This window comes from Flavobacterium zepuense, from assembly GCF_007097145.1.
Classification (GTDB): domain Bacteria; phylum Bacteroidota; class Bacteroidia; order Flavobacteriales; family Flavobacteriaceae; genus Flavobacterium; species Flavobacterium zepuense.
The window spans coordinates 1-230,686 of sequence record NZ_VJVZ01000006.1; the positions used below are offsets into that span (position 1 = coordinate 1).

At 41.2% G+C, this 230,686-nt stretch carries 202 protein-coding genes, 1 tRNA gene and 1 other RNA gene (1 of these 204 cut by a window edge); 110 read left to right on the forward strand and 94 right to left on the reverse strand.

The window, feature by feature from the left end:
• The 17 genes from FMM05_RS10290 to FMM05_RS10370 form a co-directional block, all read left to right on the forward strand.
• The coding region (locus tag FMM05_RS10290; RefSeq protein WP_185965557.1) for a helicase-related protein at nt 1-2,743 on the forward strand (2,743 nt) is incomplete at its 5' end.
• A 17-nt stretch (nt 2,744-2,760) separates the two neighbouring features.
• On the forward strand, nt 2,761-3,087 hold the full coding sequence (locus FMM05_RS10295) for a DUF4133 domain-containing protein (protein WP_143373296.1): 327 nt from the start codon (nt 2,761-2,763) through the stop codon (nt 3,085-3,087).
• A 22-nt stretch (nt 3,088-3,109) separates the two neighbouring features.
• A complete protein-coding gene (locus tag FMM05_RS10300; RefSeq protein ID WP_143373297.1) occupies nt 3,110-5,578 on the forward strand; it encodes a TraG family conjugative transposon ATPase in 2,469 nt (822 codons plus the stop codon).
• Between the two features lie 12 nt (nt 5,579-5,590).
• Complete coding sequence (locus tag FMM05_RS10305; protein WP_143373298.1) at nt 5,591-5,977, forward strand: hypothetical protein; 387 nt, start codon at nt 5,591-5,593, stop codon at nt 5,975-5,977.
• Nucleotides 5,978-5,984: 7 nt separating this feature from the next.
• Nucleotides 5,985-6,665 (forward strand): conjugal transfer protein TraI, encoded by a 681-nt coding sequence (locus FMM05_RS10310; protein ID WP_143373299.1) that lies wholly within the window; start codon nt 5,985-5,987, stop codon nt 6,663-6,665.
• 11 nt (nt 6,666-6,676) lie between these two features.
• Complete coding sequence (locus tag FMM05_RS10315) at nt 6,677-7,114, forward strand: hypothetical protein (protein ID WP_143373300.1); 438 nt, start codon at nt 6,677-6,679, stop codon at nt 7,112-7,114.
• Nucleotides 7,111-7,764, forward strand: a complete 654-nt coding sequence (locus tag FMM05_RS10320) for a hypothetical protein (protein ID WP_235894393.1) — start codon at nt 7,111-7,113, stop codon at nt 7,762-7,764. The genes FMM05_RS10315 and FMM05_RS10320 overlap by 4 nt, the downstream gene beginning before the upstream one ends.
• Entirely contained in the window at nt 7,761-8,399 is a 639-nt protein-coding gene (locus FMM05_RS10325; protein ID WP_143373301.1) for a TerB family tellurite resistance protein, read from the forward strand. Before FMM05_RS10320 ends, FMM05_RS10325 begins: the two co-directional genes overlap by 4 nt.
• Nucleotides 8,400-8,539: 140 nt before the next feature.
• On the forward strand, nt 8,540-9,592 hold the full coding sequence (traJ, locus tag FMM05_RS10330; protein WP_235894400.1) for a conjugative transposon protein TraJ: 1,053 nt from the start codon (nt 8,540-8,542) through the stop codon (nt 9,590-9,592).
• A gap of 27 nt (nt 9,593-9,619) precedes the next feature.
• Complete coding sequence (traK, locus tag FMM05_RS10335; protein WP_235894394.1) at nt 9,620-10,228, forward strand: conjugative transposon protein TraK; 609 nt, start codon at nt 9,620-9,622, stop codon at nt 10,226-10,228.
• Between the two features lie 10 nt (nt 10,229-10,238).
• Nucleotides 10,239-10,745 (forward strand): hypothetical protein, encoded by a 507-nt coding sequence (locus FMM05_RS10340; protein ID WP_143373304.1) that lies wholly within the window; start codon nt 10,239-10,241, stop codon nt 10,743-10,745.
• Nucleotides 10,727-12,001 carry a conjugative transposon protein TraM gene (traM, locus tag FMM05_RS10345; protein WP_143373305.1) on the forward strand — a complete coding sequence of 425 codons (1,275 nt, stop codon included), beginning with the start codon at nt 10,727-10,729 and terminating at the stop codon, nt 11,999-12,001. The genes FMM05_RS10340 and traM overlap by 19 nt, the downstream gene beginning before the upstream one ends.
• Before the next feature lie 21 nt (nt 12,002-12,022).
• Nucleotides 12,023-12,856 (forward strand): conjugative transposon protein TraN, encoded by an 834-nt coding sequence (gene traN / locus FMM05_RS10350; protein ID WP_143373306.1) that lies wholly within the window; start codon nt 12,023-12,025, stop codon nt 12,854-12,856.
• A gap of 10 nt (nt 12,857-12,866) precedes the next feature.
• The gene (locus tag FMM05_RS10355; RefSeq protein ID WP_143373307.1) at nt 12,867-14,012 is read left to right on the forward strand and encodes a hypothetical protein; all 1,146 of its coding nucleotides are present in this window, start codon (nt 12,867-12,869) and stop codon (nt 14,010-14,012) included.
• 52 nt (nt 14,013-14,064) lie between these two features.
• Nucleotides 14,065-15,117, forward strand: a complete 1,053-nt coding sequence (locus FMM05_RS10360) for a hypothetical protein (protein WP_143373308.1) — start codon at nt 14,065-14,067, stop codon at nt 15,115-15,117.
• 15 nt (nt 15,118-15,132) lie between these two features.
• A complete protein-coding gene (locus FMM05_RS10365) occupies nt 15,133-15,429 on the forward strand; it encodes a hypothetical protein (protein ID WP_143373309.1) in 297 nt (98 codons plus the stop codon).
• 25 nt (nt 15,430-15,454) lie between these two features.
• Complete coding sequence (locus FMM05_RS10370; RefSeq protein ID WP_143373310.1) at nt 15,455-15,721, forward strand: helix-turn-helix domain-containing protein; 267 nt, start codon at nt 15,455-15,457, stop codon at nt 15,719-15,721.
• 328 nt (nt 15,722-16,049) lie between these two features.
• Here the strand turns inward: FMM05_RS10370 and FMM05_RS10380 are convergent, their stop codons facing one another.
• The 14 genes from FMM05_RS10380 to FMM05_RS10445 form a co-directional block, all read right to left on the reverse strand.
• Nucleotides 16,050-17,333, reverse strand: coding sequence for a site-specific integrase (locus FMM05_RS10380; protein WP_317129566.1), 1,284 nt, complete (start codon nt 17,331-17,333; stop codon nt 16,050-16,052).
• Between the two features lie 316 nt (nt 17,334-17,649).
• Nucleotides 17,650-17,734: transfer RNA gene (locus FMM05_RS10385), tRNA-Ser, on the reverse strand.
• A 147-nt stretch (nt 17,735-17,881) separates the two neighbouring features.
• Nucleotides 17,882-19,024, reverse strand: a complete 1,143-nt coding sequence (gene ribB, locus FMM05_RS10390) for a 3,4-dihydroxy-2-butanone-4-phosphate synthase (RefSeq protein WP_143373313.1) — start codon at nt 19,022-19,024, stop codon at nt 17,882-17,884.
• A complete protein-coding gene (locus FMM05_RS10395; protein WP_143373314.1) occupies nt 19,021-20,502 on the reverse strand; it encodes an LptF/LptG family permease in 1,482 nt (493 codons plus the stop codon). The genes ribB and FMM05_RS10395 overlap by 4 nt, the downstream gene beginning before the upstream one ends.
• Nucleotides 20,503-20,512: 10 nt before the next feature.
• Entirely contained in the window at nt 20,513-21,163 is a 651-nt protein-coding gene (locus FMM05_RS10400; protein WP_185965567.1) for a LolA family protein, read from the reverse strand.
• A gap of 1 nt (nt 21,164) precedes the next feature.
• Nucleotides 21,165-23,708, reverse strand: a complete 2,544-nt coding sequence (locus FMM05_RS10405) for a DNA translocase FtsK (protein WP_143373316.1) — start codon at nt 23,706-23,708, stop codon at nt 21,165-21,167.
• A 34-nt stretch (nt 23,709-23,742) separates the two neighbouring features.
• A complete protein-coding gene (locus FMM05_RS10410) occupies nt 23,743-24,117 on the reverse strand; it encodes a diacylglycerol kinase (RefSeq protein WP_143373317.1) in 375 nt (124 codons plus the stop codon).
• Between the two features lie 15 nt (nt 24,118-24,132).
• Nucleotides 24,133-24,630, reverse strand: a complete 498-nt coding sequence (tpx, locus tag FMM05_RS10415; protein WP_143373318.1) for a thiol peroxidase — start codon at nt 24,628-24,630, stop codon at nt 24,133-24,135.
• A gap of 69 nt (nt 24,631-24,699) precedes the next feature.
• On the reverse strand, nt 24,700-25,449 hold the full coding sequence (locus FMM05_RS10420) for a heavy-metal-associated domain-containing protein (RefSeq protein WP_143373319.1): 750 nt from the start codon (nt 25,447-25,449) through the stop codon (nt 24,700-24,702).
• A gap of 156 nt (nt 25,450-25,605) precedes the next feature.
• The gene (locus FMM05_RS10425; RefSeq protein WP_143373320.1) at nt 25,606-26,169 is read right to left on the reverse strand and encodes a helix-turn-helix domain-containing protein; all 564 of its coding nucleotides are present in this window, start codon (nt 26,167-26,169) and stop codon (nt 25,606-25,608) included.
• Nucleotides 26,170-27,003: an alpha/beta hydrolase gene (locus FMM05_RS10430; protein ID WP_143373321.1), complete on the reverse strand. Its 834-nt coding sequence runs from the start codon at nt 27,001-27,003 to the stop codon at nt 26,170-26,172.
• Nucleotides 27,004-27,087: 84 nt separating this feature from the next.
• A complete protein-coding gene (locus tag FMM05_RS10435; protein WP_143373322.1) occupies nt 27,088-27,348 on the reverse strand; it encodes a DUF6952 family protein in 261 nt (86 codons plus the stop codon).
• On the reverse strand, nt 27,329-27,643 hold the full coding sequence (locus tag FMM05_RS10440) for a thioredoxin family protein (protein WP_143373323.1): 315 nt from the start codon (nt 27,641-27,643) through the stop codon (nt 27,329-27,331). The genes FMM05_RS10435 and FMM05_RS10440 overlap by 20 nt, the downstream gene beginning before the upstream one ends.
• 26 nt (nt 27,644-27,669) lie before the next feature.
• Nucleotides 27,670-28,308: a peroxiredoxin gene (locus FMM05_RS10445; RefSeq protein ID WP_143373324.1), complete on the reverse strand. Its 639-nt coding sequence runs from the start codon at nt 28,306-28,308 to the stop codon at nt 27,670-27,672.
• Nucleotides 28,309-28,523: 215 nt separating this feature from the next.
• On the opposite strand from FMM05_RS10445, the gene FMM05_RS10450 reads away from it, so the two are divergent.
• A complete protein-coding gene (locus FMM05_RS10450; RefSeq protein ID WP_143373325.1) occupies nt 28,524-30,455 on the forward strand; it encodes an amino acid permease in 1,932 nt (643 codons plus the stop codon).
• Between the two features lie 268 nt (nt 30,456-30,723).
• Entirely contained in the window at nt 30,724-31,254 is a 531-nt protein-coding gene (locus tag FMM05_RS10455) for an HD domain-containing protein (RefSeq protein ID WP_143373326.1), read from the forward strand.
• Here FMM05_RS10455 and FMM05_RS10460 read toward each other — a convergent pair.
• The 7 genes from FMM05_RS10460 to uvrA form a co-directional block, all read right to left on the reverse strand.
• Nucleotides 31,244-31,714 carry a DUF1572 domain-containing protein gene (locus FMM05_RS10460; protein ID WP_143373327.1) on the reverse strand — a complete coding sequence of 157 codons (471 nt, stop codon included), beginning with the start codon at nt 31,712-31,714 and terminating at the stop codon, nt 31,244-31,246. The genes FMM05_RS10455 and FMM05_RS10460 overlap by 11 nt on opposite strands.
• An 18-nt stretch (nt 31,715-31,732) precedes the next feature.
• Complete coding sequence (locus FMM05_RS10465; RefSeq protein WP_143373328.1) at nt 31,733-32,095, reverse strand: VOC family protein; 363 nt, start codon at nt 32,093-32,095, stop codon at nt 31,733-31,735.
• A gap of 50 nt (nt 32,096-32,145) precedes the next feature.
• Entirely contained in the window at nt 32,146-34,017 is a 1,872-nt protein-coding gene (locus tag FMM05_RS10470; protein ID WP_143373329.1) for a CocE/NonD family hydrolase, read from the reverse strand.
• A gap of 86 nt (nt 34,018-34,103) precedes the next feature.
• Nucleotides 34,104-34,769, reverse strand: a complete 666-nt coding sequence (locus FMM05_RS10475) for a J domain-containing protein (protein ID WP_143373330.1) — start codon at nt 34,767-34,769, stop codon at nt 34,104-34,106.
• 69 nt (nt 34,770-34,838) lie between these two features.
• Nucleotides 34,839-35,111, reverse strand: a complete 273-nt coding sequence (locus FMM05_RS10480) for a hypothetical protein (RefSeq protein WP_143373331.1) — start codon at nt 35,109-35,111, stop codon at nt 34,839-34,841.
• 75 nt (nt 35,112-35,186) lie between these two features.
• Nucleotides 35,187-35,627: a hypothetical protein gene (locus FMM05_RS10485; RefSeq protein ID WP_143373332.1), complete on the reverse strand. Its 441-nt coding sequence runs from the start codon at nt 35,625-35,627 to the stop codon at nt 35,187-35,189.
• A gap of 204 nt (nt 35,628-35,831) precedes the next feature.
• Nucleotides 35,832-38,621: an excinuclease ABC subunit UvrA gene (uvrA, locus tag FMM05_RS10490; protein ID WP_143373333.1), complete on the reverse strand. Its 2,790-nt coding sequence runs from the start codon at nt 38,619-38,621 to the stop codon at nt 35,832-35,834.
• Nucleotides 38,622-38,727: 106 nt separating this feature from the next.
• Between uvrA and FMM05_RS10495 the strand changes: the two genes are divergently transcribed.
• The 5 genes from FMM05_RS10495 (at nt 38,728) to FMM05_RS20975 (ending at nt 41,761) form a co-directional block, all read left to right on the forward strand.
• A complete protein-coding gene (locus FMM05_RS10495) occupies nt 38,728-39,762 on the forward strand; it encodes an RNA-binding domain-containing protein (protein ID WP_143373334.1) in 1,035 nt (344 codons plus the stop codon).
• A 97-nt stretch (nt 39,763-39,859) separates the two neighbouring features.
• Nucleotides 39,860-40,099: a DUF7660 family protein gene (locus FMM05_RS10500; RefSeq protein WP_143373335.1), complete on the forward strand. Its 240-nt coding sequence runs from the start codon at nt 39,860-39,862 to the stop codon at nt 40,097-40,099.
• A 5-nt stretch (nt 40,100-40,104) separates the two neighbouring features.
• The gene (locus tag FMM05_RS10505; protein ID WP_143373336.1) at nt 40,105-40,578 is read left to right on the forward strand and encodes a DUF1905 domain-containing protein; all 474 of its coding nucleotides are present in this window, start codon (nt 40,105-40,107) and stop codon (nt 40,576-40,578) included.
• A gap of 396 nt (nt 40,579-40,974) precedes the next feature.
• Nucleotides 40,975-41,559 (forward strand): RNA polymerase sigma factor, encoded by a 585-nt coding sequence (locus FMM05_RS10510; protein WP_143373337.1) that lies wholly within the window; start codon nt 40,975-40,977, stop codon nt 41,557-41,559.
• Nucleotides 41,560-41,617: 58 nt separating this feature from the next.
• Nucleotides 41,618-41,761, forward strand: a complete 144-nt coding sequence (locus tag FMM05_RS20975; RefSeq protein ID WP_165571289.1) for a hypothetical protein — start codon at nt 41,618-41,620, stop codon at nt 41,759-41,761.
• 16 nt (nt 41,762-41,777) lie between these two features.
• Here the strand turns inward: FMM05_RS20975 and FMM05_RS10515 are convergent, their stop codons facing one another.
• A complete protein-coding gene (locus FMM05_RS10515) occupies nt 41,778-42,443 on the reverse strand; it encodes an endonuclease III domain-containing protein (protein ID WP_143373338.1) in 666 nt (221 codons plus the stop codon).
• 33 nt (nt 42,444-42,476) lie between these two features.
• Here FMM05_RS10515 and bcp point away from each other — a divergent pair, with 33 nt between their 5' ends.
• Both bcp and FMM05_RS10525 read left to right on the forward strand, forming a co-directional pair.
• Entirely contained in the window at nt 42,477-42,932 is a 456-nt protein-coding gene (gene bcp / locus FMM05_RS10520; RefSeq protein WP_143373339.1) for a thioredoxin-dependent thiol peroxidase, read from the forward strand.
• A 61-nt stretch (nt 42,933-42,993) separates the two neighbouring features.
• Nucleotides 42,994-43,746: a LuxR C-terminal-related transcriptional regulator gene (locus tag FMM05_RS10525; RefSeq protein ID WP_143373340.1), complete on the forward strand. Its 753-nt coding sequence runs from the start codon at nt 42,994-42,996 to the stop codon at nt 43,744-43,746.
• A 1-nt stretch (nt 43,747) separates the two neighbouring features.
• On the opposite strand, the gene FMM05_RS10530 is transcribed toward FMM05_RS10525, so the two are convergent.
• Together FMM05_RS10530 and FMM05_RS10535 are read right to left on the reverse strand one after the other, a co-directional pair.
• Complete coding sequence (locus FMM05_RS10530) at nt 43,748-44,236, reverse strand: hypothetical protein (protein ID WP_143373341.1); 489 nt, start codon at nt 44,234-44,236, stop codon at nt 43,748-43,750.
• A 188-nt stretch (nt 44,237-44,424) separates the two neighbouring features.
• Nucleotides 44,425-45,894, reverse strand: a complete 1,470-nt coding sequence (locus FMM05_RS10535) for a TonB-dependent receptor (RefSeq protein ID WP_143373342.1) — start codon at nt 45,892-45,894, stop codon at nt 44,425-44,427.
• Nucleotides 45,895-45,980: 86 nt separating this feature from the next.
• On the opposite strand from FMM05_RS10535, the gene FMM05_RS10540 reads away from it, so the two are divergent.
• The 5 genes from FMM05_RS10540 to FMM05_RS10560 all read left to right on the forward strand — a co-directional run bounded on the left by FMM05_RS10540 (nt 45,981) and on the right by FMM05_RS10560 (nt 48,868).
• Nucleotides 45,981-46,745, forward strand: a complete 765-nt coding sequence (locus FMM05_RS10540; protein ID WP_143373343.1) for an MBL fold metallo-hydrolase — start codon at nt 45,981-45,983, stop codon at nt 46,743-46,745.
• 8 nt (nt 46,746-46,753) lie between these two features.
• Nucleotides 46,754-47,254 (forward strand): hypothetical protein, encoded by a 501-nt coding sequence (locus FMM05_RS10545; protein WP_143373344.1) that lies wholly within the window; start codon nt 46,754-46,756, stop codon nt 47,252-47,254.
• 38 nt (nt 47,255-47,292) lie between these two features.
• A complete protein-coding gene (locus FMM05_RS10550) occupies nt 47,293-47,781 on the forward strand; it encodes a hypothetical protein (RefSeq protein ID WP_143373345.1) in 489 nt (162 codons plus the stop codon).
• Nucleotides 47,782-47,958: 177 nt separating this feature from the next.
• A complete protein-coding gene (locus FMM05_RS10555; protein ID WP_143373346.1) occupies nt 47,959-48,333 on the forward strand; it encodes a SpoIIAA family protein in 375 nt (124 codons plus the stop codon).
• 28 nt (nt 48,334-48,361) lie between these two features.
• Nucleotides 48,362-48,868 (forward strand): pyridoxamine 5'-phosphate oxidase family protein, encoded by a 507-nt coding sequence (locus FMM05_RS10560; RefSeq protein ID WP_143373347.1) that lies wholly within the window; start codon nt 48,362-48,364, stop codon nt 48,866-48,868.
• Between the two features lie 128 nt (nt 48,869-48,996).
• Here FMM05_RS10560 and FMM05_RS10565 read toward each other — a convergent pair whose 3' ends face one another.
• Nucleotides 48,997-49,983, reverse strand: a complete 987-nt coding sequence (locus FMM05_RS10565) for a YihY/virulence factor BrkB family protein (RefSeq protein WP_143373348.1) — start codon at nt 49,981-49,983, stop codon at nt 48,997-48,999.
• 255 nt (nt 49,984-50,238) lie between these two features.
• On the opposite strand from FMM05_RS10565, the gene FMM05_RS10570 reads away from it, so the two are divergent.
• Nucleotides 50,239-51,534 (forward strand): NAD(P)/FAD-dependent oxidoreductase, encoded by a 1,296-nt coding sequence (locus FMM05_RS10570; RefSeq protein ID WP_143373349.1) that lies wholly within the window; start codon nt 50,239-50,241, stop codon nt 51,532-51,534.
• 65 nt (nt 51,535-51,599) lie between these two features.
• Here the strand turns inward: FMM05_RS10570 and tamL are convergent, their stop codons facing one another.
• Both tamL and FMM05_RS10580 read right to left on the reverse strand, forming a co-directional pair.
• Complete coding sequence (gene tamL, locus FMM05_RS10575; protein ID WP_221932267.1) at nt 51,600-53,936, reverse strand: translocation and assembly module lipoprotein TamL; 2,337 nt, start codon at nt 53,934-53,936, stop codon at nt 51,600-51,602.
• Nucleotides 53,920-59,055, reverse strand: a complete 5,136-nt coding sequence (locus FMM05_RS10580) for a translocation/assembly module TamB domain-containing protein (RefSeq protein ID WP_143373350.1) — start codon at nt 59,053-59,055, stop codon at nt 53,920-53,922. The genes tamL and FMM05_RS10580 overlap by 17 nt, the downstream gene beginning before the upstream one ends.
• A 173-nt stretch (nt 59,056-59,228) precedes the next feature.
• On the opposite strand from FMM05_RS10580, the gene ppk1 (FMM05_RS10585) reads away from it, so the two are divergent.
• Nucleotides 59,229-61,244 (forward strand): polyphosphate kinase 1, encoded by a 2,016-nt coding sequence (gene ppk1 / locus FMM05_RS10585; RefSeq protein ID WP_143373351.1) that lies wholly within the window; start codon nt 59,229-59,231, stop codon nt 61,242-61,244.
• On the opposite strand, the gene FMM05_RS10590 is transcribed toward ppk1 (FMM05_RS10585), so the two are convergent.
• Together FMM05_RS10590 and FMM05_RS10595 are read right to left on the reverse strand one after the other, a co-directional pair.
• Nucleotides 61,241-61,981 (reverse strand): transporter, encoded by a 741-nt coding sequence (locus FMM05_RS10590; RefSeq protein WP_143373352.1) that lies wholly within the window; start codon nt 61,979-61,981, stop codon nt 61,241-61,243. The genes ppk1 (FMM05_RS10585) and FMM05_RS10590 overlap by 4 nt on opposite strands.
• 9 nt (nt 61,982-61,990) lie before the next feature.
• The gene (locus FMM05_RS10595) at nt 61,991-62,740 is read right to left on the reverse strand and encodes a transporter (RefSeq protein WP_143373353.1); all 750 of its coding nucleotides are present in this window, start codon (nt 62,738-62,740) and stop codon (nt 61,991-61,993) included.
• A gap of 163 nt (nt 62,741-62,903) precedes the next feature.
• On the opposite strand from FMM05_RS10595, the gene FMM05_RS10600 reads away from it, so the two are divergent.
• The 6 genes from FMM05_RS10600 (at nt 62,904) to FMM05_RS10625 (ending at nt 69,765) form a co-directional block, all read left to right on the forward strand.
• Entirely contained in the window at nt 62,904-64,880 is a 1,977-nt protein-coding gene (locus tag FMM05_RS10600) for an LTA synthase family protein (RefSeq protein ID WP_143373354.1), read from the forward strand.
• Nucleotides 64,880-65,758 carry a diacylglycerol/lipid kinase family protein gene (locus tag FMM05_RS10605; RefSeq protein WP_143373355.1) on the forward strand — a complete coding sequence of 293 codons (879 nt, stop codon included), beginning with the start codon at nt 64,880-64,882 and terminating at the stop codon, nt 65,756-65,758. Before FMM05_RS10600 ends, FMM05_RS10605 begins: the two co-directional genes overlap by 1 nt.
• 66 nt (nt 65,759-65,824) lie before the next feature.
• Entirely contained in the window at nt 65,825-66,592 is a 768-nt protein-coding gene (locus tag FMM05_RS10610; protein ID WP_235894395.1) for a phosphatase PAP2 family protein, read from the forward strand.
• Between the two features lie 7 nt (nt 66,593-66,599).
• Nucleotides 66,600-67,634 carry a sulfite exporter TauE/SafE family protein gene (locus FMM05_RS10615; protein WP_143373356.1) on the forward strand — a complete coding sequence of 345 codons (1,035 nt, stop codon included), beginning with the start codon at nt 66,600-66,602 and terminating at the stop codon, nt 67,632-67,634.
• A gap of 60 nt (nt 67,635-67,694) precedes the next feature.
• Nucleotides 67,695-68,372 (forward strand): response regulator transcription factor, encoded by a 678-nt coding sequence (locus FMM05_RS10620; RefSeq protein ID WP_143373357.1) that lies wholly within the window; start codon nt 67,695-67,697, stop codon nt 68,370-68,372.
• 1 nt (nt 68,373) lies between these two features.
• Nucleotides 68,374-69,765 carry a sensor histidine kinase gene (locus FMM05_RS10625; protein WP_143373358.1) on the forward strand — a complete coding sequence of 464 codons (1,392 nt, stop codon included), beginning with the start codon at nt 68,374-68,376 and terminating at the stop codon, nt 69,763-69,765.
• Nucleotides 69,766-69,767: 2 nt separating this feature from the next.
• On the opposite strand, the gene FMM05_RS10630 is transcribed toward FMM05_RS10625, so the two are convergent.
• The 4 genes from FMM05_RS10630 to FMM05_RS10645 form a co-directional block, all read right to left on the reverse strand.
• On the reverse strand, nt 69,768-70,334 hold the full coding sequence (locus FMM05_RS10630; protein WP_143373359.1) for a pseudouridine synthase: 567 nt from the start codon (nt 70,332-70,334) through the stop codon (nt 69,768-69,770).
• A 71-nt stretch (nt 70,335-70,405) separates the two neighbouring features.
• The gene (locus FMM05_RS10635) at nt 70,406-70,942 is read right to left on the reverse strand and encodes a hypothetical protein (RefSeq protein WP_143373360.1); all 537 of its coding nucleotides are present in this window, start codon (nt 70,940-70,942) and stop codon (nt 70,406-70,408) included.
• Between the two features lie 143 nt (nt 70,943-71,085).
• Nucleotides 71,086-71,475: a hypothetical protein gene (locus tag FMM05_RS10640; RefSeq protein ID WP_143373361.1), complete on the reverse strand. Its 390-nt coding sequence runs from the start codon at nt 71,473-71,475 to the stop codon at nt 71,086-71,088.
• A 30-nt stretch (nt 71,476-71,505) separates the two neighbouring features.
• Nucleotides 71,506-72,783, reverse strand: coding sequence for an acetyl-CoA C-acetyltransferase (locus FMM05_RS10645; RefSeq protein WP_143373362.1), 1,278 nt, complete (start codon nt 72,781-72,783; stop codon nt 71,506-71,508).
• A 177-nt stretch (nt 72,784-72,960) separates the two neighbouring features.
• Between FMM05_RS10645 and FMM05_RS10650 the strand changes: the two genes are divergently transcribed.
• The gene (locus FMM05_RS10650; RefSeq protein WP_143373363.1) at nt 72,961-73,296 is read left to right on the forward strand and encodes a hypothetical protein; all 336 of its coding nucleotides are present in this window, start codon (nt 72,961-72,963) and stop codon (nt 73,294-73,296) included.
• 393 nt (nt 73,297-73,689) lie between these two features.
• Nucleotides 73,690-74,466, forward strand: a complete 777-nt coding sequence (locus FMM05_RS10655) for a phosphatase PAP2 family protein (RefSeq protein WP_235894396.1) — start codon at nt 73,690-73,692, stop codon at nt 74,464-74,466.
• A 72-nt stretch (nt 74,467-74,538) separates the two neighbouring features.
• Here FMM05_RS10655 and FMM05_RS10660 read toward each other — a convergent pair whose 3' ends face one another.
• The 7 genes from FMM05_RS10660 to FMM05_RS10690 form a co-directional block, all read right to left on the reverse strand.
• Nucleotides 74,539-78,297 (reverse strand): gliding motility-associated C-terminal domain-containing protein, encoded by a 3,759-nt coding sequence (locus FMM05_RS10660; RefSeq protein ID WP_143373364.1) that lies wholly within the window; start codon nt 78,295-78,297, stop codon nt 74,539-74,541.
• Nucleotides 78,298-78,505: 208 nt separating this feature from the next.
• Nucleotides 78,506-84,700, reverse strand: coding sequence for an Ig-like domain-containing protein (locus FMM05_RS10665; RefSeq protein WP_143373365.1), 6,195 nt, complete (start codon nt 84,698-84,700; stop codon nt 78,506-78,508).
• Nucleotides 84,701-85,045: 345 nt separating this feature from the next.
• Entirely contained in the window at nt 85,046-86,164 is a 1,119-nt protein-coding gene (dnaN, locus tag FMM05_RS10670; protein ID WP_143373366.1) for a DNA polymerase III subunit beta, read from the reverse strand.
• An 89-nt stretch (nt 86,165-86,253) separates the two neighbouring features.
• Nucleotides 86,254-87,954 (reverse strand): gliding motility-associated ABC transporter substrate-binding protein GldG, encoded by a 1,701-nt coding sequence (gldG, locus tag FMM05_RS10675; protein WP_143373367.1) that lies wholly within the window; start codon nt 87,952-87,954, stop codon nt 86,254-86,256.
• A complete protein-coding gene (gene gldF / locus FMM05_RS10680) occupies nt 87,954-88,673 on the reverse strand; it encodes a gliding motility-associated ABC transporter permease subunit GldF (protein ID WP_143373368.1) in 720 nt (239 codons plus the stop codon). The genes gldG and gldF overlap by 1 nt, the downstream gene beginning before the upstream one ends.
• A 95-nt stretch (nt 88,674-88,768) precedes the next feature.
• Entirely contained in the window at nt 88,769-89,065 is a 297-nt protein-coding gene (locus FMM05_RS10685; RefSeq protein WP_143373369.1) for a putative quinol monooxygenase, read from the reverse strand.
• A gap of 88 nt (nt 89,066-89,153) precedes the next feature.
• A complete protein-coding gene (locus FMM05_RS10690; protein ID WP_143373370.1) occupies nt 89,154-89,981 on the reverse strand; it encodes an SAM hydrolase/SAM-dependent halogenase family protein in 828 nt (275 codons plus the stop codon).
• Nucleotides 89,982-90,084: 103 nt separating this feature from the next.
• Here FMM05_RS10690 and FMM05_RS10695 point away from each other — a divergent pair, with 103 nt between their 5' ends.
• The 3 genes from FMM05_RS10695 (at nt 90,085) to FMM05_RS10705 (ending at nt 92,830) form a co-directional block, all read left to right on the forward strand.
• Nucleotides 90,085-91,032 carry a PhoH family protein gene (locus FMM05_RS10695; protein WP_143373371.1) on the forward strand — a complete coding sequence of 316 codons (948 nt, stop codon included), beginning with the start codon at nt 90,085-90,087 and terminating at the stop codon, nt 91,030-91,032.
• Between the two features lie 241 nt (nt 91,033-91,273).
• Nucleotides 91,274-92,230 (forward strand): phosphoribosylaminoimidazolesuccinocarboxamide synthase, encoded by a 957-nt coding sequence (locus tag FMM05_RS10700; RefSeq protein WP_143373372.1) that lies wholly within the window; start codon nt 91,274-91,276, stop codon nt 92,228-92,230.
• A gap of 219 nt (nt 92,231-92,449) precedes the next feature.
• Nucleotides 92,450-92,830: an ankyrin repeat domain-containing protein gene (locus FMM05_RS10705; RefSeq protein ID WP_143373373.1), complete on the forward strand. Its 381-nt coding sequence runs from the start codon at nt 92,450-92,452 to the stop codon at nt 92,828-92,830.
• A 43-nt stretch (nt 92,831-92,873) separates the two neighbouring features.
• Here FMM05_RS10705 and FMM05_RS20980 read toward each other — a convergent pair whose 3' ends face one another.
• Nucleotides 92,874-93,041 (reverse strand): hypothetical protein, encoded by a 168-nt coding sequence (locus tag FMM05_RS20980; protein ID WP_185965560.1) that lies wholly within the window; start codon nt 93,039-93,041, stop codon nt 92,874-92,876.
• A 190-nt stretch (nt 93,042-93,231) separates the two neighbouring features.
• On the opposite strand from FMM05_RS20980, the gene pyrR reads away from it, so the two are divergent.
• The 9 genes from pyrR (at nt 93,232) to FMM05_RS10750 (ending at nt 101,332) form a co-directional block, all read left to right on the forward strand.
• Nucleotides 93,232-93,759, forward strand: a complete 528-nt coding sequence (gene pyrR, locus FMM05_RS10710; protein WP_143373374.1) for a bifunctional pyr operon transcriptional regulator/uracil phosphoribosyltransferase PyrR — start codon at nt 93,232-93,234, stop codon at nt 93,757-93,759.
• A gap of 24 nt (nt 93,760-93,783) precedes the next feature.
• On the forward strand, nt 93,784-94,713 hold the full coding sequence (locus FMM05_RS10715; RefSeq protein WP_143373375.1) for an aspartate carbamoyltransferase catalytic subunit: 930 nt from the start codon (nt 93,784-93,786) through the stop codon (nt 94,711-94,713).
• A 128-nt stretch (nt 94,714-94,841) separates the two neighbouring features.
• The gene (locus FMM05_RS10720) at nt 94,842-95,174 is read left to right on the forward strand and encodes a ribonuclease Z (RefSeq protein WP_143373376.1); all 333 of its coding nucleotides are present in this window, start codon (nt 94,842-94,844) and stop codon (nt 95,172-95,174) included.
• A gap of 82 nt (nt 95,175-95,256) precedes the next feature.
• Nucleotides 95,257-96,162 carry a ribonuclease Z gene (locus FMM05_RS10725; RefSeq protein ID WP_143373377.1) on the forward strand — a complete coding sequence of 302 codons (906 nt, stop codon included), beginning with the start codon at nt 95,257-95,259 and terminating at the stop codon, nt 96,160-96,162.
• Between the two features lie 86 nt (nt 96,163-96,248).
• Nucleotides 96,249-96,893 (forward strand): pyridoxamine 5'-phosphate oxidase, encoded by a 645-nt coding sequence (gene pdxH / locus FMM05_RS10730; RefSeq protein ID WP_143373378.1) that lies wholly within the window; start codon nt 96,249-96,251, stop codon nt 96,891-96,893.
• Nucleotides 96,894-96,998: 105 nt separating this feature from the next.
• Nucleotides 96,999-97,520 carry a SixA phosphatase family protein gene (locus tag FMM05_RS10735; RefSeq protein ID WP_143373379.1) on the forward strand — a complete coding sequence of 174 codons (522 nt, stop codon included), beginning with the start codon at nt 96,999-97,001 and terminating at the stop codon, nt 97,518-97,520.
• Nucleotides 97,486-99,597 carry a polyphosphate kinase 1 gene (gene ppk1, locus FMM05_RS10740; protein ID WP_143373380.1) on the forward strand — a complete coding sequence of 704 codons (2,112 nt, stop codon included), beginning with the start codon at nt 97,486-97,488 and terminating at the stop codon, nt 99,595-99,597. Before FMM05_RS10735 ends, ppk1 (FMM05_RS10740) begins: the two co-directional genes overlap by 35 nt.
• 82 nt (nt 99,598-99,679) lie before the next feature.
• On the forward strand, nt 99,680-100,570 hold the full coding sequence (locus tag FMM05_RS10745; RefSeq protein ID WP_143373381.1) for a Ppx/GppA phosphatase family protein: 891 nt from the start codon (nt 99,680-99,682) through the stop codon (nt 100,568-100,570).
• Nucleotides 100,571-100,807: 237 nt separating this feature from the next.
• The gene (locus FMM05_RS10750) at nt 100,808-101,332 is read left to right on the forward strand and encodes an O-acetyl-ADP-ribose deacetylase (RefSeq protein WP_143373382.1); all 525 of its coding nucleotides are present in this window, start codon (nt 100,808-100,810) and stop codon (nt 101,330-101,332) included.
• Here the strand turns inward: FMM05_RS10750 and FMM05_RS10755 are convergent.
• The 8 genes from FMM05_RS10755 to FMM05_RS10790 form a co-directional block, all read right to left on the reverse strand.
• Entirely contained in the window at nt 101,325-102,221 is an 897-nt protein-coding gene (locus tag FMM05_RS10755) for a bestrophin family protein (protein ID WP_143373383.1), read from the reverse strand. The two genes, FMM05_RS10750 and FMM05_RS10755, sit on opposite strands and share 8 nt — an antisense overlap.
• 139 nt (nt 102,222-102,360) lie before the next feature.
• Nucleotides 102,361-103,104, reverse strand: a complete 744-nt coding sequence (locus tag FMM05_RS10760) for a hypothetical protein (RefSeq protein ID WP_143373384.1) — start codon at nt 103,102-103,104, stop codon at nt 102,361-102,363.
• A gap of 167 nt (nt 103,105-103,271) precedes the next feature.
• On the reverse strand, nt 103,272-103,655 hold the full coding sequence (locus FMM05_RS10765) for a hypothetical protein (RefSeq protein ID WP_143373385.1): 384 nt from the start codon (nt 103,653-103,655) through the stop codon (nt 103,272-103,274).
• 630 nt (nt 103,656-104,285) lie between these two features.
• A complete protein-coding gene (locus tag FMM05_RS21170) occupies nt 104,286-104,939 on the reverse strand; it encodes a DNA polymerase III subunit gamma/tau (RefSeq protein ID WP_235894397.1) in 654 nt (217 codons plus the stop codon).
• A gap of 26 nt (nt 104,940-104,965) precedes the next feature.
• Nucleotides 104,966-106,051 carry a DNA polymerase III subunit gamma/tau gene (dnaX, locus tag FMM05_RS10775; protein ID WP_143373386.1) on the reverse strand — a complete coding sequence of 362 codons (1,086 nt, stop codon included), beginning with the start codon at nt 106,049-106,051 and terminating at the stop codon, nt 104,966-104,968.
• Nucleotides 106,052-106,232: 181 nt separating this feature from the next.
• On the reverse strand, nt 106,233-107,483 hold the full coding sequence (locus tag FMM05_RS10780; RefSeq protein ID WP_143373387.1) for a Na+/H+ antiporter: 1,251 nt from the start codon (nt 107,481-107,483) through the stop codon (nt 106,233-106,235).
• A gap of 135 nt (nt 107,484-107,618) precedes the next feature.
• Nucleotides 107,619-108,695 (reverse strand): DNA topoisomerase IB, encoded by a 1,077-nt coding sequence (locus tag FMM05_RS10785; protein WP_143373388.1) that lies wholly within the window; start codon nt 108,693-108,695, stop codon nt 107,619-107,621.
• 3 nt (nt 108,696-108,698) lie between these two features.
• Nucleotides 108,699-109,004: a hypothetical protein gene (locus FMM05_RS10790; protein WP_143373389.1), complete on the reverse strand. Its 306-nt coding sequence runs from the start codon at nt 109,002-109,004 to the stop codon at nt 108,699-108,701.
• A 226-nt stretch (nt 109,005-109,230) separates the two neighbouring features.
• Between FMM05_RS10790 and rnpB the strand changes: the two genes are divergently transcribed.
• An RNA gene (gene rnpB / locus FMM05_RS10795) (RNase P RNA component class A) lies at nt 109,231-109,546 on the forward strand.
• A 256-nt stretch (nt 109,547-109,802) separates the two neighbouring features.
• Here the strand turns inward: rnpB and FMM05_RS20985 are convergent.
• The 3 genes from FMM05_RS20985 to FMM05_RS10805 form a co-directional block, all read right to left on the reverse strand.
• Complete coding sequence (locus FMM05_RS20985) at nt 109,803-109,943, reverse strand: hypothetical protein (protein ID WP_185965561.1); 141 nt, start codon at nt 109,941-109,943, stop codon at nt 109,803-109,805.
• A 123-nt stretch (nt 109,944-110,066) separates the two neighbouring features.
• Nucleotides 110,067-110,645, reverse strand: a complete 579-nt coding sequence (gene rsmD / locus FMM05_RS10800) for a 16S rRNA (guanine(966)-N(2))-methyltransferase RsmD (protein WP_143373390.1) — start codon at nt 110,643-110,645, stop codon at nt 110,067-110,069.
• Nucleotides 110,642-111,448: a DUF3822 family protein gene (locus FMM05_RS10805; protein ID WP_143373391.1), complete on the reverse strand. Its 807-nt coding sequence runs from the start codon at nt 111,446-111,448 to the stop codon at nt 110,642-110,644. Before FMM05_RS10805 ends, rsmD begins: the two co-directional genes overlap by 4 nt.
• A 248-nt stretch (nt 111,449-111,696) precedes the next feature.
• On the opposite strand from FMM05_RS10805, the gene FMM05_RS10810 reads away from it, so the two are divergent.
• Entirely contained in the window at nt 111,697-113,118 is a 1,422-nt protein-coding gene (locus FMM05_RS10810) for an ATP-dependent DNA helicase (protein WP_143373392.1), read from the forward strand.
• A gap of 82 nt (nt 113,119-113,200) precedes the next feature.
• A complete protein-coding gene (kdsB, locus tag FMM05_RS10815) occupies nt 113,201-113,932 on the forward strand; it encodes a 3-deoxy-manno-octulosonate cytidylyltransferase (protein ID WP_143373393.1) in 732 nt (243 codons plus the stop codon).
• Nucleotides 113,933-113,951: 19 nt separating this feature from the next.
• Here the strand turns inward: kdsB and FMM05_RS10820 are convergent, their stop codons facing one another.
• A complete protein-coding gene (locus tag FMM05_RS10820) occupies nt 113,952-116,249 on the reverse strand; it encodes a GH92 family glycosyl hydrolase (protein WP_143373394.1) in 2,298 nt (765 codons plus the stop codon).
• A 152-nt stretch (nt 116,250-116,401) separates the two neighbouring features.
• Between FMM05_RS10820 and FMM05_RS10825 the strand changes: the two genes are divergently transcribed.
• The 4 genes from FMM05_RS10825 to FMM05_RS10840 all read left to right on the forward strand — a co-directional run bounded on the left by FMM05_RS10825 (nt 116,402) and on the right by FMM05_RS10840 (nt 128,804).
• Nucleotides 116,402-116,938, forward strand: coding sequence for a pyridoxamine 5'-phosphate oxidase family protein (locus tag FMM05_RS10825; RefSeq protein ID WP_143373395.1), 537 nt, complete (start codon nt 116,402-116,404; stop codon nt 116,936-116,938).
• Nucleotides 116,939-117,097: 159 nt separating this feature from the next.
• On the forward strand, nt 117,098-117,499 hold the full coding sequence (locus FMM05_RS10830) for a GlcG/HbpS family heme-binding protein (RefSeq protein WP_143373396.1): 402 nt from the start codon (nt 117,098-117,100) through the stop codon (nt 117,497-117,499).
• Nucleotides 117,500-118,189: 690 nt separating this feature from the next.
• The gene (locus FMM05_RS10835) at nt 118,190-120,172 is read left to right on the forward strand and encodes a cytochrome-c peroxidase (RefSeq protein ID WP_143373397.1); all 1,983 of its coding nucleotides are present in this window, start codon (nt 118,190-118,192) and stop codon (nt 120,170-120,172) included.
• 502 nt (nt 120,173-120,674) lie between these two features.
• A complete protein-coding gene (locus tag FMM05_RS10840; RefSeq protein ID WP_185965562.1) occupies nt 120,675-128,804 on the forward strand; it encodes a LamG-like jellyroll fold domain-containing protein in 8,130 nt (2,709 codons plus the stop codon).
• A gap of 284 nt (nt 128,805-129,088) precedes the next feature.
• On the opposite strand, the gene acnA is transcribed toward FMM05_RS10840, so the two are convergent.
• Nucleotides 129,089-131,866 (reverse strand): aconitate hydratase AcnA, encoded by a 2,778-nt coding sequence (gene acnA, locus FMM05_RS10845; protein ID WP_143373399.1) that lies wholly within the window; start codon nt 131,864-131,866, stop codon nt 129,089-129,091.
• A 352-nt stretch (nt 131,867-132,218) separates the two neighbouring features.
• Here acnA and FMM05_RS10850 point away from each other — a divergent pair, with 352 nt between their 5' ends.
• Entirely contained in the window at nt 132,219-134,306 is a 2,088-nt protein-coding gene (locus FMM05_RS10850; protein ID WP_143373400.1) for a M1 family metallopeptidase, read from the forward strand.
• Here FMM05_RS10850 and FMM05_RS10855 read toward each other — a convergent pair whose 3' ends face one another.
• From FMM05_RS10855 to panB, 5 genes are all read right to left on the reverse strand, one after another.
• Nucleotides 134,307-135,047: a lipocalin family protein gene (locus FMM05_RS10855; protein ID WP_143373401.1), complete on the reverse strand. Its 741-nt coding sequence runs from the start codon at nt 135,045-135,047 to the stop codon at nt 134,307-134,309. It abuts the gene before it with no gap.
• A gap of 330 nt (nt 135,048-135,377) precedes the next feature.
• The gene (locus tag FMM05_RS10860) at nt 135,378-136,508 is read right to left on the reverse strand and encodes a TlpA family protein disulfide reductase (RefSeq protein WP_143373402.1); all 1,131 of its coding nucleotides are present in this window, start codon (nt 136,506-136,508) and stop codon (nt 135,378-135,380) included.
• A 98-nt stretch (nt 136,509-136,606) separates the two neighbouring features.
• Complete coding sequence (locus FMM05_RS10865) at nt 136,607-137,953, reverse strand: hypothetical protein (protein ID WP_143373403.1); 1,347 nt, start codon at nt 137,951-137,953, stop codon at nt 136,607-136,609.
• An 84-nt stretch (nt 137,954-138,037) separates the two neighbouring features.
• On the reverse strand, nt 138,038-138,727 hold the full coding sequence (locus tag FMM05_RS10870; RefSeq protein WP_185965569.1) for an RluA family pseudouridine synthase: 690 nt from the start codon (nt 138,725-138,727) through the stop codon (nt 138,038-138,040).
• A gap of 132 nt (nt 138,728-138,859) precedes the next feature.
• Nucleotides 138,860-139,678 (reverse strand): 3-methyl-2-oxobutanoate hydroxymethyltransferase, encoded by an 819-nt coding sequence (gene panB, locus FMM05_RS10875; RefSeq protein WP_143373405.1) that lies wholly within the window; start codon nt 139,676-139,678, stop codon nt 138,860-138,862.
• A 130-nt stretch (nt 139,679-139,808) separates the two neighbouring features.
• Here panB and FMM05_RS10880 point away from each other — a divergent pair, with 130 nt between their 5' ends.
• Nucleotides 139,809-140,243 (forward strand): nuclear transport factor 2 family protein, encoded by a 435-nt coding sequence (locus FMM05_RS10880; protein ID WP_143373406.1) that lies wholly within the window; start codon nt 139,809-139,811, stop codon nt 140,241-140,243.
• Nucleotides 140,244-140,386: 143 nt separating this feature from the next.
• Here the strand turns inward: FMM05_RS10880 and FMM05_RS10885 are convergent, their stop codons facing one another.
• Both FMM05_RS10885 and FMM05_RS10890 read right to left on the reverse strand, forming a co-directional pair.
• Nucleotides 140,387-141,811 (reverse strand): L-serine ammonia-lyase, encoded by a 1,425-nt coding sequence (locus tag FMM05_RS10885; RefSeq protein WP_143373407.1) that lies wholly within the window; start codon nt 141,809-141,811, stop codon nt 140,387-140,389.
• Between the two features lie 133 nt (nt 141,812-141,944).
• Complete coding sequence (locus tag FMM05_RS10890) at nt 141,945-143,111, reverse strand: hypothetical protein (RefSeq protein ID WP_143373408.1); 1,167 nt, start codon at nt 143,109-143,111, stop codon at nt 141,945-141,947.
• Nucleotides 143,112-143,348: 237 nt separating this feature from the next.
• Between FMM05_RS10890 and acs the strand changes: the two genes are divergently transcribed.
• The 5 genes from acs to FMM05_RS10915 all read left to right on the forward strand — a co-directional run bounded on the left by acs (nt 143,349) and on the right by FMM05_RS10915 (nt 149,991).
• Entirely contained in the window at nt 143,349-145,256 is a 1,908-nt protein-coding gene (acs, locus tag FMM05_RS10895) for an acetate--CoA ligase (RefSeq protein WP_143373409.1), read from the forward strand.
• A gap of 117 nt (nt 145,257-145,373) precedes the next feature.
• Nucleotides 145,374-146,057 (forward strand): hypothetical protein, encoded by a 684-nt coding sequence (locus FMM05_RS10900; RefSeq protein WP_143373410.1) that lies wholly within the window; start codon nt 145,374-145,376, stop codon nt 146,055-146,057.
• Between the two features lie 43 nt (nt 146,058-146,100).
• Entirely contained in the window at nt 146,101-146,730 is a 630-nt protein-coding gene (locus FMM05_RS10905; RefSeq protein ID WP_143373411.1) for a hypothetical protein, read from the forward strand.
• Between the two features lie 85 nt (nt 146,731-146,815).
• Nucleotides 146,816-149,530 (forward strand): PAS domain-containing sensor histidine kinase, encoded by a 2,715-nt coding sequence (locus tag FMM05_RS10910; RefSeq protein ID WP_143373412.1) that lies wholly within the window; start codon nt 146,816-146,818, stop codon nt 149,528-149,530.
• A gap of 8 nt (nt 149,531-149,538) precedes the next feature.
• Entirely contained in the window at nt 149,539-149,991 is a 453-nt protein-coding gene (locus FMM05_RS10915; RefSeq protein WP_143373413.1) for a DinB family protein, read from the forward strand.
• Here the strand turns inward: FMM05_RS10915 and FMM05_RS10920 are convergent.
• The gene (locus FMM05_RS10920) at nt 149,988-150,590 is read right to left on the reverse strand and encodes a 3'-5' exonuclease (protein ID WP_143373414.1); all 603 of its coding nucleotides are present in this window, start codon (nt 150,588-150,590) and stop codon (nt 149,988-149,990) included. The genes FMM05_RS10915 and FMM05_RS10920 overlap by 4 nt on opposite strands.
• A gap of 1 nt (nt 150,591) precedes the next feature.
• Nucleotides 150,592-152,511, reverse strand: coding sequence for a DUF294 nucleotidyltransferase-like domain-containing protein (locus FMM05_RS10925; RefSeq protein WP_143373415.1), 1,920 nt, complete (start codon nt 152,509-152,511; stop codon nt 150,592-150,594).
• A 144-nt stretch (nt 152,512-152,655) separates the two neighbouring features.
• Here FMM05_RS10925 and FMM05_RS10930 point away from each other — a divergent pair, with 144 nt between their 5' ends.
• The gene (locus tag FMM05_RS10930) at nt 152,656-153,168 is read left to right on the forward strand and encodes a DUF2911 domain-containing protein (protein ID WP_143373416.1); all 513 of its coding nucleotides are present in this window, start codon (nt 152,656-152,658) and stop codon (nt 153,166-153,168) included.
• A 123-nt stretch (nt 153,169-153,291) separates the two neighbouring features.
• Here FMM05_RS10930 and FMM05_RS10935 read toward each other — a convergent pair whose 3' ends face one another.
• From FMM05_RS10935 to FMM05_RS10945, 3 genes are all read right to left on the reverse strand, one after another.
• Nucleotides 153,292-154,671 (reverse strand): FAD-dependent oxidoreductase, encoded by a 1,380-nt coding sequence (locus FMM05_RS10935; RefSeq protein WP_143373417.1) that lies wholly within the window; start codon nt 154,669-154,671, stop codon nt 153,292-153,294.
• A complete protein-coding gene (locus FMM05_RS10940; protein ID WP_143373418.1) occupies nt 154,640-155,914 on the reverse strand; it encodes a cation:proton antiporter in 1,275 nt (424 codons plus the stop codon). The genes FMM05_RS10935 and FMM05_RS10940 overlap by 32 nt, the downstream gene beginning before the upstream one ends.
• Before the next feature lie 68 nt (nt 155,915-155,982).
• Complete coding sequence (locus FMM05_RS10945; protein ID WP_143373419.1) at nt 155,983-156,360, reverse strand: PH domain-containing protein; 378 nt, start codon at nt 156,358-156,360, stop codon at nt 155,983-155,985.
• Between the two features lie 195 nt (nt 156,361-156,555).
• Here FMM05_RS10945 and ypfJ point away from each other — a divergent pair, with 195 nt between their 5' ends.
• Entirely contained in the window at nt 156,556-157,413 is an 858-nt protein-coding gene (ypfJ, locus tag FMM05_RS10950; RefSeq protein WP_143373420.1) for a KPN_02809 family neutral zinc metallopeptidase, read from the forward strand.
• 466 nt (nt 157,414-157,879) lie between these two features.
• On the opposite strand, the gene FMM05_RS10955 is transcribed toward ypfJ, so the two are convergent.
• Nucleotides 157,880-158,110, reverse strand: a complete 231-nt coding sequence (locus tag FMM05_RS10955; RefSeq protein WP_143373421.1) for a hypothetical protein — start codon at nt 158,108-158,110, stop codon at nt 157,880-157,882.
• Nucleotides 158,111-158,338: 228 nt separating this feature from the next.
• On the opposite strand from FMM05_RS10955, the gene FMM05_RS10960 reads away from it, so the two are divergent.
• Together FMM05_RS10960 and FMM05_RS10965 are read left to right on the forward strand one after the other, a co-directional pair.
• On the forward strand, nt 158,339-159,007 hold the full coding sequence (locus FMM05_RS10960; protein WP_143373422.1) for a hypothetical protein: 669 nt from the start codon (nt 158,339-158,341) through the stop codon (nt 159,005-159,007).
• Nucleotides 159,008-159,012: 5 nt separating this feature from the next.
• A complete protein-coding gene (locus FMM05_RS10965) occupies nt 159,013-159,294 on the forward strand; it encodes a hypothetical protein (protein ID WP_143373423.1) in 282 nt (93 codons plus the stop codon).
• A gap of 289 nt (nt 159,295-159,583) precedes the next feature.
• On the opposite strand, the gene FMM05_RS10970 is transcribed toward FMM05_RS10965, so the two are convergent.
• The 8 genes from FMM05_RS10970 to FMM05_RS11005 are packed head-to-tail and all read right to left on the reverse strand — an operon-like array spanning nt 159,584 to nt 165,331.
• The gene (locus tag FMM05_RS10970; protein ID WP_143373424.1) at nt 159,584-161,119 is read right to left on the reverse strand and encodes a YifB family Mg chelatase-like AAA ATPase; all 1,536 of its coding nucleotides are present in this window, start codon (nt 161,117-161,119) and stop codon (nt 159,584-159,586) included.
• A gap of 51 nt (nt 161,120-161,170) precedes the next feature.
• Nucleotides 161,171-161,653 carry a hypothetical protein gene (locus tag FMM05_RS10975; protein WP_143373425.1) on the reverse strand — a complete coding sequence of 161 codons (483 nt, stop codon included), beginning with the start codon at nt 161,651-161,653 and terminating at the stop codon, nt 161,171-161,173.
• 13 nt (nt 161,654-161,666) lie between these two features.
• Nucleotides 161,667-162,452, reverse strand: coding sequence for a TerC family protein (locus FMM05_RS10980; RefSeq protein ID WP_143373426.1), 786 nt, complete (start codon nt 162,450-162,452; stop codon nt 161,667-161,669).
• 10 nt (nt 162,453-162,462) lie between these two features.
• Nucleotides 162,463-162,837, reverse strand: coding sequence for a DNA topoisomerase IV (locus tag FMM05_RS10985; protein WP_185965563.1), 375 nt, complete (start codon nt 162,835-162,837; stop codon nt 162,463-162,465).
• Nucleotides 162,837-163,055 (reverse strand): DUF6095 family protein, encoded by a 219-nt coding sequence (locus FMM05_RS10990; RefSeq protein WP_143373428.1) that lies wholly within the window; start codon nt 163,053-163,055, stop codon nt 162,837-162,839. The genes FMM05_RS10985 and FMM05_RS10990 overlap by 1 nt, the downstream gene beginning before the upstream one ends.
• Entirely contained in the window at nt 163,042-163,857 is an 816-nt protein-coding gene (gene murQ, locus FMM05_RS10995) for an N-acetylmuramic acid 6-phosphate etherase (protein ID WP_143373429.1), read from the reverse strand. The genes FMM05_RS10990 and murQ overlap by 14 nt, the downstream gene beginning before the upstream one ends.
• A gap of 21 nt (nt 163,858-163,878) precedes the next feature.
• Complete coding sequence (locus FMM05_RS11000) at nt 163,879-164,598, reverse strand: ZIP family metal transporter (protein ID WP_143373430.1); 720 nt, start codon at nt 164,596-164,598, stop codon at nt 163,879-163,881.
• 1 nt (nt 164,599) lies between these two features.
• Nucleotides 164,600-165,331 carry an SAM-dependent methyltransferase gene (locus FMM05_RS11005; RefSeq protein WP_143373431.1) on the reverse strand — a complete coding sequence of 244 codons (732 nt, stop codon included), beginning with the start codon at nt 165,329-165,331 and terminating at the stop codon, nt 164,600-164,602.
• Between the two features lie 197 nt (nt 165,332-165,528).
• On the opposite strand from FMM05_RS11005, the gene FMM05_RS11010 reads away from it, so the two are divergent.
• From FMM05_RS11010 to FMM05_RS11020, 3 genes are all read left to right on the forward strand, one after another.
• Nucleotides 165,529-166,014, forward strand: a complete 486-nt coding sequence (locus FMM05_RS11010; RefSeq protein WP_143373432.1) for a hypothetical protein — start codon at nt 165,529-165,531, stop codon at nt 166,012-166,014.
• Between the two features lie 134 nt (nt 166,015-166,148).
• Nucleotides 166,149-167,339: a THUMP domain-containing class I SAM-dependent RNA methyltransferase gene (locus FMM05_RS11015; protein ID WP_143373433.1), complete on the forward strand. Its 1,191-nt coding sequence runs from the start codon at nt 166,149-166,151 to the stop codon at nt 167,337-167,339.
• Nucleotides 167,340-167,350: 11 nt separating this feature from the next.
• Nucleotides 167,351-167,584: a hypothetical protein gene (locus tag FMM05_RS11020; RefSeq protein WP_143373434.1), complete on the forward strand. Its 234-nt coding sequence runs from the start codon at nt 167,351-167,353 to the stop codon at nt 167,582-167,584.
• Between the two features lie 15 nt (nt 167,585-167,599).
• On the opposite strand, the gene FMM05_RS11025 is transcribed toward FMM05_RS11020, so the two are convergent.
• The 5 genes from FMM05_RS11025 to FMM05_RS11045 all read right to left on the reverse strand — a co-directional run bounded on the left by FMM05_RS11025 (nt 167,600) and on the right by FMM05_RS11045 (nt 173,537).
• A complete protein-coding gene (locus tag FMM05_RS11025; RefSeq protein ID WP_143373435.1) occupies nt 167,600-167,968 on the reverse strand; it encodes a hypothetical protein in 369 nt (122 codons plus the stop codon).
• Between the two features lie 35 nt (nt 167,969-168,003).
• Nucleotides 168,004-169,470, reverse strand: a complete 1,467-nt coding sequence (locus FMM05_RS11030) for a tetratricopeptide repeat protein (RefSeq protein WP_143373436.1) — start codon at nt 169,468-169,470, stop codon at nt 168,004-168,006.
• Between the two features lie 45 nt (nt 169,471-169,515).
• A complete protein-coding gene (locus FMM05_RS11035; RefSeq protein ID WP_143373437.1) occupies nt 169,516-169,866 on the reverse strand; it encodes a PadR family transcriptional regulator in 351 nt (116 codons plus the stop codon).
• A gap of 145 nt (nt 169,867-170,011) precedes the next feature.
• Complete coding sequence (locus tag FMM05_RS11040; RefSeq protein ID WP_143373438.1) at nt 170,012-172,186, reverse strand: S9 family peptidase; 2,175 nt, start codon at nt 172,184-172,186, stop codon at nt 170,012-170,014.
• Nucleotides 172,187-172,313: 127 nt separating this feature from the next.
• On the reverse strand, nt 172,314-173,537 hold the full coding sequence (locus tag FMM05_RS11045) for an aminotransferase class I/II-fold pyridoxal phosphate-dependent enzyme (RefSeq protein WP_143373439.1): 1,224 nt from the start codon (nt 173,535-173,537) through the stop codon (nt 172,314-172,316).
• Nucleotides 173,538-173,699: 162 nt separating this feature from the next.
• Between FMM05_RS11045 and FMM05_RS11050 the strand changes: the two genes are divergently transcribed.
• The 7 genes from FMM05_RS11050 (at nt 173,700) to FMM05_RS11075 (ending at nt 182,573) form a co-directional block, all read left to right on the forward strand.
• Nucleotides 173,700-174,158: an Lrp/AsnC family transcriptional regulator gene (locus FMM05_RS11050; protein ID WP_143373440.1), complete on the forward strand. Its 459-nt coding sequence runs from the start codon at nt 173,700-173,702 to the stop codon at nt 174,156-174,158.
• Nucleotides 174,159-174,215: 57 nt separating this feature from the next.
• A complete protein-coding gene (locus FMM05_RS11055) occupies nt 174,216-175,856 on the forward strand; it encodes a carboxylesterase/lipase family protein (RefSeq protein WP_143373441.1) in 1,641 nt (546 codons plus the stop codon).
• 163 nt (nt 175,857-176,019) lie between these two features.
• Nucleotides 176,020-177,426, forward strand: coding sequence for a dihydrolipoyl dehydrogenase (gene lpdA, locus FMM05_RS11060; protein ID WP_143373442.1), 1,407 nt, complete (start codon nt 176,020-176,022; stop codon nt 177,424-177,426).
• A 152-nt stretch (nt 177,427-177,578) separates the two neighbouring features.
• On the forward strand, nt 177,579-177,749 hold the full coding sequence (locus FMM05_RS20990) for a hypothetical protein (protein WP_185965564.1): 171 nt from the start codon (nt 177,579-177,581) through the stop codon (nt 177,747-177,749).
• Between the two features lie 56 nt (nt 177,750-177,805).
• A complete protein-coding gene (locus FMM05_RS11065; protein WP_143373443.1) occupies nt 177,806-179,113 on the forward strand; it encodes an anthranilate synthase component I family protein in 1,308 nt (435 codons plus the stop codon).
• A 75-nt stretch (nt 179,114-179,188) separates the two neighbouring features.
• Nucleotides 179,189-180,514 carry a tRNA lysidine(34) synthetase TilS gene (gene tilS, locus FMM05_RS11070; RefSeq protein WP_143373444.1) on the forward strand — a complete coding sequence of 442 codons (1,326 nt, stop codon included), beginning with the start codon at nt 179,189-179,191 and terminating at the stop codon, nt 180,512-180,514.
• Nucleotides 180,501-182,573, forward strand: a complete 2,073-nt coding sequence (locus FMM05_RS11075) for a cytochrome c biogenesis protein CcdA (protein ID WP_143373445.1) — start codon at nt 180,501-180,503, stop codon at nt 182,571-182,573. Before tilS ends, FMM05_RS11075 begins: the two co-directional genes overlap by 14 nt.
• Nucleotides 182,574-182,963: 390 nt before the next feature.
• Here the strand turns inward: FMM05_RS11075 and FMM05_RS11080 are convergent, their stop codons facing one another.
• A complete protein-coding gene (locus tag FMM05_RS11080) occupies nt 182,964-183,374 on the reverse strand; it encodes a hypothetical protein (protein WP_143373446.1) in 411 nt (136 codons plus the stop codon).
• Nucleotides 183,375-183,600: 226 nt separating this feature from the next.
• Nucleotides 183,601-185,382: a T9SS type A sorting domain-containing protein gene (locus FMM05_RS11085; RefSeq protein WP_143373447.1), complete on the reverse strand. Its 1,782-nt coding sequence runs from the start codon at nt 185,380-185,382 to the stop codon at nt 183,601-183,603.
• Between the two features lie 139 nt (nt 185,383-185,521).
• On the opposite strand from FMM05_RS11085, the gene nudK reads away from it, so the two are divergent.
• From nudK to FMM05_RS11110, 5 genes are all read left to right on the forward strand, one after another.
• Nucleotides 185,522-186,109 (forward strand): GDP-mannose pyrophosphatase NudK, encoded by a 588-nt coding sequence (gene nudK, locus FMM05_RS11090; RefSeq protein ID WP_143373448.1) that lies wholly within the window; start codon nt 185,522-185,524, stop codon nt 186,107-186,109.
• 181 nt (nt 186,110-186,290) lie between these two features.
• Complete coding sequence (locus FMM05_RS11095; protein ID WP_143373449.1) at nt 186,291-188,597, forward strand: acyl-CoA dehydrogenase family protein; 2,307 nt, start codon at nt 186,291-186,293, stop codon at nt 188,595-188,597.
• Between the two features lie 59 nt (nt 188,598-188,656).
• Nucleotides 188,657-189,676, forward strand: coding sequence for an LLM class flavin-dependent oxidoreductase (locus tag FMM05_RS11100; RefSeq protein WP_143373450.1), 1,020 nt, complete (start codon nt 188,657-188,659; stop codon nt 189,674-189,676).
• Between the two features lie 581 nt (nt 189,677-190,257).
• Nucleotides 190,258-190,713 (forward strand): hypothetical protein, encoded by a 456-nt coding sequence (locus FMM05_RS11105; RefSeq protein WP_143373451.1) that lies wholly within the window; start codon nt 190,258-190,260, stop codon nt 190,711-190,713.
• 55 nt (nt 190,714-190,768) lie between these two features.
• Entirely contained in the window at nt 190,769-192,628 is a 1,860-nt protein-coding gene (locus FMM05_RS11110) for a WG repeat-containing protein (protein WP_143373452.1), read from the forward strand.
• Between the two features lie 160 nt (nt 192,629-192,788).
• Here the strand turns inward: FMM05_RS11110 and FMM05_RS11115 are convergent, their stop codons facing one another.
• Nucleotides 192,789-193,082: a hypothetical protein gene (locus tag FMM05_RS11115; RefSeq protein WP_143373453.1), complete on the reverse strand. Its 294-nt coding sequence runs from the start codon at nt 193,080-193,082 to the stop codon at nt 192,789-192,791.
• 176 nt (nt 193,083-193,258) lie between these two features.
• Nucleotides 193,259-193,705, reverse strand: coding sequence for a response regulator (locus FMM05_RS11120; RefSeq protein WP_143373454.1), 447 nt, complete (start codon nt 193,703-193,705; stop codon nt 193,259-193,261).
• A gap of 207 nt (nt 193,706-193,912) precedes the next feature.
• Between FMM05_RS11120 and FMM05_RS11125 the strand changes: the two genes are divergently transcribed.
• Entirely contained in the window at nt 193,913-196,393 is a 2,481-nt protein-coding gene (locus tag FMM05_RS11125) for a beta-glucosidase (RefSeq protein WP_143373455.1), read from the forward strand.
• A 166-nt stretch (nt 196,394-196,559) separates the two neighbouring features.
• On the opposite strand, the gene FMM05_RS11130 is transcribed toward FMM05_RS11125, so the two are convergent.
• Both FMM05_RS11130 and FMM05_RS11135 read right to left on the reverse strand, forming a co-directional pair.
• Nucleotides 196,560-197,165 carry an FMN-dependent NADH-azoreductase gene (locus tag FMM05_RS11130; RefSeq protein WP_185965565.1) on the reverse strand — a complete coding sequence of 202 codons (606 nt, stop codon included), beginning with the start codon at nt 197,163-197,165 and terminating at the stop codon, nt 196,560-196,562.
• A gap of 172 nt (nt 197,166-197,337) precedes the next feature.
• The gene (locus tag FMM05_RS11135; RefSeq protein WP_143373457.1) at nt 197,338-201,150 is read right to left on the reverse strand and encodes a glycosyl hydrolase; all 3,813 of its coding nucleotides are present in this window, start codon (nt 201,148-201,150) and stop codon (nt 197,338-197,340) included.
• A 555-nt stretch (nt 201,151-201,705) separates the two neighbouring features.
• Between FMM05_RS11135 and FMM05_RS11140 the strand changes: the two genes are divergently transcribed.
• Nucleotides 201,706-203,004, forward strand: a complete 1,299-nt coding sequence (locus FMM05_RS11140; protein WP_143373458.1) for a GAF domain-containing sensor histidine kinase — start codon at nt 201,706-201,708, stop codon at nt 203,002-203,004.
• Between the two features lie 45 nt (nt 203,005-203,049).
• Here FMM05_RS11140 and FMM05_RS11145 read toward each other — a convergent pair whose 3' ends face one another.
• The 3 genes from FMM05_RS11145 to FMM05_RS11155 form a co-directional block, all read right to left on the reverse strand.
• Nucleotides 203,050-203,991, reverse strand: coding sequence for a cation diffusion facilitator family transporter (locus FMM05_RS11145; protein WP_143373459.1), 942 nt, complete (start codon nt 203,989-203,991; stop codon nt 203,050-203,052).
• A gap of 70 nt (nt 203,992-204,061) precedes the next feature.
• Entirely contained in the window at nt 204,062-204,487 is a 426-nt protein-coding gene (locus FMM05_RS11150) for a hypothetical protein (protein WP_143373460.1), read from the reverse strand.
• Between the two features lie 31 nt (nt 204,488-204,518).
• On the reverse strand, nt 204,519-204,725 hold the full coding sequence (locus tag FMM05_RS11155) for a hypothetical protein (RefSeq protein ID WP_143373461.1): 207 nt from the start codon (nt 204,723-204,725) through the stop codon (nt 204,519-204,521).
• 248 nt (nt 204,726-204,973) lie between these two features.
• Between FMM05_RS11155 and FMM05_RS11160 the strand changes: the two genes are divergently transcribed.
• The 6 genes from FMM05_RS11160 to FMM05_RS11185 all read left to right on the forward strand — a co-directional run bounded on the left by FMM05_RS11160 (nt 204,974) and on the right by FMM05_RS11185 (nt 209,596).
• The gene (locus tag FMM05_RS11160; RefSeq protein WP_143373462.1) at nt 204,974-205,480 is read left to right on the forward strand and encodes a PPC domain-containing DNA-binding protein; all 507 of its coding nucleotides are present in this window, start codon (nt 204,974-204,976) and stop codon (nt 205,478-205,480) included.
• A 61-nt stretch (nt 205,481-205,541) separates the two neighbouring features.
• Nucleotides 205,542-206,123, forward strand: coding sequence for a PhnA domain-containing protein (locus FMM05_RS11165; protein WP_143373463.1), 582 nt, complete (start codon nt 205,542-205,544; stop codon nt 206,121-206,123).
• Nucleotides 206,124-206,324: 201 nt separating this feature from the next.
• Complete coding sequence (locus FMM05_RS11170; RefSeq protein WP_143373464.1) at nt 206,325-207,275, forward strand: isopenicillin N synthase family dioxygenase; 951 nt, start codon at nt 206,325-206,327, stop codon at nt 207,273-207,275.
• A 145-nt stretch (nt 207,276-207,420) separates the two neighbouring features.
• Nucleotides 207,421-207,771 (forward strand): translation initiation factor, encoded by a 351-nt coding sequence (locus tag FMM05_RS11175; protein WP_143373465.1) that lies wholly within the window; start codon nt 207,421-207,423, stop codon nt 207,769-207,771.
• 30 nt (nt 207,772-207,801) lie between these two features.
• On the forward strand, nt 207,802-208,647 hold the full coding sequence (locus tag FMM05_RS11180) for a substrate-binding domain-containing protein (RefSeq protein ID WP_143373466.1): 846 nt from the start codon (nt 207,802-207,804) through the stop codon (nt 208,645-208,647).
• 16 nt (nt 208,648-208,663) lie between these two features.
• Nucleotides 208,664-209,596: a transglutaminase gene (locus FMM05_RS11185; RefSeq protein ID WP_143373467.1), complete on the forward strand. Its 933-nt coding sequence runs from the start codon at nt 208,664-208,666 to the stop codon at nt 209,594-209,596.
• Between the two features lie 89 nt (nt 209,597-209,685).
• Here FMM05_RS11185 and FMM05_RS11190 read toward each other — a convergent pair whose 3' ends face one another.
• Nucleotides 209,686-210,351 (reverse strand): uracil-DNA glycosylase, encoded by a 666-nt coding sequence (locus FMM05_RS11190; RefSeq protein ID WP_143373468.1) that lies wholly within the window; start codon nt 210,349-210,351, stop codon nt 209,686-209,688.
• A gap of 133 nt (nt 210,352-210,484) precedes the next feature.
• Here FMM05_RS11190 and FMM05_RS11195 point away from each other — a divergent pair, with 133 nt between their 5' ends.
• The 3 genes from FMM05_RS11195 to FMM05_RS11205 all read left to right on the forward strand — a co-directional run bounded on the left by FMM05_RS11195 (nt 210,485) and on the right by FMM05_RS11205 (nt 215,303).
• Nucleotides 210,485-212,653, forward strand: coding sequence for an endonuclease MutS2 (locus FMM05_RS11195; protein WP_143373469.1), 2,169 nt, complete (start codon nt 210,485-210,487; stop codon nt 212,651-212,653).
• A 40-nt stretch (nt 212,654-212,693) separates the two neighbouring features.
• Nucleotides 212,694-213,107: a thiol-disulfide oxidoreductase DCC family protein gene (locus FMM05_RS11200; protein WP_143373470.1), complete on the forward strand. Its 414-nt coding sequence runs from the start codon at nt 212,694-212,696 to the stop codon at nt 213,105-213,107.
• 213 nt (nt 213,108-213,320) lie between these two features.
• The gene (locus FMM05_RS11205) at nt 213,321-215,303 is read left to right on the forward strand and encodes a S8 family serine peptidase (protein WP_143373471.1); all 1,983 of its coding nucleotides are present in this window, start codon (nt 213,321-213,323) and stop codon (nt 215,301-215,303) included.
• A 78-nt stretch (nt 215,304-215,381) separates the two neighbouring features.
• On the opposite strand, the gene FMM05_RS11210 is transcribed toward FMM05_RS11205, so the two are convergent.
• Both FMM05_RS11210 and FMM05_RS11215 read right to left on the reverse strand, forming a co-directional pair.
• On the reverse strand, nt 215,382-216,002 hold the full coding sequence (locus FMM05_RS11210) for an L-threonylcarbamoyladenylate synthase (RefSeq protein ID WP_143373472.1): 621 nt from the start codon (nt 216,000-216,002) through the stop codon (nt 215,382-215,384).
• Nucleotides 216,003-216,112: 110 nt separating this feature from the next.
• Nucleotides 216,113-216,625, reverse strand: coding sequence for a DUF6155 family protein (locus FMM05_RS11215; RefSeq protein WP_143373473.1), 513 nt, complete (start codon nt 216,623-216,625; stop codon nt 216,113-216,115).
• 128 nt (nt 216,626-216,753) lie between these two features.
• On the opposite strand from FMM05_RS11215, the gene FMM05_RS11220 reads away from it, so the two are divergent.
• The 3 genes from FMM05_RS11220 (at nt 216,754) to FMM05_RS11230 (ending at nt 218,792) form a co-directional block, all read left to right on the forward strand.
• Nucleotides 216,754-217,122, forward strand: coding sequence for a hypothetical protein (locus FMM05_RS11220; protein ID WP_143373474.1), 369 nt, complete (start codon nt 216,754-216,756; stop codon nt 217,120-217,122).
• 132 nt (nt 217,123-217,254) lie between these two features.
• Nucleotides 217,255-217,542, forward strand: coding sequence for a DUF3817 domain-containing protein (locus FMM05_RS11225; RefSeq protein WP_143373475.1), 288 nt, complete (start codon nt 217,255-217,257; stop codon nt 217,540-217,542).
• Nucleotides 217,542-218,792, forward strand: coding sequence for a mechanosensitive ion channel family protein (locus FMM05_RS11230; RefSeq protein ID WP_143373476.1), 1,251 nt, complete (start codon nt 217,542-217,544; stop codon nt 218,790-218,792). The genes FMM05_RS11225 and FMM05_RS11230 overlap by 1 nt, the downstream gene beginning before the upstream one ends.
• Here FMM05_RS11230 and holA read toward each other — a convergent pair.
• Entirely contained in the window at nt 218,789-219,793 is a 1,005-nt protein-coding gene (gene holA / locus FMM05_RS11235; RefSeq protein WP_143373477.1) for a DNA polymerase III subunit delta, read from the reverse strand. The genes FMM05_RS11230 and holA overlap by 4 nt on opposite strands.
• A 52-nt stretch (nt 219,794-219,845) precedes the next feature.
• Between holA and FMM05_RS11240 the strand changes: the two genes are divergently transcribed.
• The 10 genes from FMM05_RS11240 to FMM05_RS11285 all read left to right on the forward strand — a co-directional run bounded on the left by FMM05_RS11240 (nt 219,846) and on the right by FMM05_RS11285 (nt 230,167).
• On the forward strand, nt 219,846-220,298 hold the full coding sequence (locus FMM05_RS11240) for a type I restriction enzyme HsdR N-terminal domain-containing protein (protein ID WP_143373478.1): 453 nt from the start codon (nt 219,846-219,848) through the stop codon (nt 220,296-220,298).
• A complete protein-coding gene (locus tag FMM05_RS11245; protein ID WP_143373479.1) occupies nt 220,295-221,281 on the forward strand; it encodes a glycosyltransferase family 2 protein in 987 nt (328 codons plus the stop codon). Before FMM05_RS11240 ends, FMM05_RS11245 begins: the two co-directional genes overlap by 4 nt.
• An 83-nt stretch (nt 221,282-221,364) precedes the next feature.
• On the forward strand, nt 221,365-222,198 hold the full coding sequence (locus FMM05_RS11250) for an OmpA family protein (RefSeq protein WP_143373480.1): 834 nt from the start codon (nt 221,365-221,367) through the stop codon (nt 222,196-222,198).
• Between the two features lie 97 nt (nt 222,199-222,295).
• Nucleotides 222,296-223,051, forward strand: a complete 756-nt coding sequence (locus tag FMM05_RS11255; protein WP_143373481.1) for a Rossmann-like and DUF2520 domain-containing protein — start codon at nt 222,296-222,298, stop codon at nt 223,049-223,051.
• Nucleotides 223,044-223,571: a KdsC family phosphatase gene (locus FMM05_RS11260; protein ID WP_143373482.1), complete on the forward strand. Its 528-nt coding sequence runs from the start codon at nt 223,044-223,046 to the stop codon at nt 223,569-223,571. The genes FMM05_RS11255 and FMM05_RS11260 overlap by 8 nt, the downstream gene beginning before the upstream one ends.
• 58 nt (nt 223,572-223,629) lie before the next feature.
• Nucleotides 223,630-224,532: a geranylgeranylglycerol-phosphate geranylgeranyltransferase gene (locus FMM05_RS11265; RefSeq protein ID WP_143373483.1), complete on the forward strand. Its 903-nt coding sequence runs from the start codon at nt 223,630-223,632 to the stop codon at nt 224,530-224,532.
• Nucleotides 224,519-225,103 carry a Maf-like protein gene (locus tag FMM05_RS11270; protein WP_143373484.1) on the forward strand — a complete coding sequence of 195 codons (585 nt, stop codon included), beginning with the start codon at nt 224,519-224,521 and terminating at the stop codon, nt 225,101-225,103. Before FMM05_RS11265 ends, FMM05_RS11270 begins: the two co-directional genes overlap by 14 nt.
• A 10-nt stretch (nt 225,104-225,113) precedes the next feature.
• Nucleotides 225,114-225,641 (forward strand): mechanosensitive ion channel domain-containing protein, encoded by a 528-nt coding sequence (locus FMM05_RS11275; protein WP_143373485.1) that lies wholly within the window; start codon nt 225,114-225,116, stop codon nt 225,639-225,641.
• 4 nt (nt 225,642-225,645) lie between these two features.
• Complete coding sequence (locus FMM05_RS11280) at nt 225,646-228,132, forward strand: PIG-L family deacetylase (RefSeq protein ID WP_143373486.1); 2,487 nt, start codon at nt 225,646-225,648, stop codon at nt 228,130-228,132.
• Nucleotides 228,133-228,466: 334 nt separating this feature from the next.
• Nucleotides 228,467-230,167 carry a sodium:solute symporter gene (locus FMM05_RS11285; protein ID WP_143373487.1) on the forward strand — a complete coding sequence of 567 codons (1,701 nt, stop codon included), beginning with the start codon at nt 228,467-228,469 and terminating at the stop codon, nt 230,165-230,167.
• Nucleotides 230,168-230,683: 516 nt separating this feature from the next.
• Here FMM05_RS11285 and FMM05_RS11290 read toward each other — a convergent pair.
• Nucleotides 230,684-230,686: the final stretch of a hypothetical protein gene (locus FMM05_RS11290; protein ID WP_143373488.1), read on the reverse strand. The gene runs 489 nt beyond the window's last position; only the last 3 of its 492 coding nucleotides appear in the window; the start codon falls outside the window, past its right edge — the gene reads right to left on this strand; the stop codon is at nt 230,684-230,686.

Genomic DNA, 230,686 nt, shown 5'->3' on the forward strand with positions numbered 1-230,686 from the left:
CCACCTGAACTTTCCGGGGCTCGACAAAAAAGCCCTCGGTATTGATGACCTGTACAGCTCCCAAAAGAATGCAGCCTGGCGAATCATCCAGAACCGTGGGGCGCTGGTTGACCACGAGGTAGGCCTTGGGAAAACGCTCACCATGATCGTTGCTGCCCAAGAGATGAAAAGGCTGAAAACCATCCATAAGCCGATGATCATTGCCTTAAAGGCGAACGTAGACCAAATTGCCGAAACCTACCGCAAGGCATATCCGGCGGCAAAAATACTGGCTCCGGGCCAAAATGATTTTACGCCTTCAGAGCGCGTGAGGCTATTGCACGAAATAAAGAACAACAACTGGGATTGCATCATCCTGACCCATGACCAGTTCGGCAAGATTCCGCAGTCACCGGAGGTACAAAAGTCGATACTACAAAGCGAGTTGGAAAACATTGACCTTGACCTGGATACCTTAAAGGATCTGGGTGGCGACATCTCCAAAAAAATGCTAAAAGGGCTTGAAATACGTAAGAACAACCTGGAAGGCAAATTAAAAGGGCTGTTAAAAGATATTGAGGAAAAGAAAGACAAGGGCATCAACTTTAAAGACATGGGCATTGACCACCTGTTCGTGGATGAGAGCCATAAGTTTAAGAACCTGACCTTTACCACAAGGCATAACCGCGTGGCGGGATTGGGCAATATGGAAGGCAGCCAAAAGGCGCTGAACATGCTCTTTGCCGTTCGGACCTTACAGGAGAAATTCGATGCCGACCTGTGTGTTACCTTTTTATCGGGCACACCCATCTCCAACAGCCTGACAGAAATGTACCTGATCTTTAAGTACCAAAGGCCAAGGGAGCTGGCACGCCAAAAGATCGAAAACTTTGATGCCTGGGCAGCGGTGTTCGCTAAAAAAACGACAGATTTTGAGTTCAGCGTAACTAATGAAATTGTAGCCAAAGAGCGTTTCCGTCACTTTATCAAGGTACCGGAACTGGCGATGTTCTATAATGAGATCACCGATTATAAGACCGCCAAGCACATAAACCTTGACAAGCCTGAATTGCAGGAGACACTGGTAAATATCAAACCCAGCGAGCAGCAGCGGGAGTTTATCAAAAACCTAATGGCCTTTGCTAAAACGGGTAATGCAGAATTTATTGGACGTGCGAAGCTGACTCCAAAAGAAGACTTGGGGCGTATGCTGATCGCTACCAATTATGCTAAGAAGATGGCGGCAGACCTTAGGCTTATTGATGAGCGCAGGTATGGCGACCATCCGGATAATAAGGTCAATGCAGCGGCCAGGAACATTGCCCGGATTTTTGAAGAAAGCACAAAGCATAAGGGAACGCAGATCGTCTTCTCGGATATCGGTACACCAAAGCCTGTGGGTTTTAATATGTATGATGCCCTGAAGGAAAAACTGATACGGGACTTTAATATTCCGGCTAATCAGATCACCTACATCCATGATTGGACCGACAGGCGCAAGCCCGAATTGTTCCGCAAGATGAACCGGGGTGAGATCCGTATTCTTTTGGGCAGTACTGAAAAAGCGGGAACCGGCCTTAATGTGCAGGAGCGCGTGGTTGCCATGCATCACCTGGATATCCCGTGGCGGCCTTCTGACCTTGGCCAGCGCAACGGGCGCGGCGGCAGGCAGGGCAACAAAGTAGCGAAGGAATATTACGACAATAAAGTACAGAACTTCATTTATGCCACCGAGCAGTCACTCGACAATTACAAGTTCAACCTGCTCAAAAACAAGGAAACTTTCATTGCGCAGATGAAGAACTGTGAACTGAATGTGCGAACCATTGACGAGGGGTCTATCGATGAGAAGAGCGGCATGAACTTCTCCGAATACATTGCCATCCTTTCAGGGGACACTTCGCTGCTTGAAAAAAGCAAGCTGGAAAAGAAGGTCGCTGTTATGGAGAGCCTGAAAACGGTACACTTCCGCGAGGTAAGCCGTAACCGCTACGGGTTGGAGAACATGCAGAACGAGCGGCATAGCACCGCTACCACATTGGATAAGCTGAGGGGCGATGCCGAAATTTACAAAAGCAGGCTTCAGTTTACCGATGATAGCGCTAAGGCAAACCCTATTCAGCTGACCGGGCTTAAGTCGGTGGACGCCGAGGTAATCGGCAATCATATCACAAGCCTCTACAGGGATTGGCTGCCGCCTGCCGGGGGGCAGGAACAAAAGATTGGTAGTTTGTACGGGTTTGACCTGTACATTAAAAGGAAGCAGGAAACCTATGAAGTAAATGGCAGCTACGAGTACCGCTATTCCAACAGCTTTTTTGCCCAAAGGGAGGCAGAGGGCATCCGGTATACCTTCAATGAAGGCCTGCCCAATATCGATAACCCAAAACTGGCGGCGCGGCATTTTCTTAATGCTATTGACCGTGTGGAAAGCCTCAAGGACAAATATCAAGCGAAACTAAACGAGCTCGATACCGAAATACCCAAGGTGGAAAAGCTGCTGCAAAAGCCTTTTGCACAGGAAAAAGAACTGGAGCAGATGAAAAGTGAACTGGCAGGGCTGGAACGGCAGATCAGTATAAAGATACAGGAAAACCAGCTCAAGCAGGCGCAGGAACACATGGGCGAAGCGGTAATTGAAAATGACGCGACCATAGTTCAAATGCCAAATGCTACTACGCAGGCAGCAGCCCGTGGTCCAACGGCGGAGGAGGTTTCAGAAAAACAGGAACCAGAACGAATCAAAAGCAGGATGCAATTATAAAACTAAAATTATAAATCATGGCAAATAGTGTCTATCAGGTAAATAAAGGGATAAACGCCTCCATAGAATTTAAGGGGCTTAAGGCGCAATACATATGGTACTTAGGCGGTGGCGTGGTAGCCCTTATGATCGTTTTTGCTGCGATGTATCTAATTGGGCTACCATCCTTTGTCTGCATCGGGATCATTCTTTTAGCCGGAACCGGGCTGGTTATGAAGGTATATGGCATGAGCAACAAATACGGCGAACATGGATTAATGAAAGCGCTTGCCCGAAAACAGGTACCGAAAGTACTTCGCTCGCGCAGCAGGAGCATTTTTATAACGGGTAAGGAACAGAAATAATAATAAGGTAAATAATAGTGTGATGGAAAAAGTGCTGGATGAATTATTACCGATCATGGATGTGGAACACGACTGCATCCTGAGCAAAATGGGCGATGTGACTGTCGTCTTTAAGGCAGAGCTGCCCGAGATCTTTACGCTTTCGGACCAGGAATACGAAGCCTTCCACCAGGCATGGGTTAAGGCCATTAAAGTGCTTCCAAAGTATAGCGTGCTGCACAAGCAGGATTGGTTCCTGGACAGTAGTTACCGCCCCGATTTCACAAAGGACGATATCAGCTTTTTGAGCCGCAGCAGCGAGCGTTTTTTTAACGAGCGCCCTTACTTGGCGCACAGCTGTTATATCATGCTGACCAAAAAACCGGAGAACAGGAAAACCGCAACCTCACTGTTTTCAAGCCTGCTCAAAAGGAGCATCGTGCCGGAAGAAACCCTGAAGCCGCAACCCTTGCAGGACTTTTTAGGTAGCACCGGACAGTTCAAGCGTATTATGGAGGACAGCGGCTTTGTGAGACTTACACGCTTAACAGAAAATGAGCTAAGGAGCCACAGCCGTAAGCTTGGGCTGATCGAACAGTATTGCTACCTCTCGCAGAAAAACGACAGTTTTCTGATCAATGACATCAGCTTTGATGAAGGGTTGCAGGTTGGCGATAAGCATTGCCAGCTTTACACACTGGCCGACGCGCAGGATTTGCCGTCCTTATGTGGGAGCCGTATCAACTATGATAAATATTCTACTGATAAGACCAAGTTTAGCGTGGGCTTTGCCAGTACACTTGGGCAGCTCCTATCTTGTAACCACATTTATAACCAGTACATTTTTATAGAGGATGCGCAAAAGACCATTCAAAAACTGGAGAGCAAACGCCTGCGTTTACAATCGCTCTCGGCCTACAGCCGCGAGAATATGATCGCCCGCGATGCGACCAATGATTTTCTGAATGAGGCCATCGGGCAGCAACGCCTGCCGGTCAAGGCGCATTTTAATGTGCTGGTCTGGACCGATAATAAGGAAGAACTGAAAGACCTGAAGAACAAGGTGTCTTCGGCGCTGGCCCAAATGGATGCGGTTGCCAAACAGGAAACCGTCGGAGCGCCGCAGATCTTCTGGGCGGGCATCCCCGGTAATGCTGCCGACTTCCCGATGAATGACACCTTTGATACCTTCGCTGAGCAGGCGACCTGCTTTTTAAATTTAGAAACGGGTTATCGCACCTCGCTCAGCCCTGTGGGCATTCGTATGGGCGACCGCCTGACCGGCAAGCCCGTCCATGTGGATATCAGTGATGAGCCGATGACTATGGGCATTTGCACCAACCGGAACAAGTTCATCTTAGGGCCTTCGGGCAGCGGTAAGTCCTTTTTTACCAACCATATGGTACGCAGCTATTACGAGCAAGGGACGCATGTGGTACTGGTGGATGTAGGGCATAGCTATAAGGGTCTGTGCGATATGGTGGGCGGCTATTATTTTACCTACAGCGAAAAGAACCCCATCCGGTTCAACCCCTTTTTTATTGGTGCGGGTGACAGCCTGGATACTGAAAAGAAGGAAAGCATTAAAACCCTGCTCTTGGCTTTATGGAAAAAGGATGATGAGAATTTTAAACGTAGTGAATACGTCGCGCTGTCCAATGCTATCAGCGGCTATTATGACCATCTGGGTAAGAATGCCAGTGTATTTGCAGGTTTTGACAGTTTTTATGAATTCCTGCGGGATAAGTACACGAAAGTCCTGAGCGGTGACCGGGTAAAGGAAAAGGATTTTGATATTGATAATTTCCTGTATGTGCTTAGGCCGTATTACAAGGGTGGTGAATTTGATTACCTGCTCAATGCCACCGAGAACCTGAACCTCTTACAGGAACGCTTTATTGTTTTTGAGCTGGACGAGATAAAGGAGCACCCGATCCTTTTCCCGGTAGTGACCATCATTATTATGGAGGTCTTCATTAACAAGATGCGTAAGCTTAAAGGCATCCGCAAAATGATACTAATAGAAGAGGCCTGGAAAGCGCTGATGAAGGAGGGCTTCGCGGAATACATAAAATATTTGTTTAAGACCGTAAGGAAATTCTTCGGGGAGGCAATTGTCGTGACCCAGGAAGTGGAGGACATTATTTCCTCACCGGTAGTTAAGCAGGCCATTATCAATAACAGCGACTGTAAGATACTGCTGGACCAATCGAAGTACCAAAACAAATTCGACCAGATACAGGAATTATTAGGACTGACTGACAAAGAAAAAGCCTTGGTGCTTTCGGTTAACAAGGCAAATGACCCTACCAAAAAATACAAGGAGGTCTTTATCAGCCTTGGCGGGATGCTCTCGCGGGTTTACCGCACAGAAGTCAGCCTTGAGGAATATATCGCCTACACCACCGAGCAAACCGAAAAAGTAAAGCTGATGGAATATACGGCTCAATTTGGCGGTGACATCCAAAAGGGCATCATGGCAATGGCTGAAGCAATAAGAAGTAAAACTTAAAAATTACAGATTATGAAAAAGCAAAGTTTATGGAGCAAGATCGGGAGTATTCTGCTGATAGCCAAAGCGTATTCGCGCCAGCACGCCGATAGCCTCGCGGCGCTGGAAAAGGTGTATATCAAACGCCGCCCTAGAGAGGATTGCCGGGAAGAGACGGTATCCACTTTAAGTATCAGCCGCTTTGGCAGCGTATTCAAAGTGCATCAAAAGTCATATCTGTATGATGACCTGGTGAAGGAAGAAACTTGGATGGCAACTTACGGCTGGCAATCCAGCGGGCACCTCATTGAAATCGGTGGCGACCGTTACCTCATTTTCGATCCCCTGCATAAGGTAGCCTACCTTGAAGACAGTAGCGACCTGAAAAGCACAACACTCAATTTCTATAACCAAATTTAGTACAGCCATGAAACGAAATTTTAAAATAATACTGCTGGCTTTGTGCATTTGGGTAGCAATTCCAGCGCAAAAGGCGCAGGCGCAGATACCGGGGCTCGACCTGATCACCGGGGCGGTAAAAAGGGTTGTAAAGGCAATGGACCTTAAAATACAGCGAATGCAGAACAAGACCATCTGGCTGCAAAATGCGCAAAAGACCTTAGAGAACGCGCTCTCAAAGCTGAAGCTGGATGAGATCGCCGACTGGACCGAGAAGCAAAAAGAGCAATATGCCAAATACTACGAGGAGCTGGCTAAGGTGAAAGCCATTATCAGTTACTACCAGCGCATCCGTGATATTACCCAAAAGCAAATACGGCTGGTCAATGAATACAACAGGGCATGGAACATCCTGAGGCAGGACAGCCATTTTACAAGTGAGGAAATTGATTACATGGCAAAGGTTTATAGTGGCATACTGGAAGAAAGCATGAAAAATATTGACCAGATAACGCTTGTAGTGGAATCGTTCGCCACAACGATGAGCGATGCCAAGCGCTTAGAGATAATTAACGATGCCGCCGACCGTGTGGATGAGAACTACAGCGACCTTAACCGGTTCAACAGCCAGAACGCAGTGCTCAGCCTGCAACGCTCGAAAGATGCCAATGAAGCCCAGGTAATAAAGAAGATATACGGTTTACCCTAAAGCAAATAGTTATGTCAGCATTTACAGCTCATGATCTTTCTACACTATTTGAAGATAAAGGATACACCGGGCTCACGCAGTTCTATTCTCCCTCATTTGAGTTCACCGATACCCTTAAGGCCGGTTTAGAGCGGGTTCAAAAGGAATTTGCAGGTCAGGCCAGTCCCAATATGTTCAGTTTGTCTTCCTATCCGGTATGGGAGCAGCAAGGCAATCCTTATGTATCGAGTTATGTTGCGTGCAGCTATAAAGACGAACAATTCCGCATCAGGCTTTTAGACCTAAGTTATAACAGGGGCACCTATAATGGTGAAATATCACGACAACTGCTGAAGGAACCTGCGGCCGAAGATATACCCGATAAGCAGCATTTGAGCGATACGCTCAAAAATTTAACCGGAGGCGGTAACGAACTAAGGAATCGAAACAATAAAAAGCATAAGTTATGAAAGCATTTTTGTTTACATGTATTGCCGTGATGACACTAGGTGTTGCCCACGGCCAAACCTGGAGCGAATGGTTCAGCCAGAACAGTACCCAAAAAAAATACCTGCTGCAACAGATCGCCGCCCTGAAGGTATATTCCGAATATGCCCAAAAGGGCTACAGAATCGCCAAAGAAGGCCTCTCTACTATAGGTAATTTAACCGGAGGGGAATTTAACCTCCACGGCGTGTTTTTTAATTCACTAAAGATGGTCAACCCCGAAGTAAGGAATTATGCGAAAGTCGCCGATATCATCGCCCTTCAGGTAAAGATCGTGCAGGAGTATAACAGGACACGCAGCTCGCTATCAGCAAGCGATACCTTTCATGGCGATGAACTCGACTATATTAACCGCGCCTTTGGCAGGATGCTGGTCAACAGCGAAGCTGTCCTTGATGAACTTATCGCGGTCACAACCGACAATCAATTAGAGATGAAGGACGATGAGCGCATGGCACGTATTGATGCCCTTTACCTGGCAATGCAGGATAACTACCGCTTCTGCAAGGGTTTTGGCAATGAGGCAAAAGCGATGGCAGTAGCACGAATGCGGGAAAAAAACGATGCCTTAACCGGCCGCGCAATGCAAGGCATTAATTCAAACGAGCCATGAAAAGTATAGCTATTATCGTATTGCTTGTGCTATTTGGAATAGCGCCAATACAAAGGGCTTCTGCCCAGTCACAGGAAGTGCAGCAACTGCTGCTCAATATCGAAAAGCTCACGCAGTTCAAGGCCATTCTTTCCGATATGAAAAAAGGTTACCAGATACTAAGCGGCGGTTACAATACCATCAAAGACATTTCACAGGGGAACTTCAGCCTGCATAAAACCTTCCTTGATGGGCTCATGCAGGTAAGCCCAACGGTAAGGAACTACCGCAAGGTAGCAGAGATCATCGACTACCAGGTTACCCTCGTCAGGGAATACCGCTCGGCCTATGACCGTTTCAGGCAGGGAGATACTTTTAACAGTGAGGAAATTGGTTATATCGCGGGTGTCTACGATAACCTTTTTAAGGAAAGCCTTCGCAACCTGGATGAACTACTGCTGGTTGTCACTGCCGGGCAGGCAAGGATGAGCGACGATGAGCGCCTTGCAGCCATCGACCGAATCCATTTTGAGATGCAGGACAAGTTATTGTTCCTGCGCAGCTTCAATAATAACACTTCGGTGCTGGCACTCGGGCGGGCTAAAGAGCACAACGATGCGCAGACAGTTAAGAAACTACATGGCATAAACGAATAAACACCAGCATTATGATACACTTTAAGAAAGCTGCCTTACCGGCAGCAATAGCCTTGCTATTGCCTTTTTTAGGGCATGCGCAGACAATGGCGGAGGAGATCGGTGGCATGCACGGAGTACTGGAACAGCTCTATGATGAGATGATACCCCTTTGCAGCCAACTCATATCTACCGGGCAGGGGCTTGCGGGTTTTGCCGCCATGTGGTACATCGCCTCACGGGTATGGAGGCACCTGGCCAGCGCCGAACCCATCGATTTCTATCCGCTCTTCCGTCCCTTTGTGCTTGGGTTCTGTGTTTTGATGTTCCCTTCCGTACTTGGGCTTATAAACGGTGTAATGAAACCGACCGTTACCGCGACGGCGGCGATGGTAGAGGGTTCCAATGAGGCTATCGCCCGTTTGCTGGCTGAGAAAGAGCAGGCCATTCAAGAGACCGATACATGGAAAATGTATGTAGGTACTGATGGTGATGGCGACCGCGACCGCTGGTATAAATACACCCATGATGATGCCGACCCGCAGGGGGAAGGTATAGTGGAGGGTATTGGTAACGATGTGCGTTTTGCCATGGCAAAAATGTCGTACAGCTTCCGCAATTCCGTTAAGGAGTGGATGAGTGAGGTTTTACAGGTGCTCTTTCAGGCAGCCGCACTTTGTATCGATACCCTGCGCACTTTCCAGCTTATCGTCATGGCAATACTCGGCCCGCTTGTCTTTGGGCTGGCGGTCTTCGACGGCTTTCAGCATACGCTCACGGCATGGCTTGCACGCTACATCAATATCTTCCTATGGCTCCCTGTGGCCAACGTCTTCGGTGCCATAATTGGCAGGATACAGGAAAAAATGCTGGAGCTTGACCTCTCGCAGATCGATCAGCAAGGCGATACGTTTTTTAGCCGGACCGATGTGGCGTACCTCATTTTTATGATCATTGGCATTATCGGATACTTTACGGTACCGTCCGTTGCCAATTACATCGTCCACGCAGGTGGTGGAGGTGCATTACAGCAAAAAACCACAATGATATTCCATTCTTCTTCACAATCTACCGTTCAAACTGCCAGCACTACTTCACAAATGGCTGCCGGGGCAGTGATGGATGGTGCAAAAGCGATCTACAACAAAGTATCGGGTAACAGTTCGGATGCTTCCGCCAGCCACATGGGCAGCAAATTAAAAGGCAATTCTTAAAAGAAAGGAGGAATTATGTTCACGAAAATGAAAAATATTGACACAACGGTAAGGCACCTTAAAACCTTTAGCATTGTAGTGGTGGTCAGTTGCTGCGTGATCTGCTGCTTTGCCCTTTGGAAAAGTTTCAGCCTGGTAGCCGAGATGCAATCCAAGGTGTACATACTGGCAAACGGCAAAGCGCTTGAAGCGTATGCCTCTGGCAGGAAAGACAATATACCGGTTGAAGCAAAAGACCATGTTAAGGCGTTCCATCAGCTCTTTTTTACCCTCGACCCTGATGATAAGGCAATTGCATCAAGCATTGTAAAAGCACTATACCTGGCTGATGCCAGCGCCAAGCGGGCGTATGACGACCTGAAGGAAAATGGCTATTACGCCGGGCTGATCTCAGGGAATGTAAACCAGACCATAACGGTGGACAGTGTTTCGGTCGATATCAACGAATATCCCTACAGGTTCAGGTGCTATGCTACCCAAAGTATTACGCGGCCAACAAGCACCACCCAGCGCAGCCTTATCACAGAAGGTGCGCTGCGTAATGTATCGCGCAGCGATAATAACCCGCACGGCTTTCTGATCGAACGCTGGAATACCATTGAGAACCGTGACCTGAAAACGACCTCAAGGCATTAATACTACGCTCATGAGACTATTCAAAAACAAAAAAAATAATACTGCTGACGCTGCAAAAGGCATCATTGCAGAAAACCTTACTTCCTTCTACAACAAGCTGCAATCGGGCTGGGCTGGGTGGATGTCACAGCACACGAGCACATTATCAAAGAGGGATTGGATGTTATCACTTGCCTGCTTTATACTTCTAACTGGCGGCTACAGCACGTACCTCATGGTAAGCGGCTTTACTGGTACAAGCGCAGTCATTTCTAATAATGTAAGCAACATCCGTAAGCCAGCCTATACAGGCCAGGCGGAGGAATCACAAAAAACAGGCGCTCCGCTATCGGATTCAGAGTATGCCCGTATCCTGCGGTTCCGAAAGTATATCGATAGTCTGGCAGCTGATCCGTCAGGCAAAAAGGTGTACGACAGCATCATTCAAAAACGACCCGGCCTTATGGACAGCCTCAACCGGGTTGAAAACTACTACCAACAATTTAAAAATAAACGATCATGGAAAACAAAGAAATAACACCAAAAATGCAGCGCCAGCGCAAATTCATGCTGGCCCTGCCTGTACTTGTGCTGCCATTCCTAACCCTGATATTCTGGGCCCTTGGTGGCGGAAAGATGGAAGCTGCCGATGCTAAGGCCACCGTAAAGGCAGGCTTTAACCTGAACCTGCCTGATGCCAACCTTAAGGAAGATAAGGCGATGGACAAGATGAGCTATTACGATATGGCAATGCAGGATTCCACAAAACTCAAAGCACAGGAGAAAAGCGACCCGAACTTCAAAAAGATGGAGGGTACGGCGGCAGTAGGAAACCCATACGGTGCTGGTGGGCTCAACACATCGCTATCCAGTAATGGTTCGCCTAACGATCCCAATACGGAGAACATCTACCGCAAACTGGAATTGCTGGGCAAGGAACTGAATAAACCTGTAGCTCCAACTGCGGCAAGATCTGATTACTCACCTGCGCCAAGGCCAGGCACTTCGGTCGGCACTGCTGATGTAGACCGCCTTGAAAAAATGATGCAGTCCATGAGCCAACCCGATACAGAAGATCCTGAAATAAAGCAACTCAACGCCATGCTGGAGAAGGTTTTGGACGTACAACACCCCGAGCGTGTGAAGGAACGGCTGAAGGAAAACGCACAATCTCAAAAGACACAGGCCCTTTCCGTATCGGCAGGTAAGGGCAACGAGGAAGCTTCATTATTAGATAACACCGTAGCGGTACAGGCATCCACGAACGGTTTTTACTCTCTTGATGACAGCACTGCGGCCGAAGCCGCGCAGAATGCGATTCCCGCCGTTGTGCACGAAACCCAAACCCTTGTTAGCGGCTCAATAGTGAAGCTGCGCCTGCAAAGTGATATCCATGTAAGTGGTGTGCTAATACCTAAAGACAGCTTCATATTTGGTATCGCTTCCCTAAGCGGTGAAAGGCTGAGTATCGAGATCACCAACCTTCGTTACGGCAACTCTTTATTCCCGGTTGACCTGGCTGTATTTGATATGGACGGTTTGGACGGCATCCATATCCCAGGCGCAATAACCCGCGATGTGGCCGCGCAGTCTGCCGACCGCAGCGTACAGGGTATTGGACTGACCTCGCTTGACCCGACCTGGCAGGCGCAGGCTGCCAGCGCAGGGGTGGAAACCGCCAAGACACTATTCAGCAAAAAAGTGAAGCTTATCAAAGTGACCGTGAAAGCGGGCTACCAGGTGCTGCTTCGTGACGGAAAGCAGAAACAGGCAACAATTGAACTAACTAAGTAATCATTCAAAAAATTAAATCATATGAAAACGAAAATCAGCATGGTAATGATAGGCCTATCCTTATTTATTGGCATCAGTAGCGCCAGTGCGCAGCAGGCGCAGCCACAAACTATTACCCCACACCAGTTAGGGATCACCTATTCCAAAACAACGAACATCATTTTTCCGCAACCCATCATCAGCGTTGACCGTGGCAGCAGGGATGTGCTGGCACAAAAAGCTAAAGGAGTGGAAAATATATTGCAGGTCAAAGCAGCCAGGGACAGCTTCCCTGAAACCAACCTTACAGTGGTAACCGCCGATGGAAAACTTAATTCGTTTATAGTGAACTATAACAGGCAACCGGCGCAGCTTAATCTTTTCTTACCAAATAGCTCTACAGGTAATACGATCTCCCTTTCCCCTGAACATTACAATGTGGCAGAAGTACAGAAATATGCGAAAGCGGCTCGCTATTCAAAAGACAAAGGGAAAGTTATACGTGATAACAAGGCGGGTATAGAATTTAAGGTGGATGGATTTTTTATCGGTGGTGACATCATCTATTGCAGGGTGACTATTGAAAACCGTACCAACATTGGCTACGATATTGATCAGCTTCGTTTTTTTATCCGCGACCAGCAGAAAGCCAAACGTACCGCGACGCAGGAAATTGAAGTGACACCGGTGCATATTGAAAACAATGCTGCTACAATAAAAGCACAATCGCAGCAAACCATTGTCTTTGCCCTGCCCAAATTCACCATCCCGGATAAAAAGTATCTGGCTGTACAGCTCGTCGAAAAGAATGGCGGGAGACAACTGGAGGTGCACGTCAAAAATCGCCAACTTATTAAGGCAAGGCTATTATTATAAATACACCGCCATGAAAATAGCAGTTGAAGATTACAACACGGTCCTGGAGGGACTGGCTGAGCTTCATACCGAAGGTTACGCTTACATAGCATTCGATCCGGCTTTCCCGCTGACAGATGTAAGGGAACTCAATGCATTTGATAACAGCTACGACGCGGTAGAGTATTGCCACGAGATGCGCACTGATGTGGACTTTTTTGAATATGAATCCATTTGGCCGCTATACAGGGCTATGGAAAAGGGATTAGAGGATAGCAATCTGCTTGATGTAAAGGATGGCATGATCGACCTCTCGGTACTCTTAAAAGCCTACTATCACATCGAATCAGAAACTAATAAACATAAAAATAACATGGATATGAACCAGAAAAATTTGGATTATCTGACCGATCAGATAAAGTACACAGGATTTGGCGAGGGATTCGCTGATGTGTTAAAGGAAAAGGTCGCTACTGGCGATAAGGAATTCAAGATCGACCACAGTGCAAAATTCGGTAATGATACCGTAGATGCTACACTTAATTTCAGCAAGTCGAAGCAAAGCGACATGTATTTTTTTAATTCTTACAATGCAAGCCTGCAAAAGGAAGGCAGTGCAGAAAAGCTGGAACAAACCTTCTATATCAACAGGGGCAGTAACATCACTTTTAAGGAGGCTTACAACCTTATGGAAGGAAGGGCGGTGCACAAAGAACTGCAAAATAAAGCGGAAGAAAAGTATAATTCCTGGGTGCAGCTCGACTTCAAACATAGTGACGAGAATGGTAATTTCCGTATCAAGAAATTCAGTGAAAATTATGGATATGATATGGAAGCTGCGCTTTCCAAACATCCCATCAAAGAGCTCCAACGCGACGATTTCAAGGACAGCCTTATGGACAGCCTAAAGAAAGGAAACGTACAGCTGGTGACATTCCAGGTGGATGGCAAAGAGCAAAAACATTATGTGGAAGCCAACCCGCAGTTCAAAACGGTCAATGTCTACGACAGTGACATGCAGCGATTAGGCAGCCGCGAGGCAAGAGCTCAAAACCAATCGCAGGGCGAAAGCCAGGACAATAAAAAGGCCAATAAAGCGGAGGTTAAGGATGCGGAAGTCGTTGGCGATGGCGCTACCTCCGAGAAGGCAAAGAAAACAAGGGGTCAGAAAGTGTGATCATTCACCTGCGCCAAGCGCGCTATAAACGTAAAACTTAATATGTCGTGTTATGGATAACCAACCTTTAAACAGGGTGGAAATGGAAATGAGCCGATGGCGCTTGAGGGAAGAGCGGTTTGGTAAGCTGTTTTCATTTGACCTTTCATCGAATAAAGCGCTGCTTAGAGAGAAGCTGCACGACTATCAGCGGATAGCGGTAACGTACAAAGGGACGCAAGATCCCGATGAACGTTTTGCCTTACAGGTTTTAAAACACGAACGCCGCCTGATGGAAAAGCAATTGTATCCCAATTTTCTGCTCCGCCTTTTGCGCAGGGTGATTGTCGAACCTTTACGGGAACAGGTATTTATTAATCAACAAATAAGGCAGGTGCAGGAGAACGGCCGGTCGTTGCACGAGCAGGTGCAACGTGCCGGTTTTACCGGCATTACCGATTCGTTGGATGAGCAGTTACGCAAAGGGCAACAGCAGTTCTCGATCCCGGTTTCTTATTATGTAAATGAAAAGGAAAGGCTGGAACACCAACTTTCCTTTTCTAAAGACCAGTCGGGCCAATATCGCTTTGAAGGTTTTAAAACGTCGCTGTTTAACGAATCGAAACCCGATGAAAGCAGGCAGCACTACTTTACCCTTAGTTCTGTCCGTTCTCCCGATACCACGGAAGCATATAATCTTTTGTCCGGCCGAGCAATAAATAAAGACGGCAAGTGGATGCAGCTCGACCTGAATGATAAGGATGCGCAGGGAAACTACCGTATCAAAGAATTCCATTCTAACTATGGTTATGATTTTGAAAGCGAGTTAAAACAACTGCCGTTAAAGGAGCTGGGCGACCAGATACAGGAAGAGAAGTTAAAGGATATTTTAAAGCGCGGCGGTCGCCAGTCTGTAAGTTTCATTAAAGATGGCAAAGAACAGCGGTATTATATCGAAGCGAACCCGCAGTTTAAATCGGTCAATATTTACGACGAGCATTCGCGCAAAGTATCTATTGCTACAGCTATGGGCGGTAAAACGATAGAAGCGGTAAAGCTGGCAAATAAGGTAAACCAAGGGCAGGAAGAAAGCCAGACCCGAAAAACAGGGTTGAGGGTTATTTAATGAATAGGTACTCTAATGGACAGGTCAAAGCCTTTATCGGACTTTTTTACCGCTATCGAAAAAGATGGCCGTATCGGCACGACGCATATCAGTGTTTATACTGCGTTGCTTAAATACCGCCTCGATAAAGGCTTCGCCAATCCTATTCAGGTATTCGGGCGCGATATTATGAGCATCGCCAAGATTTCATGGCCGAATACTTTTTACAGGTGTATAAATGACCTGAGTGATTATGGATACATACGTTATGTCCCTTCTTTTAACCGGAAAGAAGGCAGCAGGGTATACTTTCCTGACATGAATAGTGATTAGTAAAGTCAATCTAAAGATGTGAAGAATGGAAAATGTGATAACGAAGGATGATTTAAGGCAATTCGGTATGGTATTAATGAATGATATCCGCCAACAGCTACAAAGTAAGTATGAGCAGCAAGACGAGTCATTGCACCCCGAGTGGCTAAAAAGTAAAGTGGTCCGCAAACTGCTTGATATGTCCGCCGGTACATTGCAAACGCTGCGAATAAGCGGAAAAATCCGCTCTAAAAAAATATTGGGCTCGTACTACTATAACAAAGAAGACCTTTTAAACTTATTTAACGAATAAGGTATGACTACGGCACAACTATTAAAATACCTTACGGCCTTAGAGAAAGATGAAAGGTTATCGGTGTGGCATTTTGCCCTATTAACTGCTATCCTATACTTGGGCTACCGGCAGGGCCAAAATAGGATTATAAAGGTAAGCAGAAGTAAGATTATGGCGCTTTCTCACGTAAATACCTTGCCGACCTATCATAAATATTTTAAGGAACTACAGGATATGGGATATATTGTTTACAGGCCCTCTTATCATCCAGGGTATCGCAGTGAAGTAGAATTAGTAAAGCCTTAAAGATTGGATTCTTTAAGGCTTTAAATTTTTTAAAATTCAATTATGAGGCTTGCTGAAGTGTCAGCTTCCTTTTCATTTCATCAAGTTCCTGCTGCATCCTGACTATCGCTTCCATAGATATTTCAGGTTTCGAATTATCTTTGGTTTTTAGTTTCAATTTCAGGTCATGCATTTCCTTCGCAATGCTTTTTTGCTCCGTAATAGCATATTCCTCTGTTTGTTTTACAGACTGGTGCCCAAGCAACTCTTTAACGATATGTATCGGCACATTGTTAGCAAGGGTGACGGTACTACCGAAGGTTCGCCTTGCTTTATGTGTATTAAGCTCAGATGTAATGCCACATAAATCCGCTATTTCTTTAAGGTAGGCATTCATCCTTTGATTTGATTTTACAGGCAGGACGCTGCCACGTTTAAGGCAAAGCGGATGGTTTTTATACCGTGCTATGATCTCTGAAGCTTGTGGCAATAATGGTACGTTGGTTTCTGAACCAGTTTTTTGGCGTTCTATCATTATCCACGGCTCTCCATCAATACCATTTTTTATATCGACAGGCCTAAGGTTAAATGCATCAATGTAAGCCAGTCCTGTATAGCATTGGAATATAAATACGTCCCTAACTACTCCTAATCTTGAAGTTGAAAAATCATGGTGCTCCAATTTGTAAAGCTCTTCGCTGGTCAAGGGCTTCTTATTGGTTTTTGTTTTTTTACCCTTAAAACTCTTAAACGGATCGCCCGATATTATTTCCCTGTCTATAGCTCTCAGCACAATCTTTTTAAAGTTTGCTATGTACTTAAGGGTTGTGTTATTACTACAGTTCCTTACCGTCTTAAGGTAGAATTCATAATCCTTGACGAACTCATAATTTAAGTCACGGAACTCCATTTCATCCACATGATATTTGAATTGCATGAACTCCTGCACATGCTTTCTTGCAGTTACATAACGTTCGCGCGTGCCATCTGCGTACTCGCCCCTTTTAACCAATGCCGCCAATTCATCATTATGTATCTGAAATTCTTCAAGTACTTTTGCCTTTGACACAGTTTTGCCAAGCAGATAGTCCATAAGCTTCTGCGCCGTAACTGAGCGCTCATTGTAAAGCAAATCAGATTTGTACTGGTTTAATTTCATTTCGATGGCGTCCAGGAATAGGTTGAGCATGCGCGCATCCTCCTTATTTCCCGTAGCGCGTTCGGTTTTTTGATCCCATCGTGTCACATCCCATTTTCGTTTGGTGGAGGTTTCTTTGGGAAGGCCGTCTACTGTAACTCTCAGGTAAATGAACCTAATGTTGTTCTTCTTGTTTGGAGTCTTCAAAAAGAAGGTTAGTCCAATGCTGCTTGATAACATAATTCAACTTTTTAAATTGTTATTAAATGTCGAACTATAGCGCTTTGAAATCAAGTCGTTAAGCTGCTTTACATGTTGGTAAACAGCTACTTATGCGATATTTTGTGGCATTTTTTTTAAAAATAAAAAATGCCACAAATCTGCCACAAAAAGTTTGGGCATTTTTGAAAATTTTGGTGGTACAGGCTTAAATGAAAAAAACCTGCAAATCCAAAATTTGCAGGTTTTATCAAGCTTTTAAAGATACTTTCCCTATATTTAATATGGAAAGTTCACCTATGTGCGGAGAAAGAGGGATTCGAACCCCCGGACCTGTTACAGTCAACAGTTTTCAAGACTGCCGCAATCGACCACTCTGCCATTTCTCCAGTAAGCTGCAAATCATTCCTTCATTGCGGTTGCAAATATAGTAACCTTTTCCGGTTTTGCAAATAGATTTGAAGCAAAAATTGTAAAAATTTCAGTGTCTTTTTTTAACCTTTTCATTAACTGAAACTTAATGAAAATAAAATCTTTTAAAAATTTACATATTCATCAATATTTAGTCCGTATCCGGTCATCCCAACGCGTTTTGCCTGTTCAGAATTTGTAAGCAGGCGTATGTTGCAAATGTCAATATCATGTAAAATTTGCGCTCCTATACCAAAATCTTTAACATCCATCTTTACCTGTGGCGCTTTAGATGTACCGTTAGCCTGTAATTCTTTTAGCTCTGTAATACGCGTTAAAAGTTCAGAGGGCTGCACTTCCTGATTTATAAACAGTATAGCACCCTTACCTTCGTCATTAATGCGTTTAAACATACTTTCAAGCTTAGTATCCGGATTGCTTGTTAGCGTGCCTAAAATGTCGTTATTTATCTGTGTGGTGTTTATACGGGTAAGCACCGGCTCGCCAATATTCCAACTGCCTTTAGTTAAGGCAACGTGAATTTGCTTATTAGTGGTTTGCTCATAAGCCCTTAACCTGAAATCGCCAAAGCGTGTTTGTATCTCAAAGTCCTCTTTTTTCTTAATAAGACTGTCGTGCTGCATTCTGTAAGCAACAAGCGCCTCAATAGAAATAAGTTTAAGGTCCAATTTCTTAGCAGCTTTAGCCAATTCCGGCAAACGTGCCATAGAGCCGTCTTCGTTTAGTATTTCCACTAATATACCCGCCGGTTTAAAACCTGCAAGCCTTGCAAGGTCGATAGCAGCCTCTGTATGGCCGGTACGGCGCAGTACACCGCCTTGTTTAGCCCTTAGCGGGAAAATATGCCCAGGACGCCCAAAATCGCTACCTGTAGTAGTATCTTCTACAAGAGCTTTGATGGTTTTTGCCCTATCGTGAACCGATATACCAGTGGTACAGCCGTGACCTAACAAATCTATAGTTACTGTAAATTGCGTTTCGTGCAGTACGGTATTTTTTGTAACCATAGGAGGCAGGTCTAACTCATCGGCGCGTGCCTCTGTAATAGGGGCACAAATAAGGCCGCGGCCGTGGGTAGCCATAAAATTTATCATCTCCGGCGTTACCTTCTCGGCAGCTGCAATAAAATCGCCTTCATTTTCACGGTCTTCGTCATCAACAACAATAATTACTTTACCGTTGCGTATATCTTCAATAGCTTCTTCTATAGTATTAAGCTGTATTTTTTCTTCAGCAGAAATTATCATGCTTCTTTAGTTTTTGATTTAAACAATTTATTAAATGCCTTTTGAAACGGCATCAGGATGTTATCCATATTTATAAGGCCAATATCATTCGTGGCCCTGTAGGTTAACAATATGGCAAGCGGACTAAGCACAAAGGTAGACATCCATGAGCCCAGGAAAGGAGGGATGCCGTTTTCTTGCGCCAGTTTCCTGCCAAAAGTGTTTATAAAGTGGAATATTATAAATATGAGTACTGCGAAAACTATAGGTAGTCCCAATCCTCCTTTACGGATGATAGCTCCAAGTGGCGCACCTATAAAAAACATGAGGATACAGGCAAACGCAATTACAAATTTTTCGTAAAGTGCAAGCCAGTGGCTGTTTATGTTCTTTACTTTTTCAAAAAGGTCTTTTTCGCCCGATGACACCACATAATCAGTACTAACCACATTGTTATTGGCAACTTCCAGCACACGTACCCTGTCAACTTTCTGAACCACACCTAAAAGATCTTTCGGCAGGCTGTCAATGGCAGCTTTCTTAACTTCTTTAGCTTTTAACGTATCTGTAATGGCTCGTATGGGTTTTGGTATAGGTGCGAGGGTATTGTAAGGGCGCTGTACAATATTATCTGCAATGGTTTTAGCCTCTTTATTATATGTAGATTGCAGCGAATCAAGCGTATAGTTAAGTTCGGTAACGTTTAGCATGTTATTGGTATGTGCTATCTGCTCCTCATCTTCGTCGTTAGAGTTAAGCATAGTAAGGTCTATATTCATTACCTGCTTTGTAAAGCTGCTCTTCGCAAACGGCTGCTTTTGGCGTTCCGCAGGATTGTTTGACGATATATCTTCATAATAATAGCCATCAAACAGTTCAAGCTGAAGTAAATTCGACTTTTCGCTGCTCTTAAGCAACCCGGTTTTAGAACGGATGATAGTAACATCTACAGCTCCGGGCTTACGTTTGTGTATGGTAACACCAGTAAGCTTCTCGCCATTTTCGCCACTTTTTTTATCTACTTTAATATTAAAGGTACCAATTGAATTAAATTGGCCCTCTACAATTGCCATAGCAGGCTTGCGCTGGATGATATTTTTACGAAGGTTAAGGAATTTATATTCGGCCTTTGGTATAACGTTGTTGGCAAAAAAATAAGCTACAATGCTTAACCCAAATATAAATATAATAAGGCTGCGCATTGCCCTGTTTAAGGAGATGCCCGACGATTTCATCGCGGCAAATTCATAGTTTTCGGCAAAATTACCAAAGGTCATTATAGATGCCAGCAAGATAGATAGTGGCAATACCAGCGGTACTATTTTGGGCGAATAAAAAAGCAGAAATTTAAGCACCAGCCATGCATCAAGATCTTTACCGGCAAGCTCGGCAATAAATAGCCAGATGCCCTGCAATATAAAGATAAAGAACAGGATAATAAATACCGACGCAAAGGTCTGGATGAATGAGGTAAGGATGTAACGGTCTAAGATTTTCACCGGGAAAGGGTTAGTCTAATTTATTAACGTAATAATTAGGATATTTACTTTCGGTAAAGGTAAAATGATTTTTTGACAAAGGCTGGTTTGTTTTAAAAGAATTAATAGTAAATGTGGTTCTTGTACCATCTTTATCTATTTGCAGCAGGTTATAAATGTGTTTTGTTTGAGAATCTATACCTATAAGTATTTCTTTAGTATTGTCTTTAGAGTCGGTAGGGGTAAGCTTTATCAGCTGTATTTTTCTGCCTTTTACATTTTGAACGATATCCCACGCATACTTATAACCCGAATTAAAAAAAGTAAGCATTTTAGATGGGGTAAGGCCATCATCCTTTTTATCATCAAAATTAGATATTGTAACCTCTTCATCCTCTGGTACTATGTTGTATACTTTTTTACCGTCAAAAATACGGGTAACACCCATAAAATTAAGTACATACTTATTGCCTTGCAGCACCACATTGCCTTTACATTCCTGGTTAAGGTTTTTTTTGGCGTTGCCTAACGAGTATTTAAAATCGATAGAAATATTATTATAGCTTTTGATCTTACCACTTACCTCGTCCAGAAGTTTTTTTGCTTTTGCGGCATCCTGTGCGTGTAATGATAAGCTAAAAGTTAAAATAAAAAGCGATACTACCCTGATAAGCTTGTGCATGCTAAAAGTTGTTTTCTTCATTTTTTAAAAATTGCTCAAGAGATGCTAAGTCCTGTACGTTAACGCTACGGGCTTTACTACCTTCAAACGGGCCTACAATACCTGCGGCTTCTAGCTGGTCTATAAGCCTGCCCGCACGGTTGTAACCCAGTTTTAGCTTTCGCTGAAGCAATGAGGCCGAACCCTGTTGGGCGGTTACAATAACCTCTGCAGCTTCCCTGAACATCGAATCTCTTTCGCTAATGTCTATATCAAGATTAGTGCCACTTTCCTCTCCAAAGAACTCCGGAAGCAAATAAGCCTCAGGATAAGCTTTTTGGCCTCCAATAAATTCGGTAATTCTTTCAACTTCGGGAGTATCTACAAAAGCACACTGCACGCGGGTAAGGTCGTTACCCTGTGTGTATAGTAAATCTCCGCGGCCAATAAGCTGATCAGCACCCTGGCTGTCAAGGATAGTCCTTGAGTCAATTTTAGAAGTTACCCTAAAGGCTATCCTTGCCGGGAAGTTGGCCTTAATAATACCGGTAATAACGTTAACCGATGGCCTTTGCGTTGCAATAATCAAGTGGATACCAATAGCACGGGCAAGCTGCGCCAAACGTGCAATAGGGGTTTCTACCTCTTTACCGGCCGTCATAATAAGGTCGGCAAACTCATCTACCACCAATACAATGTACGGTAAAAAACGGTGGCCGTTTTCCGGGTTCAGTTTCCTTTGACGGAATTTATCGTTATACTCCTTAATATTCCTAACCATTGCATCCTTAAGAAGGTTGTAACGGTTATCCATCTCGATACATAATGAATTTAAGGTATTGATAACCTTGGTGTTATCTGTAATAATTGCATCGCCGTCATCGGGTAGCTTTGCCAGGTAGTGGCGCTCTATTTTATTAAATAAGGTAAGCTCTACCTTTTTAGGGTCTACCAGCACGAATTTAACCTCGGCAGGGTGTTTTTTATAAAGTAACGATGTTAGTACGGCATTTAACCCTACCGATTTACCCTGACCCGTAGCACCGGCCATAAGCAAGTGGGGCATTTTGGCGAGGTCTACCACAAAGGTTTCGTTAGATATGGTTTTACCAAGAGCTATAGGAAGTTCCATTTCGGCAGCCTGGAATTTTGGCGAGCCAATAACGCTCTTCATAGATACCATGGTTGGGGTCTTGTTAGGTACCTCTATACCAATAGTCCCCTTACCGGGAATAGGTGCAATAATACGGATACCTAATGCTGAAAGCGATAACGCAATATCATCTTCAAGGCTTTTTATTTTTGAGATACGGATACCCGCATCAGGTACAATTTCGTATAGCGTAACACTTGGGCCTACGGTTGCCTTAATCTGTGCAATAGATATTTTATAGTTAAGAAGCGTTTCTACAATACGGTTCTTGTTTTCTTCTAATTCTTCCTGGTTAATGGTTATGCCACCTGCTGAATAATCTTTAAGCAGATCGATAGGGGGGAACTGGTAGTTAGAAAGCTCCAGGGTAGGGTCGAACAAACCGAAATCTTTTACCAGCCTTGAAGCGAGGTTTTCTTCTACAATATCTTCATCGGCTATTTTTTCGATAACAAAATTATCGTCAGCCGTTTCTATAATTTCATGAAGCTGCGGTGCAACCTCAATAACAGGTTTTTGTTTAGAAACCGGATCTAAATTTATTTGAGAAGAATTTGTTATGGTAGGCTTCATAGCCTCGCGGTTAATTTCAAACTGCGATGTTGTAACCGGGGCAACCGGAGTTGGGGTAGGTACGGTTTTTAATTCGATATGGTCTAAAGCTTCATCGTATTCCTCCTCATCTACAGGCATATCCTCGTAGTTAGGTCGATTGTATTCCGGATCTTCATCCTCATCCTCTGCAACAGCAACGGGTACGGGAGCTTTTAAAGATTCTCTAACCAATTCAGGCTCTTCCAGTTCTTCATCTTCATCCTCTCTTGGTTTTCTCTCAAATAAAGACTTAATAGCATCCGGAGATATTTTAATCCTTAGGATTAAGAAGGTAAATAAAGCGAAAATTAGTACCAGTAACGTCCCGGTTTTGCCAAGGTAATCCTGCATAAACAGGTTCATTTCGTAGCCTATTACCCCGCCAAGTTCCGGCAGGTAGGCATTAAAGAATCCGCATAATACCGATACTATTATTACAAGGAATAAATCCCAGAACAAGGTTTTTTTAAGTTTGCCAACAGGCAGGTCTAACACTAAATGCGCGCCCACTAAAAAGAAGAAGCGTATTAGTATAAACGATGCCACACCAAAGCCTTGGTATAAAAACACATAAGCCAGCCATGCGCCAAATTTACCCAGCCAGTTTTGCACCGGCTCATTCCTTTCAGAAAACGCATCAAGCGCACTCTGGTCGGCCTGCCAGTATAAAAAATAGGAGATAAAAGAAAGCAGCAATGCCACAGAGAACAGAAAGAACAGCACACCCACCAATACTTTGTTTTGGCGCGATAATTTCCATTTTCTTTTTTCCATTACCGGTTTTTGTGTTTCCTTGGTTTCTTTTTTTGCTTTTGCCATGCTGGTTTACTCTACTTGGTAAAAATATCAAAAATTAAAAAAATGCTGCTATCCTTGGGTAATAAATTATTGTGCCAACAACAATTGCCGCCAGTGCCGCAAAAAATACAGCGCCTGAGGCAATGTCTTTTATAAATCCTATTTTACGATTAAAATCAGGGTGAATAAAATCACAGATTTTTTCTATGGCAGTGTTAGCACCTTCTATAGCCATTACCAGGCCTATGCACATGGTTTGAAGCATCCATTCGGTAGCGGTAATGTTAAAATAAAATCCGGCTATGGTTACAGCAACGCCTAAAGAAAACTGCACCATGATGCTGTGCTCACTGCTAACGAGTTTCCACGCGCCAATAACCGAATACGTAACACTTTTAATCCTGCCTTTTACAAACCTGTTGTCTTTCATTGCCAGTTACGCTAATTACAGAGCCGCAAGGGCGTTATCATAATTAGGCTCATCTTTAATATCGGCAACCTGTTCTGTATACGTAATATTGCCTTCTTCGTTTATAACTACTACAGCCCTTGAGTTAAGGCCTGCAAGAGGTCCGTCTATAATATTAAGGCCATAGCTGTTACCAAAGCTACCGTCTTTAAAGTCAGATAATGTAATCACATTGCTTAAGCCTTCGGCGCCACAAAAACGGTTTTGGGCAAAAGGAAGGTCGCGCGAAATGCAAAGTACCTTAGTGTTCTCTAAAGAACTTGCTTTCTCGTTAAATTTACGTACCGATGCAGCACAAGTACCTGTATCTACACTTGGGAATATGTTAAGTATAAGTTTACTGCCTTTAAAATCTGATAATGAAACCGTAGAAAGGTCGCCTTTTACAAGTGTAAAATCGGGTGCTGTTGTGCCTGTTTGAGGTAGTTCTCCGGTGGTGTGTACAGGGTTGCCCCCTAATAAAATATTTGCCATTATTTTGTGATTTGTTATAAATAGCAAAAGTAACAAAATATATGGTAAACCATAGGGGGCAGTGGCTTTTTATAAGTACATAAACAGCATAGCAATGCTCATGGCAATCATAAGGCCGTCTTCTATAATTGTTACGGTGCTCATAGGCAGGTTAAACACCGCGCCAAGGCATGCACACTGAATTTTCTTTTTGTTTAAAACGCTCTGTAATACCCCAAGCAGGCTAACAAACATAAGCACAGCGGTAAAAGCATTTGTAAAAATGGGTTCAAAATCTAATGCGAAACTTAATCCTAATCCCAATTCTAAAAAGGCATATATGTAACCCCAAACCGGGATTTTTTTAGCAACCACATCGTACATGGCGTAGCTGTTGGCAAACCCCTTTAGGTCGAGCATTTTAAAGAAGGAAAACGTAAGGAAGAACCCCGCCATAAAAATGCGCATAAACGTCATGCCGTTAAACATGCCGTTATATAAAGCTGCTATTGAAGATATAACGGTTATGTACCCAAATATCAACAATATGGGCTTATAGGTCTCAGCCCAGTTTTTGGCAACTTCAGGGGTGTTGCCAAATACATCTACAGGTGCAGTATGGTGGACCGAATGCTCTTCGGTTAACCGGTATTTTGGATAATCTTTTAATGCCTGCTGCAAGGCAGGGGTAGGCACGTGGCTATCCATAGTAACATCGGCCTGGCCTTTGTCAAGGTTTATAGCAACGTTGGTTACTTGTGGTAGTTGTTTTAGCAGGTAGCTTACTTTAGCTACACAGCCCTCGCAGGTCATTCCGGTAATATTATAGGTGTGGGTCATAGAATTTGTTTCAAGTTTTAGCAGCCTCCCCCGGCCCCTCCAAAGGAGGGGAGCTGCCAATTGTTGCTATTCCCGCTTTGGGGGTTAGGGGGCTGCACAAAGTTCGCCAATAAAAGCCTTTTACCCCTATGCTATTTTTAGAAATACCTATAACTTTTACAGTTGGTCTATACTGCGGCGTTTGTTTTCTTTAACCGATTTGTAAAACGTAGGGGTTAATCCTGTTACTTTTTTAAACTGGCTCGATAAGTATGCCGCACTACTGTAACCCAGCATATCGGCTATTTGCGCCAGCGAAAGTTCATTGTAAACCAAGAGCTCTTTCACTTTTTCTATGCGCTGGGCAATGTAATATTTCTCGATAGTAGTGCCTTCCACTTCAGAAAATAAATTACTTAGGTACGTATAATCGTAATTGACCTTATCAGCCAGCCACGACGATAAGTTGGTAAGCAGCACATCGTTACTATGGTGTACCAAATAAATAATCTCGTTTTTAACCTGCTCTATAATGCGGCTCTTTCGGTCTTCAATCAGTTCAAAGCCTAACTTTTTAAGCGAGGAATCAATGGTTTTAAGTTCTTGGACAGAAGGCTCAGCTGCAATTTCGGCTTCGCCTAATGTAATTTCGCCAACGGTATGGCCCAGTTGGGTAAGTTCATTACGCACTGCGGTAATGCAGCGGTTACAAACCATGTTTTTTATATAGAGGTGCATAATTTAATCGTGTTTTTTAACCCAGGCCGCCATTTCATCAAATACTATTTTGGCGGTATCGGGTTGATTTAAGCCTACATCGTGGCCGTTACCAGGCATGGTAAGCAGTTTAGAGGGGACTTTTTGTTTTTGAAGCTGCTCCAGCATTAATGTCGAATTTTTGTACTGCACCGACTTATCTTTGGTTCCGTGAACCAACAGCGTAGGTATCTGTGTTATTTGTGCAATAGGGCTGATAGCAGTAAATTTATCGCTCGGTTTAGTGCCTAAAGTATAGGTGTCGTTAGCCAGTTGCTCAATATTTTTAAGCACTTTTAGGCTATTTATAAAAGCAAGTATGTCAGGATCATTTAAAATAGAGGGGGCACACAAGGCCTCAATAGATTTTATTTTTTTGTTTGATGTATAACTATATAATAGAGCTAAATGCGCACCGGCACTAACGCCCGACGCGTGGTAGCCGCTGCTTTTAAAATGATACTCTTTAGATATTTTCTCCATGTAGGCAACTGCTTTATCTATATCAGCTAATAAATCTTTAGCGTGAACAGAATCGCTTACGTAACGATAATCTATATTGGCAACCACAAAACCGCGTTCTCTAAGGCCAACAGCAACATTTTCGGTAAAATACTGGTCGCCTAAATTCCACGCACCACCGTGTATAACAATAACAACCGGTGTTTTATTGGTATACGATGCCGGTAAGAACAGGTCGAGAATATTTTGTTTATGCGTTCCGTACTGTAATTTTCTGATGTCTTTAGCCTGCTGGCTACAGGCATTGCCGGTAATTAGTAAAAGAAGAAGTGTAATGAAAGAAAATAAATGTTTCATAAAAAAATGGATGTTTTGGATAGCCCAAAGATAAAAAAAACGCCCCCTAAAAAGGAGGCGTAATTTAAACTATTAAGAAAAAACTTAATTTTTATCTATGGCACCAAGAACGCGCATCATAAAACTGTTAAGCGCCGTTTTCTTGTCCATACCGTCTTTTATCATCTTGTTAACCTCAAGCGCGCCATACATGTTAGAGATAAGTTCGCCCACCACATCAAGTTCTTCATCTTTTAAAGACGGAACTTCGGTTAGCGCTTCAAGTACCTCAAGGGCCTCAATAACATAGTCCTGGTCATTATCCTCAATAAATTGAGTTAAATGCTTAATTACTGGTAACTTCATTTACAAGGTCGGTTAAGATTTCTACTTTATTTGTTTGTACCTGGTTAACCAGGACTCCGTTTCTAAATGTTGCAAAAGTGGGAAGGTTATTAACGTTTGCCAGCTTTCTCGATTCAGGGAAATTTTCTGCATCGGCAAGAACAAAGGTTACGTTTTCATTCTCCGAAGCCATTTTTTTAAATTTAGGCTTCATGATCCTGCAATTGCCGCACCATCCTGCCGAATACTGTACTACCACAACCGGCTCACCGGATACGATCTCTGCCAAATTATCTTTTTCAAGTTCCTGTAACATGATAAGGTGTGTGTTTAGTTATTTAATTAGTTTGTAGCAAGGTATGATGCCACTCCGTTACGATCGGCTGTCATTGCTTCTTTACCTTCTTCCCAGTTTGCAGGGCAAACTTCACCTTTAACCTGTACGTGCGTGTAAGCATCAACAAGCCTTAAGTACTCGTTTACATTACGGCCAAGAGGCATATCGTTAACACTTTCGTGGAAAATTTTTCCGTCTTCGTCTACTAAATATGTAGCCCTGTACGTAACGTTAGAACCTTCAAGGATAACAGAGTCTGTATCTTCATTGTATGTTGAAGACTGGATATCTAAAATACCAAGAATGTTAGCAAGGTTCCTGTTAGTATCGGCAAGGATAGGGTAAGTAACACCTTCTATACCGCCATTGTCTTTAGGCGTGTTAAGCCATGCAAAGTGTACTTCGTTAGTATCGCAAGATGCACCAATTACAGTAGTGTTCCTTTTTTCGAACTCACCAAGCGCAGCCTGAAAAGCATGAAGTTCTGTAGGGCAAACAAAAGTGAAATCTTTAGGGTACCAGAACAACAATACTTTCTTTTTATTATTAACCGCTTCTTCGTAAACGTTTATCTTTAGGTTATCGCCCATTTCAGATATGGCGTCTACTTCGATGTTTGGGAATTTTTTACCTACTAATGACATAGTTATAAATTTATATGGTTTGTGAATTTTATTATTAATGCAAAAATACTAACAAACTCAATCTTATAAATATGATAACTATCATAAATCTCTATTAAAGTATAGGGAAATTCTATATATCTTAAATTAAGAATTATTTATGAATTATACAAATCTGCCGCACTTTTTTAATTTACTTTTTTATATTTGTTAGCTATACGACTAACGAAACTATAATGGCATTAAAAGATCTTTTCAGGAAGAAAAACGTTCAGGATATTTTAAACCAGGTTGAAAATAATGCCGACGGGCATGAGTCTCTTGGCAGGCACTTAGGTGTTAGGGATTTAGCCGCCTTTGGTATAGCCGCCATTATTGGTGCGGGTATTTTTAGCACTATAGGTAAAGCAAGTGCCGATGGTGGCCCGGCCGTAATTTTCCTGTTCCTGTTTACTGCCCTTGCCTGTGGTTTTGCAGCCTTTGCGTATGCCGAATTTGCCAGTATGGTACCGGTTTCGGGGAGTGCATATACCTATAGCTATGTTGCTTTTGGAGAACTAATTGCCTGGATAATAGGGTGGGCGCTTATTATGGAATACGCCATTGGTAATATTACAGTAGCCATTTCCTGGAGCGATTATTTTACCGGCCTTTTAGATAGCGGTGGCATACACCTGCCGCAATGGGTGCAAATGGATTACCTTACGGCCTCTAACGGCTTTACCGAAGCTACAGCTCTTATGCAGGGTGGCAAAACGTTTGAAAATTTAGACGGTGGCCTACAAGCTGCTTATACCGCATGGACAACATCACCTACGCTTGGAGCGTTCCATTTTGTAGCCGATTTGCCTGCTTTGCTTATCATTATAATCATAACTGCGCTTGTTTACAGGGGTATGAAGGAGTCGCGCAACGCCAGTAACCTTATGGTGGTGGTTAAGTTGTGCATTATATTATTGGTTATAGCGGTAGGGGTATTTTATGTAGATACGGCCAATTGGGACCCGTTTGCGCCTAACGGTGCTGCCGGGGTGCTTAAAGGGGTATCAGCGGTTTTCTTTGCTTATATTGGCTTTGATGCCATATCTACCACTGCAGAAGAATGTAAGAACCCGCAACGCGACCTGCCAAGGGGTATGATGTGGGCTATTATTATATGTACTGTTTTGTATGTTGTTATTGCATTGGTACTAACCGGAATGGTAAACTACAGCGAACTTAATGTGGGCGACCCGTTAGCCTTTGTTTTTGCTAAACTTAATCTTAAATGGATGAGCGGTATTATAGCCGTAAGTGCCGTAATTGCTATGGCAAGTGTATTATTGGTTTTCCAGATGGGGCAGCCCCGCATATGGATGAGCATGAGCCGCGATGGCCTGCTGCCTAAACGTTTCTCTAAAGTGCACCCTAAATTTAAAACACCGTCTTACGCTACTATTGTAACCGGTTTTGTGGTGGCTATACCGGCATTGTTTCTTAATCTTACTATGGTAACCGACTTGTGTAGTATTGGTACCCTGTTTGCCTTTGTGCTGGTGTGTGCTGGTGTTTTGGTATTGCAAAACAAACCGAATATTCCGCGTGGTAAATTCAAAACCCCCTATGTAAATGCTAAGTTTATTATGCCGCTTGGGCTTATAGTGGGGGTGGTTATTTTGTTTGCTTATAATAAAGATACAACAATGGCTTTCCTCACTAATAAAAAGGAAATAAATAGCCCATCTACCATTGTTACGTCTTTAAATGAACAGCAAACTATCGCAGTACATAATCATCTTATTAAAGATGATTCGGGCGAATATCTTGATAATGAAACAGTAAATAACGATATTGAACAAATATTAAGTCAGTTTGATGAAACTGATTATCCGAAAGTTGTGAACCGTTTGCCAATAGCTGATGATCTTAAATATGAATCGGGTTTCCAGTTGTTTAAGCATAAAATACCAATGTGGATATTCTTAATATCGTTAGTGTTGCTATCTGTATGGGCATTCAGGAAAAACTTATCGCTTATCCCGTTATTAGGCCTTATATGCTGCCTTTACATGATGGCGCAGCTTAGTGTATGGAACTGGATTTACTTTTTTGTGTGGCTACTTGTTGGGTTGCTTATTTATTTTGGCTTTAGCCAAAAAAACAGCAAGCTGAACCTTAGTAAGTTATAGTTGTTAGGTTGACATAAAAAAGAAAGCCCCGCTATCCTAAAGAGGGTAACGGGACTTAACAAACCAACCAACCAATTATTAACAAACCTCAAAATAAATCCTGAGATTCACAATATTTATACAATAACAAGATTTGTGCCAAACTTTATAAGTAATGTAATTATTTTTATTACATTTTAAATTTATCCTTGCGCAAACGTAATATTACTATATTATTTATCTTTGGGAGTGTACTGACAAGCAATTATACAATCTTAATAATCATGTCATGGCCTATCCTAATCCTCTTATTGAGTCATTGTTTAATGAATTTCAACCAATAATGGGTGCGGACTACCATAGATATAAAAACCACGTATACCGGGTATTTTTAAATTGTTTGCTGCTGGATTCCAGTGATTTAAATGCTGACAAATATGCCATTGCTGCCGTTTTTCATGACATAGGTATATGGACCAACGATACTATAGATTATTTAGACCCATCAATTGCGCAGGCAAAATTATATTTGCTTGTAAATGGGAGGGAGGCTTTATCCGGAGAAATTACACAGATGATCTACTGGCACCATAAAACCGGCGCATACAAAGGAAAGTACGAACAAACGGTGGAAACCTTTCGGCGTGCGGACTGGATTGATGTTACGTTTGGGCTACTGAGTTTTGGCGTTGAAAGAAAGGCCCTGGCTGCTAACCGAAAATTATTGCCCAATCTTGGTTTTCATGCTTTTTTGGCAAAAGCTGTTTTTAAAAATTTATTAAAACATCCGCTTAATCCATTGCCGATGTTTAAGCGTTAGCTACCAATATCTTTTTAAGTATTACAATCTGGCCCAAATGGTAATGCGTATGCTCTATAATACCGTTAAGGTTGCGGTAATAAATGCCATAGTTTCCGTTATCAAAATCTTCCCAAAGTTTGTCTTCCGGTAAGTTTTCAATTAACAGGGAAAATTTTTCGGCTTCATGCCAGATGTTTTTCAGCAATTGTTGCCAGTCGTCTTCCGATTCAATTGGTGGGTGGTTAAAGCTCAATTTATCGCTGGCATTTAGTGGTTCTCCCTGTAATACCTTAGATACTGCACTCACATAGTACGTCATATGGCAGGTAAGTGTAGCAATAGTATTAAGGGTATACACCTGTGTGAGTGCCTGCTGCCAGGTAACATCGGCAAGTGTATCTTTTAAATTTACGGTGGTCCAGTTTCCGCCAAAGAAAACTTCCCTAAAATGTTTTGCTACCTGTTTAGATGCATTCATAACCCACAACTTAAAATATTAAAAGAACTCGCCAAAATGCCATAAAATACCCGATGGATCGTGCAAAAAACATTCCTTACCCCAATCCATTGTTCGTATGGGTATAACCCTTGCACCCGCATATTTATCGGGGAGGTTAAGGGCTACTAATTCATTGTAAAACCGGTTAACATCGTCAACCTCCATAAATAGCATGGTGTTGTTAACCCAGTCTTCATTATAATACTTTTGAAGGTAAAATGCCTGGTTGCCCGATTTAAAAACCGACATATCGGCTTCCAGCTCTACCTCTTCAAACCCAAGGTCGCGGTAAAAACTGCGCGATACCTCATAATCTTTTGCTCCTATAAACGGGCGTAATGATTTAGCTTTATGATCCATATTTTGTTCATTATTATATTTACCAATAACTGTCTACTAATAACCGACAACTACCTTTTACCAATCTCTATAACCGAAGAACCGTATATTTTAATGGTAGATTTTATAAAGTCTTCTTCGTTAGCCTTATAAATGTTATCTACATATTTTTGAGGGTTACGGTCTATGTAAGGAAACCACGTGCTGTGTATCTGTACCATAATGCGGTGGCCCTTTTTAAAGGTGTGTAAAATGTCCTGTAGTGGCACGTTAACACGTGTTATTTGGTTTGGCACTAAGGGCTCGGGTTTCTCGTAACTGTTCCTGAAACGCCCCCTAAATACTTCCGACCGTACCAGTTGCTGGTAGCCTGCCATAACAATATTCTTAGGATTGCCATCATAATTAGGTTCGTCATTAGGGTAAACGTCGATAAGTTTCACAACAAAATCGGCATCGGTGCCGGTCATGGCAACATCAAGCTTTGCGAGGATCTCGCCCGATAACGTTGTATCTTCGGTAAGCACATCGGTATCAAAAGTAAGTACATCGGGCCTGCGGGAGGCATTGCGCTGGTCATCGCTCATAAAGTTGCGTGGGGTAAAGGTAAGCCCTTCGGTTTGCGAAGTATAGGGAACCGGTTTTGCGGGGTCGCTAACATACTCAAAAACAGCTTTATCGTTTAGCGGTGTATTAACCGACAGTTTTTCGTTGTCGCCTAAGTAAAGCTTTACCAACGGGTTTTTTGGAGGCCAAATGTCAAAAGTTTTCCATTCTTTTTTACCGGTATCATACATGTAAGCTTCCGGAAGCTTAGGGTTTTCACCATCCTTTAAAAAATGCGAAAAGAACTTACGCTCTATATTGCGCTGGTAAAATGTAGAAATGCTATCGCCAAAATAAATATGGTTATGGGTTGATTTACCTTCTTCGCGTGCCCATGCACCATGCGCCCAAGGGCCCATAACTATAGTATTATAGGCTTTTGGCGTAGTTTTTTCTATGGCTTTGTAAATGTTTAGCGGGCCGTAAAGGTCTTCGGCATCAAACCAGCCACCAACGGTCATAACCGCCGGGGTAACGTTTTCAAGGTGCGGAATTATATTGCGCGTTTGCCAAAACTCATCGTAATTAGGATGATCGATTATCTGTTTCCAGAAAAAATTGTCATGGTGGTATTTTGCCGTGATGTTTTTAAGCGGCCCCAATTGCATATAAAAATTATAGGCATCTTTAGGGCGTAAATTATACATGCGCATCAGCGGCTCATCAAACCAGTTTTCTTTGGTAAGCGAATCTTTTTGATAGCCAAATACAGGAAAAGCAGGGGTATAGCTCTCTAAGTAAGCACCCTGATGGTGAAAATCATCAAAAAAGAAATCTGAAACCGGTGCCTGTGGCGATACGGCTTTAAGTGCAGGGTGGGCATCGGGCAGGGAGGCAGCGCTGTAAAACCCGGGGTACGAAATTCCATAAATACCAGCTTTGCCGTTGTTGCCTTTTACGTTTTTTAGCAGCCACTCAATAGTGTCATAGGTATCAGAACTTTCGTCGATATCTTTTATATTTTTTGGGTTGTTGCCGGGAATGTTAGGTGTCATGTTGTTAAACACGCCATCTGACATATACCGACCACGCACATCCTGAAACACGATTATATAACCGTCCTGTACCAAGTACTTAGATGGATGCCCATAGGTTTTATAATCAGCATATTCTGATGCGTTGTAGCAGGTACGGTTTATTAAAAAGGCATGTTTAGCCGACTTATCTTTGGGTAGATACACCACTGTAAACAGCTTAGCACCGTCGCGCATGGGTATACGGTATTCAACTTTATCATAATTTTTCCGCATGTAAAGCGAATCGGCGGCCTGACCATCCTGTGCCAGGACGTGGGCTGATATAAACAGGAATAAGAGTATTTGGAGTAGTGCTTTCATCTTTGGTTTGTTTTGATTGGTGACACTGTAAAGCGCTGCTGCTAAGGTATTAAAAACTTTGCGCTTTTGTAAGATTATGCACTGATTTATATGGCGAGCACTGCTATAATAATTACAATAACTACAATAAAAACGAGCAATGAGGGGCTTATAGATTGCTCTTCAACACTTTCTACGGATTGCGTTTTAGGTTTAACAGTAGATGGATTTTTAAGGATGGAGATCTTGTTTATAAACTGAGGGTCGCCATCTGCGAGCTTTAAAAGCCTGGCATGCATGTGGGTTTTTAGGCTATCGTTAAGGAAAATGCATGACGTTACAATTTCGTCTAATATCATGCTATTGGTGTTTACATGCTGTGCCCGGATGAGAAAGTTTATATTCTCATCGGTAAGGATATCATCAATAACTTTAAAAAGAGCCTCCTGGTTAATGCGTCCGCCTGCGTTAAACACTTTGGTTTTAATGCTTTTAAAAAGTATAAGATACGTGGCAGGTGTAGCTTTATCTGAATTAGGATCCTGCCCGTAGTAGTTTTTCTGGTAACCTTTAGTATAATCGTAGGCATTGCGCTTAGCTATATCGCCGAGGATAATATACGACTCTGATATTTCTTTAAACCGCTCCTCGCTGGCTTTGTCGCCGTTGTTTTTATCAGGGTGGTGCTTTACCGCCAACAGCCTGTAGGCTGTTTTAATTTCAGCCTGTGAAGCTTTTGGTGCTACCCCGAGTATTTTATAGTAGTCCTTCATTCATAAATTAAGAAGAGGCAATTTAAGAATTTATCTTTTGAAATACACTAAACCTTTTATTTCAGTTAACTAAACGTTATTACTTAATTTTAAATCAGTTAAAAAATCAAGGCATTCAATGCTAATTAATTTTTCGTCTGTATCATTGAACAATTCCTCCATAAAGTACTCTAATTTTTCACCAACTTCCTCAGTACTATTTTTGTCATATTCCATAACGCAAGCATTAAAAAGCAGCGCAGTTCTTTCATTTTTATCTGTCCAATTGGTCGAATAAGTCACACGATCAGGTTGCCCGATGTAACTGTCAATTAGTTTTTCGAATTTATATCCGTAGTCCATATTTATAGTGTTAATTAAATTTACATATATAAAATTATTTAGATTGCACTTTCAAATTACAATAGGAAGACCATATTATTTATTTATTAAATGATTCATTATTCGATCATTGATTCTTGATAATTCATCCAGTATATATTTTTGGTTACTATTTATCGCAGTAATTTTTTCCACCTGGACATTGTTAATATTATTAATTTGTTGGATTTTATCTGTTTCAATGTTGGTAAATTTAATTAATAGGTCATTTTGGTCATTAAGCTTTTGTTGCCAATAGTTGAATACGATTATAGTAAAGTTCAATCCGATTAAAGTTGATGTTAATTTATTTATTTCAATATTTTCATCTAAATTAATCCATAAAAGAGTTGTAACAGGTATGAAATAATTAATTACGATTTGCCAATATTTTTTTGGATTCGAATCTTTTCCAACAAATAATTTTAATATTATTGGTATTAATGATAAGATTATTTTATCAAAATACTCGTTATCTATTATCTCTGAAAACTCCATTAATGTTTTGTTTTAAGCAAATTGATAATTAAGAAAGCGGAGTAAGAAATCAATCTTACTCCGCTTATAAATGTATATAATTTTTTGAGTGTTTCAACAGCTTGTTAAATGTGATTTTTCGACTCCGTTGCACTGCGCTCAAAATGACACACAACGGTGAGTGTAGCTCCCAGCAACTCACAACCGTCCACCAACAACCAATCTCTAAAGCTTTACCTTTAAATATTCTCCGGTAACCGATTTAGGGTTTTTAGCTACCTCTTCCGGGGTGCCAAAAGCGATTAAATGCCCGCCGTGTTCGCCGCCTTCGGGGCCAATGTCTATAATATAGTCGGCGCACTTAATCATGTCGAGGTTGTGCTCTATAACAATTATGGAGTGGCCTTTCTCTATCAGGGCTTCAAAAGATGCCAATAGTTTTTTAATATCATGAAAGTGCAATCCTGTAGTAGGCTCATCAAACACAAACAATGCTTTATCTTTAGTTGCACCTTTTACAAGAAATGATGCGAGCTTAATACGCTGCGCCTCACCACCCGAAAGGGTAGAAGAACTCTGACCCAGTTGCACATACCCTAAACCAACGTCCTGAAGCGGTTGCAGCTTGGTCATTACCTTCGTTTGCTTATGTTCTGTAAAAAAGGCAACGGCGTTATCTACCGTCATAGTAAGTACATCATCTATATTTTTACCTTCAAAAGTTACCTCAAGTATCTCTTTTTTAAAGCGCTTGCCGTTACAGGTTTCGCACTCCAGGTGCACATCGGCCATAAACTGCATTTCTATGGTAACCTCGCCTTCGCCTTTGCAGGTTTCGCAACGGCCGCCATCTACGTTAAACGAGAAATGCTTGCTTTGATACCCGCGTATGCCCGACAGTTTTTGCTTGGCAAAAAGGTCGCGTATATCATCATAGGCTTTAATGTACGTAACCGGGTTAGAACGCGAGCTGCGCCCAATAGGGTTTTGGTCTACGTACTCAATATGTTTAATGTGGCTGTAGCTACCACGAAGCTCTGTAAACTGGCCGGGTTTCTCGCCCACGCCTTCCAGTTGTTTTTGCAAGGCCGGGAAAAGTATCTTTTTAACCAACGTACTCTTGCCACTGCCTGATACGCCGGTAATTACCGTAAGGCAATCTAACGGAAAAGTGACATCTATATTTTTAAGGTTGTTTTCGCGTGCGCCGATAACATCAATGTGATGTTTGAATTTTCGGCGTTTTTTAGGAACGCTGATCTCTAAATCGCCGTTAAGGTAACGCGCCGTAAGCGAGTCCGACTTTAAAATCTCATCATACGTGCCCTGTGCCACCAGCTGTCCGCCAAGGGTACCCGCTTCGGGGCCAATATCAATAATCATGTCAGCCTGCTTCATAATGTCTTCATCGTGCTCTACCACAATAACAGTGTTGCCCAGGTCGCGAAGACCTTCCAGCACGTGGATAAGCCTCTCGGTATCCTTAGGGTGCAGGCCAATACTTGGCTCATCTAAAATATACATAGAGCCCACAAGGCTGCTGCCCATAGAGGTTGCCAAGTTAATACGCTGGCTCTCACCGCCCGAAAGCGTGTTAGAGCGCCTGTTAAGGGTAAGGTAGTCTAAGCCAACCTCCTGTAAAAAGCGTATGCGGTTGTTAATTTCAACCAGTAGTCTTTTAGCAACAATAGTATCGTATTCATTAAGTTCCAGCTTGGTGAAGAACTCAGCGAGGTTTTTAATAGGCAGGTCAACCAGATCAGATATCGTGCGGCCGCCAATCATAACGTAATTAGCTTCCGGCCTAAGGCGTTTGCCTTTACAATCAGGGCATTTGGTCTTACCACGGTAACGCGAAAGCATTACGCGGTTTTGTATCTTATAGTTTTTTTCTTCCAGTTCGGCAAAAAAGTCGTTAAGGCCGGTAAAGTATTTGTTGCCTTTCCAGATTAACGCCCTGTCCGATTCCGACAGTTGGAAATAAGGTTTGTGTACCGGGAAGTCGAATTTATGGCTGTTGTTCACTAATTGGTCGCGGTACCAGCCCATGCTCTCGCCACGCCATGCATAAATGGCATTCTCATAAACCGAAAGTGAAGTAATAGGCACTACAAGCTCTTCATCAATGCCAATTATGCTGCCGTAACCCTCGCAGGCAGGGCATGCCCCATAAGGGTTATTAAAACTGAATAAATGCACATTCGGCTCCAGGAAGGTAAGGCCATCCAACTCAAAATTATTACTGAAGGGCAGGCGGTTACCGCTGCTAACTTCCTGTAAATAAGCTTCTCCCTTGCCTTCATAAAAGGCAGTTTGCACAGCATCGGCAAGGCGGTTGTAAAACTCCTCTTCGTTTTTAACCACAATACGGTCTACCACAAGCAGTACCTCCTTGTTGGCAAAATCCACTTCGGCAATGTCATCCAGCCTAAGTGTTTCGTTATCAACCAGTATACGGGCGAAACCCTGTTGCAGCAGTACACCAAGTTTTTCTTCTATAGTACGGCCTTTCTCGGTATGTACGGGGGCAAGCAGCAGCCAGCGGCTATCGGCCTCCAGTTGCTTTACCTCGTTAATAACATCAGTTACAGTATGTTTGCGCACTTCACGTCCCGATACCGGCGAGTAGGTGCGGCCCACACGTGCAAAAAGCAGCTTAAGGTAATCGTAAATCTCTGTACTGGTGCCTACTGTAGAGCGCGCATTGGTAGTGTTAACCTTTTGCTCAATGGCAATAGCAGGGGCTATGCCCTTAATGTATTCTACCTTAGGCTTATCTAAACGGCCCAGGAACTGGCGCGCATAGCTGCTAAGGCTTTCTACATAGCGGCGCTGGCCTTCGGCATACAGGGTATCGAATGCAAGACTCGACTTACCCGAACCCGATAAACCGGTAATAACCACCAGTTTGTTGCGGGGTATGGCAACATCAAGATTTTTTAGGTTGTGCAGTTGTGCACCTTTTATAAGTATGTTTTTCTTTGGTTCGAGGGTAGAAAAATCGGTCTTTATCATGGCAAAAATTGAATAGGCAAAGATACAGTTTTAGCATGACAATTTTGTTAAGGCTTTGCGAAGAGAATTGTTATATTTGATTATAAAACAAAATATACAGTAAACGATGACAATAGAAAAATTTGAAAAAATTTTGTTGCAATCCGAATCTTCAAACTTGGATTTTAAAAGAGGCCAATATGATTTTTCTAATGATAAAGATGAAATTAAAACTTCCAAATTTGTTAAAGATATTATTAGTTTTTCTAATACTATAAGAACTGATACTGGATATATAATATTAGGCATCGCTATTGAAGAAGATGGTTCTAAAGAATTGTTGGGAATAAATATGCATATCGATGATGCAATATTTCAGGAAAAAATAAAAAATAAAGTTCTACCAGTTCCAAAGTTCTCTTACTCGACTCTTACCTATCAAAATAAGATATTTGGAATAATTGAAATTCCAGTAACCAAATATGAATATCCTATATCCCCCATTACAAAGCTAAAGGGATTAGAACCTGGTAAATTCTATTTCAGACGTGGTTCGTCTAATTCAGAAGCTAATGGATATGAAGGTATACAAATTGCAAATTGGTTGTCAAGTTTATCGGATATAGATTCTAAAAAGTTTTTATTTTCAGAAATACATGAATTAGTAATAAAAATTACTGAAAGCAAGTTGTTATTGTCCGTAATTTTATCTGATGCATTATTGCTTTCAAGAAAATATTATTTGAGAGATTTACAGGAGTTTTGTTCAGCAGAACTTACAGGTTTAAACGTGCGTTTTGAAGAAAGTAATAAATCAGTATATTCTTATCGAACAAATAGTGTTTTATTTACCTATCAAAAATTTGACTTCCCGCCATATTGGGATCCAAATAAAATGATGAAGTTACTTGAAAAGGAAAAAGGTGTATTTAGATTTCAGCTTTTTTTTCACCAGTCCATAATTGAAATTGAGGAAACACTTAATAAATTTTCTAAAAAACCAATGCTTTGTACAATCAATGTACCTGGTGACACAATTATTTCAGATGAAAAATATAAAGCACTTGAAATAACAATTTACGCCGACAAAGATAATTTTGACAATTTATATATGAATATTAAACAAAAACTAATTGATAAGCTATTAGAAATTAATATTTAGAAGTCAAAATACCTGACAACCAATAAAAACCACAACTATTTTTTGCACGTATAATTTTTATAAAAGCTATATTTGAGTCAGTTAAATTATAATTATTATGGATAATGATAGTAACGAATTATATGATGCGCTGCAAAATGTAAAGTCGCGGTCGGATTTTGAGGTATTCCTGGATAAACTGGTACACGATTACTCCGGGAACAAAGAGTTGTGGGATAACGATACCTTAAAATCGTTTTTAGAGGCTCTGCACGGATTTAATTATGACAGCGAGAACGACAGGCCATCATGGAAGGCTTTTGCCGAAATGCTGTACGCAGCGCGCATTTATGAATAGGATATATGGAGCAGCCCTTAACCGATAAGCAATATTTGCTGGAGCGTTTTCCCGGCAAAGGCGGGTGGACGTATGTTGCCCTGCCTGAAATTAAAAAAGATAAAGATGCCCCGTTTGGCCTTGTAAAAGTTCGTGGCGCCATAGATGGCTATGAAATTAAAAACTACACGCTTATGCCTTATGGGCAGGGTAATCTTTTAATGGCGGTTAAAGCCGAGATAAGAAAAGCAATAGGTAAGGAAGAGGGCGACTATGTTCATGTGGTATTATATAAAGATGATTCGGTTTTTGAGATCCCTGATGAATTTAAAAAGCGCCTTGATGAAGAGCCGGGAGCTTATAAAAAATTTACCGCTTACAAGCAATGGGAACAGCGTATGTGCATTAATTGGATTTATAGTGCTAAGCGAGCTGAAACGGTAAATGAGCGCATTATAAAAACACTTTACCGAATTAAAAACCGTCAAAAAATAGTTTAAATTCTACAATTTTTAAGTTGCGTACAGTTTACACTACTTTAAAAATATATAGTTAATTTATGTTTATTTTTTGTTCAATCTTTATTTTTATAACGATGTAGTTGGGTCAAACATCCTAAAAATTATAATTTATTAGTAGTAAAATAATTTAAATCATGCATCGTTGCCCTGATTTTACCTACGAAAATGAGCTATTTACTGGCAAATTGTATAATTATTGCCCTAAATATGTTAAAATTTAAATTAACATTTGTTTTTTATAATTTTATTATGTTATATTTGGCATATAATTAATCAAAATTTAAGAAAGCCTATACAAAAAACTACTTTTTAGAACCCGCTTACCAACGGGGTTTTATCGAAACCAAATTCAAAAAACGCTAAAAAGTTATTGCTATGGCTAATGTTGTAATCCCTGACGCAGAGTTAGTGCACAATTACATAAACGGAGATGAAAACGCTCTGTCTATACTAATCAAGAGGCACCAATCTAAAATTTACGGTTTTATTTATTCTAAAGTTACCGATAGGGATATCTCTGATGATATCTTTCAGGATACTTTTATCAAAGTAATAAAAACGTTGAAATCTAACTCGTATAACGAAGAAGGTAAATTTCTTCCGTGGGTAATGCGTATATCGCACAATCTTATTGTAGACCACTTTAGGAGGAACAAAAAGATGCCCATGCACCGCGAGACTGAGGAGTTTTCTATCTTTTCTATCATGACCGATAATAGCCCTAACATTGAGAACAGGATTATTACAGAGCAGGTAGAGAATGATTTGCAACGACTTATCGAAGAACTTCCGGATGACCAGAAAGAGGTACTGCAAATGCGTATTTACCAGGATCTTAGTTTTAAAGAAATAGCTGATTTAACGGGTGTTAGCATTAATACTGCCCTTGGTCGTATGCGTTACGCCCTTATGAATTTGAGAAAAGTAATAGAGAAGAATAAAATTATTTTAACCAATTAGGCAATATTGGGGTTTGCTTAGCGTTCTATGTAATGTAACAACAAAACATTAAAGCTAAATGGCAAAACTTTACTCTAAAAAACCCATAGCAACGCCTACAATGCTACCTAAACAAGAAACAATTGATTTTTTGCTTAACTATTCTAAAGCACTTAAAATAGTTAAAACACAAAACGGTACTTACGAGAACATTGCTAACTAATGTAGTATAGCCTCCCTTATTTTTTAAGGGAGGTTTTTTTATTATATTCGTCCAGCACTGATTTTCTTCCTATCGAAGCCGTAATAATATCCTTTTCTAAATTCCAACCCCGTGCCGGCGAGTACTGCCTGCCATACCAAATAATTTGCAGGTGCAGTTCGTTCCACAAGTCTATTGGAAACAGCTTTTTGGCATCATTCTCTGTTTGCACCACATTTTTACCGTCACTTAAACCCCAGCGGTACATAAGCCTGTGTATGTGCGTATCTACCGGAAAGGTCGGTATGCTAAACGCCTGTGCCAATACCACACTTGCCGTTTTGTGGCCTACGCCGGGTAGGGCTTCCAGGTCTTCAAAATTATCAGGGACTTCTCCATTGTGTTTATCCAGTAAAATTTGTGATAAGCCATGTATGGCCTTTGCCTTTGCGGGCGACAAACCTACCGGACGTATAATGTCCTGAATTTCGTCTATGCGCAGCTTAACCATCATTTTGGGGTTATCGGCACGTTCAAATAATAGAGGAGTAATTTGGTTTACACGAACATCGGTACTTTGGGCACTCATTAACACCGCAATAAGCAGGGTGTAAGGGTCTTTATGATCTAACGGAACGGGTATGGTAGGGTAAATTTCCTGTAGGGTTTTTATAACAAACTTTGCCATTTGCGCTTTGGTCATTTTGTTTACTTTTATGGTAACAAATATACAGCTATGACAACACTTACCAAAGGCGGTAAAGCACCTCAGTTTACAGGAACCGACGAAACCGGCAAAACACATACATTATCAGATTATAAAGGTAAAAAGCTGGTGGTGTTCTTTTACCCAAAAGCCGACACTCCCGGTTGTACTGCCGAAGCCTGCGACCTGCGCGACAACTATCACTTTTTACAGGCGCAGGGTTACGAACTGCTTGGTGTTAGCGCCGATAACCAAAAGAAACAGGCAAAGTTTAAGGAAAAATACAGCCTGCCTTTCCCTTTAATTGCAGATGAAGATAAAGCTGTGATAAATGCATTTGGCGTTTGGGGACCTAAAAAGTTTATGGGCCGTTTGTTTGACGGTATTCACCGTACTACTTTTCTAATTGATGAAAATGGTGTCATTGAGGAGGTTATTACCGATGTAAAAACTAAGGCACATGCTGCCCAAATATTAAATAAGTAGTAAATTGTAAGAATTTGCTTTTTAAATTTTATAATTTCGCGCATCAAACCAAGCTCTGGGTATGGATGTTTATAAAGAATTACGTAAGATTTGGGATACTATAAGCAAGGATTACGAAGGTAAAAACGCCTCCTTTGATATTAAGGTACACAAAAAACTGCTTGATATATTTCAGGTGGGCGACTACTTTTACTATATGGTAAATGTACGTAAGTCGGTTTTAGAGATGGTAAGCCCGGAAATGGAAAAAGTTTTGGGCTATCCTTTAGAGAATATGACCCTTGATTTTCTGGTAAGCCTTATGCACCCCGAAGACCTGCCATTCTTCCTGAATTTTGAAGTGGCTGTTGGTAAGTTTTTAGGAAGCCGTAAAGGCGAAGAGCTTTTTAAGTATAAAATCCAATATGATTTTAGGGCAAGAAGGTCAGATGGCAACTACATTAAAATTTTACACCAATATATTGTTATCCAAAAGAATGATACTGATGTGCTTACTTTTGCCGTGGATACTGATATTACCAATTTAAAAAAGGAAAATAAGCCAACGCTTTCGTTTATTGGTATGGATGGCGAACCCAGCTACCATAACGTAAATGTGGATAACGTATTTAAACCTACCAACCATATTTTTACCAGGCGTGAGCGTGAAATTATAAAAGCACTGGCCAGTGGCATGAGTAGTTTAGAAATTGCCCAGTCATTAAACATTAGCCGCCATACGGTTGACTCCCACCGTAAGAACATGCTAAAGAAAACCGAAGCTAAATCAACCAATGAGGTAATTCAGATTGCCTTTAAAAACGGGTGGGTGTAAATTAGCACCCGCATTCGCCGTAAAAGGTTTTCTCAATAGTTTTACCGTCATTGTCAGTAAGCTTCAGCGTACCGGTTTTGCGGGATGATTCAGCACCATTTTTACCCTTATCTTCAACTTTTAGAATTAACTCATAATCAGGATTATCGTAGGTAGAAATGCTGTGCAGGCTATCAATTTCCTGGTGGTTTATCTCGGCAAATTTGGTCATTACACCGTTTATTTTTACATAAGAAGTAGAAGAGTTATTATTTAGGTAGATAAATTTACCCGCCTTAAAATCAATAGAATCGTTAGAAAAACTACAGGCACAACCCTCAATATCGGCAGGTATTTCGGTAAAGCTGCTTATAAACAGCATAGCGGGTTGTTTAGGCTCTGGATTGGCACTTGCAAATGCTATTGTTTTTGGTTCTTGCTGCTGGCAGGAAATAAGCAATAATACAGCTGCAATATAAGAGTAGGGGTGTAGAGTAAAGTTACTAATCATATCAACTAAATTTTTGTAATATTTTTGTAAGACAAAATAATTACGAATATATAATTTTTGTTGATACAACCAAAAAACTAATACCATAAAATGCAGGTGTTTAATATATTACTGTAACCTTACATTTTTGGCAAATAAAAAAGGCAGCGATGTGCTGCCTTAGTATGTGTTTTTATTTAATCAGAATATTATTCCTGCTCTGCAACCACTTTTTTAGGGTCGTAACCAAAAAGCTGGTTGTGCTTAATAACTTCGGCAATACCGGCAGGCAGCATCTGTTCCCAGCCTGTTTTACCTTTGTTTATCATTTTAAGCACCTCGCGGGAGAAGATATCCAGGTTGGCAGTGTCTACTTCAGATATATCTATAACCTTACCGTTAAATTTAAAGAACTTGTAAAGCTCTTTCATACGTGGGTGCACCTTAAGGTTTTCGGAGTCGATAACCTCGCCGTTCTCATCTTTCATAGGGTATAAGTACACTTTAAGGTCGCGGTAAAATAATTTACCAAACGCCTCCAATATACCACCACTAAGGTGACGGTAATATTTTTCATCAAAAATATCAATAAGGTTGCTCACACCCATAGCAAGCCCCATACGTGCTTTAGTATAGCTGCTAAAGTATTCTACCACCTTATAGTATTCCTGAAAGTTAGATATCATAACGGTTTGGCCAAGAGAGCATAGCAATTCGGCACGGTCCATAAAATCGCGTTCATCAATATCGCCTTCGGCACGAAGGTTAGAGAGGGTAATTTCAAAAACTACAAGGGTTTTTTCGCGGTCTACCTTATTCTCTTCAAGGAACATTTTATATGATTTCTCATACATATCCATATTTACCTTTGTAACCGGCCTAAAACTTCCCCTAAGGGCAAGTATGTTCTTTTTATACAATACTGCCGCAGGTAAAACGTTATGCCCCTGCGGATCGAACATTACGGCATCCGTCATACCGTTTTTAACCAGTTGCAGGCTCATCAGCCTGTTATCTACATCGGCAAATCGCGGGCCTGCAAAGTTAATGGTATCAATTTCAAGCTGGTCTTTATCAAGGTGGTCATAAAGATAGCGCAGCAGCTTTTTAGGGTCGTTATACTTGTAAAAAGCACCGTATATAAGGTTTACACCAAGTATACCCAGGGTTTCCTGTTGCAGTTTGGCATCATTTTCTTTAAAGCGTATGTGCAGGGTAATCTCATTATAATCTTCATCCGGCTCTACCTGGTATTTAATACCCACCCAGCCGTGGCCTTTAAATTGCTTGGCAAAATCTATAGTTGCTACTGTATTGGCGTAGCTAAAAAATACCTTGCTTGGGTGCTTTTCGCGCTTAAGCCTATTCTCCATAATGCGAACCTCATGGCTAAGCATTTTTTTAAGGCGGCTTTCGGTAACGTAGCGGCCGTCTTCCTCGGTACCGTATATCGCATCGCTAAAATCTTTATCGTAAGCCGACATCGCCTTGGCTATCGTGCCTGATGACCCGCCAGAGCGAAAGAAATGGCGCACTGTTTCCTGTCCTGCACCAATCTCGGCAAAGGTACCGTAGATATTCTCATTAAGGTTTATGCGCAGCGCCTTGTCTTTTACGGAAGGCACGTGGGCAATCATTCTGTCGCCTTTAAGAGTAATGTCGTCGTCATTTAATTTCATAGCAGTGCAAGATATGTTGCAAAGTTAGGAAAACACTGCATTTTATAAAACAAATAATACTATTTTTGTGTAAAAAATATATTATTTTGAAGGTTTGGTTTTTAGGTACGGGAACTTCGCAGGGCATACCGGTAATAGGCAGCACGCATCCGGTAAGTTTAAGTAGCGATCATAAAGATAAGCGCCTGCGTGTATCGGTTTGGATACACTGGGAAAACTACTCGTATGTAATAGATTGCGGGCCAGATTTCCGCCAGCAGATGCTTACCTCAAAATGCCCAAAACTTGATGGTATTTTGTACACCCATGAGCATGCCGACCACACGGCCGGCCTGGACGATATACGCCCGTTTTTCTTTAAACAGGGTGATATACCTATTTATGCCCATAATAGGGTAATAGAAAGCCTTAAAAAGCGTTTTGATTATATATTTCAGGAAGTGGATAAATATCCTGGGGTGCCCACGGTAAAAATAAATAAGGTGGTTAACGGGCAGCCGTTTACCATAGGCAATAAAACTGTAATGCCTATAGAGGTAATGCATGGTAATTTGCCAATATTAGGATACCGCATAGGTGACTTTGCCTACCTTACCGATGTTAAAACGGTTGAGCCTGCAGAACAGGAAAAGCTGAAGGGGCTTAAGGTTTTAGTGGTTAGCGCATTAAGGCATGAGCCGCACAATTCGCACTTTAACCTTGAGGAAGCTTTACACTTTATAAAAACCATTAACCCTGAGAGGGCTTACCTAACACACATTAGCCATATGATGGGTTTTCATGAAGAAGTGCAGGAAATATTGCCAAAAAATGTATTTTTGGCCTACGATAATTTAGAGATCACCATATAAACCATACAATGAAAAAGAACCTTTATTTGTACCTTTTTATTTTTGCATTACTTATTAATGTTTTTACCTATATGTATTTTACCCAGACTTTAAAGCATGAGGGAGAGCGTATAGTAAAAGTTCAGGAAAAGGTAAAAAAGACAAGGGACAGTTTAACTGCCGATACCGATAAACGCAGGGTTAGCGACTATTTTACCATTGAGAATGATGCCAACGCCAGGGATTATTTTAAAGGCCAGGATATAGATGCTATTGCCATTAAAGTAAGAGATGGTATTTATGCACAAAACGCCAATACCAAAGGCAACCCGTTAGTGCAGTACCCTGCAATGGATAACAGGCCTTTTACCGTTAGCAAAATTAAAATACTAAACCACAGGTGGATAATTGTAGATTTTAGCAATGGCCTGCGCTGGGGCGAAGCGCTTTTAAAATATTTTGTTGAAGACGACGGTAAAATTACCTACGAAACAGTAGATACTACACTGTTTAATTTTGTTCCGTATTAATATTTTGGTAATTTAGTATCATAATTACTCCCCAACTTATGAAAAGACAGGTTTTACTTATCGCTGCGGCCTGCTGCCTTTTTTCGTGCGACTATATTATGAAAAGTCAGGAACAGAAGGACAGCGAAGCTAAAACCGCTAAAAAGGTTGTAATAGGCAACGATAAAGATGAAATGGGCTGTGTAAAATCGGCCGGTTACAGGTGGTCGTACATTACTAAAGAGTGCATAAGGCCTATAGAGGAGGGCTACCGCTTAAATTCTATCGCACAGTTAGAAGGCGAAAGCAGCCTGCAAAGTGTTTTTGTACTTTTTGAGGAGGATGGCGACCGTGCCGAATTGTTTTTCCCTAACCAGGGAAAATCTCTACTGCTTAAAAAAGATTCTAAAAACGGGCCGTATAAAGATGCACACTGGCAATTACAGTCTAACAAAGGCTACAAGCTTATAAAAGACGGACAGTTGCTTTATGCGGGTGCCGCCGTACAGGAAGGCCAGATTACAGGAGACGATAAAGAAGAAAGTTAATCTTTTTTAAATATAAAATAATGTAAGAGCTGCCTGTAATGGGCGGCTCTTGTTGCTTTTAACTATCATGTTTTGTAAGTTTTATCATTTCTTTGGGTTTAGATTATGATGCCCCTAACACATGTTTAAAGGTATTAGGGGTAAATTTGAGTTATAACTAATTAAAAATCAATAGTCATGATAACTCAAATAACTGATGTGCCTAACAATATGGTGGCTTTTAAAGCCGATGGCGAAGTTACCAAAGAAGATTTTGAGCTTGTAAAAACCCAGGTGGCCGATCTTGTTGAAGATACAGGTAAACTAAACTACCTGCTGTTTTTAGATAACTCCCCTAAAGATTTTACACTGGGCGCGTGGCTGCAGGATGCGCTGCTTGGTATCAGCAATATTACTAAGTGGAACCGTGCGGCAATCATATCCGACTCAGATACCGTAATAAAATTTACCGATGCTTTTAGCAAAGTAATGCCCGGAGAGTTTAAAGGCTACCCTAAAGCCGAATACGAGAGGGCAGTAGACTGGGTTTCAGAAAAAACCGATGCGGCATAAATTACAAACAACCTAAATAATAAATACGATGGGAAATTATAAAGACTTATTCAGCGATGAGGCCAAAGCCAAGATAAAGGAAATGGCCGAAGACATAAAAATGTGCATGTTTTGTACCGAGCTTGGCGTAAGGCCAATACCTACAAGGCCAATGGGTGTGCTTAATGTAGATGACGAGGGTAACCTTTGGTTCCTGAGCTCTAAAAAAAGTAACAAGAATTTTGAAATACAACATGATAATGAAGTGCAACTGATCTTTGCTAAAAATTCGGATGCGCATTTTCTGTCGGTTTTTGGTACGGCCACCATATACAGAGACAGGGCGCATGTAGAGGAGATATGGACACCCACCGCCAAGACCTGGTTTGAAGAAGGTAAGGAAGACCCCGATGCTACTGTTATTAAGGTAACACCAAGTGATGCTTATTACTGGGACACTAAAGATGGTAAGATGATATCACTACTAAAAATTGCCGTTGGTGCCATTATTGGCAAAACAGATGATGGTGGGGTAGAAGGCAGGCTGAATGTTTAATAAACAAGTCCATTACTAAAATTTTTATATAATGAAAAACTCCCGGAAGGGAGTTTTTTTTATGCAATAATGTTTTATGTGCATTTTTATGCGAATCTCAAAGTCCGAAAGTGAAATATCAATGTTAATTATTCCGGTTTGGGATGATGCTCCGTGCTTTTTTCACGGTGCTTTTTAGGCATGGTAATAGCGGCGGTATCAAATTCGGTTTCGCGCTGTTCTACAAACACGGCATACTCTGCCGGTCGAATATGCCTGCCTTTAAATATGGCGTAGGCGCGGGTAAACTCGGCACCAAAGTAAAGAATGGCAGCGGTATAGTATATCCACAATAATATCACAATGATAGACCCTGCTGCACCATAAGGCGAACCCGCTCCCGTAGTAGTTATGTAAATGCCTATTAAATAACGGCCTAACAAGAATAGGCAGGCCGTAAAGAATGCACCCGCACGTACATCCCTCCATTTTATCTTGGCATCGGGCAGTACCTTAAATATTACGCCAAACAGTATGGTTATTACCAGGAAACTTACCGCAACGTTGGCAATATTTAATACCACAAGGGTAAAATCAGGGAACCATGATTTTAAAATGTCATTTAGTGCAACCAGCGCACCGTTTATGATAAGCGATACCACCAGTAAAAAGCCTAACCCTATAATTATCGACCCTGATAAAAGCCTGTCTTTTAAAAGCTTAAGCCAGCCTTTTTTAGGTTTGGCCTTAACCTTCCAGATCATGTTTATAGAATCCTGAATTTCGCCAAAAACAGTAGTGGCACCTACAATAAGTGTTACAGCACCTATAAATAACGAAAGGGTAGTCTTACCCGATAGCTCCATATTACTAATAACCTGCTGTATCTGCGCCGCGGCATCATCGCCAATAAGATCGTTCAATTCGCTAAAAATACGGCCTTCGCTCGCCTCTCGTCCGTAAAATGCACCTGCTAACGATATTACAAGCAGTAACATAGGAGCTAATGAAAACAAAGTATAATACGATAGCGATGCGCTAAGCTTAAGGCCCTTATCGGCCATAAAGCCGGTAAAGGTTTGCTTAAGCACAGTAAAGCTGTTTTTAATTGAAGTTTTAGAGAATATGTTCTTCATTTGGGTAGCAATTTTAGTAAGGCATAAAAATAAATATTCAATCAGGCTAATACTACAATATTAACATATCTATAAACTAACTGCATAATTTTAGGGTACTTTTTTTATGGGTTTACAAAATGAAAAATTTAAAACCCAATTATTTCACAAAATTACCACGGCTGTTGCCAATAACGTTGCCTATTAACACTAAAAAACTTAACTTTATACAGGTTTAAATACTGTTTTAAAATTACCTCTAACCCAAACAAATTCATGAAAGTAGTAATAATTGGCGGTGGTTTTGCCGGCATAAATCTGGCAAACGAATTAGCAGACAACAAAGATTTTGAAGTTGTACTGGTTGATAAAAATAACTACAATTTTTTTCCGCCGCTAATTTATCAGGTTGCCACGGCCTACCTTGAGCCATCAAGCATCAGCTATCCGTTCAGGAAATATTTTGCTAAAAAGGAGAATATCAATTTCCGTATGGGAGAACTTGTATCGGTTAAACCGGAACAAAAAATTGCTGTGCTGCACAATGGCGAGATAGACTATGATGTGCTTGTGTTTGCTACCGGTGCCGAGACCAACTACTTTGGTATGGAAAATGTGCGTAAGAACGCCATACCCATGAAAACTCTTAACGATGCTTTAGAGATGCGTAACAAGTTGTTACAGCGTATGGAAAAAGCAACACTGCACAAAAACAGCCGTGAGCGCCGCAAGTACCTAAATATAGTGGTTGCAGGTGGCGGGCCTACAGGGGTAGAGGTATCGGGCATGTTTGCAGAAATGCGAAAAGGCGTGCTTAGAAAAGAATATCCTGAACTTGCTACCAGCGTGAGCAATGTTTACCTTGTTGATGGCGGTGATGCATTACTGGCACCTATGAGCAAAGAATCTCAAAAAGACACCTATGATGCCCTTAGCAAATTGGGCGTAATTATTAAGCTTAATGCCCGCGTTACCGATTATATTGATGATGTGGTGTACCTGGAAGGTGGCGAGACCATACAATCTAAAAACCTCATTTGGGCCGCAGGGGTTTCGGCTAAGGCTTTTGATGGTATTCCGTTAGAGAGTTACGGCCGTGCCAAACGACTTATTGTAGATGAGCATAACAAAATTGCCAATACCAATGATATTTATGCCATTGGCGATACCTGTTACCAAACCAGCGATACTGATTGGCCGCAGGGCCACCCTCAGGTAGCACAGGTTGCTATCCAACAGGGTAAGCACCTTGCTAAGAATTTTAAAAGGATGGTGAAAAACCAGCCGCTCACACCATTTAAATACCATGATAAAGGCTCAATGGCTATTATAGGCAAGAACAAGGCTGTGGTAGATTTGCCGAAACCTAAACTGCACTTTAAAGGCTTCCTTGCCTGGTTAATGTGGCTGTTTATACACTTACTGTCACTAATTACCTTTAGGAACAGGCTTATAACGTTCTGGAACTGGATGGTATCCTACTTCTCTATGGACCAGCCGTTACGAATGATCATTAGGCCGGAGAAGAAAACAAGGCAGGTGCCGGAAACAAAGCCCAATCACAACGTTTAAATAGTGGAAGAGCCTCAATCAAATTAAGATTGAGGCTCTTTTACTTTATTCTTTTAGGTTCATCTTTAAAAAGGATAACCTATAGCAAGGTTAAACACAAGGTTTTCTTTACGCCAGGCACCGCTGCCAAAGTCGATGTCATCAAATACCCAGCGTTCGTTTTTAGGCAGCCACGGCTTACGCAACGGGAATGCGAGATCCAGCCTTAACACCAAAAATGATAAATCAAATCGTAAACCGGCACCGGTACCTACTGCAAATTCACTTAAAAAGTCGCTGGTAAATTGCGCACCGGGCTTGTTAGGATCTTTATTCCATAGCCAGATGTTACCGGCATCTACAAAAATGGCTCCGTGCACAATGCTAAAAAGCTTGGCGCGGTATTCGGTATTCATTTCGAGCTTTATATCGCCTGATTCATCCGGTAGGAAGGAGTCGTCAGCTACACCTTCAGAATTATCATAAGAACCCGGCCCTACAGACCTCGCCCTGAAAGCACGTATACTATTAGTACCACCTATAAAGAACTGGCGTATAAACGGCAAGGCCGATGAGTTGCCATAAGGCACACCAACCCCTGCAATTATGCGGCTTGCCAGTTGCGAATTTTCGCTTAAGCGGAGGTAATGCCTAAAATCATGTTCCATTTTTACAAACTGGCTAAACGGAACGCCAAGCACATTTACGGTATCGCCTTTTTTAATGTTGGCACCTGTTGCAAGCCCGGTTATGGTACCGGCAAGATCCAGTGAGCCTTTATAGTAAAACGTATGTTTTTTACGTTTTTGCATGGTATTGGTATACGTATAGGAATAGGTAGGCCCAAAGATGAGCTGCTTATCTATTGCTTTTTGTAATGCAGGATTTGCTTCAATGTCGTTAGCCGGGTCGCCATCAATTCGCCTTTGATACTCTTCAGTTACGTTAGCGGGGCTAACGAAGTTAATATCGCTCACAAACAGCTGGTGTTCTGTGCGTGCATTGTCCTTCCATAAATAACCAAACTGCGCCCTGAACGAATTTAACGCATACAGCTTAATCCTTTTTTGATATTCGTAACTTAATAAGGCTTTGGTGCGGGGTATATAAGCGCTGCTGTCCTGTATTTTAATTGGGGTAATAAAGCGCGGCCAAATAAGGCTTGCCTCGCCACCCACACGATAAACATTATACCCTTTGTTTTGCCCTGCAACCTGTACCTCAAACCCGCCAAATGCCGTTAGTGTTAGCAACTCAGCTGCGCGGAAGGTATTACGGTTGCTCCAGTTTACATTAATCTCCGACCCATTATAATTAGCCGAATTGGTTTTGGCTAATGTTTCTACCCTGATGGATTTGCGCGGCAGGGGGGTAAAGTAATAATAAACGTCCAGTGCATTACCGAGGGAATCAGCCGGGCGGAACTCATTCTTTACAAACTTAAACGTACCAAGGTTTACCAGCCTGTTTAACGACAGGTTATGGTCGCGGCGGCTATAGATATCGCCCTTACGGAAAAACATGGTACGGTCGTAAATAATGGGCCTGAACGTATTTTGCGGATCTATTATCTTAAAGTCTTTGTATTGCTGAACCGAATCGGTTACATATTTAACCGAGTCTTTTGCGTAGGCGAGTGAATAGTTGGGGTAGATGTAAATATCATCTATAGTATATACTTTCTTAGCCTTGTCAGGGGTATCATCTTTTATTTTTACCTTAAGGTCTACCTGGTAATTGCCCACAGTACTATCAACCTGAACTAATATGTTATCGGCATTAAAGTAAAAATAGCCCTTGTTCTTTAGGCGGGTATCTATCCTGTCGCGTTCCTGCTTAATAATATCAAGGTCGTAAGGCTGGCCTTTTTGCAATATACTTCTGCGTTTGGTGCGAGCAATGGTACTATCTAACGCCGTACCTGTAGAATCAGGGAATTTTACATTGCGGATGGTATATTGTTTACCGGTTGTTACGGTATAAAGGGCTTTTGCCCTGCGGTTACTTGATGTAGAATCGGCAGAGGTTCGTGCTTTGAAATAACCCCTGTTCTCACTGAAGTTTTGTAACACATCGGCATTGTAATCCATATCTACCTGGCTAAACAATACCGGCGGTTCACCTACTTTTGTGCGCAGCCAGTGTTTAAAGCCTTTATCCTTTTTAGGCTCACCCGCAATATTATAAATATAAAGCTTTATGCGCAGCCCTAAAAAGGCACTGTTAGGCTTAGGACGCAAGAGTTCTGTAAGTTCTTTTTCCATTGCCTTGCGATCTTTGCGTTTCATAACAGAGTCTTTTACAGTTACATCGCCACCTACATAAAGCATATCGCCGGGTGGCAAATACTTAGTGTTGCTGCACCCATAGGCAACAAGCAGTATAAATAAAATATAATATATAGGCCTAATCTTTATCATCATCTGTGCTGTTTGGCGGTAAATCCTGTTCTGTATCTCCGGTTTGTTTTTCTTTATTAGCTTCCAGCCTTTCCTGGCGGCGTTGTGCTTTAGCCCTGTCTTTGCGTTCCTGTTCACGCTGCCTCATAGCTTTTTCCTCGGCGCTGCGGTGAAACAGCTCGCGGAATTTGTTATAATCCATAGTAATTACAAAAGCAACGCCGGTTTCTATAACCTGGCCTTGTAGCGCCACCTGGTATTCGTTTTTACGATACGCCCTTACAAGGTAGCGGCCGTCCTGCGTAAGCTGGTATTCTACCGATACGTCTCCGGCAATATTGGTAGTTTCTTCATTAGCCTGCTGCCCTTCTAACCCAAAGCTGCTGCCCACGGTTACATTAAGCCTGTCGTTTAACAAGCGTTTGGATATACCCACATTAAGGTCGGTACGGTTTTCCTGCTCGCCTGTGGTATAATCGTCGGTAGATTCTAAATCAAAATTCAGCTCAACACCGCTAATAAGGTCGGCTGCAAGGTTATTAAGCTGTTGCGAAAGTATCTTGCTCACACTTTGCCTCGCCAGCGATTCTCCGCTGGTACCGCCTGCCTCGCTGGAGAAAGGGTTTTCGCCGATGAAACGGTTAAGCAATAGTAGTGCAAACACCTGTTTGTTTAACTCAGATGGCTGCTGGCGCAACTGGTCTAACTTGGCGTTGGTATTATTAATAATATTGGTAGATACGTTGTAATTACCATCAGGCAGTACAATATCAAAGGTAAGCTCTGGTTTAAGCAGTTCGCCATTTATTTTAAGCAGCGTATTAAACGGTATCTTTTGCTTGTAGGTGTTACGTTCAGATTGCGATATACCCGCCAACTGGTTATCTAAAAGGTCTATAGGCGAGGTCTCTGTTTTATAAACTGCCGTGATGTTTACATCGGCCTGTGTAGGCTCGCCTGTCCATAAAATGTAGCTGCCTTCCTGGATATCAAATTTTCTTTTAAGGAAGTTAAATGTCATTTGGTACGAGCCTTCGCTAAACTCATACCTGCCTGTAAGGGTGGTTTTACCCGATGGGTCTATACCGCCGGTTAGTTGTGCCTCGCCCTTAAGCTGAAGGAAATCGCCATTACCTTTATCTATAACAAGGTTAAGCTCGGCCTCTTTTACGATCTCAATGTTTACCGAAACATCTACGCCGGTTAAGGCTGCACTGTTTACCGTTTCTTCTATTTTAATGCGTTGCTGCATCTCTACATTATCCTCATCTATAAACTCAACAATACCCTCCCTGTCAGCAATGCCGGGATCCTGTTGCGGCAATACCACTGTAAACTTGGTATCATCGTTAATCTTAAGGTCGCCATTTACAACAGGGCTTTCCATGGTACCTTTAATATTCAGGTCGGCATCAATAAACAGGTCGCCGTAATAAAAGTCATTGTCCGTAGCTTTAGAGTTTACCGCCCTGAAATTCTGGGCAGTAACATTCATATTAAACCCAAACGATTTATAATCAGTAGTGGCAATAGAACCATCAACAGTTAGCAGGTTGTTTTTCTCGTCCTGAATTTTAAAGTTGTTCATCTCAATACCACTATCGGTAAAGGCAATATTGTCGTTCATGCCCTTAAACAGTGAGTTTAGCTGTGTAACCCTTGCCTCTACATTGTTGAATTTAAGGTTACCAGTAACGTTAGGATCTGTAGTGGTGCCGGTTACTTTAAATTTTCCGTTAAGGAATCCTTTACCGTCTATAACCGCGCCAAAAGTAAACGCCTGTACGCTGGCAATGTTTATCTTTTCGATGTTAAGGTCCATATCAAAACTGCTGCCTTCGGTATTGTAATTACCATCAAGGTTAACCTGGTTGCCGTTGCCGGTAATGGCTACCTCGGCAGTGTAGGTGTTGGCTATCTCGTTGTTTACTTTAATTTTAATATCGCCCACGGTGTCTTTACTTACAGCGAAGTTGGTAATGGTAAGATCGGACACAAAAACCGGGCTTGTAGTAAGGTCTTTTACGTTAGCCATACCGTTTATGGTACCTTTAAATTTAACCTCTTCTTTTTGAACTGCATTGGTTAGCGTTTCTATCTGAAAGTTGTTTAACTCTACATTTAGGGGCGCGTTTGGTGTTTCCGACTCTGATTGTAGTTTTATAGAGCCGCCATCGTTGCTCATCTCAAAATTACCGGCATACAGGCCGTCTTTGCCAAAGCGCAGCAGGTTGTCCTGGGCAATGGTCCAGGCATCGTAATTAAGCATAAGCCCGTCAGGGTCTAAAACCACTTCTGTATTGCCATTAACCGATTTTAACTGGCCGGCAAGCATGTACTGCTGCTTTTGCTTTTTATCGTCAATTTCCAGTTTATAGGTTATAACATTGTCTTTAACGTCTCCGGTGAGGCTGGTTTGTGCCAGTTGAAACTGCTCATTCTCTACACCCTCTATCCTTACGTTGTAAACAAGTGCTGTATCGCGCGCCTCGGCATTAATAACAATACCAGATATGGTATTGGCACCGTACACAACACGCGGTATTGCGGCATTAACCACAAGGGAGTCGCCTTCGCTGTTGTAGCTGCCGTTTATAGTTATAGGCTCCAGCCTTGTTATTTGAGGCACCAGTTTGGCAATGATAGGGTCGTTATCTATCCTGATATCAAAATCAACCTGTTGCGGACTCGTAACGGTTTTTTTAGGCTCTGTAGCAGCGGTTGCTGTAGCAGTGTTATAATATTTAGAAATAGTATTAGAGAGAGCAGTACCCAGCTGTGTAAGCTTGTATTTGCCCCTTATGTTTGCATGTGCAAACTGCGATTTTAGTTTTATAGAGCTCGAATCGGCTGTGGTAACGGCAACAACATTAACCGAATCGGCTGCGAATTCTTCCTTATCGTTAGCAAACATAAAGTGATGCAGGCTAATGCTTCCGTTAAGGTTATCCGGGTTGGCATCGGTAATATCGGCATCTACATTGCCGCGCAGCTTTAACGGCCCGGCATGCAGGTTAAGCTTGTCAAGGTCGGCAATATCTACGTTTATTCTCACTTTGCCGTTAGGATACTTGCCGTTAAAGCCACCTTTAGCTGCAAGGTCAAAATCAAGGTTAGGGTCGTCCATATTGGCAGTAACATCAAAGTTACCGTTATTAATGCTGCCGTCTATATCCAGGTCGCGGTAGGTGTAGCTGTTGTACTCCGCCTTAACCAGTTTGCCCTTAAGGGATGCATTGGCAGTTTGCGGATCGAGCCCGGTGCCTTTAACCCTTGCTTTAATGGTTATACTGCCAATAGAGTCGTTTTTAATAAGGCTGCCCACATCAAAGTTTGCAACGTCTACCAGGGCATCATATTTTTCATGACCTTTTCGGGTCTGGTCAAATTTTGCGTTTATTTTGGCATTGCCATAGCTGCTTGATAGCACAAGGTTAGTGCTAAAATTATTTACCCTGCCTTTAAATGTGGCTTTCGCCGAAAAAATCGCCGGCAGTTTTATATTTTTCGGAAGCGTGCCCGGCGGCAAAAAGCTGTTGATATCCTTAGCTGTAGAACGCAGCTCGCGCACATTCATATCAAAGTAGGCGGTTTTAACATCGGGCAGGCCCTTAATGCGGCCGCTTGCAGCAAGCACAGTGGTGCCAATGCCGCGCACCTCAAGGTTATTTATCTGGATATCGCTAACCCGGCCCTTAACATCGCCGTTTATAAACAGGCTGCCGTTGGGGTTGCCTTTAAACGGATTGGTATCGGCAAGTGTGGGCACAAACAGCAATACGTCTTTAAAGCCTATCTGGCTGTTATCAAGGCTGGCATCTACCGTAAGGCTGCCAATATCTTTGGTAACGGCATCTAACGAAGGGTAGGCTACCACAATTTTATCCTTAATAAGGGTTTGCGGGGTTTCTAAATATAGATCGTTCAGTTGTGCGCCTTTAGGACCGTAGAAAAAGTGAGTGCGCAGTTCCTGAACATCTACACCGCTTTTATCTTTAACTGAGAATTTACTGATATTACCCGAAATAGCATCAGGGCCATACGAAAAATCTTTCGCCTTAAGATTAAAGTTAGAGATATCAAGGTGTTTAAAATCAATGCCTTTAGCAACCGGTGCTGCGTTTTGATCATCGAATTTAAAGGCTATATCGCTTATATTGGCGTTATTGAGTTTAAACTTCCATTGTGCCTGTGCTACAGCTTTGGTTTCTTCGGGTAGTGCTTTTTGAACCTGTTTTTCAAACCTGCCAAAAGCCAGCTGGCCTTTAAGTCCGTTAAGCTCTATGCTTTCAAGGTCTATCAATTGTGTTTTAAGGTTAACCTCATTAACCTGTAGCAATAATTTTTTAAGGGTAAGGCCGGTATCAAGGCGGCTGCCTTCGTTATCATACCCAACATCTATATTAGCTAACGATATTTCGCCAAGCTTTAATTTCAGGTCGGGCTGCTTAGAGGCTTCTTCGGCAGTTTCCTGGGTAGTCTCTGCAATTTTTGCTATCATACCCTGCTTAAGCTGCACTTTAAGCCCGTCGAGTTTTATTTTCGGAATATCAAATTCCATTTTATCAAGGTCGAACTTTTTAAAACGCGTATCAAAATGGGAAATATTAGCGCTTAAATAGTTCTTAGAAATGTCGTCATCGTATTTTACGCGTATCCTGTCGAGGTTAATTTTATCAACCGAAATTTTCATCGGTGCCGATGTAGTGTCCTTAGGTTTGCCCGAATCGAACGCCTTAATTATGTAATCAAAGTTAAATACACCCTTGTCGTTTCTGCTTATCGTGGCGGTAATGCCTTCCAAACTCACCGAATTGATCTCTACTTCGCTACTCATAAGCTTGAAAAGGCTTATATCTACAGCCAGTTTTTCGCCTGCTAAAAGGGTATCGCCCTGCTGGCTTTCAAAATAAACATCTTCTAATATTACCTTTTTAGGCAGGCCTATCTCAATTTTGCCAATGCTTACATTAGTGCCTATTTTTTTTTCAAGGTAGCTGACAGCCTTATCTTTAACAATATTCTGTACATACGGTATCTGCAACAACAGTACTATAAGCAGGAACAATGCAATTACAGATCCTACTGTCCATAGGAAGATTTTAAGGCTTTTGCGGAGGTATTTTTTTAGTTTTGCGTTCATTCATGCTAAAAATAGACATAAATTAAACAGTACCCTTTTAAAGTTTTGCTAAAAAAAGTTACAAAATAGTGTGCGGATCCTATGATACATTGTACTTTCGGTTCTAAAATGATAATAAAATCCTAACAGTGTGTATGGTATTAATTGGTAATTTTATGGCTTAATGATGTACTATGCACCAACCTACAACCACTACCATAACAACTACCACTTTATATACTGACAGGGACATTAGCTGGGTTTCATTTAATGAGAGGGTGCTTTTAGAAGCATCGGGTAAAAGCGTACCGCTTTTAGAGAAGATTAAATTTCTTGCCATATACTCGTCCAACCTTGATGAGTTTTATCGTGTACGTATACCGGCATTAACAGTTTTAAAGAAACTGTCGGTTAAAAAGGACGGTACCAAGAAAGTTTACCGCGAAAAATTAGCCCAGTTGGGAGATATAATATTCAGCCAACAACAGCAGTTTGGCACCGTCCTTACCCAAGAAATTTTACCGGAACTTGAAATGCAAAATGTAGAGGTACTGTACAACAAGCCTATACCACAAGCGCTTTTGCCACAGGTTGGTCATTACTTTTACAGTAACATACTGGCTTATATTAAGGTGCTGGAGCTTACGGGCGAAACTTCATTTTTTACTGAGAATAACAAGCTATACCTATTTGTTGATGTCAACAATGATGAAGAGCAGCACCAGTATATAGTAAACATCCCGTCGGATGAAATGCCCCGCTTTTACTCGCTTAACCATGATGGTAAACAGTATGTAATTTTTATAGATGACATTATAAAACTGCACCTTTCGGCAATATTTAAAGGGCAGGAAATTAAAGGTGCCTATAGCGTAAAGATTACCCGCGATGCCGCCCTTGAATTTGATGATGAGTATGATGAAGACCTGGCGCAGGAAATGGAGAAAAAGATAGCCAAGCGCGATTTTGGCCTGGCTACACGCCTGTTGTATGATGGCAATTTATCCGAAGAATATTTAAAAAGGCTTACCAGGGCACTAAAACTACGGGGAGCAATTATTATGAAGGGTGGACGCTACCATAATTTAAAAGACCTGGCATCGTTGCCTGTGCATAACGCGTCTTTAGAAAATACTAAGTGGCCTGCGCTGCCGTGTACCATTACCCAGCCATTTTTACTGGATAAAGTTGCGCATGAGGATATCCTTATCCACACGCCATACCAATCGTACGATACGGTACTTCGCTTTTTTAATGAGGCTGCGGTTAACCCTGATGCTGAAGAAATTTTTGTAACGCTCTACAGGGTTGCTGAGGATTCCCGTATTGGAAATGCCCTTATAAGTGCTGCCGCCAACGGTAAAAAAGTTACTGTTATTATAGAGCTTAAAGCCCGTTTTGATGAAACTAACAATATTAAATGGACTAAAAAACTGCGTGAAGCAGGCGTAACCATACTGCATAGCGTACCATCGCTTAAGGTGCATGCTAAAATTGCGCTTGTAAAATTCAGGGAGGGGTATGAGGTAAAGAAGCTGGGTTTGCTGGCTACCGGAAATTTAAATGAAGGCACAGCACGTTTTTATACCGATTATATTTTGCTTACTGCCCACCAGGGCATGCTGGCCGAACTGGAGCAGGTGTTTGCATTTTTATCTAAGAAGAAAAAGTCGGAACCCGAGGATCATTACGATTTTAAACATCTTTTAGTAGCACAGTTTAACCTGCTGGATAAGTTTACAGCGCTAATTGACCGCGAAATTTCTAATGCCAAGAGTGGGCTGCCTGCTGTAATAACCATAAAGCTAAACAATCTTGAAGAAACCGGTATGATAGATTCGCTGTACCGTGCTGCCGCTGCCGGCGTAAAGGTAAAGTTAATTGTACGTGGTATTTGCAGGCTGGTGCCCGATGCAAGCCCTAACATAACTGTTACGCGTATTGTAGATCGCTACCTGGAGCATGGCAGAGTGTTTATTTTTGATAACAATGGAAATGAAGAGGTGTATTTAGGATCGGCGGACTGGATGAGCCGTAATATTTACAGGCGTATTGAGGTGTGTTTCCCTATTTATGATGAAGCCATTAAAAATGAACTGCGGCAGATCATTACCATTCAGCTGGCTGATGTTTACGATCCTGTAACCGGTGGGGGAGAAGATACACGATCGCAGCAAAAAATATATAACTATTTAAGCAGCAAAGCTTAGATCCTGAAAGCCAGCCCTAACAAGCCAAAATAACGGTGGGTATCATCCTGCTGCGTAAGCTCATATCCCGCCGAGATCTCAGCCTGCAGGTCGTTGGTTATTAAATACATTAACCCGCCATCCACCCAATGTTCCGGTTTTGCAATGCCGGATATATAGCCGTAACTTTCTATAAAGCATTCCAGTTTTTGGGAGAGTTTGTATTTGGGCGAAACAGTGTAAAAAAATTGTGCTTCAGGGTTGTTGCCATCCCAAATAGCACCAAAGTTGGTACCAATACCAATTTTATCTGATATTTTATTTTTAAGCAACAGCCTTATATTTGGCGCAACGTAATTGGCTTTCCAGCTATTGGAAGCCAATTTTGGGAACGATGCCTGTATAGAGAGCGCTGCATCGGGCAGGAGTTTTTTGCCATCCCATAACTTAATTTTTAACCCGAATTTTAAGGGTTGCAGGCCTGATGTGGTGCTATCGGGCGTTTTGTCATAAACAAAATCGGTTACCATAATAATTTCCACATTTTGATTAATGCCAAACTTCCAGTTGGTTGAGGGTAATATAAGGCTCTGTTTATTTTCGCCGTTATCCTGGACGGTAAAACGGTTCTCCATCTGAAAATGCCCCGGCGGTGCTACCGATGGGTTTTCGTATTGGTCGGGTGCGGTTTCTATCTCATCCTGAGCATAGCCGGATAGCACGTAAAATAACACCGATAGTAATAGAAGTTTTTTCATGCAGTATGGTTAAATCCTGAATGAAAATCCAAGGGATTCGTAATAACTATGAAAATGGTTATGGCTTGTAAGTTCGTAACCGCCGGAAATATCTATCTGTATATTTTTGGTAATAAGATATTTAAATCCGCCATCAACCCAGTGGGTGGCATGCTGCTGTTGTGGCAGGTAGCCATAAGCTTCAGCGTATGCCGAAAACTCATCATTAAGTTTAAAGTTGGGGGATAATGTATACTCAAAAATGGGATTGGGAGAGGTGCCGTCCCAGTCGGCGCTCAGGTTATACCCCAGGTCTATAGCATCGGTAATCATATTTTGAAAAAGAAAACGAATTTCCGGTGCCACATAGTCAACCGCAAGGTCTTTGCTGGCAACTTTGGGCAATTTCATAGTTACAATTACAGATGTTTCCGGTATAATACCCTGCTCTTTCCATAAATTTACTTTCAGGCCAATATCAATCGGTTCAAGACCCTGTGCCAGGCTATCGCCATATTTATTGAATTCAAACTCGGTTATCAATCGTAGCTCAAGCCTGTCGTTAACACCATATTTCCAAAGAGTTTCAGGCAAAATCAATTCGCGGCCATTGCGTTCTGCCTGCCGGTGTGTAAACCCGCTTTCCGACTGAAATCTACCTTTTGGTACTGTTGCTACAGTCTCCGTCTGATCCGGCCTGTCGGTCTCAATGGGTTCATCCTGTGCAAAGGCAGCAGAGGGGCTAAACATCAGTAAAATTAGCGCAAAACGGATTTTCATAAGGTTGGTTTGTGTTAATAAAAGTACTTTCTAAAAATCGAATTTTACCCAAAGTTTTGTGAAATCTAATATGTATACTCTTTCTTAAGATTGCCTTAAACAGAAGCGTTGTATTCAATTTGACCCATAAACCTGCGTTAATTTTGTATTAAATTTAATGAATATGAAACTTGGCAAATCGGTTGCACTTAGCGTTACATTTTCTAAAAGGCTGAGCCTGATCTTTAATTTTTGTAGAGGGTTTATCCTGTTGTCATTGCTGTTAAGGCTTGCTTTTTTTGTATGGCAGTATAACGAAGTATCCTGGAATCCGCTTAGCCTTATCGGAACACTTATAACGGGATTTGTTTTCGACATAGGCGTATGCAGCTTTATAGTTATGCCCGCATTACTGTATATTTTAGTTATGCCTAATAAATTTATAGGTTCACTGGTCGATAAAATCCTAACCTACTTTTTCTTTACACTTACTGTATTTATATTGGTGCTTACTTTTTTTGCCGAAGTTACATTTTGGGAAGAATTTCGTACCCGCTTTAACTTTATTGCGGTAGATTACCTTATTTACACACATGAGGTGGTTAGTAATATACAGGAATCGTACCCCTTACCGCTACTTATTGGTGGGGTACTTGCCATTACAGGAGTAATAGTTTATGTATTTATTAGACAACAAATTTTTAGCCAAACTTTTACATCAACAATATCATTTAAACAAAGAGCAGCCGTTGTTGGGGTAGGTGTTGCTGTGGCGGTACTGTTTTCTGTCTTTATTAACAATACTGATGCTGAATGGTCTGCCAATCGTTACAACAATGAGATATCTAAAGCAGGTATCTATTCTTTTTTTGCTGAGTTCAGGAACAATCGTATGGATTATGCTGATTTTTATACCACCATTAAAAATCCACAGGCCTTTGCACTTGCACGACAAAATGTAAAGGAAACCAATAGCAAATTTGAGAAATCTGATTACTCAATTATAAGAGATATTACATCGGCCGGATCTGAAACTAAACCCAATGTAGTTTTTATATTGATGGAAAGCATGAGTGCATCGTTTATGAAAGAATTTGGCAACGAGAAAGCCATTACTCCTTATATGGATAACTTAGCACAGAATAGTATATTATTTTCTAATCTGTATGCTACGGGTACACGTACTGTGCGTGGTATGGAAGCCGTAACGCTTTGCATACCGCCAACACCGGGCCAAAGTATTGTTAAGCGCCCTAATAACCATGGGTTGTTTACAGTAGCATCGGTATTTAAGGATAAGAACTACCAAAGCAACTTTTTTTATGGCGGTGATGGCTACTTTGATAATATGAACAGTTACTTTGGCGGTAATGGCTTTACCATTTACGACAGGGGCCACGGCAGTGTACTTAGCGATGATATTAAAACCACCCGCCACCATATAGATGATAAGGATGTTACGTTTGAAAATGCCTGGGGTATTTGTGATGAAGACATTTACAAGCAAATGCTTGCCGCAGCTGATAGTCATTATACCAAAGGGCAACCGTTTTTTAATTTTGTAATGACTACCAGTAACCACAGGCCGTATACTTATCCTGGTGGCAAAATAGATATACCAAGTGGTACCGGCCGCGATGGAGCCGTAAAATATGCTGACTATGCCCTTGGTAAAATGCTTGCCGAAGCCCAGACGAAGCCTTGGTTTAAAAACACAGTATTTGTTATCGTGGCCGATCATTGTGCCAGCAGCGCGGGTAAAGATGAGATAGATGTTGCCAATTACCATATACCGGCCTTTATTTATAACCTGCCGGGAGCATCTAACCAAAAAATAACAAAGCAATGTTCCCAGATAGACCTTTTTCCAACATTGTTTTCGTTGCTAAACTGGGATTATCGTTCCAATTTTTTTGGTAAAGATGTGTTGCAGCCTGCCTATGCTCAAAGAGCGCTTATGGGTACCTACCGTAAGCTTACGCTTATGAAAAAGGATAAAGTTATGATACTGTCTGACCAAAAGAAACAAAACTTTTATGATTATCATATACTGGATAACAGCCTTACTGCACATAAAATGGAAGAGCCATTTTTAAACGAAGCCATATCATGGTACGAAACAGCAGATTACCTGTTTGCGCATAAATTACTTAAAGAATAATGTATTTGCATTTTATTGTGAACCCTATTTCGGGTAAAGCAGATCACACAATTACCAAAGATTTTTTACAGGAGTATTTTCCTGAAGGCGAACATACCATTGTTGTAGAATATTCTGAATATAAAAAACATAGTACGGTACTAACACAAGGTGCGCTGCAAAATAACCCCGACTGTATTGTGGCCTGTGGGGGAGACGGCACAATTAACGAGGTTGCATCGTGCCTTGTAGGTACTAAAGTTACTTTAGGAATAGTTCCTGTAGGATCCGGTAACGGATTGGCGGCAAACCTGGGCATTCCACTTAATATAGATGCCGCCTTAAAGCTGTTGCAAGCCGGTAAGCAGCAACAAATAGATGTGGGTCATGTAAGCGGGCATTACTTTTTTAGCAATATGGGTTTGGGTATAGATGCGCTTATTATTAAAAATTACGAAGAAGCTAAAAGGCGCACACTAAGTGCTTATGTAAAAGCTTCAATAAAATCTGCATTGTCTTATAAGTTGCCACATGCAATAATTTCAGTTCAGGATAAAGTGCTTACTGTAAACCCGTTTATATTGTTCATATCTAACTCTAATCAAATGGGCTACGGCATGAGCCTTACGCCAAATGCCAGTCTTTTAGACGGTAAACTGGATGTACTCATTGTACCAAAGATAAATTTTTTAAAGAAACTTTATTTCGGGCTACTGGTATTTATAAAGGAAACCGAAAGATTTAAGCAATCAACAACTTACCTGGCAGAGAATGTAATAATAGAATTGCCCTACAATATTTTTACCGATGTACAAATTGATGGCGAATACCATTTTTTAAAAACCAATGTGGTTACTGTATCAGTACTACCTAAATCTCTAACTGTTATTATAGGATAAAATTACTTTAACCATTTCTTATATCTGCGAGAGCGGAAAAGAAATACCGTCTAAAATTTTATTATTATGATCAGGCAGATTATGGTTTTTGGGCTGCTGTATTTAGGTATAGCAGGTTACGCACAGCAAGTACTTACCGATAGTATTATCATAGATACTGTAAATACAGGTAATATAAAATTTAATTACAAGCAGCTTATTATTCCGGCAGTTTTAATTAGCTATGGGGCAATAGGCATTAACAACGATCAGTTGCTTAGTTTTAATATGCAGATGCATAACGAGGTTAAAGAAGATGTGGGCGAGAAATTTACAGCCGATGACTTCTCTCAATACGCGCCGGCAGCATCGGTATATGCGCTAAACCTGCTTGGGGTAAAAGGTAAGAATAATTTTAAAGACCGTACTGTTATAATGGCAACATCTTACCTGATAATGACAGGAACAGTGTTGGGCTTAAAATCATTAGTACACGAAGTGCGCCCCGATGGGAGCTCTAACAACTCTTTTCCCAGTGGACATACCGCCACCGCGTTTGCGGGCGCCGAATTTTTATGGCAGGAATATAAAGATGTATCAGTTTGGTATGGCATTGCAGGCTATGCAGTAGCTATCAGTACCGGTTTATTAAGGGTATATAACGACAGGCACTGGCTTACTGATATTGTTGCAGGGGCAGGCATAGGCATATTAAGTACAAAAGTTGCTTACTGGCTAAGCCCTTACATAAATAGTAAAATTTTTAATTCTAACGAAAAAAATACCAGCTATTCTATGGCACCATTTTACAACGGCAAACAAATAGGGATAGGGTTTATTATGCACTTTAAATAATTAAAAAATGATAATAACATTAATAGCATTGTTTTTAGGTGCTGTGGTTGCCTTTTGGATAAGTGCCATATGCGGAGGGGGTGCCAGCCTAATAATTATTCCGGTGCTTAATATATTACTACCTGTACCTGTAGTTCCATTTGCGCTAACAATAGGTACTTTTACAAGTTCTGTTTCCAGGATAGGGGTTTTCAGGAAACATATTTATCTACCCGTGTTCTTTTGGTTTGTACCTTTTTCGCTGCCTGCGGTTTGGTTGGGGGCATATATGCTTAAATACATCAACTCGGTTTATTTACAGCTGGCAATAGCAATGTTTTTAATATACAATATTTCCGGACTTTTTAGTAAAAATGGTAAAGCATCCCATACTAAACGGCGGTCAAAATATAAGACGGCACTTATAGGTTTTTGTGCGGGCTTTATTTCAGGCTTAACCGGGGCTGTGGGATTGTTATTTAATAAGTTTTACCTTAAAATGGGATTGACCAAAGAACAAATAATAGCCACCCGTGCCGCAAACGAGGTATTTCTGCATCTTATAAAAATGGCATTGTATATCGCTATGGGTATTTATTCGGGTAAGGCATTCATGCTGGGGCTGGTTGTGGCGTTAGCATCAGTAATATCGGCATCTACAATAAAATATATCTTACCTTTACTAAGCGAAAAAATGTTTGCTAAAATAGCTTATAGTACTATGGTATTGTCGGGGGCATTTTTACTTGTGTCAGCCTCATTAAGCATTATAACGGCCAATCAGCTTAACCTTACGGCAAATTATTCGGAAGAAAAATATGAAACAACCATAAGTTGGACAAATGGCCATTACGTACTGGAATATAAACCCAACGGGAGACTTGAGTTCGAAAGATCGGTAACGTACAACGATTTGCCGCAGCATATTAAAAAGCATTATGATAGCCTGGCTTTAGTATATGAAGATATAAAACTCGAAAAAGTGTACACACCCCATAAACCTGCCGGGTATGAATTATATGCTTTTAAAGATAACAGAATGTTTAAATTTAAAACTAATTAAAAGACAACAAGGTTTTATATAAAACAGACGCATATTATTTAATATTATTTACTTTTGAGTATGGCAAAAGAAATTTTGATTGTAGAAGACCAGGTGGGTATTTCCGATTTTTTACGTCAGGGGCTTACCGAAGAAGGCTATTCTGTTACAATAGAAAATAGCGGCGATACAGGGCTTATACAGGCGCTTAACAACCCGTTCGACCTAATATTGCTGGACTGGATGCTGCCTAAACTTACGGGGCTGGAAATTTGCAAAACCATTAGAAAATCAAATAAAATAACACCTATAATATTTTTAACTGCAAAAGACACCGTACAGGAAACCATTGCCGGCCTGCAAAGCGGCGCTAATGATTATATTAAAAAGCCTTTTAGCTTTGAAGAATTATTAGAGCGTATAAAAGTACAGTTTAGAAACACGGTTGAAGAAAAGCCCCAATATAACCTTGGCCCCGTTACTATTAAAACCGATACCCACCAGGTTTTTAATGGGGCTGAAGAGGTTTTACTTACCCACAAGGAGTTTGCCCTGCTCGAATTTTTGTTAAAGAATAAAGGCAGCGTTTGTACGCGTACCGACATAATTCAGCAGGTATGGAACATACATTTTGATTATGATACCGGTGTTATTGATGTTTTTATAAACGGCATACGTAAAAAGCTGGGTTTCACAAAAGACGAGAACTATATTAAAACCATTCGCGGCGTAGGTTACATTGCCACAGATACAGAATAATATGCCTAAACCCTCTATAAAAAACCGTATTGCACTATATAATCTTGCCGGCGCTGCCACCTTAGTGTTGGTAACATTTGTAGTTATTTACCGTATTGTATCGGCATCGGTTAATTATGATATAAATGCCGATTTACAGATAGAGATTGATCGTCATACTAATTTTGTAGCTCAACAGCCTGTTTTTAAAGGTCTTATCGAAGATAATGAGTGGGGCGAAAGTGAGCACAAGGAAATTGTAATTAATCCCGTTTTTGTACAAATATTTGACAACCAAGGAAGATCTATAGATAAATCACCAAACCTTAAGCGTGAAAATCTTAAGTTCCTTAACAGTACGCCCAATAAATATATAGATACACAGGTTGCCGGGATAGATATACGCCAGCAAATGGCACCTCTTATAAACAATGGGCAACGCAAAGGCTTTGTTATCATAGCAATGTCGGTAAAGTTACCACACAGGGTGCTGGATAATTTGCTAACTGTATTGCTTTTGGCGTACCCAATAGTACTGCTGATATTGTTTTATATAACCCGTGTTATTGCGGGCCGAAGCCTGGCGCCTGCCTTAACTATTATTGCTACTACCAAAAAAATTACCGAGGGTAATTTTGATAAACGTATTATACTTCCTGCAAAAAAGGACGAGCTTTTTATCCTGTCTACCGCGATAAACGATTTGTTGGAGCGTATAGAAAATGCCATTACAAGAGAAAAACAATTTACATCGGATGCGTCGCACGAACTCCGTACACCGCTGGCCGTTATTAAGGGTACACTTGAAGTTTTAATACGCAAGCCCCGCCAAACCGAAGAATATGAAGAAAAGATACGTGCTTGTATTACAGAAGTTAACCGCCTTACAGATATTGTAGAGCAGTTGCTTTTACTGGCACGTTTTGAAAGCAATAAAGCCGTTGTTAATTTGAAAACAGTAGCAGTAGATGAGATTATTTTACAGGCTATGGAGCGTTATTCGCCCGATATACAGGCTAAAAAGTTAAATCTCACCTTCAGTTTCAAGGAGCATTTTTATGTAGTTACAGATGCCGGGATGGCATCTATCATTGTAGAAAATTTACTGTCTAATGCAATAAAATACAGCTTTAATGAAGGTCATATAAATATAGGGCTCGCAGAAGCTAACGGAAAAATTACAGCTACCATAGCCGATAATGGGCAAGGCATTGCTGCTGCCGACCTTGCAAGGGTATACGAACAATTTTATAGGTCTGAAGCTGTAGAAAATACCACAATAAAGGGTACAGGGTTAGGATTATCAATTGTAAAAAGGCTGTGTGACCTGCTTTCAATACAAATAGCTATTTCGAGCGAAAAGGGCAGGGGTACCACGGTAAAACTCGTTTTTAATACAGCACAGGCAGTTTAGTTTTAAACGTCAAAACTTTCAACTTCCATGACCTCGCCCGGCTGTAAATTGCCTAAGTGGGTATTGCCAACGCGCACGCGAACCAATCTCAGGGTAGGGAATCCCACCGCTGATGTCATTTTGCGCACCTGCCTGAATTTACCTTCTGTAACTGTGATAGAAAGCCAGGAGGTAGGGCCGTGGCGTTCGTCTCGTATTTTCTTACCCCTCTCGGGAAAGTTAGGCGTTTCAATAAGTATTCGTGCCTCGCAGGGTTTTGTAACATAGCGGGTACCTTTAAAACCAATCTCTACACCACTTTTTAGCTTCTCTATTTCCTCTTGATTTACCAAACCATCAACCTGTGCAAAATATTCTTTCTCAACTTTTTTGCTGCGCACAATTTCGCTCATCATACCATCGGTGGTAAGCAGCAGCAAACCTTCAGAATCTTCATCCAGCCGGCCAATAGCCATAGTTCCCTCAGGGAAATCGTGCAGTTCGCCCAATAGTTTTTTATTTCGTTTAAGGTTGTAGGTAAACTGGCTAAGAAAGTTGTAAGGCTTGAAGATAATAAAGTGGCGGTGCATATAGAGCAAATATTAAAGCCGCTAAAATAGGTTATTAAAGCGGCTTTGCAAAGCGGTATATAATGCATTGTTTAATTTGTAATAACCTGAGAAATGTAGTTAAGCTCTGCCCACTCAACATTATTGTGTGTCCTAAAAAGGTTAGCCCATTCGTTCTCCTTACCTGCCGGTACATGAAAAGTAATAATAAACCCTTTACCTGTTTGTTGCAATTGCAAAGTTTGTGTGGCCTGTAAAAAACCTGCTTGGTTTGCAGGGTCTTTTATGTTTATAAGCCTCGGGAAAATTGTAATAACATTGGTTTGATAATGCAGGTAGCCATTTACCGGCCAGTTAGCATCAACATACGGCTTATCTGTAAAATAGCCTTTTACATAATCCAGGTTTTCGGGTGCTAATAATGATGTATACACTTCATTATCAACAGAACTTACGGTATGATCATAGGAATTTATGAGTTCAAAAACCTGTTGGGTAGTAACATTGCCGTTTGTTTTTACTATAACTGTAGTAGGTTCAAATTCACGTTGATCAGTAATGTCATCATCCTGGCATGAAAATAAGATTAGGGATAAGAATAAAGCAAAGCAAAACTTAAAATTTTTCATAGCGTTTAAAATTTAAGGTGATTTTTAATCAAATTTATGAAAAATGTATTGAACTGTATAACAGAATTTTAAGATTTTAATTTCGTTCAGCTTACTATTCATCCCTATCATAAATCCCATAATATATATTCCCAGTTAAACTACTATTCTGTAAACCTCCAGTATTTAGAATCGCCTTCACGAGCCGATTTTAGTACTAATGTATCTCCAGTAAAGCTCACATCAAAGTTCATGCTGTCATCAGTATACTCTATGGTTAATACATTGCCTATAAGCTTATATGGAAAGGTTTCATCATTTTCAACATAATAAACACTATCATTTTTTATACTAAAAACGGCATTTTGATATCCTTCAGTAGTCCATGCTCCAATTAGCTGTTCATGCAGGTTACTTTCGGCTTTTTTGTCAACTTTATAAAATTTTGCACTTGTAGTATCCTTCACATCTGTGGTTGTTTCTTTATCAATTGTTTCTTTGTTATTGCAGGCCGTTAGTGCAATTAATAACAAGGCGTATACTTTTATTTTCATAGGGTTAAAAATCTAATTATCTAAATTTATTTATTTCTCCAGGATCATTGTCATTCCCTGTCCACCCGCAGCACAAACAGATATCAGTCCGCGGCCCGACCCTTTCTCATTCAGCAATTTGGCAAGCGTGGCAATAACACGGCCTCCGGTAGCGGCAAAAGGGTGTCCTGTAGCAAGGCTGCTGCCATTAATGTTGAGTTTGCTACGATCTAAAATGCCAAGTGCCGGTACACCAAATGCAGCCGAAAGATCTTTACTTTCCCAAATTTTAAGTAATGCCAAAACCTGTGCAGCAAATGCCTCGTGAATTTCGTAATAGTCAAAATCCTGTAATGTTAAGCCAGCCTTTTGCAGCATTTTAGGTGCAGCATATACAGGGGCGAGCAGCAGGTTTTGTTTGGCTTCAACATATTCAATAGCCGCCATCTCGGCATGTGTAATGTAAGCAAGGACAGGCAGGTTGTTGGCAGCGGCCCATTCTTCGCTGGCAAGCAGCAGGCATGAGGCACCATCGGTTAATGGTGATGAATTACCTGCAGTTAGCGTACCGTTTACCTTATCAAAAGCGGGCTTTAGCTTAGCCAGCTTTTCTAACGACGTATCGCGGCGCATGTTGTTATCTTCGGTAAGGCCAAGGTAAGGGGTAACCATATCTTTATAAAAGCCCCTATCTGTTGCGGCAGCCATATTTTTATGGCTTAAAAGTGAAAAAGCATCCTGGTCTTCGCGGCTAATGTTATAAAATTTAGCTGTATACTCGGTATGCCCGCCCATGCTTAACCCGGTGCCGGGTTCAAGGTTCATAGGAGCTTCGGGCGTAAAATCTTTCAGTTTAATTTTAGAGAATTGCTTAATCCTGTCCCACGCACTTTTACTGCGCCTGGCGCTAAGCAAAATCTTTCTAACATGCTCGTTTAATACCAGCGGAACATTGCTTGTACTGTCTACACCGCCTGCAATACCGCATTCTATTTGTCCTAAGGCAATCTTATTAGCAATGTACATAGATGCTTCCAAACCTGTATTGCACGCCTGCTGAATATCGCACGCCGGAGTTTTAGGATCTAACGATGTGTGCAGTACACACTCACGCATCAGGTTAATTTCCCAACTGTGTTTTATAACGGCACCACCGGCCACTTCGCCTAATTGCCTGCCTGCAAGGTTGTATTTATTAATGAGTCCGTTAAGGGCGGCTACCATCATATCCTGGTTGCTTGCCTGTGCATAATTAGTAAATTGGCGAGCAAAAGGTATGCGGTTGTAGCCTATAATGGCAACGCGGCGTGGAGTAGGTAAAGCGCTCATAAAAATAGGTTTTTGGTTACTACTAAGATACACATTTTAAAAACCAAATTCCAAAATTCAAATAATAACCCACAGCTCATAACTCATAATCTGCAAGCGTAAACAAAATATAATCATGGCTTAACTCTTATTTTATTATAAGTGCAGAGATTGCAACTTTAAAACACAAACAAAAAGATGATGGGATTATTCAGCAAAAAAGAAAAAAAACTCCTGCTGGGACTTGGTGAAAAAAACATACGCCTTTACAAAGAGGCGGTTAAGGATATTGAAGAGTTGTATGCCGACATGAAACAGGCTTATGAAGAAATTGATGATGTTGCCGAAGATTTTTTAAAATTTACAACCACTGTAGCTTCAAAATTGGATGGCCAGGAGCGTGTAAAAATGGAAAGTTTTGTGAAAAAGCTGGCTAAAGCCGAGAAATGTGCCCGCGATGCCATGCGCGATGTAAATGATGTGCTGCGCTCTCAAAAGAAAAGGCTTAAAGAAGCCCAGCGCGAGATGATATAAGTTATAGGCAATAGTTAATGGGCAATAAGCAATTAGCAACTTGTATCCATATTAATGTGTTTTGCCAAATTACACATTGCCAATTGCTTATCCAGGAAATCGCCAATGGATACATTTATATAGGCACGTTCGTGCCGGGTTACTATTCCGTCCTGGAATATTGTGTATTGTTCTCTCAATACCTGTACAACAGCTCCTGCAATTGCAGGGGCTGTTTTGTTTTTAATAGCTTAAATGTTAAATTTATTAACATTTTATTTTCATCCGCATACTAAAACCTTTATATAAACCGTTGTAATATTTATTGTTAAATATGAGAGGATATAAACAGGATGGTTTATATCTGGCACACTTTGTGTTAAAGTAGTGCTAATGATGATGTAAAGGATATTAATGAGGAACACGATTATTGCAATGCTGTCTGCGCTTTGCGTAGTTTCGGCCGCCGCCCAGGAAAAAATTATTATTGGTAACGATACCCTTGTAAACCAATCACGAGCTACCCCAAAAAGCGCCGTTTATAGACAGCTTGTAGTACCCACGGTGCTTGTAGGCTATGGCGTTATTGGCCTTGCCAGTGGAGAGATTAAAAGTATAAACAGGCAAATTCGTACTGAGGTTAACGAGCATGCAAGCGGAGGTACATCTATAGATGATTATACCCGTTATGCACCTGTGCTCTCTGTATATGCTTTAAATGCAATGGGTATTAAGGGTAAGAACAACTTTAGGGACCGAACCATTATTATGTTAACATCTAATATGATAATGTGCGGTACTGTCATGGGGCTAAAATCGTTGGCTAAGGTTGAGCGTCCTGATGGTAGCACTAACAATTCATTTCCATCCGGGCATACTGCTACCGCTTTTGCCGGAGCCGAATTTTTATACCAGGAGTATAAAGATGTTTCGGTTTGGTATGGTGTTTCGGGCTATGTAGTGGCCACCGCTACCGGGCTAATGCGTATTTATAACGACAGGCACTGGTTTACCGATGTGGCTGTAGGGGCAGGTATAGGTATACTGAGTACCAAGGTGGCCTACTGGATCTATCCTTTTATCCAAAGGCAGTTATTTGGCGAAAGCAATAAAGAACGTAAAGTATCTGCCATGGCGCTGCCATTTTACAACGGTCAGCAGGTAGGGTTAAACCTTGCAATAAAGTTTTAAATTACAATATACACATAATGCACAAGCCCCCGCATTGCGGGGGCTTGTTAGTTTAAGTGATTCAAAGAGTGCTTAGTCCTGTCGGTTAATGTATACCCATCCGGTTTTACTACCGCCGTTGGTGTCAATCACATAGTAGTAGGTTCCGGTAGGGAGCTCTTCATCGTTATCAGTTTGTCCGTACCATTCGTTTTTATAAGCATTCCTGCTGTATACTTCTTTACCATGCCTGTTAAAGATACTTAATTTTGAGGCATTTAAGCCGCTAATATCAAAATTATCGTTCATACCATCGCTGTTAGGCGAAATACCTTTCGGAATATCACAAAAAGCATTTTCTACAGTGAAGGCAATTGTTCCATCACAGCCACCCGGTGTGGTAACCGTAGCTGTAAATTGTAGTGGATAATCTTCCCGGTCAATGTTATTGTCAGCCACATATTGCGATACGTTAAATGTGCGGTCATCTCCCACTTCATTTCCGTTTGCATCAGTCCAGTTAATGGTTACATCTTCAATATCAAAATCATTGTTTGCCAACATTACCTCAAGCATATAGCCGGAATCCCCAACCATTGATTTACAACCTTCGGTACTTGTAAGCAATACCTCGCCGGTTGCCTGTATAATAGTAGCCATTACAGGGGTAGATGTACAGCCGCCTTCATTTCTAACAATTACGTTATATGTTCCGGGCTGTAGGCCTGAAAAACTATTGGCTGTTTGGTAATTTATACCGTCTATACTAAAAGAATACCCTGTATTACCTGCCGATCCTCCCACCACAATCGTTCCACCAGCCATTGTACAAGTAGGTTGTATTGTGCTTACTACTGGTGCCGCAGGAATACCAGGAGCAGGAACAAGTACTATGGAAGGAGTTACCGATGTACAGCCATTGCTACTTACTGTTACTGTGTAGCTATTAGGTGTAAGGCTTGTAAATACCGGACTGGTTTGGTAGGTAAGCCCTCCATCAATACTATAGCTATATGAGCTGCCAAGCGGGGCAGTAATTTCTATCGTCCCGAAATTGTTAAAGCAATTGGGTTGTGCTACCACAGTTGCAGCTACGGCAGGAACGGGAGAGTTACTTATTGTTATTGGTGCCGTAACCGATGTACAGCCACCCTGGCCCATAACAGTTACCTGATAGGTGCCGCCGGCAAGGTTTGTAAATGTGGTACCTGCCTGGTAGTTAATACCATCTATACTATACGTATACTCAGCACCAAGTGGAGCTGTTACAACAATACTTCCGCCTGTAGTACAGTCGGGTTGCGTAAAATTAAAAGTGGCTACAGCCGGTGTTACAGGGGCTGCTATAACTATTGGGGCCGACTCTGAGGTACATCCCTCTGTGCTTAACACAGTTACTGTATAACTTCCTACAGCTACGTTATTAAAGATAGTACCACTTTGATACGTAGTTCCGCCATCTATACTATAGGTTAGCCCTGTGCCTGTAGGCGATGCAATAATTATACTTCCTGTAACGATACCATTACACACAGGCTGGGTTGCATTAGCAATGGCTACAGCAGGTGCATCGGGTATTGGATTTAAGGTAATAATGCCCGTTTGTGCTGTACAGCCATCGGCATTCATTACTATAATAGTATAGGTACCGGGGTCAAGATTGGCAAATAATAAACCGGCTTGAAATGTTGTACCATCAATACTATATGTTAATCCAACTTCAGGTGTTGCAGTTAACGTAATGCTACCTTTTGCTACACAGGTAGGATGTGCAACTGTATAGGCTGGAACAGCAGGCGCCACCGGAATGGCGTTAATAGTAACCGGCAAAGTTTCAGAAAAACATCCCGCTATGTTTTGCACAGTTACTGTGTAATTACCTTCGGAAAGATTTGTAAAAGTTGGGTTAGCTTGGAAGGTTGTTCCGTCTATACTGTAAGTAAAACCGTTACCTATTGGCGATGTAACTACAATTTTAGCTATAGAGCTTGTACAGGTAGGCTGGGTAACATCTATAGATGCGATAGCAGGTGCTACAGGTATAGCGTTTATGGTTACAGGTGCCGATTGAGAAGTGCATCCGCCCGCATTCTGAACCGTTAGTGTATATTGTCCGGCAGCAAGATTAGCGAATGTGGTTTCGGTCTGAAAATCCGTTCCGTTTATACTATAAGTAATTCCTGTACCTGTAGGCGAAGAAACGTTTATTGTTCCTGATGTTACAGTACAAGTAGGTTGTGTAACCGTTGTTACAGCTACAGCAGGTGCTAAAGGAGCGGCATTGATTGTTACAGGTAGTGATTGTGATGTACAACCTGCTACACCCTGAATAATAACAGTATAGTTACCCTGGGATAAGTTAGCAAAGGTAGTCCCGCTCTGGAAGGTAGTTCCATCTATGCTATATGTTAATCCTGTACCTATTGGTGCAGTTATAATGATGCTTCCTGTTGGCGTATCGCAATCAGGTTGGGTAACAGTAGTAGTTGCTATAACCGGTTGTACCGGTGCAGCGTTTATGGTTACAGGTAAAGTCTGAGAAGTACATCCTCCCGTTCCCTGGACCGTAACAGTATATTGACCCGGAGCAAGGTTGGCAAATGTTGTTCCGTTCTGAAAGTTAGTACCATCAATACTATACGTTAAACCTGTTCCTGTTGGGGCGTTAACGGTAATGGTTCCTGTAGGTGTATCGCAATCAGGTTGGGTAACCATTGTTGTAGCTGCCGCAGGGGGCGTTGGCACTTCATTAATAGTTACCGTTGCTGATACGGACAGGCATCCTAAAGCTGTTGATACCGTTACGGTATACGTACCTGGTGCCAGGTTGCTAAAGGTGGTACTACTTTGAAAGTTAACACCGTCTATGCTGTAGGTTAATCCTAAATTTATAGGTGAGTTTATAATGATACTGCCTGTGGTAACGCCGTTACAATCGGGTTGGTTTACAGTGATGTTCGCTACGGCAGGTAATGGTGGAACAGCATTTATAGTAAACGGCATTGCTGTAGTACAACCTGCCGATGTTTTTACCGTAAGCAAATAGCTGCCAGGCGTTAAATTACTAAACAGCGCAAGCGACTGAAAATCGGTGCCGTTGATGCTGTAGGTTAAGTTATCGCCCACGAGCGGCATTATGATAAGGCTACCCGTTGGTGTTAAGCACGTAGGCTGTGTTGGCAACATTACCACTACCGGTAATGATGATACTGTTAGCTGTGTAGCATTGCTTATTAATAGACAGGTACCCGAAGTTGCCTGGCAATAAAACTGTGCTCCGTTATATGCCGCAGGTGTATCGGTTAAAGTTAGAGTGGTAGTGTTTGTACCCGAAAAAATTGCATCATCGGATATTGATACCCATGTGCCAAGTGCAGTAAGCATTTTCCATTGATAGGTAAACCCTGTACCACCGTTAATTGTAGCTGTGTATTGAGCATCGGCGCCTTCGCAAATTGCCTGGCTTAACGGCTGGGCCGAAAAGCTACTGCCGGGAAGGGTAGGGCAAGCCGATTCGAATACTGTAAATGGTGTAAGGGTAGTGGCCGTACAGTTGCTCATAACTACACTTATAATTCCTGATGTTGCATCTTGTGGTACAACGGCTTTTATCTGCGTGTCAGATATCACAGTAAAACCCGATGAGGTTATTCCGTTAAATAAAATGGCGCTTACTCCACTGCCATTTTGAAACCCGATACCGCTTATTGTTACCACGGTGCTTGCCGGGCCTGATGCCGGTGCAAATGTAGCAATGCCTGTAGTAGCACATGGCTGTGCATAACTAAGGCAGTTAATTAGTAATACGAACAAAAGTGCGGTAATTTTTTTAGTAGTAATTTTTCTTTCCATATAGCTCGGTGATATTTACCACAAAAGTATGCGTACCTAATAAAAAGGTATAGCGGCGTTAAGGGTGTTTTATTAAAAGATTAACCCGCCGTTATGACTTTGAGTAGTAAATTCACAATTAAAAGCCAAAGAAATAGTAATTTATCAGTATTAAAAAAAAGCCGGCCCCGCATTGCGGGGCCGGCCTGTAATAAAACAAGATTACTTTTTAGTTATCCTGCCTGTTTATGTATATCCATCCGGTTATGCTTTCGCCGGTGCGTTCTATAACATAATAATAAGTACCTGTAGGTAGTTCGTCGCCACCATTAGTTTGGCCATACCACTCAGATGCGTAGTTAGATTTAACGTAAACCTCTTTACCGTAACGGTTAAAGATGCTTAGTTTATTAACGCCAAGCGAAGTCAGGTCGAAACTATCGTTTTTACCGTCGTTGTTAGGCGATATACCTTTCTGTATGGTACATGCAATACTTTTTACTTCAAATGGTACAGCGCTATTACAACCTCCGTTGTTAACTGTTAACACAAATGTAACAGGAAATGTTTCGGTAGCTGTAGTAGCATTGATGTATTGCGTTGCATTAAATTCAGGGCTGTCTGTGCCTACAGGAGTACCTTCTAAGGTAGTCCATTGGTACGTTACAGCACTATCATCAAACGTTTCATCATCAAATAGAACAGATAGGATGTAGCTATTATCAACACAGTTACCTTCTATAGTGTAGGCAAATTCGCTACCTATTGTAAATACATCTGTAAATGTTCCGCCTGTATTACATGTAGAAGCATCTTCTGCAACAGTGTACGTAACGGTATAAATACCTGCGGCACTTTGTGCAATGTTAACCTCGCCGGTTGTAGGGTTAATTACAAGGCCGTTAGTGGCTGTAAACGTACCTCCATTGGTAAAGTTTGCTGCGAAAGAAGGTACAGGATTTGCACTTCCAAAACAATATAATTCGTTATAAGCAAACTCTGTAACCGGAACAGTTGCCGCAGAAATAGCAATTGTTGCCGTATTACCAGCTGCTGCAATACAGTTAACAATATCTGCATTAAACGTGTAGGTAACAGTATAATTGCCCGGTGCGCTGGTTGCCATGTTAATTTCGCCCGTTGCAGCATTAATATCAAGGCCTGCATTATCACTTGTAAATGTGCCGCCTGTTGTAAAACCAGTACCTAAAGCCGGCAGCTGATTTGCAGATAAAGCACATGCATTAGTATAACTAAATGCTGTTACCGGGGTTGCAACCGGGGTAATGGTAATAGGGCTGCTGGATGCATTGCCTACATTACACGTTGCAGTATCTGCATTAATAGTATAAGTAACCGTGTAAGTGTTTGGTGTACTTAAAGCAAGATCTATTGTGCCTGTAGACGGATCTATAACCAGTCCAGAAGGTGTAGCAGTATACGTACCGCCAGATGTGTAACCTGTTGCAGGTACCGGAGTAGGGTTAACGTCTGCGGCACAAATTGTAGACGGAAGCGTAAACGCAGTAACCGGTGTAATGGTAGGGTTAACAGTAACTGTAACCGCTGTCCTGTCACTCTCGCAACCTAAAGCCGTTTGCTGGCTCACATAGTAAACCGTTGTCCCTGTAGCCGTAGTTACCGGAGTAGGAGCACCTGCAAGCGCAGTACCGCCATTAGCAACAGTATACCAGTTTAATGTATTGCCTGTATCTGCGGTCGCAGTAAGTGGTGTTGCAACTGCATCCTGACAGTAATCAACATCTACAGCAACCGGTGCAGTTGGTAAAGCGTTAACCGTAACAACAATTGGCTGTCTTGGGCTTTCGCAGTTAACCTGTGTCTGGCTTACATAGAAGGTATATATGCCCGCAACAGATGTATCCGGTGTTGGCGTGTAGCCAAGCGGAGCACCACCTGTAGCAGCGGTATACCAGTTAATAGTATTACCCGGAAGTATAGTTGCTGTAAGCGGTGCTGCTGCATCGCCTTCACAATACGTAATATCCTGTACAACCGGAGTTGCTATGCCACCACCGTTGTAATGTATGGTTATATCGGCGCTACAAAACTCGGTAGTCCAGGTATAGTTATAATCCCCTGTAACTGTAAATCCTGAAATTGTTGTTGTATTGTTTGTAGGATCGGCAAATGTAGTAACCGAAGGGTTAGCAGAATCTGCAGACCATTCGCCACCACCAGAAGCCTCAACTTCTGCAATGTTATCATCACAGTCAACATCTTCCTGAAACGCAATAACTCCATTGTTAGCTACAAAGCTAATCGCATCTAAGAAGTTACCCACTGTTGGGTTACCGTTACCGCTTGTTACTGCTTGGAAAATAAACCTTGTTACAGGCTGATCTGCAGGAACAGTATAAGTACCGGTATTAAACGTCCATGCACTGTTTGTAGATGACACAGGGTCGCCCACGTTTACAAACGGACCTGCAGGAGGGCCTGCTTTTAGCTGAACAACATCGGTAGCAGGCTGGCTTGTAATTGTACGTGCACGGTGTGCAAAGCTGTAAGTAAATACAGTTCCTTCGGCAGGTGTATTATAATCCTGGTAAACACCAGATACCTGGTTGGCGTTAAGTTCTATAAATTGCGCACCTTCGTAAGCCGGGATATTTTCAAAGTTAGGATCCGGCCATACCTCGATCATGTGGTCTGTTGCCGTTGTTCTCCAACCCGGAATAGTGTAATCGCTGATAAGCGGAGGGTAAGGCCCGGAAATGTCCGGTAATTCAAATCCGGCATTAACTGTAACTATCTGGCACTGGTTAGGGTTAGGGCCACCGTTTAACTGTGGTGTGTTAACACATAAGTTGAACCCTGTAGTTAAGCTTGGTGAAGCCTGTGCAATTGTAACCCTTACCGTGTAAACGTTACCCGGAATTAAACCTGTAGCATTTACCACGTTGTTTAAGCTGCAATAAATTGGGTCGCCAAGTTCAGTACAAACCGTACCATCATAAATAGAAAGTACTATTGGCTGTGCAGTACCTGTAAAGTTAGATAAAGCAATGCTGTGGTATTGCTCTGTAGCAGTAAACTGGTACCAAACATCGGCGCCATTTACTGTGTTTGCACATAGTGTTCCTGATGTAGATGACGTAGCACCTGTAAATAGAACCTGTGTTGTAACAGCACAAGCATCGGTAGGGTTTACGGTTAAGGTTGTAGCACCTGTACATTCGTTATTACCAATAGCCGTAGTAAATGATACAGGGCCCGACCATAAACTCTTATCTTCTTCAGAACATACCGCCCTTACATAGTACTGGTATGTTGTAGATGAGTTTACATCTACCTCAAACGGGTGAACATCTGCATCCACTCCTACGGTTGCAGCGGTAGGAGCCGGTTGGCCTGTAGGCACAACATATACTTCCCAGGCAGTTTCAGTCCCGGTAGGTACCCAGTTTAATGTAGCAACTTCATCTGTAGCTGTAGCCGTTAAAGTTATTGGCTGCGGACATGTAACTAAAGAGATGTTGATGTTATCTACCGCTCCCGGTGGTTGCGTACCAAAGCTGGTATCACTACGCCATTGGAAAACAATTCTTCTTGTGGTATTTTGGTATGCAGATACATCTATAATACCATTAAAAGTAGTCCACAAAGCATTGTTTGTAAGATTACCTGTACCTGGTATTAAAATATTGCCGTTAGTAGCTGTAATTAATGTACCTGGTGTAGGTACATATGATGTAGGAACACTCCATACACTTATATAATCCCAACCGCTTTCGCCAACGTTCTTCCAGTCAAAACCTACGTTTACGCTTACTGCCCCGGCAGGAATAGTAATGTCCCTGTAAGCGTGTACCGTACTTAACGCCGTAACGTTGTATGAGTTAGTAGCGCCACCATCATTACTTACATAAAGTGAGTGTGTTGGGCTGTTGCTGGTAGCAGTACCTACAAACCACTGGTTGGTTTGTGTGCCATTAGCAATAGTCCATCCGGCACCGTTATTCTCCCAGTTTTCAGTAAAGTTTAGAGGGGCTGGTACCTGTGTTGTTTGCAGTACAGCAGGGCCAACCCACATACTTGTACCATCGCCACAGTTACTCCTTACCCAGAAGTAGTACGTTGTAGAAGGGCTAAGGGTAGTATCTGTAAAAGTAACGCCTGCCTGGTTGCCTGTAGGTACTGTAGTAACCGCAGGTACTGTGTTTGATGTAGAAATATAATAATCAAACGTTGGTGTGGTAGATGTAGGGGATACCCATGTAAAGGTTCCCGAATTTTGTGTTGGGTTACTGGCAGCAACATTTGTTGGTTGCGGGCATGGTACTACAGATAGGTTAATGTTATCTATAGCAGCCGGTGGCTGCGTACCGGTAAAGGTATTGTTCCTCCACTCAAAAACAACCCTCATGATGCTGTTAGAAAACGCCGAACCAAAAATAGTGCTGATTTGCGTTGACCAGTTAGCATTGTTAAAGTAGGTATTGCCAATTTGTATACGGTCGGCGGCGGCAGTAATGCCCGTTCCTGCTGTAGGTACAAATGTAGATGGTACTACCCAAACCCTTACGTTATCATTAGTCTCGCCTGCGTTTTTCCAGTCAAACGAAAGTAAAAGCTGATCTATAGCAGCTACCTGTATATCTCTGTAAGCATGTACGGTTGATGCTGTTGTAATGGTATAGGCATTACTAACACCGTTATCATTAGATATATATAATGAGTGTGTAGGGCTGTTGCTTGTTGCTGTGCCTACAAACCATTTGTTGGTTTGTGTACCGTTACTTAAAGACCAGCCGTGGGTACCTTCAAAATCCTGGGTATAAGGAACTGTATTGGTAAGTACCGCAGGTACCTGTGTTGTCATAAAAGTGTACGGCCCTGCCCAAACACTAAATGTACCATCGCCACAATCTGCCCTTACGTAATATTCGTAAGCTGTAGCCGATGTTAGTGTTGTAAGTGGTAAAGCATTTACAGTTGCTGTAGTACCAGCACCGGTAGGTAAACCGGTTCCCGGAGCCTGCAACACATACTGCCATGAGGTTGCATTGCCTGGGTTGGTCCAGTTTAGTGTAGCCGTTGTAGGCCCCACACCTGTGGTAGGCTGCCCAACCGGAGGTAAACAGTTAACCTGCTGAATGGTTAATGTATAGCCTGTGGTTTGTGGCGATGGCCATGTAGAAATTACTATGTAATAAGTTGTTCCTGCCGTAACCGAAAGGTTAGGGATGGTACGTATAGATGTATCACTACTACCTACACCACCTATACAGCTAACGCCAATATCGGCGCAATCATCATAAACAAATACGCCCGACCATGTAGCGGTAGGCGACATTGTTATGGTTATGATACCTGTTGTAGTTGGTGTGTAAGCATATACAACATCATTACCACCAAGGTAAGATGATGTTGTACCACAACCTGTAGCACCCGGAGAGCCTTCTATGGCTGGGTTATCACTAAAGTTATTTGTGTCGTTTGTAGTTGTGTAAGGCAGTGCACCTACAACTATAGGAGCAGCACAACTTTCGCCAAGGGCTACCGTACAAAAGTTAAACGGCCCCACCCATGCACTTGTATTGTATGTAGCACAGGCTGCACGCACGTAGTATTTGTAACAGGTATCTGCTGTAAGAGGAGCGCCCGTTGCAGTTTGTGTTGCAACGTATGATGCAGCACCTGTATATGGCACACCAACACCTGTAGGGGTTGATGCCTGTGGTAATACCTCAATTTCCCAATTGGTAACGTTGCCTGGGTTGCCCCAGGTAAGCGTAGCCGATGTAAGGCCAATGTTACTTGCCCCTAAACTTGCTGCCGTAGGGCCAACACAGTCCTGAACAACCATGACATTGTCTATAGCCCAGCGCTCGCCGGCATCGCCCATCATTACAAAAGCAACATACACTTCTTCGCCAATGTAACTATCAGGAAGAGTAATAGTTTTCTCGGTCCAGGCTTGTTGCGTAGGGTTTAGTGTTGTTTCGGTATAATTTTGGAGTTCTACAAAATTTGCCGTATTAATTTGGTCTGTAAGGGTACCGGTAGTGGTAGAGATCATTACCTTAAATGTGGTACCCTGATCGGCATTAAAGAATAATCTTGACTGAAAGCGTAGGCGTGGTGCCGTTGGCACGGTAAAAGCCGTTGAAACTAACCAGTCTGAAGTGGTTGTGCCGTCAAGCACGTTTTCATTGTTAAGAAAGGCAGAGTGCGTTCCTGCAAAAGCAGGCTGGGCGGTGCCGCCATTGCCCTGAATCCAGGTTACCGTGGGCCCGGCATCATTGATGATTGCCCAACCTGCGGGGCCGCCAGCGCCACCACCGCTAAAACCGGTAAATGATGTCCATGTGCCTTCAAATCCCTCTGGGGGTGCTAACTGCGCATGCCCGCAGTAAGAAATAAAGGCCATGAAAATTAAAAATGTAAATTTTTTCATGGGTTGAAAGTAGTATAAGTTAAAGCGCTAAATTTATCAAAATACTATGTTAATTGAAAGTAAAATCCTAATTAATTGTGGTTTTAATAGTAAAACAACAAATTGAATAGATTTAGTTACATTTATATTTTTTTATATCCTTTTCCGCAACTTCAATTGACGATTTTACATAAAAAAGCCCCTAAACATAATTTGTGTAGGGGCAAAAGTATAATGGTAGAATTAATAGCGAATGTTGAACTCCAAAAGTGAAATATTAGAACCCTGCGGTTGCTAAATTCAAACAATTTTAAAGTTTAAATTTTTTTGCTTTTAATTTGAAATTTGCTTTTTGTATTTTAGAATTTACGAATTCAGCATTACGGGCATTACAAGCATGGTTACGGTTTCGCCTTCGTCTAAACCATCAACAGGCGTAAGGATGCCCGCACGGTTAGGTAAAGACATTTCCAGCATGATCTCATCGCTTTGCAAGTTGGTAAGCATCTCGGTTAAGAACCTTGAGTTAAAGCCAATTTGCATGTCATCTCCTTGATAATCACAAGTTAAACGTTCTTCGGCTTTGTTAGAATAGTCAATATCCTCTGCCGAAATATTAAGTTCGGTACCTGCAATCTTAAGACGTATCTGGTGCGTTGTCTTGTTAGAGAAGATGGCCACACGGCGTACAGAGCTAAAAAACTGTGTACGGTCTATCAAAAGCTTGTTAGGGTTTTCTTTAGGTATAACAGCTTCATAATTAGGGTATTTACCATCTATTAAGCGGCAGGTAAGCACATAGTTATCAAAAGAAAACGTTGCATTAGAGTCATTATATTCTATCTTAACCTCTGCATCAGATGATCCAAGTATGCCTTTTAGGATGTTAAGCGGTTTTTTAGGCATAATGAAGTCAGCTACCTGAGAGGCAACAACATCGGTCCTGGCATACTTAACCAGTTTATGGGCATCAGTAGCTACAAACGTTAAGCCCTGCGGCGAAAACTGGAAGAACACACCCGACATTACCGGCCTAAGATCATCATTACCAGCGGCAAAGATGGTTTTGCTTACGGCTGTTGCCAAAACTTCGGCGGGTACTAAAGTAACCGATGGGTCTTCAAGCGTTACAGCTTTGGGAAACTCATTTCCATCAGCATACGCCAATGCGTATTTACCTGAATTTGAGCTGATTTCTATAGTATTGTTGTCTTCTACCGTAAAAGTAAGCGGCTGCTCCGGGAACGTTTTAAGGGTTTCCAAAAGTAATTTTGCAGGTACTGCCACGCTGCCTTTGCTTTCAGAATCGATCTCAAGGGTAGCGCTCATGGTAGTCTCCAGGTCTGACGCAGAGACTTTTAGGTTGGTATTGTCTAACTCAAATAAAAAGTTATCTAAAATAGGCAGGGTGTTGTTGCTGTTAATAACACCGTTTAACACCTGCAGCTGCTTTAGCAAATATGAACTTGATACTATAAATTTCATTTGTGTGTTTTTGTTTTATACGTAAAATTAAATTTACGAAGAGCAAATATATCGTAACTAAATTAGATTGGGAAACTTTTTTATTAACACTATTTAGAATAGGCCCTTTTGCGAAGGTAAGTAAATAGCAACCCGAACAGCCCCAGCACAACTATTGGCAGCCCGACAGTTACTAACATAGCCATTGTGTAATTGCTGTGAACTTTTTCTGCATCCAGCAGTGGGAGGTCTACATCCTTACTGCGAATGTTAATAAGTCCGTTATCATCCAGCAGGTAGTTAACGCAGTTCATTAAAAAACCTTTGTTATCGTACAGGTTTCCCGTCCATTTATCATAGCCAAGCTCTAAAGGCTGCATATTCTTATCCAATTGGTTCTTTGCAATGTCACCGTCGGATATTACGATCATTTTACCGGGCTTACCGGTTATTTTATAAGCAGGGTCTTTAAAAGGAAGCACTCTGTTTTCATACATTGAGCGGAAGTTACCCTCCAGTAAAACTGCCATGGGTATGTAACCGTGGCCTTCATAATCCTTTTGGTTGGCTTCCTCAGTAACTATATCAAGTTTAATCTCTACAGGGCTACCTACTTTTTTAGAATAGCGGGATGATTGCAGCAATACCGTTTTTTTAATGCCGTTTTTAAGGGTATCTATACCGTTGGCAAAATCAAACTTAATGCCGCTCATATTCTTGACAATAGGGTGCGATGCGCCTTTATATTCGGTAGGGTCGGGGTATACAAATGGGGCGTATTTCCACATAAAGTCCTGGTATTGTGACTCGCTGCCCTGTGCGCCCGATGCCAGTTTAATTGGCGTAGCCATTTCATCTTTAATCAGGTCGGGCATTATGCGAACGCCATATTTAAAGAACATATCGTTAAGCCCAAGATCACGAGGGAAAGCCAGCGCCGTGCCGTTTTGGTTAAGGCTGTCCATTTCTATCTGTACGGCATCTACCATCCACAGGGTTTTCCCACCGTTTACAGTGTATTGGTCCAGCACTTCTTTTTCTTCTTCGGTAAACTTCTCACGTGGTTTAGAGATGATTGCCAGGTCATATTTTTTCAGGAATTTAAGTGCGTTTTGCGGATTCTTACTAACCGAATCCATGGTAAACGGACCTATGTAGTAGCTTTCGCGAAGCTGCTTTATTAAGTCGGCCATCAGGCGGTCCGGCATTTCATCATTACCCTTTAAAACAACAATTTTCTTTTCCTTCTTCTGTGTTATCTTGTTAAGCGCATCAGCCAATGCATACTCTAAATGCTGTACTGAACTTACCACTTTTTCGGCAGTTGTAGCGCCCATCATGTTTTTAAGCAGCTGTACCTTAGTGCTTTTATCATTATAAGTAGCTACTGCCCAAGGGAAAACCACTTCCTGAGACGATTTACCTTTATCCTCAACCGTTACACTTATTGGTGTCATGCCCCTTTCGTAAAAATCGCGCATTGTGGCATCGCGCTGGGTTTCATCCTCAAGCGGATTTACAAACTGAAATATAATATTGCTGTTGTAAGCGTGAAATTCTTCCAGCATCTGGCGGGTTTCGTCCTGCAGGCGCTTAAATTCTCCGGGAAACTGTCCCTCTAAAAATACATCAATATATAAAGGTTCTTTAACTTCCTGTATAATGTTTAGGGATGTTTGTGAGAGGGTATAACGCTTATCGTGTGTTAAATCGATACGCTTAAAAAAGTAATAGCCTGCAAAATTTAAAGCAAGTAAAACCAACAGGGTAATAACCAGTTGTTTGCGGCCTTGTTGTTTTCTTGTTTCCATTACCATTTAAGCGATTTAAGTTTATAAACGGTTAACGAAAGGAAAAGCACGCTTATGCTCACAAAATATATAATATCGCGGGTATCTAAAACGCCGCGGCTCATGCTTTTAAAGTGGTAATCCATACCCAATGCCGATACAAAGTCGCCACCCATAAAGCCGGATAATCCTTCAAAACCAAAATAAAAGGCAAAGCATAAAAATACCGATACGATAAATGCTACAATTTGATTATCAGATAATGTAGAGGTGAAAATTCCTATTGATGTATAGCCTGCAACTAAGAATATTAACCCGAAATAAGAACCAACTGTGCTGCCCATATCTATATTACCTTCCGGATTACCAAAATATGATATTATGTATACATAAATGATGGTTGGTACTAAGGCTAATAATATTAGTATCAGTGCTCCAAAAAATTTACCGTTTACTATTTCCCACACGCTTAGGGGTTTGGTAAACAAAAGTTCAATCGTGCCCTGTTTTTTTTCATCAGAAAAACTACGCATGGTTACAGCCGGTATAAGGAAAATAAAGATCCAGGGCGATAGTGTAAAGAATGGGCTAAGATCGGCAAAGCCGCTGTTAAGGATATTAAAATCGCCCTCGAACACAAAAAGGAACAGGCCATTTAGCAAAAGAAAAATAGCGATAACCAAATATCCTATGGGCGACCCAAAAAAGGATTTGATTTCACGTAATAACAATGCTTTCATTAATAATATTTTGTTTCAGGTTTCAGGTTCAAAGTTTCAGGTTGCTTACTCGCGCTTGATGAACGTTTATAAATCATCCCTAAAATCTGTATACTTTATTTCAGGCTAACCAGCTTATCTACGCTCCAGGCCTCAGCTTTTTGCTTAAATAGCGGCTTGGTTTCTGCCCATGTGTTTATAAACAGTTCCGAATTTCGGTACGTTTCCAGGTCGGCTTCGGTTTCCCAGTAGCTGTATGTAAAAAACAGGGTAGGGTCGGCCTTATCACAATACAACTCTAACAAACGGTTACCTGCAAAGTTTCGTATATCCTGCTTCACCTTTTCAAAATTTTCCAGAAAAAGCGCAACATGCTCCTCCTGAAACCCCATTTTTACAATGCGTACAAACATACTGTTTTTTTTAATTTATATTATATCTTAATATTATTGTTATCGGTATGGTACTCAATCTGAATTCTAAAATCTAAATTCTGAAATCTTATTTAAACACCACACTAACCACATCCCTAAATTTTAGCCCCAACAGCGTTTTTGCGGTACCTACAGTAGAAGGGTTACTGCGGTATATGGCAATTTCCAGAAATCCGGCCTCATTAAAGATGGCCAGCTTTTCACCTTCATAATCTTTTAAGGAAAAGCGCTCATTAACCGTAAAGTCAGAATATCCCATTTTAACCGACTTTATAGTCTTAGTACTAAAGGTAATCTCAAAATCACGGCCCTTAGCCACGTCTTTAACCTGCTTTTTATTAATATTGGTAATGCAATTGCCAAAATGGTCTATGTACACCACACAACCCCGTATAGACTTATTATCAGTTGCCACAACCGGGTTAAGGTCGTGTATTTGCTTAATCTCGGTAATTTCGCGGCCTATAACGTTAAGCAGGCCGCCTTTAGCAAGGTGGCAGGCTACGGTTACAAATGCATCCATCTCGCTGCTCCCTTCGGGCAGGCGGTCATGAATGTTAATCTCTACTATTTTTTGTGGAACTATCTTTTCGGTAAGCAGGCTAAGTATGCCGTTATCGGCACAAATAAAGTAATGGCCATTCCATTGCATGGCTATATGGCGGCTTTCTTTGGTAAGTTCGGCATCAACACCAATAAGGTGCACAGTACCCTGCGGAAAGCTACTGTACGCAGCACCAACTATGTAGCTCGCTTCAGATACATTAAATAAATCTACATGGTGGGATATATCAACAATAACCGCCTCATTGTAGCCCGAGAAGATCTTTCCCTTCAGGGCGCCTACAAAATGGTCTTTAAGGCCAAAGTCGGTAGTAAGGGTAATTATTGACATAAAATTGTGCAAAACTTTTAAAAAACGCGAATAAAATTTCACTAAATTTGAATGCAAAGCTACTAATTATATAGCTAATTTTTTAATTAAAAACCTACAGCTTTTGAACGAAAGAACGATTGAACTGACAGACATCGCTCCTAAAGATTTTTGGGGCGCACAGGATTCACATCTTGAAACCATTAAAAAATATTATCCCAAGCTTAAAATAGTTGCCCGCGGCACCACGCTTAAGGCATTTGGCGAAAAAGAGCTGTTAGATGAATTTGAAAAGCGTTTTAAGCGCCTTATGCAACACTTTTCGCGATACAATAATATAGATGACAATGTTATAGAGCGCGTTATACATAGTGATAGCCAGGTAGAGCAAATGGATCCCAGCGATAAAATACTAGTGCACGGCATAGGGGGCAAGCTTATTAAGGCAATGACCCCTAACCAGCAAAAACTGGTAGACTATATGGGTAAGAACGATATGGTATTTGCCATAGGCCCTGCAGGTACCGGTAAAACCTACACGGGTGTTGCTCTTGCGGTAAAAGCGCTTAAAGAAAAACAGGTAAAACGTATTATTCTTACCCGTCCTGCGGTAGAAGCCGGCGAGAATCTGGGCTTTTTACCCGGCGATATGAAAGAAAAGCTGGACCCATACATGCAGCCTTTGTATGATGCTTTGCGCGATATGCTGCCGCCACAAACGCTGGAGGATTACTTGCTTAAAGGAATCATTCAGATTGCGCCGCTGGCATTTATGCGCGGGCGTACGCTTGATAATGCTTTTGTAATTTTAGATGAGGCGCAAAATACCACCCACTCGCAAATGAAGATGTTCCTTACCCGTATGGGCAAAAACGCTAAGTTTATGATAACCGGCGACCCCGGCCAGGTAGATTTACCGCGCCGCACCATTAGCGGACTTAAAGAGGCTATCCTGATTCTTAAAGATGTAGATGGGGTAGGTATTATTTATCTTGATGATAAAGATATTGTGCGCCACCGCCTTGTTAAGAAAATTATTGAGGCTTATAAGAGTATTGAAAATCATGATTAAAAGAGGTTCTTAGTTTCTTAGGGTATTAGAATCTAAGAATCTAAGGCTACATATACCCCGGGCAATGCTCGGGGTTTGTTTTGACTGATTATACCAATAAAGCGCGGCGGTATGTGGAAATCTTAATTATAAACCATCATCATTGTAATGCGATTCTTAATCATCAAACCTTCTTTAAAGAAATAGTTATTTAAATTAATTACTTTCTTATTTTTGCATCCTCAAACTACAAACAAAAACAATGGGACAGAATAACACCATTACTACTACAGATTTTAATTTTCCCGGACAAAAATCGGTTTACCGCGGTAAAGTAAGGGAGGTATATAATATTAACGATGCGCTGCTTGTTATGGTTGCAACCGACAGGCTTAGCGCTTTTGATGTGGTGTTGCCAAAAGGTATACCTTACAAAGGCCAGATACTTAACCAGATAGCTACTAAGTTTATGCGCCTTACAGAGGATATCGTTCCTAATTGGCTGTTAGATACTCCTGATGCAAGTGTTGCTGTAGGCCATGTGTGTGTGCCGTTTAAAGTAGAGATGGTTATTCGCGGTTACCTTAGCGGCCACGCTGCCCGTGAGTATGCCGAAGGCAAAAGGGTACTTTGCGGCGTTGAGATGGCTGAAGGCCTTAAAGAGAATGACAAATTCCCGTCGCCTATTATTACGCCAACAACTAAGGCAGATAATGGCGAGCACGATATGGATATTTCGCGCGAAGCGATATTGACTAACGGTATCGTATCTGAAGAAGATTATATAGTGCTGGAAAAATATACACGTGCGCTGTTTCAGCGTGGTACTGAAATTGCTGCATCGCGCGGACTGATATTAGTTGATACCAAATATGAATTCGGTAAAACTAAAGACGGCAAAATTGTATTGATCGATGAGATCCATACGCCCGATTCATCACGTTATTTTTATGCCGATGGTTACCAACAGCGCCAAAACAATGGCGAGGCACAAAAGCAATTGTCTAAAGAGTTTGTAAGGCAGTGGCTTATTGCTAATGGTTTTCAGGGTAAAGAAGGCCAGCAAATACCGGAAATGACCGATGAATATGTAGAGTCGGTTTCAGAAAGATATATTGAGTTGTATGAGAATATCCTGGGCGAGAAGTTTGCCAAAGCAGATATTACCAACATTCATGAACGTATTGAAAAAAATATACTGGATTATTTAAAAAAATAATTCAGACCTAAAATTCTTTGTAAAACCGCCCCAACAGGGCGGTTTTGTTGTTTTTGTAGTTATGCATAGTAAGAATGTAAATGTTAAAATTTAGTTAAACTAAATATTTACAGTAACGTTTTCAAGGTAGTGAGCGTCTATTACTATATAACCGGCTAATCATCGGGAATAGATAATCAAAAAAAATAAATCAACAATCATCATCAAAATTCAATTATCATGAAAAAAACGATCATTTATTTAAGCCTTGCCCTTGTGGTATTTAGTAATGTAGCAATTGCAAACGCAACTGAAGTTGTAAAACCTGCTTATGCAAAAGAATTTAGGAATGCAACCCCACTTGCAACAGCGATTGCAAAAGGTGACGTTGAAACCGTTAAAAAGTTTATAGAATACGGTGCCGATGTTAATGAGAAATCTAACGGTATGACACCGCTTATGATAGCGGCCCGTTACAATCAGGTAGAAGTTATTAAATTACTACTGGATAAAGGAGCAAATTTAAAGCTTACCGATGATAAAGGCCTTAGTGCACTTAAGTACGCCGAATTATCTAACGCTACACAGGCGGCAGATACTTTGAGACTTGCTAAAGCTTAATTAGGTAATGTTTTAAATAAAAAAGCACCAATTGGTGCTTTTTTTATTTTCTAAACTTGCTTATTATCCATATAATAATTACTACTACAACTATTACAAGTATGATACCTACGCTCATACCTGCCTGAAAAATATCGCCTATGGCCTCACAGCTTGTAAGCAACGATAACAGCATGGCGAAAACTCCTAATTTTATTACCCTGGTTTGCATAATATTTTGTTTTTAAGGTTATTGTTACTTAAAGGTAAAGCAACAGTTGCAGTATTTTCTTAAAAATAAATTAATTGTATAAATATTAAGTATTTACAAAAGCTTGCAAACCCGTTATTAATTGTACAGGTTTGCTTTTTATAAATCCCAATTTTTACCTACTTTTACAAACCAAACACAATACCGCATTATGAGCCATAAAATATTGCTTACATCCCGCGAAGTCAATATCATCCTTCATCGTTTGGCATGCCAGTTAATAGAAAAACACCTTGATTTTTCCGATACCGTACTTATTGGCATTCAGCCGCGAGGCAGTTTTGTTGCCAAACGCATTAAGCAAATACTTGAAAAAGAATATAATGTGCCCGAAATTAAGCTTGGCTTTTTAGACATTGCCTTTTTTAGGGACGATTTTAGGCGCACCGATATTGCTGCCAATATTACCCAGATAGACTTTATTGTAGAAAATAAAAAAGTAGTGTTTATAGACGATGTTTTATATACAGGCCGAAGCATTCGCGCGGGGCTTACCGCCATACAGTCGTTTGGGCGCCCTGCCGAAATTGAGCTGCTGGTACTTATAGACCGCCGCTTTAGCCGCCACCTGCCCATACAGCCCGATTACCGTGGCCGACAGGTAGATGCCATTAATGGCGAAAAGGTAAAGGTATCCTGGGTAGAGAATGATGGCGAAGACACTGTGTATTTAATTTAAGGCAAACTGCAACAACAACCAGAAATGAAAGAATTAAGCGTTAATCATTTATTAGGCATAAAATATATCAACAAAAATGATATTGACCTTATTTTTGAAACGGCCGACCAGTTTAAGGAAGTAATAAACCGACCAATAAAAAAAGTCCCTTCGCTTAGGGATATTACAATAGCCAACATTTTTTTTGAGAACAGTACCCGTACCCGTTTGTCGTTTGAGCTGGCGCAAAAAAGGCTTAGCGCTGATGTAATAAGCTTTTCGGCAGCACAGTCGTCGGTTAAAAAAGGGGAGACCTTAATAGATACCGTAAATAATATCCTGTCTATGAAGGTAGATATGGTGGTAATGAGGCATGAACGCCCCGGAGCGGCACACTTTTTATCTAAAAATGTAAAAGCCAGTATTGTAAATGCCGGCGATGGAGCGCACGAGCACCCTACACAGGGCCTGCTCGACTCGTTTACCATCCGCGAAAAGCTGGGTGAAGTAGGCGGCAAAAAAGTAGTTATTGTGGGCGATATATTGCACTCACGTGTGGCGCTTTCTAACATTTTTGCTTTGCAGATGCAGGGTGCAGAAGTTAGGGTATGCGGACCTAAAACACTTATACCGCGTTATATAGATTCGCTTGGTGTAAAAGTTGAGCCTAACCTTCGTAAAGCCTTAGAGTGGGCCGATGTAGCAAACATGCTAAGGGTACAAAACGAAAGGCTGGATGTTAATTACTTCCCCTCAACGCGCGAATATGCACAGCAATACGGCCTTGATAAACAATTGTTAGACTCGCTCGATAAAGAAATAGTTATAATGCACCCGGGGCCTATAAACCGTGGCGTAGAGATAACCAGCGATGTAGCCGATTCACAGCAATCAGTTATCCTTAACCAGGTAGAGAATGGTGTCGCCATACGTATGGCGGTTATCTATCTGCTGGCAAGCAAAATAAAACAGTAGTTTAATTATTAATTGCAAGTGTTGCAGCATCTTAAATATTTGCAAAAACCAACTCTTGTTTAGTATGTAACTTTGTAACTTAGCTGCTCTAAGCATCTAAGTCACTTAGTATCTAAGAACCTAAGTAAATGAAAGTAGAAGAAAAAGGACATACCGTTACCATCAAGGATACTCACGGCAATAGCGCTGATTTCCTTCAAAAGGTAACTACCGAATATAATACGTTTAAAAACAAGAACCTGGTACTGGATTTAAGTCACGATGGTGCCCTTACTTTAAACGGCCTTTTAGGGTTTTTACAACTCTCTAACAAGCACCGCAAAAACAAAAAGTCGTTTGTACTTGTTGTAAGCGATTTCGATTTTAATGAGGTGCCGGATGAAATGGTCGTAGTGCCAACGGTTTTAGAAGCCCATGATATTATTGAGATGGAAGAGATTGAAAGAGACCTTGGGTTTTAATGGATTGATTTAGTTACTGATATTCAGGAACTAATTATGCAAGGCAAGGGTAATTAAAACACTTTCCTTAAAAATTAAACGAATGATTTTAACCATATTAGGCTGTTACGCTGCCACCCCCAGGACCATGACCAACCCAACGTCTCAGGTGCTGGAAATTAAGAACCGAATGTTTTTAATAGATTGTGGTGAGGGTACTCAGGTACAGTTAAGAAAGCATAAAGTAAAGTTTAGCCGTATTAACCACGTGTTTATATCGCACTTGCACGGTGATCATTTTTATGGCCTTATAGGGTTTATATCTACCTTTGCACTGCTTGGAAGAAAGGCCGACCTGCACATATATGGACCCAAAGGTATTAAAGAAATAATTGTATTACAGTTAAGGCTTTCCAACTCCTGGACTACCTATAATTTGTTTTTCCATGAACTGGATTCTAGTGAATCACAGGTGGTTTTTGAAGATGATAAGGTAATTGTTACCACTATTCCGTTAAGGCATAGGGTATATACTAATGGTTACCATTTTCAGGAAAAGAGCGGCGACCGTAAGCTAAATATAGAGGCTGTAGAAAATTATGAGATTAATACGGCGTACTATCAAAAAATAAAAAGCGGCGGCGATATCACCTTAGATGATGGAAGGGTAATACCAAACGAAGAGTTGACTTTCGATCCGCTTCCGGCTAAAAGCTACGCCTTTTGCAGCGATACGGTGTATTCTGAAAGTATATTGCCTATAATCAAAGATGTAGATGTGCTGTACCACGAAAGTACTTTCCTGGAAAGTGAAGCCCATTATTGTGAGCAAACCATGCATTGCACTGCAAAACAGGCCGCGATAATCGCCCAAAAGGCAAATGTAGGAACGTTAGTGTTGGGGCATTACTCTACACGTTACGGCTCTATAGAACCCTTTAAAGAAGAAGCACTTACAGTTTTTAATAATGTAGAACTTGCAGATGATGGTAAGGTATTTGAATTTTGATTTTTCGATATTTGGATTAGCAGATTATTAGACTTTGCGAAAAGATCCAACCATCTATAAATTCCATAATCTAATAATCTAAAAAAATGAGCGACTTAAGCAATTACCGAAAATCATACGAAAAAAGCGAACTTACCGGGCAAAACCTTCCGGAAGACCCTATCACATTTTTTAAAAAATGGTTTATTGAGGTTGAGGAATTTGGCGGTAAAGGCGAAGTTAACGCCATGACCGTTTCTACCTTAGGTTTAGATGGTTATCCTAACTCCCGCATAGTCTTGCTTAAGCAATACAACCACGAAGGCTTTATATTTTTCACCAATTACAATTCTAATAAAGGCAGGGCAATAGCTGCCAATCCTAAAGTTTGCCTGTCGTTCTTTTGGCAGGAAATGGAAAGGCAGGTTATCATTAAAGGCATTGCCGAAAAAACCTCTGAAAATACGTCCGACGGGTATTTTGAGAGCCGCCCACACGGCAGCCAGTTGGGCGCTGTGGTGTCTCCTCAAAGCCAGGTGGTGCCTTCGCGCGAATATTTAGAAGAAAATTTAAAGGTGTTGGAGCAGAAGTATGAGGGAAGGGAAATTCCGCGTCCGCAAAACTGGGGTGGTTACCTTGTAAAGCCCGTAAGTGTTGAGTTTTGGCAGGGCAGGCCTAACCGTTTGCATGATCGTATTCGCTATAATCTTGAGGAAGATTATTCCTGGAAAATTGAAAGGCTGGCACCGTAAGCCAAATTTTAATACCAAATTAACAAAATTTAGGCAAAGCTGCGTTGTAATTTTTTAGATATTTAAGTTATTGATATTTAAATAGAAACACAACACACAACGCAGATGAAAAACCTGATTTTAATTCGCCATGCCAAATCGAGCTGGGATGCGCCCCTCATAGATAAAGATAGACCGCTTTCTAAACGCGGTATTAATGATGCACACCTTATGGCCGAAGGGGTGGAAGAGTACCTCCCAAAATCGTATATTGTGTGGAGCAGTACAGCGCAAAGAGCTAAAAACACGGCTTATATTTTTGCAGAGAATCTTTCGATACCTGTTGAGACCATAACTTTTAAGGACGATCTTTACACATTTGACGAAAAAGCGCTTGAAAATGTAATAAAAAGCTGCGATAACCAATTTGATAACCTAATTCTTTTTGGTCATAACGGTGCTATTACTAATTTTGTTAATATCTTTGGGAACCGCGCTGTAGAGAATGTACCTACCGCCGGCTTTGTGTCTTTATCTTTTGATGAAAAAGACTGGAAAGACATTACCAAAGGAACGACAGAAACATTACTATTTCCAAGCGATTTAAAAAAATATGATCCACCACTCACCGGTAAACCGGTACATTGACAGGGAAAAAAGCTGGCTGGCCTTTAATGCCAGGGTGTTACAGGAAGCAGCAGACGAAAATGTGCCGTTATTAGACAGACTTCGATTTTTAGGGATATTTTCTAATAATTTTGACGAATTTTTCAGGGTTAGATATGCGGCTATCAGGCGTTTAAGCCTTGAGGGTATTACCAGCGAGGAACTTCCTAAAAGTGAATCGGCCCACAAATTACTTAACGAAATTACAGAGATTGTCATAGAACAACAGTCAGAAAGCCTTCGTACCCTTAGCGTTATAGAAAATGAGCTTGAAAAAGAGAACATTTTCATGGTAAATGAGTCGCAATTAACTAAGGAACAGGAGCTTTTTATTAAAGACTATTTTATACAGCGCGTAAGTCCGGAACTTGTCACGATTATCCTTAACGATCTTGAGGAGTTCCCAATAATGAGGGATACCGCGGGCTATCTTGCCGTTAAACTTGTTATTAAAGCAAAACACGTAAATATAGAGGGCAATACCTGTGAGCAGGAAGTGCGCTACGCGTTGATTGAAATGCCGCGTACCGTAAACCGTTTCGTGATACTTCCATCTGTTAACGAAAAGCAGTATGTTATTATGCTTGATGATGTTATACGCTTTAACCTGCATAACATCTTTAATATCTTTAAGTACGAGAGCATCTCTGCCCATATGATAAAGATTACCCGCGACGCCCAGCTGGATATAGACAGCGACCAGAGCAAAAGTCTTATGGAAAAGATTTGGACAGGTGTGAAAGACAGGAGGATAGGGGAGCCGGTACGTTTTGTTTACGATCAGGCAATTGGCCAGGATACGCTTGACTATTTTATAAAAAATCTTGAGATCGATTCGTCTGACAGTATTATTCCCGGAGGGCGTTACCACAACCGCAGGGATTACATGGATTTCCCAACGCTTGGCAGGCAAGATCTTTTATATCAAAGAAATAGCCCGCTTCCGGTAAACGGATTAAGCCTTGAGGGGAGCATTCTTCAAAAAATTAAGAAGAAAGATTACCTGTTATACACTCCGTATCAGTCGTTTGCCTACATTATTAAGTTTATGCGTGAGGCAGCGCTGGACCCTAAGGTGGTATCTATAAAAATAACGCTTTATAGGCTTGCAAAGAACTCACAGATAGTAAGTTCGCTAATAAATGCGGCTAAAAACGGCAAGAAAGTTACGGTACAGATAGAACTGCAGGCACGCTTTGATGAAGCCAGTAATATTACCTATGCTGAACTAATGCAAACTGAGGGAATCAACCTGATATTCGGAGTAAAAGGCCTTAAAGTGCATAGTAAAGTGTGTTCGGTTGAGCGTATGGAAGACGGCAATATCAAACGTTATGGCTTTATATCTACAGGAAACTTCAACGAAAGTACCGCTAAAATTTATACCGATGTAACAGTGTTTACCGCTCATGCACAGATACTTAAGGAAGTAAATAAAATATTCGAATTTTTCGACGTTAATTACAGGATACATCGTTACAAACATTTACTGGTGTCGCCGCATTATACCCGTTCTAAATTTTATAAGCTGATAGACAGGGAGATACTTAGCGCCATTGCCGGTAAAGAAGCATATATTAAGCTAAAAATGAACAGCCTTACCGATTTTAAAATGATCGATAAACTGTATGAAGCAAGCCGTGAAGGTGTTAAGATTCAGCTTGTTATACGCGGTATGTGCTGCCTTATACCCGGAGTACCGGGTATGAGCGAAAATATTGAAGCTATTAGTATAGTAGACAATTACTTAGAGCATTCGCGCATCTATATTTTTGGCAACAGCGGCAACCCTGATATCTATATTTCATCGGCTGATTTCATGACGCGTAACCTGGATTCGAGGGTAGAAGTTACCTGCCCAATTTACGATGAAGACATTAAAAAGGAACTTCTGGATACGTTTGATATAGGCTGGAAAGGCAATGTTAAGGCGCGCTATCATTCAGAATCGCTTGAAAATAAGTACCGTAAGCAGCCCAATGCCAAGCCATTCAGGGCGCAAATTGAGACCTACAATTATTATAGGAACAAACTGGAAGTTATTTACGAACAATTATAAAATACAGGTTCTTAGGTATTTAGCGCCTTAGGTTCTTAGACCTCAGAAGCTCAGTATCTTAGTGCCTCAGTCCCTCTCAGGAATGATTAACATAAAAAAATACGCTGCTATAGATATCGGGTCAAACGCCATGAGGCTACTGATTTGCAACATAGTAGAGCAGGAAAGCAAGGAGCCGCAGTTCAATAAAAGCTCGCTGGTGCGTGTGCCTATACGCTTGGGCCAGGATGCCTTTACCGTGGGCGAAATTACCGATGACAACATAAACCGTATGGTAGATGCCATGAAGGCTTATAAGTTGCTTATGAAAGTACATGGTGTTGAGCGCTATATGGCGTGTGCAACATCGGCGATGCGGGAAGCTTATAACGCTGCTGAAGTAGTGGAAATCATTGAACGTGAGGCTGATATAAAAATAGAAATCATAGATGGTAAGAAGGAAGCAGCTATTATTGCGGCTACCGATCTGCATGAATTCATCAAGCCGGACCAGACCTATTTGTTTGTAGATGTAGGTGGTGGAAGTACCGAATTTTCGCTGTTTGCCAATGGTAAGATAGTGGCTTCCAAGTCGTTCAAAAATGGTACGGTGCGATTGCTTAACAATATGGTTAATGACGTGGTATGGCAGGAAATCGAAAAATGGATTAAAGCCGTTACCGAAGAATATGATACCGTAACCCTCATAGGATCAGGTGGTAACATTAATAAACTGTTTAAAATGTCGGGTAAAAAACAGGATAAACCATTGTCTTATTTTTACGTAAATGCTCAGTATCAGTTCCTTAACAATACAAGTTACGAACAACGCATATCCGATCTCGGCCTAAACCCCGATCGCGCCGACGTAATTATCTATGCTGCACGTATTTACCTCAATGCCATGAAGTGGAGTGGTGCCAGGAACATCTATGTTCCTAAGATTGGTCTGTCCGACGGTATTGTTAAAGCCATGTATTACGATAAGATATAGAGAAATTCTATGGCATTAAAAAGGGCTTAATATTTTACTTTTGGTATATTTTTTACGCATTTTTGGTGTTTTTTATTTTACTGAAAATCATCATGTTAATTTTGATATTTCACTTTTGGATTTTGTTTTCGCGCAAAAATAGCATTTTTTTTAACTTTTTACGCTTAGGCTAATCTTATCATGATTTTCGATAGATTAAATTTATAATTAGTAAATCTCACGATTCAAATGTTAACGATGGATTCAAAAATAAAATTGGTAAAAGGCGACATTACAAAAATTGAAGTTGATGCAATTGTAAACGCGGCCAACTCATCATTACTCGGCGGCGGTGGAGTGGATGGTGCCATTCATCGTGCGGGTGGAGAAGCAATTTTAAATGACTGCATCGCTATCAGAAACCGACAAGGCGGCTGCAAGACCGGCGAGGCTGTAATTACAACCGCAGGTAAGCTCCCGGCAAAATATGTTATACATACAGTTGGCCCGGTGTACAGTGGTGACAAAGCCGAAAAAGAGCAACTGCTTGCCAAGGCTTACAGCAACAGTTTACAGCTTGCAGTAGAGAACAACATCAAAACTATTGCCTTCCCAAACATAAGCACGGGCATTTACCATTTTCCTAAGCCTAAAGCGGCCGAGATTGCTGTAGCTACGGTTAGGGATTTTCTCGACAATGATGAAGGCATAACAGAGGTAATCTTTGTATGCTTTGATGATGAGAATTATAGCCTTTATGATGATTTGCTAAAAGCTACATAATATAAAACGTTTCTTTAGTAACCGGTTCCGGTAGCTCTTCTTCGTCAAGCAGTTGCCTAACATTTATCTCAATAGTTCTGGCAATGGCAGTTACCGATGTATCGCTTGGACGATTACGGAAGGGATCCTGCAAATAGTAGGCGGTTTTTTCTAACAGGAAAAATACTAACGATATCAGCATAAGCAGCGGAATCTCATACGCCAACATTATCCCTTTAAGCCCAATAGAAAGTATAACCACAAAAAGGTAAATAGTAAAGTGTAGAAACAGCCTGTAAGTGGTAGGAAAAACCGTGTTGTTTATACGTTCTGCCATTCCCATCCAGTCAGAAAATTTTACACAGGTATTATTAAGCTGCACGTGAGTAAAGTCGCTTAACTGCCCTTTATCTTTTAACTCACTTATTTGGTGCACATTAAGCTGTAATATACCTAATGGCTTATTTTTATGTTTGTTCAGTACAGTAATGTCTTCGGGCGATAAGAATGCATCACATCCGTCTAACGCAGGCAAGCCTCGCAACGACTGACCTAACGAGTAGCACCATGCTATTTGGCGGTATGCCATTGTTTTTACCTGATCTTTATTTAAACCGGCGTTTAAAAATGCCTGTAACTGTAGTACGAATGATCGGGAGTCGTTCACTATAGCGCCCCAAACTTTACGGGCTTCCCACCAGCGGTCATAACTCTGACTCATTTTAAACGAGAGCAGTACCGATATTGCCGTACCTAAAAAAGTAGCAATGGTAAGGGGCATATCGGGCAGGTAATAGTAAAAATTTTCGGTTAAAAAATGTATGGCAAAGCCCAGTATTAATACAATAAGCATTTCATATTTTACCAACCCAAATATATAGGAAAGCGGAAGCCTTTTTTCTACTAACATAAAGTGTATTTAAATCTTTGATTTAAAATTACTGCTAAATTCTTACAATGTCAAGTAGTAACGGACAAGGTGCGGTAAATTTATAATAATTTTCACACAATATCCTTTTCGCTAATCAGCCATAAAGGGTAGCAGGATTTTAAAGCAGCTTAATCCGTACATACTGGTGTGCTGCATCGGGTTTGTCTTTATCTTCAACCGCTATTGCAATGCAATAAAAATATCCGTCTTTGCCCCAAAATGGGGCACTGGCAGTATCCGTAGCGGGCATCCAGTATTTAAATTCAGTACTTATTAGGGTGGTAAATTCTTTTTTGCCGACTTTAATTAATGAAAAGCTCACCGTGTTTTCATAAGGCTCATGGTAAACATCCAGCAGCATCTTTTTGTTGGGCGCCAAATACGGAATACTCCCATTAAACGACGTTTGCCTGCCGCTGTTCATATCGACATAAATATAGTCGTACTCCTCATAATATGTTGCCTTAACAATGTACTGATTTAAAGCAGGCAGGTAGCTGTCATAATAGTGCTCTTTAAAATCTTCTCCATCACTATCAATATCTGTAAAGGTAACAACAGTATCGCGGCATTTTAGTGTAGTTACGCCATTTGTCTTTTTAAAACGCTGGTTGTCATATACTATAGGGCTTATCGCGGTTTGCATTTTAGCATAGTAGGTAGCTTCATCCACCAGTTCGGCTTTAAGGTACTTTGTTAGTGCAATACCATTAGTATCTTGTAGCAAATTAATGTTTTCTTTTAAATCAGTGCTGAGCCGCGACACAATATTTAGGTCGGCATTAGTAAGCGTGCCGGTTTTATCCTGGCTGTAAGCAAAGATGTTAGCTAAAAGAATACCTATGAGCAAACTACATTTCATGCATCAAATGTAATTAAAATGTTGAACAAATAAGGAGCAGTAAAGGTGCGCGTATTTTTATAAACGCCCGTCCCGCTATTCGCTGTAGCCCCGCAAAAAAAAGCGGGGGCTGCCGCTGCTATCGGGGCTATGAGGGTAAGTAAGTCTTGTTTCAGGAAGGACATGTATCAATCCTCCTGCCACTCCACCCAGTTCTTTTCAAAGTACACAACAGCCTTGGTTTGGTTGTCATTTAACAAAGCCGCCTTAATAAAATTATCCTGCGTAGCAAGGCATTTTATGGTAAGCCCATCCATATGTGTGGTATCATAATAAGCGCCAAACGGGCAATTGTACGGGTTATTCTCTACATCACTGGTGAAGATAGAAAGTAGTATCATTTTGCGCGACTTTGCATCTGGCTTTTCATATCCCACTATTTTATGGTCTAACCGCATAACCGCATTTAGGTAAATAATGCTATCGGACTTAAAAATAGTAGCCTTGTTTATTTCCTGGGCATTTAGGGTAAACGATGCTATGAAAATAAGAAGTGTAAGAATGTTTTTCATGCTGATATTAATTAATGTATTACACGTAAAATACCCTATATAGTCTTCGCGAGGAGGCACGACGAAGCGATTTCATAATTTAAGTCATATTTGATAGCACTCCCGAGTGAGATTACTTCGTCAGTTCGGGCAAGCCCTCGGGTGCCGCGCTCCATTGCATTTCTCTCGCAATGACAAAGGTGAAAAGGAACCCGAAAAATGTGTGTAAACCTGTTCAATCCGCGACTGCTTGCATCTGTTTTATCAGCGTTCCATTCAAGATCCTTCGGCTCCGTTGCAATTTGGTATAACAATTTTATTATAGATAGTTTATGTGACGCTTGCATTCCCCTCCTTTGGAGGGGTGGCTGAAAGCCGGGGTGGTTACTTTTGTTTCATAATAAACCACCCCACCCTACGGGCACCCCTCCAAAGGAGGGGAATGCCAGGATTGCTATTATACCTTATAAAGATCAGTAAAAATCCGCGATATCCTGCATCCGTTTTATCAGCGTTCCATTCAAGACCCTTCGGCTCCGTTGGTCTCCGCTCAGGATGACACGCGCAGGTATTATGCCTTATAAAATCCGTTCAATCCGCGATAGCCCGCATCCGTGTCATCCGCGTTCCATCTCAAACCCGCAATGGGAATTATATATCCAAATCAAACATCTTCCTCAACACCTCAACCGCAGGGTTAATGGCCTTAAGCTTTTCGTATTTTTCTTCGGGGGTAAACGCATATTTGGTGGATACCACCTCGTTAACATGGGTTTCTATAACAATATCGTGATTGTGTAGCTTACCGCGCAGGTAACCCAACAGTTCGTGCTTATTGTTGTCAAAATCTACTTTAGAGCCTTCGTTGGGCAATTCCAGCCTGATGGTAAAGCCATCTTTATGCAGGTGCGGATCATTAATTTGCATATACGTAGCCATGATCTTTTGGCCCGTATCGCTAAGGCGCTGCGCAAATTTGTTCCATTGCAGGCGCATATCCGTTTCGTTAAAAGCATTGCGGGGCAGTGCATCAGGGTCGTTTAAGTGCGCCCTGCTGTTTTGCTCCATTTCTTTTTTCTTGCGGATGCTCGCTAATGAAAATGCCGAAACCCTAACCTCGCCATCCTTATCTTCTACACGCACCACGGCCGGCTGAACCACTTCGGGCGTATCAACCTCCAGCTCTTTTACAGGCAACGGACTAAGGCCTGCGGGCTTTTCAGCTATAGGTGCGCTAATGGGCGTGGCAACAGTTTGTGGCGCAGGTTCGCTAACCGTAGCCGTTTGCTGCGGTGCTGAAAGCACGCCATCTTTAAAATAATGAGGGGGGATTATAAACCCGTCAACTTTTTTTTTTCTCCATCAAAAGTGATGGAGGCAAGCTGCATAAGGCAAAGCTCTACAAGCAGGCGCTGGTTTTGGCTTACCTTATATTTTAGGTCGCATTCGTTAGCGATATCAATACCTCTAAGTAAAAACTCCTGGCTGGCTTTTTGCGCCTGGATGCCGTATAGCTGCTGGGCAACTTCGCCGGCTTCCAGCAATATTAGTGTCGCCGGGTTTTGGCACACCAATAGATCTCTAAAGTGCGAGGCAAGACCTGCAACAAAGTGGTGGCCATCAAACCCTTTGGCAAGGATATCATTATACGCAAGTAATAAGTCCGGAATCCTGTTCTCAAGGATAAGGTCGGTTACTTTTACATAATACTCATAATCGAGTACGTTAAGATTCTCTGTAACCGCCTGGCGGGTAAGGTTAGTACCGCAATAGCTTACTACCCTGTCAAAAATTGACAGTGCGTCGCGCATGGCACCATCGGCCTTTTGGGCAATAATGTGCAGTGCATCATCTTCAAATGTAATGCCCTGGCTGCGTGCCACCTCGGCAAGGTGCTCTTTAGCATCTTTAACCGTTATCCGCTTAAAATCAAATATCTGGCAACGCGATAATATGGTAGGTATAATTTTGTGCTTCTCTGTAGTAGCAAGGATAAAGATGGCGTGGCGCGGCGGCTCTTCCAGCGTTTTAAGGAACGCGTTAAAAGCTGCCTGCGAGAGCATGTGCACCTCATCTATAATATATACCTTGTACTTGCCGGTTTGCGGCGGTATGCGCACCTGGTCTATTAGGCTGCGTATATCGTCTACCGAGTTATTACTGGCAGCATCCAGCTCAAACACGTTAAAGGCAAAATCTTCATACGGGTCATCATAACCTTCCTGGTTTATTTTACGTGCCAGTATACGTGCGCAGGTAGTTTTACCCACACCACGCGGACCCGTAAACAGCAGTGCCTGTGCCAGATGGTTGCTTTCTATAGCGTTTAATAGCGTATTGGTAATAGCCTGCTGCCCCACAACATCTTTAAATGTTTGCGGGCGGTATTTACGGGCTGATACTATAAACTGTTCCATAGGCTGTATGCGCAAAGATAGTCAGATTATTGGATTGTTGCACGCTTGGTTTACCGGATTTTTAGATTTTTAGAGGATTAGAAAGTTACCACGCATTTAAATTACTCTGTATAATGATTTTACTTTTTTACGATAGTAATCCTGATGCTCAAACAGTCTAAAAATCCAACCGCGTAATCATTTAACCATCCGTTTTCTTCCCCAGCTTTTTTACAATAAGCGGTAGTGTAAGCCCTTGGCCGATAAGTGTAAACAGCACCACAGCTACCGAAATGAATATAATTTCGTTACGGAGCGGAAAGGGCGTGCCGTCTTCCAGCGTTTTGGGCAAACCTATGGCAATGGCAAGCGACACGATACCGCGCATACCACTCCAACTAATTATAAGGCTGTTGCGGAAATCCAAGAGCGCTTCTTCGGAAATTTTTCTGCGTTTCATGGAAAAGGCTTTTTGAAGATTCATTTTCTGCATAAAAACCCTTAGCATGCGTATAAGCAGCGTTACAACGGTTATAAGCAATGCGTAAATTAGGTACGGACCAACATTTTCCGTCGGGATATTTTTTAATACATACGGAAACTGCAATCCTATAAGTATAAAGATGAGTCCGTTAAGCATAAAAATAATAATATCCCAAATGTTTTTAGACTGGTTTTTAAGGTGTTCCGGGAAAACCTTATTGCTTACAAATGCTATTGATAGCCCTAAAGTTACCACTGCAATAACGCCGGATACGTGAAATTCCTCAGCAACCAAATAGGTAACAAATGGCAGTAAAAGTAAAAAGCTAATGATAACAATAGTATTGTTCTTTATAAACTGTAGTAAAAATGATACGCGTGCAATTATAAAACCCACAACAAAGCCTCCGCCCAATAGCAATACAAACTCTAAAGCAGCGCGCCATAACACAAAGGCAGTACCGGTAACGGCAGCCACGGCAAAGCGGTAGGCTACCAGCGCCGATGCATCATTTATAAGGCTTTCGCCTTCTAATATGGTATTGGTTTTATGCGATAGCCCCAGGCCTTTTGTAATGCTCATGGCAGCAACAGCATCGGTAGCCGATAGTATGGCACCCAAAACAAACGCCAGCGGCCAGGTCATGCCCGGCACAAGGTAATAGGCCACGGCAGCAATACCTACGGTGGTTAAAAACACCAGCGATATGGCCAGTGTACCAATGGTATTTATATGGGTTTTAAAATCTTTAAGCGGAATATTAAACGCCGCATCATAAAGTAAGGGCGGCAGAAAAATAAGGAAGATGATTTCCGGATTTATCTCTATTTTTGGTACCGATGGCGCAAAGCCGATACCTATACCTGCAATGATTAGCAAAATAGGGTAGGGTAGCTTAATTTTATCGGCCAGTGCCGAAAGCCCTATCATTATGGCAAGTATAAAGAGAACAACGGTATAGTTTTCCATCTTTAATTTAAAGATTTAAAAATTGAAGATTCAAAAATTTAGTAATGTAAGTGTAAAAATACAAAACCTAACGTTTTTCGGTTACTAAATTCCAGCCCTCAATCTTTAAATCTTCAATCTATAATTAAAATGGCTTTAGCCTATTACTTCCGCTATATCCTCGGTAGATAATAATTCCAACAACGTCTTTTCCTGCGGATTCAGTTCGCCGGCGTTATCTTTCTCGGTAACGGAATACTTCCACAGCGAACCTTTTTCGTAAGCCGCAATAACCGTAGGGTGTACGTAGTATTTTTTGCAAACGGTGCGGGTATTGCCCAGCTTTTCGGCCACATGGTCCAGTACCGATACCACTTTGCGCTTAAAGTCGGTTACGTTTTCAAACTCGCCAATTTCCTGAAAGGCACACAACGCATTAAGGCTGCCCGCCCAGGCGCGGAAATCTTTTGCAGTAAAATCTTCACCCGTAATTTCTTTAAGGTAGCTGTTTATATCGCCCGACCCTATAGTGTGGTGCCCTCCGTTATCATCGTAGTATTGAAATAACTCCTGACCCGGTATGTCCTGGCATTTTTTAACCAGGTTGGCCATACGGCGGCTTTGCAGCTTTATTTTGTGCTTAACGCCTTTCTTGCCTACAAAGTCGAACAATACTGTTGCGCCGTCAAACTTAACGTGCTTATCGCGTAGGGTAGTAAGCCCAAACGAGCCATACAGTTTTTTATAAGCATCGTTGCCAATACGAATGTTGGTTAACTCTATAAGTTTAACCACAAGTGCAACCACCTTTTCATATGGGAGGCCTTTGCGGTTAAGGTCTGTCTCTACCTGTTCCCTAATGTGGGGCAGCGCCAGTGCAAACCTGCGCAGCCTGAAGAATTTACTTTGGTTGCGTATCTTGTTCCAATCGGGGTGATAGCGGTATTGCTTGCGGCCCTTAACATCGGTACCGGTAACCTGTAGGTGCCCATTTTCAAAAGGCGATACCCATACGTTTTCCCACGCGGGGGGTATAACCAGTTTTTTTATACGCTCCAGCACGGCTTTATCCTTAACGGTTTTACCGGTCTCGTCTATAAAAGTAAAGCCGTTGGCCCTACGTTTCCTGTAATAGCCTTTATCGGCTTTTAAAGAATAGCGCAGGCCAACGGCTTTGGCTGTAACTTTAGGATCGCTCCCTATTTTTTCGAGTTTTTTTTGCAGCCTGTTCATGGGTTATTCCTGAGACCTTCCCTGTATGCTCATGGTATCAAGCAGCTTTGCCGCGCTGTTTTCTTCAAACGCGCCAGATCCTGCTACAAACACCCCTTTTTGCCCGTCTTTGCTCTGTATGCCATAAACGGTAGCCTCATCGCCGGGATCGCTTTCGCCCTCGTAGCGGTAAATTTCCATGATCTCAAAATCTTTGTAATTTGCTTTAATGCGGTCTTCCTGTAGGTTATAATCAATAGTATAACCCTTTTCTGTCAGTTCCTGCAAGGCTTTAGAAACCGTTGCATAATGATACATTTGTCTGTCCATGATGTTTTGTGTTATGTTAGTTTGTTTTACTATCTTAAAATTAGAAATTAAAGATTTTGAACGCAGCCAACGAAATGTTAAACATTCGTATAGTCCAAAGCCATCAAGTCGTAAAGTCGAAAGTCAAAAGTCTAAGGATGAATGTAAATGAATAGATGAGTAATGGTGCCTGCCTTTAAAAACTTTTGACCTTGCGACTTTCGACATTAAAAACCTATCTTTGCCGCCAGCAGGCCGCCTTATCGCTCTTTGCAAAAAGGGAGGAAAGTCCGGACACCAGAGGGCAGCATAGCGGGTAACGCCCGTCACCGTGGTATGCAGAACCGCGGGAGGACAAGTGCAACAGAAAGTATGTACAGGTAATGCTGTAGTGAAACCAGGTAAACTCTATGCGGTGAAATGCCATGTATACCGGCTATATGTAGGGCTGCCCGCCCGATGCCGGGGGGTAGGCAGATTGAGCGTAACAGTAATGTTGCATCCAGATAAATGATAAGGGTCCCTCGGGGATACAGAATCCGGCTTACAGGCCTGCTTTTTTTAATTTCTACAACTATTATTGGAGTTTCTAATTGCTTGTGTGAGCGTCTCGCTCGTGTATAATTTGATTGCATTCCATGTGAGACTGCCGCGCTACGTTGCACTTCGCTCGCAGTGACGTACACGGGTATTTTATGTTCATTTCTTCACGCACTGTCACTGCGAGGGAGGTACGACCGCAGCAGTCTCATTATAAATATATGCTCTAATTAATCTTAAAACTAAGAGCTCGCATCAGACTGGAATACAGACTAAAGTTTACAGTTTTCTTCTTTTTATATTTCTCTTTTTTAAGTTTTTGAAAAATTCTTTGCGGTCAAAATCGGCAATCATTTTTGAGTTCTCACCGATTTCGAGTTCTTTTAATAAGAATGTAAGGCGCTCATTATCTAACGACATATAGTAGATCTTTAACTATTCTCTTCTTTTATTACTGATAAATATTTTGTTACTGCGACTAAATTATAGTAGCGGCACATGCCTCTTCTCTTCTGAATATCTTAAAGGCAAATAAAGCAATCGCTATTCCTCTTCACCATCCGTATCATTATTACCCTCTTCGCCTTCAAACTCAAAAAAGGTAAAGATAGAGCCACCATATTTTTTGTTGAACGAAAAGTTCATCATGTGCTCCATTTTGGTGTATTTGGAATGTTCAATGATCATAATGCCGTCTTCGCGAAGCAGTTCGGCTTCAAAAATAAGAGTCACTAATTCTTCAAAATTCTTTTGCTCCATATTGTATGGAGGGTCGGCTACAATAATATCGTAGTTGGATTTATGCCCTTTTACGAATTTAAACACATCGCTTTTTATGGCTGATATATTAAAATCGAACTCGCCTGCGGTTTGCTTTATAAACTTAATACAGCCCATATCGGCATCAACGGCGGTAATGCTGTCGGCGCCACGGGAGCCGAATTCGTAGCTCAGGTTACCGGTGCCGCTAAAAAGGTCGAGCACTTTAAGGCCTGCAAAATTTATGCGGTTGTTAAGTATGTTAAACAACGACTCTTTAGACATATCGGTGGTAGGGCGCACGGGTAAATTGCGTGGCGGACTTATCCTGCGGCCCTTATATTTTCCTGAAATAATTCTCATGAGTTCAATATAATAAAATTATGCAGGGCATCATGCTGCGTCTCTAAATGCCATTTTTGTGCCAATGCGGCGGGATTGTATAAGGCTACGTTACGTATGTAGGTGTACGCCAGTGTATATAAAGGGCTGTCCTGGCTAATTTTGCTAAGCAGGGTAACACTAACCGTTTCCGGGTTAAGGGTAAGCTGTTCCAGCGTAAAGAGCAAGTAGTACAAAAAGTCTTCGGCAGTATTGTATTCAAAAGAATTGTAAAGCAAAAGCTTTTGGCTGCGCACCACTACAATCTCAAAATGATTTTCCTGGACGTGTACAAACACCTGTTTCTCATCTATGTTTATAGAAGCATCCAACAGTTTTTCTACCAAAATACTGTTGGTATTCTTGTATTCAAATGTACCCAGGCGTTCAATTAAAAAATTGTTCACATTCATTAGGGGCACATACACATTGGTAATATCATAGCTGCCCAGGGCATCCCATGCAAAAAAGTCGGCTTCAAAAACACGGGTGTTGTATTGCAGGTAGCTACCAGGGTAATTTTCATCAAACAGCGCAGTAGGTACGAAGGTGTTAAAGCTGTTATCGTGCAATACTATAACCTCGTCATAATCGGCTTTAAGCTCAGGGTGGTGCACAAAAACCTTCCAGAGTTCATCTTCCAGCGGAGTGGTTTTGGCAAACGCTACCTGGCCTTTAAAGATCACTTCCCTGTTTAAGGTATCAAAACCTGCGAACGACATACCGTTTGCTGCAATTTGCAGCGAAAGCTTCTTGTAATTTTTAGCGGTAATAGCGTCGTTCATTAATTGTAGATTGATTGGTTACAAATTTACATTCTTTTTTGGGGTTATAATTTTTTAGCTGCGAATTAGTAGTATATTTTTTAGCCACGAATTACACAAATTGCACTAATTTTTATTCTGATATCCATTACTACAAGATGTGCATTTTATGTTTGTGAAAATTTGTGTAATTCGTGGCGAAAAATGTAATTAGTGGCAAAGTCTTATTACCTATCTTTGGCCTACAATTTTAATACCCGGCTTAATAAATGACCCCTGCATTATTTTACAAAGTATTAAGGCAAAACTTTCCGTTTAGCCCCACCTTAAAGCAGGATATTTTTCTACAAAAAATAGCCGAATTTATTGTCAGCACCGGCAAGCAGGATTTGTTTGTACTAAAGGGCTACGCAGGTACCGGTAAAACTACAATAATATCTACGCTGGTTAACAACCTGCGCGAAGCCGGTAAAAAATATGTGCTGCTGGCACCCACGGGCCGTGCGGCTAAGGTAATATCGGGCTATTCTCAAAAACCTGCGTTTACGATACACAAGCGTATTTATTTCCCTAAAAAGGGGAGTGGCGGCGGCGTGAGCTTTACCCTGCAGCCCAACAAGTTTAAGGATACCGTTTTTATAGTTGATGAAGCCTCTATGATATCCGACTCGGCATACGACTCTAAAATGTACGAAATGGGCTCGTTGTTAGACGATTTGATGTCGTACGTTTACTCCGGTACCAACTGTAAAATGATCATGGTGGGCGACACGGCACAGCTACCGCCTATAAACTCCGATTTGAGCCCCGCGCTAGATGCAGAGGGCCTTGCACGCAATTATTTTAAAGAAGTCCAGCAAATAGAGCTCGACGAAGTAATGCGCCAGGAGTTTGACTCTGGCATATTGTACAACGCTACAGAGATGCGCGATTTGCTTAAGTCGGCTTTTGTTGATACCTTTAAGTTTAAGTTACGCGGCTTTAAAGACATAGTGCGGTTAACGGATGGATATGATATTCAGGATGCCATAAACCAGGCCTACAGCAATTACAGTATAGAAGATACCGCGTTTATAGTGCGCTCTAACAAGCGTGCCAATGAGTACAACCAACAGATACGTACCCGCATTTTAGACCGCGAAAGCGAACTTAGTACCGGAGATTACCTTATGGTGGTTAAGAATAACTATTTTTGGCTGGACGAAAAAAGCGAAGCCGGATTTATTGCCAATGGCGATATTATAGAGGTACTGGAAATTTTTAGGATAGAGGAGTTGTACGGTTTTAAATTTGCCCGCGTAAAAGTGCGCATGGTAGATTATCCTAACCATCCGTTTTTAGAAACGTATTTGCTTTTGGATACCCTAACAAGTGAGTCGCCATCGTTAACCTATGATGAATCGAACCGTTTATACCATGAGATCCAGGCCGACTTTGAGGGCGAGCCTCAGTATAAAAAGTTTTTAAAGATAAAGAACAGTCCGCATTTTAATGCATTACAGGTTAAGTTTTCCTATGCCATTACCTGCCATAAAAGCCAGGGCGGCCAGTGGAACACCGTTTTTATAGAGCAGCCGTATTTGCCCGAGGGTATCGACAGGGATTACATCCGCTGGTTGTACACCGCCGTAACCCGCGCAAAGGACAGGCTGTACCTAATTGGTTTTAAAGATGACAATTTTGAGGAGTAGAGACGCAATGCTTTGCGTCTAACATCCCGATAAGAAGTAGAGACACAATGCCTTGCGTCTCACAAAATATTAAAATTTGATTATGAAAATTATAGCAGTTATACCCGCACGATACGGCAGTACCCGTTTCCCTGCAAAACTAATGCAGGATTTGGGCGGCAAGACCGTAATTACCCGAACCTACCAGGCAGCGCTTGAAACCGGCTTGTTTGATGATGTTTTTGTGGTGACGGATTCTGACCTGATTTATAACGAGATTGTTGCCAACGGCGGCAAGGCCATTATGAGCATCAAGGAGCACGAAAGCGGCAGCGACCGTATTGCCGAAGCCATAGAAAACCTTGATGTAGATATTGTAGTTAACGTGCAGGGCGATGAGCCTTTCATCAATAAAGAACCGCTGGCTGCCGTGCTGGAGGTTTTTAAAAGCGATGTTGCGCATGAAATAGACCTGGCATCGGTAATGATGAACATAACTGATTGGGAAGATATAGAAAACCCCAACAACGTTAAAGTAATTGTAGACCAAAAAGATTTCGCACTGTACTTTTCACGGTCGGTAATACCATACCCGCGCGACAAAGAAGCAGGCGTAAAATACTACCGCCACATAGGTATTTATGCGTTTAGAAAACACGCCCTGCTTGATTTTTATAAATTGCCCATGCAAAGCCTGGAGGCGTCAGAAAAACTGGAGCAGCTGCGCTACCTGGAGTATGGTAAAAAAATCAAAATGGTACTTACCAGCCATGCCGGTATTGGTATTGATACACCCGAGGATTTAGAGAAGGCTAAACGATTGTTAGAATCTTAGGTTGCAATAGTCAAAACCGTTATTTAACAGGCTTATTGGTCATGTAAAACACAAGCGTACCGCCATCCATAATTTCGCTGTGGGTAAGGTACAACCGGTCTAAAACTTTGCCATTCAGTTCGGCTTTAGATACATATACATTTTTATCCGACTGGTTTTTAGCCGTTATAGTAAATGTATTGCCGTTTTCCAGGGTTAGTATTGCCGATTTAACTTTTGGACTTCCTAAAGCGTAATGATCGCTTCCCGGAGCTATGGGGTAAAACCCAAGCGATGTAAAAATGTACCAGGCACTCATCTGGCCGGTGTCGTCGTTTCCGCCAAGGCCATCTGGTGCAGGTTTGTACATGGCATCTATTATCATACGAACACGCTGCTGCGTTTTATAGGGCTTTCCTGTAAAGTTGTACAAATAAGCCACATGGTGAGACGGTTCGTTGCCGTGCACATAGTTACCAATAATGCCATCGCGGGTAATATCCTCGGTCTTTTCAAAATACTTATCGGGTAATGTCATTGTAAAAAGCGAGTCTAAATGCCTGGTAAACTTTTCCTTGCCACCATTCAGTTCAACAAGTGCCTCAGGATCCTGCGGAACATACAAACTGTAGTTCCACGCGTTACCTTCTATAAAACCCTGCCCGTGGGTATCCAGCGCATCAAACTCTTTTTTAAAGGTACCATCGCTGATTTTTGGGCGCATAAAGCCGGTTTTGGCATCCCATACGTTCTTATAGTTCTGAGCGCGTTTGGTATATTCGGCATATACATCATCCCGGCCTAATTTCTTCGCCATCTGGGCAATGCACCAGTCATCATAAGCATATTCTAAAGTTTTAGAAACCGATGATCCGTTCTTATCTTCGGGCACATAACCGTATTGTAAATAGTATTCAATCCCGTCGTAATAGCGCAGGTTAGACGAGTTGATACAGGCCTGTAGCGCCAGGTTGGTGTCAAAATCAACATTGCCTTTTATAACCGCATCGGCTATGACCGAAACGGAGTGGTAGCCTATCATGCACCAGTTCTCATTAGCGTAATGCGACCACACCGGCAGTGCTTTGTGTACACTTTGGCTGTAATGCGCCAGCATGCTGCTTACCATGTCGCGGTTGCGCTTGGGCTGCACAATATTAAACAGCGGGTGCAGCGCCCTGTAGGTATCCCAAAGCGAGAATGTAGTGTAGTTTGTAAAGCCCTCAGCCTTATGGATATTCTGGTCTAAACCTTTATAACTCCCATCGGCATCCATATAAACCGTTGGGTTAATAAAGGTGTGATAAAGTGCTGTATAAAAGTTAGTTTTATCATTTTCAGTAAGCGTTTCTATTTTAATTTTTTTCAGTTCGCCTTCCCATAATTGTTGCCCATCTGTTTTTGCTTTTTCAAAATCCCAATGCGCAATTTCAGCCTTCATATTTGCCAACGCACCGGCGGTACTTACCGGCGATAAAGCAAACTTTATTTTTATCTTTTCATTATCCTGTGTATCAAAATTAAAATACATACGCAGGTTACGCCCGGCAGCTTCAGGAAAGTTCTTTGTCTGATCGAACTTGCGCCAAAAACCGTTGTAAATGTTGCCTTCATCATACTTTTTAACGCCATATTCTTTAAATGGTTTAGATAAAGCCATAGCAAAATACACCGTCCGGGTTCTTGCCCAGCCCTGTGTTTGGCGGTAGCCCGTAATCAGCGTGTCATTTTCCACCCGTATAAAGGTATACACGTTCTTTTCGTTATGATTGTATATGCCGCTCATCAAATCGAGTATAATATGTGCATCTGATGATTTTGGGAAGGTATATTGATGGAAGCCCACGCGCTGGCTTGTGGTAAGTTCGGCTATAATATTATGGTCGTCCAGCTTCACCTTATAGTAATTAGCCTGTGCTACCTCGTTAATATGAGAGTAGGCCGACCTGTAACCGCTTTTTGGGTTGGCTGCCGTACCGGGATTGATTTGTAAGGCACCAGTAGTGGGCATAATAAGGAAATCGCCAAGATCGGAGTGCCCCGTTCCGCTAAAATGCGTGTGGCTAAAGCCAACAATAGTTGTATCATCATACTGGTAGCCGGCACAATACTTATACACTTCGCCATTGTATTTTTTATCAAGTTCGTAGGCAATCGTATCGGTTTCCGGGCTTAACTGAACCGACCCAAACGGCACGGTTGCTCCGGGAAAGGTATGCCCCATGCGCTGCGTACCTATCATGGGGTTAATGTACTCGTAATTTTTCTTTGTTATTTTTTGCGAATAGCTGCTTACAGTAACAAGTAACAGGGCAACCGCGGATAGTATATTTTTCATATTGAAATGTTGGCGCATAAAATTAGGCAATTTTATATTGCTTAAACAACTACTAAAATCAAGGCCTAAAATTTGGCAATACAATGGCAAAGCTATAACGTATTGTAGCTTTTTATAAACGTAATTTTATAGAAATCAAAAACATATAAACTATGGACTCTATAAACCAAAACCAACCGGAAGATAATTTTAAAGACCTGATAGGGCAGGAAGCCCTTGATAAGATCAGGGAACTTACCAAAAGTGCAGGCTCAGGCTTTTTTTGCACTAAAATAGTAACCGGCGAAGCTATTGCTACAAGGCCTATGGCAGCTGAAGAAATTGATGATTACGGAAACTTTTGGTTCCTTAGCGCTAACGACAGCCATAAAAATGCTGAGATAAGCCAGGACCCTGCCGTACAAATGTTTTTTCAGGGATCATCATACAGCGACTTCTTAACCCTTTATGGTAAGGCTACCATTAGTACCGACAAGCAAAAAATAGAAGAACTGTGGGACCCTACCATGAAAACCTGGTTTACCGAAGGGAAAGATGACCCAAGGATAACCGTTATTAAATTTACACCAACACAAGGATATTATTGGGATATTAAAACCAATATGGCTGTTGCACTTGTTAAGCGTGCCTACGGTGCAATGGTTGGCGAAACCTATGATGATTCGGTAGAAGGCTCTATAGTGCCATAATCGGAGCAGGCAGTATTAAATCAAAGCGCAGTTTTTACTACGCTTTTTTTGTTTTACAATATTTAAAATAGTGATAGATAAACTTTTGCTATTATTTAAGATAATACTTTATAAGATTAGCTAACTTGTAACATACAAACTAACAAACAATTAAACACTATGAACATTACCTTAGAACAGGCAGAAGCTGTAGTTGATGCTGCAAAACAAAAGGCGGCCGACATTAAAACTAAAATGAATATTTGTGTAGTAGACAGCGGGAGCAACCTTGTTGCTTTTATAAGGAACGACGGAGCCTGGTTAGGATCTGTAGATATTGCCATTAAAAAAGCAAGGACTGCGGTATTTTTTCAGATGGATACTGCCGACCTTAGCCCGTTGGTTCAGCCGGGTAAACCGCTATTTAATATCGAACATTCTAACGGCGGATTGATAACATTTCCGGGAGGTGTTGCAATTAAAGATGCAAATGGCGAGGTAATAGGAGCCATTGGCGTTTCGGGTAGCTCTGTAGAAGACGATGCAGAGGTTGCTAAAGCAGGTGCCGAAGCCTACAGGTAACTTTAAAACGTACAGAAAACGCAGCCTAAGTGCTGCGTTTTTTTATGTAAAGCAATTTGCAGTTAGTTTTTTATACTTTAAAAATGGCATTCTGGCCATCATGTGGTTTTTCTTAAAATTAAATTTTATGTAGTTTTATATCAGTAATTTAATACTACCTTGTCGCTTTTTTAACCGCTGTTTGTCTCTTTATTTCCGCTGTATTACTGTAGCGCACATGAAAACACACCAATTATTTTGATTAATGTTGCATAGAAATTAATATTCAAGATGAGGGATATTAATTGAAAATAATCTGACGACTTAGTGGCTTAAGCCATTAGTTTCAGATTGTGATAAAAGGACACGGCTGTTACTGCAACTAAAATGTTAATACCTCAACATCATGGGAAGGTGTTTTCAGTACAAAAGAAAATAGTAGTAGTTTTTAATAGTTAAGTAAGCATTAATGGCCTGTTCTATATTTAATTATTTTGAGTAGAAGATAGGCTGCCGGTGCTATTACAGAATGAATTTATAGGGTAATTTTTTCATTCAAATAAAACAGTAGTAGAGTTATAATAGCATGCGGGCAGCCTTTATTTTTTTGAGATAATTTCTCTCCCTTTTAAAAGTTGCAGGTAATTTACTTTACGATTTCTTAATAATTTATGCCATAACACTTGTTATTGGGTACATACATTTGCGCCCATGATTAATCCTGTTAATTTTAAAGTTGTAAAAAGTATATTGCTATTGGTTTGTGGATGTGCCGTAATTTTCCATATGTACTCATTTTCAGATAAAGATAATGAGTATACCCAGGATGAATTCCGCCCGCTGATTACAAAAAACGTTGCACTGCTTGGCGCAGAAATTAATCTGCTTAGCAAAGCTGCTGCCGATTATAGTAACGGAACTACCTCAAAAAAACTACTGCAACAGCAGCACCTTAAAACCCGTAAGGCATTTAAAACTGTAGAGGGCATTTTAGAGTATTACTATCCACGCCATGTAAAGGCCTACTTAAACGGCCCGCCCTTAAATCATTTAGATCCCTATCCTGTTAAAGAAGAGTATAAAGAGAAAGGTTATTATGTGGTATCGCCCGATGAATACAGCAAAAGCCTGGTGCTGGATTACCTTGATACCGACCATTACCGTGGCGAACGCAGTGTTGTAGCCCCCGAAGGCTTGCAGGCATTGGATGAACTGATATTCTCCGAAGAAGAGATTGATAAAGGGCTTTTAATAAAACTGGCAGCACAGTTAAAACATCATTTTATTGCAGTACAGATAGCCATTGATAAGCGCAATTATTTTTATGATTTTGAAGTTCTGGAAGCCTCGCGGTTAGAGCTGGTGCGCATATTTTCTATGGGAATTACCGGTTTTGATACCCCGGGCTCATTGAACGCTTTACCTGAAGCCGGCGCATCGTTAGCCGGAATGCAAGTAGTTACACAGCCTTTGGTAGGTAAGGTAGATAATGCTACAAGAACAGAAATCAATGCACTGTTTACCGATGCTGTAAAGTACCTTAACCGCAAAAACGATTTTGACGGTTTTAACAGGCTTGAGTTTTTAATGCAGTATATTAACCCACTTTATAAAAAATTAGGGGAGGTACAACAGGCGTTGCATTTAAGATCGTCGGCAGAGCGATGGGGTAAAATACCCTCGTGGAATGCCAACAGCACTAATATTTTTGGCGGAGATTTTTTAAACCCGTATCACTACAGTCTTTTAAAAGAGTGGGATGATAGCGAAAACCTGTGTAGGTTAGGCAAGCAACTATTTTATGACAATAGCCTGAGCCAAACCGGCACCATGAGCTGTGCCAGCTGCCATAACCCTGAGCTTGGCTTTACAGATGGCAAGCCTAAATCTACCGCTAATGCAGAGGGGATGACCGTACTGCGAAATTCGCCTACGCTGATAAACGCTGTTTTCTCTGACCGTTTTTTTTATGACCTAAGGGCATATGACTTAGAAGACCAGGCCAAGCATGTTATAGAAAACCATCTGGAGTTTAACACCAGTTTTGAGAAGCTACAGGCAAAACTAAACGCAAACCCTGAATACGTAGCCCGGTTTGAGAAAGCCTTTAATAAAAAAGGGGCAATAAGCCGTTACCAGTTCTCGGCGGCGTTGTCATCATATATTATATCGCTGCGCTCGTTTAACTCGGAGTTTGACCAATATGTGCAGGGCAAAACGCAAAAGTTGTCGGCACAGGTTCAGTTGGGCTTTAACCTGTTTACAGGCAAGGCTGCCTGTGCCACCTGCCATTATGTGCCCACATTTGGCGGGCTCGTGCCGCCACTGTACCAAGAAAACGAAAGTGAGGTGCTTGGCGTACTAAGCAAACCCAAAAGCAACCTGCCTGATACTGATGCCGGCCGTATAAAAAATGGCATTTTAGAAGACAGTGAAGAAATTTACCGTGGCTCCTTTAAAACCATGACGGTACGCAACGCAAAGCTTACGGCACCGTACTTTCATAACGGGGCATATAATACCCTTAGCGAAGTGGTAGATTTTTACAACAACGGCGGGGCAGCCGGGATAGGCCTGGGGTATGAAGTGCCCAACCAAACCCTGCCACCTGATCCTTTAAACCTCAACAAAAAAGAGATTGCCGCGCTCATTGCCTTTATGGAAGCACTGACCGACAATCCGTACAATAAATAGTTTGGTTACTTTTCATATAATAGTTTTTTACACCGGCCTCCGCGAAAGCGGAGGTTTTTTTGTATATAGTGAATAATATTCGCTTCAAAATGAAGCCATTGCTGAAAATATAATCATTGGTTTAAAAATCATCTTTAGCTCCTTACCATAAAATTCTGTAGTTGTGTTAAGCCGTTATGTTGCCTTACTTAACATTGCACCCACCTTAAACATAAGGTTAAAAGTATATTAATTATAATATTGTTCTTACAATTATCATTTTTAGCGCAGAAAAGCTGAAAGTTTACTAAACCGTTTTACCTAAACAGTATCATATGTATAATTTATTAAGAATCTTGGTTGTTATATTTCCTTCCTTTTTATAATTATACTGCTCGTTTTCTTATAGATATTCACTTTTCCTTAAACTAAACTTAAATTTTTATAACAGTGGTTAGGCAATGGCAAACATAATTTTGCTGCTTAATTCATTTACTAACTAATTAATTTTTACATGCCTAAAATGAAAAAAAACTTACTCTTTTTGAGTTTGTTGGTTTCTTTATGTTGTGGGTTTAGCGGCAGCGCTCAGTCCATACCGGGAGATTCCATCGTTCATGGACCCATGTTAAGCCCTGTGTACAACAACAAAGTACGGGTATGGGTATTAACAAAAAACAGTACGGGCTCCGGCGCCGCACTAAGTATTTCGCTTACCGGCGCAGGTGCGCCCGGTACAGCCTTAACAGGAACGGTATTTAATTCAGACGACCGCCTGGGCTACAGCCTTCGCTCGTACGAATATACCGGGCTAACAGCAGGAGAAACCTACACAGCTAATGTGTTGGTTAACGGTGCACCTTCGGGGCGTACCTCAACAATTACCAACGGCCAGAACGTTGTAGATGATTTTACCTTTTTATCCGGCGGCTGCGGAAGAATTTACGACCTTTCCCGCTGTATGGATATCCCGGAGTCGGCATTTCACGTAAACGGCGACCCGGAGATCTTTAACGTAATGGCGCAGGAAGAAAGCGACCTTATGGTGTGGCTGGGCGATGCTGTATACCTTTTGGGGTTAGAGCACGCAATGGGCCAGTGCCTTGACGGGCAGGACGACTGGGCTAACAAAGACATGGCGTTTGACCGTTACATGTTCTTTAGGCAGTTTCACGACAATCTTACCATGGCAATGCCGCAATTGGCAATTACGGACAACCATGACACAGGGCCTAATGAGTTTAACAAAACCATGCCAACCCTGGGCCAAATGCGCGAAATATTTATGGATTGGTGGCCTAATCCTGAATACAAAAGCACACCCGAAGGACAGGGGCTTTACTCATCATACGTTTACAAAGACGTTGAGTACTTTTTATTAGACAACCGCAGCTACCGCGATGGTACGCAGCAGCATTTGGGTCCGGACCAGTTTGCGTGGCTAAAAGCAGGCCTGCTAAACTCTACGGCAGCTTTTAAAGTGCTTATTAACGGTACGCCATCTTTTGAGCGTGATTGTGGTGGCCGTAACTTTTGTAACACAGCACAAAGTGACGAGCTTATAGAGTACATTAAAAACAATAACATTAACGGTGTTCTTTCGCTTAGCGCCGATATCCATGAGCAAAAGTTCATGATCCGCGAAGGCGATGTTAAGTATCCGTTGTATGATGTACTTTCGGGTAACCTTAACTCTGATATTGGTAACGGTATCGTGAACATTAACTACAACAGCGATTACCAGCTTACCGGTATGAAGCAAAGCTATCTTAAGATAGATGTATATGGTGATGTAGATGACCGAAGGATGAAAGTACAGTACGTAGGCCTTAACGGTGAGCCGTATTATACAAGCATCATTCACGAGGATATGCTTACCAGCCAGAATTCTGATGCATTAAAGCTACAGTTGGGTATAAGTAACTCGGTAACCGATGCTTCTACCTATAACCATACCATAAATGCTACAGGCCATACTTTTGATAACGACCGCGATGGCGTTGCCAATGGTGCCCTTAAATTTACAGCATCTACCGATGTGCATTTGGCTTCTGCCAATGCGTTAGATCTTAACGACCGTCCTTTTAGCTTTGTATTTTGGGTTAACCCAAGCGAGATACCTGCTAACGGTGCAACAATATTATCTAACGGTGCAGCTGGTACGGGTGTATCTATGGGTATAGATGCTAACGGTAAACTTACTTTTACCAACCATGCAGCAAATATTACGTATACCAGTAATTACAGCGTGCTTACCAATGCATGGTCGCACATTACCTGGAAATATGACAATGTTAGGAGAAAACTGTCTCTTTATTACAACGGCTTCCTGATCCAGAATTTTACAAATGTGGTATCGCCATCGGCATCTGAAGCAGATGTTAGGATTGGTAATAACTTCCAGAATAAAAAATTCCTTGGATCGTTAGATAACATAGTTCTTTACGGAAGGTTAATTTCAGACGAGCAAATTATGCTTGACGCTGATTTCGAATCAACACGTGGCGAAGTTTTAAAAGTATCGGGCTCATCGCAAATGGCGATACCGGGCACGGTTACCAACGAAGCACTTGCAAACGATTTTACTATTGAGTTTTGGGGTAAACTAAATTCAGATCCCGGTACTAACTTTAAACTTCTTGCCAGCAACGGCAGGGTTAACAACCTTAGTACAGGTATATCTTTTGAGTTTCCTGATGATAACAAACTTAACGTAGTTGTTGGTACAAACGGTTCAGGCTGGAACTCAATTTCAGGCCAGGGCGCGGTATGGAATATAGGCGAGTGGAACCACGTAGCGCTTTCGGCTACTAAGAACGGTACCATGAAATACTATGTAAACGGTGCACTGGTTGCCGAGGGTAACTTTGGCCAGTACTATCCTAACTCATGGGGCTTAGGTTTAGGTTACAGTCCGTTTTATCCTAATACAGGTACACAAGCAGAGCTTGACGAGGTTCGTGTTTGGAACACAGCACTAACTATAGAAGAGATTAAAGAGCGCATGCACTACTCGCTATTGGGCGATGAGGAAAACCTTGCAGCTTATTATACGTTTAATACCGATGAAGAAACCCCAACCGCCATTGAAGGCCAGGGTACTTTAGGTACAGATATTACATTAAGCGGCGGTTTACTTGCTACGGCAACATCTCCTGTAGGTACTATAGAAACCCAGTACCGAAGCCTTGTGAGCGGTAAATGGAGTAAAAACAACGCTGTTAACAATACAGGCTTAACCTTGCCGGATGCTATTACCAATTACAGCAGCAATGTGGTTATTGGTAAGGATAGCGCTACTGAACTGGCTGAAGTTCCGGGTCAGGAAGGCATGTTCTATGCAACAGGCGGCTGGAGTATAGACCCTGTTAACAACCCTTTTGCAACGGTTAAAATAAACCTTGCAGAGGCGTTAACCCAGTTTGATTCTATTAACGATATGGCAAGCCAGTACTACCTGCTTAAACTTGCAGGCGAGAATGAGTTTACCAACGTAGGCGAAGGCAGCTATGACGGCCAGAATGTAACATTCTACAACGCTAACCTTACCGATGGCGTATATTTTATAGGCTGGACGAATGGAGAATTTACCGCAGGCCGTGGTGGTGCATTATCACTAACAGGTGGCCACCAGGTGTACATCCTTAAAGCCGACCTTAACCCAATTGTGGGCGGTAACTTTACAGTAGAGTTTTGGGTAAATGTAACGCAGGATCCCGGTAATAACGATAAACTTATTTCTAATCACGGTAAAATAAACGGTAACTCTACCGGTTTTGCTATAGAGATACCTACCAACAATACATTACAGGCGGCCTTTGGTACCAATACGGCTAACTGGAACAGTATGAACTCGGGTACTCCGTTAACCATAGGCGAGTGGAACCACGTTGCCATTACCGCAGCGCCGGGCGATGCTATTAAAATGTACATAAATGGCGAACTTAAGGCATCTAACCCGTACACGGCTTATGTTGCCAATACCAACTGGGATTTTGCTTTAGGTACCAGTATAAACTACGGCGGGCAAACGTATTCTATTATGGATGAGTTCCGTATTTGGGATATTGCTAAAACACAGGAACAGATCAACGAGCAGATGCACGCCATTGTTGAGGCAACGGATGAGCACCTTAAGTATAACTTTACCTTCGATCAGGAAAATACAGGTTCGCTTGTAAACCTTGGTACTATGCCGGGTACGGTTAACTACACCAATGCGCAGATTATTGATGCTACCAGCCCGGTTGCAGAGATAAACGCTGATTTCCCGGATCAGATAGCCGGTAACTGGAGTGTTACTAACGAAACGGTTAACGGTCTTTACGTTAAGAACGATATTGCCAGCTTTATAGAGAACGTGGTTATTAGCCGCGACCTTAATAACGAGATATTAAATCTTGGTACAGCTACAGATACGTTTTATGTAGCGGGTGGCTGGCATTTAAATGCACTTGGCCTTGCCAGTACTACCGTACAGGCCGACCTTGAAGAGATCTTTGAAAACCCTGAGCAAACTACTGCCCTTGTAGAGGAATATCAGCTTATAAAAGGCGACCCGGCAGGCAACTATGAAGTTGTTGCTACAGGCGTTGCAGAAGGATACAAAGTAGATTTTGAGAACGTTTCTTTAGACCTTGGTAACTACTACCTTGCCTTTACTACCGACGTAGATGGTGTAATTGCAGAGCAGGGTGGTGCGATGAAACTTGAGGGTAACCACCAGGTATATATCCCTAAAGAAGGCGTTAATGCAGCCCTTTCGGGAGAGTTTACCGTAGAGATGTGGGGCCGTTTAACACAAACAGCCGGTTCTAACACTAAGCTAGTGGGCTTTACAAACTTCGGCGGTGGTAATTTTGGCTGGGAAATGGAGTTCCTTAGCAACCAGACCCTGCAAACAATTACAGGCCAGGGCCCGGGTGGTGGCTGGAACTCATTAAACTCAGATGTGGTTTGGAACCTTAACGAGTGGAACCACACTGCCGTAACGTTTACACCAAACGGCGAGTTTAAATTCTATATTAACGGCCAACTGGTAGACAGCATGCCGGTAACAACGTTCTTTCCGTGTGCTAACGACCTTGCTTTGGGTAAAAACATAGCAAACGGCGCTGCCACGAACAGTAATATAGATGAGTTCCGTATATGGACGAAAGCTAAAACAGCCGAGGAAATTCGTGAGGAGATGTATTTAACCATTACAGCCCCTACCGAAGACCTTGCTTACAACTATACCTTTAACCAGGACAACAGCGGCTACCTTATAAACAGCGGCTCGCAGGTTGTAGAGGTTGCTTACAGTAATGCATCCATAATACCGGCAACGGGTCCGGTGAGGGATTTAGAAGGGCCTTTCCGCGATCAGGTGGCCGGTAACTGGAGCGTTATGAACGACCACAGGAACGGTATGTACCTTGCCGAAGAAATTGCCAACGTAGATAACAACGTGGTAATAGGTAAAGAGGCAGGTACAGAAATATTGCCACTATCAGGCACTGTTGAGAACGACACACTGTACCTTAACGCCCGCTGGAAATTTGAGTCGCTTTACGTTGCCGACGGCAGCCCTAAAGTAGACCTTACAGAAGTATTTGAGAACCTTAACGATGTTAATGTGCTTGCCAATACGTATTTCCTTATAAAAGGAAACCCTTCAGCAGAGTATACCATTGTTGCACAAGGTACTAAAGCTAACAACATTGTAACCTTCCCGCAAATTACATTTGATGAGGAGCCGGTTTACCTTGCATGGATCAGCGACAGTAACTATCCTGTTGGTACGTTCCCAATCGCTACAGAAAGCTTATGGAAATACAACGACACAGGCGTAGCGCTTGCTGCCGACTGGAAAACCAACGCTTACGATGATTCTGCTTGGGATTTTGGTAACGGTATCTTAGGTTATGGCGATAATATAGAAAATACCACGCTAAACTTTGGTACTGATGCGCAGAACAAATATCCAACCTACTATTTAAGGCACACGTTTAACGTAGAAAATGCCGCACAGTATGGCTCGTTAGTATTTGATGTACTTAGGGATGATGGTGTTATAGTATATGTAAACGGTACAGAGGCTTTCAGGATGAATATGCCTGCAGGGGATGTAACGTATAACACCTATGCTTCATCTACAATGAACGGTGCTGATGAAACTACATTCTTCCAGCAAATAACGGCTAACCTTTTACAGGATGGTGAAAACGTAATTGCAGTGGAGCTTCACCAGGCATCGGCCAGTAGTTCTGACCTTGGTTTTGATATGCACGTGGGCTTTATGTACCCTCCTTTGGTTGCGGCAGAATATCCTATGCCAAAAGACTCTGAGTGGTATTACCTTGATAACGGTACCAGCCTGGACAGTATAGCCTGGACCGCTACTACTTACAACACCCAGCAGTGGGTACATGATGCAGCTCCGTTTGGTTACGGCGACCCTGTAAACACAGTAGTGTCTTACGGGCCGGATGCCGCTAATAAATTCATCACTACATATTTTAGCAGGGATATTAACATTGCCCTTGCCGATGTTGCCGATACGGTAGAATTTGGCCTTAAACGTGATGATGGTGCCGTGGTTTATGTAAATGGTACAGAGATCTTTAGGGATAATATGCCTGTGGGCGACATTGATTACCTTACACACTCAACAACCACCGTAGACGGTGCGGATGAGAACCGCTACTTTATATACCAGCTTCCTAAAACTATTTTCCAGGAAGGCCTTAACAGGGTATCGGTAGAGATACACAACCGCGATGCATCAAGCTCTGACAGTAAATTTGATATGTACATCAGGGACGCTGTAGATCTTTCGGTAGAATGTGATGAACCGCATATTGCATGCTTTACATCCATTAACCCAACCGGGCAAACCACCAATCTTCTTATCCCGCAGGAACACCGTTTCCAGCTGATATACAAAGAGGGCAGTGCATATACCAATGGTTCGGGCAACGTACCGGGTAACCACGATTACACGGCTTATGTGCCTATTGAAGGCAGCAGTGTTTTAGGACACCTTTCGGTTAATCACGAAAATAATCCGGGTGGTGTGTCAATGTTGAATCTGCATTTAGATGAAGACGACTTCTTATGGAGTGTAGATGCCTCTAAACGTGTAGACCTATACAACCAGGACCTTGTAACTACAAACCGTAACTGCTCTGGTGGTACAACGCCTTGGGGTACAGTTGTAACATCTGAAGAAGCTACCGATGCAGGCGATGCAAACGGTGATGGCTACCAGGATGTGGGATGGCTTGTAGAAATAGACCCTGCTACGGCAATGGTTAAAGAACATGGTAATGGCAAGCAGGAAAAACTTTGGGCTATGGGCCGTATGAACCACGAAAATGTGGTTGTTAAAGGCGATGGTACTGCTGCTTACTATGGCGAAGATGGTAACACGCATTGTGTGTACAAATTTGTACCTACAACTCCGGGTCAGTTATACTCTGGTGCTGTTTATGTACTTAAGTTAGATTTACCATTATCGTCAGATGAGCCAAGCTCTTCTACCGCTACATGGGTACAGGTGCCTAACACTACGCAGGCCGACCGTAACAACCTTAACATCGTTGCCGGCCAACTGGGCGGTACTAACTTTAATGGTGTTGAAGATTGCGAAATAAGCCCATTAGACGGCAAAGTGTACTTTACCTCTAAAGGTAAGAACCGTGTGTACCGCTTTAAAGATGATGGTACTACGGTATCAGAATTTGAAGTGTTTGTAGGCGGTATGTCATATCCTATAACTACAGGCTCAGGTGTTGTAACCGAGGCTTGGGGCGATGGTAATGATAACCTTGTGTTTGATAACAAAGGTAACCTTTGGATATGCCAGGATGGTGGCTTAAACTACATTTGGGTAGTAAGGCCGGACCACAGGCAGGATAACCCTGATGTATTAATACATTCGTCTATGCCTGCGGGTGCTGAGCCAACAGGGCTTACCTTTACTCCGGATTATAAGTATGGTTTCTTCTCGATACAGCACCCTAACGGTAACAATGCCCAGCAGGTAGATGCTACAATGGGCCAGGTAAACTTTAATGCTTCGGCAAGTTTAGTGTTCTCATTACAGCAATTCCTTGGAGCACAGGCTCCGGTGGCTGATTTCGTAGCCGATGATGTTGTGGTTGCAACAGGCCAGTCGGTAACCTTTACCGATATGAGTACGCATAACCCAACTGCATGGCAGTGGACGTTTGAAGGTGGTACACCGGCAACCTCTACAGAGGAATCTCCGGTAGTTACTTACGCCGCACCGGGTACGTATGATGTTACGCTGGTTGCCAGCAACGCAGCGGGTACAGCTGCAGCAATGCTTAAAACAGAGTACATACTTGTAGAAACTACAACAGGGCTTAACAACCCGGCTGAGTTAGGAAACGTAAGTTTATACCCTAACCCAACTACAGGTAAAGTTACTATTCAGCTTAATGGCGCGGCGGCCGGTAAAGACGTTTCGGTTGAGGTATACGACCTTCTTGGAAGGAAAGTAACCGAGATCAAAAACCTTACTACTATCGGCGCAAGCCAGAAAATTGAGGTTGACCTTTCTGCCTTTGCAGGTGAGCAGGTATTTATCATCCAGCTTCATGTGGGCGATGCTACCGGCAGCTACAAATTGCTTAAAGTAAAATAAACTATAGTTTATTAAACAGTGAAAGCCGGCTTATGCCGGCTTTCTTTTTTATGTTTAAATGATTCTTTCAGAATAACAATTATTGTAGTCACTGTTCGTCATCCTGAGTGAAACCCAGTGTAGTCGCAGAGTCTTTCGTGCTAATTGGCATTCCCTTGCTTTGGTGGGGTGCCCATAGGATGGTTTGGTTTATACCGCAATGAACCACCCCGGCTTTCAGCCACCCCTCCAAAGGAGGGGATACCATGATTACTATTATCCGAGTAATTCGCGATTAATAATCACTACACCTTGGCTAAAAACTGTCGCAACACATATTGCAAAATACCCTCATTCCTGTAATATTCTATCTCTATCTGGGAATCCAGCCTTGCAATAACGCGGAATTTTTTAGTAACGCTATCCGGCCCAACCGCTACAACTTCCAGTTCTTTTAGCGGCCTAACATCATTGGCAATGCCATAAATGCTAAACTGCTCTTTACCGGTAAGGCCAAGGGTTTCGGCATTTTGCCCCGGTAGGTACTGCATAGGCAAAACGCCCATACCCACAAGGTTACTGCGGTGTATACGCTCGTAGCCTTCGGCAAGTACGGCTTTAACCCCAAGCAAAAAGGTACCCTTAGCAGCCCAGTCACGCGATGACCCACTGCCATACTCTTTACCCGCCAGTATTACCAGTGGTATCTTAGCTTCTTTATATTTAACCGATGCATCATACACACTCATTTCTTCGCCTGTAGGTAAAAATTTGGTGTAGCCGCCTTCGCGGTCTGCAAGCTTGTTTTTAATACGCACGTTCGCAAACGTACCGCGAATCATAACCTCGTCATGTCCACGGCGCGAACCGTAAGAGTTAAAATCGGCTTTAGCCACGCCACGGCTCAATAGGTATTTACCCGTGGCAGATGCCTCGCCATACGATCCTGCAGGCGAAATATGGTCGGTAGTAATACTGTCGCCCAGGTCTAACAAAACATTGGCATGCTCAATATCTTTTAAAGGCTGAGGTTCTTCGGGCAGGTCTTTAAAGAACGGCGCTTCCTTAATATAAGTAGAGGCCTCATCCCAAACATAAATTTTTTCATCGGGAACCTGCAGGTTTTGCCATATCTCGTTACCTTCAAAAATAGTATCATAACTGTTGGCAAATTGCGTAGGGGAGAGCACATCGCGCATAATAGTATTGATCTCATCGTCGCTCGGCCAGATGTCTTTTAAGAAAACCGGCTGCTGGTTAGGGTCGTAGCTAATGGGCTCGTTAAGCAAATCAACATCTACACGGCCGGCAATGGCATAGGCTACAACAAGCATGGGCGACATTAAAAAGTTCATTTTAATTTGCGGGTGTATCCTTGCTTCAAAATTACGGTTACCTGATAATACCGATGCCGCAACAAGGTCGTGGTCTTCTATAGCCTTGGCTATGTGTGCCGGCAGCGGCCCCGAGTTACCGATACACGATGTACAGCCGTAACCCACAATGTGGAATTTCATAGCTTCCAGGTCATCCAGCAGGTCGGCTTTAATAAGGTAATCCGTTACCACCTTAGAGCCCGGCGCTAACGATGTCTTAACCCACGGCTTTACATCAAGGCCATGCTCGCGGGCTTTACGCGCCACAAGCCCGGCACCTATCATAACATAGGGGTTAGAGGTATTGGTACACGATGTTATGGCGGCGATAACCACTGATCCGTCCGACAGCATAAACTGCTCCTGCCCAACGGTTACTGCAACTACCTTCATACCATCTTCCACCTTTTCCTCAATCTTGGTTTCGGGTGGCATTGGGGTTTCGGTAGTAATGGGCAGGGCGCTGCCGCCTTCGGCATACCAGCGGGTAAGCTGGCCCTGTGGCTTAACATACTTGCGCCCAAAGGAGGTATGCAGTAAATCAATAAATTTTTCCTGGAAATTTTTAAGCAATATCTTGTCCTGCGGCCTTTTAGGTCCGGATACGGTAGGCTCTATAGTGTTGAGGTCGAGCTCTAAAATATCGGTATAGGTAATGCTTTCGTTACCGGTACGCCACAACATGTTGGCCTTGCAGTAGTCTTCCACCAGTTTAACCTGGTCTTCAGACCGGTTAGTGGTACGCATGTACTCCAGCGTTTTATCATCAATAGGGAAATAGGTAACGGTACAGCCAAACTCCGGCGACATATTACCAATAGTAGCCCTGTCAGGTACGGTAAGGTTATCCAACCCATCGCCAAAAACCTCTACAAACTTGCCTACAACGCCATATCTCCTCAGGAGTTCGGCAATAGTAAGCACCATATCGGTAGCGGTAGAGCCCAGCGGGATTTTACCCGTTAACCTTAGCCCGATAACCTCGGGCATGATAAAGTAAATGGGCTGGCCTAAAATGGCGGCTTCGGCCTCTATACCGCCCACACCCCAGGCAATCACGCCAATACCGTTAACCATAGGGGTGTGGCTATCGGTACCCACAAGGGTATCGGGGAAGATCTCTCCATTTCGCTCTATAACCCCTTTAGACAGGTACTCTAAGTTTACCTGGTGGCAAATGCCCATGCCCGGCGGTACCACGCTAAAATTACTGAACGATTTTTGCGCCCACTTTAAAAACTGGTAACGCTCCTGGTTGCGCTGGTACTCCTCATCCATATTGCGCTGGTAGGCATAGCCGGTACCAAAATAATCTACCTGAACCGAGTGGTCTATAACCAGGTCTACCGGTATGAGGGGGTTAATGGCATCGGGGTTTTTGCCTTTTCGGGCAACTTCGGCACGCAGGGAGGCGATATCTACCACGGCGGGTACACCGGTAAAATCCTGCATTAGTACACGGGCGGGTTTAAAAGGGATATCTTTATCTGATGCTTCTGGTTTCCAGTTAAGGATGGTTTCGATGTTTTCTTTGGTGATGGCGAAATCATCAAAATTTCGTAACACGTTTTCAAGCAGGATCCTTATAGAAAAGGGCATCTTCTCAATGTTGAATCCCTTTGCCTGCATTTCTGCCAGGCTGTAGTAGGTAAAAGTTCCGTTTTTTGTATTGAGCAACTTCTTTATCTCATAAATATCGTTTGACATAATACTGGTAATTTTTATTAGTTTTTGTTTGCCATAAGTTAGTAAGAATTCTTTTATGATTGATGGGTTTTAACTATAAAATTTGTTTAACACATTGCTGCTTAAATCTTTATACTTTATTAGAAAATACACATTTTATGCCATTAAAATTTTGACATTGATAATCAACGGTTTAAAATATTAAAGTGCTTTATGATGACTGCATATCGCAAAACAGAAAATAAAATTTACGATATATCGTTAATTCTAAAGCTTAACTGTTGTATAAATACTGAAACCCGGAATCCAATTGTGAAAAATTAAGCAGTTTTGGTGGCTGTATTTATGTAGTTTTGTAAAAAATACCATTGTAATGAAAGCCTGCCTACAAGCCCTTATTTTACTTTTTGCCACCGTTAGTTTTGCACAGCAGAGTCAGCAATTAAAAGATGTCGACTTTAAAACGGTGCATGCCATACTATCTTTTGATGTAGCTAAAAAGCAGGTAATGGGCACGGTAACCTATGATTTTGAGGTGCTTAACAAACCCGATACCATTTATATTGATGCCCACAACATGCAGTTTAACGATGTTATGGTTAACGGCAAGAAGAAAACAGGTTGGGCAGCATCAGGCAAGGCATTAAAGCTATTTAAAGGCTTTAAAAAAGGTGAAAACAAACTGACTTTCAACTATGTAGCGAACCCAAAACAAACATTGTATTATGTTCAGGATGGGGAGAATAACCAGCTCTGGACACAGGGGCAGGGTAAATATACCAGCCACTGGCTGCCCAGCTTTGATGATGTAAATGAGAAGGTTATCTTTAATTTATCGGTTATTTTTGATAAGGATTATGAGGTGCTTGCGAATGGTATTTTAAAAGATAAATCGGTTAACGGTGCCCTCCAGCAATGGAACTACCAGATGCAAAAGCCCATGAGCAGCTACCTTGCCATGCTGGCAATTGGCAAGTACACCAAACAAACCGAAACTACCGCAAGTGGCACACCGTTAGAGTTTTACATACGCCCGGAGGATAACGATAAGTTTGAACCTACCTACCGTTACAGCAAGCGCATCTTCGATTTTTTTGAGCGCGAAATAGGGGTTAAGTATCCCTGGGGTATTTACCGCCAGGTGCCTGTGCTCGACTTTTTGTATGCCGGCATGGAGAACACTACCAGTACCATTTTTAGCCAGGATTTTGTGGTAGATAGTACCGGTTTTAACGACCGCACTTATATCAATGTAAATGCGCATGAGCTCGCACACCAATGGTTTGGCGACCTTATTACAGCCCAAAGTGGCATACATCACTGGCTGCAGGAGGGTTTTGCAACGTATTATGCACTGCTTGCCGAGCAGGAGCTTTTTGGCGAAGACCACTTTAATTACGAACTGTACCAGATTGCCGAGCGCCTGCAACAGGTGGCCAAAACCGATACTATTCCTGTTATGAACGAGAAGGCCAGTTCGCTTTCGTTTTACCAAAAAGGGGCTTGGGCACTGCACACACTTAGGGAAGGCGTTGGCCATGAAGCGTTTAAGGCGGCTGTTAAAAACTACCTTGAAAAATATTCGTTTAAAAATGTAAATACCGATGAGTTTTTAGCTGAGATCAATAAGGTATCCGCTTATGATACAGCTTCTTTTAAAAAGCGCTGGCTTGAAACCGGCGGTTTTGAAGTAGATGAAGCCTTGGCATTGCTAAACAAGAACAAGTTCATGCAGCAGTACTTTTTACTGGGCCAACAACAGGAAAAACCTTTTACAGATGTAAAAGATACGTACAGGGACATATTAGCATCAGATGCTTTTTACCCTATAAAGGAGGAAGTTATATTCCAGATGGCAAAAGTGCCCTTTGCGCAAAAGGCCGATTTGATACGCCTTGCCATGAAAAGCAATGAAACAAAGGTTAGGCAGGCAGTAGCACGTACGGTAACTACCATTCCGCCTGATTTTTACGAGGAATATAAAACCTTTTTAAAAGACTACTCTTATGTTACCCGCGAGGTGGCGCTTAATATTTTATGCAGCCGTTTCCCAGATAAAATGGCCGACTTTTTAAATGCTTCACATACCTGGGAGGGCTTTAATGACAAGAATTTGAGGATATTATGGCTATCACAGGCTTATATGGCAAAAGGCTACCATGAGGAAGATAAGCCCGAATTTTATGCCGAATTACAGGGGTATGCCTCGCCGCGTTATGAAAGTTCCATCCGCCAGAATGCACTGGCAAACCTGCTGTACATTGGCAAACCCGATCCAATAGTTTGGGAAAACCTTGTTAATTCAACATTGCACCACAAGTGGCAGTTTGTAAAATATGGTAAAGATAACATCCGTAAACTACTTAAAAAACAGGGGTATAGAGAGCATTTTCAAAATTTACTACCAGTGCTCAAAGCGCCTGAAAGAAACAAACTGCAACAGCTACTGGACGAAAAGTAATCACTCCTGATTGGTAAATGTCCACTCTTCATTTGTGCCATCAAGGTCTAAGGTTAAGTCGGTAGGGGTAATCTTTACAATATGCCAAAGTTTAGTTATACTACCTTTTTTAGTAATCAAAGCTTTGTTATTTTCGGCAAAGCTCCAGGTGCCATTTTCTATCGTTCCGCTATTATCGCTTATATATTTACCGTTTGCATTTAAGTTTAAATAATTGCCTGCAAGCTGCTCTGCAAGAGCTTCTTTTTGTGTTTGAGATAAATTTTCAGGTGCTGATTTACCTGTAAGATACCACTTCTGGCTTAGTTGTGCTTTGGTGGCGGTTACATAGCTTGCTTTCCTGATTGCTGTGGCCGGATCTTTTGCGGCTTCGCTACCCGCGCGGGCAAAAATCAGCTTCATGCTTTTTAATTGTATGGTAAGCATATCTTTAGAAAAATCGAGTATCTCTATAAAGTATTTCTTATCCATATCGGTAGTAAGGTCAACTATTTTACCGTTAAGTTTCCAGTTGCCTTTTTCGGCCATGCCTAAGGCAGTACCTGTATAGGTATTGTCAGGATTAAAATTATAGGCCATACCGTTAAGGAAGCTTTCGGCCGCGCTTTTTTTGGTTGCAGTTACGCCCTCATCGGTTTTAATAGCAATGAATTGCCATTCGCCAATAATATCATTAGCAGTCTGGGCAAATGTAGAGGCAGAAATAAAGAACAATAACAGTGCAGGTAGGATTTTTTTCATGGCTTAGGATTGATTGAAAAGTAAATTTAATAAATATTTTCATTCAACAATAAGCGGGCTATAATCGGAGTGCTAAATTTAAAACCCTATTTTAATGCTTTTTAGTAATGTTTTAATAGGTCTGTACCGCTTTACTGCTAAATATTTTTCGGCGAAAGCAGCAGGGATACAGGTAGCCAGAATGCAAACAAATAAAATATTTTTATAACAGGTTTTAGTAGGTAACATAAAACAATAAAAGGCAAATTCGGTGCCTTACTCTTCTTTAAGCATAGTATCAATAAGAGTTTCAACATGGTTCAGGTCTCCGCTAAAACCGGGTTCTGAATACTATACAACGCCTTCTCTATCTATAAGATAAAGGGTGGGAAAGCCGCCTACCTTATAAGCATCAGCTACAGATTCTTCGATAGCGGCCAAGGTGTAACCTACTTTATAGCGGTTGCTAAAGCCCGTAACTTTTTTAAGGTCTTCAGTATGTGTTTCAAACGGGTTAATACCTATAACCACAACGGCATCTTTATATTTTTGCTGTAGTGCCGTAAGATATGGCGATGCACTGGCACATGGAGCAAAGGCAGCGTACCAAAAATCAAGCAGTACTATTTTGCCCTTATAATCGCTAAGCTGTGTTTGCAAGCCGGTACTATAAAGTTGGGCCGTGAATTGAGGAGCAGGCGTTCCCTGTATAAGGCCTGTAAGCTCTTCTTTAGGAAATTCAAAATCTTTAATCGAATATTTTGATGCATAATCTTTTAGGTTGCTGTTAAGTGTATTTTGGTTTACCGTGTTAAACTTTATATTAGATAAATTCCACTCGTTATATTGGTGCTGGTCCAGCAACTGGCAAAAAAAAGTAATCTTTTCAATGGTACTGGTTTTGTGATTTATATACACAGCAATATTTTTATTGGACATATCATCTTCATCAGGAAAATTAACCGTAACCCTAACCATTTTTTTCGCACCTGTTTTTACCTCTTCAATAGTATATCTGTTGTTGTTGTCATCAAGATATTCCAGCAACCGCTCTGGCTTTAAGAAAAAGGTATTTTTAAGTACACCCTGTGTTGCCGCAGTAATAGGTCCGGTTTCATCTTTAAGTGGTTCAAATTTTGTAAGTTCCTTTTTATTAGGCTCTATGACATAAAGATATTCAAGATCATAATATAAACTGTGACTGCTTATCTCGGTATCGGCGTCAAAATCCATCCAAATCCTGCCACCACCAAAAATAGTGTCTTTTGCATCCCGTATTAATTTGCAATGCCCGTTAACAGTAGTGGTATCAGTATCTTCACTATCAAAATATTTTATCTTGTAATGTACATCGTAGCTTATAGAGGTAGCCTTATTATAGTTGTTTACCACATTTTTTACAAAAGCCCTGTCGGCTTTTTGTGCGTGTAGTGTACACGTAAAAAATGCCACGATTAAACCTAAATGTAATTTTGATATCATAGGGTATGTCTGAATATTTCAAATATAATAAATTAATTTTGTGGTTGTAACGCAATAAAAATGATGGCTAAACCATCCTCTTATTTCTAATACCTGAATTAAAAGCCAAAGCGGAAACCCAAATAAGCATCAGCCTGGTTAGTATCTTTTATAGCTGCGGAGAGGATGGAACCCGATCCCATAAAAAAGCCTCCAACCCTAAACCCTATACCGGCAGTAAAATCGGACACTTCGTTAAATGAAAGGGGCACATAAACTTCCCACCAGCTTGCAGAATAGCGGGGTGTAACGGTAAACAGATTTTGCATGGCAATTTGATCGTTACCTGCATCTTCTTTAAGTTTTTGTTGTAAATAGGCCGTAGCATACCAGTTGGCATACAGTTTAACATCGGCATAAGCGGCAAGATAGGAAGGTAACTTAACTTTAAAATCCCTGTTACTTTGCTGTAACGTAACAAAACCGCTTTGCAGTAAGATATCTTCAATTTCTTCAATATTATCTACATCCTCAAACTGGTTAAGGTCCAGGTAATCGCCGTTAGGAACATTTAAACTGTAATTGTTAGATACATTATTATCATCCTTAAATGTCATACTGCCAAGGTTTTTAACCGAAAGCCCTCCATTTAAAAGGTAGCCATTTTCGTTAAGCGGATCTTTCCATTGGTAGTTTACACCAATATCGGTAGAGAAACCATTTAAGCCCCCGGCAAAAAACTCGTTAAAATTGTCGCTATCTGTAAAACCATTGGCTAATGACCCGGAATAAGCAAAATTAAGTGCGGCGCTGGCATCTGTTAAATCAACATCACCTGCAAGATTTCGAACTGTTCCATTAAAATCATTAGCGCTCATATTAGCGAACGATCCCGGAAAGAGCAGGTTAAAAGTAGCACCTGCTGAAAATTTATGTGTTTCATCTTCATACAATTCACGAGCTACTGAAAAACCAATCTCGCCCCACGTCGTACCGGCTGCCCTTTGGTTATAATTTGCATTAATTTGCTCTGTACCGGCAATCAGGCCTATTCCCGAAAAGGTTACTGCACTACCTAAATTAACATTCAGGTCAACAATATTAGCTTTTACATTAGCAGCAGATGTTATGGCAAAAGCCCATTTATCCATTTTAAAAGCAAAAGAGGGGCCAATTATTTTTACATCGGCACGAAGGTTAACTGGTTCGCTTCCGGAAAATAATTCGTCTTCAAAATCGGTATTGCCGCCCACAAGGTCACCAAAGGTAACTTTGTTGTTGGCTACCCCTGCGCTAATATTAAGCACGTTAACCTCATACTTGTTTTTAAGGTTGGTAAGTTCGGCGGGGTTTAAGTTGGCATTTACAATACCGGTTCTTTTAGAGGTGCTTATGCCGGAAAAGTGTTCCTGCGCAAACGCACACGTACCCAAAAGGATGCATGCCGCAATAAATGGCTTTTTCATAGTATAGGTTAATTGTTGTAATCTAAATTAACAATTTAACCGTAATCAACCTATCAAAATCATAATATTTTAAGAGAATTTAAACTAAACTGATTTCCAGACAGAATCATCCGGTACCGGAGCGGTAATATTTATAACCACTTTACTTACAGGGTGTGTAAACACAAGCTTGCGTGCATGTAGGCTAATGCCGCCATCAGGATTGCTACGCTCGGCACCATATTTAAGGTCGCCTTTAATGGGAGAACCTATGGCAGAAAGTTGCGCCCGTATTTGATGGTGCCGCCCGGTGTGAAGATCAATTTCCAATGCTGTATAATTATCAAGCTGTTTAATTATCTTGTAATCAAGGCTTGCCACTTTGCTCTCGGGCACTTCTTTTATATGTGCTTTAGATGTATTGGTCTTTTCGTTGCGCTTAAGATAATGCGTTAATGTATCGGAATCCTTCTCCGGACGCTTTTTAACCAGTGCCCAGTATGTTTTTTGAGTTTCACGGTTTTTAAAAAGCTCGTTCATGCGCGTAAGCGCCTTGCTGGTTCGGGCAAAAGCCACGATACCTGTGGTGGGCCTGTCCAGCCTGTGTACCACGCCTAAAAACACTTCGCCGGGCTTATTGTACTTATCCTTTATGTATTCTTTTACAACGTCGCTAAGTGGCTTATCTCCGGTTTTATCACCCTGTACAATATCGCCCACGCGTTTATTAACCACGACGATGTGGTTGTCTTCGTAGAGAATTTGTAGGTTTTCTTTAGTGGATAGTACTTTCAGGATAATTAGACTTTTGGATGGTTAGAATTTCGAAAGTAGATGATAATTACATTGCCGCGGTCGTTCCTCTCTCGCAATGACAGAGTGGGAGAAATAGTGTGGCATTCTGATATCTAAAATTTTAATCCTAAATTAGTATTGTTCATTACTATTAGGGAAATCAGCAGATTTTACATCTGTAACATACTGCCCTATAGCAGTTGTCATGCCTTCAAAAAGATTCATATAACGGCGCAAAAAACGTGGACTAAACTCATTATTCATGCCCAGCATATCGTGTATTACAAGTACCTGGCCATCTACTCCGCCACCTGCGCCGATACCAATGATGGGAATAGAAACGCTTTCGGCAACACGTTTGGCAAGATCTGCAGGGATTTTTTCAAGCACAATTCCAAAACAACCTATTTTTTCAAGCAGTTTGGCATCTTCCATTAGTTTTTCTGCTTCTTCATCTTCCTTAGCACGAACGGTATAGCTTCCAAACTTATATATGCTCTGCGGCGTAAGCCCAAGATGTCCCATAACAGGTATGCCGGCATGCAGTATCCTTTTTATCGATTCTTTAATTTCGCTGCCGCCTTCAAGCTTTAAAGCATGTGCGCCACTTTCCTTCATTATTCGGATAGCCGATCGCAACGCTTCTTTAGGGTCTGATTGATAGCTGCCAAAAGGTAAATCTACCACAACAAGGGAGCGGCTTATAGCGCGCACTACCGATGAAGCGTGGTATATCATTTGGTCCAGTGTTATGGGTAACGTAGTTTCATGGCCGGCCATTACATTAGAAGCCGAATCGCCCACCAAAATTACATCTACACCGGCCGTATCTACAATTTTAGCCATTGTATAATCATAAGCCGTTAGCATAGAGATCTTTTCGCCATGGGCTTTCATCTCTATGAGTGATTTTGTGGTTATCCTCTTGTAATCTTTTTTTGCAACAGACATAATTTATGAAATTTTAAGAGGGTAAATGTAGTAAATTGCGATAAGATACGGCTAACGGTTGCGATTTTATTAAGATTTGATGCAACAAAAATAATTAAGCCGCCCCAGCAATAACCTAATACCAACTACTATGAAAAAAGCAGCCCTTTTGCTATTAATATTAGGCGTGCAAAGCATTTGCGCCCAGGAAAGTGAAGTTAAAAAATCGATACAAACCTTTTTTGAAGCCCTGCAAACGCGCGACACCACAAAAATGCAGTCGGTTTGCTACAAGCATTTAATTTTAGAATCGATAGAAGAGCACAGGGGGCAGGGCAGGCTCGATTTTGAGGCTGCTTCCGAGTTTTACAGGCAAATAGCACGTATTCCTGAAGATAAGGCTATCGAGGAGCGACTGCTTAGTTACAAGATACAAATTGACGGTACGCTTGCCCACGTTTGGGCGCCGTATGAATTTTATATCGACGGGAAACTAAGCCACAGTGGTGTAAATTCTTTTCAGTTATTTTATGACGAAGGCATCTGGAAAATTGTGTATATAATAGATACAAGGAGGAAGAAGTAGGTTTTAGTCATCAGTCGCAGTCGCGGTTCACAAATTCAGTTTGTCATCCTGAGCGGAGTGCAACGTGGGCGAAGGATCTTAATATACAGATGCACATGACAAAGGTACGTACTGAAAACTGCGACTGCGACTGAAAGCTGAGATTAACAATCAGCGTTGTTAACTGTTACAGCAAGTCCACCTTCAGATGTTTCCTTGTATTTGTTATTCATGTCTTTAGCAGTTTGCCACATGGTATTAACTACTTTATCTAAAGGCACTTTTGCATTACGCGGATCAGTTTCCATAGCTAATTCAGCGGCGTTAATGGCTTTAATAGCACCCATAGTATTGCGTTCAATACAAGGTATCTGCACAAGTCCGCCAATAGGGTCGCACGTCATACCCAAGTGATGCTCCATAGCAATTTCGGCAGCCATAAGGCATTGTTCCGGCGTGCCGCCCATAACTTCACACAAGGCAGCAGCAGCCATTGCAGATGACACACCTATTTCGGCTTGGCAACCACCCATCGCAGCCGATATGGTAGCACCTTTCTTAAATATACTGCCCACCTCGCCGGCAACCATTAAAAACTGTTTTATATGGTGTTCATCGGCATCGTGGTTCTCGATTACCAAGTAGTACATTAAAACGGCAGGAATAACACCGGCACTACCATTAGTAGGGGCAGTAACTACACGGCCTAAGGCAGCATTAACCTCATTTACCGCAAGGGCAAAACAGCTAACCCATTTTAAAATCTGCCTGAATTTTACCTCGGTATTGCGAATAACCTCCAGCCATTCCTGCGGGTTGTTATACGGCATTTCGCCTATAAGGTTTTTATGCATATCAAACGCACGGCGACGCACATTTAGCCCGCCGGGAAGGATACCCTCGGTATGGGCGCCGGTAAACATACACTCCAGCATGGTATTCCAAACGCGCATTAATTCGTGGTCTATCTCAGCTTCGGTACGGATTGATTTTTCATTCTCATACACCACCTCCGATATGCTTTTACCCAGCGTTTGGCAATATTTTAAAAGTTCGTCCGCCTTATCTATAGGGTAGGGAAACGACTTCTTTAATTCTTCTTTTTCTTTTGCCACAATACGCTCTTCCTTAACAACAAAGCCACCACCAATTGAATAAAAAGTAGAAGTATATTCACCCTCATTTGTATAGGCTGTAAACGTAAACCCGTTAGCGTGAAAAGGGAGGAAATTCTTGTTGAAAATAATATCGGTAAAAAATATAAAGTTAATTTCTCTTTCGTTACCTAAGTTAAGTTTATTTCTCAGGTTGATATCATCTATAATGTCCGAAATACTGTCGATAGGCACATACTCCGGGTCGGCACCACTAAGGCCCAGCATCACGGCAAGATCGGTAGCGTGGCCTTTTCCGGTAAGGGAAAGCGACCCGTAAAGATCTACCCTAACACGATTTACCGCTTCAAAAATACCTTCTTCGCGAAGTTCTTTTAAAAAGCGTTCGGCACCACGCCATGGGCCAAGGGTATGGGAGCTTGATGGGCCAACGCCTATCTTAAGCATATCAAAAACAGAGATACATTCGGTCATAGCAACTGGGGCAATTTATTGCAAAGATAGTTTATTTGATGCCCGCAAAAGTAAATAAATTACCATTACTATAACGATATCGAAAGAAATTTATTGATTTGGTAATTTTTAGGTGAGTTTGTGGTTTATGTCTTTAGTCAACGAGTTGGATTTTAATTGGAGCTACGATTGGGTCGTATGAACATATTCCCGGGACATAGTAATCAAAATCCTTAATAAATACCGAAGAATTTTTAGAGTATTTTATAATTTTGTCCGATATTATATCAGTAATCGTATCGCCTTTTATCCTATATTCTTTATTATCTGGAAGAACAATTGTGAACGATCTTAAATAAACCAGATTGAAAGGCGAAAATTGCACTCCTGCTTTTACACTTATTTTGGCATCTTTGAATTCAGACTTAGCCATCTCAACTATGCATTTTTCACATCCCCGCCCATTTATCAACGCCTTGTATGGCTTTATGTTTTCAATAAAATATAGATCTTGATATTTTACTATAGAATCTGATTGAGTGATAACTTCATAATCTACAACTACACGGTTTTCTTTTATCTTTGATACGTTAAATCTATAATCGTCTTTACCACCGGCTTTTACTAATCCGGGAGCAGATACTTTAAATGATTTAGAACCTGGTACAGTAATTATTAAATTATTTTCTATACCCCGGTATAAAGTATTGTAGCCCTTAATGTAAGCTACTGGCGATGGTTGATTATCTATTAAAGGCTTTATGTTGCTCTTTAACAACTTATCAACCACTTCTTTTCTATACCTTAAATTAGTCTTTGAATGAACAATGAGACTATCAAGCTCATGCAGTTGCATATTTGTAAGTATAGGTTGTTTTCTAAATGTATCTGTGGCAACCTGTATAAAATAATCGCCTACCATTATAGCATCCCGGTGTCCTTCTGCACCTCGTTCAGGTATGTAATATATTGCTTGTGTACGCACAATTTCATCATCATTTAAATGCGATTTTATAATACTGAATATACTGTCCCGACTTGCAATAGCCAAACAACTAAACGCATAACAGCGTACTTTACTGTCAGGATGATTGGTAAGCTCTATAAGTTCCTGTGGCGTTGCGGTATTGTACAGGTCTTTAAAATAGCTATAGCTCGTTACTGGGGCTTCATTTTCAATAGTATGGAGTGATAGGAATGGAAATTTCTTTATTTCCCTTACAACTTTTAAAGTTTCCTTAGAAATCTTACTACGATAGTATGTGCCCTGGCTAAATGAGAGCAGGGGGAGTAGTAATAGTATGAGCCTAAGTAGTTTCATGTGCGCGAAAATATATTTGTACCTTATAACCAAACACAATAATAAGTATAATATTGTTAAAAATTTATATCCTTCACAGATTGATCATTAGCATAATCAAATCTGTTTTTTAATTACCATTGCTTCTAAATAATCCAAAATGCAGTATATATATTATTTTTGCAAAAATATATAGGAAATAAAATTAAACCTTAATATATTTACATAGTCTTTAAAAACAAACCAAAACTAACGCAAATGAGTTACTATCAGGTAAAAAATCTGGAACAATATTTTAAGCATTATAATAAATCCATTCGCGAACCCAGAAAATTTTGGGATAAAATTGCCGATGAAAACTTTACCTGGTACCAAAAATGGGACAAGGTTGTAGAGTTTGATATGCAGGAAGCCGAAGTTAAGTGGTTTGTTAACGCCAAAGTAAATATTACAAAAAACTGTATAGACCGCCATTTGGCAAAACGTGGCGAAAAGACTGCCATTATATTTGAGCCTAACGACCCTAAAGAAGAGGCAAAGCACATTACCTATAACCAGCTTTATGACGAGGTAGCCAAAATGGCTAATGTACTGCGTGAGCAGGGTATTAAAAAAGGCGACAGGGTTTGTATTTACCTGCCCATGATTCCGGAGCTTGCTTATACTGTTTTGGCATGTGCCAGGATAGGGGCAGTACACTCGGTAGTGTTTGCAGGATTCAGCGCTTCGGCAGTGGCTGCAAGGATAACCGATTCAGGTTGTAAAATGGTAATAACATCAGACGGTGGTTTCCGAGGCAATAAAACAATCGAACTTAAAAGCATTGTAGATGAAGCCATTAAAACCTGCCCAACTATAGAAACTGTTCTGGTTGTAAAAAGGACAAATGCCGAAATTACCATGAAGGAAGGCCGCGACCAGTGGCTACAGCCTTTAGTTGACGCCGCTCTTCCTAATAATGTGGCCGAGATAATGGATGCAGAAGATCCGTTGTTTATATTATACACATCCGGTTCTACGGGTAAGCCTAAAGGCATGCTGCACACCACAGCAGGCTATATGGTATATTCTGCCTATACTTTTAAAAATATTTTTGCTTACGAAGAAAACGATGTGTACTGGTGTACTGCCGATATTGGCTGGATAACAGGACATTCTTACATACTTTACGGACCGTTACTTAACGGCGCTACTACGGTTATTTTTGAAGGTGTACCATCGTACCCTGATTTTGGCCGTTTTTGGGAAGTGATAGACAAGCATAAAGTAAACCAGTTTTACACTGCGCCAACAGCAATACGCTCATTGGCTAAAGAAAACTGGAGCTGGGTAGACAAGCACGACCTGTCATCACTAAAAGTAATCGGGTCAGTTGGTGAGCCAATAAACGAAGAGGCATGGCACTGGTATAATGACCACGTAGGCAAAAAGAAATCGCCTATTGTAGATACCTGGTGGCAAACAGAAACGGGCGGTATCATGATATCTCCATTACCATTTGTTACCCCAACCAAGCCAACGTATGCTACGCTACCATTGCCTGGCGTTCAGCCGGTGCTTATGGATGAAAAGCGTAACGAAATAGAGGGTAACCAGGTTGTGGGCAGCCTTTGTATTAAATTCCCGTGGCCGGGTATGGCGCGCACCATTTGGGGCGACCACCAAAGGTTTAAGGATACGTATTTTTCTACCTTCCCGGGTAAATATTTTACAGGGGATGGCGCCCTGCGCGACGAGGTTGGCTACTATCGTATCACAGGCCGTGTGGATGATGTTGTTATAGTATCGGGCCATAACCTTGGTACAGCACCAATAGAAGATGCTATTAACGAGCACCCTGCGGTGGCAGAATCGGCTATTGTAGGCTTCCCGCATGATGTTAAGGGTAATGCGCTGTATGGCTTTATCATCCTTAAAGAGTCGGGCGCCGGCCGTATGAAAGAGAACCTTGAAAAAGAGATTAACGAGCACATATCAAGCCACATTGGCCCAATTGCCAAGCTCGATAAAATACAGTTTGTATCAGGATTGCCTAAAACGCGTTCGGGCAAGATTATGAGGAGGATACTCCGCAAAATTGCCGAGGGCGACTTTAGTAACTTTGGCGATACAAGCACACTGCTTAACCCCGAGATAGTTGAGGAAATTAAGCAGGGTAAACTTTAATGACTAACCCAAATTTAAATTGAGAGAGCAGTCCCCCTAAAAGGGGACTGTTTTTTTATGCCCAATTAATTTTGCATTACTGCTTTTTATATATTTATGCAATTCAACTTTACTACTATGCATAAAAATTACTTACTGCTAATTACTCTGTTGTTTATCAGTTTTACATCGTATTGCCAAACCTATACGTTTGATTATATGGTGGAGTACAGTTATAAAAACTTTACAGATACAGTTAAAAAATCAACTAAATCAAGAGCCTCAACTTTATACTGCTTTATCAATTCTAAAAGTAATGTATGTTATATGAATGTGCATGAATCTAAAGGCAAAACCCATATGCAGCCTACGCTTGAAACAGGTAAATTTTATTTATCAAGCATGCCCACAGAGGATTTTTTTGTGGAAGGCATTAGCATGAAATGCCCATATTCTGGTTTTATACCGCCATCAGACAAAAAGCCTAAAGATTTTGAGTTTATAGCTAAAGCAGATACTATGATAAATACACAGCCTTTTAAACATTATGTATTAAAGCCGATAAACGAAAAAAAGTTTAAAAAGGGAGAAATAAATATTGAGCACTATATTATAGATAATAGTCTTGATTTTCAAATACCAATATTGTCAGGGCAAAGCCTTAGTTATAAATTCTGGGAGAATGGGGCTAAATTACCAAATGGTATATTAAAGGAAGTTTTTGGCATTAATGCTGAAGGAAAAAGGACATTTGAACAAAAAATGGTTCAGGTATTACCTATCAAAAAGATAATAATTATTGATAACAGTAAATGTAAATGATAAAGTTAATCAAAATAATTTTTGTATTTTTTTTGCCTTACGTATGTTTAGCCAAACCTATACGTTTGATTATGTGCTGCAATACAAAACGGAAACAGTTGAAGATACCACGACCAACTTTAAACGAGTTTCTACGTTTTACAGGTTCTTTAACTCTATAGACAATACTTCGGCATTGACTGTTTGGGATAAAGGCAAACTTACTATTATTGAATTGCTTGCTTACGATAATAAATATTATAGGGGAGAAATACCTACCGAGAATTTTTTTGTGGAGGCTTTAAGTATGAAATGTCCGCGTGTTGGTTATCATCATACACCTACATACCGGCCTAAAGATTATAAGTTTATAAACCATGGCGATACTGTTATAAATACCCTTATGTATAGCCGTGTAGAATTACAGCCGGTTAATACAAGGCGTTATGAAAAAATGGTAATTTTTAAAGAAATATTTCTTATAGATAACAGCCTCGATTTTTCGCTACCTTTAATCTTCCCGTTAAGTGTTTTGCATAAACTTTGGGAAAAGGGAGTTAAAGTACCTAACGGTGTTATAAAAGATCTAAAAGGATATGATATTACCGGGCGGGAGGTTTATCATATGGAGCTACAGAGTATTTTTCCTATAACTAAGATTATCATAGTAGATAAAAAAAATTGTGAATGGTAATGTTTTTGTTTTAACAGCTGTTACACTTTCAGTATCGTTATCATTTCAATATATTTGTATATAACCTAATTATACTACAACACTAATGCAACATTCCGGTTCGCCTGACGGACACCTGCAACGGGCACTTAATGCATCGGGTATAGGCTCGTGGCATTTTGATCCAACAAACAGCATTATGTCTCTTGATGCAAAGGCTCAGGAGCTTTTTGGGTATCAGGCTGATAGCGGTACTACTACCCATATATTTTCTTTAGCCCATGGCAGGGATGGTGCTATAGCCGCCATTGCTTTGCAAACCGCATTACAGTTAGGCATAATAGATGTTCAGTACCACAATGTCCAAAACCAAATGATATGGGTTAAAGGTAGCAGGGATGGAGATTACTTATATGGAACGGTACAGTCATCATCAAGTAAAGATGTTGCATTAAGTATAGGTGAAAATCCCGAAACGCTTAACGCAATTATTAGCCAGTCTAACATTGGTATTGGATTATATGTGGGCCGCGAACTGGTTGTAGGTGTAGCAAATAGTGTTATACTTAATTTTTGGGGTAAGGGTATTGAGGTTATTGGGCAAACGCTTGAAAAAGCTTTGCCTGAATTGGAAGGCCAGCCATTTTTACAAATATTAGATGACGTTTTTACGTCAGGGCAAATATACCAGGTTAGCGAAGCTCCGGTAGATTTAGCCATGAATGGTGTATTTGGTACTTATTATTTCGATTTTATGTACAAACCGTTGTTTAATAATAACAATGAAGTATATGCCATATTAAATACAGCGATTGAGGTGACCGACCGCGTGTTTACCAAACGCAAAATGCAGGCAAGTGAGGCGCGCTTTAGGGCTGTTACAGAGCAAAGCCCCATGGCTATTGGGCTGCTTACAGGTAAGGATATGGTTGTTGAAATAGCCAACGAAAGGTTGCTGAATATTTGGGGTAAAGATACCTCAGTAATAAACAAACCACTTATTGATGCCATACCCGAAATTGAAGGCCAGGGATTTTTAGAACTGCTTGATGGCGTTTATACCACCGATATTCCGCATCATGGTTATGAAACACCGGTTAAGCTGGAACACAATAATGTGCTGACTGATTTTTATGTGGATTTTACTTACTCCGCCTTAAAAAATGAGAATGGAGAGAATACAGGCGTGTTGGTACTTGCTATAGATGCTACTGAGCGTGTAAACAGTATTCGTAAAATAGCCGAAAGCGAAGCAAGGTTTAAAGCCGTTATATATTCGGCACAAGCGGCAATGGCGGTTTTTAAAGGCCGTAATGCGCTGGTTGCCGATATTGCCAATGATGCGTTCCTTAAATTTGTAGGCAGGAGCGAGCATGAATTTGTTGGCTTACCGTTGCTGGAATCGATGCCCGAAATGGAAGGGCAGGCATCTATAGGCCTTATGCATGAAGTTTTTGATAAGGGAATTAAGACACACCACTATGGCCGCCAGGTAAATATTATGCGTAATGGCGAGCTGCATACAAATTTTTACAATGTAAGCTATACGCCTCTTTTTGATGCTAACGGAGAAGTATATGCTGTGCTGGATATTGCGATTGATGTTACCGAAACTATTAAAACCCAAAAAGCTATTGTTGAGGCCGAAGCATCTTTGCGTGGTGCTGTTGAATTGGCAGAACTTGGCACCTGGAGCCTTGATCCGGAAACCCGTATTGTAACGTACTCAGACAGGATGTTAGAGTGGTATGGTTTTAGCGGAAAGCCAGAAGATGTTAGTGATGTATATAATATAATCCATGAGAATGACAGGGAGCGTATTGTGCAGGCTATTGTCAGGGCTTTAGATCCGGGTTCGGACGGTATTTATGATGAAGAATATGCCATTATAAACCGCCTCAATGGCCGCGAGCGCATTTTACACGCTCAGGGCAAAGCCTTTTTTGATGCTGATGGCAAGCCTTATCAGATAAGTGGTACCGCCCAAGACATTACCACACAAAAACGCCTTCAGCTTTCGCTGGAAAATGAGGTTAAAGAGCGTACAGAAGCATTACAAAGAGCCAATAACGAGCTGGAAGAAATGAATAATAAGCTCATTAACTCTAACGAGGAGCTTGCCCAGTACGCCTATGTTGCCAGCCACGATTTGCAGGAGCCGCTGCGCAAAATAAATATGTTCTCAAACATGCTTAAAGAGAGAGATGCCCAGGATGTGCACAAGGGCATTATTGACAAGATCATTAAGTCGTCTGAAAGGATGTCGTTGCTTATCAAAGACCTTTTGGAGTTTTCCCGACTACTAAATCCCGATACACGTTTTATTTGTACCGATTTATACGAGATAGTTAAGGCGGTAAAAAGTGATTTTGAACTGCTTATTGAAGAAAGGCAGGCGGACGTGCACATAAGCACACTGCCCGTTATAGAGGCGGTTCCGTTGCAAATGAACCAATTGTTCTATAACCTTTTAGGCAACGCTATTAAGTTTGTTGAGCAGGGAACCATCCCCAAAATAATGATACAGTGCGAAAAAATAACCCATGCCGAAGCCGCAATACACATAGCACATCCAGGTGCCTGTGCTTACTACCGCTTTACCATTGCCGATAATGGTATTGGTATTGAAGAGCAGTACCAAAAACAAATTTTTGAGGTGTTTAAAAGACTGCACTCCCGTTCCGAATATTCAGGGTCGGGGATAGGGCTGGCTATTTGCCGGCGCATTGTGGGCAATCACGGTGGTGCTATCTACATTAATTCGGTAATGGGCGAGGGCACTGCCTTCCATATCATATTGCCCGAAAAACAAGTAATCTAAATAGAATTATGAAAGGTTTTTTCAGGGAATTGTTTGAGTATACGTTTCATTTTAATGAAAAGGTAATAGATGTTGTGCTGAACAACCGCGAAACCGTATCTGATAAAACCATATCGCTGATTTGCCATACCATAAATACCCAGGAAGTTTGGAATTCCCGTATTTTAGGCAATCCAAGCCTTACCGGGCCGTGGGATATACAGCTTGTTGAGAACTTATTACACCTTAATCAGGTAAACTTTAAAGATTCGCTGCATATAATAGATAACTTTGAGTTTGAAAGGGTTATTGATTACACAAACAGCAGGGGAGAGCAGTATGAAAATACTGTGAAAGACATCCTGTTTCACATCAACAATCATTCTACCTACCATCGGGGGCAAATTGCAACCGATTGCAAGCTACACGGCATAAAGCCGCTGGTTTCTGACTATATTTTTTATAAGCGCGACAGTATTTAGCTTATGCGCAGTTTCCTTTTAAGCTTTAAGAAAACCAATGCCGTAGTATAAGCATTGCCCCAGGCAGTGTGCCTTTCGCTTTTGTCTATTTTAAGGGCATCGCAAAGTTCATCAAGGGTAGATTGTGTATCATCAGGAAGGCCTTTAAAACGGCTGTACAGCACGTTAGTATCCATAACCGGGTTTTTAATACGGCCCAGATCAAGGCGTTTTAATGCCTGATTGATCATTTCTATATCAAGGTTAACGTTATGGCCTACAAGGGTGGAGTCTTTTATAAAATTAATAAAACGGATCATCCCTTCAGCTTCAACCACCTTTTCGTTATCATCTTTTAAAATACCGCTGCGAGCTATAGATTGTGTTTCAAACTTTTCCTGCTTTATGTTTACCTCTAAAAAATCGCCTACTTCTATAGCATTGCCTTTTACTGCAATAGCACCTACAGCAAGCACCACATCTTCTTTAAAATCAAGGCCTGTGGTTTCCATATCAAAAACCACATAGCGCTTTAGGCCGTCCTTTTCGTCATCAAAAAGGGCAACATAATTTTTCCAGAACTGGGGCAGGCTGGTACCGGTAAGCCATTCAAAAGCCATATTAATTAATGTAAGTTAAAGAAAAACGGTTTTTAATAAGGTCCTGGATATCACTAATAGGCTGAAAGCAGTTTTTAAGCTTAACCTTATCTACCTTAGAAAGCTCATTTAAATTAAGATACCTGCCGTTACTGCTGTTTACAAGGCCCTCCTCTGTACGGAAATGCTGAAGAATGTTAAATGCCTCGGCACATTCATCATACAGGTCGGTATGCTGTGGTTCCAGTTCAGCCAGCTTTTTAAAACGGTGATAAGTATTGGTAATTTCGGTAACGCCCATGCTTAAAGCCAGCAGCCTTGCCGCATCTATAAGCGGCTCAAGGGCGCGTGCCTTAATATCAAAGTAATCTTTGTGTTCTCCATCGCCCTCTACTAAAAACTGCCTAAAAAAGCCCAACGGTGGTGGGTTCTTTAGTGTATCGTTAGCCAGGAAGGCAAAAAATTTCTTATTACGTTCTATATTTTGTTTTATGGTTTCGGTTAGGGTATCTTCAATGGCAGGATAGCCGTAAATAAAGTCGAAATCAAAAAACAGGGTACTTATCTCAATATCTTTCTCGGCAGGGGTATTGATCCATGCATTGTATTGTTTAATCCAGTCGGTTAACGATTTGCACCACTGCGGGTTGCGTGCCATAATATTGTAAGGCGAAAACTCGTAGCCAACTTTATTAAGCGAATCGGTAACCAGTTCGGCCAGCTCTAAAAAATAGCGTTTTACGGTTTCATACTGGGCAGGCTCTACATCTTCAAACACCAGTGCATTATCCTGGTCGGTCATCAGCAACTGCTCCTTACGTCCCTGGCTGCCAATGTTTACCCACACAAAACGCACGGGGGGCAGGCTGCCTATTTTCTCAACGGCAAGTTCTATGGCACGGCGGGTAAGGGCAATGTTTATCTCGGCAACAATATTGGATATGTGCGAAATAGGGATGTTCTTATCAATGGAATTCTGAATAAGGTCGGTCAGCTTTTCGCGGACGTATTTCAGTTCCTTATTATTGGTTGCCCTGCGGGTTTGTTTAAGTAAAACACCGGGCGTATTAGCCTGTGCTGCAACCACATCATGTTCTGATATTATACCGCTCACGGGGGTATTATCGGTACCATCGCGGGTAACGCAAAGGTGTCCCACATTGTGCTTAAGCATTATCATTTGCGCCTCGGCAACCGATATGTTATCAGGCACGGTAATAACAGGGCTTGTCATAACCTCACGGGCTTCGGCAGTTATGGGTAAAATACCGGTAGCGATTTTAGACCGTAAATCCCTGTCGGTAATAATGCCAACCGGCAGCTGGTCCTGCTGAATGATAACACTGCCAATAGAGCCGTTAGCCATGGTTTTGGCAATGAACATAACCACGTCTTCCGGATTGGCCGTTATAGGGTTACGCGTGTATTTAATAGGCTGAAAGTACTGTATATCTGCAACCTGATCGCTAAAAACAGTGTTTTCGGCCAGTAGTTTCCCGCTGCGCTCTTTATCATAAGGGTTTCGCGTTTGCGATGCAAAGCTTTCCAGTAAAAACTCAAGCACGCTGGGATTCTCCTTAACATAGGTTTGAAACGCCGCGATAGGGATGCCGTAAATGATAGATTCCTCACGGGCACGGGCCGTCATGAGGTAATCGTTCTTGGCAAAAAACGGGCGAAGGCCTAAAATGTCGCCTTCATCGCATTTGTCTATCAGGGTTTCCTCGGCATCAGAGGTAAGTGAAAGCCCCACGGCCCCATCTTTAACAATGTAAAAATCAGGGTGTGTAGTATCGCCACCCCTAAAAAGAACCTGGTTCTTTTCGAGGTATACCACTTTGCTTTGGGTTGCTATATAAAATAAATCGGCAGGGGCCAGGCTGCTAAAGGGCGGGTAGTGCTTTAAAAAATCGGCAATACCCTGGGCTACAGGATTATTCATTACCGCACATATTACCTGATAAAAATACTATTTTATTGGTCAACAAAAAAGAAATGCTTACAGCAAATACCTAAAGGTTTGTTAAAATTATTGTATGTCAAAACCTCTTACTAAATTTACGCTACAAATAAATAAACTATAACAATGAAATTAGCTTCTAAAATTGCCATTTTATTCATGGCGGTACTTACTACAAGTTTAGCAACAGCACAGGAAAAAAAACCTGCCAGCCCACCGGCAACTGCCACCGGTAAAATAGGCGGTGCCAATATCAGCATTAAATACAACAGCCCTTTTGTAAAAGGCCGTACCATTTGGGGCGAGCTTGTACCTTACGGTAAAGTATGGCGTGCAGGCGCTAATGATGCTACTACTTTTACAACCGATAAAGCTATTAAGGTAGAAGGTAAAGACCTGCCTGCAGGTACGTATGCGTTTTTTGTTCAACCGGAAAAAGACGGTACTGCAACGGTTATCTTTAATAAAGAAGCCAAGCAGTGGGGTTCTTACGATTATAAAGATGCACAGGATGCATTACGCGTAAAGGTTAAAACTAAAAAATCGGCTAAAATGAACGAGAGCCTTGTTTATACAGTAAACAAAGGCGACGTTACATTAAGCTGGGAGAATTTAGATATTCCGGTAGCTATTAAATAGATCATTGGATTTTTAGATTGTTCGATTTTTAGACGGTCTAAGATAATAGACGATAGTAAGCTTAAACAGAAAGCCGAATTTACAGATGTAGATTCGGCTTTTTTATTTAATCTTATAGATGAACTAAATATCTTTAACAAGCTTTCTTGCTGCGGTTTGCACCGGGTCCCAAACGGGTGAAAATGGTGGAGCGTAGGACAGATCTAAATCAATAATATTTTGAAGTGTGAGGTTGTGGGTTATCGCTGTTGCCAAAACATCGATACGTTTTGCAGCGCCTTCTTCGCCTATAATTTGTCCGCCCAACAGCCTGCCGCTGTTTTTTTCTGCCAGTAATTTAACCGTGATTTTCTTGGCTCCCGGATAATAACGTGCGCGGGTTTTACTACTTGTGGACGCCGTAACATATTCTATCCCTAACCTGATCAGATCTTTTTCCTGAAGCCCGGTTCGTGCCACCTCATAACTGCATATCTTGCATACGGCTGTACCCACCGCACCGGGAAATGTAATGGCTTCGCCGGCAATGTTGCTGCCTGCTACCAGCCCCGTTTTATTGGCAAGAGTACCCAGTGCAATGTGCATAGGGTGCTTACTTACAAGGTTGAGTGTTTCGGTGCAATCGCCTGCTGCCCAAACATCCGGGATGTTGGTTTGCATGTGGGCGTTGGTCTTGATGGCATTTTTTACGCCGAGCTCTATTTTAGAGCCTTCTAAAAAATAGGTGTTGGGCGATGTTCCCATACCAAACACCACCATATCGGCCTCTATACGGCGCTTGTTGGTAATCACGGCGGTTACTTTATTATCGGCATTTTCTAATTCTGTAAGTTCTTCTTCAAGGTACAGGGTAACGCCAAGGTTGCGCATGGCTTCTGATATTAAAGTACCCATATCAGGATCCATTGTGTTCATAACCTGCTCGCCACGATTAACAAGGCATACGTTTAGACCACGTATAAGCAAGGCTTCGGCCATTTCCAGCCCTATGTAACCTCCACCTAAAATAACGGCTGTTTTGGGCTTTGTATCGCGTATAAAGTTCTCAATTTTGATACCCGTTTTAAGGGTGGACACTCCAAAAACGTTAGCGGCATCATGGCCGGTAATATGTTCAGGGCAATAGGGTTTACCCCCCGTAGCAATAAGCAGCTGCCCGTATTGCTGCCAAAATTCGGTGCCCTTTTCTTTGTCGAGCACTTTAACGCGCTTGTTATCGGTATCAACCGAAAGCACGCGGTGCATGGTGCGGACATCGATATTATAAACAGTCCTGAATTCCTCCGGGCTGCGGGCTATCAATTCTTCCGAAGTTTTTACCGTGCCGGATATATAATACGGTATACCGCAGGCAGAGTAGGAGGTGTAGTGTGATTTTTCGAATACAATGATTTGTCTGTTGGGCTGTACGCGGCGCACTTTTGATGCCGCCGACATTCCTGCTGCATCGCCGCCTATAATTACCAGCGCATCAGCTGCCGGTGTTGTTGTGGTTAAAGTCATATTTTTTGATTCGTTTTTGCACAAACCGCGCCGTAATACCATGTATTAAAACCGAAAAGAATATGGTGGCCGTTGTTATTGCAATAAGTTTTTCGGTTTGGGCAAACTGCGCCGCTGTGAGGGCATACGCCAGATAATACAACGACCCGATACCGCGCATGCCGTAAAACGAAAGTACGAATTTTTGGAATGGGTTGAGCTCTGTTTTTACAAGTGCTATATAACCTGTTGCAGGCCGTACAATTATTACCATAAGCAGCGATACAGCAAGTATCTCAACATCAAATAGTATCTCATAATTTACGGCGATAAAAAAGCCTATGGTTATAAATATTACCGCTACGGCAAAACTCTCCAGTTCTTCGTTAAAATCATGCAGGTCGAGCATGTGGTGCTGGTGCTTTTCGTAATTGCTGAACATGCACGCTGCGAAAAATACTGCAAGGAAACCGTAGCCACCAAAATATTCGGTAATAGTGTACGGCAGTAATATAAGGGCAACGGAGAGTATCCCACGGCTTATCCTGCTCAATTTGTCGTCTTTTTCACTAAGAGAGAATATAAGCTTGTACAAGCCCCAGCCGGTTAGCAAACCTATGCCTACGCCAATGGTAATTTTGATAACAAACTCATGCAGAAACCATTCGCCTATCCAGTTTTCATAATCCAGGCCTTTTTGGGCAGCAAATATGGCAAAATACGTAAACGGAAATGCCAGCCCATCGTTAATACCTGCTTCTGCCGTAAGGCCCAGCTTGCTTTTAGAGCGGTCTTCCTGCCCAGGTTCAGATGTTTGAAGTTCTGATGCTAAAACCGGGTCGGTTGGTGCAATAAGGGCACCAAATAGCATTGCGGTAGCAGGGGCAAGCCCAATGATCCACCAGCCTAAAAAACTTGCCGCAACTATGGTTAGGGGCATGGTAATAGCCAACAGCCGCACGGCGTTTTTCCAGGTGTTCCATTTAAACGGGTCTTTTATGCGGAGGCCTGTATTTACAAGTGCTATAAGGATAACAAACTCTGTTATATGCTTCACTTCCTCAAGATGGTCAAGCGGTTCAATATTATTTTGGCTGCACACAAAAAAGGCTATTGTTCCTAATACCAGATATATTATGGGTGGCGATAAATACTTTTTTTGAAGCACCACTGGCACTATTGCTGCCAGCAACGCTACAAATCCGCCCAAAAGCAGTAAAAAGGTATAGGGTTCTATTTCTAAATATCCATGGTTGTGTTGCATAATGTAAATAAAAAAGCCAAAGCATGTTACTGCTTTGGCTAAATAGTATAATTAAATTGCTTTGGTTTTTAGCCTAAAATGTGCTGCCCCAATATTTGGTACACCTCATTAATGTTATTGTCTTTGCCAAATTGCTTTTTAATAGGCATGGCCTCGCCGCGCACCCATATTTTAAGTTCGGCATCCAGGTCCATAAGGCCGGCGCTCTCTTTGCTGAATTTTATAATGCTGGCATACGGTATAGAAAGGTAATCAACCTTACTGCCTGTAAGGCCTTGTTTATCAACAAGGATGAGCCTTTTGTTAGTAAACACAAACATATCGCGAATAAGCTTAAATGCTTTTTCTATATGCTCGCCGTTAACCAGGATGGGCTTGTACTCTTCGGTAATTTTTTCTACAGACACTTCAGATGCGTGCCCCATAATGGCATTAAATAGTCCCATAATTGCTCTTGATATTTAAGGTTATTAAAAGTAAAACGTTATTTTTTGGTGGTCAAATTTACGTTTTATTTTTAAGTGTAATTTATGATTTAGCCAACATATTCATATCAATTACTATAATATTCCCAAATTGATTATAAAATTTAACAGTTCACAATAATATTCATTAATTTCATCCAACTAAAATTTACAACTATGAAATGGGGAGGCAGAAGACAAAGCGATAACCTTGATGACCGCCGTGGTGTATCGGGTGGGCAGGTGGCTGTAGGCGGTGGTGTAATAGGTGTTATTATACTGCTAATCAATATGTTTATGGGCGGCAATAACAGCGGCGTTATGAACACGATACAAGAGCAGTTGCAAGCCGAACAAGGCCAGCAAACACCCGTAGAACTAAGTGATCGCGATAAAGAAATGGGCCAGTTTGTTAATGCAGTACTGGTTGATACCGAGGACGTTTGGGCTAAGGTGTTTACCGAAATGGGCGATACCTACCAAGAGCCTAAACTGGTGCTTTTTAGGGATGCTGTGCAAACTGCCTGTGGCGGAGCTTCTTCAGCATCAGGGCCTTTCTATTGCCCATTGGATAAGAAGGTGTACATGGACTTGGCTTTTTTTGATGAACTGCAATCGCGCTACGGCGCCAAGGGCGGCGACTTTGCCATTGCTTATGTTATAGCACATGAGATAGGCCACCACGTGCAAACGCTATTGGGAACATCGGATAAAGTGCGCCAGATGCAGCAGCAAACCAATGAGGCCGGTGCTAATAAACTTAGTGTTGCCCTGGAGCTGCAAGCCGACTTTTATGCCGGGGTTTGGGCGCATTACGATCAGGAAATGAACAAAATACTGGAGGAAGGCGATATAGATGAGGCACTTAGCGCTGCCAATGCAGTGGGCGATGATGCCATACAAAAACGCTCTCAGGGCCATGTAGTGCCCGACTCTTTTACGCACGGTACATCGCAACAGCGTATGTATTGGTTTAAAAAAGGGTTTGAAACAGGCGACATGAACCAGGGCGATACCTTTGCAGAAATTAAATAATTTCTTACAGAATTATCCCTGATGTATATAAATTTTACACCTTTTTTTGTATTTCGCTTTTGAGTGAAGTCGATATCAGATTAATCTTGAAAAACAGTCGATTACATTTTGATATTTCACTTTCGGATTTTGGATTCGCGACAAATGATATTGTTTTACGATAAAACGTAAAATTTAATGAAAGTAAGGCTATATCAATTTAGCATAGGGGAATTTAGATCTTAATATTGAGTATTTAGGCCTCAATGAAAATTCAATTTTTACTTTACTGCAAGAACGGGTTCAGTACTGTATGTTAAAAGCTGTTGTAACTTTGCAGCGGGGAAAGAGAAATGATTTTAAGATTTAGGAATGCAGATTTAAGATTTCACTCAAACCTGATTTAAAAAATGGAACGCGGATGAACTGATTTAATTACTCTGATTAAAATTGCTACATTAAACAATTATCACATTAAAAAATTGGATTAATTATTCTTCTGGGCATTCATTAATTGCCACTGGTCATTAAGGTATTTTACTTTATGAACTTCTTTCATAATGAGTTCGCGCTCCTCTTCGTAGTAATCAGGATCGGATGAAGCGTGCTGATCGTGTTCCTGAGCACGCTCTAAAAGATCGTCCATTACGGGTTGCAATTTATCTTTAACCATTTGAGGCATAGCATTAAAAAGTTCTTTTAATTCAGTATATAACATGGCTTATAATATTTTAATAGATCCCTAATGCGGGAATATAATGGTAACTTAAAGGTACGCAATTTTGATGAGATGGGCAATGAAGATAATTGAGATTATAAATATAATATCACAAAATACCCAAAATGTTAATTGCGGAAAATCCGTAATTAAGTCTATTTTAAGTTCATTACATTTGCGCCACAACAAATAAAAAATTATTTACAATAAATTTTAACCATTTTTTTTATGAAAAAACAGATTCTTAAGTTTGGTATTTTGGTAACATTGTTAGCATCATTTGTAAGTTGTAGCGACAACGATGAGATTATGACTACTTCTACTTCTTCAAATGTTTCTACTGACAATGTTTCAATGACTGCCAAAATGAGCAGCACTACACGTGACCAGATTTTAAAAGATAAAGACTTTAACAATTTCGTTACAGAAACGTATGATTTTAATGAGAAAATTTTAGACCATAAGGCTTACAACCAGATTTACAATACTATAAAAAGCACTGGAAAAATAACTCCACAACAAGAGATTGACATCACTAAAGCACTGGGATTAAATTCATTTAGTCAATACACCACATATTTAAATACTCAAGCTTTAAGGGTTGCAAATCTTGAAAAAAACTATGGCTTTCAATCTCAATTGACAAATGAAGAGCGTATTGAAGTAATTGAGATTACCTTGGATAACCATATTCCGATTACAACAAACGGAGGTTGCGCACAACAATTGCGCGGCTGTAGAAGAGCTGCTAGTGCCTGGATGGCATCTGCCCATGTTGCTTGTTTGATGGCTGACCTTTCAGTAGTTGGTGGTATTATTTGTCACGGAGCAGCATTATATTTGGGAGACTCATTAAACGAACAATGTTTGGGTGATTACGCGGCATGCATCAAATAATTTTTATGGCAACATTACAAAAAAATAGAATAAAATTAATAAGTTTTGCAATTGTTGGAATCACTTCAGCAGCGTTTTTGTTACGACGAAAATGGGATAATATTCCAGAAGTTTATAATGTATCTTTTTACATATTAGTGTTGTTGGCATTGTCAGCGTTAGTAGTTCTAAAAATAAAAAAAGATAAACAACAGGGTCAATTCGAATTTAAAAAACAAGGAATATCTATTATATTTATTGTTGGTACAATAATTTATTTTATCGTACAAGAATTTAAGAGTTTATAATCTGTTTAAAGAAGTAAAATATGATGCCCTTATCGAAAAGATAAGGGCATTTTGTTTTAAGGTAAAAGGGAGGTAATTGAAACAAATTTTCACCCAATTATTTTATTTCTTTCTACAGCTTTTCTTTCTACAGCTTTCCTTGTGTCGCTTAGCAATGGTATTTCATTGCACGTAACCCTGCTTTTCAAAAAACTATCTCGTTTGAAGAACTGTCTTACGTTGACAGAAATTTTTGCAATAAATATTCCACCCCGCTGGAACTCAATCTTAAATCTACTATCTGAAATGGCTACCCCAACCATCCTTCCCTGTCAAGGCTTCTATATTGTATGGCTTCGCTAATGTGCTGCGGCCCTACGTTATCAGACGCATCAAGGTCGGCAATAGTGCGGCTCACTTTCAGGATACGGTCATACGCACGCGCCGAAAGATTAAGGCGTTCCATAGCAGTTTTAAGCAATAAGAGCGAAGCTTCGTCCAACTGGCAGTATTCACGTATTTGCTTGCTGCTCATCTGGGCGTTGTAATGCACGTTGTCAAACTGCTCAAAACGGGCGGTTTGTATCTCGCGGGCATGGGTAACGCGTTCGCGGATCTCAACGCTGCTTTCGGCTTTTCGATTATCCGAAAGCTTCTCAAAAGGTACAGGCGTAACCTCAATATGTATGTCGATACGGTCCAGTAGCGGACCCGATATCTTACTTAAATAACGTTGCATTTCGTGCGGCGACGAGCTAACCGGCGCATCAGGGTCGTTAAAATAACCGCCGGGGCTTGGGTTCATACTCGCCACAAGCATAAAGCTCGATGGATACGTAATAGTGAATTTAGCACGGCTAATAGTAACCTCGCGGTCTTCCAGCGGTTGGCGCATAACCTCCAGTACATCGCGTTTAAACTCCGGCAACTCATCTAAAAATAAAACGCCGTTATGTGCCATGCTTATTTCGCCGGGCTGCGGATAGCTGCCACCGCCTACAAGTGCTACATTGCTGATAGTGTGGTGCGGACTCCTAAATGGCCTTTGGTTCATTAGCCCTACGTTCTTTAACTTGCCGCCAACACTGTGTATTTTGGTGGTTTCTAATGCCTCGCGCAGTGTCATGGGCGGCAGTATGCTTGGCAAACGCTTGGCCAGCATGGTTTTACCGGCACCGGGTGGGCCTATTAATATAATGTTGTGCCCACCTGCCGCTGCAATTTCCATACAGCGCTTAATCGACTCTTGGCCTTTTACGTCGCTAAAGTCAAATTCCGGGAAATCAAGTGTTTTATAAAACTCCTCGCGGGTGTTTATTATGGTAGGTTCCAGCGTACTGCGGCCTTCAAAAAAATCAATTATTTCCTTTACATTTTCCAAGCCGTAGCAGTCAAGCCCGGCCACAATAGCAGCTTCCTTAACGTTTTCCTTTGGTAAAAAGAACCCTTTAAAGCCTTCTTCCTTTGCCTTAATGGCGATAGGCAATACGCCTTTTATGGGTTGCAGGCTGCCATCTAAAGACAGTTCACCCATAATGATATACTTGTCAACCTCGTCGGCCTTAATTTGCCCCGAAGCCACAAGGATGCCCATGGCAAGGGTAAGGTCGTAAGCGGCACCTTCTTTACGCAAATCGGCAGGCGCCATGTTAATGGTAATTTTTTTTCCGGGAAGCTGGTAGCCATTGTTTTTAAGCGCGGCCGCAATACGGTAGCTGCTTTCTTTTATAGCGCTGTCGGGCAGGCCCACAAGGTGGTAGCCCACGCCCTTATCAATATTAACTTCTACAGTAATGGTAGTGGCCTCTACGCCAAACACGGCGCTCCCGAAAACTTTAATCAGCATATAGTAATTTTAAGGAGTCGAAAATACTAAAATTTATCGCATTAGCGTAAATTATTTTGTAGGTATAACTTTCTTAATATCACTATAAGCCGCATCACCGGTATAAGTAACCTTATCGTTTTTATCAAGGCAGAGGGATAAAAAATCAGCTTCTTTTATTTTGAGTAGCTTAGACAACTGTTTGCAAAAGGTTTGGCGGCGTTCGTACAGGTCAGGTTGCACACTTGCATCTACAACATAAAGGTTGTATTTGTAATTGTTCTCGGCTATAGCTTTTACGATCAGCTCATCTTTGCTGGTAATGGCTATAAAATAAAAGTCGGTAGTTTTAGAGTAGCCTTCCTCAGCGGCTTTGTATTCGGTAACAATTTCAGACACCTCTTTACAGTTAGGGTTCCAGAATTGGATTACGGTAGATTTACCCTCTGTTTTCCTTATATTATCCATTAATTGCTGTGGTGTAATGTGGATAACCTGCTGGGCAAAAATCGCTGAGGAAAAAGTCGAGAGTAAAAGGAGTAGCGTTGTTTTCATGTTCGTTACGTTTTTAATTTACTTTCTTAGCCTTGCGCATTTTCATATTAAGAAACTCCACGCCAAGCGAAAACGCGATTGCAAAGTAGAGATATCCTTTAGGAACTTCTCCCACGTGCTGCCCGGCAAGTTGCGCATTTGACAGATGCATACTCTCAGTTATCAGCATAAAGCCGATAAGGATAAGAAACGCAAGACCCAGTATTTGTATGGATGGGTTGGCATTTACAAAATTGCCTACTGGCACGGCAAACAACATCATAATACCAACGGAAATCACCACTGCGGTTATCATTACATATAACGCACCTTCGAGCCCGTTGGTCATACCCACAGCAGTAAGTATAGAGTCTATAGAGAATATAAGGTCTATTAATAAGATCTGGGCAATGGTACCCGCAAAAGATTTATTAGCTTTGATGTTAAGGTTGTCTTCATGTTCGCCTTTGGTGTCAACTTTTTCGTGTATTTCTTTCGTACTCTTGTAGATAAGGAACAGCCCACCGGCAAAAAGTATTAATGCCTGGCCGGTAAACGCAGCACTAAACCAGCCCCAGTCTATAGTAAAGAAAGGTTTTTTCATCCTGGTTAACAAGGTAATACCAAACAGTAAGCCTATCCTTAAAAACATAGCCAGAAACAAGCCCACGCGGGTAGCTTTTTTCCTGTCGGCTTCAGGGAGTTTGCCCGTGACGATTGAGATAAAAATGATGTTATCTATACCCAGTACTATCTCTAAAAAGGTAAGGGTAAGTAAGGCAATCCAGGCATCGGGGTTAGACAGGAAGCTGAAATCCATTGTGTTATAATTAGTTAAGTTTAGTTACAGTACCTTGTTGCTTGTGCGTATCGCCCACGATAGAGTATTCTATAGTAGCGGTGTTACCTTTAGTGGTAAGGATCTTCATATGGAAAGCCTCTTTCTCGGCAGTTGTTTTTGGGTCGAGGTTTTGCAAAACAAATTCGCAGTCGTTAAGCCAGCGTACTGATGCCGTAGTGGTTTTACCATCATAGGTTTCGGTTTGCAGGCTATCGGTGCGGGTAAGCTCAGTTACCTGTTTTTTGCCTTCAATAAGTGTTTCAAAACGGAATCTCCCGGTCTTAAAATCGGCACATTTGCGTTCCTGCTCATAGCATGATGTAAGTAACAAAGCCGGAAATATAAGGTATAGTAGTTTTTTCATCAGTCGGTTAAGCTTTTCATTATCGTTCTAAGTCCAAGGAAAACAAGCGCTATCGCTGCAAGGCAAAATATAATGCCACCGCCAAGTACCGGTATAAAAGCCGGGTGGCCCTGGTTTTTAAATGAACTATTGATAACAATTGGACCTATAAAAAACAGGGGCAGGGCACCGCTAAGGTATTTAAGCCCCTTCATTAAAATTTTCTTATCGGTTGGCATAAGCTTCTATGGCTTTACGTACGTTTTTATGTTCTTCTAAAAGGGCAGCAGCTTCTTCCTGAGGTATATTAAGCTCATCTACAATCATTTGCACACCACGGCCTACAAGCTTGTGGTTGCTTAGCTGCATATCTACCATTTTGTTGCCTTTAATGTGCCCAAGCTGTATCATGGCAGCGGTAGATATCATGTTGAGTACCAGCTTTTGGGCTGTACCGGCTTTCATGCGAGAGCTGCCGGTTACAAACTCGGGGCCTACAACCACTTCAATGGGGTATTGCGCCGTTACAGCAAGCGGACTCCCCTGGTTGCAGGTAATACAGCCCGTAGCAATTCCGTTAGCGTTGCATTGTTCTAAACCGCCTATAACATAAGGGGTAGTACCCGATGCCGCTATGCCTACCACCACGTCTTTATCGTTAATATTATAGTCAGACAGGTCTTTCCAGGCCTGTTCGCGGTCGTCTTCAGCAAACTCTACAGCACGGCGAATGGCGGTATCGCCACCGGCTATAAGCCCAACAACAAGATCAAACGGCACACCAAAGGTAGGGGGGCACTCTGAAGCATCTACAACGCCTAAACGCCCACTGGTACCCGCGCCAATGTAAAACAGGCGGCCACCGTCTTTAAGCCTGTCAACCACTACGTTTACAAGGCTTTCTATCTGCGATAGCGCCCTTTCTATAGCAAATGGGACTGTTTTGTCTTCGTTGTTTATATTTTGAAGCAAATCAGTTACTGACATCTTTTCAAGATGCTCGTAACGCGATGACTGCTCGGTAGTTTTAGTAAACGACATGTATGCTGCTTTTATGTAAAGTTATAAAAAATAGGCCATTATAACCCCCAGTATAATTACCAGTAGCTTGGCCAGGTTAAATTTATGGTCTTCGCCACTCTCAAATATAATGGTAGATGATATGTGAAAAAGTATACCTACCACAACCGCAGATATTTGCGTATGGTAATGGGCAACACACTCCAACTGGCCTGAAAGCAACGTGCCCAAAGGTGTCATGGCAGCAAAGGCAACCATAAACAGCATGATAGCCGTTTTATTAAGGCCTGAATTGATAAAGAACGCCGTAAGTATTATGGCAATAGGGAAGTGGTGTATGGCAATACCCCATGCCATATCATGATGCTGGCTTACCGGCATACCCTCTAAGAGTGCGTGTATGCAAAGGCTTATAAACAACAGCCAAGGCATAGAATTTTCATGTTCATGGCCGTGAGCGTGCACGTGGCCATGCTCAGCACCTTTAGAAAAGTATTCGAGTATTATCTGGAAGATAATACCCGCCATGATAAAGATCCCTATAATAGAATTCTCGCCATGTTCGTGCCCTTCGTGGCCTGCGCCCTCATGCTCATGGCCACCCATATAAACTTCGGGCAATAAATGTAATACTGTGAGGGATAGCAGAAAGGAACCACTGAATGCAAGTAATAATTTAAGATTCTTTTTGTTGCTGGGCTTTAATACCAAAGCCATAACGTAGCCTAAAAGAACCGATAGTAAGGGTATTAAATATATCATTTTATTTAAAGATCATGATTAAGCGCGGCGACTCATTTTTATAGAATTTACGCAATTTATAATCGCCAAAGGTATCCAGTAAGTAAATGCCTGCTTCCTCCATCATTGCCTCAAAATCTTCAAGGGTAAGTGCTTTTACTTTTTCTACAAAATGGTATTTTTCACCTTTATCCTCAAAGTCGATTTCTTTGATAATATGGTTGTCTATGTAAAAACGTTTTATGTGAAACTCTATGCCATCAACTGTCTTAACCTCTTTAGGCACAAGGTTATCTATAGTATGCTTTACATTCATAAAGTCAATTACTCCAAAACCGTATTCACTTAGGCTTTCGCAAATGGCTTTAAGGGTAACAATATTATCAGAATCCTGTTCAAAATAACCAAAGCTGGTAAACAGGTTAAATATGGCATCAAATTTTTGCTCAAAAGGCTCACGCATATCGTGCACTTCAAAATGCAGGGTATCGTTAGCATGTTTAGAGGCTGCGGTAATACTGTTTTCAGATAGGTCGGCTCCCGTAACATCGTAGCCAAGCTGGTTTAAGTAGATGGAATGGCGTCCTTTGCCACAGGCAAGGTCTAATATTTTAGCATCTTCGGACAGGTTTAGATAATTGGTCAGGTTATCCATAAAAAGCTGGGCTTCCTCATAATCACGATCCTTATACAGTATGTGGTAATAGGGCGTGTCAAACCAGGATGCAAACCAGTTATTTGTTTCTTCTTGCATAGTTATTAAATGTACCTGCAAATTTAGTTTTTTAAAGGCAAACACACGGCAGAATGAAGGTAAAATTATAGTTTAGTGCATGTAAGTTTTTTCGCAAATTAACTACTCGTTAGGTATAAAATATCAATATTATCAGTAACTTTAGCGTTGCATTTTTTATCAATAAGCATTTATACATAACACTTAAAATAAACATTATGGAGCAGCAAGTGGCAATATTCAATTCGCACAAGGAAGCGGTTGATGCACTTAAAAAATTAAACGAAAGCGGTTTTTCATTGGATGATGTATCCATCATAGGCCGTGCAGGCGTAGATGAGGATAACCTTCACCTTGATGAAACTGATAAAGCCACTAACGTTCCTGCTTACGTGGGCATAGGTGCAGGTACAGTTGTAGGTTTGCTTACGGGTATTGGGCTTTTTGCTATACCGGGTATAGGGGTACTATATGGTGCAGGCGCACTTGTAGGTGCTTTTGCAGGCGCCGAAACAGGGTTAATATCAGGCGGGTTTGTGTCGCTTTTAGCTAAATATTTTACTAAAGACGATCATATAGAAAATATTAAAGACCATATTGAAGCCGGAAAATTTGTGCTGGTTGTAGGTGGCGACGAGGAAGAAATTGCCAAAGCAAAAGAAATCCTGCACACTGATACCATTCACACGCATTACTACGAATAAAAAACATCTTGTTTTACACAAAAGCCTGCCTGCATTATGCAAGCGGGCTTTTTTTATGATTTAAAAATGCATACTGCCGTAAAATTGTATCTTTGCACAGCCTTTTAAACAGGTAAAAATACAATACAGTATTAATGGAGAATTTTAAAATGATTGCCAAAACCTTTTTTGGTTTTGAAGAAATACTGGCCAAAGAGCTGCAAATGCTGGGCGCACAGGATGTTGAACAGGGTGTAAGGATGGTAAGCTTTAAAGGCGACAAGGGCTTTATGTATAAGGCTAACCTTGCATTGCGTACTGCCCTTAAAATACTTAAACCCATTAACGGCTTTAGGGCTGCTAACGATAATGCTCTTTATAAAGGTGTACAGGCTATAGACTGGGCGCAATACCTTAATGCCAACCAGAGTTTTGTGGTTGATGTTACGCTGCATTCTGATTATTTTAACCACTCGCAGTTTGTGGCGCTTAAAACCAAAGATGCTATTGTAGACCAGTTTAGGGACCGCTACGGCAAACGCCCTGATGTAGATAAAGACTACCCGGATTTAAGGGTAAACATACATATTTATGACGACCAGGTATCTGTAGCGTTAGATACATCTGGTAACTCACTGCACCAGCGCGGTTATAAAACAGCTACTAATATAGCACCTATTAACGAAGTGCTTGCTGCAGGAATGTTATTGCTTAGCGGATGGGATGGCCAGGGCGATTTTCTTGATCCTATGTGCGGTAGTGGTACTATTGTGGCCGAAGCTGCCATGATTGCCTGCAACATACCTGCCAACCTTAACCGTAAAGAGTTCGCTTTTGAGAAATGGAACGACTGGGATAACGACCTGTTTGATACTATTATGGATGCGCTGCTTAAAAAAGTGCGTGAGTTTCATTACACCATTAAAGGATATGATAAGGCACCATCGGCAGTTATGAAGGCTAAGGATAACATTAAAAATGCCAACCTGGATGAGTATGTAACCATACAGCAGGAAGATTTTTTTACTACCGAGAAAGAAACCCGTGGGCCACTGCACATGGTATTTAACCCACCATACGGCGAAAGGCTGGATGTAGACCTTGAGCGTTTTTACCGCGAAATAGGCGATACCCTTAAACAGGGCTATCCCGGTACAAACGCATGGTTTATAACCGCCAACCTTGATGCGCTTAAATATGTGGGCTTAAAGCCGTCGCGAAAAATTAAGCTGTTTAACGGTAAGCTGGAGGCGCGTTTGGTTAAATATGAAATGTATGAAGGCAGCAAGCGTACCAAATTTCAAACCGGAGAGGGAGATCCTGATAAATACCCGGATAATTACTAAGTTTTTTAAAAATGAATAAGTCTACAAAAGCAATTTTATATAATTTTCTTGGGTTTGCACCCATTTACCTGTTGCTATACTTCGTAATAGGTAATTTTACCGGCCTTACGGGCTGGTGGATACCCATTACCGCCTTTATTGTTACCACAATACTGGCACCTAAATTTCAGGCAGCAAAAATTCACGGCGAAGAAAAAATATTTATGCGCTGGCTTTTTATTAAAGGCGTTAAAGAGATTAAATAGTTTATTTCTCCTCTTTTAGGACGTTCTCTTTTTCTGTGGTTCCGGCTGGGCAGGTGCTTTCACGAGCTTTTTACCAAAGAAAAGGCGTATAAACATCAGCAGTATTATAAGCGGCAGGATTATTATAAAGCACAGTTCTAAATAGGTTGTGGCGGCATCCATAAGCATATCGGTGTAGAGTGTGCCTTTATTATCCAGGTATACATACGTTTCAAGATAGGCTATCAAAAAGGCACACATAAAGCATATAGCCAAATATAAGTATGCCGCCCTGTTTAACGCCTTGCTGAACTTTACAAGGTTAAAGCCGCTAAACGCATGTTGTGTTTTAAGGAAAAGGAGCAAAGGCCCTCCAAATAAAATTGCCAGTACTATGTAAGCCATTTAGTTATTATTGGTTTTTTAATTTTTATAGATACTTATTTTAACTGCTCTTCCAGTTTTGCTATTTCAGTATCGTTATAATTTAATTCGCGTGCCATTTTAAGTAGTTTCTTATGGTTTATATCCTTAAGCGGAGCATAATAAACATAACTACCAAAGTTCGGCATCATGGGGTTGTTATCACCCGTGGGCTCAACCTTTGTGAGTAACGGCTTAACTACCTTTAATATTTCTTTAGGCCCGCGCTCGGCGTCAAATTTAACTACTTTTTCCGGAACTGCCGGTGGTATAAGCGTTGCTGGCATTTGTGCTATAATAGGTAAGTAATCTGTTAACAGCTCCCATGAACTTTCGTCTTTAACCGTTGCCATGATCTCTGCTAAATTGGTTATCGTACATGTAGAAACATTGGTTTGAAACATTTTATGCACCTTGCCTAATGCAGGTTTTCCTATCTTAGATAAGATTGCTGTGGCTTCTTCTTCAAGCCCGTTACCATGATTGGCATGTATATTTAAGATAACCAGGCAAATATCGGTAGTGTAGTTTATGTCTTTAGTTTTGTATATCTGCTTAAGCTTCGCTATTTTTTCTTTCGGTGTGTGGTTTGGCGTACCTAAAAAGAGTATCAGGTCATAATCTTCATCATTATACTTTAAATCGGTATAAGGCGGTACGTACTTATAAAAATTACCTTTACGTTCCAGCGTAGCTTTCTTTTTTTTATCGCCGGTAAGGCCGTATAATTCAGATAACTTTTCATAAACCTGCGGCTCATCAGGCATACTGTCAGCAAGTTTTAAAAGCCTTTTCTCGGCATCCGCATAATTTTTCTGGCGGATATTATTTTCGGCAAGGTTAAACAACGCAGCCATGCTATAGCTGTCGCTCTCGGTCATAGTTTCAAAAAGCGCATTCGACTTATCGTAATTGCCCAGTGCCTGCTGTATTTTTGCAATAATAAACCTGTCTTCTATACGATGGTACTGGCTATCAAGATATTCAAGATCAGCCAATGCCGACTTAAAGTTCTCTTCCACAAACTGCTCCTCGGTATATTCAGTCTTTTTAGCCGCCTTATAAACCGAACTCCCATCTATGCTCTTACTTCCCAATCCAAGCTGCGCCATCTCTATACTCATATCAGACCGTCTTTTTACAAGTCCGGGCTCAGGGCCAAATTTTTCAACACCGGCTTCAATAACTGCAACGCCATCCGTCCACAAGCCGTTCCTAAAAAGGCTGTAGCCGTAGGCATCATATATTTCAGGGCAGGTTTTGTTTTTGTCGTACACCGCTTTACTACTCAGTACGGCTTTGGCACTGTTGTTTTCATCTATAGCTGCAAGGGCGTTGTCGGCAAGTGCCATAAGGCTGTCGTTACAGTGTATAAAGTTGGTTTCGGGGGTTTTATACTCCAATACTTTGCGCTTAAACGGCTGCTGCGAAAAGCACAAAAGAGAGCAAAGGAGCAGTGCCGGGAGTATAACTGTAACTTTCATGACCGGGAAATTGATATTTCAAATATAAACAAAAACAAAGCGTTATTATTGTTCAGAATAAACTGTTGTCTCATCATTATTAAATAGGAGTGAAAGCGTTGCAATAAAATCCTGCATTTCGTGGGTTACTTTCTGTACTGCTATTTTTCCCTGCTCTGTAACCCTGTAATATTTTCTAACGCGTTTGCCTATGTATTTATTTTCGGTCTCCAGTATTCCGGCCGCTTCAAGCTTGTGCAGGATAGGGTAAAGGGCACCTTCAGATATATCGATTTTGCCATTGGTTAACGCTTTAACCTTTTGAGTAAGCTCATAGCCATATAACTTTTCATTATCGCCCAGAAGTTTTAAAATGATAGGCTGAAGCGTTCCTTTAGTAAGTTCTTTACTGTACATAGATATTATACATTTTAATTAAATGTATGTATTTTTTATGTAGAGTAGTTATAACTTCAGATATAATATTTTATAATTTTCAGCAAGATGCATAAAGATAAATGGCTGCCAAATGGCAGCCTCTCATCTATAAACTAATTTGATATTACTTCTTTAGATACGTATCAAAATAATCAGCAATTTTTTGGTTCAGGTGCACCCTGTCTTTACCGCGAACGTTGTGCTCATGCGTAGGGTACAAAAAGTAATCTACCTGTTTGCCATTTGCAATACAGGCATTTATAAACTCCATACTGTTTTGCTGTACCACTACATTATCCTGGGCACCGTGTATTACAAGCAGCCTTCCTTTTAGCTTGGGCGCTTTTTTAATCACGCTGGTACTCTCATAGCCTTCAGGATTTTCCTGAGGTGTATCCATATAACGCTCGCCATACATTACTTCGTAATATTTCCAGTCGCATACCGGGCCACCCGCAACACCCACTTTAAAGGTATCGGCCTGATCCAGCATTAATGATGTGGTCATAAATCCACCAAAACTCCAGCCATACACACCTATTTTACTGGCATCTACAAACGATTTTCCTTTAAGGAAAGCCACGCCCTGCATCTGGTCGGCCATTTCGTTAACGCCCAGGTTGCGGTGTACTACGTGCTCAAAATCACGGCCGCGGGCATCACTACCGCGGTTATCAATTGTAAAAACCACATAACCCTGTTGTGCCATATAATAGTCGAAAAGGCCTGCGCCACCCAGCCACTTATTGGTAACCAGCTGCGCATGCGGCCCACCGTATACATACACCATTACCGGGTATTTTTTTGCAGCATCAAAATTTGCAGGGTAAATAAGCCTACCGTTAAGCGGGGTCTTACCATCGGCACTTGTAACAGTAACAAGTTCCATTTTTGGCAATATGGTTTTGTTTGTGTACGGATTTTCAGCCTTAAAAAGGGTAGTAGCTTTGTTGGTTTTAGTGTTTACGATGCTCACATCATTAGGCGTAGTAGTATTGCTAAAGCTGTCTAACACCAAAGAACCATCAGTACTTACTATAGCGCTATGCGTGCCCGATGCTGTAGTTACCTGCACCGTTTTACCCGATTTCAGGTCGGTTTTGTACAACTGTCGGTCCAGGCCGTTATTGACAGCGCCAATGTAAAATACATTTTTAGCACCTGTATCAAAACCAAGTAATTCGGTTACAACTACATCTTTATAACCAAGCTTTTTAAGCTCTTTACCATCAGTGTTATAAAGGTACAATTGTTCATATCCGTTTTTCTCGGTACGGTACAAAAACTGGTTATTATTGCCTGGCACAAAGGTAAGTATATGCAAAGGCTCTACATATGTGGCGGCTTTTTCTTCAAACAGGGTTTTAATAAAGTTACCTGTTGCAGCATCATATTTATTTAGTTTTAAATGGTTTTGCTCGCGGTTAAGCACACCCACATATATTTGCTTACCATCCGGCGACCAGGTAACGCAGGTTAAAAACTGCTCTTTAGGGCCATCGGTTTTTAGGATAACTTTTTTATTGTTAGCAACATCATATATTACAAGGGTAACCTCTTCACTTTTCATCCCCGCCATTGGGTATTTAATATCTTTTGCTGCCGCAATGCGCTCACTCCATTGCACTAACGGGAAATCAGCCACCATGGTTTCATCCTTGCGGTAGTACAAAAGTTTATCGCTGTTGGGGCTCCACCACATACCTTTATCAATCCCAAATTCCTGGCGGTGAGTATAGTCGCTACCGTTTACGATCCCTTTATCGGAATCATTGGTTACTGCAATATCTTTACCGTTTTTAGTAATTACAATGTTATTTTCTTTAAGCCATGCAGCAGATGTTCCATTAGATGAAAGTACCTGATTAGCAGCATCGGCGCCAATAGCAACGGCACTTTTAACGGTTTTATCGGTAACATTTAAAAGTACAATGTAAGTATTGTTGGTACCGGCGGCTTCAAATTGCAGGGTGTTTATATCACTCCACGAATATCCCATCGGGAAAGTCCTGAAACTAAACGTTTCATTAGGCAATTTACTTTTTAAGGCACTTACCAAATCGGCTTTACTTAATAGTGTGCTTTCTGCCCATTTACCTTCTTCGTTTCGGGCAACCAAATTTTCGTAAGTTGCATCAATATAAGTAACGGTGTGTGTGTCCGGCCTCCATTGTTGTGCAACTAAGCTCTTAACAGCATAATTTTGATATTGCCCGTAAGTAGCCTCCTGTATGGTAAAGTTTTTTTGTGCCGTTGCAGCTGCTCCTGTTAAAAGAAAAAGCCATAAAAGTTTTCTCATTGTAGTTAGTTTAAAGGGCGAATTTAAATATTCTGGTGCTCAAATCCGAGATTTTACCTAAATATATAGGTAAGAAAAAAATCCGCTGCAGCATATAACTGTAGCGGATTTAGCAAAATTGAGTTAGTTATAAGGTAGCTGTAGCAGTTTCTAAAATTCCAATTTCTGTCATGCAGCTTTTCATCATTTGGTAGGTGCGTTCTATATCATTATCTAATCCTATAGAGAAACGTATCAGTCCGTCAGTTAACCCCATCGCTTTTTGTTCTTCCAATGGTATTTCGCTCGATGTTGATGTTCCCGGAGCACTAAACAATGTCTTGTAGAAACCAAGGCTTACCGCCAGGTAACCCAAGTTGCGATGCTGCATTAATTCCATCAGTTCATTTGCTTTATCAAGGCTACCCACATCAAGTGTCATCATTCCGCCAAAACCATACTCCGGGTTTATCATGTTTCTGTAAAGTTCGTGGCTCGGGTGGCTTGCAAGGCCAGGATAAACCGTTTTTAGTCCGTCCTGCTCAAAACGTTCTGCTAAGTATAAAGCATTAGCACTGTGCTGTTTCATACGTATGTGCAGCGTGCGCAGGTTTTTCATGATGCTGGCTGCACGCAGGCTGTCCATAGTTGGGCCTAAAAGCATAGAGGCGCCATTGTTTACGTTTTTTGTAGCATCTATAAACTCGCGGGTGCTACAGGTAACTCCACCCACGGTATCGCTGCTGCCGTTAATGTATTTAGTAAGGCTGTGAATTACTACATCAGCACCTAATTTTGCCGGCGCAACCGACAGGGGAGAGAATGTATTATCTACTACCAGTTTTAAATTATGTTTTTTCGCAATTTTAGAAAGTGCGGCAATATCAGTCACCTCTAAAAGCGGGTTGCTAACGGTTTCGCAATACAAAACTTTAGTGTTGGGTGTAATGGCAGCTTCAATAATTTCAATTTTGGTGCTGTCTACAAAAGAAGTGCTGATGCCAAGATTTGGTAAAAAGTTCTTCATAAAGGCATACGTGCCTCCGTAGATGGTTCTGCTTGACACTATATGATCTCCGGCTTTACATAATTGCAGTAGGGTAGTGGTAATTGCCCCCATGCCCGATGCGGCTACATTGGCAGCTTCGGTACCTTCCATAGCGGCAAGTGCCTGGCTAAGGTATAGATTGCTGGGCGACGAATGGCGCGAATACAAATAGCAGCCTTCGGCATTGCCCTCAAACGTATCGAACATTGTCTTAGCAGAAAGGAATGTATAGGTAGACGAATCGGATATTGATGGGTTTACACCTCCAAATTCGCCAAAATATTGCAGGTCTTGTATGTTATCGGCAGGGTTTAAATTTTTCATGCTGTCTTTATAATGATTAATTACAAATCAAATAGACGATATGTTAAATAAATAATCAATCATAATGCGTTAATTAAGATTTTAAATCTATAAATTTGACTTATGGTAGATTTTAAAATTAAAATCACCTCAAAAATTTTTCGATAAAAGAAAATTTATCACATGACACCCGATATAACCGACAGAAAACTGCTTTTACTTTTGCAGGAAGACAGCACCCGGACCACCAAAGAACTTTCGGTAAAACTGAACCTCTCAGTTACTGCAGTATACGAGCGTGTAAAAAAACTGGAACGCGAGGGCATCATAAATAAATATGTTGCATTGGTAGATCGCAACAAAGTAAACAAAGGCTTTGTGGTATTTTGCCATTTAAAACTCATTCAGCACACAAAAGAGTACCTGACTAAATTTGAAAGGGAGGTTATTAAGCTCGACGAGGTTTTAGAGTGCTACCATGTAAGCGGCGATTATGATTATATACTTAAAATATACGTTGCAAATATGGAAGAGTACCGCGAATTTATGGTTACCAAGCTTACTACACTGCAACATATCGGCAGTACGCACAGTACTTTTATGATAGGGGAGGTTAAGAATACCAACATCATTGTACTGTAATTAAGCAATAGCGGGTAATTCTTTTTATATTTGTTATAAATGATTAAACCACATAGTATGACTAAAAAATATTTGGTACTGGCATTATTGCTGCAATTAGCAATGCCGGCACTGGCCCAAAAAGCGCCACAAATAAAAGTAGAGCAGGGCTTGTTAGAAGGCACTGCAGAAAAATCGGGTGTGCAAAGTTTTAAGGGTATTCCGTTTGCACAGCCACCCGTTGGGGACTTGCGTTGGAAAGCACCCCAACCTGCAAAAAATTGGACGGGAGTACGCCAGGCAACTGCATTTGGCAATAACGGAATGCAAAAAGCTGTATTTGGCGATATGATGTTCCGTTCGCCTAAAATGAGCGAAGACTGTCTGTACCTTAATGTATGGACCCCCGCAAAAAAACCGACTGAAAAACTACCGGTACTGGTATATTTTTACGGTGGAGGCTTTGTTGCCGGAGATGGTAGCGAACGCCGCTATGACGGCGAAAGCCTTGCTGAAAAGGGTATCGTAACCGTTACATTAAATTACAGGCTTGGAATTTTTGGGTTCTTTTCGCATCCGGAACTTACTAAGGAATCTCCTAGTCATGCATCGGGCAATTACGGTTTATTAGACCAGCATGCCGCGCTGCTTTGGGTTAAGAAAAATATTGCGGCCTTTGGCGGTGACCCTAATAAAATAACCATAGCAGGGGAGTCGGCAGGATCTATTTCAGTATCTGCACAAATGGCGTCACCACTATCTAAAGAACTTATAGCCGGTGCCATCGGCGAAAGCGGTGCCATGATAAATCCAACGCTTGATGCTATTCCACTTGCAGATAATGAAAAACATGGAACGGTATTTGCCGAAAAAATAAAAGCAGGCTCATTAGCCGCCTTACGCGCGTTAACTGCCGAACAGTTGTTAGAAGAAGCTGCCAAACCGGGAGCATTTTATACCAAAGCTGTGGTAGACGGTTACTTTTTAACCAAGCTACCATTAGAAACTTTTGATGCAGGTGAGCAGGCTAAAGTGCCCTTATTAGCAGGGTGGACGTCGGCTGAAATTCCGTATCAGGCGTTTATGCAAGGGCAATTTCCGAGTCCGGAAAATTATGCAAAGCGTGTAAAAGAACAATATGGCGATAAAGCCGCTGAAGTATTAAAACTATATCCGGGTACCACCCAGGAAGAGGCTATTACATCGGCTACAGCCTTAGCCAGCGATAATTTTATAGTATACAGCACCTGGAAATGGGCTGATCTTCACCGCAAAACTGCCAGGCAACCTGTATACGTGTATCAATTTTCGCGTGCCAGGCCACCAATGAAAAGCGAAATGGGCAATGCAAAATCGGGCCTTGCAGGTGGCATTGTTAAAGGTGATGGCGCTAAAAAAGATGAGAATGCCATGCCTGAGCCGCTGGCGGGTGCATCGCATGCATCGGATATTGAGTATGCATTAGGCAACCTCGCCAGCAATACAATTTTTGAGTGGACAGATGATGATTATAAAGTATCTGAACTTAACGAAGATTACTTTGCTAACTTTATTAAAACAGGCAACCCCAACGGTAAAAATTTGCCCAACTGGCCAGTAGTAAACAAAGCAACCGGCGATATGACCATTATGGATATTAATGTGCAAAGCAAAGCTTACAAAGAGCCTTACAGGACCCGTTATTTATTTTTAGACAATTATTACAGGACTAAAAAGTAAAATATTTTCCTGCCAAAATTTTTTTAAAAGTCAATAGTGTGCTTACATACCTGCAAACCGGGACGGGTTGCCCTTGACTAAAAAATCTTTTTTATTTAGCTTCATATAAATCATATTGCCTAAATTTGCGTAACAAAATTTAATCCATACAAATACATATACTATGAGTTCATTTGACGTAGTCGTTATAGGTTCTGGTCCCGGCGGATATGTGGCAGCCATCAGGGCGTCGCAATTAGGTTTTAAAACCGCAATTATAGAAAAATATCCAACCCTTGGGGGTACCTGCCTAAACGTAGGTTGTATACCAAGTAAGGCATTGCTGGATTCTTCTCACCATTACCATGATGCACACTCAAATTTTAAAGAGCACGGTATTGATATTGCGGGTGAAATTAAAGTGAATTTTGAGCAAATGATAGCCCGTAAACAAGGCGTTGTAGATCAAAATGTTAGCGGTATTAAATACCTTATGGACAAAAACAAGATCACAGTTTTTGAAGGTGTTGGATCGTTTGAAGATGCTACCCACATTGTAGTTACAAAAAACGATGGTTCTAATGAAACTATCGAAGCTAAAAATACCATTATAGCAACGGGTTCTAAACCATCATCGTTGCCTTTCATAAAAATCGACAAAGAAAAAATAATCACATCTACAGAGGCGCTTAAGCTTAAAGAAGTTCCTAAACACCTTATCGTTATTGGTGGTGGTGTAATAGGCCTGGAGCTTGGCCAGGTATACCTTCGCCTTGGTGCGCAGGTATCGGTAGTGGAGTATTTAGACCGTATTATTCCGGGTATGGATGCCGGCCTTAGTAAAGAGCTTACCAAAGTTCTTAAAAAACAGGGCATGAAGTTCTACACATCCCATAAAGTAAAATCGGTAGAGCGCAACGGAGCCGATGTGCAGGTTCAGGCAGAAAATGCTAAAGGCGAAACCATTACACTTGATGGCGATTATGCATTAGTTTCAGTAGGGCGCCGTCCATTTACCGAAGGCCTTAATGCAGATAAAGCCGGAGTTAAAATATCTGATAGGGGTATTGTAGAAGTTAATGAACATTTACAAACAAGTGTACCAAACATTTACGCTATTGGCGATGTTATACGTGGTGCAATGCTTGCCCACAAAGCGGAAGAAGAAGGTGTTTTTGTTGCCGAAACTATTGCCGGCCAAAAACCACATATAGATTATAACCTTATACCGGGCGTTGTGTATACCTGGCCGGAAGTTGCAGCTGTTGGTAAAACAGAGGAGCAGCTTAAAGAAGCGGGTGTTGAGTACAAATCGGGTAGTTTCCCGTTCAAAGCGCTTGGCCGTAGCCGCGCAAGTATGGATACCGACGGTTTTGTAAAAATCCTTGCGGATGCGAAGACTGACGAGGTTTTAGGTATTCACATGATTGGTGCACGTACTGCCGACCTTATTGCTGAAGCTGTTATTGCAATGGAATTTAAAGCAAGTGCTGAGGACATTGCAAGGTCGTCTCATGCTCACCCTACATATGCTGAGGCTGTTAAAGAAGCTGCACTTGCCGCTACAGAGAACAGGGCTATCCATATTTAATAAATTTATCATATATAAAAGCAACCCCATTCTGAAAAGAGTGGGGTTTGTTGTTTTTTGAGGGGAAAACATATTAATTATTCGTTTTGAAGCAATAAATATGAGAATGCCGGTATATAATGCCTATATTTGTTGGAAACACTAAACTTACTATGAGTATTTTTGACACTAATAATGAATTTTCTAATCTTGAAAGTTCTAATGCAGATAAAGGATTTTATGATACGTTAAAAAACTACGTTAATAAGGCAGAGAGCGATAAAGCAGCATCAAAAACATCTTCCAAAGATAAAACAGAAGAATCTGCTAAAAAGGCAAAGTAATTTGTTTTTTAATCACAGTATATTCTTAGTACTTTTGGTTCTTCAAATTACTTTGCTTGAGAACTTCGGTACTACATACATTACAAGATCCTACTCAATTTAAACAACTGTTGCTTCAATGGGCGCAACAGTTTAGGGAGGTGGTATTTTTAGACAGCAACAACTACCATCAAAATTATACCTCTTATGATGCTGTATTGGCCGTAGATGCACTTACTTCAATACAGACGGATTACCACAACGCTTTTGATGAGCTTAACACCTATCAGCAAACTACTAAGGACTGGCTGTTTGGCTATTTATCATATGATCTTAAAAATGATACCGAGGCTATCCAATCATCTAATTTTGATGGTTTGGGTTTCCCCGACCTGTTTTTCTTTCAGCCTAAAAAGATATTCCTGATAAAAGATGACCTGGTAGAATTGCGCTATTTAAATATGTGCGATGATGAACTTGATTCGGACTGGGAGGAAATTAACAAACAACAGTCATCAAGCAACCAGCAACAATCAACCGACAACCGACAGCTATTAGCCATTGATCAGCGGATTTCTAAAGAACGTTATTTAGAAAAAGCCGGTAAAATGCTGGAACATATTTACCGTGGCGATATTTATGAAGCCAATTTTTGCATGGAATTTTATGCGGAAGATGCAACCATCGATCCGCTTGAAAAATTTGTAAAATTAAATGCCATATCAGAACCACCATTTGCAACCTACTTTAAAAATAATAAGCAATATTTACTCTCGGCATCGCCCGAACGTTATTTAAAGAAGGAGGGAAGTAAGGTTATATCGCAACCTATTAAAGGTACTGCCAGGCGAAGCGCTGATATTGTTGAAGATGAGGCCCTGAAACAGGAACTCCTTGTGAACGAAAAAGAACGCTCTGAAAATATAATGATCGTAGATTTAGTGCGTAACGACCTTTCCCGCACTGCAGAGAAAAACTCTGTTCATGTAGATGAATTGTGCGAGGCGTATAGCTTTAAGCAGGTGCATCATTTAATTTCTACTGTGGTATCAACCGTTGGCTCAGAATACAGCCCTGTTGATGTTATAAGGACTACTTTCCCGATGGGTAGCATGACGGGTGCGCCAAAAATATCGGCCATGCAAATTATAGAAGACCTGGAGGAAACCCGCCGTGGGCTGTACAGTGGGGCAGTAGGTTATTTTACACCGGAGGGCGATTTTGACTTTAATGTGGTTATTCGTAGCATCTTATACAATGCGGTAAATAAATATGTTTCGTTCTCTGTGGGCAGTGCTATAACCGCGCAGGCAATCCCTGAAAAGGAATATGAAGAATGCTTGTTGAAAGCCCGTGCCATGCGCAGCGTTTTAGAAAACACCTGATAGTGTATTGGTTTATTGTAAGCTAAAATGTAGTAAATTTGTAGTTTACTTATTAAGCCATTCCGGCTATTTACAATGATTGCTAAACTAACGGACCATCTTTCTTTAAACCTGCCCTTTTTAAAAGATAAAAAGCTTTTACTCGCTGTAAGCGGGGGTATAGACAGTATGGTTTTGGTTCACTTATTACAGCAGCTTCAGCTTGATATTTACATAGCACATTGCAACTTTAACCTAAGGGGAGAAGAAAGTGATGGCGATGAAACTTTTATCCGCAGTTATGCGTCGGTTAATAATATCCCAATTTTTGTAACTAACTTTAATACAAAGGCTTTTGCTCAGGATAATAAAGTATCTATTCAAGTAGCTGCAAGGCAGTTACGTTACCTCTGGTTTAACGAATTGTTACAGGAACATGGTTTAGATTACCTGTTAACAGCACATCATTTGGACGATTCTATAGAAACGTTCCTTATTAATTTTACGCGTGGTACAGGTTTGGAAGGCTTAACCGGGATACCACAACAAAACGATAGGGTAGTGCGTCCGCTATTGCCATTTTCACGCAATGAAATCGAATTATACGCAAAGGAAAATAACATTACCTGGCGTGAAGACAGCAGTAATGCGTCTGATAAATACCTACGCAACAAACTGCGCCACGATGTGGTGCCCATTTTAAAATCACTCAACCCATCGTTTACTGATTCTTTTACTCAAACCATAAATTATTTGCAGCAGGCACAGTCTTTGCTTCAGGATGCTACAGTATTGGTTTATCAAGAAGTGGTAACAGAGAAAGAAGGGCAAAAGCACATAAATATCCTGCAATTAAAGAGGCTCCCTAATTACAAAGCGTATTTATACCAGTGGCTAAGTCCGTTTGGGTTTACAGCCTGGGATGATATTTATGGACTAACCGAAGCACAATCGGGTAAATATGTAATTTCAAATGGTTACAGGCTCTTAAAAGATAGGGAAGTACTGATACTGGAACCGCTTCAGCAAGCGCAAAATGAGATTTATGAAATTACACAAAATATGCAACAAACTACTAATCCGATAGGGTTAAAGCTGCAAAAAGTGGAAGTAATTGATGAAATTTCAACAAAAAATGTAATTTATGTTAATAATGAGTTAATAAAATTTCCGTTATTTGTTCGCAAATGGCAGGAAGGTGATTATTTTTATCCCCTTGGAATGAAAGGACTCAAGAAAAAGGTTTCAAAGTACTTTAAAGACGAAAAAATGTCGTTAAGTGATAAGGAGAGTACCTGGCTTTTATGTTCTGAAAACCAAATTGTATGGATTATAGGCCATAGGGCAGATGACCGCTTTAAAACAAATGAAAACACAACACAAATTTTAAAAATAGAGTTTAATAACAATGAAAAAGCTTAGCACAATACTTTTTTTACTATTCGCTTTTTTTATTGCCCAGGCCCAGGTAAAAGAACCTGTAAAATGGACATCTAAAATTGAAAAGAAATCAAATACCGAATTCGTACTGGTATTTAACGCCACTATAGAAAACGACTGGCACATGTACTCGCAATTTAGCGATGAAAATGGTGCCATACCACTTGAGGTGGTTTTTAACAATAATAAAGGTAATTATACTCCTGTTGGAAAAGCAGCAGAAAGTAAAACCGAAAAGGCTTTTAATGAAACCTTTGGCGTAACCGAGACCTTTTGGAGTCATACGGCACAGCTTAGGCAAACGGTAAAAATAACGAATCCGGCTAATGAAGTTGTTCAGGTTTCATTAAATTATCAGGTATGTAAAGAGGTTTGTATACAAGGCGAAAATTTGTTTGAGTTTAATATTAACAAACTGACTGCTAAAGAAGTAAAAAACTTTACTGAAATAAAAACTGCAACTGTAGCAAAGCCAGAAACAACTGAAGTTAAAGCGGATACCGCCACTACAGTTGTTGATACTGCAAAGGCCGCTGTAGCGCCAAGTACAGACAATAATACGTCAACTGCTGAACCGGTAACAAAATCTACTAAAGAAAAAGAAGGGGATATTGACCCCTGGAATATATTTTTAGGAACCTTGCTTGCGGGTATTTTTGTAACCTTTACACCATGTGTTTTCCCAATGATACCCATGACGGTGAGTTTTTTCATCAAACAAAATACCAGTAAAGCTAAAGGTAAATTCAATGCTGTATTTTATGGTATTTGTATCATTGCCATTTATGTATTGCTGTCGTTGCCTTTCCATATTTTTGAAGGTTTAGATGGTAATATCTTTGCCGATATATCTACTAACGTATACCTTAACATCTTTTTCTTTTTGGTTTTTGTGATATTTTCAATATCATTCTTTGGTGCTTTTGAGATCACAATTCCAAGCAGCCTTGCTAATAAGGCTGATAACGCTTCTAACTTAGGCGGTTTGGCGGGTATTTTCTTTATGGCACTTACTCTTATAATTGTATCATTTAGCTGTACGGGCCCAGCCTTAGGTTTAGTGTTTGGAACGGTATTATCTTCAGATGGTGGTGCTACACTGGTAAGCCTTGCTATGTTTGGTTTTGGACTTGGCCTTGCTATGCCCTTTATGGTGTTTGCTTTGTTCCCAAGCCTTATGGCTAACCTGCCAAAATCTGGCGGATGGCTTAATACTGTCAAAGTTGTTTTTGGATTTATAGAACTTGCATTAGCTTTCAAATTTTTATCGAATGCAGATCTTGTATTACAATTGCATTTACTCGAAAGAGAAGTGTTTTTAGGCATCTGGATAGCTATTTTTGCTGTGTTGGCATTATATCTCTTCGGAAAGTTTTCTATGCCTCACGATTCACCGGTACCGTTTTTATCGGTAGGCAGGATGCTATTGGGCGTATTGGCCTTTGCTTTTACAGTTTATTTAGTTCCGGGATTATGGGGCGCTCCGTTAAAATTACTGAGCGGAATTACACCACCTTTAAATTATAGCGAGTCGCCGTTTGGTTTTGGAGGATCAGGCGCAGCTCCGGTTGCATCAACCGAAAAATTGCCTGACGGTGCTAAAGTAGCCGTACATGGCATAGTAGCTTTTGAAGATTATGATAAAGGATTAGCCTACGCAAAAACGGTTAAGAAACCTGTATTGCTTGATTTTACCGGCCGTGCCTGCGTTAACTGCCGTAAAATGGAAGAAGGCGTATGGGTAGATCCGGAAGTTTTAACCATCCTTAAAAATGATGTTGTCTTAATTTCTCTTTACGGAGACGAACAAATTGATTTGCCGGAAAACGAACAATTTATATCTAAATACTCAGGCAGGAAAATTACAACCGTTGGTAAAAAATGGAGCGATTTTCAGTTAGGCAAATACAATTCTAATGCCAGGCCGTATTATGTATTAATGGGTTTAGATGAGAAAAATCTTAATGAGCCAGTAGCATACACACCGGATATTCAGGAGTATTTAAAATGGCTTCAGCAAGGCGTTGCTAACTTTAAATAGTAAGTTTTAAATTTATTTGAAGAGCACATTGTATTTGTACAATGTGCTCTTTTACTTTAGATGATTGCAAATACAAAATAAGAGTTGATCAGTTAATTTATACTCAAGTGTAGGTTATAATAATAAATACTATTTTACATAATATACATTATAAGTCAATATTTATAAAATGTAAAAAAGTAGGATAGAGCTTATTTTAGTGTTTAAAATATAAAAGCCCCAATTAAGGGGCTTTAGCAAGATGGTTATCTTATAACTTCATCACAAATTAATTAACAACCGTTTGCCGGATGCAAATTTACAATTTCAATTCTTAAGGTCAACTTAAAATTGATAGTTGCTTTATGATAATTATCAATTTTAGATAATTTCTATTTTACAATAAAATCATTATTTTACAACTTTAAGGTTCTCCTGAAATACAACTTTGTTGTTATCATAATATACCAAAGATGTTTCTCCTGTTGGCTGTATAAATAATGAATATCCAACAAGATTACCACTTACAAACCTTAAATAATAGGTTTGTTTTTTAGCGCTCATTGCAAATTGCCATTCGCCATCGGCTGTTATAGTTAATGTATATTGAGGTGTTTTGGCTACTGTTTTAAGAACAACCGTACCGGCGCTTACCTGAGTAACTTCTTCCGGCACATCTGTAAATGTTTTAAATGCATTAAGGCCTTTTATCTTCATAAAGCTATCATAATCCTTGCGCGCTAACGGAACATTTTTCTCTGAAGTTTGTGCAGATAAGCTTAAACTTAAAGCCAGTAATGAGCCTAAAAGTAGTTTTTTCATGGTGTTGAGTTTTTAGTATTTATGCTGTAAATATATAATAATTGACCGAAATGCCCGCATAATTAAGATGCTTTAACTGTTAAATATTCGAAGATGTCTGAAAAATTAATATCACTAATATGCTTTATAACTAATTCAATATAAGAAATTTACATTTTTTACTTAAACAAAAAGAACCGGCATATTGCCGGTTCTCTAAGAAACTTATAAGTACTGATTTTATAAATTATTCTTTTACAATTCGTTTTACAACAAAGGCATCTGCGCTATAAATTTTAGCGAAATAAATACCTGCATTAAAGGAGCTTAAATCGGTTATAAATACACCGGATGCTGCTACATCAAAGCTTTTTACAAGCCTTGCACTAACATCAAACATTTCAATTTTACTTACTATTAATCTACCTGCATCAAAAGATATACTGCCCTTAGTTGGATTGGGATAAATTATAATCGAATCGTTAAGATCAAAACCCTCAATTCCTACTGTTTGCGGGCAGTAAGCATTAGGATCTTCAATAGTAACAATGGCAGTTCCGGTAGATGTATTTCCGTTATTATCAGTAATTGTAAGTGTAACCGTATTTTCGCCTATGTTTTCGCAAGTAAATACCTGTGTATCTAAACTATAAGATGAAATTCCGCAATTATCAAACGATCCGTTATCAATATCCAGTTCGTTAATTGATATCAATGTCACTTCCGGTAAAGAAAGTGTAATATTCTGAGTAATAACCGTTGGTGCTGTAGCATCTGTAACCGTAATTGTAGCAGTTTCGGTTGATGAATTTCCACTTGCATCGGTAACTGTAACTGTTACTTCATTAGGGCCAAGATTGGCACAGCTTAATGATGCCGGCGATATGGTGTATGTTGCAACACTACAGTTATCGGTAGAAGCAGCAAGTATTTCTTCGGATAAAATAGTAACGTTTCCGTCGTTATCTACCTCAATTGTAGCATCTTCAAATACTATTACGGGTGCCGTTTCATCTACAACTGTTATAATTGCAGTGGCGGTAGTTGTATTAGTTCCATCGCTAACCGAAAGTGTTACCGTATTCTCACCCAGGTCTTCACAGGTAAATTCCGTTACATCAAGGCTATATGTGAGGTTGGTACAATTATCGGTAGATTCGTTATTGATATCTTCGGCGGCAACCGTAGCAATACCATATCCATCAAGAACCGCAGTAAAATTTTGAGCGATAGCAACCGGGGCCTGGCCATCGGTAACAATAACATCAAAAGTACAGGTGGTAACCACATTATCTTCGCTGGTAATGGTAAACGTATTGGTAGTAGTACCTATTGGGAATACCTCCCCGCTTGCAATTCCTGTTGTTTGAACTACAGTACTGGTTGGTACAGCTACAGTTACTGTTGAATTTGTAGTCATGGCACCATAGTTACCGGCCCAAAATTCGGCATCATCACCGGTGTGCTGAAAGAAAATCTTCCTTACCCCTGCCGGATAGCCCGTAAATACATGCGATGCTGTTTGCCATGCCGCAGTACAGGTAACATTACCCGTAGTATAAGTAGCAAGAATATTATCTGCCTCCCCCCTAAGCTGTACTGTAAGGTTATACGTATCTCCAACATTTGGAGTTCCGCCCATATACTGCTCAGATACCGTTATAGCCGGTAGCGTATCCATATACGCATCGGTCATCCCCATGGTTGTCAGGTCTATAACCTGTGACATCGATCCGGAATTGTAAGACGATATAAACCCACTGCCTGATACAACCCACGATGTACCAAAAGCAGTACTGTTTGTCCACCCGGTAAGGCCATTGGCTCCATTAGGGTTTACAACCCCATTAGCCGACTGCGTAGCCCCGCCCCCAGCAACAAGATAGCTTACTAATGCCCCGCACTGATCGTCATCACTCACAATAGTAATATTTGTAGGGCATTGTTGGGCATTAAGGCTTCCGCACGTAAGTGCTGAGAATAGCAATAATTTAAATAATTTGTTAATAGATAAGGTAATTTTAACCATAGTATAGTAGTTTATTGCGATTAATAGTTCTTCAAATATAATTAATTGTTATTGATAGTATATCTATTAATATAACATGAGGCCATCTATTTTGTGAAATATTTCTTGTTATATTGCGTTAACAACCAAAAAAATAAGAATGAAACCTAAAACAACTGTACTTTCTACAACAATATTATCGGATAATTGGGGCAAACTCAATAAAGTAAAGTATGAACATACCCTTTATAACGGTACCGTTCAGGTTCAGGAACGCGAAGTGTATAACCGTGGTAATGGTGCTACAATTTTATTATATAACAAAGAAAAACAAACCGTAATACTTACACGCCAGTTCAGATTGCCCACTTGGTTTAACGGCAATGATACAGGAATGATGATTGAGGCCTGTGCGGGACTTTTAGATGAAAACGACCCTGAAGAATGCATTAGGCGGGAAACTGAAGAAGAAACGGGCTACACCCTAACCGAAGTTAAAAGGGTTATGGAGGTATATATGTCGCCGGGATCGGTAACTGAAATGCTATATTTTTTTGTTGCCACTTACTCTGACGATATGAAAACCGGCGATGGCGGCGGACTTGAAAAGGAACAGGAAAACATTGAAGTACTGGAACTTAAGTTTAACGATGCCCTTAAAATGATGGCCAATGGCGAAATTAAAGATGCCAAGACTATAATGTTATTGCAGTATGCAGCTTTGAATGGAATCTTTAAGCAGCAATAAAGTTACAGAGTCACAAAGTGGCAAAGTGACAAAGTATTAGGAATTTGACTCATGTGTTATGTAAATATTTGCAAATAAAATTTGCCACTTTGTAACTCTATAACTTTGTGCCTTATCTTTAACATCACTTTAAACTTCCGTCTGTAAGTAATTGCTTATTTTTAAGGATAAAATTTACAAAATGGACATTACCTTTAATAACGACCCCAAACTCGCTATATTACTGCCTGTTATATACCACGCCTGGCAGGACGACGTGCTTACCAACAAAGAATTTACTACAATATCTGATTTTATAAACGAGCAAGACTGGCTTACAAAAGCCGAAAAAGGCTTTTTAAAATCTAAAATAACGCTGGACTCCCCTCCTTCCCGATCGGAACTTTTTCATTGGAAGGAAAAGATAAACCAGGCTATTGACAGCAGTAAGAATATCAACAGCCTTACCGATCTTGGTTTGTTGATTGCCAATGCCGAAAGGCCTGCTATCAGTAATGAGGACATTGCTAAAATTGCCCCGGCATTCGCCAGGCTCGAAACCGGCTTAGGTATCATGGGCCGCGAAGTGATTTCCGGCTTTCGCCGAAGCGAAAAAACACTAACCCAGGAACATAACACTGTTGAGAGCTTTAATGTTCAGAAAATGACTGATTTACTGGACGGTAACCAGGCATATATTATCAATAAAGTGAAATCGATTATTGGTAGTGAGGCTTTTAAGCTGGATATCCCTACCGATGTGGCCGAATTTAGAGAGAAGGTATTAGGCTGGTGCAAAATACTGGCTAATGAGGGCTTAGGATCGTACGCTTACCCTAAGGCCCAGGGCGGTAAAGATGATATTGAAGGCTATTTTGCCATTATGGAAACCCTTAGCTACCATGATCTTAGCCTTGTTATTAAATTTGGGGTGCAGTTTGGGCTTTGGGGTATGAGCGTTATGTTCCTGGGTACCGATAAGCACTTTAATAAGTACCTAAAAGGTGCAGGAACGCTGGAGCTTCCGGGCTGTTTTGCCATGACCGAGACCCATCATGGGTCTAACGTTAAAGGTATCCACACAACGGCCACATACAACCACGCTAACAGGACATTTATAATAAATACCCCAGAGAAATACGATCGTAAAGAGTATATAGGCAATGCGGCCAACCACGGCGAAATGGCTACTGTTTTTGCTAAGCTTATAATAGACGGCAAAGACTACGGCGTTAACGCATTTGTGGTGCCTATACGCAACAAAAACAAAGAAGTGCTGCCTGGCATCACTATTGAAGATTGCGGTCATAAAATGGGCTTAAACGGCGTTGATAACGGCATTATTACGTTTAAAAATGTGGTTATACCGCACGAAGACATGCTCGATAAATTTGCCAGCGTTAACCAAGCTGGAGAATTTGAAAGCCCTATACCAAGCGATAACCGGCGCTTTTTCACTATGTTAGGAACGCTTGTGGGCGGCAGGATAGGCATCCCGAGATCGGCATTGGCGGCTTCTAAAACGGGGTTGGCCACAACCATCAAATACAGCGATAAACGCAGGCAGTTTGGACCCGAAGGTGGTAATGAAGTGCCTATTTTAAACTACCGCATGCACCAGCGCAGGCTTATGCCTTATCTGGCAAATTCGTATGCATTGACCTTTGGTTTACAGTATCTTACCAAACGTTTCATCAACCGTAAGGAAGAAGAAATGCAGGAAATTGAAGCGCTTGCAGCCGGCCTTAAAGCCTACACAACCTGGAATGCCCGCAATACGTTGCAGGAATGCCGCGAGGCCTGTGGTGGCAAGGGTTACCTGAGCGAAAACCGCATAGACGACCTTAAAAATGACACCGAAATTTATACCACTTTTGAGGGCGATAATACTGTGCTTACGCAACTTACGGCTAAGAACAGGTTAGGCGAATTCCGTAAACAGTACGGAGAGATGAATGTCTCTACCATTTTTAACTATGTGGTAGATAAGGCTAAAACCAGTATTACCGAGAAAAACCCTATTGCTACCCGCAATACTAATGACGCTCATTTAAAAGACCCAGCCTTTCATTTACAGGCATTTACGTACCGGGAGAAGGAAATTGTGGGTTCTGCCGCGAAGCGTTTTAAAAAGCTGGTAGATGATGGCCTTGATGCATTTGATGCTGCTAATATTATGCATCCGCACATGCTGCAAATTGCCGATAGCTACTTAGACAGGGTTGTGCTGGAGCAATTTCAAATTAAATTACAGGAGACTGAAGATGAGTCGCTTAAAGAAGTGCTTAGCCAACTTTACAACCTCTTTGCGCTAAATAAAATAGAAGAGCACAAAGCTTGGTATTTAGAGCAGGGCTATATGGAAGGCGTTAAAACAAAGGCAGTTAGAAAGCTTGTAAGCCAGTTGTGCTGGGAGATCCGTCAGGATGCTGTGCCGCTGGTTAATGCCTTTAATATCCCTGAAAGTTGCCTGGGGCTCATTGCCACTACCAAAGCAGCTGAGGCGTAAAATGTACAGGTTACCAATTTTATCTGTAACTTTGTATATTACATATTAGCGAATTTATAATGAAAAATATCAAAATAAGCGTGCTGGACCAGTCGCAAATTGGCAGGAACAGCAACGCGCAACAAGCACTAAAAGAGTCAGGTGAATTAGTACAACTGGCTGATCAACTGGGTTTTGAACGCTACTGGGTTAGTGAGCACCACAACTTTAAACTGGTTGCCGGTACCACGCCCGAAGTACTGATCCCCTACCTGGCTGCCAAGTCAGAACGTATACGTGTAGGGTCGGGCGGAATCATGCTTCCCAACCATACTTCCCTGAAAGTCAGCGAGAACTTTGGTATGCTGGCCACATTATTTCCCGGCCGTATCGACTTTGGCATTGGCCGTGCACCGGGTGGCGACAGGCTTTCAGCGCAACTATTAAACCCGGCAAATACATTTAGCGAGAAGCAATTTTACGAGCAACTGGTTGACGTTCAGGCATATTTACGTGACGAAGAACTACCTGATACCGTGCATGAAAAGGTTAAGGCCTACCCTATTCCTGAGATTATGCCTGAGTTCTGGATACTTACGTCAAGTGGTGGGAGCGCCCAGTTTGCGGCGCATTTTGGCATGGCGCTATCGTTTGCCCACTTCATAAATCCGGTGGGAGGGCCTGAGGTTGTGGCCATTTACCGCGACAGCTTTAAGCCAAGCCCTGAGCTGGCAGAACCCCAGGTTAATGTGGGAATTTTTGCGTATTGCAATGAAAATCAGGCAAATGTGGATGAATGGGTGGCCGAATTTGACTACCGCATGCTGCATATTGAGATGGGTGCCACGGGCGACCTGCCTTCTGCCGAGGAAATTAAAACGATGAACTACACCATGCACCAGCGTGCCCGAATTGCCTGGAACAGAGGCCGTTTCATTGCCGGTACACCTGTGGTGGTGAAGCAAAAAATAGAAAAATTAGCATTAGAATATAACGTGGATGAGATCATGATAGCTACCTGGGCAGAAGATTTTGAGCATAGAAAGCATTCATATGAGTTAATTGCAGAAATGTTTCAAACATATAAATTTGTAAATTAAATAGTACAAATGTATATGGTTTACAAAAATCAGCTATTTTTAAAAAGGCTTAATATTTCACTTTTGGATTTTGAAATGCCTAAAAACAAAAAATATATACATACTGAAAATCAATACTATAATTTTGATATTTCACTTTTGGTACATTAAATTTGCATGTTTTTGAGGCTATCTCAAAAATCGTATATACTAATTTAGCATTAATAGAATTGAAATTTTAGTATTGTGAATTTAGATTAGTTACTTGCTGTTTTAGCAAGATTTTTTGTTGCTTAATCTCAATACTTAATTCTCAATTCTAAAAAACTAAAATCATTCCTTAATAAAAATATCCACACGTAGTACTGAAGCCACCACTTCAGTACTACGTGTTTTATAGTGTTGTAACTTTGCAGCCAGTAAAGTAGTTAAGATTTCAGAAATGAGACAACAAATGACAGATGTAAGATAATAGAGTACCATTCATCGATAAAATCGTTAAACTCATATAAGATCAGAGATCTCTTTTAAAGTAATTCATCGCAAATAATTATCTTCACAATTAGCCAATTTTGCTATTACTTTAAATTACCTCCCCTGTTATGAAATTTAAAATTTTAGCTTTTTTATTAGCTCCCGTGCTGCCCGCTACGGCACAAACGTATATTGTAGATGATGTAGAGGTTATAAGAGTGGCAGTTTTACGCAAGAACTTTTACATTACCAAAATGGTATACGAAACGGTTAATGGCAGTACAACCACAGGTTACTCGGCAGTTATTTATATTACCGATGATATTCATAAGCCTTATAAGCGCCTGTTTTGGGAAAAGGTGCGCCCCACGCGGGAAATAGCCGAAAAACTACTGCAATTTGAGAGCAACATTTTTAAAGACTTTTATAACACACAAATTTTTAAACGCTGGGAGTGGCTAAACGATTCGCATTGGGAAGATTTTAGTACAGAGAACGGCAAACACCCCAAATTTGAAATGCTATTAGAAACCGGCGAAACGGTTAAGGACCTCTGGGTAGGCGATATGGTAAAATTGAAGTAGGGTTTAAGTACCTATCGCATATTTTTATACATTTGGCAGAAACTCCTTCTGCAAAATGAAATACATTATTTTGTTTGTCTTTTTTACATCGGCACATCTTTTTGCGCAGCAATCGATGTTCAAAATAATTGAGAACGATAAAATTGGTTATATAAATAATAAGGGCGCTGTTATTATACCGCCGGTTTACAATAATGGAACCGACTTTGCTAATGGTGTTGCCGCGGTAAGGCAGGATGGTTTGTACGGCATAATAGATAGTTTAGGTAATTATATTGCTAAACCCAAATACGACTATATTTACGAGTTCTATAATGGCCTAACCGAAGCAACATTACACGGTAAGAAGCAAGTATTAAATACAAGGGGCGATAAGGTATTAGACGATCAATATAAATCAATTTACTTAATTAACGACAGTTTATACCGGGTAAAAACCAAATCAGATAAATGGGGCATTTACAATATCAGTACCCATAAATACACTATAGATACAACCTACACATATATTAGCGAATTTGTAGATGGCATTGCAATTGCAAATTCACAAACTGATAAAGAACCTGAATACTGCTCATCGCTAATAGATAATAATGGCAATACAATTTTACCAACAGGAAAATATGCAATAAACCCTTATGTAAATGGCATAGCACGGGTTGGGATTAAAAACCATGAAAACAAACTTATATCCGGAGCAATTGATGCAAAAGGCAATTTGCTGTTTAAATATGAAAATAAAAATCAGACTTATATAAGCACTGATTTTACAGATGGCTATGCCGTTGTGAACCTATATAAATACTGGATACCTGAGAAAAATGGCATTATAAGCGACAGTTCAAAATCTTACGACGGGTATATTGACTTAAAAGGAAATGTAGTATTTAACGATACGCTTTTTCCTTATTGCCATGAATTTTCTAACAAAAGGGCATTCATAAAAAAGAAAAGTGGCAATTACATGATGATTGATACCAATTTTAAAATAGTTGGCGATTCTATTTATGATGATGTGCTCGATAAAAAATTTAAAAGTGACTATGCAATTGTTAAGGTAAATGATTATTGGGGTGTAATTGATACTATGGGCTATTTTAAGGTAAAGCCACAATTTGATGAAATTGACGACGTTGGTATTATTGATAATTACCTGTTTTACCGTACTTATAATGATACCGAATATTATTATGGCATTGCAACAATCAAGGATGAAATTATTTTAAAACCTATAATGCAGGATTTTGACAGGTCCGGGTTTCATGACGGATTGCTCAAAGCAATTGTAAATAATAGGCTTACATACATTGATACTCAGGGAAATATTATCTGGCAGCAAAAGCTTAGTAAACAACCCAAGCCTTTAAATATTGATTATATGATGAATGGATATTTTTGGGCCTATCAAACCGATAAAAGAAAAGATTATAATGGCTGGGCCGAATCTGAAAATTTTCCTAAAAAAGTGAACAAAGAGACTTTTCCTAAAAATAAACTTTCGCTAATTATTGACACTACAAAAAAAGCGCTATTTGCCGATGAGTATTACGGTTGCAAAATTTATATTGCCAACACCACTAAAGGAAATAAAATTTTTAATGCACAGGATAGCCGGTTAGATATGAAACTTCAGGCACTTGATAGTACCGGTAACTGGAAAGATATAGAATATTTACGCTCAAGCTGGTGTGGTAACAGCTACCATACCATAACTCTTAAACAAAATGAATACTGGGAGTTTACAATGCCATTATATGAGGGTGCAATAAAAACCAAGATAAGAGCTAAATTAGATTATTTAGAGGGTAAAAATACAGTAACACTTTATAGTAATACGATAGATGCATCGGTAAATCCGGCACAGTTTACAATTCAGCTCCCACACATCTCATTAGGATTAATGGATCCGTATTAATAAGCGACTATATTTCATGCAAAATTTATTTCTCCTGACCTACAAAAGATTACATGATGAAAATCTTGTTGGCTAACCCTCAAAAAAATGCCGAGATCATACAGCAGGTTATTAGGGATGTTATTTATGAGGCGCGCGAAAAAGAAGGTAACTAACGCTACTACATTATACCATGCAGCCGGGTGTTCCAGTTTTTGCGCAGCCAGTCTTTCATTTCGCCACGGGTATCTAATTGCTCGGGCATATACCTGCATATCATTACCTCTACTTTTCTAAAATAATCAAATGTATAAAGGCCGTGCAACGTTAAAAAGCGGTTGATAAAATCAAGGGTATGATAGCCGTTCCTTCGGTCTATGATATCATCGTCGGTAAACTGAAGGTACCTTTTATTCTTAAAAGGCTCACTCCAATTATATTGATAGCGAAGGGCTGCTTTATTAAAATTAGCCATTATGGGTGTAAACTACGTTAATAAAATTGCTTTTATATTGTAATTTAACAGTAGGATGTGCGGTAAATATACAAACGTGTTTTATTTAAAATGTTAAAGAAAATCCAAAAAAAGTTATAATCTGCATAACCATACTGCATAAAATAACCCCTTAACAAGTAAGGGGTTAAAGTAAACTAATGTATAATAGTATTAATCTGGGGCAACAAATTTTTAGACCAGTGCGCAAAAATACCGGCCACGAGCAGTTTATAATCTTTAAAACTGGTAGGCTTTACAAAATAACCCTGCACAAAAAGGGTAGCGTTGCTAAACCACTTATCCCTTATGCCGGCACCGCTCATAAGTATGTAGGGTGTTGCTTTGTGGTTTAGATGAGGGTCGCCATTAATGCTTTCGTAAAGCTCATAGCCATTTAAAAAAGGCATGTTAACATCAGAAATTATTAAAAAAGGCTCTTCTTTACATTCTTTAAGATAGTCTAAAACCATAGTACTATCCTCAAAAATAATTACACGATTTTCATATTTATGCTCTTTCATTACGGCATCAAAAACTTCTAAAAGAACATCCCAGTGGTCCTGGTCATCTTCTACAATAATAATATCCCCATTGGTATTCATGATGTAAGGTGTGTTATGAATTTGTGGGCATGTTTTGGTAGCAATTGTCAAATATACCTTTATTTTAAGTAACTGTTTGTCAATTTTATACATATTTTATTATAATATTTTACGCACTTTAAAAGCAAGCTCAATAAATACTGCGAAATCGGTTTCTTTAAAATTCTTACATTTACGCTTTAATTTTCCAAAACATCCATTTTTATTATGCGCAAACATTTAATTATTGCAGCCCTGGTGGTAACCGCTATGGCACATGCACAGGCCTACAAAGATGCCAAAGCCCCTGTTGAAGACAGGGTAAAATCGTTACTCGATGCCATGACCCTCGATGAAAAGATCGATTACATTGGCGGGTACAAAGATTTTTACATCAGGGAGATAAGCCGCCTTGGCCTGCCCCAGATCAAGATGACCGATGGCCCCGTGGGAACCCGAAATTATGGCAATACCACCGCCTACCCTGCCACTGTTCTTGCCGCAGCTTCGTGGGACAGGAATCTTGCCTTTAAGCTTGGCGAAGCCCTTGGTGTTGATGCCCGTGAGCGTGGCGTACACATACTGCTGGCTCCCGGCGTAAACATTTACCGTGCCCCAATGAACGGCCGTAATTTTGAGTACCTGGGTGAAGACCCTTACCTTTCCGGCGAAATGGCTGTGGGGTATATAAAGGGCGTTCAGAGTCAAAAAGTAGTGGCTACGGTTAAGCACTTTGCCGCCAACAACCAGGAATGGGATCGTAACCATGTTAGCAGCGATATAGATGAACGCACCCTGCGCGAAATTTACCTGCCTGCTTTTAAGGCCGCTGTTACTAAAGGTAATGTGGGCGCCGTAATGGACAGCTACAACCTTATTAACGGCGAGCATGCCACACAGCAAAACCACCTTAACAATGAAATTTTAAAAGGCGAATGGAAGTTTGACGGCCTTGTTATGAGCGACTGGGTAGCTACCTATGATGGTGTGGCTGCTGCCAAAGGCGGCTTGGATCTTGAAATGCCCAGCGGTACTTTTATGAACCGCAAAACCCTGTTGCCTGCCATAAAAAGCGGTGCGTTAAGCGAAGAGGTTATAGACGATAAAGTACGTCGCATTTTACGCGTTATATTCAGGTTTGGTTTTTATGACACCCCTTACAAGGCGGTAGAAACGATTAAAGACAACCTTCAAAACGGCCAAGTTGCGCTTGATGTTGCCCGTGGCGGTATGGTGCTCCTAAAAAACGAAGATAGTGTGTTGCCGATAAATAAAGATGTAAAAACCATTGCCGTTATAGGCCCTAATGCCGACTTAAACGTTGCCGGTGGCGGAAGCTCGTACACTGAGCCGTTTCATTATGTTACACTGCTTAAAGGCATACAGGAGGCCATGCCAAATGCTAAAGTGGTATACGTGGGCAACAGCATACCTCAAATAGAAAACTACGTGGCAGCTTCTCCCCTGTTTACCGATAAAGATTCTAAAACATCAGGGCTTAAAGCCGAATTTTTCAACAATAAAAACCTTGAAGGAAAGCCCGTGGCACAAATGGTTACTCCACAGGTCAACTTTACTTCGGGCGGACAAAATGCAATCGTAGTAAAAGGCATTGGCGAAACAGATTATTCTGCGCGTTACACCGGTGTGGTGCGTGTTGCAAAGGCCGATATGTATAAGTTTAGCGTGCGTGGCGACGACGGTTTCCGCCTGTATGTAGATGGTAAACTGGTTATAGATATGTGGTCAGACCACGCGGCTACATTAAAGAGTGCCGAACTGGAACTTAAAGCCAATAAAGATTATGCCATTAAATTAGAATACTACCAGGCTACCGGTGGCGCTTCACTGGCTTTTGCAGTGTTTAAAGATGCTGTAGATTTTGCCGGGGCAGTAAAAGCCGCTAAAGAGGCCGATGTAGCTATCGTTTCGGTTGGGTTTAACAGCTCGTCGGAGTCGGAAGGGTTTGACCGTAGTTTTGAGTTGCCCGAATACCAGGACAAGCTTATACAGGCTGTAACTAAAGCCAACCCTAAAACAGTTGTGGTGCTTAACGCCGGTGGTAATCTAAACATGCAAAGCTGGTTGCCTCAAACCAAAGCGTTATTACATGCATGGTATCCGGGCCAGGAAGGTGGTACGGCTGTAGCCGATATCCTTACCGGCAGGGTTAATCCAAGCGGAAAGCTCCCTGCAAGCTTCGAGAAAAAATGGGAAGATAACCCTACTTTCAACAATTATTATGATAAGGATGGCGACAAGCGTGTGGAGTATAAAGAGGGCCTTAACGTTGGCTACCGTTATTATGACAGCGCTGTAGTAAAACCACAATTTGCGTTTGGTTACGGCCTGTCTTACACTATGTTTGAGTACTCTGACTTAAACATTACCTCTAACGGTTCGGCAGATGCTACGCTAACCTTTAAAATTAAAAATGCAGGTAATTTTGATGGTGCCGAAGTAGCGCAGGTTTACGTTCACCAGGTTAACAGCCCGGTTGCACGCCCTGCAAAAGAGCTTAAAGGTTTCTACAAAATTTTCCTTAAAAAAGGCGAAACCAAAACCGTTACCATCAAGCTGGATGCCGATGCATTTTCGTATTTTAAAACCGACAAAAAAGCCTTTGGCTATGATGCCGGAACTTTTGAGATCCTTGTAGGCGCCGCCTCTGATGATATCAAACTAAAAGGTACTATAACGGTTAAATAGTTGTGTAGAGACGCAATGCTTGCGTCTCCCTTAATAAAACAACCCCGCAACTGCGGGGTTGTTCGTTTTATAAACACCATTAAGACGCAAAACATTGCGTCTCTACTAAAAAAAACACCCCCTCAGTTGCCTGAAGGGGTGCTACCATAAACAAAACAGGAATCCATTAAAAGGCAAATTCTTCTACTGTGCCCAGGGCTTTAGACACTGCGGCATCGGTATTGTCAGGGTAGTTAACACCCTCTAACCTAAAGGTAGTGATATCGGTCATACCTAAAAAGCCCAGTACAGAGCGCAGGTAAGGCTCGGCGTGGTCGTAGCCCACCATTGGCCCATCAGAATATATCCCACCTGAGGCAATAGCCAAAAATACTTTTTTACCGGTAACTAAACCGTTAGGTGCGCCGCCGTCATAATTAAAGGTAATACCCTTCCTGCAAATGTGGTCTATCCACGATTTTAGGGTAGATGGTATGCCAAAGTTGTAGAACGGTACCCCTATTATAATCACATCGTTATCAAAAATTTCTGCTATAGCTGTGTTACTGTGTTTTATAGCCTCTTTATGTTCCGGCGTGTGGTTCTCTGCAGGCGTAAAGAACGACTGAAAATGCACTTCTTCCAGGTACGGAAACGGATTTTGAGCCACATTTCGGATTGTTACAACACTTTCAGGGTGCTCTTTTTTTATACTTTCGATGATAGCATCCGACAGTTTTATGCTAAAAGACGCATCTCCTTTAATGCTGCTTACAATATTTAATATCTTCATGATATAAGTAGTTTTTAAAGTTTATACAGCAAAACTACCGTTATAAACAACCCGTAATTAACTACTATAGCTGCTGATAGCCCTATCATACAGGGAAGCAGCCCTGTAAAAAGCAAGTCAGCCCCTCGGTAAACCGAGGGGCTGACTGCACAAAAAACAGGTTATATAAAAGTTACTCTACAAGCAGTTTAAAGGTTTTTTCGCCCACGCTTACAAAATAAACGCCTGCTGCATAACCATCAATATCAATTTGGGTATTACCCTGTTTTACAGCTTGTTGTTTTAATAAAGCTCCATTAATACTGTAAATACTGATGTCAGCATCTTTATCGGTTACAATCGTGAACACACCATGTGCCGGATTAGGGTACAGTTGGGTAACATTGGTAAACTGTGCCTGTGCAGTGTCTTGTTTACCTCCGTTGCCTATCAATTTAGCACCGCTGCCCACATTACCTACGTTAAACCAGTTAAGGTTAAATCCGCCCACATTTGCCCTTAGGCGCAACGTTTGGTTGCCCGCAGGTAGTGCAACAGTACCGTTTACGGTTGCCCAGGTTTGCCATCCTGCAGTATTGGTTACAGTATAAGTCCCTACTACATTACCGTTGCTTAACAGTTGGATGCTTGTACCTGTATACGGACTCGATATCCTGAATTGTACCGGGTAGCTGCCTGCTGTTGGCGCATACACCTGGTAATCCATATAATCATTGGTATCTATGTACCCCACGTTTTGCCCGCCTCCGGTATCTGATGTTGTTTCCAGCTGTACTCCCGTTTGTGCGGTATAGGCTTCCGCCTGAATTTGCGCCGGTAATGTTACATAGGCCGATGGCTGTGCTGATGCCGCGCCACCACAAATCTGGAATTCATAGATAGAATAACCATATGGGATAGTACGTGCTGTGCCTATCATCCTTACATAACGGTAGTTGGCGTTTACGTTGTTAATTACATCGGTACGTGCACCGGCAGGCATATTGGTTTTAGTAGCAATAGGGCTCCAGTTGGTACCATCATTACTGCCGCTAAGGGTATAATCTTTAGCGTTGGCAGCTTCCCAAACTAATGAGATGGTTTCTACGTGCGATGATACGCCAAGGTCTACCGTATAGGTTTGAGGGTCGGCAAAAGCACTCTCCCAGCGTGAACCAAGGTTACCATCTATAGCAGCGGCAATACTTGTACCGCCCGATGTTGCCGTTGCGCTTACGGGCGCCAAACCATAACAGCCTGTAGGCTGCTGGCCTGTTGTAGGCAATGTTGGGTAGGTTACTGTAGTATACGCCGGCACCTGAAAGGTAGCCACTACCCCATTGGTTGCGTTGTAAACTGTACAGGTTTTAGCGCTTGCCGTAGGATTAAAAGCCACGGCATAGCTAAAGGTTCCGTTCTTTTCAAAAACGCTGCTCTGCGGAAAATTAGTGCGGTACGTTTCTGAGAAAGACCCTAAATTCTGGTTGGCGTGTGTGTAGTAATATGTCATACCGGCCACTTCATAATCCATAATATAATCAGGATCGGTTGGTGCAAGGGCAAGGTTGGTATCCATAAAGCCTGCCACATATTGCGGGTCATACAACTGGCGGAAACCAAGGGCTACGTGCGCCCAGTCATCGCCAAAATCAAGTTCGCTGCTATGCCCGTCAACTGCAAGGGCCTCGCCCATCAAGCGGCTGTATTCGCCTGCGGCCCAGTTTTTATCTCGGGCAAGGTATCTAAATCCAGGGTTAACCGGTAAATATTGTATACCATGTATATGTACGGGACTGGCGCTAAAGTAAGTACCATAAGCCAGGCCGCCATTAAATAAGATACCCACAATATCGTGCGCATAATTCGCAGGGAAATTCCTGTTCTTCCAGTCAAACCAATATTCTAACGTAGCATATGATTCGGCTGAATAGCCAAACGCTGCAACATCCCTTATGGTTTCGTCGTTAAGCATATCGCCAAGCTGGAAAAGGCCCGTCCACGATTGCATTGCTTCTGATGTTGACTCCTGGTTATTACCCGTGCCTGAGCTTGTACCACCGGCATAGCTGTGGCCAATCCAAGGGTCGAAAGTACGCAGGTAAGGTAAGAATGTATCGTTGCGGTTCCAGTTAGCATATTGCTGTGCAATAAGTTTAATCATGGGTGCATAATCGGTTAAGAATTGCGGATCTACCATACCATACATTGCGCAGGCCTGTATTAAATACCCGTAATGAAAATGATTATCTGTAAACTGTGACGACCCATACGACTCGTTAAAGCCCACAATGGCTTTCCAGCGGTCGTAACGCGCAAAGAATTTCTCGGTCTCGCCCGGGGTATACGTTAGCCAATTAACCAGTGCCTCTTTGGTTTTGTCTTTTAATGACGGATACGCCTGGTGGTTAATTTCCTTAGCTATAAGCATGTATTTGGCATAGTTAACCAAATCTTTACCACCCCAGTAGGTATCGCCGCCGTAACCCTGTTTTTTACTGAACTGCGTTACAAGGTCGAACATTACGTTAGCATCATACGGGTGCGCATCGGCATTATTACTGTAGGGCGAATTGTAGTTGGGCAAAATACCTTTAAAATCGTACGTAAAGCTGAACGACTTACCTATAGCCGTTTTAAGCGTACCGTGTGTGGTAGTGTAGGTATTGGTAGCAAAACTTAAGGTGTTGGCTGCGTTGTAATATAAATGCGGCAGGAAACCCTGAACAGTATTGCCATTAGCCTGCCCTTTAAGGTTGCTTGTGGTAACATTCCACGTGGTGGCTACTTTGCCTGTACCGGCAGTATAGTCATACAGTACCTGGGTATCGGTAACGCGGTTAAAGGCATAAGTCTCATAAGTAGTAAGTTCAGCCGCATTGTGCAGGGCCGATACCACAAAATAACTGTTGCCGTTACCTGTATTGATAACCAGTTTTTCTACCTGAGATGCATCCGATGCCCAACGGGTACCGGTGTTGCCATCGGTAATGCTGGCAATAAAGTAATTGGCTTCTGTAGATGATGCTGTGGCTGTTTTGTTCAGCGAAAGTAAAGTTGCGCCATTATAAACCGAAACTTCCCAAAGCGAATAGGCATAAATAGTGCCGCGTTCGTTTAGTGTTACCCTTACATAGCGGGCTGTGGTGTTGGCAAAGGTAATATCATCTATACCGCCATCGCCGTTTGTAATGGTTGTTACAGGTGTCCAGGTGCTGCCGTTTGTAGAAACCTGCACGCTATAGCCTTTACCGTAAGCGGCCTCCCAGTTAAGGCTTACTTTGTTAATGGTTTGCGATGTGCCCAGGTCTATTTGTACGTACTGCTGGTTTTGTATCTCGGCAGATGCATTGCCCGGCAGGTGTATGCCAAAATAGCGCCCCTCGCTTTGCACCACGAATGAAGTTGTGGTTGGAAAGGTTACCGCACCACCTGCAGCCGTAAAATAGCTTGCCCCGGCAGTAAACGAAAGTTCCGGATTTACACCCTGTGTTTGCAGCCATACAAACGGTATGCCGTGCGCCATGGTTACATCAATGTTTTTGTTGTGTGCGGCATCGGGCATGCCCATAACCACGCCCCAGTCGTTCCAGTCTTTTGCAATAGCTTTTTCCGGAGTATATCCGGTTGCTCTTACCTGTAAACCCGTTCCCGGCATCAAGTTGTCGCCGTTAGCGTTAAAAGTAGTGGGAAAATAAATTACCGGGCCAAAGCTCTCGGCATCTACCATAAGTGGGTATGCCCAAAGCTGGCCGCTGTACTGTTCTACAAGCAGGCTCGTCCACCAGTCGTTTGTAGGGATTGGGCGTGTTTCTCCCGATTGCACATAAATGGGCTGATCGTTAATAAAGGGAAAGATGTCTCCCACGCCGTCATTGTTCCAGTCGATGTTCTCTGAAGCCGGCATAGAACTGGCATAACTGCCGGATCCTGCCGCTACAGGGGTTTGCGCATTGGTCTGCCATACTCCTAAAGCAAGCGCTGCCGCACACAAATAAATGTGTTTCATAATAATAATTGTTAATGTTAATAATTGGATTTTAGGTAAATACTCATCAAATTCATAATACCATAAGTAAATAGTTTATATCCTGAATAATCAATATTATATTTTGGTTTCCTTACGAATTTATTAAAGATTTAAACCTCGATTGTTAATGCGCTGTTAAAGAAACAGTAGTGTGTAGTGTTGTATAGGTAATTGTTTTTAGCAACTTAACTGCTATTTATGGTGTATAGCAGTATTTAAAAGCATTTTGCGAATTTGCACGGCTACATCGTTATATGTTAAAAAATTGGCATACTGCGACTGCCTGTGCGATGTGCTGTATAGGTAGCCCTGTATTTTGTCGGGAATAAATTACTTTTTATAGAATTGCCTTAATTATAAGATGTCATCAAAAAAACATATTTTGACAGATTTGAATGTGGCGGGGAACAAAATGGATAAATCACATAGTTAAACAACTATTAAAAAGCGCATTAAATTTTGGCGAATATGCTATTATATAGGTCTATTTAAAAAATAAATACTAATTTTATAAATTGATATTTCGCCTTACCAATGATAGAAGAGAATTTTCAGGAAGACATTAAGAATATAGGCCAGATACCTATCATAACCCAACTGCTTGATGTTATTTGCCAAACCACCGGAATGGGGTTTGCTGCCGTTGCACGCGTAACCGAAGACCGCTGGATAACCTGCAGCGTGCGCGATGATATTAGTTTTGGGCTTAAACCCGGCGACGAACTGGAAATTAAAACTACCATTTGCAATGAGATACGCGAAAACCATAAACCGGTTGTTATAGACCATGTATCTAAAGACCCTCTTTTTTATAATCACCACACACCTTTGCAGTATGGCTTTGAGAGTTATATCTCAATGCCTATAATCCGTAAAGACGGAAGCTTTTTTGGTACGCTTTGCGCGATAGACCCTAATCCGCACAATGTTAGCTCGCCTCAGGTTACGGGTATGTTTACCCTTTTTGCCGATTTAATCTCATTTCATTTAGGTGCGGTAGAATCGGTTAACATGTCAAAAACCGAACTGGAAGACGAAAGGGCTATTAACCATAATTTAGAAAATATGGTTAAACAGCGCACACAGGAGTTGGAAGAAAGTAATATTGTATTAGAGAAAATGAACAAAGAGCTACAGGCCTTTGCTTATATTTCCAGCCACGATTTGCAGGAGCCCCTCAGGAAAATACAAACCTTTGCCGCAGTAATATCTGATAAAGAGGCCAAAAACCTAAGCGAAACCGGTAAAGATTACTTTAGGCGCATGCAAAACGCTGCCAGCCGTATGCAAACCCTTATTAACGATTTGCTGGCTTATTCGCGCACCAGTATTACAGAGCGCGTTTATGAGGATACGCATTTAAATGACGTGCTTACCAATGTAAAAGCCGACCTGAGTGAAGAACTGATCCAAAAGAATGCAGCTATTGATGCCGACGAAATGTGCCGGGTAGAGGTAATCCCGTTTCAGTTCAGGCAATTGCTGTATAATATAATAAGCAACTCGCTTAAATTTTCAGATCCTGATAGGCACCCGGTTATTACCATACGTTGCAAGATAGAATTGGGTAGTATTCTTAATTATGAGAAACTTAACCCTGCCCAAAAATACTGCCATATACGTATTACTGATAACGGTATTGGTTTTGATACCAAATACAGCGACAGGATTTTTGAGCTATTTCAACGCCTGCAGGACAGGTCGCAGTTTAAAGGTACTGGCATAGGTCTTGCTATAGTTAAAAAGATAGTAGAGAACCACCACGGTTATATTACTGCACACGGTGTACCTAATCACGGTGCCCAGTTTGATATATATTTGCCTTCAAAATAAATATATTACTATACAAAAAGAAACATAAACAGTTCACTTTTTGTATCAATCCACAGTCTCAACCATCCAGGGGCGTTCACGTCCATCAAAGTTCTTGGCTTCAATGTATATTTTCTTCACATTAGGGAATGCTTCCTTAATCTGGTCTTCCAGCTTTTTTATGGTACCGAAGAGTTCATCTACCGTCATAACCTTATCAAACTCCACATCCAGCGCTAATAGTATTTCATTAGGCGCAAGGTGCATGGTTAGAGGAAAGTACAATGTTTTAACCTTGGGTTCCTTATTAACCAGGTTGTAAATACCGGTAACTATTTCCCTGTCCGCGCTCTCCCCTACCAGCAGCCCCTTACTTTCCCTTACCATGGTTATGGCAACAAAAATAAGCACCAGCCCTATAAGCATAGATGCCAACGCGTCAAACAGCGGGTTATTAAAATAGTGCCCTAAAAACACACCCAGTAACGCTATGGTAAGGCCTGCAATAGCGGCACTTTCTTCATATATAACCGCAAAAAGTGCCGGGTCTTTACTCATGCCCACTTCTTCCCAAAAGCCACGCTTGCCACGGCTTTTATTAAACTCGCGCACAGCATAAATAAGCGATGCACCTTCAAAGCACATAGAAACCAACAATACAACGTAGTTCCAAAACGGGTCCTTTAAGGCTTCCGGGTGCTGTATGTGGCTTATACCTTCGTAAACCGACATACCACCTCCCAGTGAAAACACCAGTATAGCCACAATAAGCGACCAAAAGTAAATTTCTTTACCGTGCCCAAAAGGGTGGCCCCTGTCCGGCGGTTTCTGGCTGCGTTTCATGCCCAGCAACAACAATAATGAGTTACCGCTATCTACCGTACTGTGTATGCCTTCGGATATCATAGCCGAACTTCCGGTTATAGATGCCGCTATAAATTTTACTACAGCAATGCCAATGTTAGCAGCTAATGCACCGTAAATAGCTATTTTAGAATTTCCTGTCATGAGGTGTATTTTAATAAAAATCCCCAATATCTTTTAGATACCGGGGATGACTATGAAATTTAGTAATAAATTAATTGGTGTAACGCTCGTTACTCTCTTCAAAATCTTCATCATCGCTGGATATCGACTGATTTTGGTCTTCATCCAAATCTACATTATCTTCAAGAATATAATCGTCCTGGTTAAAAGCATCAGAATTTTTACTGTTGCCGCCCTCTTCACTCCACTCACCATCACTGCCTTCACTATCATAATTTAAATGGTCAGAGTTTACAGTAGGGTCAGATTCAGGAGTATACTGCACGCCCGGTTGCTCTATGGCAAGGTATTTATCGGTATCATCTATATCATCAGAATTTGCAATAATTGCATCCTCTTCATCAATTTCGTTGTCGGGATTATCTTTACGGAACTCTTCCTTTGCCGAACTGTTATCCTGGCCGTAAGCATCGTTTAAATTCTCGTCTTCGTTATTTGTTTTGGGTGTATCGTTCATAGCATTGTATTTTTAGTTTGTGTGTAATTTTTCAGAACATAAGCAGCGATCCAATTTCGTTTAGTTTTAATAGTTTTAAATTGGTCATTAGCAAATTTTTCAACAAAAGGCTGCATGATGTTTCCTCGTCAGCTTTTACTTCGTTTGCTTCCTTTTCAAATTCGGCGGCCGCCATTTGATAATGAATGGCATTTATAGCGCTGCCATTTTCCTGTGTTGATGCTATGTGTTCCATCATAATAAGTATATAATTAATAAGGCGTTTTCCGTAATTCTAAAATTAGCGATAAATCTGATAATTTTTATACAATATTGTATTAAATTAATGCCAATTAAATCGGTTTCAAGTTTAAGGTTTCGGGTTTATTTAAAGTTCTGTCCTACCATCTAACCATCCAAAAATCTAATAATCTAACATCTTAACAGTTCCTTGGCGTGTCCTTATACAACTGTTTTATAATTTAGGGTAAACAAAACCAATAACTTATGAAACTGTACCACCTAATATTTATACTAATGGCAACCCTAAACGCTAACGCACAAAAAACACAACCGAATATTGCACGGTACACAAAAGTACCGGCAGGTTACTTAATGGTATTGCGACAAGGCGATGATATACTTAAAGAAATAGAAAATTTGGCTGTTGCCGAGAATATCCCATCGGCCACATTTACCGGAATGGGATTTGTGAATATTACCTTTGGGTTCTTTGATTTTAAAACTAAAAAATACGCCCCGAAAGATTTTAAGGATATGGAGCTTGCCAGCCTAAACGGAAGCATTGCCTGGCAAAAAGGTAAGCCAAGTATTCATGCGCATGGTGTAGTAACAGGCAAAGACTTTATGGCCTATGGCGGACACATATTAAACGGCAGCGTTTCAACCGGGTCGGTAGAAATTATGGTTACAGTACACGATAAAAAACTGGAGCGAATTTTAGAGCAGCCCCTTGGCGCTAATGTGCTTTGTGTGGGAAATTGCATGGAATAGTAACCCGCCAGGCATGAAAATAGCGCAGTAAAACCTTATATTTGCGCCCAAAACCAATACGATGAAATTAGAAGAGCTGTTAAGCCAACGAAGCGGTAACCTTTGCGAACTAAGTGGTGCTACAGATAACCTTGTGGCTTATGAGGTTCCCCCTGCCCTTAACCGTGGCGCGGATGGCTATATACTGATTACCGAAAAATGCCTTAACCAGATCGAGAAAAAAGAAGAGCCGGATATGGCTTTTTGGGAAGGTATTTTGCCCACGGCCATGTGGAGCGAAGTACCTGCCGTACAGGTAGTGGCGTGGCGTATGCTTAACCGTTTCAGGAACGAGAGCTGGGCCGCCGACAGCATTGATATGATGTACCTTGACGAAGAATTGTTAGAATGGGCCAAAGCTACCGGCGACCATACGGGCGATGCCGGTGTAGAATTTCATAAAGACAGCAACGGCAACATACTGGCAACTGGCGATACCGTTACCCTAATTAAAGACCTTGATGTTAAAGGCTCTACCCTAAACGCTAAAGTGGGTACTGCCGTGCGCAACATAAGGCTGGTTCATGATAATATCGACCAGATTGAAGGCAAGATAGACGGCCAGCTTATTGTTATCCTTACAAAATACGTAAAGAAACAGTAAGTTATGCAACTCTATTAATATACAGGATTCTGCACCCACAAGTGCAGAATTTTTCGTTTTAGCGCAGTAGCAATTGTTTTGCAGCGACTGCATTTTACTTCACAGTAAACGGTTAAAAAGTGAGACAAAAACTATAAATATTTCTACATTTGTAACAAGCCCTGTTTGGGGCGGTATACTTATTAAAAAAGCACTTTTTTTATGCAAAACATTCCCAGTGTGGATTTGCGTGATTTCCTTTCGGGCGATCCGGAACGCAAGCAAAAATTTGTAAATGAAATCGGTAAAGCCTATGAAGATATAGGCTTCGTAGCATTAAAAGGGCATTTTCTGGATGATGCACTGGTAGACAATTTATACGGCGAGGTTAAAAACTTTTTCAGCCTTCCTGTAGCTGTAAAAGAGCAGTACGAAATTCCCGGTATTGGGGGGCAGCGTGGTTACGTAGCCTTTGGCAAAGAGCATGCAAAAGGCCGCAAAGAGGGCGACCTTAAAGAGTTTTGGCACTTTGGCCAGTACCTGCAAGAAGGTTCAGCTTACGCCACCAAATACCCACCTAACGTAGAAGTTAAAGAGCTTCCACAATTCAACACCACCGGAGAGCAGGCCTACAAAATGCTGGAAAAAACCGGCGTATATGTACTGCGTGCGCTTGCGTTATTTCTAGGCCTCGACGAATTTTATTTTGATAAGTACGTAAGCGAGGGTAACAGCATATTGCGCCCTATTCATTACCCGCCAATTACGGCAGAGCCTGCTACGGCTGTTCGCGCGGCAGCGCACGGCGATATCAACCTTATTACCTTGCTTATGGGTGCCCAGGGCCGTGGCCTGCAGGTGCAAAACCATAACGGCGAATGGATAGATGCCATTGCCGAACCCGATGAGCTGGTTATTAACGTAGGCGATATGTTATCACGCCATACTAACAACAGACTTAAAAGCACTATCCACCAGGTGGTTAACCCACCACGGGAGTTGTGGGGTACTTCGAGATACTCCATTCCGTTCTTTATGCACCCCGTTAGCGAAATGAAACTTAACTGCCTTGATAATTGCGTTGATAACGAGCATCCTAAGTTATATGACGATACCACCGCCGGCGATTTTTTGTACGAAAGGCTGGTTGAATTGGGATTGATAAAAGTGTAAATAAGTAGATATTAAGGCTAAGGTTCTGTCATTGCGAGGGAGGCACGACCGCGGCAATCCCATAATTATTACGAGTGAGATTGCCGCGCTCCATTGCATTTCGCTCGCAATGACTGAACCTCCCGAAAATCTAACAATCTAAATTATGGCAAAAAAATTAAGCAGTTTAGACGATCTTGGCGGATTTGTATTTTCCACCAATAAAGATTTTGAGTTTGATAGTAACGATGAGCAGCAGCAAACCCTGCCCAACAACCAGCAAAAACTGGAAGCCCACCTGGATAAAAAAAACCGTGGTGGCAAGGTGGCAACTATCATAAAAGGTTTTGAAGGTACCGATGACGATTTTAAAGCACTGGCCAAAAAACTAAAAACACTTTGCGGTGTAGGCGGTTCGGCAAAGGATGGCGAGATCATCATTCAGGGCGACTTCCGTACCAAAATAATGGACCACCTTGCAAAAGAGGGGTATAAAGTAAAACGTGTTGGCGGGTAATTTGCACCTGCATCACAAAACAAAATAGTAATGAAAACAATAAAAATAGCAGGCGTGCCCGAGCATTTTAACCTGCCGTGGCACCTTTGTATAGAAAATGGCGACTTTGAAAACGCCGGTATAAACGTAGAATGGACCGATGTGCCCGAGGGTACCGGTAAGTTGTGCCAGATGCTTCGCGATGGCGAAACTGATGTTGCGGTAATATTAACCGAGGGCATTGTGAAAGACATTGCTGCAGGAAACCCCAGCAAGATCGTTCAGGTATACGTGCAGTCACCTTTAATTTGGGGGATTCACGTTGCTACTGCATCAGGCTATAAAACGCTGGCCGATTTACAAAACGGCAAGGTGGCTATTAGCCGCTATGGGTCGGGGTCGCATTTAATGGCGTTTGTAAACGCGCAGAATGAAGGTTGGGATCCGTCGCAACTGCAATTCGAGATCATCAACACCCTTGATGGAGCCATAGAAGGCTTAACCAACGGTACCGCCGATTATTTTATGTGGGAACGTTTTATGACCAAGCCCATTGTAGATAAGGGTATCTTTAGGCGCGTGGGCGACTGCCCTACCCCTTGGCCAAGTTTTGTTATTGCCGTGCGCAATGAAGTTTTAGAAAATGATGCTGACGCTATTGGAACGGTTTTGGATATTATAAACCAAACCACTGCTGATTTTAAAGACATACCGAGTATTGATAGGACGTTGGCCGAACGTTACGGACAAAAAACGGAGGATATCGCCGAATGGTTAAAATTAACCCGTTGGTCGCAAAAGAAACTGGATAAAAACACGTTTGAAAAGATACAAAACCAACTGCTTGAGCTGGATATTATTAACAACAAAACTGCTTTTGAAAACGTAGTGGGTTAACTGCCTGCTTAGTGTAATGATAAAACCGGATATTCCCAAAATAAAAGCCTTCATAAAAAAGCTTCAGGTAAAGAAGCCTTGGGATTCCATTATCATTTTTGTGCTTAATGTGCTCATTGCCATCCCGCTTTTTATTATCATCCATCAAAATATTGTTGACCCAGAATGGCCATTACATATTGACCGGATTCTTATTTTCATAACAATGGTGGTGGCTATTCAGCTAATTTTAAGGCTGCTTAAGCACTTCCTTATCTTTTGTATCGCAGTTTATATATTGGTGCTGTTATTTGGGTCGGTTTTTGGCAATTACGGGTTTAATTCGGTTTACGAAGATTATGAGGCCATGGTGTACACAATGGCATACGATCCTAATCCGCAGGATCTTATCATTTCTAAACTATTGCCATTCCCCAACAAATCTAAAATTATTGATGCCGTAGATTATACCAATCCGCGGGTACGTAATTATGCCGTAGGTGCTGCAACAAAATACTTTAAAGATGTAAAAGGCTATCATGAGCACAGGCTCATGATACAATGTTTTTCGGTGTTTAAAGACATCCGTAACAAGTGGAACTACGTTAACGATCCGCGCAATGCAGAGTATATAGCATCCGGCAGCGAATCGATATTGCATTTTTCCGGCGATTGCGATGACCATGCCATACTTATGGCGGCCTGTATACGCGCTGTGGGCGGCACACCGCGTATTATTCATACAGGTGGGCATTTATACCCAGAAATGCTGGTAGGTACCAAAGCCGACCTTGAGCTTGCCAACTACCTTATTAAAGAAGAGCTTTTTACAGAAGAAAGTCGCGGTAAAGAAGTACATTACCACGAAGACGAATACGGCCAGATATGGCTTAACCTTGATTATACCGCACGCTTTCCCGGTGGCCCGTTTATGAGCGAAGAGATATTGGGGGCGCTAACTTTTAATTAGATTTTTAGATAATTTCTAATCATCTAAAAATATAACTATCTAATAATCATCTCTTACTGTCTAATTATCTAAAAATCCAATTATCTAACTTACCATTCAATCTCCCTCTTCCCCTTCTCCTTTAAAAACGCATTGGTTTTACTAAAATGCTTGTTGCCAAACCAGTGCCCTTTATTAGCGCTAAGTGGAGACGGGTGGCCCGACTCTAATACTAAATGCCTGTTTTTATCTACACGCGCACCTTTCTTTTTAGCAGATCCGCCCCATAATAAAAACACAACATCCTTTTTTTCATCAGATATTTTTTGGATAACCGCATCGGTAAACGCTTCCCAGCCCTTACCCTGGTGACTATTAGCTTCGCCCTGCCTAACGGTTAGCACCGCATTAAGTAGCAGCACACCCTGATCGGCCCAGCGCTCTAAATTGCCTGTTAGCGGAAAAGGCTTATCCAGATCCGACTGTATTTCCCTAAAAATATTTTGTAACGAAGGCGGGTTAGGCACCCCATCTTTAACCGAAAAACAGAGTCCGTTTGCCTGTCCCGGTCCGTGGTACGGGTCCTGCCCCAATATTACCACTTTTACCTTATCAAAATGGCAATGGTCAAAAGCAGAGAATATTTGTTTGCCGGGTGGGTAGCAGGTATGTCTTGTATATTCCTCCTTTACAAAGTTAATCAGTTGCCCAAAATACGGTTTATCAAACTCATTGGCCAGTGCTTCTTTCCAGGATTCGTGTATTGCTACGTTCATTAGGTGCTTATTTTAGGCAAATATAAAAATTGTACGCTAAAGCATTTGTAAAGCAATCTTAAAGTTGACTGACAAATGTGCAGGCTGGACTAATAAGTAGTATTTTTGCATAAAATTTGCTGTAGTAAAAATAATGATAAGCATAACAGACAAAACCTTAAAAGACCTTGAATTTGGCACAGTGCTGGAAGCCGTTGCCGGCAGCTGCACAACAGAGCCGGGCATGGAAAAAGCGCTGTTGATAACGCCGCTAAAAGACAAAGAAAGCCTGATGGAAGTGCTAAAGCAAACATCAGAGTTCGTGTCTTCTTTTGATAATAACAACGCGCTGCCCAACCACGGGTTTGAGCCTATAACCAAAGAGGTTAAATTTCTTGCCATAGAAGATAGTTACCTGGATGCGCCTGCCTTCAGGAAAATTGCTGTGGTAAGCGAAACCGTAAACACGCTGGTAAAATTCCTTGAGAAGTTTAACGACTACTATCCTACCCTTAACAACAGGGCGTTACAGGTAGAATATACCAAAGACATCTTAAAATATATCGATAAGATAGTCGATAAATACGGCGAGGTAAAAGACGACGCATCTCCACAGTTACAGGAAATCCGCCGTGAAATGAACCTTGTAAAGATCAAGATCAACCAAAGTTTTACTTCGGCATTAAGCCAGTACAACGGCCTTGGATACCTTGATGACATTAAGGAAAGTGTGGTAGAAAACCGACGCGTACTGGCCGTATCTGCTATGTACCGCCGCAAAGTAAAAGGGTCTATATTGGGCAGCTCTAAAACGGGCAGCATTGCCTACATAGAACCCGAAGCTACGTTGCGCTTTTCGCGGGAGCTTAATAACTTTGAGTACGAAGAAAAAGAAGAGGTTAAGCGTATTTTATTGCAGCTGTCTAACCTGATACGCCCGTTTGTACCATTATTGTATGACTATCAGGAATTCCTGACCGACATTGATGTGATATCCGGCAAGGCAAAATATGCCAAAAGGATTAACGGTATACTGCCGGGAATTAATGAGGGACGGAGGCTGTACTTCCGCGAGGCCTACCATCCTATATTATTTAGCAGCAACAGGCAAAAAAATAAGCCAACGTTTCCGCAGACAATAGAATTAACGCCTGAGAACCGTATCATCGTGATTTCGGGCCCAAATGCCGGTGGTAAAAGTATTACCCTTAAAACCATTGGACTGCTGCAATTAATGCTGCAATGCGGCCTGCTGATACCCGTACACGAGCGTAGCGAAACCTTTTTGTTCGACAGGATAATGACCGATATTGGCGATAACCAGTCGATCGAGAATCATTTAAGTACGTACAGTTACCGTCTTAAAAACATGAACTACTTTTTAAAGAAGTGTAATGATAAGACGCTGTTTTTAATAGACGAATTTGGAACAGGGTCGGATCCTGAACTGGGTGGCGCTTTGGCAGAGATATTCTTGGAAGAATTTTACCACCGCGAGGCTTTCGGGATCATAACCACCCACTACACCAATTTAAAGATATTGGCTAACGAGCTACCTTTTGCCACCAATGCCAACATGCTTTTTGACGAGAAATCGCTGGAGCCTATGTACAAGCTTATTCTGGGCCAGGCAGGTAGTTCTTTTACCTTTGAGGTTGCCCAGAAAAACGGCATACCGTACGGACTTATAAACCGTGCTAAAAAGAAGATTGAAGGCAGCAAGGTGCGTTTTGATAAAACCATTGCTACCCTGCAAAAAGAGCGCTCTAAGCTGGAAAAAACCTCTCAAACCCTTAAAGAAGAAGAGGTTCGCGCCCGCGAAGAAGGCAAAAAAATGGAGAATATTAATACCCGTATCCAGCAAAAGCTCGAAAGCTACCAGGAACTGTATGATGCCAACCAGCGCCTTATTTATATGGGTCAGAAACTGGATGATATCAGCGAGAAATACTTTAACAGTAAGAATAAGAAAGACCTTATTGGCGAATTCCTTAAAATGGTAGAGATAGAAAACTCTAAACGCAAAAAGGTTACGCCAAAAGAAAAAAAGGTTATTGAGGTTAAGCAAAAAGAAGTAATTGCCGAAGTTGAAGTTAAGGTTGAGGAAATTCGTCAGGAAAAGAAAGAGAAAAAGATAAAAGAAAAGAGCGTAGAAAAGCCCAAGGCCATACTAAAAATTGGCGACCGTGTGCGCATGATAGATGGTAAAGCCGTTGGTACCCTTGATGCTATAGAGCGTAAAAAAGCCACGGTAAACTATGGCATGTTTACCTCTAAAGTTGATTTAGAATCGTTGGAGCTGGTTGAGGCTATGAAGAAATAACGGTTCGATTTACCAATGGCTTAATGTAACAGTTTGAAGTATGGAAAATTTACCAAAAGATAAAAAGATAATATTGTTTGATGGCGTTTGCAACCTTTGCGACGCCACCGTACAATTTATTATAAAGCACGATAAAAAAGATATCTTTAGGTTTGTACCTATACAAAGCGATCTTGGGCAGCAAATTATCCAACACATTGGTATTGATACTTTTAAAACCGATTCTATAATTTTATACGAACCCGGAAAGGCTTATTACTATAAAGCCCAGGCGGCTTTAAAAATAGCCACAGCTTTACGTGGAATTTTTAAACTAATGGGTATTTTTAATATTTTACCTAACGGATTATCCAATTCGGTTTACGATTATGTAGCTAAAAACCGCTATAAATGGTACGGCAAAAAAGACGAATGCATGATTCCCACACCCCAAATGAGGGCTAAATTTTTGTAAATATTGCGGATTTCCCGTAATATTTCGTCCGTCACAAAATGAGCTAATTTTGTTACATCACTTATTAAACTTTTGTTAAGAGTCTTTCAAATCCTGTGAAATTATTTTTTTTTAAATTAAATAAATATGCCACATCAATAGCTGTGCCGCTTTTTTTACAAAATTTTAACAATAATATTTCAATTAGATTTATCATAATCTTAAAATAATATTATGAAGAAATCTTACCTTATTATCGCGTTTGGGCTTGCAATTACAACTCAGGCCCAAACTCCACAAGAAGTTGCTAAAATAACTTCGGATTATGACATTCCCAAACTTACTGCACTAAGTAAGGATTTTAAAGCTTTAGCAGAAAAGGAGAAAGCCTCTGCTATGGTTCTTGCAAAACAAAACGGATGGCCAATTACCATACAAAACCCCGATGGGAGCTTTAGTGAGTTAATTAAAGTAATTGACGACGCACCTATATATTATTCAACAAGCAATGTTAACGCGGCAAGATCTACGCGAACAAATTTTTTAAACTCAGGCGGTGCATTAGGTACCAATTTAGATGGTAATAACATGAAAGTTCATGTTTGGGATGGCGGGGGTGTACGTAGCACACACCAGGAACTTACCGGTAGGGTAACTTATGGTGATTCACCCAATATAAGTATTCTATCTAACAATAATCATGCTACCCATGTTACAGGTACAATTATTGCAAAAGGCATAACTGCAATCGCCAAAGGCATGGCAACAAAAGCTTCGGCTACTACTTACGACTGGACCAATGATCTTAGCGAAGCTATGGCGGCTACAACAACCGGAATGCTGTTATCTAATCATTCTTATGGTATTGGTGAATCTCCGTCTAATCCAATTCCCGATTGGCTATTTGGAGCTTATAACGCTGATTCTAAGAATTGGGATTATGTAATGTACAATGCTCCTTACTATTTAATGGTTGCATCTGCAGGTAATGACGGTTTACAAAATTATAACGACACTCCATTAGCTCAGGGATATGATAAATTAACACATTTTAAAGTATCTAAAAACAGTCTTGTTGTAGCCAATGCGCAAGATGCTGTTATAGATAACAATGGTAAACTTATTTCTGTAAACATCAATAATACGAGTAGCCAGGGACCTACAGATGATCTAAGAATAAAACCCGATATTAGCGGTAATGGTACAGATGTGTATTCCACATACTATACTACTAATATCGCCTATGAAACGTTATCCGGTACATCTATGGCAGCTCCAAATGTAACTGGTACCTTATTACTGCTACAGGAGTACAGCCGCAATTTAAATGGGGTATTTATGAAAGCCGCCACGCTAAAGGGCCTTGCTATGCATACTGCAGATGATTTTAATGTCCAGGGGCCGGACGCTATTAGCGGATGGGGCTTGCTTAATGGATTAAAAGCTGCAAAAGCTATGTCTGGTAACGGTACTACAAGTATTGTAGATGAAAGGATACTTGCAAATAATGAGAGCTACTTTATAACGGTAAATTCCGATGGTGTAAGTCCGCTCGAAGCCTCAATTTCCTGGACGGATAAGCAGCCACCAAGCGTACAGGAAACGGCTTCAGACATAAATGAAAATACTCCAAAGCTAATGGAAGATCTTGATATCAGAATAATAAAAAATGCAACAACTTACTACCCGTATAAACTTTTAACTGCTACCACTAATGGCCTTGGAGATAATACAAGAGATCCTTTTGAAAAAGTTACAGTAAATAATGCATCAGGACAATATACAATATCCGTAAAGCATAAAGGTACTTTGATAGGTGCAAACAAAGCTTACTCTTTAATTATAACGGGAATAACCTCGCCTGTTAGTTCAGGTAAAATGGCTTTAGCTGATGATAAAAAAGAAACCGGCAATCAAAATGCCCAGATAATAACTGTAGGCGAAGCAGTTATAAATTCGGTTAACTCAAATTCCGGTTTTAATGCACTAACAATGTATCCTAACCCTACATCATCTTTAGTAACGCTAAACCTTGCGAATGGAAAAATAGTATCGTTATCAATTATGAGCATTGATGGGAAAATTGTAAATATCAAGATGATTGACGCTGCCACCACAGCAGATTTAGATGTTAGTATGTTAGAAAAAGGTATATACATTGTAGCTGTACAAACAAACGATGGAAAAACTTACAGCGAAAAATTGTTCATAAAATAATAATGATTATTTAGTACATATAAAGCCCTATGCGTTGCATAGGGCTTTATATTTAAAAGCTATATATATATATAATTGCTAAAAAATATCCGGGTCGCCTTTACCTTCCCTTACCACCACCGGCTCATCTCCCGAAAGATCGATAATTGTAGAGGCCACATTATCGCCATAACCGCCGTCAATTACCACATCTACAAGGTTTTGCCATTTCTCAAAGATCAATTCCGGGTCCGTTGAGTACTCAATTACTTCATCATCATCATAAATAGAGGTAGAAACTATAGGGTTACCTAAAAGCTTCACTATTTCTATGGCAATGTTGTTATCCGGCACACGGATACCTACCGTAGTTTTGTTTTTAAAAGCCTTGGGAAGGTTGTTGTTACCGGGTAAAATAAAGGTATAAGCGCCTGGTAAAGAGCGCTTAAGAATTTTAAAAGTAGCGGTATCAATTTGCTTTACGTAGTCGGATATATTACTCAGATCGCTGCATACAAACGAGAAGTTAGCCTTCTCCAGCTTGATGCCTTTTATCTTGGCAATCCGCTCTAAGGCTTTGGTATTGGTAATATCGCAGCCCAAACCATATACAGTATCAGTAGGATAGATAATTATACCGCCATCCTGCAATACCTTTACAACACGGGCAATCTCCTTCTCATTAGGGTTTTGAGGGTATATTTTTATAAACTGGGCCATAACAAAGTTCAGGGTTTAGGGTTCAAAGTTTGGGGTTGTAACTCATATTCATAAAGTTACGGCATATTAAGCAGGTACGAAAAGTATTAACAAATTTTAATACTTATGCGCTACTCAAAATTGTCGTAAATGCGCTCAAACTCCTTCATATTCTCCCATTTTTGGCGAAATGCCTCATTTTGAACGGCAGCAATACGCGCTTTAAAATTTGGCGCCATGCCGTTAGCCACCACATAGTCAACTACTTGCTTATATGAATTTAGCATGCTTTTATAGAATGAGCCATAGCGCATTTCGCGCTTAGCAGAGTATTTTTGGGCGGTTTCTATGTTAAACAGCATAATATCAGCCAGTACGAAAGGGTCTACGCCCAGCGTTAAAAAGTGTTTTATGTATTTTTGTGCTACAGACCGCCTTAGTTTAGGGCGTTTACTCTTCGTTGGGAAGTACTCATTGGCAATCTTAACCTTAGCTTCCTGCTCCAGCTTCTCCTCCTTAGGGTTAAATACAAAGTCGTAATAGGCCTTAACATCGGCAAATTTTTCGTACAGCGCCAGCAGCTGCTCCTCCAGGTCTTCCTTGGGTAAAGAAACGAGGTATTTTTTAAGGTTGCGTTTACTCATATTACCCCAAAATTAAGGGATAATTTGAGTGTTGCAATAAATTATAAAAAAAGATATTGAAAAAATATATAAAATACTATTTTTGCAATTCCTTAAATAAGTCGAAAAAAACTAAACTACCTTTTACTGTGGAAAATCCGAGTGCACAAAAACTGATCAATAAAATACAGCTTGACCTGTTTAAAAAAGGTTTTGATGCGGAAGTATTGATAGCCGACCTTAAAAAATTACGCGAGTATTCGCTGGAAGAGCAAAACCCAGTGTTAACTAAAGCTATACGCTTAACGTATGAGCACCTGGAGGCAAACGGAGCTTTGCTTATCCCTATCCCTGATGATGAGCCTTTAGAAGAAGGTGAAGAAGCTACACCAGCTGCCACTCCTACCGAGAACGATCTTGATAGCCTTGAATATTTAATTTCGCTTTTTAGCGATCTTAGCCATAAAAATAACCTGTTAGACCTTAAAGAATACAACAAAGCGTTCCTTGCTTTTTAGTAACTTATAAGTTCTTACAAGATCTAAAGCCGTTTGTTTACAAGCGGCTTTTTTATTTGCGTAATTTCCTGCTTATAGTGCATTATCAAAACCATGTCTTACTTACCTTTGCAAAAATTTTAAAAATTCATTATGGTTCGTTTCTTTAAAATAATAGCAACCCTGGAGGGTATTTCTTTGCTTATATTGTTCTTTATAGCCATGCCGCTAAAGTATTTTTTTGATACGCCTGAGTTTATACGCCCGGCGGGAATGGCACACGGCGTACTTTTTATAGGGTATGTTGTGTTGGCTTTTATGCTAAAAATGGAACAGGAGTGGCCGGTTAAAAAGCTGCTTATTGTATTGTTAGCTTCTGTTGTGCCGTTTGGCACTTTTTACATTGAGTGGAAATACTTTGGCAAGCAGCAGAACAGCTAATGAAAGAAAAGGAATATAACTGGCTGTACACCATTTTAAGGGATATGGATTTTAGCCGTACAACATCGTTGTATGCTAACCTTATCTTTAACCTTATTGTTATTGCAATTATTACAATAATCATAGATAAGGTTGCCAAAAAAGTGCTGGTTGTGGTAATGAATCTTATTGCCCGTAAAACAAAAACATCGTTTGATGATTTTGTTGTGCAAAATAAAACGCCACAGTATGTTGCCCACTTAATACCGCTTGTGTTTATTTATAAGGTGGTACCGTTGGCCTTAAAATCATTTACCTACTGGGAATATGTCTTTTCTAAGGGTATTACAGCTTTTATATTATTGCTTAGCCTCTGGATCATCCGCAGTATATTTAACTCGCTTAGAGACTACCTAAAACTGCAACCAGACTATAATGATAAACCTATTGACAGCTACATACAGGTTGTCATGATCATGCTATGGATATTTGCTATTACAGCAATAGTGCTTATTCTCTTTAATACCTCTATGACGGCGCTTATCAGTACTTTTGGTGCTATTTCTGCCTTAGTAATTGTTATCTTTAAAGATACTATCCTGGGTTTGGTGGCCAGCATTCAGGTTACGATAAATGACATTGTAAGAATTGGCGACTGGATAACTATTGAGAAATTTGGTGCCGATGGCGATGTTATAGAAATTAACCTTGCAACCGTTAAGGTTAGGAATTTTGATAACACCACCACAACTATACCTACGTACAGCCTTATATCCGACTCTTTTAAGAACTGGCGCGGTATGCTGGATTCTGACGGCAGGCGCATTAAGCGCCATATTCTTATAAAAGCCAATAGTGTACGCTTTTTACACGAAAGTGAGTTAGCCGACCTGAAAAAAATTCAACTTATATCAGATTACCTCGATAACCGAAAAGCTGATATTGATAAATATAATGAACAGAATAATATAGATAAGGCTTTATCTATTAATGGGCGCAACCTTACTAATTTAGGTGTTTTTAGAAAGTACATTACCAGTTATATAGAAAAGCACCCGGGGGTTAATAAGGACATGAACATTATGTGCCGCCACCTTCAACCAACCGAGAAAGGCATTCCTATTGAAATTTATGTATTTACAAGCGATAAGCGCTGGATAAACCACGAGTACATTATGGCCGATATTTTTGACCATATAATTGCGTCGGTAGCATATTTTGATCTTGAAATATTCGAATTACCTACCGGTAAAGGATATGTAGATGCCTAATTAAATATTTTATACAGCATTTCCCTTAGCAAATCAGCCTGTGATACGGCATTAGCCCCTACCCCTTTACTCTTAACATCAATATCCCTTAACGCGCCTACAATAGCGCTCACTTTTCGCATAGGGTAATTGCGTAATGCAATATCATAATCCTTTACAAAAAACGGATTTACCTTTAGCATTTTAGCTACGTTAGCGGGGTTTTTATCCTTCAATCCATGGTACTGCAAAAGTTGAGAGAAAAACCCAAACACGAGCCCTACGGTCATTACCAAGGGGTTATCTTTAGGGTTATTGGCAAAGTAATCGGCAATTTTATACGCTTTAAGCTGATTCTTTTCGCCAATGGCTTTACGCAGCTCAAACACATTATAATCTTTACTGATGCCTATATTATCTTCTATTAACTTAGGTGTGATAGTGCTGCCGGCAGGTAAAATAATGGCAAGTTTATCAAGTTCATTGCTAATTTTACCCAAATCATTCCCTAAAAATTCCACCAGCATGGCAGCTGCTTTAGGCTCAATACTATAATTTTTACCGGCAAGTACGCGCTTAATCCAGTCGCCCACCTGGTTTTCATATAATTTTTTACTTTCAAAAACAACACCTGCTTTATCTAAAAGCTTGGTAACTTTTTTACGCTTATCCAGCGTTTTATATTTGTAGGCAAAAACGAGCACCGTTGTAGGCTGAGGGTTTTCGGCATAGCTTTCCAGTTTTTCTATTGTGCGCGATAGTTCCTGGGCTTCCTTAACAATAACCACCTGCCTGTCGGCCATCATAGGGTAGCGTTTGGCATTAGATATAACATCCTCTATAGTTACATCCTTACCATAAAGCACCATTTGGTTAAAGCCTTTTTCTTCTTCGGTTAAAATGTTATTTTCAATATATTCGGTAAGCTTATCAATATAATAAGGCTCCTCGCCCATTAAAAAATAAATGGGCTTTATATTGCCCTGCTTTATCTCGTTTACAATTTTTACAACTTCGTCCACTATACTACTATTAAATTTTAGCATACAACTTCAAAAAAATTAACTTTGCACTATGCAAAAGCTCAATTTTCCGGAGTATATATTCCGTTTCAAAAATAGTGAAAATAAGGTAGCTATATTTGATGAAATACGTAAAAAGTTTATCCAGCTTACGCCCGAAGAATGGGTACGCCAGCATGTAGTACACTTTTTATTAATAGAGAAAAACTTTCCTAAGTCGCATGTAAATGTCGAAAAGATTGTTAAAATAAATGGTTTGAATAAACGGTACGATATTGTTGTATTTAAACCAGATGGGTCTATTTTTTTAGTGGTTGAATGTAAGGCACCGGAAGTAAAAATATCGCAGGCAGTGTTTGATCAGATTGCACGTTATAACATGACTTTAAATTCGGTACACCTTATGGTTACTAACGGGCTTAATCATTACTTTTGCCAGATGGACCATGAGGCCGAGCAGTATATTTTTCTGCCCGATGTGCCTGCTTACACACCTACACTATGAAAAGCATTGCTGTTGTAATACTTAACTGGAATGGTAAAAGGCTGCTTGAACAGTTTTTGCCCTCTGTAGTTACCCACTCCCCCGAAGCTATAATTTACGTGGCAGATAATGCCTCTACCGATGACTCTATAGCTTACCTGCAACAGGCCTGGCCGCAGATAAAGATTATTAAAAATGCGGGTAATTATGGCTTTGCAAAAGGCTATAACGAAGCCCTGCAATTTGTGGAAGAAGATATTTATGCACTTGTTAACAGCGATGTAGAAGTTACCGCCGGATGGTTGCAACCTATTATTGATAAATTTGAGCAGGATAATGAGGTGGCAATTATTCAGCCTAAGATATTAGATTATAAAAACAAAACCTTTTTTGAGTATGCCGGTGCTGCCGGTGGCTATTTAGATAAATATGGTTTCCCGTTTTGCAGGGGCAGGATATTTGACACAGTAGAAGAAGATATACGGCAATACGATAATGAGGTAGATATTTTATGGGCATCCGGTGCCTGTTTTTTTATTAGGAAAGACATTTACCGTGCACTTAAGGGTTTTGATGAAGACTTTTTTGCACATATGGAAGAAATAGACCTTTGCTGGAGGGCTTTTAATAAGAACCATAAAGTAATATTTTGTCCGCAATCGGTCATTTATCATGTAGGTGGCGCTACACTTAATAGTACTAATCCACACAAAACATTTTTGAATTTCAGAAACTCGTTGTGGATGCTTACAAAGAACTTACCCGCAGGAAAATTATTCCCAATTATATTTGTCAGGCTGGCAATGGACGGAATGGCATGTGTAAGATTTTTAATGCAGGGAAAACCGGCGCACACGTGGGCAATCCTCAAATCGCACTTTTACTATTTCTTAAAATTATTTTACTTTCTAAACAAAAGAGAATCAAAACACTACAGTAATTATTACAAAATAAACAGCATTACTTACAAATATTTTGTTAAAAACGGCAAGGTGTTTGATTAACTATTTAACAATAGTTTATAGATATAGACGTTAGTAATTTTGAGATTAATAGTAATTTTGTTAAAATTTTAAATCAGTAACTTATGAAAAGAAGCATTTTAATACTTTCGCTAGCAGCTTTGACGCTGGGTTCGTGCGGATCTAAGAAAAAGATCGCCGAGCTGGAAGCTAAGAACAAGGAGATCCAGGATCTGCTAAATTCTGCAACTGTTAAACTAAATACCTGCCTTGCAGAGAAAGATGGTTTAACACAGCGTATTGATGATCTAAAAAATACCAATACAGATCTTATCAATACAAGAGACCAGATTACAACGCTATCTTCTAAGGGAGCAGCAAATCTTGAGAAATCTTTAGAAAGCCTAAAAGAGAAAGACCTTAAAATAACAAGGCTTCAGGATGCACTTACCCGTAAAGACTCTGTAACCATTGCATTAGTTACAAGTATTAAACGTGCCGTAGGTGTTAACGACCCGGATATTGAGGTAAACGTAGAAAAAGGCGTGGTTTACATCTCTATTGCTGATAAACTATTATTTAAAAGTGGTAGCTATGACGTAACTGACAGGGCTAAAGAAATTTTAGGTAAAGTTGCTAAGATCGTTCAGGACAAACCAGATTTTGAATGTATGGTAGAAGGTCATACTGATAATGTGCCTATTAAAAACACTGTACTTATAGATAACTGGGATTTAAGTGTTAAACGTGCTACATCTATTGTAAGGATTTTACAAAAAGACTTTGGTATAGATCCTAAACGTTTAGTAGCATCAGGCCGTGGCGAGTATATTCCTTTAGACAGCAACACGTCTCCTGAAGGCAGGGCTAAAAACAGAAGGACGAGAATACTTGTACTTCCTAAAATCGACCAGTTTTACGACATGATCGAAAAAGAAATGAAAAACCAGACTAAGTAATTAGTTAATATACCAAAAGGGCGGCCGTAACAACGAGCCGCCCTTTTTTATACCCACCGGTTAAAAACTCCCGTTTTATTTTTATAATTTAGCCACCATGTTACAAGTTGTTATTATAGGTTCGGGTAATGTGGCGCAGCATCTCATAAAAGCATTCGCGAATAATGCAAATGCTAAGCTTGTGCAGGCATTTGCACGCCATCCGCAGGACCTGGAGCATCTGCTTCCGGCAACGGCCATAACAAGTTCCTACGATACTATTACAGAGGCAGATATTTACATTATCGCAGTAAAAGATGATGCCATTGCACACATATCATCGCAATTACCTTTTACCGGCAGGCTTGTAGTACATACTTCGGGCAGCAGCGGTTTGGATCAGCTGGACAATAAAAACCGGCGCGGGGTGTTTTATCCGTTGCAAACGTTCTCAAAAAATAAAGAGATAGACTTTAGCGTTGTCCCTCTGTGCCTTGAAATCGAAAAGGAAATGGACTATCAAACTTTAGAAGATCTGGCAAAAGGCTTATCTGAAAGTATTTACAATATTGATTCAGAACAAAGAAAAGCCCTGCATGTAGCCGCGGTATTTGTAAATAATTTTACCAACCATATGTATGCTATTGGTGGCGAAATTTGTAGCCAAAATAACATACCGTTTGATATATTGGGTCCGCTGATTCAGGAAACAGCCGACAAAATAAATACACTGACGCCAAAAGAAGCACAAACAGGCCCTGCCATAAGGCACGACGGGCAAACGATACAAAAACACCTGGATTTTCTTGAAAAAGAAAACCATAAAGAGTTATATACATTAATTACCCAATCGATACAACAAACAAATGAGTAAGAGCTATAAAGAGCTGATGAACGATATTACCACATTTATTTTTGATGTGGACGGCGTACTTACAGATGGTACCATACACATTGCACCTAATGGTGAAATGCTGCGCAACATGAACATTCGCGACGGCTATGCCATGAAGGCCGCCGTAGAGCACGGTTATACGGTATGTATAATATCGGGCGGATTAAATGAGGGCGTTCGCATAAGGCTGCGTAACCTGGGCATTACCGATATTTACCTGGGCGTGCCTAACAAAGTGGAGACTTTTGATGAGTTTACCGACATTTACAATATTAAACCGGAACAGGTGTTGTACATGGGAGACGATATCCCTGATTACCATGTTATGAAGCTCGTAGGCCTGCCTACCTGCCCTCAGGATGCTGCTCCGGAAATTAAAGAACTGAGCAAATACATATCGCACAAAAATGGCGGAACCGGCTGCGTGCGCGATGTAATAGAGCAGGTTATGAAGGTTCAGGGCAAATGGATGGAACACTTTAATGCACGGTACGATTAAATTCCAAAATAGAAATTTCAAATAACAAACCTTACATAAAACGATTTATCAGTAACGAATGAAGTTTTTAAAATTAATAGGATTCCCAAATTTACTATTGCTGGCTTTTGGCATGTTTGTTTTTAAATACGGCTTTTTAGACCATCAGGAAAATTTGCAGTTAGCAATAAATAACTTGCAGTATGCACTTATGGTCCTTGCCTGTGTACTTATAGCAGCGGGCGGATTTTTTATGAACAACATTTTTGGTTTCGGTAAAGACGAACATCCTGAAATTACTGAAGCTAAAGGTTATAATTTTTACGCAGCGTTTACGGTTGTGGGTATAGGGTTAGGATATTATATTGCCGATTTTGTAGGCAAACCGTTTTTTACGGGTGTATTCATCATCGGTGCAGCATTGTTTTATATCTATGCTACCAGTTTAAAAGCTACTATTATTGTGAGCAATATTATTATAGCGGCTGTAATTGCTTTACCCATATTAACTATAGGGGTATTTACCCTATACCCTATCCTTAATAACGACAATCACATCCAGATAGCAACAATATTCGATGTGCTTTTAGATTACGCCATTTTTACATTTGTAATAGGCTTGATACTTACTTTTGTAAACGACCTTGCTAATATTGATGCTGATTATAACAATGGCGTTACCACTTTACCTATTGTGTTAGGCAGGGCAAGGACTATGAAAATAGTAATTGGGCTAACAATAATTCCGATAGCGCTGTTGCTGTATTACACACAGTCGTATATAATAGACCTTACGTTTGCACTTGGTTTCGGGTTGCTTTTCATCCTGGGTCCGCTTGTGTATTTCCTTATAAAACTTTGGAGTGCAGTAAACGAAAAAGAATTCAGGCACCTTGAAGTGGTACTTAAACTTATATTGCTTTTTACCGCTGTATCATTGTCAGTTATAACTTTTAATATAAATTACAATGTTAAGGGATAAATTAAAAAACTATAAACTTATACTGGCTTCAGGATCGCCCAGGAGGCAACAGTTTTTGCGCGAGCTTGATGTTGATTTTGAAATACGGCTTAAAGATGTAGAGGAGATCTACCCCGAAAACTTACAGGGAGCTGAAATAACCGATTTTCTTGCCAAACTTAAAGCCGATGCGTTAGAAGACAGCCTTAGTAATGATGAAATAGCCATTACGAGCGATACCATTGTATGGCATGAAAATAAAGCACTTGGCAAGCCTAAAGATTATGATGATGCCTTTGCCATGTTACAATCGTTATCAGGTAAAACGCATGAGGTTATTACATCGGTATGCATAAAAAATGCCGGTGAAGCCAATGTATTTAACGAAACCACGAGGGTAACATTTAATACGTTATCTGATGACGAAATAAAATATTACTTGGATAACTACAAGCCTTTTGATAAGGCCGGTTCGTACGGCATACAGGAATGGATAGGCCTTGTTGCCATTGCCCATATAGATGGATCCTATGCCAATGTTGTGGGCATGCCGGTAGACAAAGTTTACCAATATTTGAGTAAATTCGCGTAAAGCATACTGAATGGAAAAATTTGAATATTCCTTAGAATTATGGCGCACCGGTATTGTACTGGTGGTGTTTATAATCCTAAATTTTATAATTACCAAGCTTACCAAGCGCTATGCAAAGGCATCGCATCTATCAGAGCATCGTACCAATCTTATAGCCAAATACATAGATTTTTTAATGTTCGGCCTTTTTTGCGTGGTGATAATTGCCGTATGGGGTTCTAAATCAACCGATGTATTTACATTTATTGGTACGGCATTAACCATTATAGGTGTTGCTTTTTTTGCGCAGTGGTCCATCCTCAGTAATATTACATCAGGCATTATACTGTTCTTTACATTCCCTTTCCGCATAGGCGATGTAATCCGCGTTCACGATAAAGATTTCCCTATAGAGGCCCAGATAGAAGACATCAAAGCATTCCATACTTTACTTCGCACCCGCGAAGGCGAGCTAATTACCTACCCCAACAGCCTCCTTTTGCAAAAAGGCGTGAGCATTGTGCCTATAAAACAGGAAGACAAAGAATTTTACGATTAAAGCCATGCAAAACAAATTTATATACTTCTTACTCTTTTGCAATACCCTTTGCTACGCACAGCCCGAAAAGCCTACATCGGCAGAGATTTACCATAGGCTGGAAAAGCTGAACTTTTTAGGATCGGTACTTTATATAGCCGCCCACCCTGATGATGAGAACAACGAGCTGATATCTTATTTAGCGAACGACACCAAGGCCCGCACCGGCTATCTTGCCCTTACACGTGGCGATGGTGGCCAAAACCTTATTGGGCTTGAATTGCGGGAACTACTTGGCGTTATCCGTACACAGGAACTTATAGAAGCCCGTAATATTGATGGTGGCGAGCAGTTTTTTAGCCGTGCCAACGATTTTGGATTCTCTAAAATGCCCGATGAAACCTTGCAAATATGGAACAAAAAGGAAGTTTTGCAGGACATGGTATGGGTTATCCGCCAGTTTGAACCCGATGTTATCATAACCCGTTTTGACCACCGTTCGCCGGGATCTACACACGGGCATCACACCTCTTCGGCCATGCTTACACAAGAGGCTTACGACCTTGCAGCCGATAAAAATTATGAGCCGGAGCAACTAAAATACAATACCATATGGCAGCCCAAACGTGTATTCTTTAACGTATCATGGTGGTTTTTTGGCGGTAAAGACAAATTTGATAAGGTTGATAAATCAAAATACATAAACCTGCAAACCGGTACTTATTTTCCGCTTTTAGGAAAATCCAACCAGGAAATTGCCGCCCTTAGCCGCAGCAGGCATAAATCGCAGGGCTTTGGCTCAACCGGAGAGCGCGGCGACGATATGGAGTACCTGGAGCTTATTAAAGGTGACATTCCTAAAGACAAGCAAAATCTTTTTGAAGGCATAGATACATCGTGGAACCGTGTTAAAGGCGGCAAAGCTATTGGCGATGCGGTTACAGCGGTATTAAAAAGCTACGATTTTAAAAATCCGGCAGCATCTGTTCCGGCATTAGTAAAAATATATTCGCAGATAAATAATCTGGAGAATGGCTACTGGAAAACCCAGAAGCTAAAAGAAATTAGAGAGCTTATTGCACAATGCAGCGGCTTATATTTAGAAGCCGTGGCAGAGCAGCAATCTGCAACTCCCAGCAGCAAGCTTAAAGTTAAATGGGAGGCCATTAACCGTAGCGCTATTGCCATGAGCCTGAAATCGCTAACGGTTCAGCCTGAAAATGCTGTTATCAGTCAGAACCTTCCGTTAGCTAATAATATTGGGCAAAACAATACACTTGATGTTTTGCTGCCAAAAACACTGGCGTTTACATCGCCTTACTGGCTTACCGAAAAAGGTACTGCGGGCATGTATACGGTAAACGACCTTCATAAAATTGGAAAGGCCGATATCATAAGGGAAATGGCAGTTACATTTACCGTAGATATTGCCGGAGTACAGATTCCGTTTGAGCGAATGGTAAGTTATAAATTTAACGACCCTGTGGCAGGCGAAGTGTACCAGCCGTTGGATATAATCCCTGCTGTAACAACCCGCATACTCAACAAAGTACAGTTGTTTACCACTACTAAGTCGCAATCCATAAGCATTAAAATAAAAGCCGGCAAAGAAAACGCTAAGGGCAGCCTTAGGTTTGAATTGCCACAAGGATGGAAGGTTACGCCTGCCTCGATTCCGTTCGACCTGAAAAATAAAGGCAGTGAAACCATTGTGAGTTTTGAGGTTACGCCTCCCGATGCGCCATCTGAAGTTACAGGAAAAAGCATCGCAAACATTGATGGCGAAGATTTTGACAGGGAGCAGACCATCATTAATTACCCACATATTGACGCACAAAATGTGTTACTGCCTTCAACAGCTAAATTTACAAGGGCCGACCTGAAAACTAAAGGCGAAAATATTGCTTATGTTATGGGTGCGGGCGATAATATACCGGAAAGCCTGAGGCAGATGGGCTATAATGTTTCGGTTCTTAAAACCACTGATATATCGGCGGAAAGCCTTGCTAATTATGATGCCGTTATTATGGGCATACGTGCCTACAACGTACTTGAAGACCTGGCGTTTAAGCAGCAAGTGCTTTTTAATTATGTAAATAATGGTGGTACCATGATAGTGCAGTACAATACTACGGGTGCGCTTACCGTTAAAGATGTTGCCCCTTACCCACTTCGCATTTCGCGCGAGCGTGTTACAGAGGAAGATGCAAAAATAACATTTCTGGACGCAACCAACAGGCTGTTAAACTATCCTAATAAGATAACAGCTAATGATTTTAAGGGCTGGGTGCAGGAACAGGGTTTGTACTACCCGGATGAATGGGGTAAGGAGTTTGTGCCGGTATTGTCGTCGCACGATAAAGGTGAAGACGATAAAAAAGGCGGACTGTTAATAGCGAAGTACGGAAAAGGGTATTACATTTATACCGGCTTAAGCTTCTTTAGGGAGTTGCCGGAAGGTGTTTCCGGCGCGTACAGGCTTATGGCGAATATGATAGCTGCGGGACAATAATACAGTGGATTTGTTAATGCAGGGATTCGGTTATTTGAGGATTCGGTTATTTGATTGACAAGATTCACCACAAATAACCAGATAACCAGATAACCAAATTAACGCATTAACACAAGTTGATTTTGGTAGTAGCGACAAATTACCGCATTGCCACATTAACAAATCCACTAAAAATTCTGTAACAAAACAAAAGAATACAAGTCTTATAAAGAGATATAGCAAACAGGTATGAAAGATAATCCAACTTCATGGAAAAAAAGTTACTCGCTGGTGCTGCTGCTCAATATTATATATATAGTGCTGTTTTATTTTTTAATGCAAATATATTCGTAGCATGCAGTTAATAGACTGGATCATACTTTCTGCCACGCTCATTTTTATTGTTGCCTATGGTGCATTAAAAACACGCGGCAGTAAAAACGTAGAAGAATACATATTAGGCAGCAACGAAACCCCTTGGTGGACAGTGGGACTATCGGTTATGGCTACCCAGGCCAGTGCCATTACATTTCTTTCAACACCCGGCCAGGCCTACCATGACGGTATGGGCTTTGTGCAGTTTTACTTTGGTATGCCGCTGGCAATGGTAATCATCTGCATTACATTTATACCCATATACCACAGGCTTAAGGTTTTTACCGCTTACGAATTTTTAGAGCAGCGCTTTGATGTTAAAACACGTACCCTGGCATCTATCTTATTTATGATACAGCGCGGTTTAGGTACTGGCCTAACCATTTATGCCCCTGCCATTATACTATCATCACTCTTAGGGTGGAATCTTAACGTAATGAACCTTGTAATAGGCGTTATGGTTATAATCTATACCGTTTCGGGTGGTACGCGTGCGGTAAACGTTACCCAAAAGCAACAAATGTTTGTTATTATGGGCGGTATGATCATCACGTTTTTTATTATCCTTAGTTACCTGCCCGAAGAACTCAGCTTTAATAACGCCCTGCATATTGCCGGTGCTAATGACAAGTTGAATATATTAGAATTTTCTCTTGATCCTGAAAAACGTTATACCATCTGGAGTGGACTTGCCGGTGGTTTGTTCCTCTTCCTTTCTTATTTTGGGACAGACCAAAGCCAGGTACAGCGTTATTTATCGGGTAAATCTATCCGCGAAAGCCAGATGGGACTTATAATGAACGGCCTTTTAAAAGTGCCTATGCAGTTTTTTATATTGTTAATTGGGGTTATGGTGTTCGTGTTTTTCCAGTTCCACTCGGCTCCCCTGCATTTTAACCCAAACAATACACAAAGCATAAACAACTCGCAATACAAAGGCGAATATAATAAACTGGAAAAACAACTGGACATACTGGCTGTTGAGAAAAAAGAGATAAGTATGCTCTACGTAAACCAGCTCAACCAGGATTATGATAATAAAGAGTTGCACAATCGGATGATTGCGCTTAATACCCGCGAAAAAGATCTGCGTGACCAAGCAAAAGACCTTATAAGCCAGGTTGATAAAACAGCCGAAACCAATGATAAAGATTACGTATTTCTGTACTTTATCTTAAACTTTTTACCGAAGGGTATGATAGGACTACTTTTGGCAGTTATTATCTCTGCAGCAATGTCGTCATCAGCATCGGGGTTGAATGCACTGGCATCTACCACCGCTATAGATATTTACAAACGTAACGTTAAAGGCGAAAAATCAGAAAAGCACTTTGTAAATGCCGCCAAAATATTTACCTTATTTTGGGGCGTAGTGGCTATACTATTTGCCTGTATAGGTACTATGTTTGAGAATCTTATACAGTTGGTAAATATTATAGGGTCAATATTTTATGGCACGGTACTGGGCATCTTCCTTGTAGCATTTTATATTAAGTACATTAAGGCACAAGCAATATTTATTGGTGCAACGCTAAGCCAGTTATGCATATTTTATATTTATTATAAAGATGTAGTTAGCTTTTTATGGCTCAATATTATTGGTGCAGTACTCACCATAATCATATCATCACTATTGCAATTTACTATAAATAATACATCTGTTAAGGCAGAGGAACTATAATCAGAGAGGTTTAAATCCATCTCTGCCTTTAGATTAGCAACATAAAAAAGAGGCTATCCTAAAACGGATGGCCTCTTTATTTTTAGATTGTATGACTTAATTATTATAAACGTATCCTAAATTTGTTATGTATCCTTGATATAACAGGACGGTTAAGAATAATGCCCGTGATGCATATAAGCATCAAAATAATAATCATAGTAAAGTAAATAAACCCTGCAAAAGTACTTAAGTCGGGAAAATCTGAAATAAGGAAAAAGAGCGTTGCTGTGAAGGTTATCACACAAAAAATAAGGCTTAAAAGTCGCATAGTCATTGTAGTTTAATGTTGCATGGAAAATAAAACAGATAAAAAAAGGACCCAAGAAGGATCCTGTTTTAAGATTTATTATCTTTCATGATAAATAAAACGTAGTTTCATTCATTATAAAAAACATGAAGGGCTTAACCCTTAGCGCTTTACTTTTTATAAAGGTAAGAAAAAATGTATTTAAGTATGTTAAATTATTAAAATTATTA

What these genes read in the sequence shown, in the direction of transcription:
- FMM05_RS10295 (WP_143373296.1), top strand. Translation starts at nt 2,761, where the DNA reads ATGGCAAATAGTGTCTATCAGGTAAATAAAGGGATAAACGCCTCCATA.
- FMM05_RS10300 (WP_143373297.1), top strand. Translation starts at nt 3,110, where the DNA reads ATGGAAAAAGTGCTGGATGAATTATTACCGATCATGGATGTGGAACAC.
- FMM05_RS10305 (WP_143373298.1), top strand. Translation starts at nt 5,591, where the DNA reads ATGAAAAAGCAAAGTTTATGGAGCAAGATCGGGAGTATTCTGCTGATA.
- FMM05_RS10310 (WP_143373299.1), top strand. Translation starts at nt 5,985, where the DNA reads ATGAAACGAAATTTTAAAATAATACTGCTGGCTTTGTGCATTTGGGTA.
- FMM05_RS10315 (WP_143373300.1), top strand. Translation starts at nt 6,677, where the DNA reads ATGTCAGCATTTACAGCTCATGATCTTTCTACACTATTTGAAGATAAA.
- FMM05_RS10320 (WP_235894393.1), top strand. Translation starts at nt 7,111, where the DNA reads ATGAAAGCATTTTTGTTTACATGTATTGCCGTGATGACACTAGGTGTT.
- FMM05_RS10325 (WP_143373301.1), top strand. Translation starts at nt 7,761, where the DNA reads ATGAAAAGTATAGCTATTATCGTATTGCTTGTGCTATTTGGAATAGCG.
- traJ (WP_235894400.1), top strand. Translation starts at nt 8,540, where the DNA reads ATGATACCCCTTTGCAGCCAACTCATATCTACCGGGCAGGGGCTTGCG.
- traK (WP_235894394.1), top strand. Translation starts at nt 9,620, where the DNA reads ATGAAAAATATTGACACAACGGTAAGGCACCTTAAAACCTTTAGCATT.
- FMM05_RS10340 (WP_143373304.1), top strand. Translation starts at nt 10,239, where the DNA reads ATGAGACTATTCAAAAACAAAAAAAATAATACTGCTGACGCTGCAAAA.
- traM (WP_143373305.1), top strand. Translation starts at nt 10,727, where the DNA reads ATGGAAAACAAAGAAATAACACCAAAAATGCAGCGCCAGCGCAAATTC.
- traN (WP_143373306.1), top strand. Translation starts at nt 12,023, where the DNA reads ATGAAAACGAAAATCAGCATGGTAATGATAGGCCTATCCTTATTTATT.
- FMM05_RS10355 (WP_143373307.1), top strand. Translation starts at nt 12,867, where the DNA reads ATGAAAATAGCAGTTGAAGATTACAACACGGTCCTGGAGGGACTGGCT.
- FMM05_RS10360 (WP_143373308.1), top strand. Translation starts at nt 14,065, where the DNA reads ATGGATAACCAACCTTTAAACAGGGTGGAAATGGAAATGAGCCGATGG.
- FMM05_RS10365 (WP_143373309.1), top strand. Translation starts at nt 15,133, where the DNA reads ATGGACAGGTCAAAGCCTTTATCGGACTTTTTTACCGCTATCGAAAAA.
- FMM05_RS10370 (WP_143373310.1), top strand. Translation starts at nt 15,455, where the DNA reads ATGGAAAATGTGATAACGAAGGATGATTTAAGGCAATTCGGTATGGTA.
- ribB (WP_143373313.1), bottom strand. Translation starts at nt 19,024, where the DNA reads ATGATAATTTCTGCTGAAGAAAAAATACAGCTTAATACTATAGAAGAA.
- FMM05_RS10400 (WP_185965567.1), bottom strand. Translation starts at nt 21,163, where the DNA reads ATGCACAAGCTTATCAGGGTAGTATCGCTTTTTATTTTAACTTTTAGC.
- FMM05_RS10405 (WP_143373316.1), bottom strand. Translation starts at nt 23,708, where the DNA reads ATGGCAAAAGCAAAAAAAGAAACCAAGGAAACACAAAAACCGGTAATG.
- FMM05_RS10410 (WP_143373317.1), bottom strand. Translation starts at nt 24,117, where the DNA reads ATGAAAGACAACAGGTTTGTAAAAGGCAGGATTAAAAGTGTTACGTAT.
- tpx (WP_143373318.1), bottom strand. Translation starts at nt 24,630, where the DNA reads ATGGCAAATATTTTATTAGGGGGCAACCCTGTACACACCACCGGAGAA.
- FMM05_RS10420 (WP_143373319.1), bottom strand. Translation starts at nt 25,449, where the DNA reads ATGACCCACACCTATAATATTACCGGAATGACCTGCGAGGGCTGTGTA.
- FMM05_RS10430 (WP_143373321.1), bottom strand. Translation starts at nt 27,003, where the DNA reads ATGAAACATTTATTTTCTTTCATTACACTTCTTCTTTTACTAATTACC.
- FMM05_RS10435 (WP_143373322.1), bottom strand. Translation starts at nt 27,348, where the DNA reads ATGAAGTTACCAGTAATTAAGCATTTAACTCAATTTATTGAGGATAAT.
- FMM05_RS10440 (WP_143373323.1), bottom strand. Translation starts at nt 27,643, where the DNA reads ATGTTACAGGAACTTGAAAAAGATAATTTGGCAGAGATCGTATCCGGT.
- FMM05_RS10445 (WP_143373324.1), bottom strand. Translation starts at nt 28,308, where the DNA reads ATGTCATTAGTAGGTAAAAAATTCCCAAACATCGAAGTAGACGCCATA.
- FMM05_RS10450 (WP_143373325.1), top strand. Translation starts at nt 28,524, where the DNA reads ATGGCATTAAAAGATCTTTTCAGGAAGAAAAACGTTCAGGATATTTTA.
- FMM05_RS10455 (WP_143373326.1), top strand. Translation starts at nt 30,724, where the DNA reads ATGGCCTATCCTAATCCTCTTATTGAGTCATTGTTTAATGAATTTCAA.
- FMM05_RS10460 (WP_143373327.1), bottom strand. Translation starts at nt 31,714, where the DNA reads ATGAATGCATCTAAACAGGTAGCAAAACATTTTAGGGAAGTTTTCTTT.
- FMM05_RS10465 (WP_143373328.1), bottom strand. Translation starts at nt 32,095, where the DNA reads ATGGATCATAAAGCTAAATCATTACGCCCGTTTATAGGAGCAAAAGAT.
- FMM05_RS10470 (WP_143373329.1), bottom strand. Translation starts at nt 34,017, where the DNA reads ATGAAAGCACTACTCCAAATACTCTTATTCCTGTTTATATCAGCCCAC.
- FMM05_RS10475 (WP_143373330.1), bottom strand. Translation starts at nt 34,769, where the DNA reads ATGAAGGACTACTATAAAATACTCGGGGTAGCACCAAAAGCTTCACAG.
- FMM05_RS10480 (WP_143373331.1), bottom strand. Translation starts at nt 35,111, where the DNA reads ATGGACTACGGATATAAATTCGAAAAACTAATTGACAGTTACATCGGG.
- FMM05_RS10485 (WP_143373332.1), bottom strand. Translation starts at nt 35,627, where the DNA reads ATGGAGTTTTCAGAGATAATAGATAACGAGTATTTTGATAAAATAATC.
- uvrA (WP_143373333.1), bottom strand. Translation starts at nt 38,621, where the DNA reads ATGATAAAGACCGATTTTTCTACCCTCGAACCAAAGAAAAACATACTT.
- FMM05_RS10495 (WP_143373334.1), top strand. Translation starts at nt 38,728, where the DNA reads ATGACAATAGAAAAATTTGAAAAAATTTTGTTGCAATCCGAATCTTCA.
- FMM05_RS10500 (WP_143373335.1), top strand. Translation starts at nt 39,860, where the DNA reads ATGGATAATGATAGTAACGAATTATATGATGCGCTGCAAAATGTAAAG.
- FMM05_RS10505 (WP_143373336.1), top strand. Translation starts at nt 40,105, where the DNA reads ATGGAGCAGCCCTTAACCGATAAGCAATATTTGCTGGAGCGTTTTCCC.
- FMM05_RS10510 (WP_143373337.1), top strand. Translation starts at nt 40,975, where the DNA reads ATGGCTAATGTTGTAATCCCTGACGCAGAGTTAGTGCACAATTACATA.
- FMM05_RS20975 (WP_165571289.1), top strand. Translation starts at nt 41,618, where the DNA reads ATGGCAAAACTTTACTCTAAAAAACCCATAGCAACGCCTACAATGCTA.
- FMM05_RS10515 (WP_143373338.1), bottom strand. Translation starts at nt 42,443, where the DNA reads ATGACCAAAGCGCAAATGGCAAAGTTTGTTATAAAAACCCTACAGGAA.
- bcp (WP_143373339.1), top strand. Translation starts at nt 42,477, where the DNA reads ATGACAACACTTACCAAAGGCGGTAAAGCACCTCAGTTTACAGGAACC.
- FMM05_RS10525 (WP_143373340.1), top strand. Translation starts at nt 42,994, where the DNA reads ATGGATGTTTATAAAGAATTACGTAAGATTTGGGATACTATAAGCAAG.
- FMM05_RS10530 (WP_143373341.1), bottom strand. Translation starts at nt 44,236, where the DNA reads ATGATTAGTAACTTTACTCTACACCCCTACTCTTATATTGCAGCTGTA.
- FMM05_RS10535 (WP_143373342.1), bottom strand. Translation starts at nt 45,894, where the DNA reads ATGAAATTAAATGACGACGACATTACTCTTAAAGGCGACAGAATGATT.
- FMM05_RS10545 (WP_143373344.1), top strand. Translation starts at nt 46,754, where the DNA reads ATGAAAAAGAACCTTTATTTGTACCTTTTTATTTTTGCATTACTTATT.
- FMM05_RS10550 (WP_143373345.1), top strand. Translation starts at nt 47,293, where the DNA reads ATGAAAAGACAGGTTTTACTTATCGCTGCGGCCTGCTGCCTTTTTTCG.
- FMM05_RS10555 (WP_143373346.1), top strand. Translation starts at nt 47,959, where the DNA reads ATGATAACTCAAATAACTGATGTGCCTAACAATATGGTGGCTTTTAAA.
- FMM05_RS10560 (WP_143373347.1), top strand. Translation starts at nt 48,362, where the DNA reads ATGGGAAATTATAAAGACTTATTCAGCGATGAGGCCAAAGCCAAGATA.
- FMM05_RS10565 (WP_143373348.1), bottom strand. Translation starts at nt 49,983, where the DNA reads ATGAAGAACATATTCTCTAAAACTTCAATTAAAAACAGCTTTACTGTG.
- FMM05_RS10570 (WP_143373349.1), top strand. Translation starts at nt 50,239, where the DNA reads ATGAAAGTAGTAATAATTGGCGGTGGTTTTGCCGGCATAAATCTGGCA.
- tamL (WP_221932267.1), bottom strand. Translation starts at nt 53,936, where the DNA reads ATGATGATAAAGATTAGGCCTATATATTATATTTTATTTATACTGCTT.
- FMM05_RS10580 (WP_143373350.1), bottom strand. Translation starts at nt 59,055, where the DNA reads ATGAACGCAAAACTAAAAAAATACCTCCGCAAAAGCCTTAAAATCTTC.
- ppk1 (WP_143373351.1), top strand. Translation starts at nt 59,229, where the DNA reads ATGCACCAACCTACAACCACTACCATAACAACTACCACTTTATATACT.
- FMM05_RS10590 (WP_143373352.1), bottom strand. Translation starts at nt 61,981, where the DNA reads ATGAAAAAACTTCTATTACTATCGGTGTTATTTTACGTGCTATCCGGC.
- FMM05_RS10595 (WP_143373353.1), bottom strand. Translation starts at nt 62,740, where the DNA reads ATGAAAATCCGTTTTGCGCTAATTTTACTGATGTTTAGCCCCTCTGCT.
- FMM05_RS10600 (WP_143373354.1), top strand. Translation starts at nt 62,904, where the DNA reads ATGAAACTTGGCAAATCGGTTGCACTTAGCGTTACATTTTCTAAAAGG.
- FMM05_RS10605 (WP_143373355.1), top strand. Translation starts at nt 64,880, where the DNA reads ATGTATTTGCATTTTATTGTGAACCCTATTTCGGGTAAAGCAGATCAC.
- FMM05_RS10610 (WP_235894395.1), top strand. Translation starts at nt 65,825, where the DNA reads ATGATCAGGCAGATTATGGTTTTTGGGCTGCTGTATTTAGGTATAGCA.
- FMM05_RS10615 (WP_143373356.1), top strand. Translation starts at nt 66,600, where the DNA reads ATGATAATAACATTAATAGCATTGTTTTTAGGTGCTGTGGTTGCCTTT.
- FMM05_RS10620 (WP_143373357.1), top strand. Translation starts at nt 67,695, where the DNA reads ATGGCAAAAGAAATTTTGATTGTAGAAGACCAGGTGGGTATTTCCGAT.
- FMM05_RS10625 (WP_143373358.1), top strand. Translation starts at nt 68,374, where the DNA reads ATGCCTAAACCCTCTATAAAAAACCGTATTGCACTATATAATCTTGCC.
- FMM05_RS10630 (WP_143373359.1), bottom strand. Translation starts at nt 70,334, where the DNA reads ATGCACCGCCACTTTATTATCTTCAAGCCTTACAACTTTCTTAGCCAG.
- FMM05_RS10635 (WP_143373360.1), bottom strand. Translation starts at nt 70,942, where the DNA reads ATGAAAAATTTTAAGTTTTGCTTTGCTTTATTCTTATCCCTAATCTTA.
- FMM05_RS10640 (WP_143373361.1), bottom strand. Translation starts at nt 71,475, where the DNA reads ATGAAAATAAAAGTATACGCCTTGTTATTAATTGCACTAACGGCCTGC.
- FMM05_RS10645 (WP_143373362.1), bottom strand. Translation starts at nt 72,783, where the DNA reads ATGAGCGCTTTACCTACTCCACGCCGCGTTGCCATTATAGGCTACAAC.
- FMM05_RS10650 (WP_143373363.1), top strand. Translation starts at nt 72,961, where the DNA reads ATGATGGGATTATTCAGCAAAAAAGAAAAAAAACTCCTGCTGGGACTT.
- FMM05_RS10655 (WP_235894396.1), top strand. Translation starts at nt 73,690, where the DNA reads ATGAGGAACACGATTATTGCAATGCTGTCTGCGCTTTGCGTAGTTTCG.
- FMM05_RS10660 (WP_143373364.1), bottom strand. Translation starts at nt 78,297, where the DNA reads ATGGAAAGAAAAATTACTACTAAAAAAATTACCGCACTTTTGTTCGTA.
- FMM05_RS10665 (WP_143373365.1), bottom strand. Translation starts at nt 84,700, where the DNA reads ATGAAAAAATTTACATTTTTAATTTTCATGGCCTTTATTTCTTACTGC.
- dnaN (WP_143373366.1), bottom strand. Translation starts at nt 86,164, where the DNA reads ATGAAATTTATAGTATCAAGTTCATATTTGCTAAAGCAGCTGCAGGTG.
- gldG (WP_143373367.1), bottom strand. Translation starts at nt 87,954, where the DNA reads ATGGAAACAAGAAAACAACAAGGCCGCAAACAACTGGTTATTACCCTG.
- gldF (WP_143373368.1), bottom strand. Translation starts at nt 88,673, where the DNA reads ATGAAAGCATTGTTATTACGTGAAATCAAATCCTTTTTTGGGTCGCCC.
- FMM05_RS10685 (WP_143373369.1), bottom strand. Translation starts at nt 89,065, where the DNA reads ATGTTTGTACGCATTGTAAAAATGGGGTTTCAGGAGGAGCATGTTGCG.
- FMM05_RS10690 (WP_143373370.1), bottom strand. Translation starts at nt 89,981, where the DNA reads ATGTCAATAATTACCCTTACTACCGACTTTGGCCTTAAAGACCATTTT.
- FMM05_RS10700 (WP_143373372.1), top strand. Translation starts at nt 91,274, where the DNA reads ATGGGACAGAATAACACCATTACTACTACAGATTTTAATTTTCCCGGA.
- FMM05_RS10705 (WP_143373373.1), top strand. Translation starts at nt 92,450, where the DNA reads ATGAAAAAAACGATCATTTATTTAAGCCTTGCCCTTGTGGTATTTAGT.
- FMM05_RS20980 (WP_185965560.1), bottom strand. Translation starts at nt 93,041, where the DNA reads ATGCAAACCAGGGTAATAAAATTAGGAGTTTTCGCCATGCTGTTATCG.
- pyrR (WP_143373374.1), top strand. Translation starts at nt 93,232, where the DNA reads ATGAGCCATAAAATATTGCTTACATCCCGCGAAGTCAATATCATCCTT.
- FMM05_RS10715 (WP_143373375.1), top strand. Translation starts at nt 93,784, where the DNA reads ATGAAAGAATTAAGCGTTAATCATTTATTAGGCATAAAATATATCAAC.
- FMM05_RS10720 (WP_143373376.1), top strand. Translation starts at nt 94,842, where the DNA reads ATGAAAGTAGAAGAAAAAGGACATACCGTTACCATCAAGGATACTCAC.
- FMM05_RS10725 (WP_143373377.1), top strand. Translation starts at nt 95,257, where the DNA reads ATGATTTTAACCATATTAGGCTGTTACGCTGCCACCCCCAGGACCATG.
- pdxH (WP_143373378.1), top strand. Translation starts at nt 96,249, where the DNA reads ATGAGCGACTTAAGCAATTACCGAAAATCATACGAAAAAAGCGAACTT.
- FMM05_RS10735 (WP_143373379.1), top strand. Translation starts at nt 96,999, where the DNA reads ATGAAAAACCTGATTTTAATTCGCCATGCCAAATCGAGCTGGGATGCG.
- ppk1 (WP_143373380.1), top strand. Translation starts at nt 97,486, where the DNA reads ATGATCCACCACTCACCGGTAAACCGGTACATTGACAGGGAAAAAAGC.
- FMM05_RS10745 (WP_143373381.1), top strand. Translation starts at nt 99,680, where the DNA reads ATGATTAACATAAAAAAATACGCTGCTATAGATATCGGGTCAAACGCC.
- FMM05_RS10750 (WP_143373382.1), top strand. Translation starts at nt 100,808, where the DNA reads ATGGATTCAAAAATAAAATTGGTAAAAGGCGACATTACAAAAATTGAA.
- FMM05_RS10755 (WP_143373383.1), bottom strand. Translation starts at nt 102,221, where the DNA reads ATGTTAGTAGAAAAAAGGCTTCCGCTTTCCTATATATTTGGGTTGGTA.
- FMM05_RS10760 (WP_143373384.1), bottom strand. Translation starts at nt 103,104, where the DNA reads ATGAAATGTAGTTTGCTCATAGGTATTCTTTTAGCTAACATCTTTGCT.
- FMM05_RS10765 (WP_143373385.1), bottom strand. Translation starts at nt 103,655, where the DNA reads ATGAAAAACATTCTTACACTTCTTATTTTCATAGCATCGTTTACCCTA.
- dnaX (WP_143373386.1), bottom strand. Translation starts at nt 106,051, where the DNA reads ATGGAACAGTTTATAGTATCAGCCCGTAAATACCGCCCGCAAACATTT.
- FMM05_RS10780 (WP_143373387.1), bottom strand. Translation starts at nt 107,483, where the DNA reads ATGGAAAACTATACCGTTGTTCTCTTTATACTTGCCATAATGATAGGG.
- FMM05_RS10785 (WP_143373388.1), bottom strand. Translation starts at nt 108,695, where the DNA reads ATGAACAGGCTGCAAAAAAAACTCGAAAAAATAGGGAGCGATCCTAAA.
- FMM05_RS10790 (WP_143373389.1), bottom strand. Translation starts at nt 109,004, where the DNA reads ATGGACAGACAAATGTATCATTATGCAACGGTTTCTAAAGCCTTGCAG.
- FMM05_RS20985 (WP_185965561.1), bottom strand. Translation starts at nt 109,943, where the DNA reads ATGTCGTTAGATAATGAGCGCCTTACATTCTTATTAAAAGAACTCGAA.
- rsmD (WP_143373390.1), bottom strand. Translation starts at nt 110,645, where the DNA reads ATGAGAATTATTTCAGGAAAATATAAGGGCCGCAGGATAAGTCCGCCA.
- FMM05_RS10805 (WP_143373391.1), bottom strand. Translation starts at nt 111,448, where the DNA reads ATGAACGACGCTATTACCGCTAAAAATTACAAGAAGCTTTCGCTGCAA.
- FMM05_RS10810 (WP_143373392.1), top strand. Translation starts at nt 111,697, where the DNA reads ATGACCCCTGCATTATTTTACAAAGTATTAAGGCAAAACTTTCCGTTT.
- kdsB (WP_143373393.1), top strand. Translation starts at nt 113,201, where the DNA reads ATGAAAATTATAGCAGTTATACCCGCACGATACGGCAGTACCCGTTTC.
- FMM05_RS10820 (WP_143373394.1), bottom strand. Translation starts at nt 116,249, where the DNA reads ATGAAAAATATACTATCCGCGGTTGCCCTGTTACTTGTTACTGTAAGC.
- FMM05_RS10825 (WP_143373395.1), top strand. Translation starts at nt 116,402, where the DNA reads ATGGACTCTATAAACCAAAACCAACCGGAAGATAATTTTAAAGACCTG.
- FMM05_RS10830 (WP_143373396.1), top strand. Translation starts at nt 117,098, where the DNA reads ATGAACATTACCTTAGAACAGGCAGAAGCTGTAGTTGATGCTGCAAAA.
- FMM05_RS10835 (WP_143373397.1), top strand. Translation starts at nt 118,190, where the DNA reads ATGATTAATCCTGTTAATTTTAAAGTTGTAAAAAGTATATTGCTATTG.
- FMM05_RS10840 (WP_185965562.1), top strand. Translation starts at nt 120,675, where the DNA reads ATGAAAAAAAACTTACTCTTTTTGAGTTTGTTGGTTTCTTTATGTTGT.
- acnA (WP_143373399.1), bottom strand. Translation starts at nt 131,866, where the DNA reads ATGTCAAACGATATTTATGAGATAAAGAAGTTGCTCAATACAAAAAAC.
- FMM05_RS10850 (WP_143373400.1), top strand. Translation starts at nt 132,219, where the DNA reads ATGAAAGCCTGCCTACAAGCCCTTATTTTACTTTTTGCCACCGTTAGT.
- FMM05_RS10855 (WP_143373401.1), bottom strand. Translation starts at nt 135,047, where the DNA reads ATGAAAAAAATCCTACCTGCACTGTTATTGTTCTTTATTTCTGCCTCT.
- FMM05_RS10860 (WP_143373402.1), bottom strand. Translation starts at nt 136,508, where the DNA reads ATGATATCAAAATTACATTTAGGTTTAATCGTGGCATTTTTTACGTGT.
- FMM05_RS10865 (WP_143373403.1), bottom strand. Translation starts at nt 137,953, where the DNA reads ATGAAAAAGCCATTTATTGCGGCATGCATCCTTTTGGGTACGTGTGCG.
- panB (WP_143373405.1), bottom strand. Translation starts at nt 139,678, where the DNA reads ATGTCTGTTGCAAAAAAAGATTACAAGAGGATAACCACAAAATCACTC.
- FMM05_RS10880 (WP_143373406.1), top strand. Translation starts at nt 139,809, where the DNA reads ATGAAAAAAGCAGCCCTTTTGCTATTAATATTAGGCGTGCAAAGCATT.
- FMM05_RS10885 (WP_143373407.1), bottom strand. Translation starts at nt 141,811, where the DNA reads ATGACCGAATGTATCTCTGTTTTTGATATGCTTAAGATAGGCGTTGGC.
- FMM05_RS10890 (WP_143373408.1), bottom strand. Translation starts at nt 143,111, where the DNA reads ATGAAACTACTTAGGCTCATACTATTACTACTCCCCCTGCTCTCATTT.
- acs (WP_143373409.1), top strand. Translation starts at nt 143,349, where the DNA reads ATGAGTTACTATCAGGTAAAAAATCTGGAACAATATTTTAAGCATTAT.
- FMM05_RS10900 (WP_143373410.1), top strand. Translation starts at nt 145,374, where the DNA reads ATGCATAAAAATTACTTACTGCTAATTACTCTGTTGTTTATCAGTTTT.
- FMM05_RS10905 (WP_143373411.1), top strand. Translation starts at nt 146,101, where the DNA reads ATGTTTAGCCAAACCTATACGTTTGATTATGTGCTGCAATACAAAACG.
- FMM05_RS10910 (WP_143373412.1), top strand. Translation starts at nt 146,816, where the DNA reads ATGCAACATTCCGGTTCGCCTGACGGACACCTGCAACGGGCACTTAAT.
- FMM05_RS10915 (WP_143373413.1), top strand. Translation starts at nt 149,539, where the DNA reads ATGAAAGGTTTTTTCAGGGAATTGTTTGAGTATACGTTTCATTTTAAT.
- FMM05_RS10920 (WP_143373414.1), bottom strand. Translation starts at nt 150,590, where the DNA reads ATGGCTTTTGAATGGCTTACCGGTACCAGCCTGCCCCAGTTCTGGAAA.
- FMM05_RS10925 (WP_143373415.1), bottom strand. Translation starts at nt 152,511, where the DNA reads ATGAATAATCCTGTAGCCCAGGGTATTGCCGATTTTTTAAAGCACTAC.
- FMM05_RS10930 (WP_143373416.1), top strand. Translation starts at nt 152,656, where the DNA reads ATGAAATTAGCTTCTAAAATTGCCATTTTATTCATGGCGGTACTTACT.
- FMM05_RS10935 (WP_143373417.1), bottom strand. Translation starts at nt 154,671, where the DNA reads ATGACTTTAACCACAACAACACCGGCAGCTGATGCGCTGGTAATTATA.
- FMM05_RS10940 (WP_143373418.1), bottom strand. Translation starts at nt 155,914, where the DNA reads ATGCAACACAACCATGGATATTTAGAAATAGAACCCTATACCTTTTTA.
- FMM05_RS10945 (WP_143373419.1), bottom strand. Translation starts at nt 156,360, where the DNA reads ATGGGACTATTTAATGCCATTATGGGGCACGCATCTGAAGTGTCTGTA.
- ypfJ (WP_143373420.1), top strand. Translation starts at nt 156,556, where the DNA reads ATGAAATGGGGAGGCAGAAGACAAAGCGATAACCTTGATGACCGCCGT.
- FMM05_RS10955 (WP_143373421.1), bottom strand. Translation starts at nt 158,110, where the DNA reads ATGTTATATACTGAATTAAAAGAACTTTTTAATGCTATGCCTCAAATG.
- FMM05_RS10960 (WP_143373422.1), top strand. Translation starts at nt 158,339, where the DNA reads ATGAAAAAACAGATTCTTAAGTTTGGTATTTTGGTAACATTGTTAGCA.
- FMM05_RS10965 (WP_143373423.1), top strand. Translation starts at nt 159,013, where the DNA reads ATGGCAACATTACAAAAAAATAGAATAAAATTAATAAGTTTTGCAATT.
- FMM05_RS10970 (WP_143373424.1), bottom strand. Translation starts at nt 161,119, where the DNA reads ATGCTGATTAAAGTTTTCGGGAGCGCCGTGTTTGGCGTAGAGGCCACT.
- FMM05_RS10975 (WP_143373425.1), bottom strand. Translation starts at nt 161,653, where the DNA reads ATGAAAACAACGCTACTCCTTTTACTCTCGACTTTTTCCTCAGCGATT.
- FMM05_RS10980 (WP_143373426.1), bottom strand. Translation starts at nt 162,452, where the DNA reads ATGGATTTCAGCTTCCTGTCTAACCCCGATGCCTGGATTGCCTTACTT.
- FMM05_RS10985 (WP_185965563.1), bottom strand. Translation starts at nt 162,837, where the DNA reads ATGAAAAAACTACTATACCTTATATTTCCGGCTTTGTTACTTACATCA.
- FMM05_RS10990 (WP_143373428.1), bottom strand. Translation starts at nt 163,055, where the DNA reads ATGCCAACCGATAAGAAAATTTTAATGAAGGGGCTTAAATACCTTAGC.
- murQ (WP_143373429.1), bottom strand. Translation starts at nt 163,857, where the DNA reads ATGTCGTTTACTAAAACTACCGAGCAGTCATCGCGTTACGAGCATCTT.
- FMM05_RS11000 (WP_143373430.1), bottom strand. Translation starts at nt 164,598, where the DNA reads ATGATATATTTAATACCCTTACTATCGGTTCTTTTAGGCTACGTTATG.
- FMM05_RS11005 (WP_143373431.1), bottom strand. Translation starts at nt 165,331, where the DNA reads ATGCAAGAAGAAACAAATAACTGGTTTGCATCCTGGTTTGACACGCCC.
- FMM05_RS11010 (WP_143373432.1), top strand. Translation starts at nt 165,529, where the DNA reads ATGGAGCAGCAAGTGGCAATATTCAATTCGCACAAGGAAGCGGTTGAT.
- FMM05_RS11015 (WP_143373433.1), top strand. Translation starts at nt 166,149, where the DNA reads ATGGAGAATTTTAAAATGATTGCCAAAACCTTTTTTGGTTTTGAAGAA.
- FMM05_RS11020 (WP_143373434.1), top strand. Translation starts at nt 167,351, where the DNA reads ATGAATAAGTCTACAAAAGCAATTTTATATAATTTTCTTGGGTTTGCA.
- FMM05_RS11025 (WP_143373435.1), bottom strand. Translation starts at nt 167,968, where the DNA reads ATGGCTTACATAGTACTGGCAATTTTATTTGGAGGGCCTTTGCTCCTT.
- FMM05_RS11030 (WP_143373436.1), bottom strand. Translation starts at nt 169,470, where the DNA reads ATGAAAGTTACAGTTATACTCCCGGCACTGCTCCTTTGCTCTCTTTTG.
- FMM05_RS11035 (WP_143373437.1), bottom strand. Translation starts at nt 169,866, where the DNA reads ATGTACAGTAAAGAACTTACTAAAGGAACGCTTCAGCCTATCATTTTA.
- FMM05_RS11040 (WP_143373438.1), bottom strand. Translation starts at nt 172,186, where the DNA reads ATGAGAAAACTTTTATGGCTTTTTCTTTTAACAGGAGCAGCTGCAACG.
- FMM05_RS11045 (WP_143373439.1), bottom strand. Translation starts at nt 173,537, where the DNA reads ATGAAAAATTTAAACCCTGCCGATAACATACAAGACCTGCAATATTTT.
- FMM05_RS11050 (WP_143373440.1), top strand. Translation starts at nt 173,700, where the DNA reads ATGACACCCGATATAACCGACAGAAAACTGCTTTTACTTTTGCAGGAA.
- FMM05_RS11055 (WP_143373441.1), top strand. Translation starts at nt 174,216, where the DNA reads ATGACTAAAAAATATTTGGTACTGGCATTATTGCTGCAATTAGCAATG.
- lpdA (WP_143373442.1), top strand. Translation starts at nt 176,020, where the DNA reads ATGAGTTCATTTGACGTAGTCGTTATAGGTTCTGGTCCCGGCGGATAT.
- FMM05_RS20990 (WP_185965564.1), top strand. Translation starts at nt 177,579, where the DNA reads ATGAGTATTTTTGACACTAATAATGAATTTTCTAATCTTGAAAGTTCT.
- tilS (WP_143373444.1), top strand. Translation starts at nt 179,189, where the DNA reads ATGATTGCTAAACTAACGGACCATCTTTCTTTAAACCTGCCCTTTTTA.
- FMM05_RS11075 (WP_143373445.1), top strand. Translation starts at nt 180,501, where the DNA reads ATGAAAAAGCTTAGCACAATACTTTTTTTACTATTCGCTTTTTTTATT.
- FMM05_RS11080 (WP_143373446.1), bottom strand. Translation starts at nt 183,374, where the DNA reads ATGAAAAAACTACTTTTAGGCTCATTACTGGCTTTAAGTTTAAGCTTA.
- FMM05_RS11085 (WP_143373447.1), bottom strand. Translation starts at nt 185,382, where the DNA reads ATGGTTAAAATTACCTTATCTATTAACAAATTATTTAAATTATTGCTA.
- nudK (WP_143373448.1), top strand. Translation starts at nt 185,522, where the DNA reads ATGAAACCTAAAACAACTGTACTTTCTACAACAATATTATCGGATAAT.
- FMM05_RS11095 (WP_143373449.1), top strand. Translation starts at nt 186,291, where the DNA reads ATGGACATTACCTTTAATAACGACCCCAAACTCGCTATATTACTGCCT.
- FMM05_RS11100 (WP_143373450.1), top strand. Translation starts at nt 188,657, where the DNA reads ATGAAAAATATCAAAATAAGCGTGCTGGACCAGTCGCAAATTGGCAGG.
- FMM05_RS11105 (WP_143373451.1), top strand. Translation starts at nt 190,258, where the DNA reads ATGAAATTTAAAATTTTAGCTTTTTTATTAGCTCCCGTGCTGCCCGCT.
- FMM05_RS11110 (WP_143373452.1), top strand. Translation starts at nt 190,769, where the DNA reads ATGAAATACATTATTTTGTTTGTCTTTTTTACATCGGCACATCTTTTT.
- FMM05_RS11115 (WP_143373453.1), bottom strand. Translation starts at nt 193,082, where the DNA reads ATGGCTAATTTTAATAAAGCAGCCCTTCGCTATCAATATAATTGGAGT.
- FMM05_RS11120 (WP_143373454.1), bottom strand. Translation starts at nt 193,705, where the DNA reads ATGAATACCAATGGGGATATTATTATTGTAGAAGATGACCAGGACCAC.
- FMM05_RS11125 (WP_143373455.1), top strand. Translation starts at nt 193,913, where the DNA reads ATGCGCAAACATTTAATTATTGCAGCCCTGGTGGTAACCGCTATGGCA.
- FMM05_RS11130 (WP_185965565.1), bottom strand. Translation starts at nt 197,165, where the DNA reads ATGAAGATATTAAATATTGTAAGCAGCATTAAAGGAGATGCGTCTTTT.
- FMM05_RS11135 (WP_143373457.1), bottom strand. Translation starts at nt 201,150, where the DNA reads ATGAAACACATTTATTTGTGTGCGGCAGCGCTTGCTTTAGGAGTATGG.
- FMM05_RS11140 (WP_143373458.1), top strand. Translation starts at nt 201,706, where the DNA reads ATGATAGAAGAGAATTTTCAGGAAGACATTAAGAATATAGGCCAGATA.
- FMM05_RS11145 (WP_143373459.1), bottom strand. Translation starts at nt 203,991, where the DNA reads ATGACAGGAAATTCTAAAATAGCTATTTACGGTGCATTAGCTGCTAAC.
- FMM05_RS11150 (WP_143373460.1), bottom strand. Translation starts at nt 204,487, where the DNA reads ATGAACGATACACCCAAAACAAATAACGAAGACGAGAATTTAAACGAT.
- FMM05_RS11155 (WP_143373461.1), bottom strand. Translation starts at nt 204,725, where the DNA reads ATGATGGAACACATAGCATCAACACAGGAAAATGGCAGCGCTATAAAT.
- FMM05_RS11160 (WP_143373462.1), top strand. Translation starts at nt 204,974, where the DNA reads ATGAAACTGTACCACCTAATATTTATACTAATGGCAACCCTAAACGCT.
- FMM05_RS11165 (WP_143373463.1), top strand. Translation starts at nt 205,542, where the DNA reads ATGAAATTAGAAGAGCTGTTAAGCCAACGAAGCGGTAACCTTTGCGAA.
- FMM05_RS11170 (WP_143373464.1), top strand. Translation starts at nt 206,325, where the DNA reads ATGCAAAACATTCCCAGTGTGGATTTGCGTGATTTCCTTTCGGGCGAT.
- FMM05_RS11175 (WP_143373465.1), top strand. Translation starts at nt 207,421, where the DNA reads ATGGCAAAAAAATTAAGCAGTTTAGACGATCTTGGCGGATTTGTATTT.
- FMM05_RS11180 (WP_143373466.1), top strand. Translation starts at nt 207,802, where the DNA reads ATGAAAACAATAAAAATAGCAGGCGTGCCCGAGCATTTTAACCTGCCG.
- FMM05_RS11185 (WP_143373467.1), top strand. Translation starts at nt 208,664, where the DNA reads ATGATAAAACCGGATATTCCCAAAATAAAAGCCTTCATAAAAAAGCTT.
- FMM05_RS11190 (WP_143373468.1), bottom strand. Translation starts at nt 210,351, where the DNA reads ATGAACGTAGCAATACACGAATCCTGGAAAGAAGCACTGGCCAATGAG.
- FMM05_RS11195 (WP_143373469.1), top strand. Translation starts at nt 210,485, where the DNA reads ATGATAAGCATAACAGACAAAACCTTAAAAGACCTTGAATTTGGCACA.
- FMM05_RS11200 (WP_143373470.1), top strand. Translation starts at nt 212,694, where the DNA reads ATGGAAAATTTACCAAAAGATAAAAAGATAATATTGTTTGATGGCGTT.
- FMM05_RS11205 (WP_143373471.1), top strand. Translation starts at nt 213,321, where the DNA reads ATGAAGAAATCTTACCTTATTATCGCGTTTGGGCTTGCAATTACAACT.
- FMM05_RS11210 (WP_143373472.1), bottom strand. Translation starts at nt 216,002, where the DNA reads ATGGCCCAGTTTATAAAAATATACCCTCAAAACCCTAATGAGAAGGAG.
- FMM05_RS11215 (WP_143373473.1), bottom strand. Translation starts at nt 216,625, where the DNA reads ATGAGTAAACGCAACCTTAAAAAATACCTCGTTTCTTTACCCAAGGAA.
- FMM05_RS11225 (WP_143373475.1), top strand. Translation starts at nt 217,255, where the DNA reads ATGGTTCGTTTCTTTAAAATAATAGCAACCCTGGAGGGTATTTCTTTG.
- FMM05_RS11230 (WP_143373476.1), top strand. Translation starts at nt 217,542, where the DNA reads ATGAAAGAAAAGGAATATAACTGGCTGTACACCATTTTAAGGGATATG.
- FMM05_RS11240 (WP_143373478.1), top strand. Translation starts at nt 219,846, where the DNA reads ATGCAAAAGCTCAATTTTCCGGAGTATATATTCCGTTTCAAAAATAGT.
- FMM05_RS11245 (WP_143373479.1), top strand. Translation starts at nt 220,295, where the DNA reads ATGAAAAGCATTGCTGTTGTAATACTTAACTGGAATGGTAAAAGGCTG.
- FMM05_RS11250 (WP_143373480.1), top strand. Translation starts at nt 221,365, where the DNA reads ATGAAAAGAAGCATTTTAATACTTTCGCTAGCAGCTTTGACGCTGGGT.
- FMM05_RS11255 (WP_143373481.1), top strand. Translation starts at nt 222,296, where the DNA reads ATGTTACAAGTTGTTATTATAGGTTCGGGTAATGTGGCGCAGCATCTC.
- FMM05_RS11260 (WP_143373482.1), top strand. Translation starts at nt 223,044, where the DNA reads ATGAGTAAGAGCTATAAAGAGCTGATGAACGATATTACCACATTTATT.
- FMM05_RS11265 (WP_143373483.1), top strand. Translation starts at nt 223,630, where the DNA reads ATGAAGTTTTTAAAATTAATAGGATTCCCAAATTTACTATTGCTGGCT.
- FMM05_RS11270 (WP_143373484.1), top strand. Translation starts at nt 224,519, where the DNA reads ATGTTAAGGGATAAATTAAAAAACTATAAACTTATACTGGCTTCAGGA.
- FMM05_RS11275 (WP_143373485.1), top strand. Translation starts at nt 225,114, where the DNA reads ATGGAAAAATTTGAATATTCCTTAGAATTATGGCGCACCGGTATTGTA.
- FMM05_RS11280 (WP_143373486.1), top strand. Translation starts at nt 225,646, where the DNA reads ATGCAAAACAAATTTATATACTTCTTACTCTTTTGCAATACCCTTTGC.
- FMM05_RS11285 (WP_143373487.1), top strand. Translation starts at nt 228,467, where the DNA reads ATGCAGTTAATAGACTGGATCATACTTTCTGCCACGCTCATTTTTATT.